This is a genomic window from Promicromonospora sp. NPDC050262 (assembly GCF_040655935.1).
GTDB lineage: Bacteria > Actinomycetota > Actinomycetes > Actinomycetales > Cellulomonadaceae > Promicromonospora.
Window position 1 is genome coordinate 173,015 of record NZ_JBFAKX010000002.1, and the last position, 227,109, is coordinate 400,123.

A 227,109-nucleotide genomic window follows, 5' to 3' on the forward strand; every position below is an offset into this window, starting at 1 on the left:
GGAGGGCGTCGTCGGACCACGTGAGCCCCACGCCCTCGTCCTCGGCGAAGCGCCGCCCGCCGTCCGCGGGGCTCGCGAGCAGCTCGGTGCCGTCCGTGGTGCGCAGGCGGTACTCGTACCGCTCGCCGGCGAAGCCGACCGACAGCACGGTCGCGGCGGCGGCGTCCCCGCCCGGCTCGACGACCCGGACGTGCTCGGGCCGCAGGGCGACGGTCCCGGCATCGGCGGCGAGCCGGACCGGCCGGCCGAGCACCGAGCGGCCGCCGTCGGCGTCGTCGCGCACCGGCAGGAGGTTCGCAGCGCCGACGAAGTCCGCGGCGAACCGGGTGCGCGGGGTGCGGTACAGATCCTCCGGGGTGCCGAGCTGCTCCAGGTCGCCGTGCGCGAGCAGCGCGACCCGGTCGGACAGCGCGAGCGCCTCCGCCTGGTCGTGCGTGACGAACACCGTGGTGGTGCCCACCTCGCGCTGCAGCTCGCGCAGCTCGTGCCGCATCTGGCGGCGCAGCTTGGCGTCCAGGTTGGACAGCGGCTCGTCGAGCAGCAGCACCCGCGGGCGGGTGACCAGCGCGCGGGCGATGGCGACGCGCTGCTGCTGGCCGCCGGAGAGCTGCTGCGGGTAGCGGTCCGCGTAGTCCGCCAGGTCGACCAGCCGCAGGGCGTCGCGCACGCGCTCGGCCCGCTCGTCGCGCGGCACGCGCCGGGTGCGCAGCCCGTACTCCAGGTTGCGCCGCACCGTCATGTGCGGGAACAGGGCGTAGCTCTGGAACACCAGCCCCGTCTCGCGACGGTTCGGCGCCACGTGCGTGACGTCCTGCCCGTCGATGGCGACGGTCCCGCTGGTGGGCGTGACGAACCCGGCGAGCACGGACAGGAGCGTCGACTTGCCGCAGCCCGACGGCCCGAGGACCGAGAGGAACTCGCCCGCCTCGATCGTCAGCTCGTCGAGCTCCAGCACGGGCGCGCCGCCGTACCCGACGCTGAGCCCGCGGATCTCCACGCGGCCCTGCGTCGTCGTGCCCGCCGAAGGGGCCGTCGTCGGCGTCGTCATCAGCCGAAGATCTCCTGCCAGCGCGCCTGCAGGTCCGGGAGCTGCGGGGTGATGGCCTCGTAGTCGACCCACACGAAGTCGTCGTACGCGCCCTTGCCGCTGGTGATCTGCTCGTCGAACTGCGCCGGGTACTCGTTCTGGTCGTTGGAGGCGGCGTACCAGGTGCCCTCCGAGAAGACGGGCTGGTACTCGCTGGAGGCCACGTAGTCGAGGAACGTGTACGCGAGCCCCTCCTCCTGCGTGCCCTCGGTGACGAACAGGGAGGTCAGGGCGCCCACGGAGCCCGACGCCGGGTAGGCGAAGCCGATGGGCTCGCCCGCGTTCTGCTGGACGAACGCGCGGCCGTCCCAGTGCGCCGCGACCCAGGCGTCGCCGTTCGAGAGCGCGGTCTCGACGCTCGTACCGTCGGCGGGGAACGTCGAGGCGCAGTCCTTGAGGGTCTCGAGCTGCTCGAACGCGGCGTCCACGTCGTCCGGGTTGGTGATGGTGCCGCCGGCCTCGTTGATCAGGCCCGCGAGGAACTCGACGCCGGTGTTGAACGTCAGCGGCGAGACGGCCACGTGCCCGCAGTAGGCCGGGTCGAGCAGGTCGGACCAGTCCGTCGGCGGCTCGTCCACCTTGTCGGTGCGGAAGGCGATGCCGGTGGAGCCGACGGTCAGGGGCACGCCGTACTGGGTGCCGCCCACGTTGCTCTGCTCGGCGAGCACGGTGTTGAGCTGGTCGAACTGCTCGATCCGGGCGGTGTCGAGCTCGGCGACCACGCCAGCGGAGACCGCGCTCGGGATGACGTTGGGCGTGAACGCCACGACGTCGTAGGCGGGCGTGCCGCCCTTGGTGGAGCGCAGCGCGGTGAGCCAGTCGGCGGGGCCACCGGGGACGAGCTCGACGGTCGCGCCGGTCTCCTCCTCGAACGGCTCGACGAACGCCTTGCTGAACGACTCGCCCCACGACCCGGCGTAGACCGCGACCTTGAGGGTCCGGCCCGACAGGTCGCCGGCGGCGGCCTCACCGCCCCCGTCGTCGGCGGAGCAGGCGGCCAGCGAGCCGGTCAGGGCGAGCGCCGTGGTCACGGCGAGGGTGCGCGTCAGGGGCCGGGCGGCCCGGCGCGGGGAGCGGGAGGTCATCGTTGTCTCGTTCCTTCGGGGTGGTGGGGCGGCAGGCGGCGGTCCCAGGCGTAGTGCCGTTCCAGGACGGCGCCGAGCCGGAGCAGGAGTGCCTCGCCGCCCTGCGGTGCGACGAGCTGGGTGCCGAGCGGCAGGCCGTCGTCGTCCAGGTGGGTGGGCAGGGTGAGGGCGGGGGTACCGAGCACGCTCGGGACGGTGGTGAACGCGAGCGTGCGCTCGTAGACGACCGAGTCGCGCGAGGGCGCCTGCCGGGTCAGCTCGTCCAGGACGACGCCGGTCTCGGGCACGCGGGTCGCCGTCGTCGGGGTGAGGACGACGTCGGCCCCGCCGAACAGGGCCCCGGTGACCGTGCGGGCCAGGGTGCGCATCCGGACGGCCCCGCGCACGTAGTCGGCCGCGCCGAGGGCGTCGGCCCGGTCCATCACGCGGTGGATGTACGGCTGCAGCCGCTCGGGGTGGTCCAGCGGCGTCTGCCGCAGCCACGCCGGGATGACGACGCCCGGGTACAGGTCCATGATCTCGGCGCCCCCGTCCGGGGCGTCGAGCGCGACGACCGTGTGCCCCAGGGCGCGCAGCACGGCGGCGACGTCCTCCACCGCGGCGACGCACGCGGCGTCGACCGCGATGCGGGGGTCGAACGAGCGGGTGAGCAGGCCGACCCGCAGCGGGCCGGGAGCGTGGTCCAGCAGGGCGAGGTGGTCCGGGGCGGCGGGGCCGCGCGACCACGCGAGCGGGTCGGGTGCGGCCAGGTGCGTCACGACGGCGGCCGTGTCGGCCACGGTGCGCGTGACGACGCCCTCGGTGGCGCCACCCTCCCAGCCCTGGACGCGCTGGGGGAGCAGGCCACGGCCGGGCTTGAGGCCGACCAGGCCGCAGAACGACGCGGGGACGCGCAGCGAGCCGCCGCCGTCGCTCGCCAGCGCGACGGGCACGATGCCGGCGGCGACGGCCGCGGCGGACCCGCCGCTGGACCCGCCCGGCGAGCGGGTCAGGTCCCACGGGTTGTGCGTGACGCCGGAGCGCGGGCTCTCGCAGGAGGTGGTCATGGCGAGCTCCGGCGTGGCCGCACGCCCGAGCTGGACGAAGCCGGCCGCGAACGCCGCGGCGGGCAGCAGGTCGGTCGACGGCGCGGGCGTCTCGTCGATCGCGAGGGAGCCGCGGGTCCACGGCTGGCCCTCCACCGCGAACGTGTCCTTGACCGTGATCGGCACCCCGGCGAAGGGCGGCAGGTCCGCGCCGGCGGCCCGGGCGCGGTCGACGGCGTCGGCGGCCGCGAGCGTCGCGGCGTCGTCGCGCCACACGAGGGACCGCACGGCCGGGTCCACGGCGTCCGCCCGGGCGAGGGCGCGCTCCGCGACGGAGCGCGCGCTCTCGCGACCGGAGCGGATCCGGTCGGCCGTGTCCACCACACCCATATGTGATGGAAGATTCATGATCACGGGTAGACGTTAACCACGGCGAGCCGATCACTCCAAGCCGATCCCCGTGCCGTCCGCCTGATGAGACAACGGCTCCGCCGGGATGGAAGGTGGTCGCGCGACGGTGCGCTCGCCTGATATACATCTGGATGATAAGTGCCCGACCGTTCTCGGTCATGCCGTAACAGACCAACGAGGAGCGATGACGACCACAGGACCCGACGCCGCGAGTGCCGCCCCGGGCACGCCGTCCGACCTGATCGCCTCGGTGCGCGGGCTGTCCGGCCCCGCGCTCGCCGAGCAGCTCACCGCGTGGATCGAGCAGGGCGTGCTGGCGCCGGGCACCCGGCTGCCCACGATCGAGGAGGTCGCCACGGCCTCCGGCCTCGGCCGCTCGACCATCGCGGGCACCTGGTCGCTCCTGGTCGACCGCGGTCTGGTCACCACGCGGCGCCGTGGCGGCACCATCGTGGCCGGCCCCGCCAGCGCGCCCCTGTGGCCGCGCGCGGGGGAGCCGCCCGTGTTCGAGGGCTGGTCCTCGGTGGACCTCTCGTCCGCGCACCCCACCACCGACCGGCTGCCCGACCTGCTGGAGGCCTTCGCGCACAGCCTGCGCGAGCCCCAGACCAACTCGCTGCGCCGCGAGGCGATCACGCCCGCGCTGCTCGACGCCGTGCGCCAGGACTGGCCGTTCGACGCCGCCGAGTGGGTGACCGTCAGCGGCGCCGGCGAGGCCACCCTGCTCACGGCCGAGGCGGCCACCGCGCCGGGCGGGCTGATCGCCGTCCAGGAGCCCGCGGTCTCCGGGACCATCGGCAACCTGCGGTCCGTCGGGTTCGACGTCGTGGGCGTCGCCTCCGACGCCTCGGGCCCGCTCCCGGACGCCCTGGAGCGCGCCCTGGCCGCGGGCGCGCGCACCTTCGTCTACCAGCCGGGCGGGGAGTTCTCCCTGGAGGGTGCCGTCACCGCGCCGCGGCTCGCCGAGCTCGCCGACGTGCTCACGAGGCACGCCCCGGACGCCTGGGTGCTGGAGGAGGACGTGCTCGGCCCCCTGGCCCCGGTGCGGCCGCTCAGCCTGGGCGAGCTCCTGCCGGGCCGGGTCGTGCGGATCACGTCCTTCTGCCGTGCCTTCGGGCTCGACCTGCGCACCACGGTCGTCGGCGGGGCCCGCGACGTGGTGCTCGGCGTGCGCCGCCTGCGCAGCCACGGCATCCTCGCGCAGAGCCGCATCCTGCAGAACGCGCTCGCCTACCTGCTGGCCACGCCCGGCGTCGGCAGCCTCGTGCAGGACTCCGGCCGCTGGTACGCGGACCGGGGCCGGGACCTGACCCGGGCGCTCGCGGCGCGCGACGTGCGCACCGCGACACCCCCGGGCGGCCTGGTCGTGTGGCTGCGCGCCGAGAACGAGGACGAGGCCCTGGTCGAGCTCGGGGCGCGCGGCATGGTGCTCACGCCGTCGTCGCGCACGTTCGCCACGCCGCCCCGCCCCGCGTGGCTCCGCGTCGCCACACCCCAGATCCCGGCCGACCCGCAGCGGGTCGACGAGCTGGCCGAGGCGCTCGCGGGCGCCGCGCGGGGTGCGCTGCTGGCGGGCTGATCCCCGGACGGGGGTTCCGAGATGTGCCGGTACGCGGCAGACTCGGGGGCCAGAAGCCCGACGACGGGAGGCGTGGCGATGGTGCTCGACGCGAGCGCCGGGACGGTGCCGGCAGCGCCGGAGCCCGGTGCGCCCCCGGCGAGCGCCTTGCGGCAGGCCGAACGGTCCGCGGAGCTGCTCGCCCTGGTGCGGCGGCGCGGCCGGATCGAGGTGAGCGAGTCGGCCCGGATGCTGTCCGTCTCCCAGGAGACGGTGCGCCGCGAGCTGCGCAAGCTGGAGGCGCAGGGCCTGGTGCGGCGCAGCTACGGGCTCGCCTTCCCGGTGGAGACCAGCTCGTTCGAGACGGCGCTGTCCCAGCGCCGGGAGAGCTTCCCGGAGGAGAAGGCGCGGATCGCCGCCGAGGTGGCGCGGCGCCTGGGCGAGGCGCGGACGATCTTCGTCGACGAGGGGTTCCAGCCGCTGCTCGCGGCGCGCGCCCTGCCGACCGACCGCGAGCTCACGCTGGTCACGTCGTCCCTGCCGGTCGCGACGGAGCTGTCGGCCCGGCCCAACGTGCAGGTGATCATCATCGGCGGGCGCGTGCGGGGCAAGACCCTGGGCGTGGTCGACGGCGCGGCCGTGGACATGCTGCGCACCTTCCGCCTCGACCTCGGGCTGATCGGCGCGAACGGGGTGACCGTCGAGGACGGCCTGACCACGCCCGACCCGACGGTCGCGAGCGTGAAGGCCGCCGCCATCGAGGTGAGCAGGCGCCGCATCTTCATCGGCGCGCACCACAAGTTCGGCGTGACCAGCTTCGTGCGGTTCGCCGGCCTGGACGACTTCGAGGCGATGATCACCGGCACGCAGCTCGGCTCGGCCCGGGCACGCGCGTTCCACGCGGCCGGGGCGGAGATCGTCCAGGTCTGAGCGGGCGCCGTCCGAGGGCCTCCGGGGCGTGACCGGTCGGCCCGTCGGGACCAGCAGTTCGTGCCCGGTCCGGGATGCGTTTTCCCAGGTGGCGGCCCGGTGTAGAACCGGGCAGAACGGACCCTGACGCCGGCCGTGCGGGCGTCCGGCAGCCGTGCCCGCACGCGCCGTCGGGCCCCCGGCCGCCCCCGGCTGTGCGATACCACAGTCTCGCTGACCGTTTGGGTTTCACCCTCGTTGACCCGGTTTGCGGCCAGGCCCACGATGTGCGGACCCGTGCCCCACCGGACGCCGAACGGCAGCACGCCGAGGCACGACGACGAGGCACCACGACACCTCACGACGACGTGACCAGAAGGGTCGAAGCAATGATGCTCACGAGAACTGCGCGCCGCCAGGCAGCGCCCGCCGGCCTCGCAGCCGCGGCGCTCGCGCTGGCGCTGACCGCCTGCGCCGGGGCGGGAGGCGGCGGGGACGGCGGCTCCGCCGGACAGGGCGGCGGGCCGGTCGAGCTCACGCTCGCGACCGTCAACAACCCGCAGATGAAGGACATGGAGGAGCTGAAGTCCGCCTTCGAGGAGGAGCACCCGGACATCACGGTGAACTTCATCCAGATGGAGGAGAACGACCTGCGCGACGCCGTCACCAAGGACGTGGCGACCGACGGCGGCCAGTACGACATCGTCACGGTGGGCTCCTACGAGGTGCCCATCTGGGCGCAGAACGGCTGGCTCACCGACCTGACGGGCGACCTCGGGTCCGACGCGGACTACGACGTCGACGACCTGTTCGAGCCCGTCAAGGACGCCCTGACGGTCGACGACTCCCTGTACGCCGTCCCGTTCTACGGCGAGTCCTCGATGCTCATGTACAACAAGGAGCTCCTCGACGCGGCGGGCGTGACCATGCCCGAGCACCCGACGTGGCAGGAGGTCGCCGACATCGCCCGCGAGGTCGACTCGGACGACGTGGACGGCATCTGCCTGCGCGGCAAGCCCGGCTGGGGCGAGGTCTTCGCGCCGCTGACGACGGTGGTGAACACGTTCGGCGGGAGCTGGTACGACGCCGAGTGGAACGCCCAGGTGGACCAGCCGGAGTTCGCCGAGGCCGTCCAGTTCTACGTGGACCTGGTCGAGGACGCGGGGGAGGCCGACCCCGTCTCCACCGGGTTCACCGAGTGCCTGAACAACGTGAGCCAGGGCCGGTCCGCGATGTGGGTGGACGCGACGGTCGCCGCCGGCCTGCTGGAAGACCCGGAGTCGTCGCAGGTCGCGGGCAAGATGGGCTACGCCCACGCGCCGGTGGTCGAGACCGAGGAGTCCGGCTGGCTGTGGTCCTGGAACCTCGCGATCCCCGAGACCACGCAGAACCGCGACGCGGCGGTCGAGTTCGTGAAGTGGGCGACGAGCAAGGAGTACCACCAGCTCGTCGGCACGGAGCTCGGCTGGAGCCGGGTGCCCCCGGGCGCGCGGAACTCGACGTACGAGATCCCGGAGTACGAGGAGGCCGCGGCGTCGTTCGCGCCCATCACGCGCGACATCATGCTCGCCGTGAACCCGGAGCAGCCGGGCGTCGCGCCGCAGTCGTGGACCGGCATCCAGTACGTGACCATCCCGGAGTTCCAGGACCTCGGGAACCAGGTCTCGCAGGACCTGGCCGACGTCTTCGCGGGCCGCAGCGAGCTCGCTCCCGTGCTGGAACGCGCCCAGGACCTCGCCCAGGAGGCGGGCGACGCCCAGAAGTAGCCGGACCCCGGGTGCGGGGAGCCGTACTCCCCGCACCCGGGTTCCTTGTGCCCAGGTTCCTCGTGCCCAGGAGGGCCACATGACCGTTCTCATGACCACCCCGACGCGGAGACGGCCCTCGCGGGCGGTGCCCACCGGGCAGCAGAGCCGCCGACGCCGTGTCGCCGTCTCGCGCGCCCTGCTCTGGCCCGCGCTGGCCACCTCGATCGTCCTGACCCAGATCCCGTTCGTGCTGACGATCTACTACTCGCTGCAGCGCTGGAACATGCTGCGCCCGGGCGACCGCGGCTTCACGGGCCTCGACAACTACGTGAGCGTGCTGCGCGACGGCTCGTTCCTGTCGTCGCTCGGCGCGACCGTCGCCGTCACCGGCACGTCGGTGGTGGCCTCGACCCTGCTCGGCATGCTGTTCGCGGTGCTGCTGGACCGCAGCTTCGTGGGGCGTGGCGTGGCCCGGACCCTGATGATCACGCCGTTCCTCGTCATGCCCGCCGCCGCGGCCCTGGTGTGGAAGTGGTCCATCCTGGACGCCGCCACCGGCATGGCCAACTGGGGCCTCGGGCTGGTCGGCCTGCCGCCCGTGGCCTGGAACACCGAGCTGCCGATGCTCACGATCATCCTGGTGCTGACCTGGCAGTACACGCCGTTCGCCATGCTGATCCTGCTGGCCGGGCTGCAGGCGCAGGACAGGGATGTCCTGGAGGCCGCCGCCGTCGACGGTGCCGGGGCGCTGCGCACCTTCGGCTCGATCACGCTGCCGCACCTGCGCCAGTACGTCGAGATCGCGGTGCTGCTGGCCTCGATCATGCTGCTCCAGGTCTTCGACCCCATCGCGATCATGACCCGCGGCACGGGCGGCACCAAGACGCTCTCCTACCTGCTCTACGAGCGGGCGTTCGTGGGCCTGGAGGTCGGCGAGGCCGCCGCGTACGGCGTGATGACCGTGCTCGTCACGATCGTCGTCGCCTCGGTCGCGCTGCGCACCCTCTTCAAGGTCTTCTCCACGGAAGGGATCGACCGATGACCTCCTCGCGCCTGCGCGCGGCCCTGATCACCGCGGTCACCTGGGTGCTCGTGCTGATGTTCTTCTTCCCCGTGGCCTGGATGGTGTTCACGGCCTTCAAGCCGGAGCACCAGGCCGCCACGATGCCGCCCACGTTCGCCCCCGACCTCACGCTCGACCAGTTCGACGCCGTCTTCGCGCGCGACATGCTGCCGTACCTGATCAACTCGCTCAGCGCGAGCCTCGGGTCCACGCTGCTGGTCCTCGTCCTGGCAGTCCCCGCCGCCTACGCGCTGAGCATCCGCCCGGTCGCCAACGTGCGCGACGCCCTGTTCTTCTTCATCTCCACCCGCTTCATGCCGGTGGCCGCCTCGATCATCCCGATCTACCTGCTGCTGCAGTCCGTGGGCGGGCTCGACAACATCACCTGGCTCACCATCCTCTACGTGGGCGTCAACCTGCCCATCGCCGTGTGGATGATGCGGTCGTTCCTCGCCGAGGTGCCGCGCGAGGTCATCGAGGCCGCGCAGCTCGACGGCGCCCGCCTGGGCACCGAGATCTTCCGGGTGGTGCTGCCCATCGTGCTGCCCGGCGTCGCCGCCGCGGGCCTGATCTGCTTCATCTTCGCGTGGAACGAGTTCTTCCTCGCCAACCTCCTCACGGCCCAGGTGGCGCGCCCCACCCCGCCGTTCCTCACGAGCTTCGTGGACGGCCGCGGCCAGTTCCTCGCCGTCCTGTCCGCGGCCGCGACCGTCGCCATCGTCCCCGTGGTGCTGGCCGGGTGGATCGCGCAGAAGCAGCTCGTCCGCGGCCTCGCGATGGGAGCGATCAAGTGACCCTGGACCTCGCCGTCCCGCTGCCGGTAGCGCTGCCCGACGGCGGGCCCGGCACCGGACCCGATGACAAGGTGCCCGCCGTCAGCCTGCCGCCCTACGACCGCACCGGCCTCCGCGTCGGGATCGTGCACCTCGGCGTCGGCGGCTTCCACCGTGCGCACCAGGCGCTCGCGGTCGACGAGCTGCTGCGGCGCGGCGAGGCCCGCGAGTGGGGCATCTGCGGCGTCGGCCTGCTGCCCGGGGACGCCGCGATGCGCGACGCGCTGCGGGCGCAGGACGGCCTGTACACGCTCGTGACCAAGCACCCGGACGGCGGGCTCGACGCGCGGGTGGTCGGCAGCATCGTGGAGTACCTGTTCGCGCCGGACGACCCGGAGGCCGTGCTGGAGCGCATGGCCCACCCGGACACCCGCATCGTGTCGCTGACCATCACCGAGGGCGGCTACGGGTTCGACCAGGTCACCGGCGAGTTCGACGCGACGGCGCCCGCCGTCGTCGCCGACGCCCGGCCGGGGGCCGTGCCGGCCACCGTGTTCGGCTACGTGGTGGAGGCCCTGGCCCGACGGCGGGCGCGCGGCCTGCCGCCGTTCACCGTGATGTCCTGCGACAACGTGCAGGGCAACGGCGAGAAGGCCCGGACCGTCTTCGCCGCCTTCGCGGCCCTGCGCGACCCGGACCTCGGCCGGTGGGTGCACGACGAGGTCGCGTTCCCGAGCTCGATGGTGGACCGCATCACGCCCGTGACGACCGACGCGGACCGGGCCCTGGTCGCCGAGCGGCTCGGCGTCGCGGACCGCTGGCCGGTCGTCGCGGAACCGTTCTTCCAGTGGGTGCTGGAGGACGACTTCCCGCTCGGCCGGCCGCCGCTGGAGCACGCGGGCGTGCAGCTCGTCGCGGACGTCGAGCCGTACGAGCTGATGAAGCTGCGGCTGCTCAACGCGAGCCACCAGGCCATCGCCTACTTCGGGTGGCTGAGCGGCTACCGGTACGCGCACGAGGCGATGGCCGACCCGGTCGTGGCGCGGTTCGTGCGCGACTTCATGGACCGCGAGGCGACGCCGACCCTGCGCCCGGTCCCGGGCGTCGACCTCGACGAGTACAAGAGCTCGCTGGTGGAGCGCTTCGGCAACCCGGAGGTGCGGGACACGCTCGCGCGGCTGTGCGCGGAGACGTCGGACCGCATCCCGAAGTGGCTGGTGCCGATCGTGCGCGAGCAGCTGCTCGCCGGCGGCGAGATCCTCCGGTCGGCGGCGATCGTCGCGAGCTGGGCCCGGTACGCCGAGGGGACCGACGAGCAGGGCGAGCCCATCGAGGTGGTCGACCGGCTCGCCGACCGGCTCGTGTCGCTCGCCCGCTCGCAGCGGGGCGACGCCGTGGCGTTCCTGCGCAGCCCGGACCTGTTCGGGTCGCTCGCGTCCGAGCCGCGTTTTGTCGCGGCCTACCTCGATGCGCTCGGCTCGCTGCACCAGGTGGGGGCCCGCGCGACGCTGGAGACCCTGGTGGCGGAGGCGCCGCGGCCGGACCAACCCTGAGCCGGCCACGCCCCCCGAGGAAGGCGGCGATCCTCGCGTACGAGGCGGGGCTCGTCGAGCAGAAGTCGCCGTGAACCCGCCCCATCCGGATCTGTCTCGGCTCCGAACCACCTGCGAGAACGCCGAACAGAACGGAGTAACGCCATGACGCAATCCATGTCCTCGACGCGCACTCGCGGGGTGTCCCAGTGGCTCGCCCTGACGATCGGCGTGGTCTACCTGCTGGTGGGAGCCGCGGGGTTCCTCGTGACCGGGTTCAGCGGGTTCGCCGAGCACGACCACGAGCAGACGCTGCTCGGGTTCGCCGTCAACCCGCTGCACAACGTCGTGCACCTCCTGATCGGGGTGCTCGGGATCAGCCTGTGGTCCACGATAGGGCCGGGCGCGGACGTTCGGCTGGCTGCTCGTGGCCGGGTACGGGGCGGGCGTTCGTGTACGGCCTGATCGCGGTGGGCAACCCCGAGATCAACTTTCCTCAACATCAACGCCGCCGACAACGTGCTGCACGCCCTGAGCGTCCTGGCCGGGCTGGCCATCGCGCTCTGGCCGCAGCGCAAGGCCGAGGCCGCCGCCTACTAGGCGACCCTCGACCGCAGGGGGCCCCGGACGGGCCGGCGGGGCAACGCTCTGGAGACGCTCGGTCCCGGCCGCGTGACCGTCACCCCGCCGTCGGCGGCTCCGTCGTGAACAGCCCCCGGTGCAGGATCGCCCGGGTCGTGCCCAGACGCGGCGGTGCCCCTGCGGCGGCGTCCACGGCGGCCGACTCCACGGCCGCGGAGGCCGCGGCCTGGACGGCCATCACCATGGGCAGCGTGAGCAGCACGTCCCCGGTACCGACGCCGGGGTGCACCCGGCCGAGGGACCGGGCCCGGTCGAGCAGCGGGTCCAGCGCGGCCGCCGTCCGCGCGGCCAGGTCGGCGGTGCCGGGCATCCGGCCGTCCGCGACGACGCGCGCGAGCCACGGGGACTCGAACTGCACGTCGAGCAGGAAGTGGAACAGCCGCTCGGCGCCGTCGTCGGCGTCGGCCAGGGCGGACGCCATGGCCTCGATGTCCGTGACGTTGTGCTCCAGCACGGCCGAGGCGAGCGCCTCCCGGTTCTCGAAGTGGCGGTGCAGGGTGGTGCGGCTGACGCCGGCCTCGTTCGCGATCTCCTCCAGCGGCACGTCCGGGCCGCGCTCGGCGAACGCCCGGCGGGCCGCCGCCACGAGCAGGTCGCGGTTGCGCGCGGCGTCGCGTCGCGTGCGTTCTACCACCATGGGCCGAGGGTAACGGCCCCCTCCGTGCGGGACGCCACAGGAGCAGGGGTTGAAAACGTACATGGATGTACGTTTTCATGTGGTCGGCGGGGGACACCCGCCGAACCGCTGACGAGAGGCCCTGCCTTGTCCCATCTGACCAGCACCGATACCAGCACCGACACCGATACAGCCACCACCGGCCTGGGGTTCGACCCGGACGCCCTGCGGGAGAGGTACCGCCACGAGCGGGACCGGCGCGTCCGGCCGGACGGCACGGCGCAGTACCGGCGCGCCGCGGGGGAGTTCGGCTACTACGCGAAGGACCCGTACACCGAGCGGGTCGAGCGGGAGCCGCTGACCGACCGGGTCGAGGTGCTGGTGGTGGGCGGCGGGTTCGGCGGCCTGCTCACCGGGGCCCGGCTGCGGGAGGCCGGCGTCGAGTCGCTGCGGATGATGGACGAGGCGGGCGACTTCGGCGGCACCTGGTACTGGAACCGGTACCCGGGCATCCACTGCGACATCGAGTCGTACGTGTACATGCCGCTGCTGGAGGAGACGGGCTACGTGCCGAGGTGGCGGTACGCGCCCGGCGAGGAGATCCGGCAGCACGCCGTGCGGATCGCCGAGCACTACGGGCTGTACCGGGACGCCGTCTTCCACACGCGCGTCACGGAGCTGCGCTGGGACGACGCCGCCGACGAGTGGCTGGTGCGGACCGACCGCGGCGACACGATGCGGGCCCGGCACGTCGTGGTCTCCTCCGGCACGCTCTCGCAGGCCAAGCTGCCCGGCATCCCGGGCATCGAGGACTTCCGCGGCCACACCTTCCACACCAGCCGCTGGGACTACGGGTACACCGGCGGCACGGCGGACGGCGGCCTGACCGGCCTCGCCGACAAGCGTGTCGCCGTGATCGGCACCGGGGCCACGGGCCTGCAGGCGATCCCGCACGTCGCCCGGGACGCGGCGCACCTGTACGTGCTGCAGCGGACGCCGTCGTCGGTGGACGTGCGTGACAACCGGCCCACCGACCCGGCGTGGGCGGCCGGCCTCAAGCCAGGCTGGCAGCGCGAGCGGATGGAGAACTTCCTGGCGATCCTGGCGGGGGAGGACGTCGCGGAGGACCTGACGGGGGACGGCTGGACCGGCACCGCGCGGCTGCAGCGCCAGATGATCACGGGCGCCGTGGACACGACCCTCGACCCGGCCGAGCGCGAGCGGCTCGACGAGCTGGCGGACTTCGTCAAGATGAACCAGATCCGGGCCCGGGTCGACGAGGTGGTCACCGACCCCGCCACCGCCGCGGCGCTCAAGCCCTGGTACCGGTACATGTGCAAGCGCCCGGGGTTCAGCGACCAGTACCTGCAGTCGTTCAACCGGCCGAACGTGACGCTCGTGGACACCGCCGACCACGGCGGCGTGACCCGGATGACCCAGAACGCGGTGGTGGTGGGCGAGGACGAGTACGAGGTGGACTGCGTCATCTTCGCCACCGGCTTCGAGGTCGGGGTCTCGGGCGTGGTGTCCGGCACGCTTCCGGTCCTCGGGCGCGGCGGCGCCCCGCTGCTGGGCGCCTGGGCGCGCGGCCCGCGCACGCTGCACGGCTTCTACACCCACGGGTTCCCCAATCTGTTCCACCTGGGCGCGGCACAGAACGCCAACTCGGTGAACTTCGTGCACGTCCTGCAGGAGCAGGCCGGGCACATCGCCGCCGTCGTCGCCCGCGCCGCCAAGACCGGGGCGCGGTACGTGGAACCGACCGTGGAGGCGCAGGACGCCTGGGCCGCCACCATCGCGCAGGCGGGCGAGGGACAGGACAACTCGGCGTTCCTGGCCGAGTGCACGCCCGGGTACTACAACGGCGAGGGCACGCGGAAGGGCGGCGCGCCGACGTCGTACAGCCCCGGGCCGGTCGCCTTCCACCGGGTGCTGGCGCAGTGGCGCGAGGGGGACATGGGCGACGTGCTGGTCCCCGCCGGCCCGCGGTGAGTCGCCGCGCGGCTGGTTCACCGAGGAGCCGCAGTGGGTCGACCTGGCGACCTGCTGGGCGTGGACGTGGCCCAGCACCGGAGGGCCATCCGTCCTGCTGAGCCGCGCGCACGCGGCGCCCCCGATGCATGATCGACTGTGGCCACCTCGCAGCAGCGCGTCCCGCCGCCGTCCGTCCCGATGCCCGCACCGGACCCGTCGGTCCGGGAGGCCGACGACGTCGCCGCCGACCTCGGCGTCGACCCCACCACCGGGCTGACCGGAGCCGAGGCGGCCCGCCGCCTGGCCGCCGACGGCCCCAACGAGCTGCGCTCGCGGCCGCCCGTGCCGCTGTGGCGCAAGGTGCTGGACCAGTTCCAGGACCCGCTCGTGGCGCTGCTGCTCGTGGCGGTAGCCATCTCGCTCGCCGTCTGGTGGGTCGAGGACGCGCACGGCGTGCCCGTGGATGCCGTCGTGATCGCGGCCATCGTGGTGCTCAACGCCGTGCTCGGTCTGGTCCAGGAGGGCAAGGCCGAGAGCGCCGTCGCGGCGCTGCGGTCCATGACCGAGGCGATGTCCACGGTGCTGCGCGACGGGCGCCGGGTCACGGTGCGGTCGGCCGAGCTCGTGCGTGGCGACGTCCTGGTCCTGGCCGAGGGGGACGCCGTCGGCGCGGACGCCCGCCTGCTCAGCGCGACCGCCCTGCGCGTCCAGGAGTCCTCGCTGACGGGCGAGAGCGAGGCGGTGCTCAAGGATGCCGCGGCGCTCGTGGCCCCGGCGCCGCTGGGCGACCGGTTCGACATGGTCTACAAGGGCACCGCCGTGGCCCAGGGTGTCGGGCGCGCCGTCGTCGTGGCCACCGGCATGAGCACCCAGATGGGCGACATCGCCCGGCTGCTCGACTCGACCGAGGAGGAGGTCACCCCGCTGCAGCGCGAGATCGCGCACGTCAGCCGGGTGCTCGGTCTCACGGTGATCGGCATCGCCGTGGTCGTGATGGTCCTGGCGGCCGTGGTCAACGAGGTCCGCACCCCGGCCGACCTCGTCACCGTGCTGCTGCTCGGCGTCTCGCTCGCCGTGGCCGCCGTGCCCGAGGGGCTGCCCGCCATCCTGTCCGTGGTCCTCGCCGTCGGCGTGCAGGCCATGGCGCGCCGCAACGCCGTCGTCAAGAAGCTGCACTCCGCCGAGACGCTCGGCTCGGCGTCCGTCATCGCGTCGGACAAGACCGGCACCCTGACCAAGAACGAGATGACCATCCAGCGGGTGGTCACCGCGTCGGGCGAGGTCACGCTCACCGGCGTCGGCTACCGCCCGGACGGGGAGGCGCTGACGCGCGGGGACGGCTCCGGCGCCGGGACCGGCGACGACGACGGTGCCGTGCCCCTGACCGACGAGCGGCTCACCCGGGAGGCGGTCATGGTGCTCGGCGGCGGCTCCCTCGCCAACGACGCCCAGCTCGTCGAGACCGACGGCGAGTGGACCGTCCAGGGCGACCCCACCGAGGCCGCCTTCCTCGTGGCCGCGCACAAGCTCGCCGGCACCGTGGACCGCGTCGCCGGCTTCGAACGGCGCGGCGAGGTGCCGTTCACGTCCGAGCGCAAGCTCATGTCCGCGCTCGTGGACCCGCCCGGCGACGGCGCCTGGGCGCTCGTCACCAAGGGCGCGCCCGACGTGCTCCTGCCGCGCTGCACCGACGTGCAGGTCGGCGACGAGACGGTCCTGCTCGACGACGACCGGCGGGCCCAGGCGCTCGCCGACGTCGAGCGCCTCTCCCGGCAGGCGTACCGCACGCTCGGCGTGGCCTACCGGCGGGTCCCCGAGGACACCGGGCCCGAGGGGCTCGAGGAGCACGAGTCCGACCTGGTCTACCTGGGCGTGGTCGGCATCATCGACCCGCCCCGCCCCGAGGTCGCGCCCGCGGTGGCCGAGGCCCGCCGGGCCGGCATCCGCGTCATGATGATCACCGGCGACCACCCGGTCACGGCCACCCGGATCGCGAGCGACCTGGGCATCGTCGAGCCGGGCGCACGCGCCGTCACCGGCACCGAGCTGGACCGCCTGGACGCCGCCGGGCTGCGCGAGACCACCCGCGGCGTCTCGGTCTACGCACGCGTGGCCCCGCAGAACAAGCTGCAGATCGTCGACGCGCTCCAGGCCGACGGGCACGTGGTGGCGATGACCGGCGACGGCGTGAACGACGCCCCGGCGCTGAAGACCGCCGACATCGGCGTGGCCATGGGCATCACCGGGACCGAAGTGACCAAGGAGTCGGCCAAGATGATCCTCGGCGACGACAACTTCGCCACGATCGTCGCGGCCGTGCGCCAGGGCCGGATCATCTTCGACAACATCAAGAAGTTCCTGCGCTACCTGCTCTCCTCGAACATGGGCGAGGTGTGCACGGTGCTGCTCGGCGTGGTGCTGGCCGGAGTGGTCGGACTGGAGGGGGCCGCCGGGGGCGAGGCCGTCGTCGTGCCGCTGCTGGCCACCCAGATCCTGTGGATCAACCTCGTCACCGACTCCGGGCCGGCGCTCGCGATGGGCGTGGACCCGGAGACCGACGACGTGATGGCGCGGCCGCCGCGCGGCTCGCACGAGCGGATCATCGACGCCCGCATGTGGACCGGCGTGCTGAGCATCGGGCTCGTCATGGGCGTGGCCACCCTGCTGACCATCGACATCTTCCTGCCCGGCGGCCTGGTCGAGGGGAGCGACGACCTCACCGTGGGCCGCACCGCCGGGTTCACCACCCTCGTCCTGGCCCAGCTCTTCAACGTGCTCAACTCCCGCTCCGAGACCACGAGCGCGTTCCACCGCATGTTCGTGAACCGGTGGCTCTGGGGCGCGATCGGGTTGGGGGTGCTGCTCCAGGTGGCCGTCGTGGAGGTGCCGTTCCTCCAGGTGGCCTTCGGCACCGCCGGTCTCGACCTGGCGCACTGGGCGGTGGCGGTCGGCATGGCGTCGTCGGTGCTGTGGTTCGACGAGCTGCGGAAGCTGGTGTGGCGGTGGCGGCAGCGACCGGTCGGGTGAGCCCTGGTCAGGGGGCGACGGCGGAGTCGGGTGCGTGGGTGTACTCCACCGGCTTCCCGGTTTGGTGTGCGTAGCGGATCTCGCGTCGCGTGGACTCTCCGACGTACCCGCCCGGGTTGACCACGAGGACGCGGTCGGCGAGGTCGATCTTCGCGAGGTGCAGTGCGTCCAGCGCAGCCTTCTGCTCGTCGGTGATCCGGTCGCCGGCGTGCTCGAACACACCGGGCGCGACGACGATCGTCCCGGCGAGCGTGAGGTCACGGTTCACCGCGCGGAACTCCTGAGCGAACCGGGTCGAGCCGCACAGGCACACGATCTGCGGGCGGGTTTCCAACGAGGCCTCCTGGGGGCTGCGCCGGTGAGGGCCGGTGAGCGTGTTCGCCGGCTGGCTGACTGGCTAGCTTCGTGATGGTGATGGTGATGGTGATGGAGATGGAACCACAACGGGCTTCGCCGTGTCGGACCCTGCCGGCGGTACGGCATCGTGCCGCTGCGCGCCTTCTGCCGCAGCCGTGACGCCCGCCGGGGCCTGGACGGCCTTCCGTCACTGTGAGGGCATGGTCGTGACGACGTCGCACTGGTCGACCGGCCTCGTTTACGCGGCGGGCAGAACAACGAGCGGGTGTCAGTGGCTGGGCCTATGGTCGTACAAGTGTTGGGTCGAATGCTCACGATGGTTGGACGTTGTGGTGGGAGGGGGTGGCGGTATGGACAAGGTGTCGGTTGCCGGTGGGGCACGTGCGACGTGGGTCGCTCGCAGGCCCGGTGGGAGGGCCGTGCGGAGCCGCCCTGCGGCGTGGCAGGTCGATGACGTCGTGACCACGGTGCCCGTCGTGCGCATCGACGATCTTGCGGACGGCAAGATGCCTGACGACGCGTGGCTCGCAGCATTGTTCGCCGAGGGTGACGCGCTGTTCGGCGAGTGTGAACCTGGGCGTGCCCCGGACGTCCCTGCGGGGCCGGACTGGTTCGACAGGGCGCCCGACGTGTCGTTGTCTCACGGCCCCGTGGCGGTGTGGCCGGTCGAGGTGTTGCGGGAGGCTCTGGCCGGACCGCCGGGCGCCGAGCTGGCGCACGTGGTCGCCGAGTACACCGGGCTGGGTACCGCACCATGCGGTGGCACAGGCGCCGAACTCGCCGGTGGACCGCCCGCCGAATCTGCTGCCGGTTCCGCTGCCGCAGAGGCCGGTTCGGCCCGGCTCGGCGCGCTGTCCGACGACGCCCTCGCGGACCTAGTGGCCGCGTGCGTGCGGCTGCAGTCGTGGGCGGCCGGTGTGCAGGCGCGAGTCGTGGGGGAGCGGGCCGCGCGGGAGACGAGTCCGTTGGCTCATGACTCGCTGGTCGGGCAGGTGACGGCTGAGCTGGCGGTGACGCAGGCTGAGGGGTCCGAGGTGGTGGTGCGGGCGGAGTCGGGTGCGGAGCATCCGACGGTGATTGCGGCGTTGGTTCAGGGTCGGATCGATGTGCGCAAGGCGCACACCCTGTTGCGGTCCGCTACGCGGCTCACGGTGGCGGAGCGGGCTGAGGCGATCGTCCGGTACCTGCCGCAGGCCCCGTACCGGACGTGGCGGTGGCTGCAGAACAAACTTCTGGCGTTCGCGAAGGCCCGGCACGGCGCCGAGGAGACGGCCAGGGCCGCGGCCCTGGACCGCAATGTGCAGCTGGATCGGGCGGAGAACGACATGGGGTGGCTGTCGGCGTACCTGCCGGCCGTGGACGCGGCGGCGGTCTGGGGCGTCGTGGACGACATGGCGCACCAGCTCCGGTACACCGCTGGTGAGGAGCGCACCCTGGGTCAGCTCCGTGCGGACTGCCTGACCGGCATCGTGACGGGTCGGCTGTTGCCGGGGGACCGGTTCGCGCCCGGCATCCAGGCCGAGGGGAGCACGGGGATCGTAGAACCGGTGAGCACGAGGACCCCAGGGTGTGTGCCTGCTGACCAGGCGACTGTTGCCGACAACGCCACGGCGACTGCCACGATGACCGCTACGGCGGCGGGCACGACTGATGCGAGCGCGAACACGAGTGCCACCGACGGCCCCGTCTGCCCGTGTGGTGGACGGGCGCCCGTCGTGCAGGAGACGGTCGTGCGGGTGACGCCGACCCGGCCGGTCGTCCGGGTCACCGTCCCGGCGAGCACGCTTCTGGGCCTGGACGACGCGCCGGGTGAGCTCGACGGGTTCGGGCCGATCCCGGCCGAGACGGCGCGACTTCTCGCGGAGGACGCCACCTGGCGGCGCCTGGTGACGGACCCGGTGACGGGGGTCCTGGTCGACTACTCGTCCCAGGCGTACACGCCAGGCAAGGTGCTCCGGGCGGCGGTGGAGGCCAGGGACGGGACCTGCACGTTCATCGGGTGCGACACCCCGGCGACGACGTGCGACCTGGACCACATCGACCCCTTCGACCACGAGTGGAGAGAGCGGGCCGGGGCTGCGGGGAAGAACCAGCCCGGACAGACGAACGCGTGGAACCTGCACGCACTCTGCCGCCGACACCACCTGCTCAAGACCCATGCCGGCTGGGGCGTCGAACGTGACCCGGTCACCGGGATCACCACCTGGACCACGCCCGCGGGCAGCACGCACGCCCGGCCGCCGACGGTCCTGGACACCCGGGTCGACCTGGACCAGGTCGACCCGGGCACCAGCAGCGACCTGACGGTGCGTGCCCTCACCGGACGCCGGTTGCCCCGTGCCTACATCACCACTGAGCCGGCGGCAGCTGCCACCGACCCGCCCCGGTCGGGGGTGCCTCCGTTGTGAGCGGCGGGACCGATCCGGAGTTCCTGCCCCGGCACCAGGTCCGGCCCCGCCTCAGGCCGCGTCGCGGTACGCCTCCGCGGCGTGCAGCAGGTAGTAGGCCAGTCCGGTCTGCTGCTGTTCGAGCATCTGCCGGTGGAAGTCGTCCGTGACGAAGAAGCGCGCCTGGCCGGCGAATCCGGCGGGGTCCGTCGGGTGCGTGGCGTTCAGCGCCGCGAGGTGCCGCTCGATCGCGCTCACCACCGTCGGGTCGTCGGCGCGCAGCCCGGCGCGCAGCGCGTCGGCCATGGTCGTCATGAACACGGTGGCCTCGGCGGCGGCCGCGTTCATCCGGTCGGCGTCGAGCCCGGCCGTGTCGAGCTCGACGCCGTAGGTGTCCCGCAGGTGGGCGTTCTGCTCGTCGAGGGCGTCCTGCCAGCCGGCCTGGTCCAGGCCGGTGAACATGCTGTCGGCAGCCATGGGTTCTCCCTTTCTCTCGTGTGCGATGGCCTGCTCGAGCGTCGCCAGCACCTGGGCGAGCCGTGCTCCACATGACCGGAGCATGGCGCGCTGGCCCAGCAGGCACTCGAGCCGGGAGACGCGACCCGACAGAGCCTCCGCGATCGTGTCCAGCGGCATGTCCAGCTCCCGGAAGAACAGGATCTGCTGGAGTCGCTCGAGGTCGTCGTCCGAGTAGGACCGGTAGTCGTTGCGCTCGTCCCGTGCGGGGACGAGCAGCCCGATCCGGTCGTAGTGGTACAGCGTCTTGAGCGTCACTCCCGACAGCCGGGAGACGCGGGTGATCGTGTAGGTCATGGGGTCTCACCTCCTGCGCAACACCGTCGACCCTCCCCTGAGGGTAGGGTCAAGCGCCGCCCGTGCGGCCGGGCTCGACCAGCGGGAGCTGGGTGGACGTGCACCTGCTCCCGGTGGCGGACGCCGCCCTCGACGCCATGTCCCGGATGGAGGAGCCTGGGTACCGGGCGGCGGTGCGGATCAGCTGAGCCCGGCGAGCTGCTCCCGGGCCGCGTCGGCCCGCCGACGGTCGCCCAGCGCCTCGCGGATCTCCACGACCCGTCCCAGCGCGGCTGCCGCCTCGGCCCTCCGCCCCGTCGCGGCGAGCGCCAGGGCCCGCACGCGCAGGTACATGGCGCGGTGGGCGGGCACGTCGAGCTCGTCGACGGCGGGCGCGGCGGCGTCCGCGGTCGCGAGCGCGCCCGCGCCGTCGCCGAGCTCGACGAGGTTCTTGACGATCGCGGACGCCGCGGCGACCCGGGTGGTCAGCGCGATGTCCCGGGGGAACCGGTCCGGCTGCCGCTCCAGCAGGTCGATCGCGGCCCGGTCGGCGCCGATGGCGTCGGCGCGCCGCCCGAGCAGCGTGAACGCCTCGGCGAGCATGCGGTGCGTCTGGAGCAGGCCGGCCGCGTCGTCGGCGTCGGCGAAGCACCGGCGGGCGTCCTCGGCGTCGCGCACGACGTCGCCGGGGAAGCCGAGCAGCAGCTCGCACCAGCCCGTGTAGTACAGGGCCCAGCCCTCCTGGGCGCGGTTGCCCGCGCGCCGCGCGACGTCCCGGGCGCGGTGCGCGTGCTCCAGGCCGCGGGCCGGGTCGTCCCGCGTGTAGAGCTCGGCCCAGCTCAGGTACCCGAGCTGGGTGGCCAGCAGGTCGTCGTCGGCGAGGCGTTCCGCCCCCTGGACGGCCAGGGCATAGACCTCATGCCACTGGCCCCACTGCGCCCACAGGTCGGAGAACCAGTGCAGTGACTCTGCCACGCGGACCACCAGGGCGTCGTCCTTGTTGGCCGCCGCGGCGCGCAGCGCGTGGAACCAGTGGTCCGCCTCGTCGTGCAGCCACGCGCCGGCGGCCTCGCGGGTGGACAGGTCGGCCAGCCCGGGTTGGTCCGGGCCGCGCCCGTGGGCGGGCTCGAACCAGAGACCGGCGTCGACGGTGGTCGCCAGGATCCAGTGCCGCAGGCGTTCCGCGTGCCCGGCCTGCGCGTGCGGGCCCTCGTCCTGGCGGAGCCGGTCGCGCGCGAAGATCCGCAGCAGGTCGTGCAGGTGGTAGCGGTCGTGGGTGGCGGCCTCCAGCAGGCCGAGGTCCACGAGCTCGTCCAGCAGGTCCACGGCCGCGTGCCGGCCGGAGCCGACCAGGACGGCGCCGAGCTCGGCGGTGAACGTGGGCCCGGTCAGGACGCCGAGGCGCCGGAACAGCGTCCGCGCGGCGTCGGAGAGCTGGTCGTAGGACATCGCGAACGCCTTGCGCAGCTCGAGGTCGCCCGCGCGGAACCCGTCGAGGCGGTGGTCCTCGGACGCCAGCCGGTCCGCGAGCCGGCCCGCGGTCCAGGCGCGGTGGCTCGCCACGCGGTTGCCGGCGATGCGCAGGGCCAGCGGGCAGCCGTCGCAGAGGTCGGCGAGCCGGTGCAGGTCGGCCTCGGGCGCCTGCGCGGCGGGGATGATGCGGCGCAGGAGCGTCACGGCGTCGTCGTGCGCGAGCCGGTCGAGCTCGACGCGCAGGGACGCGTCCAGCCCGGCCAGCGGACGGCGGGCCGTGACGATCACCGCGGAGGGCCCGGTGGCGGGCAGGACCGGGCGCACCTGCTCCTCCCCGGCGGCGTCGTCGAGGACCACCAGGACCCGGCGGTCGCCGAGGAGGGAGCGCCAGAGCGCGGCGGCGTCGTCCAGGCCGGGCGGCACGGAGCGCACGGCGGGCTCGCAGGCCTGGATCAGGCGGCGCAGCACCACGAGCGGGTCGAGCGGGCGCCCGCCGAACCCGCCCAGGTCGATGAACCGCACGGCGTCGAACCGGTCGCGGACGTCGCCCGCGGCGCGCACCGCGAGCGACGTCTTGCCGAGCACCGCGGGCCCGGAGAGCACCACGAGCGGCGACGGCGCGCCGTCGGCGCCCGACGCCACGTGCGCCCCGATCGCGGACAGCTCGGCGTCCCGGCCGACGAGGTCGGCGACGGCGCGGGGGAGCGGCAGCGGGGCGACGACGCCGGCCGGAGGCCGGTGCCGGCCCGCCCGGGCCGCCGCGAGGAGCGCCGCGCGGTCGGCGGGCGCCAGACCCAGGCCGTCCGCCACGAGGTCCACCGTGCGCCGCTGCGGACCCTGGCTGGCGCCGCGCTCGATGTCGCTGATCGTGCGGTCGCTCACCCCGGAGAGCTCCGCGAGCCGTTCGAGCGTCAGGTCGGCCTCGTGCCGGAACCGGCGGAGCAGCGGACCCAGCGCCTCGGTCATCTCTCCCCATTCCTGCGTGCTTCCTTCGTGGACGCAGTCACCGGTGACGGCCTTGGATCGAAGTGTCTCATCGTGACGGCCGTGCTCCCGCGGTCGTCCCGCGGAAAGGAACCCCATGTCATCCACTCCCACCATCGTGCTGGTGCACGGCGCGTTCGCCGACGCCGGAAGCTGGACCCCGGTCACGCGCGCGCTGCTCGACCAGGGCTTCCGGGTCGTCGTCCCGCCCGTGCTGAACCGCTCGCTGACCGGCGACGCCGCGTACGTGCGGTCCGTCGTCGAGGCGATCGACGGCCCCGTGCTGCTCGCGGGCCACTCCTACGGCGGCGCGGTGATCACGGTCGCGGGCGCGGCCGAGAACGTCGTCGGCCTGGTCTTCGTGGCCGGCTACGCGCTCGCCGAGGGCGAGAGCCTGGGCGAGCTGCAGGGCGGCTTCCCCGACTCCGACCTGGCGGCCCACCTGGTCTACACGCCGTACCCGGTCGACGGCGCCGAGCCGGGCACCGACGTGTCCGTGGCCGTCGACGCGTTCCCCGCGGTCTTCGCCGCCGGCGTGCCGGACGACGTCGCGACGGTGCTCGCCGTGTCGCAGCGCCCGCTGTCCGCCGTGGCCTTCGGGGAGCCGGCGCCGGTCGCCGCCTGGCGGACCAAGCCGTCCTGGGGGATCGTCGCGGCCGCGGACCACACCATCAACCCCGACGTCGAGCGCTTCGGCTACGAGCGCGCCGGGGTGCGGGAGAGCGTCGAGCTCGACGCGCCGCACCTGGTGATGCTCACCCACCCCGCCGAGGTGGCCGGGCTCATCGCCCGGGCCGCGGGGCAGACCGCCTGACCGGCGCCGCCCGGCCCGCCGCGCACGCCGGCACGCCCCAGCACACCCAGCACCCCCCGGAACGAAGGAACCGTCATGACCGCAAACCCCCACGGCCTGGCCCTGGAACCCGCCGCCCAGGCGTTCGCCGAGGCCACCGACAACCCGCCGTACCTGTACCAGCTCGCGCCCGCGGACGGCCGCAAGGCCGTCGACGACGTGCAGTCGAGCGAGATCTTCAAGCCCGAGGTCGACGACGTCTGGGTCACCGTCGAGGGCGGGCCCACCGGCACGGTGCCGGTCCGGATCGTCAGGCCCGCCGGCGCCCGGGGCCCCCTGCCCGTGGTGCTCTACGTGCACGGCGCCGGCTGGGTGTTCGGCGACGCGCACACGCACGACCGCCTCGTGCGCGACCTCGCGATCGGCGCGCAGGCCGCCGTCGTCTTCCCCGAGTACGACCGGTCGCCCGAGGTGCGGTACCCCGTCGCCGTCGAGCAGGCCTACGCCGTCGCGCAGTGGGTCACCAAGGAGGGCGCGGACCAGGGGCTGGACGGCGGCCGCCTGGCCGTGGCCGGCGACTCCGTGGGCGGCAACATGTCCGCCGCCCTCACCCTGCTCGCCAAGGAGCGCGGCGACGTCACCTTCCGGCAGCAGGTGCTGTTCTACCCGGTGACCGACGCCGCGTTCGACACCGCCTCCTACCACGAGTTCGCCACCGGCTACTTCCTCACCCTGGAGGGCATGCGCTGGTTCTGGGACCAGTACACGACCGACCCGCAGGAGCGGGACCTGATCACCGTCTCCCCGCTGCGGGCCACCGAGGAGCAGCTCGCCGGGCTGCCGCCCGCGCTGGTCATCACCGCGGAGGCCGACGTGCTGCGTGACGAGGGCGAGGCCTACGCGGCCAAGCTCCGCCGGGCCGGCGTGGACGTGACCAGCGTCCGGTACGGCGGGGTCATCCACGACTTCGTCATGCTCAACGCCCTGCACGACACGCACGCCGCGAAGGCCGCCGTCGCCCAGGCGTCCGCCACGCTCCGGTCCGCCCTCCAGGACTGACCGGTCCCGGCGCGGGGAGGGACGCCGCACCGCCGGCGCCCTCCCCGCGCCGACCCGCGCGGGCCGTGACAGTCTGCCTCCGGGGGCACACGCACGGGCGCGCAGGCCTCGCCGTCCACCGGACCCGGGAGGCACCGCATGACCGCACCGAGCGCAGAGGCGGAACCGCAGGCACTGCCGCAGGCCAGGGTTTGGGCCATCTTCGCGGGGCTCATGCTCGCGCTGCTGCTTGCCGCCCTGGACCAGACCATCGTCGCCACCGCGCTGCCCACGATCGTCTCCGACCTCGGCGGCGCCGAGCACCTGTCCTGGGTCGTGACGTCCTACATGCTGGCCAGCACCGCGACCACCGTGCTCTGGGGCAAGCTCGGCGACCTGTTCGGGCGCAAGACCCTGTTCATCGCCTGCATCCTGATCTTCCTGGTCGGGTCGATCCTGTCCGGCACGTCGCAGACGATGGGCCAGCTCATCGCCTGGCGCGCCGTGCAGGGCGTGGGCGGCGGCGGGCTCATGGTGCTCTCCCAGGCGATCATCGGCGACGTCGTACCGCCCCGGGACCGCGGCCGGTACCAGGGGCTGTTCGGCGCGGTCTTCGGCGTCTCCTCCGTCGCCGGCCCGCTGCTCGGCGGGTTCTTCGTCGACAACCTCGACTGGCGCTGGGTCTTCTACGTCAACATCCCGGTCGGGATCATCGCGCTGGTCGTCGTCGCCTCCGTGCTGCCCCGCATCACCACCGACACCAGGCCCCGCATCGACTACGCCGGCATCATCCTGCTCGCCACGATCTCGACGGCGGTCGTGCTGGTCACCAGCCTGGGCGGCACCACCTGGGGCTGGAGCTCCGCGCCCGTCTGGGCCATGATCGCGCTCGCGGTCCTCGGGCTGGTCGCGTTCGTCGCGGTCGAGCGGCGCGCCCCCGAGCCGGTGCTGCCGCTGCACCTCTTCCGCAACCGGGTCTTCTCCGTCTCCGCGGTCATCGGCTTCGCCGTCGGCTTCGCGATGTTCGGCGCCATCACCTTCATTCCGCTCTACCTGCAGACGGTCAAGGGCTCCACGCCCACCGAGTCCGGCCTGGAGATGACGCCGATGATGCTCGGCCTGCTCATCACGTCCATCGGCTCGGGACAGCTCATCTCCCGCACCGGGCGCTACAAGGTCTACCCGATCGTCGGCACCGCGGTCACCGCCGTGGGGCTCTACCTGCTCTCCCTCATGGACCAGGGCACCACCACGCTCCAGGCGGGCCTGAGCATGTTCGTGTTCGGCGCCGGGCTCGGGATGGTCACCCAGGTGCTCGTCATCGCGGTGCAGAACGCCGTGAGCTACCGCGACCTGGGCACCGCGACGTCGGGCACCACGTACTTCCGCACCATCGGCTCGTCGGTGGGCGTCGCGGTGTTCGGCACCATCTTCGCGAACCGGCTCGCGGCCGAGGCGGCGACGTCCGTGCCGGACGCCGCCCAGGGCACCTGCGGGCCCGAGGCGCTGACGGCGTCCACGCAGGCGCTCGCGCAGTGCCCGCCCGACGTGCAGACCTGGTTCCTCGACGCCTACACGGGCGCGCTGCACGTCGTCTTCCTGGGGGCGGTGCCGGTCGCCGTGCTCGCGTTCCTCCTGACGTGGCTCCTGCCCGAGGTCGAGCTGCGCACCGCCACGCGGGGCGGCGACGACGAGGTGGGTCACGCGACCGGCGCCACCTTCGCGCTCCCGTCGTCGCGCACGTCGCTCGAGGAGCTGCGCATGATCCTGTGGCGCCGCGTGGGCAAGCGGGACCCCCTGCGGGTCTACGACCTCGTGGCGCAGGACGTCGGCCTGACGCCCGGCCAGGCGTGGATGCTCACCCGCGCCTCGCTCAAGCGCACCCGGTCGGTGCGCCTCATGGCCGAGCACACGGGCCGCCCCGAGGACGTGGTGCGCGGCGTCGCGGACACCCTCGCGACCCGCGGGCTGGTGGCCGTGGACGGCGACACGGTCCGGGCGCTGCCCGCGGGCGACGTCGTCGCGGAGGCGATCCGGGAGGCGGAGCGGGTCCGGTTGCAGCGGTACGTCGAGCAGTGGCCCGGCGGCGACGAGCCGGAGGTCACGCAGCTCGTGGACCAGCTCACGCGCCAGATCCTGACCGACCGGACGGACCAGGCCGGCAGCTCCGCCGCACGCCCGTAGGATCTGCCCGCTAGCGCACCCGGTGCGGCAGCCGCACCGTGAACGTGGTCCCGGTCGCGGGGTCCTCGTCCGCCGTGCGGGAGCGGACGGCGATGCTCCCGCCGTGCTCGGTCACGATGGCGTCCGCGATCGAGAGGCCGAGGCCGGTCGACCCGCCGTTGCGGTTGCGCGCCACGTCGCCGCGCGTGAACCGGTGGAAGAGCGAGGGACGCAGCCCGGCGGGGATGCCGGGTCCGTCGTCGGTGACGTGCAGGACGACGGCGTCGCCCTCGCGCAGGAGCCGCACACGCACCTGCGTGCCCGACGGCGTGTGGGTGCGCGCGTTGGCGAGCAGGTTCGCCACGACCTGGCGCAGGCTGGCCTCGTCCCCGGTGACGACCAGCTCGTCCGCCCGGTCACCGCCGGCGTGCGCGTCGTCGTCCGCCCCGCTCGGCAGCTCCAGCTTCCAGGCGTGGCCGGGGCTGGCCGCGTGGGCGTCCATGACGCCGTCGACGGCGAGCGCGACCAGGTCGACGGGCGCGCGGTCGAGCCCGCGTCCGGCGTCGAGCCGGGCCAGGAGCAGCAGGTCCTCGACCAGACCCGTCATGCGCACGGCCTCGGACTCGATGCGGTCCAGGGACCGCGCCGCGGTGGGCGGGAGCTCCTCGGGGGCGCGGTGCACGAGCTCGGCGTACCCGCGGATCGACGCCAGAGGCGTGCGCAGCTCGTGGCTCGCGTCCGCCACGAAGCTGCGCACCTGGGTCTCCGAGTCGTGCCGGGCCTGGAGCGACACCTCGACGTTCTCGAGCATGCGGTTCAGGGCGGCGCCCACCTGCCCGACCTCGGTCCGCTCGTCCGTGAGGGTCGCGGGCACGCGGGGGATGGCGTCGATCGCGCCGCGGGAGAGCTCGAGCTCGGAGACGCGGCTCGCGGCGTCCGCCACGCCGTCGAGCGGCCGCAGGGAGCGGCGCACCAGCCAGGCGCCGACGCCGACGGCGGCCAGCAGCGCCGCCACACCGAGCGCCACCTCGACGAGCACGTAGCCGTGCACGGTCGCGTCCACGGTCGCGGTGCTGGTCGCCACGACCAGTGGCTCGTCGTCGTCCGTGGTGACGTGCACCGCACGGAAGGCGCCGAGGCCGTCCAGCCGGACGTCGTGCGGGCGCCCGTCGGCCGGGACGTCCAGGAGCTCGGCGACCTGGTCGTCGTCGAGGGCCTCGCGCTCCAGCGAGGTCGTCACGTGGTCGGCGAGCACCGGCTCGCCGTCCACGTAGCGCACGACGGCGCTGCCGGGGCCCAGGCCCGGCGGGAACGCGGGCCGGGTGGTGTCGGAGGCCTCGCCCGGCGCCGGCATCGGCAGGGCGGGGATCTCCTGGCCCGGCTGGGTGCCGGAGGCGTCGTCGCCGGGAGCGGCGTCGCGGAACCGGATCTGCACGGGACCCTGTGTGAGCCGCTGGCTCGCCTGCTCCAGCTCGCTGTCCACCTGGTTCAGGAGCTGGGAGCGCAGCACCGCCGTCGACGCCACGGCCAGGCCCGCCGTGACCACGAGGACGACGGCGGCGAGCACGAGCACGAGCCGCCGCCGCAGCGCGGTGGGCCGGCGGGTCGAGGGGGCGCGGTCGGTGGGCGCGACGACGTCAGGCACGGGCCTCGTCCCTGACCTTGCCGGGCCGCAGCACGTACCCGACGCCGCGCAGCGTGTGGATCATGGGCTCGCGCCCCTTGTCGATCTTGCGGCGCAGGTAGGACACGTACAGCTCGACGATGTTCGCCTGCCCGCCGAAGTCGTAGTTCCAGACCCGGTCGAGGATCTGCGCCTTGGACAGCACGCGCCGCGCGTTGCGCATGAGGTAGCGCAGCAGCTCGAACTCCGTGGCCGTCAGGTGGATCTCCTCGCCCGCCCGCCACACCTCGTGCGCGTCCTCGTCGAGCGCCAGGTCGCCCACGGCCAGCACGCCGTTCCCGTTCTGCGCCGTCGCGCCCTGCCGCCGCAGCAGCCCGCGCAGCCGGGCGACCACCTCCTCCAGGCTGAACGGCTTGGTCACGTAGTCGTCGCCGCCCGCGGTCAGGCCCTTGACCCGGTCCTCGACAGCGTCGCGCGCCGTGAGGAACAGGACCGGGACGCGCTCGCCGTGCTCGCGCAGCCGGCTCAGCACCGTGAGCCCGTCCATGTCCGGGAGCATGATGTCGAGCACCACGATGTCCGGGACGGACTCGCGGACCGCGCGGAGCGCCGAGGCGCCGTCCAGGGCGGCGGTGACGTCCATCCCCTCCAGGCGCAGGGCGGACGTGAGGAGCTCGGCGAGGTTGGGCTCGTCGTCGACCACGAGGACCCGGACGGGCGACCCGTCCGCGCGGGTCGGACGGGGCTGGTCGGGGGAACCGGCGGGTGCGGAGCTCATCGCACCAGGGTGCGCCCCGATCCCGGGGTGTTCCTGGGCCGAACCTGTGCGTTGGCTATGTGCCGGGCCGGACCGCCCGCGAACGTGGAGTCGATCCACGTTCGCCTCCACGTTTCCAGCAGACACAAAGATTCACCCTGCAGGGTCGGTTTCCTCGGTGTTCATCTGCTGGCCAGGTGCCGTTCATCTCGGCGCCGGGCTGCCGACAAGAGGAGCTGGCCCGTGCGACCCCTGTCCCGACGCGCAGTCGACCCACGTCCGAGACCGACGCCAGGCGATCGGTCAACAGGCGAGGAGCCGAACGCGCACGCCGCGAGCTCCGCACGCACGGCCACCGCGAGCCGGCTGCACGCCTTCAACCGGTTCGAGATCAAGTATCTCGTGCCGCAGGACCAGGCGGACGAGCTCCGCGCCGAGCTGGTGCGGCACATGGACGCGGACGCCTACTCGGGCGACGCGGGCTACCCGATCACGAGCGTCTACTACGACACGGCGCACCTGAAGTTCTACTGGGAGAAGATCGAGGGTCTGAAGTTCCGGCGCAAGCTGCGCGTGCGGCACTACGGCACGGCCGACGACCTGACGCCCGAGTCGGACGTGTTCGTGGAGATCAAGCAGCGCGTCAACCGGGTCACCCAGAAGCGGCGGGTGTCGCTGCCGTACCGCGACGCCCTGGCGCTGTGCTCGCCCGAGGGCTACGAGCCCACCGGCGAGATCAGCAACCGCGAGCGGGCCTTCCTGGACGAGGTGTCCACCCTCGTGGGCGAGCTCGACCTGCGCCCCACCGTGACGACCGGCTACCACCGCGAGGCATGGGTGGGGCGAGAGGCGGACCTGGGCCTGCGCGTCACGCTCGACCACCGGCTGCGCGGCCGGGACCGCGACTTCCACCTCTCCTCCGAGAGCGTCAACCGGCTGACGCTGCCGCCGCGCCTCTCGGTGCTGGAGGTCAAGGCGAACGAGCGGGTGCCCGGATGGGTCACCGACCTGACGGCCCGGATGAGCCTCGACGTCGTCCGGATCTCCAAGTACTGCCAGAGCGTGCAGGCGTTCGGACTCGCGCCCCGCTCGACGATGCACGCCCCCGACGAGGTCGACGCGATCCTGCGCGACGAGTCGGCCGGCGCACCCGGCACCGCGACCGCGGGACCGATCCACCCCGGCGGCGTCGACGCCGCCGCTACCCGAAAGAGTGTTCTCGCCCGATGAATCTCCAAGACCTCAGCGGAACCTTCTCCGTCTTCGACGTGACGATGACGCTGGTGCTGTCGTTCGTCCTGTCCGCCGCCATCGGCTGGGTGTACAAGCGGACGCACCGCAACATCTCCTACAGCCAGTCCTACGTCCAGACGCTCGTCATCATCGGCATGGTCGTCGCCGTCATCATGCTCGTGGTCGGCTCGAACATCGCCCGGGCCTTTGCCCTCGTCGGCGCGTTGTCGGTGATCCGGTTCCGCAACGCGATCAAGGAGACCCGCGACGTCGGGTTCATCTTCCTGGTGATGGCGATCGGCATGGCGGTCGGCACCCGGTTCTACCTGCTGGCGGCCGCTGCGACCGTGGTCATCCTGCTGGTCGTCTTCCTCATGCAGCGGTTCGACTGGTTCAAGCTCGACATCCAGCGTCAGGTGGTCAAGGTCCAGGTGCCGCCGGAGTCCCGGTACCAGCAGGACGTCGCAGACGTGCTGGTCCGCATGACGCGTGAGTTCGAGCTCGTCAGCGTGGAGACCGTGCGGGGCGGGGCGCTGACCGAGCTGTTCTACTCGGTGCGCCTCAAGCCGGGGGTCACCACGGCCGAGATCATCGAGGCGCTCGGCGAGATCAACTCCGGGCAGAAGGTCACGGTCCTGACCGGCTACGACCAGTCCGACATGTGAGGAGGGCGACCATGAGCCTTGCGGACCTGCGCAAACGCCTTCCGGTGCGGCTGCGCCAGCACTGGATCCCACTGACCGCCGGCTTGGCAGGGATCGTGGTCGCCCTGACCGTCTTCGGCGACGTGACGGTCCGGCCGTACTCGACGAGCTCGGCCGCCGTCACCGACGAGGAGCGCATCACCCAGGACATCGAGGGCACGGTCGACCTGTTCGACGACTCCGTCGATCACGAGATCTCGCTGTCCTACTCCCAGGACGACTACGACCGGATGCTCGACACGTACTTCGCCGAGGGGGAGAAGGAGTGGATGACGGCCGACCTGACGGTCGACGGCACCACGATCGACTCTGTGGCCGTGCGGCTCAAGGGCAACTCCACGCTGTCGTCGCTGGTCGACGACCGCGAGAGGTCCGAGACCCAGGGCGAGCGCGCTCCGGGCGGGATCGGCGGGGGTGGTGGCGAGATGCCGGAGATGCCTGGTGGCGGGCAGATGCCGGAGGGCGGCCCGATGCCGGGCGGCGCGGGGGAGGCCGTCGGCTTCGCCGGCAGGGGCGCGTCGCTGACCACGGAGGAGCCGGAGAACCTGCCCCTGCTCGTCAGCTTCGACGAGAACCAGCCCGGCCGGGCCTACCAGGGCATGACCGAGCTCTCGATCCGCCCGGCGAGCGCGGCGAGCACGTCGTCGCTCAACGAGGCCGTCGCGCTGGAGCTCACGGAGCAGTCGGGCCAGCCCACGCAGGACTACTCGTTCGCGACCTACGCCGTGAACGACCGTCCGACGACGACCCGCCTCGTCGTCGAGAACCCGGACCCGCAGTACGCCGCTGAGCTCGACGGCGACGGGGTGCTCTACAAGCTGCTGTCCACGAGCTCGTTCACCTATCAGGGTGGCGACCAGACCGAGTACACGGACGACTTCAAGCAGGTCAACCTCAACGGCAGCCAGGACCTGCAGCCGCTCGTCTCGTTCCTCGAGTGGCTCGACGACGCCTCCGACGAGGAGTTCGCCCGCGACCTGGACCAGTGGCTGGACGTCGAGTCGTTCGCGACGTACCTGGGCACCCAGGACGTGCTCGGCAACTTCGACACGATGTCCGGCCCCGGCCGGAACGCCTACCTCTACTACGACCTCGACACGAAGCTGATCAGCGTCGTGTCGTGGGACCTCAACCTCGCGCTGGGCGGCATGTCGATGCCCGGTGGCGGTGCCGCAGGCCCCGGCGGCGAGGCCGCCGAGGGGGCCGGTGGAGGCGGGATGCCCGAGCCGTCCGAGGACATGGAGCCCCCGGAGGGCATGGAGCTGCCGGAGGGCTTCGAGCCGCCCGAGGGTTTCGAGCCCGGGGGTGAAAGCGGGGGCCGGGGCGGCGGCGGTATGGGCGGGGGCATGATGGGCGAGAACGCCCTGGTGACCCGGTTCGAGGAGAACACCACCTTCGCCGCCATGATCGACCGGGCCGTCAGCGACCTGACGGCCGAGTGGATCGACAGCGGCAGGGCCGCTCAGCTCGTCGACGAGGTCGCCGCCCGCGTCCCGGCCACGGACGCCGTCGACCAGGCGACGATCGACGCCGACGCCGAGACCGTGCGGGCCGAGCTCATGGCCACGGACGACGCCGGTGCCGCTGCGGCCGACGGCCCGGCCGCCGGGAACGGATGACCGAGCACAGGGTGCCCGGGCTACGGGAACGCAAGCGCGCCGCGGCCCGGGCACGGGTCGAGGAGATCGCCATCGACCTGTGCCTCCGGAACGGCTACGACTCCGTGACCGTCGCGCAGATCTGCGCCGCCGCGGGCGTCGCGCAGAGCACGTTCTTCAACTACTTCGGCAGCAAGGACGCCGCCATCCTGGGGCGCTCGCCTCGCCCCACGCCCCAGGCGATCCAGGCGTTCGTCGACGCCGACGGGCCGCTGCTCGGCGACCTGCTCACCCTCCTGGTGACCGGTGCGCTGGACGCCGTGGGCAACCTGGAGCTCTTCCGGCGCAGGTTCGAGCTGATCGACGGCAACCCGGAGCTCCGGGCACGGGAGCTGGACCGGTCCGAGGCGCCCGGCTCGTGGCAGCTCGACACCGTCGAGCGCCGCCTGCGCCGGGACCCGCGCCTGACCACGACCGAGATCGCCGAACGCGCCCACATGACCTCGGCGCTCGCCGGGAGCATCATGCGGCACGCCCTCTGGTCGGCCCGGCGAGCCCCCGCGGCGGAGTGGACCGACCACCTCCGGCGCAGCCTCGGGCTCGCGCACGGCATCCTGGTCCGGGAGTTCCCGCCGCGAACGCCGGCCCGGCCGCCGTCGCACATCCGCCGCGCACCGTAGCGGGGGTCGCTAGTGCCCGCCGGAGACCACGACGAACAGGCCCGTGGCGACCGCCGCGACGACGAGGCCCAGGCACAGGGCCGCTCCGGCCAGGCGCGCGGGGCCGGGGCGCGGGATCGCGACGGCGACGGCGACGTCGTCCGAGGTGCGGCGTCCCGCCGCCTCACCGGCCCCCGGCACCGCGTCCCCGCGGTCCCGGGCCGGGCCCGCCAGCAGGCGGAGCCCCAGCGCGAACAGCGCGGGGATGCCCGCGCCGACGAGCACGCCGGCCACGAGGACCTGGCCCAGCGCGCCCCACTCGATGAAGTCGCTCATCAGTTGTCTCCCTTCGACGGGGCGTCGGCACCCGGGGCGCCCACCGTCCCCACGGACTCGATGGCCGGGCCGACGGACGACGCCGTCGCGAGGGCGGGCACGGGGCCGACGCGCTCGCCGCCCGCCTGGCCCGTCGTGGCGGCGACGGGCTCGATGCCGGCGCCCTTGTCCTCGTCCCACTCCTCGTTCACGTTGGTGTGGTCCACCGGCTTGCGGCGCGACACGAGCCAGATGGCCGCGGACGAGATCACCAGCACGGCGAAGACGGCGACGACGCCGAACGTGCCGCCGATGGCGGACTCCAGCCACTGGCACAGCGCGCCGACCAGGCCGGCCGCCGGAAGGGTGAGGCCCCAGGCGACGAACATCCGCCCCGCCACGCTCCAGCGCACCTTCGCGCCCGGCATGCCGACGCCGGAGCCGAGCACCGAGCCGGTGGCGACGTGCGTCGTGGACAGCGAGAAGCCGAAGTGGCTGGAGAGCAGGATGACGGCGGCCGACGACGTCTCGGCGGCCATGCCCTGCCGGGTGTCGATCTCGACGAGCCCCTTGCCGAGCGTGCGGATGACCCGCCAGCCGCCCAGGTAGGTGCCGAGCGCCATGGCGACCGCGCAGCTCAGGATCACCCAGAGCGGCACGTTCGAGTCGGCGGGCACGGCGCCGCCCGCGATGAGGGCGAGCAGGATGATGCCCATCGACTTCTGTGCGTCGTTGGTGCCGTGCGCCAGGGAGACGAGCGAGGCGGAGCCGATCTGGCCCCAGCGGAAGCCCCGGTTGGTCAGGTCCTGCGGCACTCCGCGGGTCAGCTTGGCGACGCACCAGGTGCCGAGGCCGGCCACGGCGATCGCGATGAGCGGGGCGAGCAGGGCCGGCACCAGCACCTTGGACACCACTCCGGTCCACAGCACGCCCGAGGTGCCGACGGCGGCCAGCACGGCGCCGACCATGCCGCCGACGAGCGCGTGCGAGGAGCTGGACGGGATGCCGAGCAACCAGGTGAGCAGGTTCCAGACGATGCCGCCGACCAGGCCGGCGAGCACGACGGGCAGGGTGATGACACCGGCGTCGACGATGCCCTTCGCGATGGTCGCGGCGACGGCGAGCGAGAGAAACGCGCCGACGAGGTTGAGGACGGCGGACAGCGCGACGGCTGTCTTGGGCTTGAGGGCACGGGTGGCGATGGAGGTGGCCATCGCGTTGCCCGTGTCGTGGAATCCGTTCGTGAAGTCGAAGGCGAGCGCGGTCACGACGACGAGCGCGAGCAGGAGCGTTTCGGTCACGGCCTCGATTTTGCGAGGCGAACCTTGGGGTGATCCGTGTTTTTGGCTGATATCAAGGCACTGTTCCTTCATCGTTCATCTGATGTTCACCTGGAAGCCCCCTCGATGGAGTCGCGAGGACCGGCGCCTCGGGTTGTGCCCGGGCGCCGGCCCGGAGCGGGGGTGCGCGACGGCGTCAGGCCGGGGCGTGCTCGGCCGCGACGTCGAGCACCCAGGTGACGCCGAAGCGGTCGGTGAGCATGCCGAAGGCGGGCGCCCACTGCGCCGGGGCGTAGGGCTCGACGATCGTCGCGCCGACCGCGAGCCCCGCCCACAGGGCGGCCACTTCCTCGACGCTCTCGCCGCGCACGGAGAGGAAGAAGGGTTCCGACGTGATGGTCGTGCCGTTCTCCCGGCGGGTGGTGGGCGCCGCCGCCGGGGCCGGTGCGTCGCCGGGGACGTCGTAGGCCATGACCCGGAAGCCGTTGTCGGCCACGACCTGGCCGAACACGACCTTGCCGGCGTCGGGCAGCCCGGCGGGCATCCCGAGGTCGCCGTAGGTGGTGACGAGGATCTGCCCGCCGAACACGGAGTGGTAGAGCTCCAGGGCCGCGCGGGCCTGGCCGTGGAAGTTCAGGTGGGCAACGGTGCTGATCGACATGGTGCTGTGTCCTCACGCGACGGGTTCGTGGCCGGAGGTCTCCGGCGACGAACCCCAACCTGCCAGCCGTACCGGACAGGGATCGTCCGGTACTCGTGTCATCGTGGCGGACATGCCCACCGCCGCCTCGACCATGACCTCCGCCCGCCTCCTGTCCCTGTTGTCGCTGCTCCAGGTGCGCCGCGACTGGCCGGCCGGGCAGCTCGCGCGCCGGCTCGGCGTCAGCGACCGCACCGTGCGACGCGACGTCGACCGCCTGCGGGAGCTCGGCTACCCGGTGCGGACGGCCCGGGGGCCCGACGGCGGCTACCGCCTGGAGGCGGGCAGCGAGCTGCCGCCCCTGCTGTTCGACGACGAGCAGGCGGTGGCGCTCGCCGTGGCGCTGCGGCTCGCGGTGGTGACGGGCGCGGGCATCGAGGAGGCCGCCGCGCGGGCGCTGACGACCGTGCGCCAGGTGCTGCCCGCCCGTCTGCGGCAGCGGGTGGACGCCCTGGAGCTGACCGCGGCCGAGCCCGCCGGTCCGGGGGACGGCGACCAGGTCGACACCGACGTCCTGCTCGCCCTGGGCGCCGCCCTCCGGGCGCACGAGGAGGTGCGGTTCGACTACGCGTCCCCGGGCCGGCCCGACGCGGGGACGCGGCCCCCGCGGCGGGTGCAGCCGCACCACCTCGTGGTCCGCGCGCGGCGCTGGTACCTGGTCGGCTGGGCCCCGGAGCCGGGGGAGTGGCGCACCTACCGGGTGGACCGGATGACGCCCCGGGTGCCGAACGGCCCGCGGTTCACGCCGCGCCAGGTACCGGGCGGCGACGTCGGCGCGTTCCTGACCGCCCGCTTCAGGGGCTCGACGGACCTCGAGGGATCCACGGGCGCCGACGCGTGGCCCTGCACCGGCGACGTGGTGCTCGCCCTGCCGGTCGCGCGCGTGGCGCCGTTCGCCGGGGACGGGCTCGTCGAGGAGCTCGGCCCGGACCGGACCAGGCTGCGCACCGGGTCGTGGTCCTGGGCGGCGCTGGCCGCCGCGCTGGCGCGGTTCGGCGCGGAGATCGAGGTGGTCGGCCCGCCGGCCCTGCGGGACGCGTTCGCCGACCTCGCCGGGCGCGCGGGACGCGCCGCTGCCCTCCCGTCAGCGGACCCCGTCAGCTGACCCGGCCGAGCCGCCGGGCGTCCGCGTTGCGCCGTGCCCAGGCCACCTGGCGCACGTCGATGAACGCGCGGATGCACCCGGGGCACCGGTCGATGTGGGTCTCGAAGCGGCGCAGGCTGCGCGGTTCGAGGCGTCGGTCGAGGTATCCAGGGATCGCGGCGCGGGTGGACCGGCACTCCTGCTGGTCGACCCGCACAGCACTGATGGACGTCACGTGAACCTGCCCCCTGCGCACACGTTGCCCGGTCTCTACCGGCTGGCAGCAGTCTCACCCTGGATGCGGAAGCATCGAAATTTAGCTGTGATATCACCTGGTTCATCCGGGTCCGGCGGTATCAGCCCTCGCGAGGCCGCCCTCCTGTCAGGTATCGGTACCTCCCGATCTCTCCGTCTGCAGGTGATGTGCCATGACCACGACCATCGCCCCGCCGCCCGGGCCGGTGCCCGGCGGGGTCGCCGGCGACGTCGACCGGGTGCGCGCCGCGCTCGCGGCCCAGATCCCGGCCAAGACGACCAAGAACCTGCTGGTCGGCACATGGAACCTGCGTGCCTTCGGCGACCTCACGCACAAGTGGCAGTCCGCCCAGGACGACCGCCCCAAGCGCGACTGGCACGCGCTGGCCTGCATCGCCGAGGTGGTCGAACGGTTCGACGTGACGGCGGTCCAGGAGACCCGGCGCGACACCACGGCCCTGTTCGCGCTCCTGAGCCTGCTGGGCCCGCGCTACCAGGTCATCGCCTCCGACGTCACCGAGGGCGGTCCCGGCAACGGCGAGCGCCTCGCCTACGTCTACGACTCCGAGCGGGTCCAGGCCTCCGGCCTGGTCGGGGAGCTCGTCCTGCCGAAGGACGCGCGCAACGACGTCGACCAGTTCGCCCGCACCCCGTACGCCGCGGGCTTCGTGCGCGGCGCGACCGAGTTCATCCTGACGACGGTGCACGTGCTGTGGGGCAAGGCGCCCGCCGACCGGATCGGCGAGCTGACCGCGTTCGCCACGTGGATGCGGGGCTGGGCCGACCGGCCCGACGACTGGAACCACAACCTGCTCGTCCTGGGCGACTTCAACCTCGACCGGCTGGACGACCCGCTCTTCGCGGCGTTCGCCTCGACCGGGCTCTGGCCGCCCGCGGAGCTGAACACGGTGCCGCGCACGATCTTCGACGACGACCGGACCAACCACCAGTACGACCAGATCGCCTGGTTCAGCGACCCCGCGCGGCCCGGTGCCCCGTCGCTCCTGGAGGGACTCACCTACACGGGGCACGGCGGCAGCTTCGACTTTCTCCCGCACGCGCTGCGGGACCTCACCCGGAACCAGGTCTCGTGGCGCCTGAGCGACCACTACCCCCTCTGGCTGGAGTTCCTGGCCTGAGCGTGCTCTGCCGGACCGTGCTCTGCCCGCCCGGCCGACGGCAGGGGGATCGCGACCGTGGGATCGCCCAGGATGACGGTGCTGGCGCGGTCGTGGGCCGTCACGCGGCTGTACACCATCATGTCGAGGCTGGGTCTCGCCCTGGCCCCGAAGGCGGTCTGGAACTCCTTCTCGGCGAGCTGGTAGCCCTGGAGCAGGGCTCCGATGGGCCGGTAGTACGGCTCCATCGCGTACCCCACCGGCCGGCCCAGGAACAGCCGCGCGTAGAGCGCCTCGCGCAGCTGCGCGGTCAGCGGCTGCGCGTTCGGCGGAAAGCTGAGCGTCCAGTTGAAGGTGGGCTCGACGTGCCCGATGAAGGCGCGCAGCGGCTTCCGGGCGCCGAGCAGGGCCCAGGGGAGCGGCGAGGTGAGGGCGCCCAGCGCGGCGACGCCGTCGAACGTCCGGCCCAGGTCGCCGTCGAACAGCCCGGCGTAGGCCGACGGGCTGTCCGCCCCGGCGGAGCAGCAGGCCTGGGCGAACCAGATCGCGCCGTCGGGCTGCCAGGAGGCCAGCAGGGCCTCGGGGTCGAGCGGCGCGTGGTCGTGGTCGACCGGCTTGCCGAGGTCCGCGCGCAGGCGCGCGGGGTCGGCGAGCGGCCCGGTCTGGCCGTGGCTGGTAGTGACGACGACGGCGGGCCGGCTGCTCGTCAGCGCCGCGGTCAGCGCGGCGACCGTGGCGGGCGTGGTCCGCCCGTCCACGAACGTGGGCGTCAGCTCGGCGTCCGCGCTCAGGTCGCCGCTGAGCGGCTCCGCGACGACGTCGCGCATGAGGGTGGTGATCTCGCCCATCCGGTGGTCCACCGCCCAGACGACGGGCCTGGACCACTGGGCCGCCGAGTCGCGCCACTCGCCGAGCAGGGCGTCGACGTAGCGCGTCAGGGCGCTGCCCGTCAGGTCGAGCCGGCCCACGTGGCGCACCGGGTTGAGGATGTACTGCACCCGCCACGGGACCTGCTCGGGGCTGCCGTAGATGAGCAGGAAGGCCGGCAGCTCCCCGGCGTCGGCCCCCGCCGGGGCGGCCGGGACGAACGGCTGGGCGTCGCCCGCGTGGTCGACGAGGGTCCACTGCGCGTAGCCGCCCGCGGGGCGGTAGCGGAAGACCCGGCCGTCGCGCGCCGCGACCAGGCGCCGGATGTCCGCGGGCAGGTCGGCCATGGCCAGGAGCTCGTCCCGGGTGGCGCCCTCGGGCTCGCGAGCCACGAGCCCCCAGCCGACGTCCGGGTGCCGCCAGTCCCACGGGTCGGCCGGGGCGGGCCGCGCCGTGCGCTCGGCGACCGTGAACTCCTGGGTGAGCCAGGGCCGCACGTCCGCGGCGAACCGCCCCGCGACCGGGGCCGTGCCCGACCACGCGTCGCTGGTGATCTCGTAGCCGGGGTCGACGGCGGGGGCGGCACCGGGCGTGACGGTCACGACGACTCCTCCAGGGCCTCCGGCGTGACGCCGAGCAGCCCGGCGAGCTCGGCGATCCGTTCCACGGCGCCGGCGCGGAACGCGGCGCCCTGGCCGGGCGGCAGCGCGGCGAGCAGGCTCTGCAGCGCGGCGACCTCCAGGCGCCAGGTCCGGGCCTGCTCCGGGTCGACCCGCGGCGGTCCGCCGTTCCGCGCGGGCGTGAGCTGGAGCTGGAACTCCTCCCAGCGCAGGTAGAGCGCCGGCAGGGTCCACTCGCGGCTCTGGTTCCGCGCCTGCGTGGGCGACAGCCCGGCGCCGAGCTCCGTGACCAGCCGGTTGCGGGCCGCCACGGTCAGGGCCGCCCAGTCCAGGGGCGCCGACAGTGTCGCGCCCGCCTTGGTCCGGGTGGTCAGCTCGCCGAGCAGGGCGCCGTACAGGCCCTGCGTCAGCGTGCTGGCCACTGCGCTCCGGATCGGCTCGCGCATGCCGACGGCGGCGGGCGCGACGCCCTTGGTGACGAGGTCGCGAGCGAGGGACGTCGCCCCGTCCCCCGACGAGGCGGCGCCCTCGCAGCAGTTGAGGACGACGAGCCAGGGCCCGCCGTCCGTGTCCCAGACGAACTTCGCGAACTGCTCCTTCTCCAGGGCCAGGCCGATGCCGGGGTCCGCCGCCGACCAGTCCTGCTTGAGGGCGAGCCGCACGTGCGGCACGGGCTCGGCGGAGCCGTGGCAGAACAGGTGCAGCACGTGGGGCTTGAACTCGTTGACCAGCCGGACCAGGTCGTGGTGGTCGGGCGGCACCAGGTGCACGCCCGCGATCTCGGGGGCGGTGCCGGCGTCGACCTCGGCCTGCAGGCCGCTGGCCAGCTCCTCCTCGCTGACGACGACCAGGAGGCGGGCCATGCCCGGCCCGGCCTCCAGGGCGGCGGCCCGCAGCTCGCGCAGCTCGGCCGCGGCGCCCAGGCCCAGGCACGACAGCAGGGCCATGATCCGCAGCGGCGGTTCGAGCTGGTACAGGGGTACCGGCGGCGCCGTCGTGCGCACCACGCGGGCCAGCGCGTACTTGTCCTCCAGCGCCAGGTAGGGCCCGTCGCCGGGGAACCGGAGGGCCTCCCACGGCAGGCCGTCCGCCCCGCTGCGCGGCAGGATCTCCGCGTAGACGGGGAACCTGTGGTCGGCGCTGTGCAGCGCCACGGCGAGCTGGTCGCCGAGCTGCTCGTGCGCGGCGAGCGCCTGGAACAGCCGGTCGCCCTCGCGGGCGTTGACGTCGGCGTCCAGGGCCTGGGCGCGGGCCGGGCTGCCCGTGGGGCAGTCGAAGGTCCGGTCGAGGGCCTGGTCGTCGACGGGTTCGACCAGCCGCACCAGCGGCGTGGTCGCGCCCTCCTCGCCGAAGGCGGAGAGCTGGAAGACGACGCGGCTCATCGGGAACCACCCTCCGGGGGCTCGGGCTCCTCGGGGTACGCGAGGTGGACGTGCCGCTCCAGCAGGGCCGAGACGCGGTTCAGCGCGTCCACGGCGGCCTGGTCGACCGGGAGGTCGGCCGTGTAGGGGAGCCAGCTCATCTGCAGGTGCTCGATGCTGCGCGACGCCGAGGCGACCCACGAGTCCCCGTCGACCTCGACGGCGGCCTTGCGCGTGGCCTCGTGCAGGAACGCGGACCGCCCGTCCTTGCGGAGCATGAGCCCGTCGGTGAGCTCGCGCAGGTCCGTGGTCAGCGGCTCGCCGGCCGGCTCCGGGTCGCGGATGACCTCGACGAAGAGCGGGTGCACCCAGGCGGTCATCGCCGGGAACGGCGCCGCGAGCGGGCCGGACGGCGTCAGCGCCGTGCGCAGGCTCCTGGCGAGCTGCTCGCCGCCCGGGTCCGCCGCGACGTCGTGCACGGCCGTGACCCCCGGCCTGGACTGGGCCACGTAGTCGGCGAGGTCGCGCAGCCCCGCCGCGCTGTCGCTGCCGGGCGGGTCGGAGAGCGCCAGGCCCACGGCCCCGACCCGCGTGAGGAGCTCGATCACCTCGACGGCCTCGACGAACGTCGCGGGCCCGTCGTTCGACGCAGGCGAGCCGGCCAGCACCAGCGCCCCGCGGCCGTCGGACAGGTGCCCGTGCGCCACGAAGTGCACGATGTCGAGCCGCCCGCCCTCGACGGCGTCCAGGATCCAGGTCAGCCACGGGTTGGCGATCGCGTGCGGGCCCCCGGGGCGGGCGATCGTGCGCCGCGCCGCGGCGTCCCGCTCCGCCGGCACGTGCACGACGACGTCGCCGCGGCCCAGCAGCGGGTGGACGGCGTCGCACGTCGCGGCGTACCGGTCGGCGTCGGTGAACAGGTGCACCGTGACGTGCCGGCCCGGGATGTCGAGGTACTGGTGGGCGAGCTCGGCGACCACGCGCGCCGGGTCGAACCGGACCGTCGGGAAGGGGGAGCTGGAGCAGATCGCGACGTCGAGCTGCACCCCGGGCTTCTGCGGGCGCACGGGGTGGAACGGCAGCCGGAACAGGGGCCGGCCCAGCCCCGCGAGCAGCCGCTCCCAGGGCAGCACGTGCACCAGGCCGCGGGGCACGGGGAACTCCAGCCACAGGGCGTTGTGCGGGGGCAGCGGCGACGTGCCGAGGTTCTCGGCGGCCGCCGAGAGCCGGGTCACGACCGTCACGGGGACGGTCAGGTCGGCGTCCCGCACGTGCTCGACGGCGCTCGGCGGCAGGCCGAGTTCCGCGAGGGGGCAGCGCGCGACCTCGGTGGGCCGGCGCCGTCCGCGGACCGCCGCGAACACGGCCTCCGAGGTGGCCAGGTCCACGCTGATGCGCAGGGTCGGCAGGTCGATCTCCGAGCGCAGGGTCTTCGCCATCGACGCCTCCCTCACCCGTCCGTGTGCGCCGCGGCCCGCATCTGGCTCAGCAGCGCCCAGGCGGTCTGGTCGGACTGGACGGCGCCGTGGCCCGGGATGCACCAGGTACCGTCCACGCCGATCACCTCGTACCGGCTGTCGACGGCGTGCTCGCCGATCGGGTAGTGCTGGCCGACGTCGGGCATCCGGTCGATCTGGAGCGCCTCGGCGCCCACGCCCTGCGGGCCGTAGCCGCCGAGCGCGGCGAACCGCGACGGCGGCAGTCCCGCGATCTCGGCCTCGCCGAGGTCGGCCCGGCGCCGCAGTGCCAGGTGGAACACGCGCGTGAGCGGCAGGTCGTGCGCCGACCGGGTGGTGATGATCGGGTTGCGCACCCGGTCGAACGCCGGCCGGTACCCGCCGGGCCGGCCGTCGACGTCGCCCGCGAAGGCCCAGGCGGACAGCGCCGGCTGCAGCAGCAGCACCGAGTCGACGGGCCGGCCGGGCCAGGGGCCGTTGCACACGGCGGAGAGCACGACCCGCCCGCCGTACGAGTGGCCCACCAGGTGGATCCGCGCGGGCGTCTCGTCGGCCAGCCGGCGCAGGGCGGCGGCCACGCCGGTGCCGCCCACGCGACCGGCCCGGTCCTTCATCTGGCGCACCGTGGCCAGGCGGATCCCGGAACGGATGAGCTCCAGCGGGTTGAAGCCCGCGACCTGCGGGGCGGCCGCGCCACCCTCCCCGGGGCCGCCCTCGGGGACGTCGTCGGGGATGATGCCGCCGGGGCGGACGGGTGTCGGCTCGATCCGCGCGAGCGTGTCCTCCCAGACGGCCCGCAGCGCGGGCCCGTCCACCCGGGTGCCCGTCGCGCCGGTCTCGTCCTGGTCGGCGACGGGCAGGTGCGCGAGGATCTCGGCGGCCAGGTCGGCCCGGTCCCCGCCCGTCCCGGGGTCGGCCAGCGCCGGGTCGGCCAGCAGCGCGTGCAGCTCGGCGCTCAGCTCCGGTCCGAGGTCCCCGCTCAGCACCGCGAGCTCGTCGGCCAGCTCGCCGACCAGGCCGTCGCCGCCGCCCGCGATGTCGGGACCCCGCTCCCAGGGCATGACCAGCGCGGCGCTGGGCCAGAACACGCCCACGTACACGGGGCGGAACGGGCGGTCCGGGGCGGGCGGGTGCGACCGCAGCACCGCGTCGAGGTGGTCGAAGAACTCGTCGTAGCGCGAGGTGGCCGCCAGCCAGTCGTTGTTCCAGCCGTGCGAGACGACGACGAGGTCGGTGGCGTCCCGCGCGTCCTCGACCAGGGCCGCCAGGGACCGCGGCGAGGTCAGGGTGCCCCGCGCGTCGAACTGGAGCACGTACACGGGGACGGGCCCGCGCGGACCCTGCCGGACGGTCCAGGGGATGTTCGTGGACATGGCACCATCGCCTCTTCTGCCGCTGCCCCCTGCGTACTGCTCTCACAGATGCGGAGCCGACGGCGTTCGCGTTGATACCGCGGCGGAGCGACATCACCCGGATCCCTGGACGGACGCCGCGACCAGCCAGGCCGTGAGCAGCACGACCGCGACCATGAGCGCCGTCTCCCGGCGCGCGCTGCGCCGCAGCGCGTCGCCCGCGCTGCGCGACCGTCCCGCGTGCCGCACCACCGCCCGGCGGCGCGCCGTGAGCCGCGGGACGACGCGGAGGTGGTTGTGCGTGCCGATCGCCGCGACCAGCACGACCAACCCGACCTTCGCCAGCAGGAACAGGCCCCAGGTGCTCTCCCAGAGCTGTGCGGGGCGGTCGAGGATCCCCACCGCGAGCAGCACCCCGGCCACGCCGACCACCGCGAGGGAGAGGCCCGCGACCACCGAGAAGCGGGCGCCCAGCAGCGCGGCGCCCAGGTCGCGCCCGTCCCGGCGCCGGGCCCGGAGCAGGAGCGTCAGCGTGACGACGCCGCCCACCCAGGTGGCGGCGGCCGCCAGGTGCGCCACGTCCGCCGTGACCACGAGCCACCGGGGCTCGACGGTGTTGCTGTGGCCGCCGAGGACCTGTCCGGCGCCGGCCAGCGCGGCGCCGAGCGCCGCGGGCCACGATGCGGGCAGCGTGCGCCGGGCGCCCAGCACGAGGGCGACCGCGCCGGCGGCCTGGAGGCCCACGTCCCAGCGCGTCGTGCCGGTGAGCGAGTCACCGATGGCGGCCGGCGAGATCGCGGCCGCGAGGTCGCCGTGTGCCACGAGCACCGCGTTCGCCAGGACGCGGACGAGGAGCCCGCCGAGCAGCAGCACTCCCGACCGGCGGACCAGCCGCAGCACGGCCGGCACGTCCGCCTCGTCCCGCCCGCGCAGCACGAGGCCGGCGAACACCAGGGCCCCCGCGGCGACCAGGCCGCCCCACAGCGCGGCGGCGCCGCCCAGCCGGGTGACGATCCCCGCGGCGTCGGTCGCGGGGCTGCCCATCGCGGCCGGGTCGTGGCCCATGTCGTGCCCCGTGCCGTGGTCCGAGCCACTCATCCCGCTCATGTCGTGGCCGGTCCCGGTGGACGCGCCGGCCGAGGGCTCGTCGGCTGCGTCGTCAGGCGCCCCGCCCGCCACCGTGAAGCCGAAGGTCCCCTCCAGCGGGTGGCCGTCCTGGGCCGCGGCGGTCCAGGTCACCGTGTACGGGCCGGCGGCCAGGGCCGCCGCCGGGGTCGCGACCAGCACCAGGCCGTCCTCGGCGGCGGCGACGTCGGCCGTGACGACGCCGTCCGGGCCGTCGATCACCACGCCGTCGCCGAGCAGGCTCACGGGCAGGGTGAACCGCAGCGTGACCGCGGTGACCGGGGCGGACGCCGTCGTCCCGGCGGCGGGTACCGACGACTCGAGCCGGGTGTGTGCGGCGGCGGGCGGCGCGCAGCAGAGCGTCAGGACGAGCGAGGCGAGCAGGGCGAGCAGGGCGGACGCCGCCCCGGTGCGGACCGCGCGAGGGCGCGCTCCGGCGAGAGAACTGCGCATGGGCAGGCTCCTTCGGGAGGGGGTGGTGCGCCGGACCGCGCCGGCGCACCACCCGTCGGTCACATCGAGGCGAGGAGCTCTTCCATCGTCTCGATCTCGGCCGTCTGCGTCTCCACGATGGTCTGCGCCATCTCGACCGCGCCCGCCTCCTGGCCCGACTCGACCTGGGCCTGCGCCATCTCGACGGCGCCCTCGTGGTGCACGACCATCTGCTCCAGGAACAGGCGGTCCGCGGCGGGGCCGGTGGCGCCGGCGAGCGCCTGGAGGTCCTCGTCGGACATCATGCCGTCCATCCCCGCGTGGCCCCCGTGCTCGCCGGTGGGCTCGGCGCCCCAGGTGTCGAGCCAGCCGGTGAGCGTCTCGATCTCGGGGGCCTGGGCGGCCTTGACCTGGGTGGCCAGCTCGGCGACCCGCGGGTCGGCGTCGGGCCGGGCCAGGACGGCGTCCGCCATCTCGATCGCCTGCTCGTGGTGCGGGATCATCATCTGCGCGAACATGACGTCCGCGTCGTTGTGCCCGGCGTGCTCCGCCGCGGTCTGCTGGCCGGGTTCCTCGGAACCCGCACAGCCCGTGAGGGCGAGTGCGGCGGACAGGGCGATCGCGGACAGAAGGGTGCGCTTCATGGTGTCTTCCTCTGGTTCGTCTCGGGGTAGCACTCACTGGCGCGACCGCGCTGGGGCACGGTCACGCTCGTCGGTCGGCGCGGGTGCGCGCCGGACCCGGGTCTACGTCCGGGAGATGCAGAGCTCGTGCAAGGAGGGGGCCGCGAGGTCGCGGAGGCCGGCGAACGCCGGGGCCAGGGACGCCGCGAGCCGGAGCGGGGCCCGCCACAGCAGCCGTCGCGCGGGGGCGGCCAGGGCGAGAAGCGCGACGAGGATCATGAGGCACATCGCCATCGCGGCGTCGTGCCCGCCGCACCCGTCGCAGCAGGAGCCCTCGTCACCGGCCGCGTGGTCGTCCGTCGCGGGGGCCTGGACCAGGACGGGTCCGGCGACGGCCTGCGTCATGCCGGTGAGCGCTGACGCGACCTGCTCCGACGCGACATGCGCCGACACGACTTCGGCGGTCTCGTGGGGCACCGCGTGCCCGTGGGAGGCCGGCGAACCGCTCATCGAGTGCATCGTGACCACGCCGACGATCACGGTGAGGATCGCCAGCGCTCCGACCAGGCCCTGCCGAGGGCCGGTGAGGGCCGACCGGAGGAGCGAGAGCACGCGCACGGCAGGGAGGCTACCCGATCGCCGGCCGCTCACGAAGCGCGGTCAGCAGGGTGAGCCGGGCTTGGTCGTCGGGCCCTGACGTGCCTGGCCGTCGGGCGACGGGCTCAGGTGGTCGAGCCGGACGTCGTCGGACACCGGCACCGACACCACGCCGGCGGTGTCCGGCGACCAGGCGCGCGGGATCAGCACGTACCGGCCGCCCGAGGCGGCCATGAGGACCAGGCCGTCGTACCGGTAGCGGAACCCGTCCGCGCCCGACGGGCACGCCGTCGCCGTGACACCCGGCCCGACGATCTGCAGGTCCACGGTGCTGCGCACCACGACGGACGAGTCCTCCGGCAGGCCGTCCGCGAACCGTGCGGCCCGTTCGTGGCCCACCGCCGCGGAGTAGTCCGCCACCGCCCAGAACAGCGCCACCGCCACGAGCGCGAACATCGCACCCCACTCGGCGAGCCGTGCCGCCTGCGACGGCGGGACCCAGGGCTCGTCGTCGCGACGTCGCATCGTGCGCCGACGGCGCACGGCCAGGCCGAGCAGCAGCACCCCGCCGGCCAGGCAGAGGGGGGCCACCCACGACGGCACCCAGTCGGCCAGGCCCGCGCCCGGCCAGAACGCCTGGATGAGCCCGAACAGGGCCAGGACCGCTCCGACCGGGCCCGCCACCCGCACGATCCAGCGGTCGACGTCGGGCCGGGAGCCCCCGGCGCGGGACCCGCCCCTGACCCACAGGGCCACGAGCACCCCCGCGGCCACCACGGCGAGCGGGATCAGGAGCCCGTCCTGCGCGAGGTAGAGGTAGTCGGTGGTGGTCAGCCCCAGCGTCGAGACGTCCACGCCGAAGTACTCGAAGAAGAACGTGATCTGCTTGCGCCCGAAGAAGTACAGCAGCGCGGTGACCAGGGTGACGGGCGCGATGACCTCCGTGGCGACGCGCACGATCCGGCCGATGTCGGCCGGCGTGTCCTCGTCGGGCACGGTCCTCTCCCGACCGCTCATCCCGGGTTACCCCTGGCTGCCCTCGGAGGGGCTCTCGTCCGTGCCGTCGTCGGTGGTTTCCTCTGTCGGATCGACTTCCTCGCCGTTCTCGCCGCCGTCCGCACAACCCTCAGGGTTCTCGGGGTCCCCGAACAACGTCAGCGTTGCACCGACCTCGATCAGGTCACCCTCCGCCGGGTCGGATCCGGAGTAGATGCAGTCGCGCACGGCGGGCTCGAAGGTGATCTCGACGCACAGGTCCCCACCGGGGCACTGGCCCGCTATCGCATCCGCTGCCAGGTCGGCGATCTCGGACACGGTCTGGTCGCCACCGGCCCGGTCCAGGGGGCTGCCGAGGCGGATCGGCGAGGGTTGTGCTCCGCCGCCGCCTCCGCCGCCTCCGCCGCCTCCGCCGCCGTTGTCATTGCCGCCTCCGCCGCCGCCGTCATCGGTGCTGTCGGTCTGCGTGGTGTCGTCGCCCGTGGTGTCGTCGCCGCCCCAGGAGCAGGCCGCTCCTGCCGAGAGCACCAGCGCCACGAGCAGGGCCAGCGGCGCGTGCCGCGGGCGCGCCGAGCGAATACTTGTCTGGTGTCGCATCAGGCGCACCTCCTTGTCCGCCTACCCGGAGGGAGTCGCGGGGGAGGCGACGTGATACGGCTCGCGGGCGCGTCCCGCGGGTTCGGCGGGTGAACTCGCGCGTGGCTCAGCGCCGCCCGTCGAGCTGCGGCACGTCGACGCCCCGCGCGGCGCGCCGGACGTGCGAGCGGGCGTGGTCCACGGCGTCGTCCAGGGAGGCGAACACGTGGTTCTCGTGCCGGAGCCCGTCCAGCACGCCGACGGCGGCCATGAGCCTGCGGTGCCGTGGCTGAACTCCCTTGACCAGCACCGTGACGCCGCGCTGCTCCAGGGCGGTGACCAGGTCGGCCAGGGCGCGCGCGCCGGTGGCGTCGACCATGTCGATCTGGGACAGGCGAAGGACCACCACCAGCACGTCGTCCCGGACCGAGGCGTCGGTGACCTCGCCGAGGATCCGGTCGGCGGCCCCGAAGAACATGGCGCCGTCCAGGCGGAACAGCGCGATGCGCTCGTCGCCCTCGTGCGCGGCCCCGGGCAGCGGCTCCCGGTGCACGGCCGAGGCGCGTGCCAGCCGGCGCAGGGCGAAGAACGCGGCCACCACCAGCCCGATCTGCACGGCCTCGATCAGGTCGAACGCGACGGTGATCACCGCCGTGACCACGAAGGTGACGGAGTCGGGCCGGGTGGAGGTGAGCACCGACCGGATGGTGGAGGCGCCGATCATCCGGAAGGCGGTGACCATGAGCACGCCGGCGAGCGCGGCCAGGGGGATGTGGCTCACGGGTCCGGTGGCGAGGTAGATGACGGCGAGGATCACGAGGGCGTGGACGACGGCGGCCAGGCGGGTGCGTGCCCCGGAGCGCACGTTGACCGCGGTCCGTGCGATGGCGCCGGTCGCGGGCATCCCGCCGAACAGTCCCGATGCCAGCGAGGCCAGGCCCTGTCCCACGAGCTCGCGGTCCGGGTGGTACACCGAGCCGGGGGCCATGGTGGCCGCCACCCGGGCGGACAGCAGCGACTCGATCGCGGCCAGTGCCGCGACCGCGACCGCCGCGCCCGCCAGGTCGCAGACCGCCGCGGCGCCGGTCCCGGGCAGCGCCGGGGCGGGGAGCGCGTGGGGCAGGGCGCCGATGCGGGCCACCGGTGCGCCGGCCACCTCGGCCAGCACGGTGGCGAGCGCGACCGCCACGAGCGAGGCCGGGATCGCGGTGTGCAGACGCGGCAGGAGCACCAGGACGGCTGCGACCAGCAGCACCACCGCCAGCGCCCACAGCGTGGTCGCGTCCAGGGCGAGCCTCCCGAGCGCCTCGGCCGTGGCCCCGCTCGCCCCGATCGCAGCGGTCAGCGGGTTCCTCCCGGCTGCGGCCTCCTGCCCGAGAGCAGCGGGGACCTGCTGGAGGAAGATGATCGCCGCGATCCCGAGCGTGAACCCCTCGACCACCGGCCAGGGGATGAAGGTGACGAGCCGGCCCAGCCGCAGCACGCCCGCGAGCAGGACGATCGCTCCGCCGAGCACGGTGACCAGGGCGACCGAGGCGAGCCCGTGCTCGGCGACGATCGGCGCCAGCACCACGGCCATCGCCCCTGTGGGGCCCGAGACCTGGAAGCGGGAGCCGCCGAGCACGGCCGCGACGACGCCCGCCACCACGGCGGTCACCAGGCCTGCCGCGGGCCCCGTGCCCGAGCTGACGCCGAACGCGAGCGCCAGCGGCAGCGCGACGACCCCCACCGTGAGCCCCGCCAGGAGGTCGGCGCCGAGCGACCGGGGTCGCAGGTCGTAGTCGTCACGCCGGGGGAGCAGGTCGCGCACGTCGAGGGTGGCCAGGGCGTTGCGGACGGTCGTCACCGCGCCGCCCCGACCGCCGCCGTGCCGTCGGGTCCGGGTCCGCCCGGCCCGGTCCGCGCCAGGGCTGCCTCCAGCACGGCGCGGGCGCTCGCGCCGGGCAGGGCCGGCAGGCTCCGGGCGGCGGCGAGCCGGTCCGCGTCGGTGTCCCGGCCGGCCAGCCGGTGCAGCAGGAAGGCGCGCGCGACCACCAGGAGCTCGGCCACCAGCGGCTCGGTGAGCCGGTACCACACGGCGTTGCCCGAGCGGGCCGCCTCGACGACCCCCGCGCGCTTGAGCACGGCCAGGTGCTGGGAGAGCGCGGACGGCTCGGACCGCGTGACGGTCAGCAGGCGGGAGACGGGTGCGGTCAGGTCGGGGTCTGCCGCGAGCACCTCCAGCACCTGGATGCGTACCGGATGGGCGAGGCTCTTGAAGAGCTCCGCCTTGATCGCGTAGAGGGGCTGGGTGTCCACGGCATGAATTTAGCAGTTGCTGAAACCGTGGCGTCGGGCCAGCTCGCCGATGAGTTCCGCGGCGCCCCGGCGTCTGCCGTAGGACCGAACCGAGGAAAGGAACTCACCATGGTCACCACGCTCCGCAGCTTCAGCGGCTTCTCGGTGGACGACGTCGACGCCGCCCTCCGCTTCTACCGCGACACCCTCGGCCTGCCCGCCCGGACCAACGACATGGGCGGCCTCCAGATCGACCTGACCGAGGGGTCGTCGGTGTTCGTCTACCCCAAGGGCAAGGACCACGCACCGGCGTCGTACACCGTGCTGAACCTCGTGGTGCCGGACATCGACAAGGCGGTCACGGAGCTGGAGGCCGCCGGGGTGAGCCTGCTGCGATACCCCGGGTTCGACCAGGACGAACGGGGCGTGGCCCGCAGCACCGATCCCGCCCAGGGTCCGACGATCGGCTGGATCACCGACCCGGCGGGCAACGTCATCGCGCTCATCCAGGACTGACGGCCGGGACCAGGGACGACGCGTTTATCACCCGGGTAAGTCACCCGCGGGGCCGATCCTGGACTGCGGCCTCGGCCCGGGCGGCGGATGCTGGCTGGGGGCGGGGCCGCGGCGGCCCCCGCGGAGCCCGCCTCGCCGAGGCTGGCTCCCCCGGACGGCGAACGGAGACGGAAACGTGCCGAAAATTGTCACTGATGACGGCGTCGAGATCTACTACAAGGACTGGGGGACCGGGCAGCCCATCGTCTTCAGCCACGGCTGGCCCCTGTCCGCGGACGACTGGGACACGCAGCTGCTGTTCTTCCTGCACCAGGGCTATCGCGTGATCGCCCACGACCGACGCGGGCACGGCCGGTCCACACAGGTGGCCGACGGCCACGACATGGACCACTACGCCGACGACCTGGCCGCGCTGACCGCCCACCTCGACCTGCACGACGCCGTGCACGTGGGGCACTCGACGGGCGGCGGCGAGGTGGTCCACTACATCGCCCGGCACGGCGAGTCGCGCGTGGCCAAGGCCGCGATCATCGCCGCCGTGCCGCCGCTGATGGTGCAGACCGACGCCAACCCGGGTGGCCTGCCGCTGAGCGTGTTCGACGACCTGCGGGCCCAGCTCGCGGCCAGCCGCTCCGAGTTCTACACGGCGCTGCCCGCCGGCCCGTTCTACGGGTTCAACCGGCCCGGCGTCGAGACGCGCGAGCCGCTGGTGCGCAACTGGTGGCGGCAGGGCATGCAGGGCGGCGCCAAGGCGCACTACGACGGCATCGCGGCGTTCTCGGAGACCGACTTCACCGAGGACCTGCGCAAGATCACCGTCCCGGTGCTGGTCATGCACGGCGACGACGACCAGATCGTCCCGTACGCCAACGCGGGCCCGATGTCGGCCGAGCTGCTGCCGAACGGCACACTGAAGACCTACCCGGGCTTCCCGCACGGCATGCCGACGACGCACGCCGAGGTGATCAACGCCGACCTGCTGGAGTTCATCCGCTCCTGAGCCCGTGCGCGGCTCCCCGCGTGATCTCCTCCTCCGCCCGGCGCGGCGTGTGCCGGGACAGCGAGCTGTAGCCGAGCCGCATCAGTATCTGCGGCGCCTCGTCGAGCGACAGCACCCGGCGCAGGTCGTGCCGCGTCGTCGGGTTCTCCAGCACGGTGGTCGCGAACGACGCGTGGACGAAGTAGGTGATCGCGACCAGCAGCACGCGCTCCAGCGCCTGCCCCGCGGCGACCCAGTCGCGGGGCGAGTCGCCGGGCGTGGAGAGCAGGGCCATCGTCGAGTGCTGCTCGAACTGGGCGCTGCCCCGGCTGGCGAGGAACCGCCGGACCGGCGCGCCGTCGTCGACGGCCGCCGGTCCCAGGAGCTCCGCCGGGATGCCGTCGGCGCGGTCCGCGTCCGTGGCCGTCCACGCCAGCTCCTCGCCCCTCGCGGCGGGGTCCTCGGCGGCGAGGGCCTCGGCCCGGCGGACCAGGCCCATCACCTCCGCACGCGCCGGCTCCGAGGGCTGGATCGGGCGCAGGTCCGCACCCTCGTCCCGGGCGGACTGCCGGATGTCCATCAGCACGTCCGTGAACAGCGGCTGGTCGTCGAACGGGACCCGCGACGTCCTGCGCCGCGCGATCGCCACGGCCAGCTCCAGCTCGTCCGTGTTCGGGGCCGGTCCCGGGTCGAGCCGCATCGTGGCCACCAGCAGCGGGTCGTCCCGCTCGGGCAGCACGCGGACGGCGGGGCTCAGCGACTCCCGCCGCGCCGCCGCCCGGGCGTTGAACAGGAACGCCCCGCAGCTGATCAGCATCTCCCGGCCGTCCGGGTCGCAGTGGTGCAGCTGCCGCGCCGGGTCCGCCCGGAGAACCACGGTGCGGCCCGTGACCTCCACCTGCCACGGCTGGGTGTTGTAGACGCTCGGGGCGCTCGCGGCGGCCCGCAGGATCCGCTCCACCCGCGAGTCGACGACGTCCATCGCCTCAGTCTTCGCGGCCCGGCGGGCGCGGGGCACGGGCCAAAGGTCCCGCGGACGTGGGCCGGACGGCCCTGACGCCCTGCCTGCCCGGGGACGAGCGTGGAGGCAGAACCGGAGAGAGGTGGCCACGATGCGCGCACTGGTGGTCTATGAGTCCATGTTCGGCAACACCGCGGCGATCGCGCGGGCGATCGCGGACGGGATCGAGGCGTCCATGCATGCCGACGTCGTCGAGGTGAGTGCGGCACCCGCCACCGTGCCGGCCGACGTCACGATGCTGATCGTGGGCGGGCCCACCCACGCCTTCAGCATGTCCTGGCCCTCGACCCGGCGGGACGCGGCCGGGCGGTCGGCGTCCGTCATCTCGCGCGACCGTGGCATCCGCGAGTGGCTCGGGGCGCTGCCGGGGGTGACCACGCCGACGGTGGCGACGACGTTCGACACCCGGGCGACCTCGCGGCTGACCGGCTCCGCCGCACGCGCGGCGAGCCGCCGGCTGGACCGGCTGGGCTTCCCCCTCGTCGCCTCGCCCATGAGCTTCCGGGTCACCGACTTCACCGGCCCCCTCGTGGACGGCGAGCTTGACCGAGCGCACGCGTGGGGCGAGGCCCTGGCCGCCGAGATCGCCGTCCGGCGGCCCACCAGGCCGGTGGCCCGGTCCACGTACCAGCGCCCGTTCCAGCGCCCTTACCCTCACCCGCAGAGCCGACTGGGCGAGGCGTGACCATGACCGCCGGCCAGCGGCCCGCTCCGGTCGTCGTCGCCGTGGACGGGAGCCGCCGCAGCACCGGTGCCGTCCGGTACGCGATCAACGAGGCCCGGATCCGGCGCAGCGGGGTGCGGATGGTCCACGTGGTCCCGGCACCGCTGCCCGAGAGCGGACTCTGGCCGGCCGAGGCGGGCGACATCACCTACCTCGAACGGGCGGGCCGCGGGACGGTCACCCGGGAGGCGGAGGCGGCGCGTTCCCTCGCACCGGACCTGGAGATCGAGCCGGTGCTCGCCCTCGGGCCGCGCGTGGCGCAGCTCGTCGCCGCGGCCGCCGCCGGCGGCCTCCTGGTGCTGGGCCGCGAGACGCGGCACGGGGGCGAACGCCTGGTCGCCCGGGCGACGACCGCCGAGGTCACCGCGCGGGCACCGGTCCCCGTGGCGGTCGTGCCCGCGGGCTGGCACGACGGCGGGCACAACCGCCTCGTCGTGGGGATCAAGACGTTCACCAGCGCCGGCGAGCTGCTGACCCGGGCGCTCTCCGTGGCGTCCTGCCGGCACGCCACCGTGCGGGTGGTGCACGCCGTCGAGGTGCCCGACCTGGCCACCGACCTCGGTCTCGCGAACTCCTACGCCGGTGAGTCGGTGACGGCCGCCACCCGGCTGCTGGAGACGGTCGTGCGGGACTGGGCAGTCGTCTACCCGGGCGTCGCCGTGGAGACGTCGGTGGTGCCGGGCCGCCCGGACGAGGTGCTCGTGGAGGCCGCGGCGGACGCCGACGTCCTGATGGTCGCGCGGCACCACCGCGGGCTGGGACGCGTCGCCCGGCTGGGGCGCACCCCGCGGGCGATCCTGAACGTGTGCGACACCCCGGTCGAGGTGGTCCCGCTGCGCTGGAAGACCTCCGGCGTGCCGATCGTCCTGGAGAGCGACGGGGAGATCCTGAAGACCTGACGCGCCGCCGCGCGGCGAACCTGCGAAAGTGGGGGTGCCCAGGACTCGGCGCGGAGGACGGTCAGCGATGGACGACTACCTGTGGGTGCTCAAGGACGACGAGCTCGACCTTGTCCGTGAGCTCGAACCCAAGCGGTTGAAGGCGCTCGACGAGGACGACCTGCTGGACCTGCACCGCCGCGTGCGGCGGGCGCGCAACAAGCACGTCAAGAACTACCGCCGCAAGGCGGCCCGGAACGTCGAGGAGCTCGGCGCACGCGGCAAGGCCGCGCCCAAGGGCGGCAAGTCGCGCTGGCGGGCCGCCGCGTTCGAGGAGGCGCTGTCGGTCGTCAGCGGGCGGCTGGCGCACGTCGCGCACGTGCAGGCTGAGGCCCTGAAGGACGAACGGCTCGCCCAGGCCCGGGCGGGCAAGTCGTCCGGACCGGGGTCGGCGGACCGGCCGGGCGGCACGAAGGTCGGGCCCGGGCGGGCCCGGAGCCATCAGAAGACGACGGGCGGCAAGAAGCGGGACGCCTCGACCCGGGCGCAGGGCGCGCGCCGGCAGGGCAAGCGCGACAGCAGGTAGCCGCGCCCGCCGCGCGCGACGGCTGGGCGCGCGGGTGAACTCGCGGGGCTGGGCGCGCGAGCGCACAGTGGACAGTGGCGGCACCGGAGGGTGCCGGCACGCCGGCGGCGAGCGTCGACGACCGACTGACGCAGGGAGGCGTCATGACCTACCAGATCGGCTACCTCGTCGGCAGCCTCGCCAAGGGATCGATCAACCGCACGCTGTCGAGGGCGCTGATCGCCTCGGCGCCCGACGACCTCGCGTTCACCGAGATCCCCATCGGTGACCTACCGCTGTACAGCTGGGACTTCGACGCCGACTTCCCGCCGGAGGGCCGGGCGTTCAAGGCCGCGATCGAGGCCTCGGACGGCCTGCTGTTCGTCTCCCCGGAGTACAACCGCTCGATCCCCGGCGCGCTGAAGAACGCCATCGACTGGGGCTCGCGGCCCTGGGGCCAGAACTCCTTCGCCCGCAAGCCCAGCGGCATCATCGGCGCCTCGCCGGGCGGCATCGGCACGGCCGTCATGCAGTCGTCGATGCGCAGCGTGCTGAGCTTCCTCGACGCGCCGCAGCTCAACGCGCCCGAGGCGTACATCACCTTCGACGCCGCCGACTTCGGCCCGGACGGCGCCGTGGTCAACGAGACCACGGCGACCTTCCTGCGGCACTACATGGGGGAGTACTGCGCGTTCGTCCAGCGGGTCCTGGCCGCCAACGCCCCGGGACACATCGGCGACGAGGACCCCGCCTCGACCAAGTAGCGGCTCCGGGGGCGGGTTCCGCCTGGCACGACGGCGTCGGTGACCCGCCGCTCAGCGCGACCCGTACTGCGCGTCCGTGACGTGCTCGCGCCAGATCGTGCTCGGCGCGGGGTCGTCCGCCCCCTCGGAGATCGCGAGGTGCTCCATGAAGCTGTTGGGCGCGGCACCGTGCCAGTGGTCCTCGCCGGGCGGGCAGTAGAGGGTCTGCCCGGGACGGGCCTCGATGACGGTGCCGTCCCGGGCGCCCATGAGCGCCACGCCGTCCAGGACGTGCAGGAACTGGCCGCGGGCGTGGGCATGCCACGCGGTGCGGGCGCCGGGCGCGAACCGGACCCGGCCCACGATCGTGCGCTGGTCGCCGTCCTGCGGTGTGACCAGCAGGTCGAGCCAGACGTCGCCCGTGAACTGTTCGGGCGGGTTCTTGGTGGTCACCGGCTGGGGGAGGGCGTGCATGGGATGTCTCTTCTCTCGCTGCGCGGGGCTGACCTGGTCGACGGTACGTCCGTCCGCGCGCACGAGGGAGGTACTGGCAGTACTCAGCTCACGGCCTCCGGCGCCTGGCTCACGGCCTCCGGCGCCGGCCGGACCTCGCGGAGCCACACCTCGCTCTGCGTCACGTGGGCGGCGGCCGCCACCGATGCGGCCACGGGGTCGCGCGCCGTCAGCGCCCGCAGGATCGCGCGGTGCCCCGCGTCGGAGACCCGCTTGGTCTCCGGGGTGAGCACCGGGTAGGCGCGCGAGCGGGACCGCAGCACCGACACCAGCGCGCCGAGCGAATCGTTGCCGCACAGCCGCACGATGCCCATGTGGAACTCGTGGTCGAGCGCCGACTGCTCGTCCACGTCCTCGCTGGCCTCCAGCCGGTCGAGCAGGCCGCCCAGACGGGCGAGCGTCGCGTCGTCGCAGCGGGCGGCCGACAGGGCGACCGCGTGCGCCTCCAGCACCCGGCGCAGCTCGTACAGCTCCAGGATCGACTCCAGCGGGAGCAGGCCGACCGTGAGCGAGAGCGTCTGGATCATGTCGGCGGCGCGCAGCTCGCCCACGTAGGTGCCCGCACCCCGGCGCGTCTCGACGACGCCCAGGGCCGAGAGGGTGCGGATCGCCTCGCGGATCGACCCGCGCGAGACGCCGAGCCGCTCGCTCAGCTCGCCCTCGCTCGGCATCCGGTCGCCGGGCTGGAGCGAGCCGTCGGCGATCAGGGTCCGCAGCCCGTGCAGGGCCGTCTCGACTGCGCTCACCTCGTGCATCCCTCCAGGATCGCAGGTTCCCGGCGGCGGGGCGGACATTTCGCGCCCGTAAAACCTGTCCTACAGATCTGTGTCATCTGGCGGGAAACTCTGGTGCGGTCGGGTCCGGCCTGCCATGGTTGTCCGACAAATCCCGAGAGAGGTGTTGATGGACCAGACACACACGGCGCCGGCCACGGCGCCCGTCCGGCTCGCGTCCGGCCGTCCGGCGCGCGAGGCATGGCCGCTGGACGACGCGGTGGTGCACCTCAACCACGGCTCGTTCGGCGCGGTGCCCACCGAGGTGCTGCGCCACCAGGACGAGCTGCGCCGCCAGGCGGACCTGAGCCCCGTCGGCTGGTTCCCGCGGGTCGCGGAGCTCGTCGCCGCGGCCCGCCACGAGGTCGCGCCCTTCGTCGGCGCCCGCGCCGAGGACACGGCGTTCGTGCCCAACGCCTCGGCGGCCGCGACGGTGGTGCTCAACTCCCTGCGGCTGGAGCCCGGCGACGAGATCCTCGTGACCGACCACGGGTACGGCGCCGTCACCATGGGCGCCCTGCGACTCGCCCGCCGGTTCGGCGCCCGGGTCCGCACGGTCACGATCCCGCTCGCGGCGAGCGCGGACGAGGTCGTCGAACGCTTCCGGGCGGAGCTCACCGACGCGGTGCGCCTCGTCGTCGTCGACCAGATCACCTCGCCCACCGCCCGCCTGCTCCCGACCGCCCGGATCACCGGGCTCGCCCACGAGCGCGGCGCCCGCGTGCTGGTCGACGGCGCGCACGCCCCGGGCCTCGTCGCCGACGCCGCGGCCGTCGCCGGGGGCGACTGGTGGTTCGGCAACCTGCACAAGTGGCCCTGTGCACCTCGGGGCTCGGCCCTGCTCGTGACCCGGGCCGCCGACCGCGACGACCTGTGGCCGCTCATCGACTCGTGGGGCGCCGAGGAGCCCTACCCGGGGCGGTTCGACTCGCAGGGCACCCTCGACGCGACCAGCTACCTCGCCTCCGGCCGCGCCATCGAGTTCGTCGAGCGCGAGCACGGCTGGGCGCGGGCGCGCGAGACCATGACGGCGCTCGCCGACCACGGCGCCGCCGTCATCGGCGCGGCCCTGCAGCCCCACGTGGACGCCCCGGTGGCCACCGACGTGGGCATGCCCGTGGTCTCCATGCGCCTGCTCCGGCTGCCCGACGGGCTCGGCCGGGACCGTACGGACGCCGACGAGCTGCGCCTGCGCCTGCTCGACCTGGCCGGCGTCGAGTCTGCCTTCACGAGCATCGGCGGCGTGGGCTACCTGCGCCTCTCGGTGCACCTGTACACGGAGCAGCGCGACTTCGACGCGTTCGTCGAGCGCGCGGTGCCCCAGATCCTGGCGTTCGCCGACGAACGCCGCCGCGACTGACGCGTGCCCCTCGGCACGCGAACCACATCCCGAACAGAAGAAGGAGAGGTGCGCACGTGAACCGCACCCGAACTGCCCTCACCGCGAGCCTGGCCGCCACCGGCCTCCTCGCCCTCACCGCGTGCACCGGAGGAGGGTCCGCGGGCGACGGCACCGTCCGCCTGCAGATGGTCGAGAGCCTGACCAACCCGGCCCGCACGACGCTGATCCGCGAGCTGCTGGACGAGTTCGAGGCGGAGAACCCCGGGGTCACCGTCGACCTCGTGTCCCCGCCCACCGACCAGGCCGACCAGAAGCTGCAGCAGATGCTGCAGTCCGGCAAGGGGGTCGACGTCCTGGAGGTGCGGGACAGCACCGTGGGCGCGTTCAGCAACAACGGCTGGCTCCACGACCTGTCGGACGACGCCACGGCGTGGGCGGGCTGGGACGACCTCACCGACAACGCGCAGGCCGTCACGGCGGAGGACGGCGCCCGCTACTACGTGCCGTACGGCTTCTACGGGCTGTCGCTCTTCTACCGCACCGACCTCGTCGAGGACGCGGGCTTCGACGGCCCGCCGGCGTCGTGGGCGGAGCTGCTGGAGCAGGCTTCCGCGATCCAGGACCCGGGGCAGAACACCTACGGCTACGCGTTCCGCGGCGGCCAGAACGGGTTCAGCAACGTGGTGGCCGCCGTGGAGGCGTACACGATCGACGACCTCGACGTGGAGAACGCCTACCTGCTCGCGGACGGGTCGACCATCTTCTCGGCGCCCGAGGCGCAGGACGCCGTCGACACCTACTTCTCCCTGTTCGAGGAGGCGGCGCCGCCGTCGGCCGTCTCGTGGGGCTACCCCGAGATGGTGGAGGGCTTCACCAACGGTTCGACGGCGTTCCTGCTGCAGGACCCGGAGGTCATCGCCACCGTGTCGCAGTCGACGACGATCACGCAGGACCAGTGGTCCACGGCCCCGCTGCTGACCGGCCCCACGGGCAAGGCGGCGCAGCCGCTCGCCACGGCGGGCTGGGGCGTGGCCGAGGCCAGCGAGCACCAGGCGGAGGCGACCGACCTCGTCGAGTTCCTCTCGGGGGCGGAGCCCGCGACCCGGTTCGCCCAGGAGAACAGCCTGGTGCCGATCATCGACGGCGCGGGGGAGGACCCGTTCTACGCCGAGGGGCCGTGGGCGAGCTACGTCGCCATGACCGAGGACCCGGACACGTACGTCAACGTGGTGCAGCCGCGCGGCGTGAGCTGGTGGACCGAGTGGGAGCAGAAGGCGGACCAGGACGTGCAGGCGGTCCTGCTCGGCAGCATGACGACGAGCGAGCTGCTGGACGCGTGGGACGCGTTCTGGACCGAGAAGTACGCCGCGGAGCAGTGACGTGACAGCGACCGCCCTCCGCCCGGCGCGGGCCGGGGCTCCGCGCGAGCCCCGGCGCCGCCGGACCTTCCGGGGCCGGCACGCGCTGACGATCCTCGGGTTCCTCGCGCCCGCCATCGTCTTCGTCTGCTGGTTCACGTACTTCCCGATGCTCCAGGGCGCCCACATGGCGTTCCGCGACTGGAACCTGTGGGACCTCACCTCGACGCCCTGGGTGGGGCTGGCGAACTTCGCCACGATCCTCGCCGACCCGGTCTTCCCCGTGGTCGCCGGCAACACGGTCGTCTGGGTCGTGGGCTCGATCGTGCCGCAGCTCGTGATCGGGTTCCTCGTGGCCCTGGGGCTGTGGCGGCGGTTCCGCTTCCGTGGGCTCTACCAGGCGCTGATCTTCTACCCGTGGGCGGTGTCCGGCTTCCTGGTCGGCATGCTGTTCCGCTGGATGTTCAACGCCGAGTTCGGCGTGGTGAACAACCTGCTGATGAAGGCGGGCGCCATCGACGCGCCCCTGCCGTGGCTCGCCGACCCGAAGCTCGCCATGGTCGCCGTCATCATCGCCAACGTCTGGTACGGGGTGACGTTCTTCGCGATCATGATCCTCGCGGCCCTCCAGTCGGTGCCCGACGAGGTGCTGGAGGCCGCCGCCATCGACGGGGCGGGCACCGTGCGCCGGCTCTTCTCCATCGTGATCCCGTACATCTGGACGACGCTCGCGCTGACCGTGCTGCTGCGCGCGATCTGGACGTTCAACTCTCCCGAGATCATCTACGCGATGACGGGCGGCGGGCCCGCGGGCCGCACCCACATCGTCACCACCTGGATGATCGAGTACACGCAGCAGGGCAGCTACGGCCTGGCCAGCGCGATCGGGCTGGCCGTCATGGTCGTCCTGTTCGTGTTCTGCGCCTTCTACCTGACGGCGATGCGGCGGGTGAACCAGCGATGACGATGCTCCGAGAAGGTTCCTCGCGGGTGACCACGGGCGGCGTCGTCCGTGTCACCGGGCTCACGCTGTGGCTGGTCATCACGCTCTTCCCGCTCTACTGGGTGGTCGTGACGTCGTTCAAGTCGCCCGGCTCGATCAACCGGTGGCCGCTGGAGTACTGGCCGTCGGAGCCGTCGACCGCCAACTACACCGACCTGTTCGCCACGTCGGCCTTCGGCACGTTCCTCGGCAACTCGCTGGTGGTCGCGCTCGTGGCCGGGGCCACCGCGACGCTCATCGCCCTGCTGAGCGCCTACGTGCTGGCCCGGTTCGAGTTCCGGGGCAAGGGCGCCGTGCTCGGCGCGTTCCTGCTCACGCAGATGATCCCGGCGTTCATCGCGCTCGGACCGTTGTACGCGATGCTCGCCGACCTGGGCCTGGTCGACACCAAGCCCGGGCTCGGCCTCGTCTACGTGGCCATGTGCATCCCGTTCTCCACCGTGATGCTGCGCGGGTTCTTCGAGAACATGCCCGACGCGCTGGAGGAGGCGGCCATGATCGACGGGTGCTCGCGCCTGGGCGCGCTGTTCCGCGTGCTCGTGCCCGTCATGGCCCCCGGGATCGCCGCCGCGTTCATCTTCAACTTCGTGAACTGCTGGAACGAGCTGTTCCTGTCCGTCGTGCTGATGAACTCCGACGCCAACAAGACCGTCCCGGCCGCGCTCAACGGGTTCATCTCGACGTTCAACATCGCCTGGGGCCCGATGTCGGCCGCCGCGGTGCTCACCGTGCTGCCGACCATGCTGCTGTTCGCCCTGGCGAGCCGCTGGATCGTCGAGGGCCTGACGGCGGGGTCGGTCAAGGAGTGACGCAGCGAGGAGTGACGGAGCGAGGAGTGACCGGATCCGCTGACGTGCGCGTGGTTCACTGACCCCGTGACGCGACCCCTGCGCAAGCTCGGCTTCCTGACCATCGGCCTGTTCGACCCGGACCACCCGCGCGCCGGGCACGAGGCCACCCTGCGGCTGATCGAGCTCGGCGAGCAGCTCGGCCTCGACAGCGCGTGGCTGCGCCACCGGCACCTGCAGCACGGCATCTCGTCCCCGGTGGCGGTGCTGGCCGCCGCCACGCAGCGCACCGGCCGGATCGAGCTGGGCACCGCCGTGACCCCGCTGGGCCTGGAGAACCCGTTCCGGCTGGCGGAGGACCTCGCCACGGTGGACGTGCTGTCCGGCGGCCGGCTCAACCCCGGGGTGAGCGTGGGCCCGCCGATTCACTGGGACCACCTGCGCGACCACCTCTACCCGACCACGTGGCAGCACGAGGACTTCTCCAAGGCGCGCGTGGAGCGGCTGCTGCACAACCTGGCGGGCGGCGCGGTCTCCACCTTCGAGGGGACCGAGGGCATCGAGACGTACTCCACGCGGATCCAGCCCTTCTCGCCGGGCCTGCGGGAGCGCGTCTGGTACGGCGCGGCCTCGGCGTCGTCGGCGGCGTGGGCCGGGTCGGCGGGCATGAACCTCCTGACCTCCTCGGTGCTGGACGCCGGGGACGCGGAGCACCCGGACTTCGCGGCGCTCCAGCGCGAGCAGATCGAGCTGTTCCGGGCCGCCCACCCGGCCGGGCAGGCGGCCCGCGTCTCCCAGGGCCTGGTGGTGATCCCCACGGACGGCGCCACCCCGGAGCAGGTCGCCCGGTACGAGGCGTACGCGGCGGCACGCCTGCCGCGCACCGCGGCGCCCGTGCCGGCGGGGCCGCGGCGCATGCTCTTCGCGCCCGACCTCGTGGGGCCGGCCGAGCAGCTCGCCGAGCGGCTGAGCGCGCACGCCGGGTTCCAGGCCGTGGACGAGGTGGCGTTCGCGCTGCCGTTCACCTTCGACGAGCCGGACTACGTGCAGATCCTCACCGACCTGGCGACGCGCCTCGGACCCCTGCTCGGCTGGACGCCGGCGGGTGCCTGACGCGCGTCGCCGGGCCGGGCGCTCAGCGCTCGACGAGGATGCCGTCCTCGTCGCTCCAGAGCCGCGCCCCGGGCCGGAACGTGACCCCGCCGAAGGCGACCTCGACGTCCGCCTCGCCCGCGCCGGTCTTGGTGCTCTTGCGCGGGTTGGTGCCCAGGGCCTTGATGCCGATCGGGATCTCGGCCAGGGCCACGCGGTCGCGGACCGCACCGTGGATGACCACGCCCGCCCAGCCGTTGTCGGCGGCGATCTGCGCGATCATGTCGCCCATCAGGGCACGCTCCAGCGATCCGCCGCCGTCCACGACCAGGACGGCGCCGTCGCCCGGCGTCGAGACGACCGACTTCAGCAGCGCGTTGTCCTCGAAGCACCGCACGGTGCGCACGGGCCCCTCGAACCGGGCGACGCCGCCGTGGAGCTGGAACTGGACGGGCACGGACTGGACCGTCTCGCCGAGTTCGTCGTAGAGGTCGGCAGTTGCGGGCATGGGCATCCTTTCGTCACCGGGAGCTCGTCGCCTGGAGCGTAACGTCCCCCGTGGCCGGTGCGGTCAGGCCACGAAACCCGCGCTCGCGCGGTCCACGGCCTCGCGGATGGCGGCGGCCCGGTCCTCGGGCCGCTCGACGGCGACCGCCGCCGCCGTCGCGCCGCCCATGCAGGCGCCGAGGTGCGCCGACATCAGCGGCCACCCGGCACGGTCCGGGAACCTCTCGCGCAAGGCGCCGACCAGGTCGGTCTGCGCCCGCTGCAGGCGCACCACGAGGGACGCCGGCAGGCCGCGCGAGGCGGTGACGAGCTCGGTCCGCAGGTCCGCGAGTGCGTCGGTGCCGGCACGCGGGTCCTCGAAGAGGTCGACGAACGCCGTCATCACCGCGCGGACACCCTGCGCCGCGTCCGCGCCCGCCGGCAGGTCGTCCAGCGTCAGGACGGCCCGCCGGACGTGGGCCTCCAGGTAGTGGAACAGCACGTCCTCCTTCGAGGGGAAGTGGAGGAAGAACGTGCGGCGTGCGACGCCGGCGCCGGCCGCGATGTCCTCGATCGACGTCGCGGCGATGCCTCGGTCGAGGAACAGCGCCGTGGCCGCGGCGACGATCGCGCGCCGTGTCTCGGCCCGCTTGCGCTCCCGGATCCCGGTCTCCTTGCTCATGCGCCCAGCCTAGCGGCGAATGAGTGCACTAGTGTAGAAATGCACTAGTGCATCAAAGTGTCGATCGAGGAGGTGCCCATGTCGCAGCACACCGGCCGGACCTACGTGGTGACCGGCGCCGACTCCGGGATCGGCGCCGCCGTCGCCGACCGGCTCGAACGGGAGGGCGCGCGGGTCCTGCGGTGCGGCGTCACCGAGGCCGTCGACGTCCGTGCGGACCTGACCACCGCGGACGGGCGCGGCGCCGCCGTCGCACGGGTCCGGGAGCTGGCCCCGTCTGGGATCGACGGCGTCGCGCTCGTCGCGGGGAGCGCCGACGAGCGCATCGCGGTCGGCCTCAACTACTTCGGCACCGTCGGTCTGCTCGCCGCCCTGCGCGGCGACCTGGCGTGCCGGAGCGCACCCCGTGCCGTCGTCGTCAGCTCGGCCTCGTCGCTCTCCGCCGGCGAGGACGACCTGGTGGACGCCTGTCTCGCCGGTGACGAGGCCCGCGCGCTGGCCGTCGCGGACCGGATGGTCGCGCGCGGTCGTGGGGGCGTGATCTACCGGTCCACCAAGATCGCCCTGAACCGGTGGCTGCGCCGTACCGCCGTCACCGAGGAGTGGGCGGGCGCGCGCATCCCTCTCAACGCCGTCGCCCCGGGCATCGTCGAGACCGGGACGGCGCGCCGCACCCTGCTCGCCGACGCCGCGAGCGTGCGGGTGCTCCAGGACGCCCTGCCGCAGCCCCTCGGGATGCCCGGTCCGGTCGAGCCGGTCGCCGCGGCGATCGCCTGGCTCCTGACGCCGGACGCCGCGTTCGTCACCGGGCAGGTCCTCTTCGTCGACGGCGGGGCGGAGGCCACGCTCCGCGGTGAGGCGCCGTTCGCGTCCGGCGTCCGCTACGGGCCGCTGCGGATGGCGCGCATGATCGCGTGGACGGTCGTGGGCCGGCTGCGCTCCCGCCGGGCGGGGTGATCAGCGTGCCGGGCGCCCAGGTCGGTGACCTGAGCGCCCGGCGCGGAGGGGTCAGCGGGTGGCGCGGGCCGCGCTCTCGATGACCTTCGCCGTCTCGGCCGGGTGCGAGACGTACCCGGCGTGCGAGGCGTCGATCGTGGTGGTGTGCGCGTTCATGCGCTCGGCGAAGAAGCGCTGTGCCACGGGGGACAGGGCGTGGTCCTGGGCCGAGACCTGGTACCAGGTGGGGATCGTCTTCCACGCCGGCTCCGTGGTGGACTCCTCCTCCAGGACGGCGACATCGGCCGGGCGCTGGGTCGCGGCCATGAGGCGGGTCTGCTGCGGGGGCAGGTCCTGGGCGAAGATCTCGCGGAAGTCCGCGGGGTCGATGGTGGCGTCGACGCCGCCCGGGAACGGGCGCAGCACCAGCGACTCGGGCTCGAGCTCGCTGCCGGGGTACTGGGTGGGGTCGTTGAACTGGCCGACGGTCTCGCCCTTGTCGGGGGCGAAGGCCGCGATGTAGACCAGGGCGTCGACGTTGTCGGCGCCGCTGGCGGCGTTGGTGATGACGCCGCCGCCGTAGGAGTGGCCGACCAGGACGACGTCGCCGTCGATGGAGTCGACGACGCTGCGCACGTAGGCGGCGTCCGACGCGAGCCCGCGCAGCGGGTTGCCGACGGCGATCACGGGGTAGCCGTCGCGCTGCAGCCTGTCGATCACGCCCCCGAAGCCGCTCGCGTCGGCGAAGGCGCCGTGCACGAGGACGACGGTGGGCTTGCTGATCGTCTCGCGGTCGGGGCGGTGGCCGCTGTCGGCCTGGGCCGCGCCGGCGCCGACGCCGAGGGCGAGCGCCGCGCTGACGGCGACACCGACGACTGCGCCGAGGCGGCGCGTGGAGGTCCTGAACTTCATGGGAATACCTCTCGTACTCGTCTAGGTAGACTGACTAGTAACTCCACCGTACGTCCGATCGGTCCGAGATGCAAAAAGCCCGGGATCCGGGCGTGGCTGGGCTGGGCCGCGGTCGGCCCGGGCGTCGCCCTCATGCGCCCAGCAGCGGGATGCCCTCGTACCCCCGCGCGTCGTGGGCGGGCACGATCCGCACGTCGGGCGGGAGCGCGGACACCCGGGCCAGGTCCTGCCGGACCCGCGCCGGGTCGCTGTCGGCGAGCAGGCGCATCAGGAGGGGGCGCTGCGCGCCGTGCGTGATCCCGTCGAGCTGCCAGGTGAGGTCGCCGACGAAGGCGAACCGCCGGTCCGGCCGCTCGGTGACGAGAACGACGACCGAGCCCGTGGTGTGGCCGGGCGCCGGCACGATCACGACGGAGCCGTCCCCGTGCAGGTCGTGGCTGGCCGGGAAGCCCAGGTGGGGCGGGCCGTCGAAGGCGTACGGCCGCACGTCGTGGCCCGCGACGACGCGACCGAACACCCGGTCGCCGTGGCCGCCGGCCGCGTACCGCAGCTCCTCCGGGGTCACGAGGACCGGCACGTCGAGGGAGTCCAGCCCGCTGACATGGTCCCAGTGCGAGTGGGTCAGGATCACGCCGAGCAGTCGGCTGCGGTCGTAGCCGGCGGCGTCGAGCTGCTCGCTCGCCGTCGCGCCGAGGTGGTGCGGCGAGCGCCGGAACGCGGGCAGCATCTGGATGTGCTCCTCGGCGTGCGCGCCGAACCCGGCGTCGACGAGGACGTCGCCCTGCGGGTGCCGGACCAGGACGGCGGTGGCGGCGAACTGCCGGCGGTCCCGGAACCGGCCGCCCTGGAAGGCCAGGGCGGCCGGGGTCTCGTAGGAGCCCGTGGGGAGCTGGAAGACCTTGATCTCCGCGGGCGAGGCGTCTTTGTTGGTCATGTGTGTCAGTATTGAACGATGTGTTCAACAGTGTCAACGCGGTCCAGTACTCGTAGGATCGCGCCATGACGAGCGAGACCGCAGCACTGGACCCGCGCATCGCCCGCACGCGGCGCGACGTGGTCGCCGCGACCAGTGCGCTGCTGCTCGACGAGGGCTGGGACGCCGTCACGCACGCCGCGGTGGCCCGGCGCGCCGGCTACTCCAAGGCGACCGTCTACACGCACTGGCCCACCCGGCTCGACCTGATCAGCGCGTCGATCGAGCAGATCTGCGACGAGGCGGACCATCCGGCGGCCACCGGCGACCTGCGGGCCGACCTCCGTGCCGGCCTGGCGGACTTCGCCGACGACCTCACGCACGGTCACCTCGACCGTCTGCTGGCGGGCGTCGTCGAGCGGGCGAACTGCAGCGAGGTCGTCGGCCGGCTGCGCACCCGGCTGTACGAGACGGGGACCAGCGCCCTGCGCGCCGTCCTCGAGTCCCACGTCGCGCAGCGCGACGTCGAACCCGCGCTCGCGCTCCTGACCGGAGCGGTGCTCGTGCTCGTCACGTTCGAGGGCAGGCCGGTGGGTACCGCGGCGCTCGACGACCTCATCGACCGGGTGCTGGCCGCCACCACGCCGCGGGCGAGCCAGGACCCTTCGGCACGGGAGGTCCCGGGGCCGCCGGCTGACGCCGGGCCGCCGCCGAAGCCGATCTCGTTGCCCTCCGGGTCGCGGTAGACCACCTTGCGGACGTCGCCGCAGGCCTCGGTGTCGCGACGGTGAACCGACTCAGCGCAGGGTCACCGTCACCTGGCGGGACCGCCCGTCCCGAAGGACGTCCACCTCCACCTCGTCGCCGTCGACGGCGTGGACGACGACGTGCGCGAGCGTCGAGTCGGTCGGCGCGGCCTGGCCGTCCAGGCTCGTGATCAGGTCGCCCACCCGGAGACCGGCGGCCTGCGCGGAGCCGCCGTCCGTCAGACCGGTGACGACGAGCCCCGGCGGCACACCGAGACGCGCGGCGGCGGACGGCGGGAGCGCGGAGACGGTCATCCCGAAGGACGGGTGCTCGACCCGGCCGTGCTCGAGCAGCTCGTCCGTGATCGCCCGGACCGTGCCCACGGGAACCGCGAACCCGATCCCGACGCTGCCGCCCACCGGCTGCCCCGCGCTGTCGGGCACCGTCGAGATCGCCGTGTTCACCCCGACCAGGCGCCCGTCGCAGTCGACCAGCGCACCGCCGGAGTTGCCGGGGTTGATCGAGGCGTCCGTCTGGATGGCCCCGGTCAGGACCGTGGTGCCGCCCTCGCCGGTCGGAACCGTCACCGAGCGGCCGGTCGCGCTGACGATGCCCGCCGTCACCGTGCTGGACAGCCCCAGCGGCGCACCGAGCGCGACCACGGGCTCTCCGATGGCCACGTCGTCCGACCCGGCCAGCTCGATGGTGGGCAGCGCGCGCCCGGGCTCGACGTTCAGCACGGCGAGGTCGGTCTGCGGGTCCCGTCCCACGAGCTCGGCCGGCAGGCGCTCGCCGTCGGCCAGGATCACCTCGATCCGGCCGTCGGGGACGGCCGGGGTGATGACGTGGTCGTTGGTGACGACGGCGCCGTCCTCGGTGAGGATCGCGCCGCTGCCGGTTCCCGACCCGGCGCCCGTCGCGCTGATCGTGACGATCGTCGGGAGCACGCGCGGCGCCACCTCGGCCACGTCGCACGCGCCCGCGGGGTCGGGGGCCGCCGCGAGCCGCGCGCCGAGCACACCCCCGGCCAGGCCGAGGGCGAGGGCCGCGAGCGCGGCCCCGGCCGCCAGGGCAGGTCCGCGCCACCCGCGGCGTCCGGCTTCCGGTGACCGCTGCGCACACATCGTTCCTCCCCGGAGGTGTCGCGCACGTGCGTCGTGCTGGGCGCAGGAAGGTCTTCAGGCTCGCACGGGAACGGCCCGGCAGCGACGGCACGGCGCCCCGGACCCCCGACCGGCCGTCGTCCTGCGGCGGTCCGGGCGGCTAGCCGGCCGGACGTAGTCGGCGCCCCGCGCGCAGCACCGTCGCGCGGGCCAGCTCGTCGAGGGCGTCCACGAGCACGACGCCGGGCAGGAGGTCCGGCGGGGTCGCCTCCGCCGCGACCGACAGCTCGGTGCACCCGAGCACGACCGCGCCGGCGCCGCGCGACCGCAGGTCGGCGACCACGCCCGCCAGCGCGGTCAGGTCGCCGCCGCGGCCCGCCTTGACGCCGTCGTAGATCAGGGCGGTCACGCTCGCCTGGCCGGCGACGTCCGGCACCAGGGTCTTGACGCCGTGGGCGCTGAAGGCGTCCAGGTAGACGCCCGACTCGATCGTCCCCTCGGTCGCCAGCAGGCCCACGGCCTCCGGCCGCGACCCGCTGAGACGACCGGTCCAGGCGTCGCACACCGCGGACACCGCCGCGTCCACCGCGGTCAGCAGCGGAGCCGACGTCGCCGCGGCGACCGCACCGGCGAAGACGTGCGCCGTGTTGCACGGCAGCACGAGGAACTCGGCTCCGGCCGCGGCGAGCCGCCGCGCGTCGGCGGCGAGCACGGGACCGGGATCCTCGGCGGAGCGCCCCAGCACGAACGCCGTCCGGTCCGGGACGGTCGCGTGCTGCAGCACCACCATGTCGACGTGGTCCTGGTCGCGCGCCGCGTCGGTCAGCCGGACGACGCGCTCCATGAACAGGACCGTCGCGAGCGGCCCGACCCCGCCCAGCACGCCGACCAGCGTTCCGGCGGGACCGGCGCCGTCAGGCAACGTCCCGCTTCCCGGACGGGACGGGCTCCCCGGGGCTCCCGTTCGCCTCGCCCGCCTCCGGCGCCGGGTGGTACTGCGAGAACTTGCGTACCTGGTTCAGCTCGGCGAGGCGGACCCACGCGTCGCGTCGCGGCGACCGGTCCCGGCCGTACTTGAGCGGGTGCACGGCGCGGGCGCGGCGCACGGCGGCGCGCACCTGCTTGTCCTGCACGTACCGGTCCAGCAGGAAGCCCGGGACGATCCGGTACAGCACCTCCAGCGGCTCGGCGGCGGGCGGCCAGAACCCGGTCAGGTGGTCGCCCATCCAGTAGGCGGCGGGGTTCAGGCCGCTCGCGGTCAGGTAGTAGTTGGACCGTCCCGTGCGCGGGTTCAGCTCGAAGAAGTGCCCGACGCCGGTCCGCGGGTCCACCTTCACGTCGAAGTTCGCGAACCCCGTCCAGCCCAGGTGCTCCACGAGCCGGCGGGCGTCCGCCTCGACCTGGGGGAGCGGCCCGGTGAGGATCGCGGCGGGGTTGCCCAGCGTCCCGGGCGTGTGCTCCTCGAGCAGCACCCGCCCGCCCCACGCCATGCGCACCTCGCCCGTGAGATCGGAGTAGGTGGTCATGATCCGCATCTGCGAGTCGTCGCCGGGCACGTACTCCTGGATGATCACGGGCCGTCGGTAGCCCGCGTCCCCGGCCGCCGTCAGCAGCGCGGCCAGCTCGTCGCGGTCCCGTACGAGGTGCACCTTCGCCTTGCCGCGGAACGACACCCGGTGCCACGCAGTGTTGTCGCCGGGCTTGGCGATCAGCGGGTAGCGCAGGTCGAGGTCGCCGACCGGCTCCCCGCCGTCGCGCACCTCCGTGCGGGGGTGCGGGACCCCGATCTCCTGGCACAGCTCGGAGAACCGCTGCTTGTCCATCACCCGGTCGAGCAGGTCGACCGACGGGTAGGGGACGATCGCCACGTCCTCCAGCCGGTCGCGGTGCTCCGCGAGCGCCCGCACGTACCAGTCCACGCAGGTCAGCGCGATGACCGGACCCGGTCCGGCGGCGGCGATCCGGCGGATCAGCTCGACCAGGACGTCGGGGTCGTCGAGGCGCGGTTCGACGACGTTGCGGATGATGCCGGAGTGCGCGACGTTCGGCGTCGGGCGGATGGACACGACGGTCGACCTGACCCCGTAGCCCTCGTGGAAGGCGCGCGCGAGGCTGTAGGCGCCGGCGTCGCCACCGAGGATGACTGGGTGCACCGCTTTGTTCCTCATGTCACCTCACACGTCCGAGGCGGGCGAAACGTTGTGTCACAGAGGGGGTGAAGTGGAGAAGTCGGGCACCTGGAGAGGCAGGTCGGCCCGGCCGGACGCCAGGCCGTCCGCGGTCTCTCGAACTGCACAGAACCCCACCTGACCTGGCCTGCGTCTATGGTGCATGACGCCAACCATGCGGGGTCCACGACGCCGCGACGCAGTACCGACACCGGTCCCTGACCGCTCCTGCCGGGGACGGTGGAGCGGATGAGCGGGTCCGCCGTGGGCACGGTCCCCGGGACGGTCGCCACGGACGTCCGGGTCGTCCGGAGCGGTGCGGACCCGGTCGCGCAGTTCACGGTCTTCGCCCACGCCAAGACCCCGGCGCTGTACCGGATCGCCTACATGCTGTGCGGTGACGAGCACCGCGCGAAGGACCTGGTGCAGATCGCCCTCGAACGCACCTTCAAGGCCTGGAAGAAGGTGGGCGACGGCGACCCGTTCGCCTACGCGCGCCGCGTGCTGGCGACGGCCCGCATCGACACCTGGCGCCGCACCCGCCGCGAGGTGCTGACCGACGATCCGGCGAGCACCGTGCGCAGCCCTGACGTGCTGGTGTTCGAGGGGGAGGTGGTGGACCGCGACCGCCTGGTCCGGGCACTGATGCAGCTCACCGTGAAGCAGCGCCGCGTGGTGGTGCTCCGGTTCATGCTGGACCGCTCGGTGGCGGAGACGGCCGCCGAGCTCGGCATCTCCGGGGGCACCGTCAAGTCCACCGCCGCACACGCCCTACGACGCCTGCGCACCGTGCTGGTGCCCAACGGGGGAGAACGATGATGACCGTGCACGACACCCACCCCGCCCAGGACACGGCGCTCGCGGCCGGCATCCGCGCGGCGGGCTCGATGATCGAGGCCCCGGACGACCTCGACCCGACGCTGATGGTCGCGACCGCCGTGCGGAACGTGCGGCGCCGCCGGGTGGCCAGGACGGTGGGAGCCTGCGTCGCGGCGCTCGCGCTCGCCGGCGCGGGTCTCGGTGTGCTCGGTGCGGCCGGCGTCAGCCGGGGGGACCTGCTGCCGGGCAGCGACCGGGCGTCGGCCGGCCCGACCTCGTCGACGGGACCGACGGACGGTGCCCAGGCCGACCCGGACCCGAGCGGCGTGCCGGTCGGTGGTTCCGAGCACCCCACGCTCGAACCGCTCGACCACGTGGTCCCGGCGGGCTGGAAGCAGGTGGAGCACAACGGCCTGTCGTTCGCCGTGCCGGAGTCGTGGACCTCCGAGGCGACGGAGGGGCAGTTCTCGCCCGGGGTGGAGTGGACGGGCCAGACGGTGACGTACGTGTACGGAGGCGCGGATCCCGAGGACCTCCACCAGTGGCCGGGGGCGCCCGACCTCACCCCGGAGGAGATCGAGGAGGCGACGAAGGAGGACCCGTCCTACGAGCGCGTGTACGTGCAGGGCGGCAGGGCGGGCGGGAACTGGTGGACGCAGACGGACGTGGCACCGATGTCCCAGATGATCTCCGTGCCGGGCGCGGACTACGCCGAGGTCCAGCCGTCGGTCGCGACCATGGGCGGTGAGCCCCAGTTCTACAGCGCCCACATCTACCTCCACCAGAGCGGCCGGGGCGAGAACCTGTTCCTCGTGGTCGAGTTCGACGGCACCGGGCAGGGCTGGACGGACCTGCACACCTTCCTCGGCAGCCTGGACTTCCGGCGCTGACCCGGCTCAGGCCAGCTCGAGCAGGATCCCGTCCGCCGACTCCCGGCCACCGGGTCCGTGCTCACGGATGATGGCGACGATCTCGTCGAACAGCGTCGGACCCTCGCCGCGGCGCGCCTCGTCGAGCCGCGCGGTGACGGCCGCGCGGTTCGACGGGTCGACGCCGGGCAGGATCCGCTCCAGCCGCCGGGCCGTCTCCGAGTGCCCGAGGGCTACGCGCGACGTCTCCGAGCCGACCCACCGCAATGTCCAGCCGTGCTCCGGGGTGCCGTACCCGCCCCGGAGCACGTCGTTGAGGGCGTCGAGGTTTCCCCGCCAGGTGTACCCGCTCAGCAGCCGGGAGAACTCGCGGGCGAATCCGTCGAGGTCGCCGAACCGCGTTCCGTCGACGACGAGCACGGGGAGGTCACGGGTCATGGTCCGAGGCTATCCGTCCCGTTCGGGCCGGACCCGTGCGCGCCGTCCGGCCGAGCAGGCCGGACGCCGCGCACGGGACCGGGTCACATCCGGTAGAAGTCGCCGTAGTGGTTGGGCGAGAAGTAGACCACCCCGGTGGTGCGGTCCAGGACGAGCCGGTAGGACTGTCGTGCGGCGCCGCAGGCCCGCGGCGTGACGTCGAACTCGAGGTAGGAGTGGCCCGCCGGGAGCTCACCCTCGTAGTTGTTGTACGTGCCGCCCGCGAAGTTGCACTGGCCGTTGGGCCAGCTCACCCAGCCGCGGGTGCTCGGGTAGCCCTTGGAGCTCCAGATCGACTTCGAGGAGTACGCCTCCGTGCAGCCGCTGTGCGTGCAGGAGCTGTAGACGGTCGCGTCCGCCGCAGGGGCGACGGAGACGCCGCCGGCGACGAGGCTGACCATGGCGGACAGGACGACGAGCATTCTGACCAGGCTGGACACGGTGCTGTTCTTCTCGGACACGCTGACCTCCCTCTCGGTTGGAATGACCGGGTGAATCCTCGCCCATCCGGTCGACGCTGACCCGACGACGCACCGACCTATGGGTGAATTCTTCCTTTCTGTCCCGTCCGGCGGAGATTCCGGGTCGTTCGTCCCTGGTGCGGCGGACGGCGGACGAGGGACGCTGGCCGGGTAGACGCGCCCGCCCACGGAGCGCGGGTGCACCGAGCGCCTGCCCACGGAGCCGTCATGACCACCCACACCAACAGCCGGGCCGGAGCAACCGAGCACCCGTCCGTGCGGGCGCCGGGCGCGCGGTACGTGTACGACCTGTCCGAGGGGAACGCCGGGATGCGGGCGCTGCTCGGCGGCAAGGGCGCCGGCGTCGCGGAGATGCGGCGCATCGGCCTGCCCGTCCCGGACGGCTTCACCGTGACCACGGCGGCGTGCGTCGCCGCGATGGAGGACGATGGCGCGTGGCCCGGGGGTCTGTGGGACGAGATCCTGGCGCACCTGGCGACCCTGGAGCGTCGCACGGGGCGCACGCTCGGGGCGGCCGAACGGCCGCTGCTCGTGTCGGTGCGGTCGGGTGCGGTGGTCTCGATGCCGGGGATGATGGACACGGTCCTCAACCTGGGCATGTCGGACCGGGCGGCGCAGGGTCTGGCCGCCGAGTCGGACGACCCGCGCTTCGCCTGGGACACCTACCGCCGGTTCGTGCAGATGTACGGCGAGGTGGTCGAGGGCGTGCCGGGGCAGGCCTTCGAGGACGAGCTGACGGCCCTGAAGGACCGCCGGGGGGTGCGGCGGGACGCCGAGCTGACGGCGGACGACCTGCGGGAGCTGGTGACGACGTTCCGCGGCGTCGTCCGCCGGAGCACGGGCCACGACCTGCCGACCGACCCGCACGACCAGCTCCGCCGGGCGGTGGACGCCGTGTTCGGGTCCTGGAACAGCCCGCGGGCGCGTGTGTACCGCGAGCTGAACGAGATCCCGGACGACCTCGGCACCGCCGTGAACGTGATGCAGATGGTGTTCGGCAACAAGGGCGACACCTCCGCGACCGGGGTGTGCTTCACGCGCAACCCGGCCACGGGCGCCCGGGAGCGGTACGGGGAGTTCCTCCTGGACGCGCAGGGGGAGGACGTGGTCGCGGGCACCCGCACACCGCGGCGCCTCCCGGAGCTGGAGTCGGTGCTGCCCGGCGTGTACACGCAGCTCCTGGACACGTTGGACCGCCTGGAGCAGCACTACCAGGACATGCAGGACGTCGAGTTCACGATCGACGACGGCACGCTGTACCTGCTCCAGGTGCGCACCGGCAAGCGCACCGCGGCGGCGGCCCTCAGGGTGGCGCGCGACCTGGTCGCCGAGGGCGTGATCGACAGACCGACCGCGCTGCGGCGGATCGACCCCGCCCAGCTCGACCAGCTCCTGCACCCGACGCTGGACCCCGCCCAGGCCACGACCCCGCTCACGCACGGCCTCAACGCCTCCCCGGGCGCGGCGGTGGGCACCCTCGTGTTCGACGCCGACACCGCGGCCGAACGGGGCGGGGCCGGCGAGGACGTGGTGCTCGTGCGATGGGAGACGACGCCCGACGACATCCACGGCGTCGCCGCCGCCCAGGGCGTGCTCACCGCGCACGGCGGCATGACCTCCCACGCCGCCGTCGTCGCGCGCGGCATGGGCAAGCCCTGCGTGGCCGGCGCGGGCGAGCTGCGCATCGACGTCGCGGCCCGCACCCTCGCCGTCGGCGACACCGTGCTCACCGAGGCGGACACCATCACCGTGGACGGCACCACCGGGTACGTCTACCCGGGCGCGCTCCCGCTCGTGCCCCCGCAGGTCACCGACGACTTCGCCACCGTGCTCGGCTGGGCCGACGACGTACGCCGCCTGGGCGTGCGGGCCAACGCCGACACCGGCGAGGACGCCGTCAGGGCGCGCGAGCTGGGCGCCGAGGGCGTGGGCCTGTGCCGCACCGAGCACATGTTCATGGCCACCGACCGCCTGCCCGTGGTCCAGCGCATGATCCTGGCCGACACCACCGAGGACCGGCAGGCCGCCCTCGACGAGCTGCTGCCCGTGCAGCAGGCGGACTTCGAGGAGATCTTCACGGCGATGACCGGCCTGCCCGTCACCGTCCGGCTCATCGACCCGCCGCTGCACGAGTTCCTGCCCGACCTGGTCGAGCAGTCCCTCCTGGTGCAGCGCCTGGAGGCGGTCGGCACACCCGGGGAGCTGGAGCGCGCCCGCACCCTCCTGGCCCACGTCCGGCGCCTGTCCGAGGCCAACCCGATGCTGGGCACCCGCGGCGTGCGCCTGTCGCTGCTGCACCCGGAGATCGGCGTCATGCAGACCCGCGCGATCGTCCGCGCGGCGCTCGCGGTGCGGGGCCGGGGCCTGGACCCGCGGGTGGAGATCATGGTGCCCCTGGTCGGGTACGCCGAGGAGCTGCGGCGGATGCGCGAGATCGTCGTGGCCACCGCGGACGGGGAGCTCGACGCCGCCGGGGTGACGGACCTGGAGTACCGCGTCGGCACGATGATCGAGCTGCCGCGCGCGGCCCTGACCGCGGGCGAGATCGCCGAGCACGCCGACTTCTTCTCGTTCGGCACCAACGACCTGACGCAGACGACCGTGGGCATCTCGCGCGACGACGCCGAGGGCTCGTTCCTCGCCGCGTACCTGGAGGCGGGCGTCGTGCGTACCAACCCGTTCGCCTCCCTGGACGCCGACGGCGTGGGCGAGCTCGTCCGGATCGGCGTCGAGCGCGGGCTGCGGACCCGGCCCGGGCTGGAGACGGGGGTGTGCGGCGAGCACGGCGGCGACCCCGCGTCGATCGCCCTGCTCGACGAGCTCGGCGTCGACTACGTGTCCTGCTCGCCCTACCGGGTCCCGGTCGCCCGGCTGGCCGCCGCGCAGGCCCGGCTCGACGGCGCACCGGGCGAGGAGTGACGCCGGGCGTGCGCGCTCCGGGCGTGCTCCTGACGTCGAGCGCCGGGCCTCGCCCGGGCCTCCCGCGACCGGGTCAGAACACGGTGAGGTAGTCGTGCGGCTCGTCGGCCCCCGCCGGCGCCGTGCACGGGTCGTCCGGCCCGGGAGCGTCGTGGCAGGCGATCGCGGCACGCTGCCGGGCGCGGTCGCAGTCCACGGCGAGCACACCGTGCGGCAGCTCGTCCGTACCCCAGGTGCGGGGCACCCAGCCGTAGAGCGGGCAGCGCAGCCGGGCGGCCACGCGGCGGGCCGCCCGCATCGCGCGCACCAGGTCCGGGTGGCTGCCCGGGGCGCTCGCGTCGATCGTCAGCACCCCGTCGACGGGGCCGGAGACCGACCGCAGCTCGGCGGCGAGCACCTCCGGCGGGTTCCACTGGAGCTGCGCGGCGCGGTGCTCCAGCAGCGTCGCCTCCCGGGCGCCGAGCAGACCGGCGGCCCGCAGGAGCTCGGCCGCCCGGACGGGACGGCGCCCTTCGCCGGCGACGGCGCACTGTTCGTGGGTCAGGCAGACGACCTGCACGGCCGTACCGGTGTCGGCGAAGGCCGCGATGACGCCGCCGAGCGTCACCGTCGCGTCGAACGGGTGCGCGCACACCACCAGCAGGCGCCGGGTCTTCGGCAGCGGTGAGCGCTGCCGGGCGGGTCCGGCGGCGGTCTGCGCGGCGTCCGGCTCGATGTCGACGACGACCTCGGGTCTCATGGCTGCTCTCCTCGGTTCGGCCCGGGTCTAGCGCTGCAGGTGCACCGGACGGTGCTCGATCTGGGCGATGTCGTCCGACGTGGCGCGCAGGAGCCGGTCGGCCAGCTCCCGCAGCGCCCGGGCGGCGGCGAGCTCCTCGCCGATCTCGGGGACGGCGGCGTCCTCCGGGTTGCGCCGGGCGCGGCCGTAGCCCTCGAGGGAGGTCCCGCTCGACGTGGTCAGGACGGCGTGCGCCCCGGTCATGCGGCCGTCGCGCACGAGGTCGTCCGCGTCGAAGAGGTGGATGGCGACGTTCCAGGTGTGGGTCATGGCTCTGCTCCCGTCGGTCCGCGACGCCGGCCCGCGCCCTGCCGCCCGCGTCCATCTCAGCCTCTCGCCGCGCCGGCCGTCCGGCCAGGGACCAACGGCCCGGGTGCGTCAGGACGGAGGGCACACGACGTCGACGGGCCGGCCGCCACCCGATCGCCCTCCACCGGTAGGGTCCGTCCATGCCCTGGTCCCGCCGCCGTCCGACCGCCTGGTCGATCCTCGTACCGGCGCGGCGGAGCAGGTGATCGCGTGAACCCGGTACCGCTGCACGCGACGGCCGAGGCGGCCTGGCGCCGGCTGGACCACGCCGACCCGACCCTGCGCGACGTGATGAGCGCCGTGGCCGGTGAGCCCGGATGGGTGGTGGGCGACCTCCTGACCACGCTCGCGGCGGACGACGACGGTGCCGACCGTGTCCGGCTCGGGCGGGCGGAGCTGCTCGCGGCCGCCGGGCGCGAGGCGGAGATCCTCGGCGACGGTTACGTGCGCTGCGAGTACCTGCTGCTGGGCGCGCTCGGTGTGCTGGGGGACGACGACCGGTTGGCGCGTGCCCGCGCGGACTTCCACGTGCTGATGGGGGACCGGGCGTTCGCCGCGTACCTGGACCTGGCGCCTCGGCCCCGGCCCGCCGGGGCCGCGCGTCCGCCCCTGGTGCTCCTGGCCGGGCTGCCTGGAACCGGCAAGTCCACGCTGGCCGAGGCGCTGGCGTCGGCACTGCCGGCGCCGGTCTTCTCGATGGACTGGCAGCTCGGTGCGCTGGTGCCGTTCGGCGTGCTCCGCCCGGACAACACCGGGCCGCTGTCGGAGCTGACGCTCGTCGGGGCGGCGGCTCGTCAGCTCCAGCTCGGGCTCGGCGCGGTCATCGACGCCACGGGTCACACCCAGGAGCTCCGCGCGCGGCTGGAGTCGCTCGCGCACAGCCTCGACGCCACGTTCGTCGGCGTGGAGTGCGTGTGCTCGGACGAGTCGGTCCACCGGGCCCGCGTGGCGGGACGCGACCGGGGCATCCCCGGGTGGCCGGCGACCGTCACCTGGGCGCACGTGCGGCGGATGAAGGACCGCTGGGAGGACTGGCACCAGCCGCACCTGATCCTCGACACGGCCACGACCACGCCCGAGGACGCACTGCGACGGGTCCTCGACCTGGCGGCCCGGCCCGACCCGGCGGGGGCCTGACCGGCGGGGCTACGCCACGCCACGCCACGTCGCGACGCCGGCGCCGGCTCAGGCGACGCCCTCCGCGTCGAGCGCCTCGGTGAGCAGCGCCACGAGCGCTTCGAGCTGGACGTCCGTGGACGACGCGGCATCCTCGTCACCCGCGCCGTCCAGGGCCCTGGCGGCGAGGTCGGACTTGCTGTCGATCAGCGCGGCGATCGTCGAGTCGATGGTCTGGGCGGCGATGATCCGCCAGGCGGTGACGGGCTCGGACTGGCCGATCCGGTGGATCCGGTCGATGGCCTGGGTCTGCTCGGCGTAGGTCCAGGACAGCTCGGCCAGCACCAGGTTGGAGGCCACCTGGAGGTTCAGCCCCACCCCGGCGGCCGTCAGCGAGCACACCACGATCGACACGTCGGGGTCGTCCGTGAACGCGGCGATGTTCTTCTCGCGCACCCGGGGCGTCTGGTCCCCGCGGATCGAGGCGTAGCCGATGCCGCGGTCGGCGAAGGTCTGCTCGGCCTGGTCCATCACGTCGACGTGCTTGGCGAAGAACACCACCTTGCCGACGTTGCGGGCCAGCTGCGCGGCGTAGTCCGCGGCCAGCCCGGCCTTGGCCTGGCCGATCCGGCGCACCATGGTGAACACGTTGTCGCCCTTGGCCTTCGAGCTCGAGTCCTTCAGCTCGGCCGCCGCCACCCGGCGGGCGAGGTCGAGGTCGACGCCGTCCACGACGACGTCGTCCACGACGGAGCTCTCGGCGCGCGCCGCCACGGCGGACCGGTAGCGATCGACCAGACGGCTGGCGAGCGCCTCCTCGGCGGCCCGGATCGAGCGGCCCGCCGCGCCGTCGAGCTCGACCGGCATGTCCGCCACGCGGCGGGCGGGGATGTCGGCGACCACGTCGGCCTTGCGGCGGCGCACGATGCCCATGTCGATCACGCTCGTCCTGGCGGCCGCGTAGAACCCCGGGTCGGCCGGGGTGAGCCCGGCGTCCTCGAGGGCGGTCATCAGGGGCCCGAGCGGCTTGGCGTCGTCGATCCAGCCGAGGAACTGCCAGATCGCCCGGAAGTCCTCGATGTCGTTGATCAGCGGGGTGCCGGTCAGGGCCATCAGGAGGGGCCGGCCGGCCCGGGCGCGGATGCGCTCGGAGAGGGCGAGCACGTGCTGGGAGCGCTGCGAGCCCTTGTTCTTGATGAAGTGCGCCTCGTCCACGACCATGCCGCGGAAGCCGAGGTCGCCGAGCCAGCCGACGTGCCGGTCCAGCAGCTCGTAGTTCACGATCACGACGTCCGCGAACCCGTCGACCCGCTCGCCGTCGCCGTGGACCACGGTGGACCGGCGCCGCGGCGTCCACAGCTCGACCTCGTGCGCCCAGTTCGTCTTGACCACGTTCGGCGCCACGACCAGCAGCGGGTAGGCGTCGGCCGCCTGGGCGGCGAGCAGCGCCTGGGCGGACTTGCCCAGGCCGGGCTCGTCGGCGAGCAGGAAGGTGCGGTGCCCGCGGGCCGTGGCCTCGACGACCTGGGCCTGGTGCCGCATCAGCTTCCCGCCGTGGGCGGCGGACAACGAGCGGGGCTCGGGCAGGGGCATGCAGGCGGGTGCGCCGGGGCCGGCGTGCTCGAAGGACCGGAAGAGCGGTTCGAGCAGCTCCCAGCCGGCGAGCAGGCGGGCCCGCGGCGCCTGCCGCTCGGCCGCGGCCGAGAAGTCCGGGGCGAGGAACGGGTTCGCGAGCTGGCGCGAGATCACCGAGCGGGGCACCACCTGCTTCTCGGCGCCGGGCGACGGCGGGGCAGGCGGGGCCGGCGGGGGCTCCTCGTGCGGCTCCAGACCGCCCGCGCGCATCATGGTCGCCTTGAGCTCGCGGGCCGCGTCGGAGACCCGGGCGTCCTCGGCGAGCAGCTCGAGCAGCGAGGTGTCGCGGGCGGCGATCTTCGCCAGCAGCGTCCCGATCGCGTCGAGCTGCTTGAGCTGCTTGGCCCGCTGGGGCTCGGTCAGGGTGCCGTCCTCCCTGACCCGGGTCCGCTCCTCCCGCATGAGCAGGGCGACGACCTGGAACTTCGTCCGCGTCGCCGGGCGGGTCGGCGGCCTCCGGACGGCGCCGTCGACCTCACGGGCGGCCTCCGCCAGGACCGGGATCATCCCCTGCTCGGCGGGACGCGGGGCACGGCGGCGCTGTGCGCCGGACCCGGTCCGTGTGCCGGACCCGCTCCGTGCGCGGCCGGACCGGCGTTGGCCTGCTCGTGCCACTTCTTCTCCTTCGCTGCATGCGTACTGCGACCGCGGTGCCGCCCCTGCGCCTGCACGCCCGGGACCGGCCCGACGCGCGGACGTCGGCCTGTGGGGCGAGCGCCCACGCCGGACTGCTCCGGCCGGCCGTGGGGTCACCGCGCGGCGTCCCCGCCCGCACCGCCTGTGGACCCGTGCTCACGCCGATGGTGACACGCCCCCGGGCGTCTCCGCGAACCACCGCGGGCGGTGGTCATGGCCCTGCCTGATCACCGGAGAACACGCAGTCTACCGCCGCGCACGCCTCCGCCCGGACCGGCGCCGTCCCGCGGGGTCGCCTACGCGATCGTGGTGGCGCAGCTCATCGCGGTCTCCGTCGCGGCCATGCCGTCGGTGCGCCGCAGGTGCGCCTCGCCCCACACCCGGACCCCCTCGACGACGGGCAGGACCGTGGCCCCGTACGGGGTCAGCCGGTAGATCACGGGCGCCGGTACCGGTCCGGTCACGTCCCGCTCGACGAGCCCGTCGGCCTCGAGCTCGCGCAGCTGCTCGGCCAGCACCTTGGGCGTGATGGGCGCAGCCCTGCGGCGCAGGCCGGCGAAGTGGGACTCGCCGTGGGCGAGCCAGTAGAGGAGGGTCAGCTTCCACTTGCCGCCGATCGCGGTGAACGCCGCGGCCATGGGGCAGCCCGGCAGCGGGTTGGGACGAGAGGGGTTACCCGCAGGTGCCTTCTTGTTCATGGCCGCGCTCCGCTCGATAGTCGAAATATGACCATTTCACATCGAAGAATCCTGACCGCAAGCCTTTCCGCCGCCCTCATGCTGCTCGCGACGGCGGCCTCCGGCGCCGCCGCACCGTCTCCCGCCTCGCCCTCTCCCGTCTCGCTCTCTCCCGCACGGACCACGGCGACCGACGGCCAACGGGACTTCAACTGGGAGATCGGCACCTGGCGCTCCGCCGTGCGGGTCCTCGCCGACCCGCTCTCGGAGTCCCCGGACGAGTGGCTCGAGTTCAGCGGCACCAGCACCGTGCGTCCGCTGATGGACCGACGGGCCAACGTCGTCGAGCTCGCGGTGTCGGGTCCGGCCGGCAGCATCGACGCGATCAACCTGAGGCTGTACGAGCCGCAGGCGCAGCGGTGGAGCCTGACCTTCGTCAACATGCGCGACGGTCTGCTCACGCCGGCCGTGTACGGCGGGTTCCGCGACGGCGTCGGTGAGTTCTACGGCGACGACCGGCTCGGCGACCGGCCGATCAAGGTGCGGTTCCTCGTCACCCGCGTGGGTCAGGACGAGGCGAGGTTCGAGCAGGCGTTCTCGGCCGACGGCGGAGAGACCTGGGAGACGAACTGGATCGCGGTCGACCACCGGGTACGGCGCTGAGGCACGGGGACTCCGCCGAGCTCTCCGTGGTCCAGCTCTCCGGCGCCCAGCGCTCGCGCGCCGTCGCGGCCCGCGCCACGATGATGTGGGGACAGGAGCACCATGACCAGAAGTGTCTCGGCATAGCCTTCGGCGGCGTGGTGGCGTCCGGCGGTGCGGGTGGCGGCCGTGCTGACGCCACTGGTCGTCTGCGCGATCCTGTTCACGGTCCGTGACCAGGTCACCGCGGCGACCGACGTGCTGGTCCTCGTCCTCCTCGTGGTGGCCGCCGCGGCCACGGGCGACCGGCCGGCGGCACTTCTCGCCGCCTTCTCCGCCGGGGTGTGGTTCGACTTCTTCCTCACCGAGCCGTACCTGCGCTTCGTCATCGCCGACGCCGAGGACATCGAGGCGACCACCCTGCTCGTCGTGATCAGCCTCGCGGTGACCGAGATCGCCCTGTGGGGCTACCGGCAGCAAGGGCGGGAGGCCCGGCGCTCGGGCTACCTCGAGGGCGTGCTCGGCGCCGCCCGCGCGGTGGCCGAGGGCACCACGCCCGCCAAGACGGTGGTCGACGTCGTGGCGCGCCAGATCACCGACGTGCTGGAGGCCGACGACTGCCGGTACGTCGCGGGGCCGGTGGGGGACGTGCGGTTCGCCGTGCTGGACCATGACGGCGTGCTCACCCGGAACGGCCGGCCGGTCGACGTCGACCGGATCGGCCTGCCGGTCGACGAGTACGTCGCGATCCCGGTCCGCCGGGGCGCGGAGGTCGTCGGCTACTTCCTGGTCACCGCGGTGTCGCACGCGGTCTTCCCGACGCGCGAGCAACGCCGGTTCGCCGTCCTCATGGCACACCAGGTCGCCGCGCTCGGCTCGTCCGCGTGATAGTCCATCAGTTTGATTTACACTGGTGACGCGCTGTACGCGCTGTGTCTCGTGATCCGGCGAGGCGTGGACGACTGGAGGACGTGTGGCCGAGCCGATCAACCTGCGGGCGACCGCGACCGGGCCGGGGCGCCCGCTGCGCCACTTCTGGAGCACCGTGGTCGGTGCGGGGCGCGCGAACGAGGGCCTCCGGGCCGACTGGCAGCGCCACCTCGCCACGGTGCGCGAGGAGTGCGGGTTCGACTACGTCCGGTTCCACGGCCTGCTGCACGACGACATGTTCGTGTACACCGAGCGGGAGGACGGCACACCCGTCCTGAACTTCCAGTACGTCGACGCGCTGTTCGACGCTCTGCTCGACGCCGGTGTGCGCCCGTTCGTCGAGCTCGGCTTCAGCCCCCGGGCGCTCGCCCGCGAGACCGGGACCGTGTTCTGGTGGGGAGCGCACGGTGCCCCGCCGACCGACCTCGACCGGTGGTCCTGGCTCGTGCGGTCGCTCGTCCAGCACTGGGTCGACCGGTACGGCCCGGCCGAGGTGCGCGAGTGGTACTTCGAGGTCTGGAACGAGGCGAACCTGCGCGGCTTCTTCCGCGGCACGCGCAGCGAGTACCTCGCGCTCTACGCCGCCTCGGCGCGCGCCGTGAAGGCGGTCGACGCCGCCCTGCGGGTCGGTGGCCCCGCCACGTCCAACTTCGTGCCGGACGCCCGTTTCGACGGCGAGACCGAGGACTTCCAGGTGCACGAGGCGACGCTGGGCGCGGACCTGGACGCGCTCGAGTGGAAGCCCGTGTGGCTGGAGGCCTTCCTCGAGTTCTGCGCCGGGGAGGGTCTGCCCGTCGACTTCGTCTCGACGCACCCGTACCCCACCGACTGGGCGCTCGACGAGCACGGGCAGGGCCAGCGGCTCACGCGTGAGGCCGACGCGACGCCGAAGGACCTCGCGCTGCTGCGCCGCCTGGTCGATGCGAGCCCGTTCCCCGGCGCGGAGATCCACCTCACCGAGTGGAACTCGTCGTCGTCGCCCCGCGACTTCACGCACGACACCGTCCCGGCGGCGGTCTACGTCGTCCGGTCGGTGCTGCGCTCGATCGGCACGGTCGACTCCCTGGCCTACTGGACGTTCACGGACGTCTTCGAGGAGGGCGGCGCCGGCGACGAGATGTTCCACGGCGGGTTCGGGATGCTCACCCTCCAGGGCGTGCCCAAGCCGACGTTCCACGCCTACCGCATGCTGAACGCGCTGGGCGGGACGCTGCTCGCGGCCGGTGCCGACGGCGTGGTGACGCGTGACGAGGCGACCGGCCGGATCGCCGCGCTCGTGCACCACTACCCGCACGAGGTGACGCGTTCGGTGCCGGCCTCGTTCGACGACCGAACCGTCGCCGACGCGACCGAGGCGGTCGGCTCGGTCCGCGACACCGAGATCACCGTCGACGGGCTGACGCCGGGCGCGGTCGTCGAGCTGGAGACGCTCGACCCGTCGAACGCCAACCCCGTGGCCGCGTGGCGCGCGATGGGGGCGCCGTCGTCGCCCACACGTGAGCAGACCGCCGCGCTGCACGCCGCCGCCCGTGCGACGCGCCGCGAGTCGCTCGTCGTCCCCGCGGACGGCGTGCTGCGGGTCGAGCGCTCGCTCGCCCCCTGGTCGCTCCTGCTCGTGCGTCAGGTCGCCTGAGTGCGCCCGACAGTGCGCCCGACCAGGATCCGGGGTGCGAAGATGTGCGGGAGCGGGCATCCGGGCCGCCCGCCGGCCGGTCATCGAGCAGGAGGTATGGCGTGACGATCGACCAGTCGGCCGCGCCGGCGACCGCCCGGCGGGGCACCAACCTCCCGCGGATGGGCGACTTCAACGAGTCGGTCATCCTCGACGCGGTGCGGCGCGCGCCCGACGGGCTGAGCCGGGTCGAGCTCGCCGGCGCGACGGGCCTGTCGGCGCAGACGGTCTCCAACATCTGCCGGCGTCTGCTCGACGCGGGGCTCCTGGCCGAGACCGGCAAGAAGGGCGGGCGCGCGGGCAAGCCCCGCACCGTCCTGCAGGTCGTGCCCGGCGGCCGGTACGCCCTCGGCGTGCACCTCGACCCGGCGGTCATCACGTACGTGGTCCTCGACCTCGCGGGCCGGGTGGTGCACAGCATGCACCGGCCCACGCCCGCGGTCGTCGACCAGGAGTCGACGATCGCCGAGATGAGCGACACCATCGAGACCGTGATCGAGGAGTCGGGGGCGGCCCGCGACAGGATCCTCGGTCTCGGCCTCGCCGTGCCCGGCCCCGTCGACTTCGCGACCGGTTCCGTCGTCGACCCGCCGCAGCTCAAGGGCTGGGGCCGGGTGCCGTTGCGGGACCGGCTCGTCGAGGCCACGGGGCTGCCCGTGCTCATGGACAAGGACGTCATCGCGGCCGCGGTGGCCGAGCGCTGGGCGGGCGCGGCGACGCACTCGGGCAACTTCCTCTTCTTCTACCTGGGCACCGGCTCCGGCATGGGCGTGGTCGCGGACGACGTCGTGCTGCGCGGCGCGTCCGGGAACGCCGGCGAGGTGGGCGGGCTCGACGCCAACTGCACCACGCGCGCGCTCGTCGACGAGGCCGTGGCGGCGGGCGTCCTGGAGGTCGCACCGGCGCCCGGCCCGCAGGCCGTGGCCGAGCAGCTCGGCCGGCTCGCCGACCTCGCGGCCGAGGGGGAGCGGGGCGCCCAGGTGATCATCGACCGCTGGGCGCGCCGCGTGGGCACCGGGGTCGCGGCGGCGGCGACGCTGCTCGACTCGGAGCTCGTGGTGTTCGGCGGGCCCATCTGGCCCATGCTGTCGGAGCGCTTCCTGGCGGTCGTTGAACCGGTGATCACGAGCTGGCCGTTCGTCGAGAAGATGCACGAGATCCAGGTGGTCAACACGCGGCTCGGCGAGGACGTCGGCGCCGTCGGCGCGGCCTGCCTCGTGCTCGACCAGACCCTCTCCCCGCAGCCGCACGCGCTCCTGATCGGCTGAGCCCGTCCGGGCACCCCGCGGGGCGCCCGGACCGGGGCTCATGCGCGGTGCGCGCTCCCGTCCGTGGCCCGCAGCAGCGCCCAGCGGTCGTGCTCCAGCGGGGCGCCCACCGGGTAGCGGCGCGCGGCCCGCTCGTCGAAGTCGACGCCGAGCCCCGGCGCCTCGGAGGCGAGCAGGTGCCCGCCGGCCGGGACGGGGGCGCCCGGGAACACCTCCAGCGTCGCGTCGCGGAACGTCGCCGCCTCCTGGACGCCGAACGCGGGGGAGGAGATGTTCAGCGCCATGTTGGCCGCCATGCCCACCGGCGTCACGTCGCCCGGCCCGTGGGGCGCGGTGCGGACGCCGAACATCTCGCACACGGCCACGAGCTTGCGCGCCGGGGTGAGCCCGCCGAGCGTGGGGATGCGGATGCGCGCGAAGTCGATCGACCGCCCGGCCAGCAGGGGCAGGTACGCGCGTGGGTCGTGGTAGAGCTCGCCGACGGCCAGCGGCGTCGTGCCGGCGGCCCGGAGCTCCGGGAAGTGGGCGGCGTCCTCGGGGGCGAGCGCGTCCTCCAGGAAGTACAGCCCGGCGTCCTCGACGGCGCGCACGAACTGCCGGGCCTCTGCCGGGGTCATGCGCTCGTGGGCGTCGTGGAGCAGCTCGACGTCGGGGCCCACCCGGTCGCGGACGTCCGCGAGGATCCCGGGCACGTGCCGCAGGTAGGCCAGCGTGTCCCAGCGGTCGGTGCGGGCCCGGCGGCGGGCGGCCTCCGCGGCGTCGCGCGGGGCGGTGCCGTAGGTGTCCCGGCCGGGCACGGCGACCTGGACGCGCACGTGCCGGTAGCCGCGGCCGGCCGCCTCGAGCACCTTCTCGGCCACCTCGGCCGCGTCGGCGCCGTCGACGTGCGTGTACGCGTCGGCGTGCTCCCGTGCCCGGCCCCCGAGGAGCTGGTGGACCGGCAGCCCCGCGACCTTGCCCTTGAGGTCCCACAGCGCGAGGTCGATGGACGCGAGCGCGTTGTGCTCGATCGACCCGCCGCGCCAGTACCCGCTGTTGAGCAGCAGGCGGTGCAGGTCCTCGATGTCGGCGGGGTCCCGGCCGACGAGCAGCGGCCCGAGGTACTCGTCGATCAGCGTGCGGGTCGCCAGCGGGCGCTGCGGGTCGCTCGCGTCGCCGAGGCCGTAGAGCCCGGGCTGGTTGGTCTCGACGCGGGTGACCACGTAGGGGCAGCCCTGCGGGCCGGTGAGGAAGGTGCGCACGGCGGTGACCCGCACGCCGTCGGCGTCGGCGCCGACGGCGGTCCAGGGCGCCGGGGCGAGCACGTCGGGACGGGGGGTGTCGCGGGTGTCGGCATCGGCTGCCTGCAGGGGTGTCATCGGTGACCTCGATCCGGGACGAGCGGTTCGCGCGGGGCGTTCCCGCGCACTGAGCGGACACCGGCGGCGGCGCCCGTTGACACTGTACATCGAATTGATTTATCTTCCGATGGTCCGCGACACCGCCCGGTGCCGCCTGATGACCGAGAGGCACAGCCCGTGATACGACACCGACGTCGTCCGTCCTCTGCACGCCTGACCACCGCCGCCACCTCCGTCCTGCTCGTCGGCGCGCTCGCCGCGTGCAGCGGGCCGGTCGGCGGTGCTGCCGGGGGCTCGCAGGAGAGCGACCCCGACACCCTGACCATGTGGACCTTCAAGCAGTCGCACGTCGAGCCGCTGCAGAACGCCGCGAAGTCCTTCGAGGAGAAGACGGGCATCGCCGTCGACGTCCAGGCCTACACGCCGGACGACGCCTTCATCACCAAGGTGCAGGCCGCGGCGCAGACCGGCGACCTGCCCGACGTGCTGGAGGTGCACACCCACGGCGACGACTTCACGTTCGGCGGCGCGGGCCTGCTCGAGGACCTCTCCGACGACGTGGACGACGAGTGGACCTCGCGGTTCCTGCCCGCCGTGGCGAACGACGGCACCGTCACCGACGCGTACTACGAGCAGTCGCTCGCGGAGGGGTCCAAGACCGCCGGGATCGAGAAGGGGCAGCGGTTCTCCGTGCCGCTGACCATCGGCACGTTCGGCATCGTCTACGCGAACAAGGAGCGGCTGGAGGAGGCCGGGATCACCGAGGCCCCGACCACCTGGGAGGAGTTCGTCGCCGCGCTCGACGCCGTCCAGACCGCCCGGCCTGACGACGGCGGCGTGAGCATCGGCTTCCAGTCCTCCACGACGGGGCTGGAGTGGCTCATGCAGCCCATGGCCTACGGTCAGCTCGGCAAGGAGGACTTCGGCGCACTGTTCGGGCAGGACCCCGCGAAGAACTTCGCGTCGGACAACGGCACCCAGGTGCTGGAGGCCTACAGCCAGGTCCAGCCCTACTGGATGCCGGGCACGCAGTCCCTCACGATCGACGACGCCGACATCGCCTTCGCCCAGGGCAAGTCGTCCTTCGACATCGGCGGCACGTTCACCCTCGCGTTCCTCGACCAGAACGGGATGGACCCCGAGAACATCGTGACCTTCCCCGTGCCGGCGCCGGAGGACGGCGCGATCGACGACCTCGAGCTCGCGCCCTTCGGCCTGACCGGGCTCTCGGTCTCGGCCTCGACGGACAACAAGGACGGCGCCCTGCAGTGGATCGAGTACCTCTCGGAGACCGACGTGGCCGCCACCTTCGCGCAGGACGCGCTCGACGTGCCGCCGGTCGACCTGGGCGACGACCCGTCCTCGACCGTCGGCCCGGTGCTGGGCGCCATGATCGGCGCCTTCGGTGAGGGCGAGAACGCGTACAACCCCGGCGACACCTCGTACCGCCCCGCGGCGTACGACGCGGCGCAGATCGGCGACGCCGTGATGGAGCTGACCCCGCTCGAGACGAAGGACGTCGCGACCGTGGGCAAGGACGTCGCGACGCTCGTCGACACCTTCTGGTCCCAGTCGAAGTGACGACGTCGACCGCGCTCGCCGCCGTCGTCCCCACCGGGGACGGCGGCGGCGGCCGGCGGGGCCGCCGCCGGCACCCGGTGCACCACCGCGGCCAGGAGGTGGCGTGGGGCTACGTCTTCATCGCCCCCGCGCTCCTGCTCTTCCTCGTCATGGGCGTCTACACGCTCTTCTTCAGCGCCCAGCTCTCGTTCGTCCGCTGGAACGGGCTCACCCCCACCTGGGAGTGGGTCGGCCTGAAGAACTACGCCGACCTGCTGTGGGCGAGCCCGGTGTACGCGCCGGTCGTCCACCGGGCCGCCCTGAACACGCTCGGCGTGATGGTCGCCGTGCCCCTGCTGACCGTCCTGGTGTCCTTCCCGCTCGCGGTGGTGCTCAACCAGGCGCGGCGGTTCGCGGGCGTGCTGCGCTCCGTGTACTTCGTGCCCTACGTGACGGCGGGCATCGCGGTGTACATGGCCTGGCAGTACGTGCTGGAGCCGAACGGCGCCGTCAACCTGCTGCTGCGCACGGTCGGGCTGGGCAGCCTCGAACAGCCGCAGGGCTGGCTCGGCAACCCCGCCACCGCGATGCCGACCCTCGTCGTCATCATGGTCTGGTCGGGCGTGCCCGTGGCGATGCTGCTGTACCTGACGGGGCTGCAGTCCATCGACCCCTCGCTCCTGGAGGCCGCGCAGCTCGACGGTGCCGGCTGGTGGCGCACCAACCTGGCGGTGGTGCGGCCGCTCCTGGCCGGGACCACCGCGGTGATCACGCTGCTGAACGTGCGCGAGGCCCTCCAGGGCTTCCAGATCTTCCTGATCATGACCAACGGCGGTCCGGCGGGCCGCACCAACGTGCTCGGCCTGGAGACCTACGACCTGGCCTTCCAGCAGGAGCTCGCGCCCACGCTCGGCCTCGCCAGCGCGCTGGGCTGGCTCCTGTTCTTCGCCGCGCTCGCCGTCGCGATCGTCAACCAGCGCGTCACCCGGGAGAAGCCATGACGACCGTCACCGACCGTACGATCCCGGACGCGCCGGCCGTCCCGCGGACGCCGCGTCGCCGTCGTACCCCCGCGAAGGTGGTCGTGGCCCGCTCCGTCGTGGCGGTGCTGCTCGCGGGCTATGCCGTCGTGAGCCTGTACCCGTTCCTCTGGATGGTCTCGGCGGCGTTCAAGACGCAGCAGGAGGTGATCCAGGGCGGGCACCTCATACCGCACGACCCCACGCTCAGCACGCTCGTGGACACCTGGGCGCAGCTGCACTTCTTCGACTACTTCCTCAACAGCCTCAAGGTCACCGGGCTGACGACGCTCGGCGTGGTCGTCGTGTACTCCGCCGCCTCGTACGCGTTCGCGGTGCTGCGGTTCCCGGGCCGGCAGGCGTTCTTCCGGCTGTTCCTCGTGCTGCTGTTCGTGCCCGGCGTGGTCACCCTCCTGCCGATCGTGCTGCTCGAGAACCAGATGGGGATCCTCGGCACGCACCTGGGCCTGATCCTCCCGTTCGTCAACGGCACCGCGCCGCTGTCGATCCTGCTGCTCACCAACTCGTTCCGGTCCCTGCCGGACGAGCTGCGCGACGCCGCGCGGGTCGACGGCGCGGGCGAGCTGCGGATCTTCACCCGGATCTACCTCCCGCTCGCCCGGCCCGCCCTCATCACGGTCGCGCTGCTCACCGCCATCCCGACGTGGAACGAGTACCTGCTGTCCCGGGTCTCGCTCAACGACCCGGCGACGTTCACGCTGCCCATCGCGCTGCAGCAGCTCCAGTCGTCCAACGTCGTCCAGTACAACCAGCTCATGGCCGGCGCCCTGATCGTGGTGATCCCCGTGATCATCCTGTTCCTGGCCACCCAGCGGTACTTCGTCAACGGGCTCGCCGGCGCGGTCAAGGGATGATCCACCACCCACCGGCCACGGCCGCACGACAGATCGGAACCCACCACGTCATGAACCACACCCTGCCCCCGGCCGGCCGCGCCGGTGCGCTCCGCCCCGGCGACGCCGTGCTGGTGACCGGCGCCGCCGGCGGCATCGGCCGGGTCGTCGTCCCGGCGCTCGCCGCGGCCGGCTACCGCGTCGTGGCGACCGACCGCATCCCGTTCGACGCGCCGTCCGCGCAGGCCGTGCTGGTCGGGGACACCCGGGACCCGGAGTTCGTGGGTTCGGCGTTGCGGGCGGGGGCCGGGCCCGCGGTGGTCGACGGCGTCGTGCACCTGGCGGCGATCGCGTCACCGGGCCAGGTGCCCGACGACCAGACGTTCACGCAGAACGCGCAGGGCACCTTCTGCGTGCTCGACGGCGCGGGCCGGGCGGGCGTGCGCGTCGCCGTGGCGGCGTCGTCCTTCTCCGCGTACGGCTACCCGTGGGCGGGGCGTCACCTGTCGCCCGCGTACGTGCCGGTCGACGAGGCGCAGGAGCCGGTCGCGGTGGACGCCTACGCGCTGTCCAAGCTGGCCTCGGAGCAGGTCGGCGCGTACGCCGCGCGCCGGTACGGCATGCCGACCACTCTGCTGCGCATCCCGTTCGTGGGCACGGGGGACCGGCTGCGGGAGATGGTCGAGCTCGCCCGCCGCGACCCGGGGGCGATGCGTCAGGAGCTGTGGACCTGGCTCGACACGCGGGATGCCGCGGGCGTCGTGCGCGCCGTGCTGGAGTCCGGCGTTGACGGCTACCACGTGGTCAACGTGGCGGCGCCGGACACGACCAGCGACGTGCCGACGGCTCAGCTGCTCGCCCGCTTCCACCCGGAGACCGCCGTGGTGCGCCCGCTGGAGGGCACCGCGACCGTCATCGACACGACGGCGGTCCGCGAGCTCTTCGGCTTCGTGCCCGTGCACTCGTGGCGCACGGGCGACGCGCTCGACCCCGACGTCACGGCGGTCGCCGAGGGCATGACCGTCTGACCGGCCGCACCACGACCCGCACGTCCCAGTCACGTCAGTCCGAACAAAGGTGTTGAGGATGAACATGAACGCAGGAAGAGCCCGGGTGCTGGCCACGGCCGCGACCGTGGCGCTGACGACGGCGGGGCTCGTGGCCCCGGCCGCCGCCGGGCCCGTGGTCGACGTCGACCGCTACCCGGTGGGGGTCGGCGCCGACCTGTCGGCGACCCCGCTGACCCACGGGATCGCCGTCGCCACGGCGCCTACGACGGGCGGCCAGGTGACGGGCGAGCACGCCGGGCGCGCGTACTGGCGCACCGACGGGGCGGCGGGCGCGGGGCGCCTCGCGCTGGACCTCGCCGACGAGTACGTGGGCCGGCTCGACGGCACGCCGGGCTATCTCGTCGTGGACCACCGGGCCGGCGAGGCCGTGGTCGCGACGGCCGGCGGCGAGCAGACGCCGTCCGGCGCACCGGAGGCGGACGCCGACGGCGACGGCTGGACCACTACCGTCGTGGTGCTGCCCGCCGGGACCCTGTCGCCGGGGCCGGCGGGCGCGGGCGCCGAGGTCGAGCTCGCGGGCGCCGACGGCGAGCTGACCGTCGCGGCCGTGCGCGTCGTGGCGCAGGGCACGAGCGTGGACCTCGGGCCGGCGGTGGCCGAGCGCGGCATCGCCGTCCGGGCGGGGGACGACACCGCCGGCCTCGTGACCGGCACCGCCGACGGCCGCGGGTACTGGCAGACGGCCCGCGCCCAGGGCACGAACTTCGTCTACGCCAACGTCTCGGACGCGTACGCGCGCGACGTGCGCGACCGCGTGCTGGTCGACGCCACGGTGCGGCAGGGCGGCGGGTCGATGTTCCTCCAGTACGACTCGCCGGGCGACACGATCCCGGACATGTTCCGCCCGTCGGCCCGGCTCGAGCTGGCCGACGACGGGACCTGGGGCTCGCGCGCGTGGCTCCTGGAGGACGCCGTCCTGACCAACCGCTCCAACGGGTCGGACTTCCGGCTCTCCGTCGAGGGCTCCGCGCAGGACGTGCGGATCGACTCGCTCGCGGTGACGGTCGTGCCGCGCACGGTGGACCCCGCCGTCGGACTCCGCCAGCTCGTCCGGCAGGCGGACGTGGCGCACTTCGCCGCGCGCGAGGGCGGGCGCGACGGCCAGTTCCCCGCCGGGTCGAGGGCCGTGCTGCGCGCCGCGATCGACGCGGCGCAGGCCGTGCTGGACGACCCCGGCGCGTCCGGGGACGAGATCGACGCCGCGACGGACGCGCTGCAGGACGCCCTGGAGGCCTTCCTCGGCGCCGAGCGCACCACGGACCTCGCCCGCGGCGCCGCCGCGACCGCGAGCTCCACGAGCGGCGGCACGCCCGGCGCGGTGACCGACGGCACCGGTTCCGCGTGGGTGTCCGGGCGGGACCGGGCCACGGCCTGGGTCCAGGTCGACCTGGGCGAGCCGACCACGCTGGACGAGGTCGTGGTGGACTGGACCGCGGACTACGCGCACGTCTACCGCGTCCAGGTGTCGGACGACGGCAGCACGTTCCGTACCGTCGCGACCGCCGGGTCGCTGGGCGCCACCCCGGTCCGCACCCGCTTCGAGGAGACGGCGGCGCGCCACGTGCGCCTCGCCCTGGACGAGCTCGCCACGCAGCGCGGCGCCTACGGGCTGACCGCGCTGGAGGTCCGTGACGTGCGCCCGGTGCGCCTGGAGCCGCGGGCCGTCCGGACGGTGTTCCCCACGGACGACGTCGTGGTGGCCGACCTCGACGCCACCGAGCTCGGCGCCGACCCCACGGGCACGGAGGACTCCACCGCCGCGATCCAGGAGGCCCTGGCGACCTGCCGGGACGCCGGGGGCGGCACGGTGTGGCTGCCCGCCGGCACCTACCGCGTGAGCGACACCCTGGAGGTGTACGCCTACTGCACGCTGCGCGGCGACCACCGCGACCTGGACGAGCAGCCGGTCGGCGCCCCGGGGGCGCCCGCCGGGCTCGGCACCGTGCTGGAGGCGCACCTGCCGTCGGGCGACGACGGTCCGCCGCTGCTGCGCGTGGGCGGTTCGGCCGGCGTCGTCGGCCTGACGACGTACTACCCGGACCAGGACGCCGCCGACCCCGTGCCCTACGGGTGGACCGTCGAGGTGCCCGGGCTCGCGTGGATCGGCAACGAGAACTACATGCTCGGCACCGTGCAGGACCTGACGTTCCTCAACTCCTACCGAGGCATCGGCATCTCGACCATGCGCAACGACCGCGGCGAGGGGCCGGGCGCCCAGGGGCACGAGCTCGCGAACGTGCGCAACGTCTCCGGGACGGTGCTGTACGAGGGCGCCGCCGGGTACAACGGGGCCGACGTCGGCGTCTGGGAGGACGTGCGTCTCGACAACGGCTACTGGGCCTCGGCGGGCGCGGCCTACGGCGCGCCCGACCGGGCGGTGCTCGACGCGTGGACCCGTGCCCACGGGACGGGCCTCGTGCTCGCCGACCTCGAGTGGGACCAGTTCGTGGGCCTGCACGCCGCCGACTACGCGGTGGGCATCAAGCTGGTCAAGGGGCCGCGCGCCTCGTTCACCGGCGTGTTCGTCGACGCCGAGATCGTCGACACCGACATCGCCGTGCTGGCCGAGAACTCCGACCAGCGCTGGGGGTCCGCCTTCGCCTCCAGCACCCTGGAGGGCTCCGTGGCCGCCGTGCGCAACACCTCGGCGGGCTACGTCAAGCTGACGGACACCGCGGTCAGCGGCGCCCTCGAAGGGACCGTGCACACCCTCGACGGCCCGGACGAGGTGCCGCAGCCCGGACCGGCCCGCACGGCCCCCAGGCCCGCGGACCGGCTCTGGGACGTCACGGCCGCGCCGTACGACGTACCCCGCACCCCGAAGCAGTTCTCCGACGTCGACGCGACCGACGGCATCCAGGCCGCGCTCGACGACGCCGGGCAGGCCGGGGGAGGCGTGGTGTACCTGCCGGCCGGCTGGTACACCGTGCGCGGGCACCTCACCGTCCCGGCGGGGGTCGAGCTGCGCGGCTCGTCCGCCGTGCCGAACCGCACCTCGCTCGTGGAGTCCTCGGGCACCGTGCTCGTGGCGTACGAGGGCCGCCAGGAGGGCACCGACGACGCGTCGGTCGCGGCGGCCGCCGCCGCACCCGCCGTCGTGACCCTCGCCGGCCGGGACGCGGGGGTGCGGGGCCTGCGGGTGCTGCACCCGGAGAACAACCCGGCGTCGCCCGAGGGCGCCGTGCCCTACCCGTTCGCCGTGCGCGGCGACGCCCCGGGCGTCTACGTCGAGAACGTGGGCCTCGACAACGCGTGGAACGCGGTCGACCTCACCGACCGCGCCGACGGGTTCCTGGTGCGGCGGGTGCTCGGCATCTTTCTCGACCAGGGCGTCCGCGTGGGCGCGGCGCCGGACGGCGTCGTCGACGGCGTGCTGTCCAACGGCAACGTCGCCACCCGCAACGCCTACGGCCTGCCCGGCCAGGTCGAGGAGACCAACCTCTTCGCCCAGGTCATCGACGGGATCAGCCGCGAGCGCGAGGTGCTCGTGCACGCCGTCGGCGCGCAGGACCTCCAGGTCCGCAACACCTTCGCCTACGGCTCCCACGACGGGATCGTGGCGAGCGACGGCGCGACCGTGACGGCCTTCAACCTCGGGACCGACAACCTCGGTCCCGGCGGGCACACGGTCGACGCCGACGGGTCCAGCGCCGTCACGGTCGTCAACCTCATGCGCTACAACGGCACGACCAGCCGCGGCGACGTGACGATCGTCAACCCGATGGCGATCAACATGCCGACGTCGGCCCTCGCCGTGACCGCGGACGGCGACGGCACCGCCCGCGTCGAGGGCAACGAGGCCGAGCCCGGCCGGTACGAGACCGGCGGCACGGTCACCGCCGTCGCCGATCCCGCGCCCGGCTCCAGGTTCGCGGGCTGGAAGGACGCCGACGGCGGCACGGTCTCGTCCGAGGACCGGTACACGTTCGCGCTCGCGGCCGACACCCGGCTGGTGGCGACGTTCGAGCCGGCACCCGAGACGTGGGTCGAGGCCCAGGCCGCGACCAGGTGCACGGGCCACAAGGCCCAGGTCGTGGTGCGGCTGCGCAACGCGGGGCCGGAGGCGCTCGCGGTCCGGCTGTCGTCGCCGTTCGGGCAGCGCCAGGTCGAGGCGCTCGAACCCGGTGCGGACGCCCGCCTGGCGCTGCCGACGCGGTCCCGGTCGGTCGCGGCCGGCGAGGTCGCGATGGCGGTGACGGGCGGTGACGGTTCGGCCGGTGTCGTCGCGCTGCCGTACGACGCGGCGGCCTGCGGCTGACGGCGGAGCCGGTGCGGGCGGGGCCGGGGCAGGACGCGCGGGGGAGTACCACGTGAGGTGGGTCCGAAGGGCGGGCCCGCCGTACCGAGAGAGAGGGGTCGAGCTGTGTCAGCACCACGGGAGGAACCCGGACCTGTGCGCATCGCAGGACTGACGCGGGACGAGGTCGGGCGGCGCGTGGGGTCGCTGGCGCAGGTGGCCCGGGTCGAGCAGGTCGTCGAGGCGGACGGCCCGGCCCGGGGCGCCCGCCGCCTGCGCCTCGTGACCGGCGGCGGGCTCGAGCTCGACGTCCTGCCCGACCGGGCGCTCGACCTCGGCGCGCTGACGGTGCACGGGGTGCCGCTCGCGTGGCTCGCGCCCGCCGGGTTCTCCGCCCCCGGCCTCTACCGCGCCGACGACTTCGGGACGTCGTTCGGCGGGGGGCTGCTCGTCACCTGCGGCCTCGACCACGTGGGCTCGCCGGTGGTCGACGGCGGGCGGCGGTTCCCGCAGCACGGCCGCCTCACCTCGCTCCCGGCGAGCCTGGAGCGGGCCGCGGTCGTGGGCGACGAGCTGGTCGTGGAGGGCGTCGTGCGCCAGGCCGCCCTGCACGAGGAGCACCTGGTGCTCCGCCGCCGGATCAGGGCCGGCCTGGGGTCGACGTGGGTGACGGTCGAGGACACCGTGACGAACGAGGGATGGCGTCCGGAGCCGCACCTGGTGCTCTACCACGCCAACCTGGGGTGGCCGCTGGTGTCCGAGGCCGCCGTGCTCGACGTCTCCTCGGAGCGGGTCGAGCCCGACGGCCCGGACGCGGTGGGCGACCCGTGGCGCGAGGTCTCGGCGCCCGAGCCGGGCTACCGCCAGCGCGTGCACCGGCACGACCTGGCGCCCGGCACGGGGCGGGCCGTGGTGTCCAACCCGGCGCTCGGCCTGCGCCTGACCCTGACGTTCCCGACCGCCACGCTGCCCGTGCTCTACCAGTGGAAGATGTTCGCCCCCGGGCAGAACGTCCTCGGGCTCGAACCGGCCAACGCCCCCGCGATCCAGGGTCGCGCGGCCGCGCGCGAGGCGGGCACCCTGCCCGTGCTCGCGCCGGGGGAGTCCGTCTCGTACTCCCTGCGCTTCGACGTCGACCGGCTCCCGGCCGAAGGGAGGTCACCCACCGCTCCGCCGCACCGCACGTGATCGACGTACCAGGGGCGCGACGACGACGTCGTGCCCCGCCACCTCGACGAACGGATACCACATGACCATCTCCCGACGCTCCTTCCTCAGCCTCTCCGCGGCGGTCGCGGCGACGGCGGCCGCCGCACCCGGCGCCTCGGCCGCCGCGGCGACGCCCACCGCGGCCTCGGCGGCCGTCGTGCCGGCCGCCGCCGTGAGCCCGCCCGGCGACGTCGTCGGCAAGATCACCGCCGGCTACCAGGGCTGGTTCGCCTGCCGGGGCGACGGCGCCCCGATCGACCTGTGGTGGCACTGGGCCCGCCAGGCCGACCAGCCGCCGTCGACCGGCAACTCCGCGATCAAGTCGTGGCCGGACGTCCGCGAGTACGCGGCCACGTACGCCACGGCGTTCCCCGCGCTGAACGACGGCCGCCCGGCGCGGCTCTTCTCCTCCTACGACCAGCAGACCGTCGACGTCCACCTGCGCTGGATGGCCGAGAACGGGATCCACACGGCGGCGCTGCAGCGGTTCAACCCCTTCGGCGCCGAGGGACCGACGCGCGACGCCGTCGCCGGGCGGGTCCGGTCAGCCGCCGAGCGGACCGGGGTGAAGTACTACGTCATGTACGACGTGAGCGACTGGCAGCAGATGCGCTCGCAGATCACGCAGGACTGGGCGGGCAAGATGTCGGCCCACACGGCCTCCTCCGCCTACGCGCGACAGAACGGCAAGCCGGTCGTGGGCATCTGGGGCTTCGGGTTCGACGACCCCCAGCGGCCGTTCACGCCGCAGGAGTGCCAGGAGGTCGTCGACTGGTTCCAGGCGCAGGGCTGCTACGTCATGGGCGGTGTGCCGACCTGGTGGCGCACCGAGGGCGACGACTCGCGGGACGGCTTCGCGGACGTCTACCGCTCGTTCGACATGATCTCGCCGTGGCTCGTCGGGCGGATCGGCAACGTCGCCGGCGCGGACGACTTCTACGCGCGGGCGACCGTTCCCGACCTCGCCGAGTGCACCCGCCTGGGCATCGACTACCAGCCCTGCGTGCTCCCCGGAGACCTGCAGGAGCGCCAGCGCGCGCACGGCGACTTCATGTGGCGGCAGTTCTGGAACCACGCCCGGGCGGGGGTGGCCAGCGCGTACATCTCGATGTTCGACGAGTACAACGAGGGCAACCAGATCGCCAAGACCGCCGCGACGGCGGGAGACGTGCCGGCGGGCTCGGGCATCTGGGCGCTCGACGAGGACGGGACGGCCTGTTCCTCGGACTACTACCTGCGCCTGACGAACGACGGGGGTCGCATGCTGCGGGGCGAGCTGCCGGTGACGGCGACGCGGCCCACACCTCCGCAGCCGTAGCCGGGGCGGGAAGCGCCCGGGTCCCGTCGCGGTTGAGGGCTCGTGTGAGGCTCTCCCTCCTGGACCGTTCCCGCACCCGAGCCGGATACCCCGACGCCGCCGCACTGGGCCACACGATCGAGCGGGCGGTGGTGGCCGAGCGACTCGGCTACCACCGCTTCTGGGTCGCCGAGCACCACGCCGTGCCGGGGATCGCCTCGGCGTCGCCGCCCGTGCTGCTCGGTGCCCTCGGCGCGCGCACCAGCACCATCCGGATCGGGTCGGGCGGGGTGATGCTGCCGCATCACCAGCCGTTGGTCGTGGCCGAGCAGTTCCTCATGCTCGACGCCCTCTACCCGGACCGGGTGGACCTCGGGGTGGGGCGCACCCTCGGCTTCACCGTGCCGGTACGCCGGGCGCTCCGGCACGGGGCGGACGCCCCCGACACCTTCATCGAGGACATCGAGGAACTGCGCGACCATCTCGACGGTGCCGCGGCCATCACCGCCAGGCCCGCCGCCGCGCGCACCATCCCGGTCTTCGTGCTCGCCACCGGGCGGGGCCTCGCCGTCGCCGCCGCCCTGGGGCTGCCCGTGGTCATCGGCGGGCCGGTGCTCAGCAGCCCGTCGCTGCCCGACGCGCTCGCGACGTACCGCAAGGAGTTCCGCCCCTCGTCCCGCGCGCCGGAGCCGTCGGTGACCGTCTCGCTCGACGTCCTCGTCGCGGACTCGGACGCCGAGGCGCGTGAGCTGGCCCTGCCGGAGGCGTGGGCGATGGCCCGGTCCCGGCAGACGGGCGAGTTCGGCCCGCTGGAGGCGGTCGAGGCGATCCGTGCCCAGCCGTGGACCAGCCAGCTGCGCGACCGCGTCGAGGCGCACCTCGCGCAGGGCGCGGTCGGGTCGCCAGGCACGGTGCGGAGCCAGCTCGACCGGGTGGTGGAGGCGACCGGGGCGGTTGAGATCATGGCGTTCAGCTCCACGTACGACCGGAACGCCCAGGCGGCCTCCGACGCCGCCCTCCGCGACCTGGTGCTCGGCTAGCACTGCTGCCGTCCGCGGCGTTGCCTTGGTCACGACCTCGAGCACAGCAGTTGCTGCCGCGCCCGGCCGATCCTGGCAGCAGCTGCTGTGCTCAACATCGAGAGCCCGGGGGACGCGACGTCGCGCGGGCGGGTCAGCCGCCGGTGGCATTCCGCAGCGCCCTGGCTACGTCGTGCGGGTGGGTGAGGATCGTCTCGTGCGTGCCCGGCACGATCACCGGCTCGGCGAGGTGGCTGAGTCGTCGACTTCCCGTACTCGGCACGGTCCCACTTCCCAACACGCCGGAGCGGGTAGTAGAGTGACTAGTCAGTCTACATTGGGTTACTCACCCTGAGGAAGGAAGCATCATGGCTACCAAGGTTGAGATCATCATCGACAACCTCGACTCTCCCGACGCCTTCGAGGCCGTCCTGCCGGACGTGCTCGACAAGGCGCGCGCCCTGCCCGGGTTGCGAGGCCTGGAGTCGAGCCGGGTATGGCCCAAGGAGGACGGCACGCCGACCCCGGCCTTCCGCACGCTCGACTTGTTCTTCGACGGCTATGACGAGGCCTCGGCGGCCACGGCGTCACCCGAGGGCGGCGCGTTCTTCGGCGCCGTGATCGAAGCGACCGGGGGCAAGATCACCGGTCTCTTCCTCGACGTGGAGATCCGGTAGAAGTCCCCGGTTCCTGGTCGGCGGCCGCGACGTCGGTCTCGGTGCTCGGCGTGGGGCTCCGGTGCTGTCTTGCTCACGAGCCGGAGACGGTGAAGCCCTGCTCGTTGCCGTACTTGACGATCGAGTCCTGCCAGGCGCCGAGGCCGTCCGCCAGCGGCGTCGAGCCGGTGTAGGCCTGGCCGACGGTGTCGGGGAACACGCTGTTCGCGTAGACCTGGTACGGCAGGTACTGCCAGCCGGGGACCACACCGGTGGCGGAAGCCGAGAGCACCTCGTTGATCTTCTGCCCGCCGAAGTACTCCGGCTGCTTGGCGAGGAACTCGGGGCTGGTGAGGTCCGCCGTCGTGGCCGGGAAGTTCCCGTGGTCGAGCCGAACCTGCACGCCGTCGCCGGCGTTCGCGTACCGGAGGAACCCGTAGGCCAGCGCCTTCTGGGTGCTGGCCTCGGTGATCGACAGCGCGGAGCCGCCGTTCTCGGCCGTCTCGGTGGCGCCCGCCGTCCACTGCGGCATGGGCGCCACGCGCCAGTCGCCCGAGGCCCCGGGCGCGCCGGACTCCAGGTTCGCGGGCATCCAGGCGCCCGTCACCAGCGCGGCGATCGTCCCGTCGCCGAGCCGCTGGAACCACTCGTCCGACCACTCCGGGACCTTCGCCACGAGGTCGTCGTCCAGGAGCTGCTGCCACATGCCGGCGAACCGGGCCGAGCCCTCGTCGGCCAGGTCGACGGTCACCGTGGTCCCGTCGACGGTGTACGGCGTCCCGCCCGCCTGCCAGATCATCGACGTCGCGAACCCGGCGTTGCCGTCGTCCGCGATGAGGTGGGTGTCGCTGTCGTGCGCACGGATCTTCCGTGCGGCGTCGACGAACTCGTCCCACGTCGCCGGTACCTCGACGCCGGCCTTCTCGAACGTCTTCGCGTTGTAGAACAGGGCCATCGGGCCGGAGTCCATCGGCAGGCCGTACACCGCGTCGCCGTCGGTCACCGATCCCCAGGTCCCGGGGGAGTAGGTGCCGTCGAGCCCGCTCGCGCCCAGCGGCGCGAGGTCCGCGAGCGATCCGGCGATGGAGAACTGCGGCAGGGCGTAGTACTCGACCTGCGCGACGTCGGGCACCCCCGAGCCCGCGCTGATCGCGTTCTGCAGCACCACGTAGTGGTCGTTGCCGGTACCGACGTTCGCCAGCTCGACGTTCACGTTCGGGTACTCGGCCTCGAAGCTCTCGACGACCTGGTCCAGCGTGGGCTCCCAGGCCCAGACCAGCAGGTCGCCGCCCTCCTCGAGGGCCGCGGTGACCGCGTCCGGGGACAGGTCGGCCGCCGCGCCGGTGGTGGGGGAGGTCCCGCACCCGGCCAGGAGAGCCGCCGCGACCCCCGTCGCGGCGAGCAGTGCGCCGGTGCGGCGGGGGATGCCGGTACCTCGTGCCACAGGAACTCCGTCTCAGGTCGGCGTCGACGTCTGCCAGGCAGGCACCCGTACGGTAGCGCCACCTCGGAAGATCCTGGGTGTGGCGCGCACGGAGGATCCGTGGTTTGCGCGGACGCAGCCGAGGGCAGGCGCCTACACGAGGGCTGGAGTGCGGTCGGCCGACGTGTCGCGCAGCAGGACGGCGTCCTGGCTGGGCGGCAGGCCGAACTGGCGCCGGTACTCACGGCTGAACTGTGACGGGCTGTCGTAGCCGACCCGCAGCCCCACGCCCGTCACGTCGCCGGGGCGCGTGGCGAGCAGCAGTCGCGCCTCCTGGAGCCGGATCTGCTTCTGGAACTGGATGGGGCTCATCGCCGTGACGGCCTGGAAGTTCCGGTAGAACGCCGAGACGCTCATGCCCGACAGCGCCGCCACGTCCTGGACGCGGAAGGGCTGCGCGTAGTGCTCGCGGATCCACCGGACGGCCCGGGCGACGTGGGCGAGCCCGCTGTCGGCAAGGCCGAGCTGGCGCACGGTGGCGCCCTGCTCCCCGGTGATGAGCCGCCAGAGGATCTCGCGCTTGACGAGCGGTGCCAGGACCGCGGCGTCGCGTGGGTTCTCGAGGAGCCGCAGCAGTCGCACCACGGCGTCGACGAGGGGCGCGGGGGCATCACTGACCACCATGCCGGGCGGGGCCGCGGCGCTGGTGGGAGGGAGGTCGCCGGGTGCGGCCTGCAGCAGGATCTCCGCGATCAGCGCCGGTCGCAGGACGAGCCCGAAGCCGAGTGCCGGCTCGTCGGGGCGAGCCCTCGTGAAGAGCCCGGTCACCGGCAGGTCGACGGACGCCACCAGGTACTGCCCGGGACCGTACTCGTGCACGCGGTCGCCGAGCGCTATCCGCTTCGAGCCCTGGGCGATCAGTGCCATGACCACACCCGACATGGACGGCGCGGGCGGAGCGGTGCTGTGGACCGCCGAGACCAGGACGTCGTCGAGCGCCGTCGCGCTGCTGTCTCGCCGTGCGTGCCGGGCGAGCAGAGCGCGTAGCTCCTCGAGGTCCACACCGTTCATGCCCCGATCATGGCACATTCACGATGCTCGCGACGACGAGAGGATCGTGCAAGTGGCCGGGACGATCGGTCTGTCGGCGGGGAGGGCCTGCACGGTGTGATGGACACACAGCACACGGGCTCCCAGGAGCCCCCACCGAAGGAGACCCGCATGACCGTCCGCCACGGATTCCAGGCCACCATGACCGCGCAGCCCGGCAAGGGCGACGCCCTGGTCGAGATGCTGCTGCACGCCCCGTCGCTGTCCCGCGACGACTGCCCCGTCTTTCTGATCAGCCGCTCGGCGGGCAACGCCGACGTCGTGCACGTCACCGAGGGCTGGACCTCCGAGGGGGCCCACGCCGCGTTCTTCGCGAGCGCCGAGGCGCAGGCCCTCGTCGCCGAGCTGCAGCAGCTGCTGGCGGGGGAGTCCGAGTACACCGACCAGGTGCCCGTCGGCGGCAAGGCCGAACTCTGAGCCGCACGCCCCGCCGAAGCGGTCGAGCCCGCCGACGATCCGAACCCTTACCGAGAGGAACATGCCATGACGACCACCCGCCCCGAGATCGATCCCGAGCTGCGTCCGCTGCTCGACCTCCTGCCCGCCGCGACCCTGACCACCGGCACGCTGCCGCAGGTGCGCGACCTCGCCGCGCCCACGGCGGAGAGCATCGAGAGCCTGCTCACCGCCGGGCGGACCGTCGGCCGGCGCGACGTCGGCGTCACCGCGCCGGACGGGACGCCGGTCCCGCTCACCGTCCTGAGCCCACCGGGCCTGGACCGCTCGACCCCCGTGCCCTGCGTCTTCTGGGTGCACGGCGGCGGGATGGTGATGGGGGACCGGTTCTCGAACATCGACATCCCGCTGGAGTGGCTCGACCAGCTCGGTGTCGTGGTGGTGACCGTGGACTACCGGCTGGCGCCGGAGGCGACCGGCACGACCCTGGTGGAGGACTGCTACCGGGGGCTGACCTGGGTCGCCGAGCATGCCGCCGACCTGGGTGTGGACCCGGCCCGGCTCGTCGTGGCGGGGACCAGCGCGGGAGGCGGCCTCGCCGCCGGGCTCGCCCTGCTCGCGCGGGATCGCGGGACGCCCGCCGTCGCCGCGCAGGTGCTGGTCTGCCCCATGCTCGACCATCGCAACGACACCGGCTCGAGCCACCAGTTCGCCGACGGCCCCGCCACGTGGAGCCGGGCCATGAACGCGTTCGGCTGGCAGGCCGTGCTGGGCGAAGGGCCCGCGACCGAGGTGTCGCAGTACGTGTCGCCGGCCCGCGCCGACGACCTGTCCGGCCTGCCGCCCACCTACGTCGACGTCGGCTCGGCCGAGGTGTTCCGGGACGAGGACGTCAGCTACGCGAGCCGCATCTGGGCGGCCGGAGGCCACGCGGAGCTGCACGTGTGGGCCGGCGGCTTCCACGGCTTCGACGCGCTCGTGCCCGGGGCGCGGGTCTCGGCGGCAGCGCGGCGGACACGGACCGACTGGCTCGGCCGGGTGCTGGGGACGAGGAACGCCTCATGAGGGCGCGGGAGGCGCACTGGGGCACGGTCGTCCTCACGGGCGCCACGAGCGGGATCGGTGAGGCGACGGCGCGGCGGCTCGCCGGCCGGGCCGACGAGCTGATCGTGCAGGGGCCGGAGCCGGAGGACGAGGTCGCCGGGGTGCTGGCGGGGATCCGCGCGTCCGGCAGTGCGCACGTCCGGTACCTGTCGGTCGATTTCACGAGCCTCACGGCCGTGGCCGAGGCCGCCCGCGCCGTCCGCGAGGCGGTGTCGACCGTGGACCTGCTGATCAACGACGCCGGTGTGCCCGGCGCTCCCGAGCGGCTGGTCACGGCGGACGGGTTCGAGCGGACGCTGCAGGTCAACGCCCTCGCACCCGCCCTGTTCACCCGTCTGCTGGCCCCCTCCCTCGCCGAGGGCGCGCGCATCGTCAACGTCGGGTCGTCGGCCCACCGTGTCGCCGATCTCGACCTCGCCGACCCCGACCTGGTGGCCGGGTACACCCCGGTCACCGCGTACTCGCGGGCGAAGCTGGCTTTGGTGACCTGGTCCTCGCTCCTGGCCAAGGAGTTCGGCTCCGAGCCGGTCACGGTCGTCGCGCTGTGCCCGGGCCTGAACGACACGCCGCTCAGTACGGCCATGGCGGGGCCGATCGGGGGACCGCCGACCGTGGGCGCGGAGCACGTGCTCTTCGCGGCGGCCGCCGACGTCCCCTCCGGCTCCTACCTGGAGGGTGACCAGGTGGTCCCGACGAGCGCGGCGTCGCGCGATCCCCGCAACCGCAGGCGGCTCGCGGAGCTGTACCTGGAGCGGCTGCCGCGGTTCGCGTCCTACCGGCCAGGGCGGCGGACCGGTTCGACCTCGTGACCCTCGGCGGGGACGATTCCGTCGCGGGTCCAGCGCACCGCGGTGAGATCGGGGACGACGACGTCGGCTCCCAGCTCGACGGTCGGGTCGCCGATGCCGAGAACGGCACCGACGCCCGCCGCCCGCGCCGAGCGGATGCCGTTGGCGCTGTCCTCGAGCACGACACACTCCGCGGGGGACATCCCGAGCAGCCGTGCCGCACGAAGATAGGGGTCGGGCGCGGGTTTGCCCGCTGCGACGTCCTCGGCCGCCACGAGCACGTCAGGCAACGGGATGCCGGCCGCGGACAGACGGGCGACCGCCAGGTCCCGGGACGCCGACGTGACGACCGCACGCAGGTGTCCCGGGACGGAGGCGACGAACTCGGTCGCGCCCTTGATCGCCACGGTCCGGTCAGCGGTCTCGAGCTCCAGGGCATCGATCTCGGCCGTCGCAGGATCGACCTCGTCGTCGGGCAGGAACCGGGCCACGGTTTCCCGAGACCTGCGCCCGTGCACGTCGGCCAGCACCGCACGAGGGTCGAGCCGGTGACGAACCGCCCACGTGCGCCAGGCCGCCTCGCCCGCGGCCTTGGAGTCCACCAGCACGCCGTCGTTGTCGAACAGGACGGCTGCGGCATGCAGGACGGGGCGCATCGGACAGCTCCTCGGGGACGGCGGAACAGCGGTGGATCGTCCCGAGCCTACGGGCCCGCCGTCAGGGCCGGACCGTGATCGACTGTCCGTGGCGCAGCCTGACGTGCCGCCGCCAGGTCCCGGCGCGCACCTCCGTCTCGGTCCCGCCGACGCTGCGGATCGTCGCCTGCGTGACCTGTCCCCGACGCCAGACGACGTCGACCTCGAACCCGCCGCGGGCGCCGACGCCGGTGACGCTGCCGCGGTCCGCCCAGGCCGCGGGCAGCGCGGGCAGCAGCTCGATGACGCCGGGGCGGGAGTAGAGGACCATCTCCAGGGCGGCGGCCGCGCCCCCGAGGTTGGCGTCGATCTGGAAGATCGTGTAGCTGCCCTGGCTGTACATGTCGAAGAAGTTCGGGGCCGTGCCGTTGCCGTTGTCCACCGACGGGCGCAGCACCGTCAGGTAGAGTTGGTACGCCTTGTCGGCGTCCTTGAGCCGGGACCAGCACAGCGACCGCCAGGCGCACGCCCAGCCGTAGTTGTCCGTGCCCCGGGCCGTGAGCAGGTTCCGGACGCCGTCGATCAGCTCGGCCGGGCTCGTGTCCGTGGCGATCCGGTCGCCCGGGTAGAAACCGACCAGCGGCGAGAGGTGCCGGTGGGTGACCTCGCCCAGGTTCGCGGGGCTCATCCACTCCTGGAGCCAGCCTGTCTCCGGGCTGACCTCGGGCAGGTGGAGCCGGGCCTGGAGGTCCGCGAGCTCGGCGGCGAGGGCGGCGTCCCGCCCCAGGCGGCGCGCTGCGACCTGCACCTGCTGGAACAGGTCCCAGGCCAGCTCCTGGCCGTAGGTGGTGCCGCGAGCGTCGGGGCCGTGCTCGGGCGACCAGGCCGTGTCGTCGACGAGCACCTCGCGCGGGGCGCCGCTCGGGTCCGTCACGGTGACGGTGACCAGCCGTGCCCGCCAGAACTCGGCCGCACCCCGCAGCACCGGGTAGATCTTCTCGAGGTAGGCCTGGTCCTGGCTGTACTCGTAGTGGCGCCACAGCGTGCTGCACAGCCAGGCGTTGCCGGCCGGGTGCCACGCCCAGCCGCTGCCGCCGTAGATGTTCGTGGAGAAGGCGATGGCCCAGCCCGCGATCTCGCCGCTGGAGTTCCGGAACCGGTTGCGCGGGTCGTTGTAGAGCCGGCCGGTCACGTCGGTCCAGACCGGGAGCTGTGCGACGCAGTAGTCGGCGAGAGGGACCGCGCACTCGCCGAGCCCGGCGGGATCGGCGAGCCAGTAGTTCATCTGGATGTTGATGTCGGTGTGGTAGTCCGCGTACCAGTCCGGTGTGTTGTTGTGGACCCACACGCCCTGCAGGTTCATGGGCAGCCGGTCGCGCGAGCCGGTGATGGTCAGGTAGCGCCCGTACTGCACGTACGCGGCCTCGAGCTCCGGGTCGGGTACGTCGGGGTCGGCGTGCCGGGCGGTCAGCCGGGACCACGAGTCCAGCTCCCGCTGGGCCGTGGTGGAGTCGCCCAGGTCGATCGACATGCGCCCGTACAGACGCCGGTAGTCGGCGACGTGCGTGGCCCGCAGCCGGTGCCCGGCCACGCGGGCGCCGGCGGTGACCTTCTCGACGGCCAGCGCGAGCGGGTCGGCCGACGGGTCGCGGAAGTCGCGGGCGGCGTCCGGCACGTAGTCGGTGCCCGCGCACACCACGATCAGCAGGTCCGTGCAGTCCTCGAACGACAGCACGCCGCCGTCGGCAGCCACCCGTCCGGTGGTGCTCACGGCAGTCACCGCCGCCGCGTGGCGCAGCCCGTTGCCGAGCGCCCCCGCGAAGGACAGGTGCCGCCCGTCGGCGGACGTCGTCTCCCCGTGGGTACCGTCCAGCGCGATGGTGCCGGTCAGGGGTCCGCCGGTCAGCCGGATCACCACGACGTCGTCGGGATGGCTGGCGTAGGCCTCACGACGGAAGCGCCGGCCGCCGTGGCGATAGGTGGCGGACACGACCCCGTTGGCGAGGTCGAGCTCGCGCCGGTAGTCGCCGACCGCGTTACCGCTGTGCGCGGGGACCGCGACGCGCACCTTCGCGAGGAGCCCGAAGCTGCCGAAGTCGTCACGACCGTACGGCAGCTGCCCGTCGTCCAGCAGGACGTCGTTGCGTCCGCCGGTCCAGAACGAGCCGTCGGTCAGGTAGAGCGCGTCGTCGCCGGGGCCGCCGGTGACCAGGCCCCCGAGCCGGCCGTTGCCGATCGGCAGGCCCTCCTCGATGATCCGGTCCTCGGCGGCCGGCTCCGGGTACCACAGCGTCGTGGCCGCCGACGGAGGCACTGCCGGGTCGGACTCCGGGCGCACGGGCGTGGCGTGCGCGGCGAAGGGGACCCCGCCGAGCGCGAGGCCCGCGCCGGCGGCGCCCGTCAGGCGCAGGAAGTCACGGCGACTTGATTCGAAGGTCATGGCGGGTGCTCCGTTCGTCATCGAGCGAGCTCAACCAGGCGTCCGGGAACCTAGCACGAACAGGGGTGATAAACGGGCAAAACAGCCGAAGCGTCCAGGTGCTCAGCCGGAATGTCCAGGTGGTGTGACGGGTGCTGTTACGGTGAGCGCCGAGCACGGGAGTCCGGTATGCCGGGCTGAGAGGGAGTAATCGAACTCCGACCGTTGAACCTGATCCGGATCATGCCGGCGCAGGAAGCGACCTCAGGACGTGGCCGTACCGGTCCCGTCCTCCTGTGCCCGACGGACATCCGACGGACAGGGGAGGACCTCATGGCGGACCACGCCACCGTGACCGACGAGACCGCAGAGCTGCGCGGCGACCCGATGCGCTTCGGCGTCGGCGCGCGGATCACCGCCGCGGTGATGTCGGACGACTACGTCGACGTGATCCTGGGCGCGCTGCGGCAGGCCGACACCACAGGGCTGGTCGTCGAGACCGGCGACGTGAGCACCTACGTGGGCGGCGCCGAGGCCGACCTGCTGCGGTACGTGACCGACCTGACGGCCGGGATCGCGGCGTCGGGCAGGCACGCGACGATCACCGTGCACCTGTCCCGGGGCTGCCCGGGCGAGGTGGTGTGCGAGCTGCCCGGCGGTGCCGGCCCGCGGGTCACCGAGGTGCCCCAGGGGCGCGACACCGGCCGGTTCGTCTCGGCCGAGTGGGCGCTGTACCCGCTGGCCGACGACGTCCGCGCGGACGTGACGCCGGACCACATGCGCGACATCTACGCCGCGATCGAGCTGGCCAAGGACAACGGGACGTTCCGCGGCTCGCAGCACTTCGTCACCCGCCTGGAGGGCGACGCCGGACGGGTGCTCGCCAGTGCCTTCGCCGGCTGGGTCCTCGCGGGACGCACGGTGCAGCACGTCACCAGCCACCTCACCCTCTCGGTGAACAGCCCGAGCCACACCGCGGCCGGCACCGATGAGTGAGCCGACGACGCGCCGCCGGGCGCGGCTGCCGCTGCGTGACATCGTGCTCATGGTGATGCTCGGCGTGGTGTTCGGATTCCTGTACTGGGCGCTCGTGCAGGCGTGGAACGGGCTCGCCGTGGCGATGGGACCGGCCGGCGACCTGGCCCAGCACGTGCTGCTGGGCGGCTGGCTCCTGGTGGCGCCGATCGCGGTCGCGATCATCCGCAAGCCGTTCGTGGGCATCATCGCCGAGGTGATCGCGTCCGTCGTCGAGGTGGTGTTCCTGGGTTCCCCGGTCGGGCCGCTCCTGCTGGTGGCCGCGGCGATCCAGGGCGCCGGCAGCGAGCTCCCGTTCGCGCTGACCCGCTACCGCCGGTTCGGATGGGGGGTGTACGCGGCGTCGGGCCTGCTGGGCGCGGGCCTGGTCTTCGTGTGGTCCGCGTTCCGGTTCGGCTGGTACGGACAGGACATCCTGGCGCTGCGCCTGGGGATGCAGCTCGTCTCCGGTCTCGTGCTGGGCGGCCTGCTCGCCAAGGTGATCGTCGACCGCCTGTACGGCACCGGCGTGCTCGACGAGTTCGCCATCGGCCGGGCGGACGCCGCGCTCCGCGGGCCCGTGGTGCGCCGTGAGCGCTGACGCCGTCGTCGTCGAGGCCACCGGCCTGGAGGCGGTGTATGGCACCGGCGACGGGGTGGGACCGGTCGACCTGCGCATCGACGCAGGGCAGAGCGTGCTCGTGCTCGGCCCGTCGGGGTCCGGCAAGTCGACGCTGCTCCGGCTGCTGCACGGCGCGGTCCCGCACGCCGTCCACGCGCAGGTGGACGGCGCGGTGAGCGTCGCCGGCAGGTCCGTGGCCGGTACCGGGATCGCGGCGCTCGCCGACGTCGTGGGCGTCGTGGCCCAGGACCCGGAGTCCGGCGTCTGCCTCCCCGACGTGCTCGACGAGGTCGCGTTCCCGCTGGAGAACCTCGCCGTCGACCCTGCCGCGATCGGCCCGCTCGTGCGCACGGCGCTCGAACGGGCCGGGGCGGCGGCCCTGGCCGGGCGGGCCACGGCGGAGCTGTCGGGCGGGGAGCTGCAGCGCGTGGCGCTCGCCGCGGCGATCGCGCCCTCGCCGACCCTGCTGCTGCTCGACGAGCCGACCTCCATGCTCGACGCCGCCGGGATCGACGCCGTGCGGCGCGCGCTCGACGTCGTCCGGCGCACGACCGGCGCCGCCTGGGTGCTCGTGGAGCACCGGCTCGACGAGCTGGCGGGCGACGCCGGGGCGGAGGCCCTCCCGGAGCGCTGGATCGTGCTCGGCGCCGACGGGCGCGTCCGGCACGACGTCGCCGTCGGCGACCTCACCGTGCCGATGCTCCGGGACCTGGTCGGCGAGGGCTGCTGGCTCCCGCTCGACCTGGAGCTGGAGGCGCTCCTGGGGCGCCCGCGAGGTGCGCTTCTACCCAGCGATCACGCCCGAGAACAGCCTGATTCCGGGCGCGATGGCTGGGTAGAAGCGCACCTCGCGGGCGAGTCGCTGGCGGCCCGGCTGCTGCGGGAGCTCGGCGGGGCCGCCGTCGCGCCGGGTGCCCGGCCTGCGTCCGACGTCGCGTCCCGCCCTGCCCCGCACGACGGCCCGACCCTGCGCGCCCGCGGCCTGTCCGTGGTGCGCGGTCCCCGGGCCCGGCGCCGCGAGGTGCTGCGCGGAGTCGACCTGGAGCTCCACCCCGGGACCACGACGGCGCTGGTCGGGGCCAACGGCAGCGGCAAGTCCACGCTGCTGACCTGCCTCGCGGGCCTCGACCGGCCCGCCGCCGGCAGCGTGCACGGCCCCCGGGCCGGGCTCGTGTTCCAGAACCCGGAGCACCAGCTCACCGCCACGACCGTGCGCCAGGAGGTGGCGCACGGCCTGCCGTCGGACGCCGCGCCCCGGGTCGAGCGGGCCCTGGCGCGCTTCGGGCTCACCCGGCTCGCCGACCACAACCCCTACCGGCTCTCCGGCGGGCAGAAGCGCCGCCTCAGCCTTGCCGCGATGCTCGTGCACGAGCACCCGTTCCTGCTCGCCGACGAACCCGGCTTCGGCCTGGACCGGCACGCCTCGGTGGGTGTGCTCCGGGCGCTGCGTAATGCCGCGGCGGACGGCCGCGGCGTCCTGTTCTCCAGCCACGACCTGCGCGCCGTCGCGGGCTACGCCGACCGCGTCCTCGTGCTCGCGGACGGCACCCTGCTGGCCGACACGGCTCCGCTCGACCTGCTCCGCGACGAGGCACTGCTCGCGCGCGCGGGACTGCGCCCACCCGCCCTGCTCCGCCGGCTGGCGCACGAGGTGCGCGACGGCCGGGAGCTGGTCGAGGTGCTGCGAGCCATGGACGCCGCCGCTCTGGCGCTGGGCGTGGCCGCATGACGGCCGCCACCCCCTACCTGGGCCGTCGCAACCCGACGGTCAAGGCGGCGATCCTGCTGGCCGCCTCGCTCGCCACCCTCGGCTTCCTCGACCCGCGCCCGCTGCTGGGCCTCTACGCGCTCGCGGTCGCCGCGGTCGGGGTCGCAGGCCGCGTCCCGCCGCGCACCCTCGTGCTGGGCCAGGTGCCGTTCGTCGTGTTCGGCGTGGGGCTGGTCGCCGTCAACGGCCTCAGCCGGCCGGGCACCCCGATCGTGCCGGGATCGCCCGTCAGCGCCGAGGGGCTGACGGTCGGTGTCGCCCTCGCGCTGCGCGGCCTCGTCATCGGCGTGCTCACGATCGGGTTCCTGGCCTCCACGCCGCCACGCGACCTGATCGTGAGCCTGGTGCAGCACGCCCGGCTCAGCCCCCGGTACGCCTACCCGGTGCTGGCGGGCCACCGCATGCTCGCGGCGATGCCCGCGCGATGGGCCACGGTCCGGGCGGCGCAGGCGGTGCGTGCGCCCCTGCGGCGCGGGCGTCCCCGATTCGGCCTGTCCGACGCCGGGCGGGCCGCCTTCGCGCTGCTGGTCACCTCGATCCGGTCGGCCGAACGCATCGCGCTGGCGCTGGAGACCCGGGGCCTGGGTGAGCGCTCCCGTACCGTGTGGCGTCCCGTCCCGATCGGCCGGGGGGACGTCGTGCTCGCGCTGGTGGTGCTGGTCGCGTGGGTGGCGGCCGCGGTGGTGGACCTCGGCCTCTGACGTTCGGTTCGACCGGCCCTGGCCACGGAAACCTACCGGTCCTGCTTGGCCGGTGATCCCTGACCGCGCCGTTTCCTGGCGCGCCGCCCGGCGCCGTCGGTACGCTCCGGACCATGGCGGACGCGTCCGCACCACCCGACTCGCTCCGAGGCCCGGCGTACCCCGCCGAGGTCCGGCCCACCGGCCCGCGGCCCGCCGTGGCGTGGCGTCCTGTGGTCGCCGCGGTGCTGGTGCTCGGCGTGCTGCTGACCGCGACCAGCACGCAGTACGGGTATCACCGGGACGAGCTGTACTTCCGCATGCTGGAGCCGGCCTGGGGATACGTGGACCAGCCGCCCCTGACGCCGTGGCTGGCGCGGACCTTCGCCGAGCTGTTCGGCGACACGCTTCTCGTGATGCGCATCCCGGCGACGCTCGCGCACCTGACCGCGATCGTCGTGATCGCGCTCGTCGCCCGTGAGCTGGGTGGGCGCGCGGGAGCGCAGGCGCTGGCCGCCTGGGGTTACGGGACGGCGGCGATCCCCGTGGCGTTCGGGCACACGCTGCTCACCTCGAGCCTGGACCTGGTCATGTGGCCGGCGGTCCTGCTGTGCGTGATCCGGGCCGTGCAGCGAGACCCCCGCTGGTGGCTCGCCGCCGGGCTGGTCACGGGCGTCGCGCTGTACAACAAGCTGCTGGTGGTGGCGCTGCTCGGCGGGATCCTGCTGGGGCTGATCGTCGGCTGGCCGTGGCGGATGCTGCACGGGTCCGCCGCCCCGGTCCGGTGGCCGCTCGCGACACCGTGGCCGTGGGCCGGCGCCGTCGTCGCACTCCTCGTGGGCCTGCCGAACCTGGTGTTCCAGGCCACGAACGGCTGGCCGCAGCTCGCGATGGGTGCGGCGCTGGGCGAGAACAACGCCGCCGACGTGCGCTCCGAGATGTGGCTGTTCCAGCTGCTCACGCTCGGCGTGCCGCTGACCCTGGTGTGGCTCGTGGGGCTGGTGTGGTTGTGGCGCCGTCGGCCCCTGCTGCGCTTCCTGGTGGTCGCCTACCCGGTGCTGCTCGCGTTCACCTGGGTGGCCGGGTCCCAGACGTACTACGCGACGGGCCTGCTGTCGGTGCTGTTCGCGGCGGGATGCGTGCCGATCGCGGACTGGGCCGGGACCGCCTGGCGGCGGGCGGTCGTGGTGACGGTAGCGCTGAACGCGGCGATATGCCTGGTCATCAGCCTGCCGCTGGTGCCGGTGGCGGTGCTGGGCAGCACGCCGATCGCCGACATCAACTCCTCGGCGCAGGACGCCGTCGGCTGGCCCGCCTACGTCCGGCAGGTCGCAGACGTGTACGCGGCGCTCCCCGCGGAGGACCGCGACCGGACGGTCGTCCTGACGCAGAACTACGGCGAGGCCGGGGCCGTGGACCGGTACGGTCCCGAGCTCGGGCTGCCCGCCGTGTACTCGGGGCACAACGAGCTGTGGGAGTACGGGCCGCCCCCGGCGTCCTCGACCGTCGCCCTGGTCCTCACCGAGGCCCCTGGTGTCTGGGACCGCCGGTTCGAGGAGTGCGCGGTCCGGGGGCGGCTCGACAACGGCGTGGGCGTCGACAACGAGGAACAGGGCGTGTCGATCCTGGAGTGCCGCAGCCCGACGGGCGGCTGGGACGCCCTGTGGCCGGACCTGCAGCACCTGGACTGACCCGGAGCGGTCCCGGCCGGGCCGGCTCGGTGCCAGGCCTCGGTCTAGGCGCGCCAGCGCCAGTTCTGGCGTGCGTAGCGGACCTGCAGGCCGGCGCGCTGCAGGTTGGCCAGGGACTGGTTCAGCTCGCCCGGTGCGGGCGCGCCGGTCTCGGAGACCACCCAGGTGGCGCCGGCGGCACGCGCGGCGGCCAGGCGTGCGGCGATCAGCGCCGACTGGGCGCCGCGGCCACGATGGTCCGGCAGCGTCGCGCCGGAGTTCAGGGAGGCGACCGTGCCGTGCACGTAGAGGTTCGCGCCGGCCACGATCGTGTCGCCGTCCCAGGCGGCGAACGGGGTGGCGGCAGGGTGCCGCACGCTCTCGGCGATCATCGCGACTATGGCGGCGTTCTCCATGTCGAAGGCACGGGAGACGACGGAGGCCCACTCGTGCGCGTCGGCCTCGCCGACCGGTCCCACCCGCAGGTCGGTGCGGGCCTCGGCCCGGACGTCGGCGATCGGCGCCGCCAGCTTCAGCCATGATCCCGCTGACCGCAGCCCGTGGGCGTCCTGGATCTGCGCCCAGTCGCGCGGCAGCACCGACGGCGCCACCTGGATGACGGCGGTGGGCGTGCCCTGTTCGCGGTAGAAGGCGACGACCCGGTCGACCAGCTCGTGCGTGACGGGTTCCGCGAACCCGAACCCGAGCGCCTTGCTCCAGTAGTCGAACGGGTCGAGGCGGGCGGACAGCACCACGCCGCCGCCCATCCGGGTCGTCGCGATCCCGAGCCCCTCCTGTGCGAGGGCCGGCGCGTTCGTCTCGTAGCGGTACATCATCTCGGCCTCGACGCTCTCCGCGAGCTCGGTCGGGTCCGTCATCCGTGTGTTCACACCTTCACGATGCTCGGCGGCGTCAGGAAGTTCGGCGCGAGGAGAGTGACGTCCGTCACTCCCGCGGGCGGTGGAACAGGTGGGCCCGTCGGACCAGGCCGTCCTCCAGGCGCAGGACCCACAGTGCGCCGGGCGGGCAGTGCTCCGGGTCCTGAGGCGGGTTGAGCAGCTCGATCTCCCACAGGGCGAGGTCATGACCAGCCACGACGTCGGCGAGCCGATGACGCACGCCGTCGGCGACGTCCGCCGCCATGGCCCGCAGGATGTAGTCGTGCCCCGTCGTGGTGTGCCCGCGTGGCCACGTCGACTCCACGAGCGGCGACCACCACTCGCCCAGCGCCGAGCCGAACTCGCCCCGGTCGGCCGCCGCCAGCATCTCGGCGGCCTCGCCACGACGGGTGCGGGTCACCGCGGCGACGTCGTCGTGCGCGGCCTCGGCGGTGGCGAGCAACGCGTTCGCGAGACGCCGCCGAGCCTCCGCGAGCCGGCTGCGGACCGTGCCGACGGGGATCTGAAGGGTCGTCGCGATGTCGCGGTAGGCCGGCAGCCCGCCGAGGTGCCGCAGGACCAGCGTCAGGCGCAGGTCCGTGGGCAGCTCGCCGAGAGCGGCCCACAACCAGTCGCGACTGGCGTACCGGTCCAGCAGGTCCGCGGGGTCCGGCTCGATGCTCGGGAGCCGGTCCGCGTGCTGCTCGTCCAGGGGCAGGTCGGACCGCGCCCGCCGCCGCATCCTGCAGGCGTTGCGCACGACGGACCTGAGCCACGGCCCTGCCGCGTCCACGTCCCGCAGGTCGTCGATCCGCAGCAGGGCCACGAGCGCGGCCTCCTGGACGGCGTCCTCGGCGTCCGGGACGTGACCCAGCACGCTGGTCGCGACCGCGAGCATGGCGGGTCGGTGCCGTGCCAGGAGGAGACCGACCGCACTCGTCTCGCCGGCCCGCGCGGCACGGACCAGGTCCCCGTCGGACGGGGCGCCGGGAGGGTAGGTCTTCAGCACCTGGCCGATGGTAGAGGACTGGCCCCTAGGGTAGCCGGCCTTCCCTCGCGGCCCTCGTGCTTGCCTCCGCCGGCACCATGGGGCCGGACGGAGCGGGTCAGTCCTGCTGATGAGCCACGATCACGGGGTTGCGCGACCGCCGGAGAACGGCGTCCGCGACGGAGTACCGGAGCCGCCCGACCGTCGGAGCGTGAGGCTGCCCACCGAGGACGGCCAGGTCGTCCGGCCGGAGCTCGTCGAGGATGGCATCCACCGTGTTGCCGCTCGTGAAGACGACCGTCCGGGACACCGTGGGGTACTTCTCGGACCACCGGGTGACCTGTCGCCGCACGCTCTCCCGCTCGGTCTCCGGGTACCCCGTGCCCGGCATGCCGAGGTCAATGCCTGCCGCGGGGTCTGGCTCCATCACGTGCACCGCCACCAGCGGACAGGCACGCTGCTGCGCCTCCGCGAAGCCCAGGTCGAGCTGAGGGGCGGCGTCGTCGCTGCTCACGCCGACCACCACCCGGCCCGGTTCGCCGGCCTCCGCCCCGGCCGGGATCACGGCCACGGGACCGTGTGCCGAGGCCGCGAGCGATCCCGACACCGAGCCGAGCACCGCCCGGTCCAGCGCACCGAGTCCGCGTCGGCCGACGACCACCAGGTCGGCAGACCTGGACCGCCGAACAAGCAGGTAGGCCGGTTCGCCGTGCACGATCTGCTCCTCGACCGTGTGGCCGCCGGGGTGCGCGTCGTCCAGCCGGGTGACCGCGCGCTCGACGGCGTCGAGGGCGTCCGCGCGCAGGTCCGCGACGCTGACAGCCAGGGTGGCGGCCGTGTTCGACGGCGGGGTGACGTAGGCGCTCAGCACAGTGAGCCGCGCCCCGTGCCGGTCGGCTGTCAGCGCCGCCCAGTCGACGGCTGCCATGCTGTGGGCGGAGCCGTCGACCCCGACGACGATGCCGCGGTACCAGGCGTTACGCATGTTTCATCTCCTCGGAACCGCACCTCACGACGTCCGGGCGCCTGCGGTATATGTCATCTCACGGCCTGGCCGAGCGAGCGACCCCACTCGCGGGCCCGATCGAGCTCGCCGTCCACGAGTACGTTCTTCGTGGTCACGAGGAAGCACTCGGAATCGGCGACCGGACGTGAGTGGAGCCGCCGGATCCGTCGCTCGATCCCCGCCGAGGCATCGCCGGCGAAGATACGCGGGATGTCCACGCGTGTGCCGAATGCGGCCCAAGCGGCCGGCGGGGTGGAGAGGGACTCGATCCACTCCCGCACCCCGGGCTTGGCGGCGCCGGGTTCGAGGACGAGATGCTGGTCCGGGTCGGCCGCCCAGCTCGCCGCATCCTCCCTCGACGACGCCTGCGGCAGGGTGTGCGCATGGGTGGGCGCACCGATCACCACCAGGTCGACCGCCAGATCGGGACCCGCAGACGCCGGTTCCACGCGGACATCGGTCAGGTCCGAGAGGCCGTCACCGATCGCCTGGGCGATCTGGCGGGTGTTCCCGAACATCGACTCGTACAGCACGACAGCAGTCATGACGCATCCCTTTCGAAGTGAGCCTTCCTGGAACGGTCGTCCAGGCACGCGAGCTCGTTCTGCATGGCTGCTGCGAACGCGGCACCAGGCACATTCCGCGCGTCGAAGTGAACCCCGCAGCGCAGGCGGCCGGCATACGACGTCGCTGCGACGCCGATCCGAACGTTGGCCGCGAGCACCGCGACCGGCCAGATGGCCGTGATGGGCGCGCCCGCGAGGCGCATCGTCTCGGCGGGGCCGGGCACGTTCGTCACGAAGCCGGCGACGAGGTGCTGCCGATGGCCGACGCCGTCCATGAGGCGCGCACCGAGAGGACCGCGCATCAGCTCGAGCGTGCCTTGTTGACGCGCGCGCACCTTCTCGGCCATCGTCCGAGCGGCGATGAGCCGGAGCCGGTCATCCGGTCCGGTCCCGGCGAGGGGGAGCCTCACCAGCATGACCCCGACCTGGTTGCTCGCCGACCCATGCCGCCGCAGAGCGACCGGCGACGAGACGGCCAGCGTCGCAGGGACCTGCTCGCCCGCGGCGCGGAGTGCGGCTTCGAAGCCCGCCGCGACGGAGGCGAGCAGTGCGTCGTTGACCGTCGCGCCGAACGAGCGCGCCCGCGACGTGAGCGCGCCCAGATCGACGTCGACGAGAGCCACACCCCGGTTCGGGCTCCGTTCGCCGAGCAACACCGTGGGCGGGACTCCTCGACCGCTGATCGTCGTCAGGACTCGCCGCAGCCCGAACCCGAGCCTACGGACCCGCCGCGCCGACCCCCCGGCTCGCCCGGATCGCCCATGGTCCGTCGGCGCGTCGACGGGAACGTCTCCCGACCGGGTTCGCCGTTCTTCGGGGTTGAAGAGCTCGTGCACCAGCGCGACTGCCGACATCCCGTCGGCGATCGCGTGGTGGATCCGCAGGATGAAGGCGGCATCCGTCAGGTCGCCGCCCGGCACGAGCAGAAGCTCCCACAGCGGACGGTCGCGGGCGAGCGGAACGGTCATCAGCTCACCGCATCGTCGTTCGAGCGCCACGACTGCCTCCTCGGCCTCGACGAGCCGGACATGGTGCTCCAGGTCGGGTGGCACCTCGGCCCACGCGTGCCCCCGCCCCGCGGGGACCGCCACGCGACGGAGCGACGGCAGTCGGCTGATCCGCGACTGCAGTGCGGTGCGAAGGGCCGGGAGGTCAAGGACTCCGTCGTCTCCGACGAAGCCGCCGTGCGTCAGGAGGCCCGCCACCAGGAACACGTTGACCTGGCCCGAGTGATCGAGCACGAGATTGGCCTCGTCGGCCGGGGCGAGGCGCGGCATCGAGGTGCGCACCTGTCGACGGTCACCGGCCCTTCGCCGCGGCGACAGGTTCGAAGGAGCTGGGTCGTCCATGACGGTCGTCCCGAGGCCTACGGCGTGGTCGTACGGACGGTGCGACGGGGCGCGTGGACCGGCCGCGCGACGTTGCCGAGCCGCATCAGCATCTGGGGGAAGCCACCGAGGGAGAGCACCTGGCGCAGGTCGTGGCGCGTCGTCGGGTTCTCCAGGACGGTCGTGGCGAACGACGCGCGGACGAAGTAGCCGGAGGCGACCAGGAGCGCGCGCTCCAGCGCCTGGCCGGCCATGACCCAGTCCCGGGGCGTGTCGCCGGGAGTGCTCAGGACGGCGAGGGTCGAGTTCTGCTCGAACCGTTCCCGGCCGACGCTCTCGTGGAACCGGCGCGCCGGTGCACCCAGGTTGCTCGGCGCCCGTCCGAGGTACCTGACCGGAATGCCGTCGTCGCGTCCCGGCTCGGTGGCGGTCCAAGCCGCCTCCTCGTCGCGACCGGCCAGGTCCTCCGCCGCGATGGCCTCGGCCCGCCGCACGAGCTCCAGCACCCCTGTCCGCGCGGGGTCCGAGGGCTGGATCGCGCGCAGGCCGGCTCCCTCGTGGTCCGCGGCCCGCTGGATGGCGACCAGGAGGTCGGTCGGCAGGGGCTGGTCGTCGAAGGGGTCGCGGGACGTCGCGCGGTGCTCGATCGCCACGGACAGCTCGAGCTCGTCCGGGCTCGGGTCGTCGCCCGGCTCGAGCGCCAGCTCGGCGACGAGCAGCTCGTCGCCCGGGTCGGGCAGGAGCGTGACGACGGCGGTCAGCGACTCGCGCCGGGCAGCCACCCTCGCGTTGAACAGGAAGGCCCCGCAGCTGATCAACATCTCACGGCCCTGCGGGTCGTTGTGCCGGAGCTGCCTCGACGGATCGGCACGAAGCGTCACGGTGCTCCCCGTGACCGCCACCTGCCACGGCTGCGTGTTCAAGACGCTCGGAGCGTCTCCAGCCGCTCTCAGGATCCTCTCGATCCGTGCGTCGCCGACGTCCATGGCTCGTCTCCCTCAGTCCGTGCTCGCCTGCCTCGACCGGCCCAGCCGGTCTGGAGCCGCGTCGACACCGGATCTGGTCGACCCGTGCTCTTCACCCAGGACAGCACCCGGCCCGCGCGCCCGGCAGGGCAGGTGGTCCTGTCTTCGACTGCCCTTCGTCCTGCGTGTGACCGACCAAGGGCCTGACGCGGCAGGAGAAAGGCCGGGTCAGCCCACCGGGTACACGATCCGCGTCTGCCACCGGCTCGGATCTGCACCGCTCTCGGGCCCGAGGACGTACTCCTCCCACACGACCGTCGGCGAGGGCATCCCGTTCTCCCGGAACCAGGCGGTCAGCTCTTCGTGGGCCGCCGTCAGTGTCTCGTAGGGGCCCTCGTGGACCGCTTCCACCGTCGCGCCGGCCGGGAGCATCGCGGCGACGACGTCGTCCGACGGTGCGGCCCCTGCCGGGACCGGGTAACCCGCCGTCACGTCGAACCCTTCCGCGGACATGTCCTCGTAGAGCGCCACGGGCGGCCCCGAGGGCTCCACGCCGCGCGCTCCGAGCGCCTCGGCCGCTGCCGTCATGGCCCGTGGAAAGAAGTCCTCGAGCTCGTCCATCCGTACCTTCTCGCGCAGGCCGACGATCTCCTGCGCCGTTCGTTCGCCTCGAACGATCTCCATCTCAGTCCGCCTCCTCGTCGAGTCCGGTTGCACACGGAGTGGTGCCGCCAGCATCCGACCCGCCTCGCGACGGCTCGGGTCGCGAGGACGTCGTCACCGCCCCGGTTCCGGAGAGTCGGGTGTCTTCGGGGTGTGCACGACCAGGACGGCGCACTGTTCGCCTCGCTGCGCTCGATCGGCCTGTTCAGCAACCGGCTCCTGCTGTGGGGCATCGGGGCCGAGATCCTCTTCGCCGCCGCGCTCGTGGGCCTGCCGCCCCTGCAGCGCGTGTTCGGGACCGTGCCCCCGCCCGCCGAGTACCTCGCGCTCCTGGTGCTGTTCCCGGTGATCGTCTGGGGCACCGACGAGGCGTGGCGCCTGCACCGGCGTCGCCGGAACCTGCGCGACCGGGACGCGACGGCCACCGATCACCGGCACCGCCGGCGTCGGGCGACGAGTGCCGGAGCCGTCTGAGCGGACTGCGCGCCGGTGGCGCACGCTCCGAGATTCCTCTGAGATTTGCCGCCGAGACTGTCGGCATGAGCACGATCACGCCACCGCGCGCACCGTCGGCGACCGGACAGCCGGGACGGTCCGTCGCGCTGAACCACCCCGGGGGCCTCCTCCTGCGGATCCTCCTGGTCGTCACGGTCGTCGCCGTGGCGGTCTTCTGGTGGACCGGTACACCGCCCACGACGGGTGGCTCCCCGGGCGGGGCGCTGACCGCGCTCGGAGAGCTCACGGGTCTGGTCGCGTCCGTCCTGGTCTGCGCCCAGGTGCTCCTGACCGGCAGGGTCCCGTGGTTCGAGCGGGCCGTCGGCCTCGACCGGCTGGTCTCCTGGCACCGGACCCTGGGGACGAGCGTCGTCCTGCTGGTCCTGACGCACGTGCTGATGATGATCCTGGGCGGTGCGCTCCTGTCCGCTCGTGCGCTCTGGCCCGAGGCGGTGACGATCGTGACGACTCAGCCGGAGATGCTCTCGGCAGTGCTCGGCACAGCGGTGTTCGTGCTGGTCGGGGTGACGAGTGCGCGGTTGCTGCGCCAGCACCTCTCCTACGAGCTCTGGTTCGTCGTGCACCTGAGCGTGTACGTCGGCATCTATCTCACGTTCGGGCACCAGATCGCCGCGGGAGCCCATTTCGTCGGATCCCCGGTGGCGCGCGTCGTCTGGGTCCTGCTGTACGCGGTGACCGCGGCCGCGCTGCTGACCTGGCGGGTGATCCTGCCGCTGGTCGACGTGGTCCGGCATGCGCCGCGGGTGACCGCGGTGCTGCCCGAGGCGGGCGGCATGACGAGCGTGTGGGTCTCGGGCAGCGGCCTGGGAGATCTCGGCGCGAGGGCCGGCCAGTTCTTCCTGGTCCGCTTTCTCGTCCGCGGGCATCTGGTGTCCGCCCACCCCTACTCGCTGTCCGTGGCGCCTGCGGGGGACCACCTCCGGTTCACCGTCGGGGCGCTCGGCGACCACTCCAGCGCGGTCGCACGGCTGCGCCCCGGAACCCGGGTCCTTCTCGAGGGGCCGTTCGGGCGGTTCACCGCGGCCCGTGCCCGCCGGCCCGGTGTGCTGCTGGTCGGCGGTGGCGCCGGGGTGGGACCCGTGCGCGCGCTGGCCGAGGAGCTGAGGCTGCGCGGGCACGACGTCGTGGTGGTGCACCGCGCCCGGTCTGCGGCCGACCTGGGCCTCGGGAACGAGCTCGCGGCGGCAGGGATCGACTACCGGCCGGTGGTCGGGCACCGCTCGGAGCTGGGGTACGACCCGCTCGACACAGGCCACCTGCCGGCGCTCGTGCCGGACCTCGCACGGCGCGACGTGTTCGTGTGCGGGCCGCCGGGCATGGTCGCGACCGTCGTGCGAGCAGCGCGCGCGGCCGGTGTCCCGAGGTCCGCCGTCCATCACGAGGAGCTGAGCCTGTCATGACCGCACGTCGCTGGAGGGGCACGTTCGTCTACCTGGGAGCCCTGGCTGGGCTGGCGGCCGTCGCCGTCGCCCGCTTCGGCGGCCTGCCCGTCGACCAGGCCGCGGCACCCGTCCCTGGCAGCACCGTCCCGGCCGGAGACACGGGCGGCGCCGCGGGCGGGTCCGGCAGCCAGAGCACACCGGACCCGAGCACCTCACCGTCGAACCCCGGCACGGGCTCGCCCGACACCTCGACCGTGACCGTCGCGGGGGACGTGTCCCAGACCCCCTACGGCCCGGTGCAGGTGACGGTGACGTTCACGGGCACCCGGATCGCCGACGTCCAGACCGTGCAGGCGCCGAGCGGACCGGAGAGCTCCCAGATCGCCGCACGGTCGACGCCGATCCTGGCGCAGGAGGTCGTGGACGCGCAGTCCGCCCGCATCGACACGGTCTCCGGTGCCACCTACACCTCGGAGGGCTACCGGGAGTCGGTCCAGTCGGCGATCGACGCGAGGGGCTGACCCGTGCGATACCTGGAGACGGTCATGGGGGTCCCGATGTCGCTCGACCTGCGGGACCCGGACGACGACCGGTCTCGTGCGGCGGCACGCTCCGCGTTCGACCTCCTGCGGGCCGAGGACGCGCGGTTCAGCCCGTTCCGGGCGGACAGCGAGCTGCGCAGGTACGAGCGAGGGCTGGTGGACGCGCCGTCGCCCGAGCTCGCCGAGGTACTGAGCATCGCCGCGGGCGTCCAGGCTGCCAGCGCGGGTGCGTTCGACATCCGACGACCGGGCGGCGGCCTGGACGCGAACGGTGTCGTCAAGGGCTGGGCGGTCCAGCGCGCGGTCGAGCTGTTGCGGGCCGAGGGCTTCGGTGACCTGTGCTTCAACGCCGGCGGCGACGTCGTGGTCGTGGGCGGCCCCGAGCCGGGCCGGAGCTGGGCAGTGGGAGTCAGGTCGCCGCTCGTGCCGGACGAGCTCGTCGCCCGGGTCGAGGTGCGCGAGGGCGCTGTCGCGACGTCCGGCACGTACGAGCGGGGGCAGCACGTGTGGGACGGGCGCACGGGCCGCGCCGCGGACGGGCTCCTCGCCGCCACCGTCGTGGCCGGGGACCTCACCACGGCCGACGTGCTCGCCACCAGCGTCCTCGCACTCGGTCCCGACGGCGTCGAGTGGGCGCTCGGGCAGGGAGCGGCGTGGGTCCTGGCCGTACGTCCGGACGGGACCCTGGTCAGCGGCGACGCGGGGCAGCGACCGGCAGCGTGAGCATGAGCCGTGTCCCGCGCGCACCGTCCTCGCGCCCCGTCGCCGTCACGTCGCCGCCGTGCTGGGCGGCGATCTCGGCGACGAGCGCCAGACCCAGTCCGTAGTGCCTGCGCGCCGGCGCGGCCGCGTCGGGGGTCCGGCGCGAGGCGAAGCGCTCGAACAGGTCGGCACCGTCCTGGGGAAGGCCGGGGCCGTCATCCTCGACCACGACGCTCGCCGTGCTCCGGCCCAGCAGGACCGTGACCTGCACCTCGCCTTCGGCATGGTCGACGGCGTTGTCCACCAGGGCCGTCACCGCCCGGCGGACCGCGGCGGGGGTGGCCATGACCGGCGCCGTCGGCTCGCCCTCACCCCGAAGACGCACGCCACGCTCGTCGGCCGTCGGACGGGCCGCCTCGACGACCTCGCGGACGACGGCGGCAAGGTCCATCGCGACCGGGTCCACCGAGCGCATGTCCGCGGCGACGAGCAGGTCGTCGAGCACCTCGGTGAGCGCCGCGGTGTCGCCCAGCAGCCCGTCGACGTCCTCGCTGATGCCACGCGCGTCGTCCGACGACGACTGCGCGAGCCTCCGGCGCAGCAGCTGGGCGCGTGTGGACAGAAGCGTGAGCGGGGTGCGCAGCTCATGACCGGCGTCGGCGACGAAGCGTCGCTGCATGGCCAAGGCCTGGGCCGTGGGCCGGACCGCTCGGCGGGCGAACCACCACCCGCCGACGGTGGCCAGCACCACGCCCACACCGCCGGCGACGGACAGGGCCAGGACCAGCAGTGCCAGTTCCTCCCGCCGTTCCGACGGGTCGAGGACGGCCTGCACGACCCGGTCCGCCTGTCGCCCGGTGAGCACCTCGTAGGTCCCGGAGGCGACGCCGACCTGCTCCCGGACCTCATGTCCCGTGCGTGCCACCTGTGCCATCAGCTCCAGGTCCGGCAGACCCTCGGGCATCGCCGGGGACACCTCCAGCCCGCGGGCCGACTCGATCGCCACCCAGACCCCGGGCTCCACGGCGCCGACGTGCTCGGCGGTGGTGACCGCCGACTCGAGGCGCCGGTCGTCCTCCTCGGCGAAGGCGCGCGCCACGACGAGCACCACGACCACGGCGACGAGCAGCAGGCACGCCATGACCAGGGCCCCCGTCTGCAGGCCGAGCCTGCGGCTCGTGCGCCGCAGGAGATCACGTTCGGCCGCGGTGACAAGTGCCGTGCTCACAGCGCACCCCACCGGTAGCCGAGTCCGCGCACCGTCACCACGGCACCCCGGCCGAGCTTGCGGCGCACGTAGTAGACGTAGGTGTCGACCACACCCTCGTCGGCGGCGTCAGGGAACACCTCGTCGAGCACCTCCTGCCGGCTGAAGACGCGGTTCGGGCGGCGCGCCAGGAGCTCCAGGAGCGACGCCTCGCGTTCGGACAGGTCGGCGCTCCGGCCGTCGCTCAGATCGACACGCCGAGCCGACACGTCGAAGGTACCGCCCGGGAGCCGGATCTCCCGTGCGCTCGCCGGCGTCGCCCCCGCCCGCCGGCGCAGCGCGCGCAGCCGCGCGAGCAGCTCGTCGACGTCGAACGGCTTGCCCAGGTAGTCCTCGGCGCCCGCGTCCAGACCCTCCACCCGGTCGGCCGGGTTGCTCAGCGCGGACAGGACGAGCGCCGGCGTCGGCACCCCCTTGGCGCGCAGGCGGGCCAGGAGGTCGAGCCCTTCGACGGCGGGCAGGCCGCGGTCGAGGACGAGGACGTCGTACTCCCTGGTCAGGCCCAGGTGCAGACCGCGCTGGCCGTCGCCCGCGACGTCGACCGAGTATCCCTCGGTGCGGAGCAGCTCCGCGAGCATTCCCGAGAGCTGCCGGTCGTCCTCGACCAACAGGACCCGGGCCGACGCCGACATGAGCACACCCCTCCACCGCACGCGTCAGGTGGTGGGACGTGCGCTCGGACCAGGTTCCCACGAACGGTCGGAGCAGGCCGACAGGACGCGGGACCGTCGGCCTGAGAAGTCGGGACGTTCGGTCCTGCATCCGGAGCCGTCCGCGGTGGTGTCGTCGAGGAACGGGTGGACACCACGACCGGCGCTCGCCGACCGTGGCCGCCCGTGCCAGCCCATGTCCGAGCCCCGGCCACCAGGAGGAGTCATGAAGGCGCTCGTCTATCACGGACCCGGAAGCACCGGGTGGGAAGAGGTGCCGGAGCCGACCGTCGAGAACCCGGACGACGCCGTCGTCCGGATCGACTGCGTCACGATCTGCGGCACCGACCTGCACATCCTCAAGGGAGACGTGCCGACCGTCGAGCCCGGACGGATCCTCGGTCACGAGGCCGTCGGCACCGTCGAGGTGGTCGGGGGCGGCGTCCGGAACCTCGGTGTCGGCGACCGCGTCCTGCTCTCCTGCATCTCGGCCTGCGGGCGGTGCCGGTACTGCCGCGAGGGACGTTACGGCCAGTGCCTGGAGGGTGGCGGCTGGATCCTGGGCCACCGCGTCGACGGAACTCAGGCCGAGCGCGTCAGGGTTCCGTTCGCGGACATGTCGACCTACCGGCTGCCCGACGAGATCAGTGACGAGGACGCAGTCCTCCTGGCCGACATCCTGCCCACCGCCTACGAGGTGGGTGTCCTGGCCGGATCCGTCACGCCGGGGGACACGGTGGTGGTCGTGGGGGCCGGCCCGGTCGGGCTTGCCGCGGTCGCCACTGCGCGGCTGTACAGCCCGTCGCACATCGTCGTCGTCGACCCGGCGAAGAGCCGCCGCGATGCGGCGTCCGGCCTCGGCGCGGACGTGGCGCTCGACTCCGCCGACGACGTCGCCGGCCGGGTCGCCGAGCTCACCGGCGGTCTCGGCGCTGACGTGGCCGTCGAGGCCGTCGGCATCCCCGCGACGTTCGAGCTGTGCGTCGAGGTCGTCCGGCCCGGTGGCCACGTGGCGAACGTCGGTGTGCACGGTGCCCCGGCCACCCTGCACCTGGAGACCGCGTGGATCCGCGACCTCACGATCACGACGGGTCTCGTCGACACGCGCACCACCCCGACGCTGCTGGGGATGGTCGCCGCCGGCCGGCTGCGGCTGCCCGAGCTGATCACCCACCGGTTCGAGCTGACGCAGATGCAGGAGGCCTACGACGTGTTCTCGCGGCCGTCCGAGACGGGCGCGCTCAAGGTGGCGCTCTTCGGCGCCGGTCACCGGCCTCGATGACATGGCGGGCCGGCGCACCGCGGACCGCGCCGGCCCGGCAGTACCTGGCCTCCCGTCAGTACGTGGTCAGGCCGGCCCGGGCGAGGCGACGCCCGAACGCGAGCGTCGGAGCCAGCTCGCCGCCCGTGACCCGCCGGTAGGTGTCGGGGTCACCGGACTTCACGTCGAGCAGGACCAGGTCGGTGTCGGCGAGCATCCGCTCGGTGAGGTTCGCGCCGAGGAACCCCGAGGTGTCCGGCGCGGTGTGCACCCCGAGCTCCTTGGCGCCGCGCGTGGTCCTGCCAGGGCCTGCCGGGCCAGGATCGGCCGGGACGCGGCCCAGGCTCGGCGTCACGGGCACATCGTCAACGGTCCTCATGGTCGTTCTCCTTCGATCCCGCCCAGGACACCAGCCCACGAGGCCGGGGCGGCAGAGCCAGGCGGCCCCGGGTTCCAGGACCAGGGTCCTCGCCTGTGCCGACTGCGCCGTCGCGGGCGAGACTGAGGCACATGCGGCCGGTGCGGGCGTTGACGCGGTACCCGGCGATCACGGCGGCCGCCGTCGTGCTCGCGACAGTGCTCGCGCTCCAGGCCAGGGGCGAGCCGGCCGCAGGACGTTGGGTCGCGACGGTCTACGTCGGCGGGTTCGTCGTGTGGACGCTCGTCGGGATGGTGCGCGACGTGCTGCGCGGGCACGTCGGACTGGACATCCTCGCCGTGGTGGCGATGGTCGCGACCATCGCGGTCGACGAGTACGTCGCCTCCCTGGTCATCGTGCTGATGCTCGCGGGCGGTGAGGCGCTCGAGGACTTCGCCGCCCGGCGGGCCCGGCACGACCTGACGGCGCTGCTGGACCGGTCACCGCGCACCGCGCACGTGATCGTGGACCCGCAGGCGGCGGGCTCCGACGGCGTACGGGACACCGTGGTGGACGAGGTCGCGGTGGGGGACGTCCTCCTCGTGCGGCCCGGCGAGATCGTGCCCGTCGACGGGGTCCTGCTCGGCGGCGGGTCGTTCGACGAGTCGTCGCTGACCGGTGAGAGCCTTCCGGTCACCCGGGAGGCCGGCGGCGAGGTGCTGTCGGGTGCCGTGAACGGGACCCGGGCGGTGCGGGTGCGAGCCGTGCGTCGCAGCGTGGACAGCCAGTACCAGCAGATCGTCGCGCTCGTGGCGGCAGCGCAGGAGTCGCGGCCCCCGGTGGTGCGGCTCGCCGACCAGTTCGCCGTGCCCTTCACGGCCGTCTCGCTGGTGCTGGCGGGCACGGCCTGGGCGATATCGGGAGATCCGACGCGCTTTGCCGAGGTGCTGGTGCTGGCCACCCCGTGCCCGCTGCTCATCGCGGCGCCCGTGGCCTTTCTCAGCGGCCTCTCCCGCGCCGCCAAGCTCGGGGTGATCATGAAGGGCGGCGCGGTCATCGAACAGCTCGCGCGCCTGCGGTCCGCCGCGTTCGACAAGACGGGGACGCTCACGCAGGGCAGGCCGGATCTCGTGGCGGTCCGCCCCGCGGAGGGGTTCGGTGCCGACGAGCTGCTGCTGCTCGCCGCCTCCGCCGAGCAGTACTCGTCGCACGTGTTCGCCGACAGCGTCCGTCGTGCCGCAGCTGACCACGGCCTCGACCTGCTCGCTGCCGACGAGGCCGAGGAGGTGGCCACCAACGGCGTCACGGCGACCATCGGCGGCCGCCGGGTCGTCGTGGGCAAGCCGGCGTACGTCGGCGCCGTCGCGCCGGACACCGTCAGCGCGGAGCTCGCCCCCGGCCAGGCGGCGGCGTACGTCGCGGTCGACGGGCGGTTCGCCGGCGTCGTCGTCCTCGCCGACGATCCTCGGCCCGAGTCGTCCGCCGTCGTGTCGTGGCTCCGGGCCAATGGCGTCGCGCACGTCACGATGCTGACCGGGGACGCCCGGCGAACGGCCGAGTCGATCGCACGGCAGGTCGGCATCGAGGACGTGCGTGCCGAGCTGCTGCCCGGCGAGAAGGTGCGGATCGCTGCCGGGCTGCGACCGCGCCCGGTCATGATGGTCGGCGACGGAGTGAACGACGCGCCGGTGCTGGCCGCCTCCGACGTCGGGGTGGCGATGGGCGCCAAGGGCGCGACCGCCGCGGGGGACGCCGCCGACGTCGTGCTGCTCGTCGACTCGCTCGACAGGCTCGTCGACGCCGTCTCGATCGGCCGGCACACCCTGCGCACGGCGCTGACCGCGATCTGGCTCGGCATAGGGCTCAGCATCGCCCTCATGGTGGTGGCGATGACAGGTGCCATCCCGGCCGTCACGGGTGCCCTGGTGCAGGAGCTCGTCGACCTGGCGACGATCCTGTACGCCTTGCGTGCCCTCGGCGGCCCTCCCACCGGGCTCGAGGAGCGTGCTGCCGTCGGGAGCCCGCCGCTCACCAGGTCGAGTCGCCCCGGATGACGGCGTCGGAGCCGCCGTCGATGAAGACGACCTGGCCGCACAGGTGGGTGGGAGCCGCAGGGTGGCCGCCGATTCCCGAGGCAGATCCGGGGACGACGACGGTGCGCATGATGGGTCCTCCGTGCGGCTCGCGGGACGGATCCCGGCGGACGGCGGGGAGGAACCGATCGCTCAGGCGAGGGAGAGGAAGAGCTTCTCCAGCTTCTGCAGGTCGGCCTCGCCGTTGTCCTCGTCGGCGAGGCACTGCTTCACGCCCGAGGCGATGACGGCGAAGCCCGCCCGGTCGAGCGCCTTGGAGACGGCGGAGAGCTGCGTCACCACGTCCGCGCAGTCCGCGCCCTCGTCCACCATGCGCACGACGGCGGCGAGCTGGCCCTGGGCGCGCTTGAGCCGGTTGCCGACCTTCTTCATCTCGTCCGGGTCGAGGTCCATGTCCGATCCTCCGTTCAGCGCCCGAACAGGCGGGACAGGAACGAGCCGCTGGAGGGCTCCTCGGCGTGCCCCTGGCACTGGTCGCGGCGCGGCACGCCCGCCATCACCTGGTCGACGTGCTGGCCGCAGCCGGCCCACGTCGTCTTGCCGCACGTCGTGCAGGTCACCGCTCGGCACATGCCGGTCTCCTTCGCTCGGGTTTTCCTCAGAATACCCCCCGGGGTATGGTGGGGGCAAAGCCGAGGAGGAACCGCATGAAGATCGTCATCGTCGGAGGAGTCGCCGCAGGCATGTCGGCGGCGACCCGGCTCCGCCGTCTGGCCGAGGACGCCGAGATCGTCGTGCTGGAGGCCGGCGACCACGTCTCGTACGCGAACTGCGGGCTGCCGTACTACGCGGGCGGAGTCATCGAGGACCGCGAGGCGCTGCTCCTGCAGACGCCGGACAGCCTCGCGTCGCGGTTCCGCCTCGACGTGCGGGTGCGCAACCGGGTGACCGCCGTCGACGCGGAGGCGCACACGCTGACGGTGCGTGACCTCCGGACGGGCGACGAGTACGCCGAGACCTACGACCGGCTCGTGCTGAGCCCCGGTGCCCGCCCGGTCGTCCCACCGGTTCCCGGCATCGAGCGCGCGCTCGTGCTGCGGGACGTGGCCGACGCCGACCGGCTCGTGGCCGCCGTCGCCGGCGCTGCCGATGGTGCCGCCGACGGCGCCGGCAGGACCGGCGCGCGCAGCGCGGTCGTGATCGGCGGTGGCTTCGTCGGCCTGGAGGTCGTCGAGAACCTGGTCCGCCGAGGCCTCGCCGTCACCCTCGTGGAGCTTGCCGACCAGGTGCTCCCGCCGCTGGACCCGGAGCTGGCCGTTCGTGTCCGGGACGAGCTCGAGTCCCACGGCGTCGACGTCCGCACGGCGACGCAGGTGTCGGCCCTGACGCCCACCACGGCGAGACTGGCCGACGCCACCGGTACCGAGTTCGGCGAGGTCCCCGCCGACGTCGTCGTGGCCGCCGTCGGCGTCCGGCCCGACACGGGGCTCGCCGTGCTGGCCGGTGCCGCTCTGGGACCGCGCGGCGGCGTCCTGGTCGACGAGGACCTTCGCACGTCGGTGCCGGACGTGTTCGCCGTCGGCGACGCCGCCGTCAAGCGTGACGCCCAGGCCGCGCCGGGCGAAGCGGAGCCGTACGCGCTCATCCCGCTCGCGAACCTCGCCAACCGGCACGGGCGCCATGTCGCGGACGTCATCCTCGGCCGGAGCGGGATGCGGCCCTCGATCGGCACCGCCGTGGTCGGCGTGTTCGGACTGACCGCCGCGGCAGTGGGGCGCAACGAGAAGAGGCTGCGGGCCGAGGGACGGCCGTACCGCGTCATCCACACCCACCCGAGCCAGCATGCCGGCTACTACCCGGGAGCCACCCCGCTGGCGCTCAAGCTTCTCGTCGACCCGGACACCGACCTGATCCTCGGCGCCCAGGCTGTCGGCCAGGACGGCGCCGACAAGCGCATCGACGTGCTCGCCACCGCCATCACCGCGGGCCTGACCGCCTCGGACCTCGCAGACCTCGAGCTCGCCTATGCACCCGCGTACGGATCGGCCAAGGACCCGGTCAACATGCTCGGTTACGTCGCGGACAACCTCCGCACCGGCCGGACGCGCAGCGTGCAGTGGCACGAGCTGGACGGTCTCGTGCGCGACGGCGCCACCCTCGTCGACGTCCGCACCCCCGCCGAGCACGCCCGCGGTACCGTGGAGATCGTCGCCGGCGACGCCAGGTCCCGGGCGCTGAACGTTCCGCTGGACGAGCTCCGTGCCCGAGCTCGCAATGAGATCAGGGCCGAGGCGCCGGTCGTCGTGCACTGCCAGGTGGGGCAGCGTGGGCACACCGCCGCCCGGCTCCTCAGCCAGCTCGGCTACGACGTACGCAACCTCGACGGCGGGTACCTCACGTGGCGGGACGCCACCCGGTCCACCACACAGACCGCAGCACAGGCCAGCCGCGAGAGCGGTCCGGCACGACCGGAGACCGGCACCATGATCGGGAGCGCGCGATGAGCTACGAGATCACCACCACCGTCCACCGCCCCTTCGACGACACCGTCGCGGCCGTGCGTGCGGCGCTCGTCGAGCAGGGCTTCGGCGTGCTGACCGAGATCGACCTGGCGGCGACCCTGAAGGAGAGCGCGTCGACCCCAGCCCCCGCCGACCCTAGCCGCTGAGCTCGTCGACGGACCGGCGGGGCGTGTGCTTGGGCATCGAGCTGTACCCCAGCCGCATGAGCATCTGCGGCGCCGCGTCCAGGGACAGGACCCGGCGCAGGTCGTGGCGCGTGGTGGGGTTCTCGAGGACGGTGGTCGCGAACGACGCACGGACGAAGAAGGTCGTGGCGACGAGCAGCACGTGCTCCAGTGCCTGGCCGGCCAGGATCCAGTCCCGGGGTGTGTCGCCCGGCGTCGTCAGGACGGCCATCGTCGACATGCGTTCGAACTCCGCGACGCCCGTGCTGGCCAGGAACTGCCGGGCCGCTGCGTGGTCGTCGGCGCTGGCGGGACCGAGCAGCTCCTGGGGGACCCCGTCGGCGCGGTCCGCGTCCGTCCCCGTCCAGGCCAGCTCTTCGGCGCGCGCCGCGGGGTCTTCGGCGGCGAGGGCCTCGGCCCGGCGGACCAGGGCGATGACCTCCTCGCGAGCGGGCTCGGAGGGCTGGATGACGCGCAGGTCCGCGCTCTCGTCGTGGGCGGCGGACACGATGGCGTGCAGGACGTCCGAGAACAGGGGCTGGTCGTCGAACGGAATGCGTGACGTAGTGCGCCGCGCGATCGCCACGGACAGCTCGAGCTCGTCGGTGTTGGGAACCCTGCCGGGTTCGAGCTCGAGGACGGCGACGAGCAGCTCGTCGTCCGGGTCCGGCAGCAGCTGGACCACGGCGTCCAGCGACTCGCGGCGAGCGGCCGTCCGCGCGTTGAACAGGTACGCGCCGCAGCTGAGGTACATCTCCCTGCCGTGCGGGTCGGAGTGCTGCAGCTGACGCGCCGGATCCGCGTGGATCGTCACCGTGCTGCCCGTGACGGACACCCGCCACGGCTGGGTGTTGTAGACGCTGGGGGCGCTTCCTGCTGCGCGCAGGATCTTCCCCACCCTGGAGTCGATCAGGTTCATCGTCCTCGCCCCTCTCGCACCGCCGGCCGGGCGCCCGGCGCCCGGAGGCCACGGGGCGCCGCCGTCGACCTGCGGGTCACCCCTGGCTCCAGTCCAGCGCCCGGTCGCGGGGAGCGGTAGGGCAGGAGGTCCCCATCTCGTCCGGGCCTTGGTCCCTGGACCTCGCGTCGACCGGCGACCTCGGCCCTGCCCCGCCAGGACCAACGCCCCTACGAGGCCCGGACCGCCGCCGGGAGACTGAGGACATGGGCGAGCGAACAGTGATCCTCGGTGGTGGCACGGGTGGCTCTGGACACCGACCGCCGGACACCGCTCGACTGCCGAAGGAGACGACGTGACGTCGCCGCGCACGGACCTGGACCTCGCGACGGTCGACGCCGTCGTCCTCGACACCGACGGTGTGATCACGGACACCGCCCGGACCCACGCGGCCGCCTGGAAGCGTGCGTTCGACGAGCTGCTCGACAACCGCGGTGCGCGGAGCGGTACCCGCCCAGCGCCGTTCGACGTGGAGACGGACTACCTGCGCCTCGTGGACGGCAGGTCGCGAGCGGACGGCGCCCGGGTCTTCCTCGGTTCGCGGGGCATCGTGCTGCCCGAGCACGGTCGGGACGGTACCGGTACTGCTGGAACCGACACGCTCGAGTCCCTGCTCGAGCGCAAGACCGGGTACTTCCTCGACGAGGTGCGGACGCACGGGGTCCGGGCCTTCCCGACCACCGTGGCGTTCCTGCACGAGCTGCGGCATCGGCAGGCCGGGATCGCGGCCGTGTCGGCGAGCCGCAGCTGCGGGCCGGTCCTGCGCGCGGCCGGCGTGGACGGCCTGGTCGACGTGCGCGTGGACGGTCTCGACGCCCAGCGGCTCGGGCTCGCGGGCAAGCCGGACCCGGCGCTCTTCCTGGAGGCTGCGCGGCGGCTCGCGGTGCCGCCCGCCCGGTGTGCGCTGATCGAGGACGCCCTGGTCGGCGTCGAGGCCGGCCGTCGCGGCGGGTTCGGGCTGGTGATCGGGGTGGACCGTCAGGGCCGGTTGCGCCGGGAGATGCGGGAGCTGGGCGCACACGTCGTGGTCGCGGACCTGGCCGACGTCGCCGTTGTCGGGAGGCACCGTGGAACACGCCACCCTGTCGTATGAGGGCTTCGACCCGGCCACCGAAGGGCTGCGCGAGGCCTTGTGCACGCTGGGCAACGGGTACGTCGCGACCCGCGGTGCCGCGCCGGAGTCGGTGGCGGACGGCGTGCACTACCCGGGTACCTACTTCGCCGGCTGCTACGACCGGCTGACCTCCACGGTGGCCGGCCGCGCGGTCGAGAACGAGGACCTGGTCAACGCTCCCAACTGGTTGCCGCTCAGGTTCCGCACGCCCGGACAGGACTGGCTCACTCTTGCGGGTGGCCAGGTCCTGGAGCACCAGCAGGATCTCGATCTGCGCCAGGGGGTCCTGACGCGGCGCACCCGGTTCCGCGACCCGATCGGCCGGCGGGTCGCCGTGACCCAGCGGCGGCTCGTGTCGATGCACGACCCGCACGTGGCCGCACTGGAGAGGACGTTCGTCGCGGAGAACTGGTCCGGCCGGCTGGAGGTCCGCGCGAGCCTCGACGGCCGGGTGACCAACGCCGGCGTGGCCCGGTACCGCGACCTCGACGGGCAGCACCTCGTCCCCGTGGAGGAAGGGTGGGACAGCGAGGAGCGCATCGCCTGGCTGCAGGTCCGCACCGCCACGTCGCAGATCCGGGTCGCGCAGGCGGCGGTGACGGTGGTCGTCGGCCGGCCGGGACCGGTGACGACCCGCTTCGAGCGCTCCGCGGGGGAGTCCGCGGTCCGGATGCGGCTGGACCTGGCCGAGGGCGTACCCGTGACGATCGAGAAGCGCGTCGCGATGTACACCTCGCTGGACCGGGCGATCTCCGAACCCCTGGACGCCGCGCGTGCGCACGCCGCTCGTGTCCCGCCCTTCGAGGAGCTCCTGACGGACCACGTGCGCGCGTGGGAGCACCTGTGGCGGTCGTGCCGCGTGGTCGTCCCGGGGCAGCCGCAGCAGGCGCTGGACCTGTACGTCTTCCATCTCCTGCAGGTCCTGTCCGAGCACACGGAGCACCTCGATGCGGGCATGCCCGCGCGCGGCCTGCACGGGGAGGCCTACCGCGGGCACGTGTTCTGGGACGAGCTGTTCGTGTTCCCGTTCCTGCTGCTGCGCCTGCCCCGTGTGGCGCGGTCGCTGCTGATGTACCGCTGGCGGCGGCTCCCACAGGCCCGGCGGGCGGCGTCCGACGCCGGCTACCGGGGTGCGATGTACCCGTGGCAGAGCGGCAGCGACGGCCGCGACGAGACGCAGCGGATGCACCTCAACCCGGTTTCCGGCCGGTGGCTGGAGGACCACACGGACCTCCAGCGGCACGTCGGCATCGCGGTGGCGCACAACGTGTGGCAGTACTACCAGGCGACCGGCGACCTGGAGTTCCTGCACGGGTACGGCATCGAGATGCTCGTGGACATCGCCCGGTTCTGGTGCAGCCTCGCGACCTACGACGCCGCGACGGACCGGTACGACATCCGCGGTGTGGTCGGGCCCGACGAGTATCACGACCGGTACCCGGAGGCCGACCGCGCCGGGATCGACAACAACACGTACACGAACGTCATGGTGACCAGGGTTCTGCGGTACGCCCTGGACGCGATGGCGCTCCTGTCCGAGCGGGAAGGCCGCGCCCTGCGCCGGCGACTCGGGCTGGAGGAGCACGAGACGGAACTGTTCGACCACGTCAGCCGACGCATGCGTGTGGTGTTCCAGGGCGAGGGCGTGCTCTGCCAGTTCGAGGGCTACGACCGGCTCGTGGAGCTCGACTGGCCGGCCTACCGGTCGCGCTACGGGAGTATTCGCCGCCTCGACCGGATCCTCGAGGCGGAGGGCGACTCGGTCCAGCGCTACCAGGCGTCCAAGCAGGCGGACGTCCTGATGCTCGTGTTCCTCCTCGGTGAGGACGGCCTGCTCGGGGCACTGGCGTCGCTCGGCTACGAGTTCGACCGGGTGCGGCTCGACCGCACCGTGGACCACTACCTCGCTCGCACCAGCCACGGGTCGACGTTGAGCGCCGTCGTGCATGCCTGGGTGCTGGCCAGCCGGGACCGGGGCGCCTCGTGGCGGTTCTTCCGCGAGGCGCTCGACAGCGACATCGCCGACGTCCAGGGCGGCACCACCGCGGAGGGGATCCACCTCGGCGCGATGGCCGGCGCCGTCGACCTCGTCCAGCGGTGCTACACGGGGCTCGACCTCACTGGCGGGGTGCTCCGCCTGGAACCCCGGCTGCCCGACGAGCTCGACGCCCTGGAGCTGCGGCTCCGCTACCGGGACCACTGGGGCATCACCGTGCGGTGTGACCACGACGGCGTTCGTCTCGGCATACCCGGGTCGCAGCAGCCCTCGATCACCGCCGCAGTCGACGGTCAGGAACGAGAGCTGAAGCCCGGGGAGGTCTGGGACGTACCCCGGAGGCCGGACGGGATCGCGCCCGGCGGGCCCACGGGTGCGCCCCGGGCACAGCCGCCCGGGGAACAGCACAGGGAGCAGAGCAAAGGAGTCCAGTCATGAGTGCACCCCGGAATCCGTCCCCGGTCATCGTTGCGGTCGACGGAAGTGAACGCAGCGCCGGGACTGTGGCCCTCCGCGGCGCGCGATGTCGAAGACCTCCGGAGGTCGGGCGAGCGGTCCTCGAGGTCTCGGACACGCCGGTCGAGGTCGTCCCGCTGAAGGACGAACCGAGCACGGCACCGCTCGTGCTCGAGAGCTCCGGGGAGATCCTCAAGACCGGGCCACGCCCTGCGACTCGTCCATCATGTTTCGACAGCCTTACGGGCGCCAACCTTGAAGCGCCATGTCGGCCACCTCTTCGAGCTGCTCGCGATCGACGCCGGTAGCGGCCTGGACGGCGATGCCGAACGCCACGGACATGACGTACCGGGCGAGCCGCCCGGGGTCCGCGTCGGCCGGAAGGTCACCCTCCTCGACAGCCCGCCCGAAGCGCTCCTCAAGCATCCTGCCGCCTGCCTGGCGCCAGGCCACGAGCACATCATGCGCACCCCGGCCTCCGTCACCGGAGACGAGCGCAGCCTGCACTCCCAGGCATCCGTGCGGGCTGTCAGGAAGAGTCGTCGCTCGGGCAGCTCCATGAAGCCACGCGTCGACCACCGCTCGTGCGGTGGGCTCCGCCAACGCCCTTGACGTATAGGACGCAGGTCCGGCGGTGTAAAGGTCCAGGGCCTTGCGGAACAGCTGCTCCTTGTTGCCGAACGCGGCGTACATGCTCGTCTTGGTGATTCCCATGGCCCCGGTGAGGTCGGTGAGACTCGATCCCTCGTAACCGCGTTGCCAGAACACCCGCAGCGCGCGGTCCAGGGCAACATCGATGTCGAACTCCCGCGGACGGCCCATGACTGCGCTACGTGTACCACTCATCCGACTAGAATACTCCTCGGTACAGATGTGCTGGGTGAGCCCGCTCCCGCCGTCGACGCACGTGCGTGTCACCGTCGCTCGGACCGGCGAAGGGTGGTGGTCTCGTCCCGGCAAGCCTTTCGGCGCGAGACCACCACCCTTCGTGTCGCTGGGATCGAGGCCGAGGTCACCTCGGCGCCGGACGGTCCGGAGGTCAGGTCATCCGGCGAGCTGTCGGCGGAGCACCTCGGCGTCGTGCAGGGCGGACATGTGGACGAAGCGACCGTTGCGCACCTGGTAGATGGCGTACTCGACGATCTCGAACGATGCCCCGGTGGGGGTGACGCCGAGCCATTCCTTGACGGGGGTGCCGGTGTTGATCAAGCGGGCGCCGATCCGGTCGCCGTCGAAGGCGAGCTCCTGCAGGTCCCAGTGGAAGTCGGGCACGGCCTCCGCGTCGCCGGTCAGGACGGCGACCACGTCGTCCCTGGTGCCGGGTTCGCTGTTCAGGGTGACCTGGTCGTTGATGAACTCGTCCATCCGGTCGAACTGGTGGGCGTTGAGCGCTGCGATGTAGTTCTCGTAGAACTCGCGCAGATCGATGTCAGGCATGGTCGTCCTTTCCGTGTGCCACCCGGCGGGCAGCGTTCGTGACTCGCGTGTCCGGCCGCCGCATGTCGTGTCGGTGACCGTGACACACGCGCCAACACCGAGCCACCAGACTTTCATTCCGATCGGTACTTAAGTGGGCCAGGGTGTGTGCCGCCGCTCGCCGAGGCCGTCCCAGGCGCGGCCGACGAGGACCGATGGCCGACGGCCGGCTGATCCGGCTGGGGAACGAGTACCGCGGCTGTGGCCCGGCCCGTACCGGTGGGTGATGTCGAACGTGGATCTGGTCTCTCACGATGACCGCGCACCGACCGGGCACCTGTCCGGCGGACGCCGGCCGTCTGGTCGGCCTGCATCTCGACTCCTGGAAGGAACTCCCATGTCCGACACCCTCGAAGCCCTCGCCCCCGCCACCGGCAGCCCGCGGCGCCGGTGGGGCCGGCGCCTGGTCGCCGTCGTCGCGACGCTCCTCGCCCTCGCCCTGCTGGTCAGCGTCACGGTGCTGGTGAAGGCCTTCATCTTCAAGCCCGCCAACGGGCCGGCCGCGTTCCGCGACGCCCCGGCATCGGACTCCCTGATGGTGGTCGCGGGCGCCAGCACGGTGCAGGGCACCATCAGCGCCGACTGGGTCAGCGGCCTGTACGAGCCCGGCACCGATGTGGTCAACGCCGGCATCAACGGGCACACCACCGCCGATCTCCTGGAGCGCCTGGACCGCGACGTCGTCGAGCTGGACCCCGAGCGGGTGATCACCCTGGTGGGCACCAACGACATCCGCAACGATGTCGACCCCGCGCAGTCGCAGGAGAACATCTCCCAGATCCTGGACAAGCTGACCACACAGACGTCGGCGGACGTGGCCGTGATGTCGCTGCAGCCCCTGGGAGAGCAGCCCGACAGCGACGAGAACACCCGGGTCCGTGCCTACAACGCGATGCTCAAGAGCGAGGCCGAGGAGCGAGGTGTGGACTACCTGCCGCTGTTCGAGTCGCTGGAACCTCTGCTCGACGGCGACGCCCCCGACTTCTCGTTCCCGATCATCCAGACCGCGTTCGACAAGTTCCTGTTCGGCAAGACGTTCAACGAGATGTCGGCCGGCCACGGCCTGCAGATCACGGCCGACAACGTGCACCTCAACGAGCGCGGCGCCGCCGTGGCCGGCCGGCTCGCCGCCGGTTGGATGGAGCAGACCCGATGAACGGCCGTGGGAGGTCGCCCTCCACCCGCTGCCGTACCGGCACGGCATCACACGGGCGTTCTTCGCACCGGCCTGGCGCCGCCACATGAACGACATCCTGGTCCGGACCATCGTCCGGATCGACAGCCTGTCCGACGAGGACAACCACGTCCGGGACTGAGCGTGGCCGCACCGGCCCGTACGTCGCTCCCGTACCGCGGTACGGGCCCCGCTCAACCCAGGGGTGACGACCGCCACCCGGCGCGGACCGTACCCTCAGGACATGCCTCACGAGGAGCTGGACAAGGAGACGAAGCGCGCGCCGCTGCCCTTCTGGGCGCGGTGCGTGCTCGCCTTGTTCTGCTCCGCCCTGTACGCGATGGCGGTGCCCTACACGTCGGCGGTCTACGAGCTCGACCTCGCCGTGGCATTCGCCATCGCCACGGTGCAGTGCGGCTCGCTCGTGCTCGCCGTCCCACGCCCACGCCTCGGCGCAGCTGTGCACCTGCTGTCGATCGCGGCCCTCGTGCTCGCCACCCGCGAGAGCGACGCGGACATGTGGCCGCTGCCGATCTCCGGCCTCGTCTCCCTCGGCGCCCTCGTGCTCCTGCTCGGCGTCCGGGAGAGATGGACGGTCTCGTTCGGGACCTGGTGGGCGAGCGTCGCACTGCTCGTGGCGCTCATCGTGCTCACGCCCGACCGCTACGCCGATCCCGACCAGTGGGGCACCAACCTCACGATCTACACGAGCTACACGATCCTGGTGCTCGGCGCCGCGATCGCGGTGGGACAACGCCACCGGATCCGGGCGGAGCTGGCCAAGGCACGCAAGGACGTCGAGCACGCCGAGGCGCAACGCATCCTGTTCGAGGAACGGGCGCGGATCGCGCGCGAGCTGCACGACGTCGTCGCGCACAGCATGTCTCTCGTGCACATGCAGGCCCTGTCCGCACCGGCCCGGCTCGGTCCGACCCGCCCCGAGGTGGAGCGTGACTTCGAGGACATCGCCCGCTCGGCCGGCACGGCGCTCGCCGAGATGCGTCAGCTCCTCGGTGCCCTGCGGCCCGACCACGGCACCGCCGACCTCGTGCCGCAACCACAGATCCAGGACATCGCCGACCTCGCGGCCGGGACCGTCCGGGCCGGCATCCCGGTCACGCTGGACGTCGCACCCGGCGCCACCGCTGCGTCGCCCATCGCGCAGCTCACCGCGTACCGGATCGTGCAGGAGGCGCTGAGCAACGTCGCCCGGCACGCCCGGTCGGCGTCGACGCAGGTGCTGATCGACGTCCAGGGCGCCGTCCTGCACGTCCGCGTGCACAACGGGCCGCCCGCGGACGGTGGGGGAGGGGACCCCGCCAGCCCGGACCGCGGCGGGCACGGGCTGCGCGGGATGCGCGAGCGCGTCACCCTTCTCGGCGGCAGTCTGGAGACCGGCCCGGACCGGTCCGGCGGATACTCGGTCGAGGCGATCCTGCCGTCGGCGATCATCGAACAGGCCATCAGCGCCGAGGAGTCGCGATGACCGTCCGTGTCCTGGTCGTCGACGACCAGCCGATGTTCCGGGCCGGCATGACGGCGCTGCTCGGCGCCGAGGAGGGGATCACCGTCGTCGGAGAGGCCGGCGACGGCGAGGAGGCCATCGCCCGCAACCGCGTGCTGCACCCCGACGTGGTGCTCATGGACGTGCGCATGCCGAAGATGAACGGCATCGACGCCGCCCGCCGGCTCACCCGTCCCGCGGGCGCCGCGAACGCCCCTCGGGTGATCATGCTGACCACCTTCGACATCGACGAGTACGTCTATGCGGCCCTGGAGGCCGGGGCCAGCGGTTTCCTGCTCAAGGACGCCGGCGTCCGCGAGCTGGCCACCGCCGTCCAGGTCGTGGCGCGGGGCGACTCGCTGCTCGCACCGCAGGTCACGCGCCGGCTCATCGAGCAGTTCGTCGCGAGAAAGCCTGACGGCCTGGTGCCGATGACCGTGTTCAACAGTCTGACCGACCGGGAGCGAGAGGTGTTCCTGCTGATCGCTACGGGCAGGTCGAACGCCGAGATCGGCCGGACCCTCTACATGGCCGAGCAGACCGCCAAGAGCCACGTCAGCCGCATTATGTCCAAGCTCCACCTGCGCGACCGGGTGCACGCGGTGATGCTCGGCTACGAGACCGGCCTGGTCACGCCGGGGTCCGCAGGGTTCGCCGGCGACACAGCCTGACGAGCTCTCGTCCCTGCCGCCCCGACGGCAACGCGTGGTCCGGCGTGTGTCGTTGTCGCCGGTACCGGCGTACGGGCCACACGCACCGGATGGGTGATGATCCGGGACGGCATGCCTTCCTACCTTCGGGCCACCTACGGAACACGGCACCACCCGAACGAGGAGATTCACCATGCGCACCATGTCCCGCCGCCGGAAGGCGGCCACGATCAGCGTCAGCGTCGCGGCCGGCCTGGCCGTCGCTGCCGTCGGCTCCTACGCCGTCGTCCGTGCGATCCCGGCCGAGTTCCCGCTCGTCTACTCCGAGAAGATCGAGCCGGGTGTCACACAGGGCGTCGACATCGCCGACCCCGCCACCGCCCTGACCTTCGCCCGTGTCGATACCGGGGCCGGCCCGACGGTCCTGGCCGTCACCGGGTACGCGGACCACGAGATCACGGGAGTCGACATCAACGCGGCGGCGGGTACCGCCTTCACCGATCCGATCGCGGCCTTCGACACGCTCGGCTACCCGGCGCTCCAGGAGATCGCCACCGACACCGCGCTGCGGCGAGCGACAGTCTCCTCCGCCGAGGTGCTCACCGCGATCGACACCCACTCCGACCACATCGGCACCGGCACCAACTACGTCGAGCACCAGGCGGAGGCGACCATCGAGGAGCCCTACCTGTTCCCGAAGGTGGGCGCCCTGACCGACTCGAACGAGCCGCTGCCGGCTGGTGAGGGCGGCCTGCTGGACTACGAGGTCGAGCTCGGCCTGGTCGCGCTGGACGACATCACCGCCGAGACCGGAACCCCCGAGCACATGGGACTCGTGCTCAGCAACGACTGGACCGACCGCGAGCTGCTCGTCAGCCAGATCGAGGTCGACAACCTCACCGGTGGTGCCGGCTTCACCAACGCGAAGAGCCAGCCCGGGTTCTTCAGCACCGGCGACCTGTTCGTCATCCCCGCCGACTGGCAGTCGTACTACAAGGACCTGGAGCTCGACCTCTTCGTCAACGGCGACCTGCGCCAGCGCGCCCACCCCGTCGACATGGTCTGGGACGCCCCGACCGTCATCGAAAAGGTTCTCACTATCGGCGACCGCACCTGGGACAGCGACGGCGAGCAGATCCCGCTGACTCCCGAGGCCGGCGTGATCTCGCGGGGCACGGTCATCCAGAGCGGCACCCCGGAGGGTGTGATCTACCGCGCCCCGGACACGCGCCAGCGGTTCCTGGGCTTCATGGAGTGGGCCGGAAGCCTGGGCACCAACGCCGAGAGCGTCGTCGCGTCCGCCCTGGACGTCTACGTCCGGGACGCCCACGAGGCCGGCGTCTACCTCCAGCCGGGGGACGAGATCGTCACCCGCGCCGAAGGCCTCGGGCAGATCTTCACCACCATCGTCCCGGGACCGCGCTCCGAGACCGAGTAGGCGCCCGGAGCGGTGCGGCATGCCGGGTCTCCACCGCGCGGTGATCGCAGGGGCGGACACCGGCGAGACTTCCGGCCCAATCGGTCCGTAAGTCTTGCCGTGCGGCGCGCCCCGTGATGCACTTATGTCTCGCTCGGTACAGAAGTGGCTGGGGTGACCTCACCCTGAAGAACTGGAGACACGATGAAGATGCGATCACTCGGCATCGGGGGAGCCGTCGCGGCCACGCTCGCGACGACGGCCCTGCTGCTGCCCGGTGCCGCGCCCGACCGGGGCGCGGCACCGGTAGCCGTCGAGACCGTGGCGGTGTCGGCGGGCTCGTCCGCCTCGGCGGCGTCGGCCGCCGGGCACCGCGACGCCCGCCCGCCGACGGGGTACACGTCGCAGTACGCGCAGGTCAACGGCTTCCGCATGCACTACCTGCGAGGCGGCAGCGGGTCGCCCGTCGTGCTGCTGCACGGCTTCCCGCAGACCTGGGCCGAGTGGACCGACCAGCTCGGTCCGCTCGCCGAGGACCACACCGTGATCGCGGTGGACCTGCGGGGGACCGGGGACTCCGGCGTCCCGCAGGGCGGCTATGACACCACGCAACTGGCCAAGGCCGTCCATGCGCTGCTCACCCGGCTCGGCCTGAACGACGGGGTGCAGATCGTCGCCCACGACATCGGGGCATGGGTCGCCTACCCGTACGCCGCCATGTGGCCGGACGAGGTGGAGCGCATCGCACTCATGGAGGGGCCCATCCCCGACGAGACGATCTACGAGTACCCGGCCCTGAACGCCGACGGCGGTCCGTCGATCTGGCACTACGGGTTCTTCCAGCAGGACATCTCCGAGGGGCTGGTCGCCGGGAACGAGCGTGAGCTGGTCGAGGGGTTCATCGGCCAGTTCCTGGGCGACGAGTCGGCGTTCTCGCCGGCGGACTACGAGTTCTACGCCCGGTACCTGCGCGAGCCCGGTCGCTGGGACGCGTGGCTGAAGATGTACCGGGCGCTGCACGTGAACGTCGAGCAGAACGCGCGGTTCCGGGCCGACGGGCCGCTGACCATGCCCGTCCTCGCGATCGGCGGCGAGAAGTCACTCGGCGCGAGCATCGGTGACCAGCTCGAGAAGTACGCGAGCAACGTCGACACCCGGGTCCTGGAGGGTTCCGGGCACTGGGTCACCGAGGAGCGGCCCCAGGCGCTGACGGATCTGCTGCGCGCGTTCCTGCGATAGCCCATGCGATCTCGGCACATTGAACCGTGGACGGGCGTGGAGGTTGATCGGTCGGCTCAGGCGAGAGCTTCGGGGGTCCGGTCCCAGTCGCGGGGCGTGAGGTCGGGCCGGCGGTTCTCGTAGTCGCTCGACAGGAGCGGAGAGGAGATGATCATGTCCGCGGTGGCCACGTTGCAGGCCATCGGCACGTTCCATACGGCGCCGATCCGTAGGAGCGCCTTGACGTCGGGGTCGTGCGGCTGGGCTTCGAGCGGGTCCCAGAAGAAGATCAGCATGTCGAGGCTGCCTTCGGCGATCCGGGCCCCGATCTGCTGGTCCCCGCCGACCGGGCCGGACAGGAACCGGTGCACGGGAAGACCGAGCTCGTACTCGAGCATCGTCCCGGTGGTGCCGGTCGCGTAGAGCTGGTGCTCGGCGAGGGTGTCCCGGTTGTACTCGGCCCAGCGCAGCAGCTCGACCTTCATGTTGTCGTGCGCGACCAGGGCGATATGACGTTGCTTGACGGCCGGGTTCATCGTGACCTCCGATCGGCGGCGGCGCGGGTTGTGGCACTCGCCCCGTCGCAGGCGTCGTACTCGAAGTATCTGGCTGCTGCCGGTGGTTGTCACCCGGGTCGGCTGCACGTCCCTCACCGCGGAGCGCTCGATGGGCCCAAGGAGCCGGGGCCTCTGAGCCCCAGCTCGGAGACCCCAGCTCCTGCCCGAGCGAGGGCCCAGACCCCTCGCTCGGGTCCCGGCCCGGGGGCATCTCCCGAGCCTCTGCCCTGCCGGGAGCCTACGTGGGTCGTGGGTCGTGAGTTCGGACTGCGACGGGTGAAACAACCGACGACGCGGATGGTCGACCTGCTCGACGCCGGTTTCGGTCTTGAGCCGCAATCCACCTCGGGGTCGGCGTTGGTGGCGGAGCGGCGGTCGAATGGAGCAAAAGCGCAGGTCAGTGCGGTGTGTTGGGCCTGGTCAGATGGCTTAACCATGGAGAAATCCCGTTCGCACGGCCGGGAAACACCAGCCCCGAAGACTCGATGCGGTCGGCAGGACGTCGGCATCGCGTCACGGAGGGGCACATGGCACAACGGTCGATCACGGTGGCATCCGCCGCCATCGAGGTGCAGTGGGATCCGGCGGCGAACCTCGCTCGATGTGAGGTCGAGATGCGCGAGGCGGCCCGCCAGGGCGCAGATCTGCTGGTCCTGCCGGAGCAGGCGTTGCAGGGGTATCTGCCCGACACGCTCTCGCTCGACCTCGACCACGTCGGCTACCAGCAGGAGCACGCCGAACCGCTCGACGGTCCGTCGGTGCGGCACATGGCCGCGCTGGCCTCGCAGCTCGGCCTGCACGTCATCTTCGGTATGACCGAACGCGACCCCCGCAGCCCGCACGTGCTGTACAACACCGCGGTCCTTCTCGGGCCGGGCGGCCTGGTCGGCAGCTACCGCAAGGTGCATCAGCCCGGCGACGAGAAGCACGTCTACTGGCCGGGCGACGACTTTCCTGTGTTCGACACCGAGCTCGGTCGGATCGGGATGCTGATCTGCTACGACAAGTGCTTCCCCGAGACCACCCGAGCCCTTGCGCTGCGCGGTGCGCAGATCCTCGTGATGCCGACTGCCTGGGCCTACCAGGACACGGTCTGCGACCCCGCCACCGACCCGATGGTCGACTACTACACGCTCTTCGGCCGGGTACGAGCGCTGGAGAACCAGTGCTGGTTCGTCGGCTCCAACCTCGTCGGCTCGCTCGGACGCCTGCAGTACCACGGCCACAGCCGCATCATCGACCCGCTCGGCCGCATCGTCGCCGACACCGGGCCGGAGGCCGGGCTCGCCGTCGCCGAGATCGACGTCACGGGCTCGATCGGCCGCGCCCGTAGCCGCGGCTACATCGCCTACGACTTCCTCAAGGACTACATCCCGATCGACGCGGGCGGCGCGATCAGCCGCTCGACGGTCCCGACCGCAGCACTCGAAGGCAGGTGGACGGCATGAGCGTCCTCGACATCACACGCATCTCGAAGAGGTACACGCAGGGCGGCCCGGAGGTACTCAAGGACATCAGCTTCCGTGCGGAGAAGAACGAGTTCGTCACGATCGTCGGCCCGTCCGGCTGCGGCAAGTCGACCCTGTTCAACATCGTGGCCGGCCTCCTGCCCCCGACCCAGGGCGAGGTCCGCCTCGACGGCGAGGTCGTCACCGGCACGACGACGCCGCACATCGGCTACGTGCTGCAGAAGGACCTCCTCTTCCCCTGGCTGACCGTGCTCGACAACGTCGGGCTCGGGCTCGAGATCCAGGGGATGCGGCGCCGCGACGCACGCGAGCGAGCGCGCTCGATCTTCGCCGCCTACAACCTCGAGGGCTACGAGGACAAGTACCCCTCAGCGCTCTCCGGCGGTATGCGCCAGCGCGCGGCGCTCATGCGGACCCTGGTCACCGACCCCGACGTGATCCTCATGGACGAGGCCTACAAGGCGCTCGACTACCCGCTGAAGATCCAGCTCGAGAGCGAGCTGCTGCAGACCGTGCGTGAGCGCGGCAAGACCGTCGTCTTCGTCACCCACGACATCGAAGAGGCAGTGACCCTGTCCGACCGCGTCTACGTGCTCAAGGCCAGGCCCGGAGAGGTCGTCGCCGAGATCCCGATCGCGTTGACCACCGACACCACACGGATCGACCAACGCCGGCTCGCCCCGGAGTTCAACGACTACTACGAAGCCATCTGGACGAGCATCGGCCGAGCGCCGATCGCCGCGTGAAGGAAGACCCACGCATGACCACACTCGACATCGCAGACGACCGAGTCGTCCGGGCTCCTTCCACAGCCACCGGACGGCGCGCCACCACCTACCGCACCCTGCTGATCACGCTGCAGGCCGCCATCGCCATCGCGCTCCTCGCGACGTGGGAGATCGGTGCGAGCACCGGTGCCGTGAACACCTTCCTGTTCTCCAGCCCCAGCCGAGTCGGCCAGGTGCTCGTCGAACGCTGGCAGAGCGGCGACCTGCTCCTCGACGTCGGCACCACCGCACTGGAGGTCGCGCTCGGCTTCGTCATCGGCGCCGTCGGCGGCTCCGCGATCGGTCTCCTGCTGTGGTACTCGAAGTTCGTCGCCGACCTCAGCGCCCCCTTCATCGCCGCGATCGGCAGCATCCCCGTCCTGGCCATCGCGCCGATGACGATCATCTGGTTCGGCACCGGTCTCGAGTCCAAGATCGTCATCGTCGCCTTCTCCTGCGTCGTCGTGTCGCTGACCACCTCCTATCGCGGCGCGCGCATGGCCGACCAGGACCTGCTCAACCTCGTCCGCTCCTTCGGCGGCAACCGCGGCACGGCCTTCCGCCGAGTCGTCGTACCCGCCTCGATGACCTGGGTCGTACAGGCCCTGAAGCTCAACGTGGGCTTCGCGATCGTCGGCGCGATCGTCGGCGAATACATCTCGTCCAACGCCGGCATCGGCCACATGATCCTGCTCGGCAGCTCGAACTTCAGCGTCAACATCGTGCTCGCCGGACTCGCCCTCGTGATGGTCATGGTGCTCGCCTTCACCCTGATCGTCTCCGGCATCGAACGCGTCCTCCTTCGATGGGAAAAGTAAGGAACACCATGAAGCTCCACGGCAACCGTCATCTCGCCGCACTCGCGGCCGGCGCCCTCGCCCTGGCCGCAGCGGGCTGCGGCGCACAAGGCACCAGCGCCAGCGCGGGCACAGACCCGGGCTCGAACGAGGTCGTCATCAACCAGGCATTCCAGTCGCTGCTCTACCTGCCCCTGTACGTGGCCCAGGAGCAGGGGTACTTCGAGGACGAGGGCGTCGACGTCACGATCGACACCGGTGGCGGCGGCACCCAGTCGTGGTCCGCGGTGCTCGGCGGCTCGGCCGACTTCTCGATCCAGGACCCGGTGTTCGTCCCCAAATCGCACGAGCAGGGCGGCGAGGGCGTGGTCGTCGCCGCCGTGCAGAACGCCCCGACCGTGTTCATCATCGGCCAGGACGACACCGACCTGCAGGACGACCTGTCCTTCCTCGACGGCAAGCGAGTGGTGACCAGCCCCGAGCCGGACACGACCTGGGCGTTCATGACCTACCTCGCGCAGCAGAACGACATAGACGTGGAGATCGTCAACGTCGCGATCGGCAACGAGCTCGCCGCCGTCCAGTCCGGACAGGCCGACTACGCACTCGCGGTCGACCCCCAGGTCGCCCAGGGCGAAGCGATGGGCCTGACGAGCGTGTACTCCTTCTCGGCCAACGAGGACTGGTCGCCCTTCGCCTTCTCGAGCCTCACCACGACGCAGGCGTACATCGACGAGAACCCGGAGGCGGCGCAGGGCGTCGTGACCGCGTTCGAGCGTGCGAGCCGGTCGATCTACGCCGATCCCGACCGCGCCATCGAGATCGCGCAGGAGTACTTCAGCGATCTCGACGACGACGTGATCGCGACCTCCGTCAACCGCGAGATCGAAGCCAAGGGGTATCCCGAGACGGTGCTCGTCACCCCTGAGTCGTGGGACAACAACCTGGAGATCGCCCTGTACGCGGGCAACGTCGAGGACTACCCCTCGGACGCGACGAGCTACGAGACGAACGTGAACACCGAGCTCGCCGAGCAGGCCGCAACCGCGGCCGACGAAGCGGGTACCGAGTGAACCACCGGGTGCCGGTACCAGAGGTCTGTGCCGGCACCCGGCTGCCAGAAGGGTGTTGAGCATGGACGCACACCAGGTGAGAGCACTGCTACGCGAGCACGGCGTACACCTCGACGGTGGTGAGGCCGAGGCGGCGACGGTCGAGCTCGCGCAGGACTGGCTGGCGCGAGCAGCCCGGGTACGGGTGGTCGCGGAGCGCGTGATCCCAGCCGGTGAACCGCCGATCACCGTCGTGACGACGGGGGACCGCTGATGCAGGAGCTGCTGGACCTGTCCATCGCCGAGCTCGCAGCCGGGCTGCGACGACGCGAGTACAGCGTCGTCGACGTGGTCTCCGCGTCCCTCACACGGATCGAGCAGACCACCGAGCTCGCGGCGTACGTCGACGTCTACGCCGATCGAGCCCTGAAGATCGCCCAGGCGCACCAGACGTTGCTCGGCAACGGGATCGACCTCGGCCCGTTGCACGGAGTACCGATCGCGGTGAAGGACAACATCGACGTCGAGGGCACGCTGACCGCCGCAGGCAGCCGCATCCTGCAGGGCAACCTCTCGGAGGAGGACGCGACGGTGGTGGCACGCCTGCGCAAACGGGGCGCGATCATCGTCGGGACGACGAACCTGCACGAGTTCGCCTGGGGCGGCACGACGGACAACCCGCACTTCGGCAGGACCCGTAATCCCTGGGACCTGAGCCGGAGCCCTGCGGGTTCGAGCGGCGGTTCGGGTGCGGCGGTCGCGGCACGCACCGTGTTCGCCGCGCTCGGCACCGACACGGGCGGTTCGGTGCGCCTGCCGGCCTCGATGAACGGGGTCACGGGCATCCGGCCGGGGATAGGCCGGGTCAGCAACGCGGGCGTCTACCCGTTGGCATGGTCGCTCGACACGGTCGGCCCGCTCGCGGGCAGCGCGCAGGACTGTGCCGTGCTGCTGGACGCCATGAGCGGCCACGACGTCCGCGACCCGCAGTCGTACGGGCACCCGACCGCCGGCCTTGCCGGCGTGCGGGAGCGAATGCAGCGGGGAGCGCGCATCGGCGTCGTCTCCGGCGTCAGCCGCGTCCAGCTCCAGCCTGCCGTGCTCGAGGCCTTCGACAACACTCTCGTCCTGCTCGAACGGCTCGGGGCGAGCGTGCACGAGGTCGAGATCCCCGACCTCGAAGCTGTCGTCGACGCTCTGGTGATCGTGGACGCCGTCGAACCGAGCGCCCACCACGCGCCCTGGTTACGGAGCCGTCCCGCGGACTACGGCGCCGACGTACGAGCCAACCTCGAGGCCGGGCTCGTCATCCCAGCGGTCGACTACGTGCAGGCCCAGCGGTATCGCGCCCACGTGCGACGCCACTTCATCGCCGCGTTCGAACAGGTCGACGTGCTTGTCACTCCGACACTGCCGTTCACCGCTCCCGGCGTGGGGCAGACGAGCATCGAGATCGACGGTGTCGAACGCGACGTCCTGACCAGCCTGATGCGGTTCACCGCGCTCGCGAGCGTTCCCGGCCTGCCGGCGATGAGCCTGCCCATCGGGTTCGACCCGGACGGCTTGCCCATCGGTCTGCAGGTGATCGGCCCGCCCGACGACGAGGCAGGGGTGCTGCGGGTCGGCGCGATGCTGCAGTCGCAGACCGACTGGCATCAGTGCCGACCGTCGCTCGCCTGACCATCGACGAAGGGCCTGCGCTGGAAGTGGTTGACGATGTGGATCTGGTCGGCGCGGTAGTAGCCGGTGGCGATCTCGATCAGCGTGCCGTCGGACCGGTAGGTCTTGCGGTGCTGCAGCATCGTCGGATCGCCGACCTCGAGGCGCAGCAGCTCCGCGACTCCGGCGTCCGCACGCGCCGCCCCGGTGGTCACGACCGCCTCACCGAGCTCGTGGCCGAAGGACTCCAGGTAGGCGAACGTCCCGCCGCCAAGGCTCGGTGAGTCGACGGGAGGTCGTTCGAGCCCGAGGTCCGTGCGGAGGAAGGATGACCAGAGCACGAGCGGCTCCGGCCCCATGGTCAACCGCTCCCAGCGGATGACTCGATCGCCCGGTTCGAGCTCGAGCTGCTCGGCGACGGCCGGCGTCGGGTCGAGCTCGCTCCAGTCGATGAGGCGGTAGAAGACGAGACGTTCGGTCAGGTTCGTCTCGCCGTCCTCACCGATCGCGCGCAGAGAGTTGAGCTGGTGCAGCAGGACGTGCGTGGTCGGCTGGGTGCCCTGCCCCGGTATGCGTCGCAGCAGGTTCTCCTGCACGAGCACGGCGAGCGCTTCGCGTACGACGTTCCTGCCGACGCCGAACCGTACTGCCAGCTCGTCCTCGGCCGGCAGAGACCGCCCCCAGGCACCCGCGATGATCTTGGCGCGGATGACATCGCGGACGAGGCGAGCACGGTGGTGTCGACGATCGAGGTAGCTCGTCACGGTGGATCCCTGGATTGCCAGTCGAGGTGTGCGGCCCGGGCCCAGCAACGCGAGGGCGGCGCCGGGGCGCCGCTGCACCACGCACCATACCGTGGCGCTGCCGCACCGTCGGGCGAGTGTACGGAGTGCGCCCCCAGGCAGGTCCTCCTCCAGGCGATCCGGTCCTCGCCGGCGCTGAGCGAGCACGCCGCGCGCGAGACGCTGGTCGCGCTGAACGGGGGTGCCCACGTCGGGGTCGGCGTCCACGACGCCGACCCCGGTGGTCCAGCTCTGCGGGGTGGCCCGGAACTGAGGACCGGCGCTGCACCGATGGGCAAGGGATCGCTCAGGCTGATGCGAGGAAGCCGGAGCGAAGCGAGCGGACCGCGGACATCAGCTCTTCGACGCGGCTGGAGTCTGCCTCGTTCTCGAAGATGCCTTCGGACTTGAAGTACGTGCCCACGACCGCGCCGTCGGCGACGCCGAGTACCTGCTCGACGGTTTCTGCGCGCACGCCTGTGTTCACGAAGACCGGGGTGTGGCCTGCGTTCGCCTTGACGATGCGAAGCGCCTCGATGTCCGTCGGGGCGCCCGCCGTGGGCCCGGATACGCAGAGCGCATCGGGCGCGGTGGCGAACACGGTGGTCCGGGTGATGGATGCCAGATCCCGTTCGGCGACGTACTGCGCGGACTCGGGGACGATGTTGTACAGCAGGCGCACGTTGTCGGCTCCGATGCGGTGTCGGTGACGGGCGATCTCGCCGACGTTGGTGTCCCACATGCCGAAGTCGCTCGCGTACACGCCGGTGAAGATCTCGCGCACCCAACGGGCGCCGGTGGCCACCGCCAGGTCGATCGATGCGCGTGCGTCCCACAGGACGTTGACGCCGTAGGGGATCGTGACGTCGTCCAGGAGCTCGCCGATGACGCGGGCCATGGTGATGGCGGTGATCGGCTCGGTCTTGGTGAGGTACGGGAGGCTGAACTCGTTCGAGAACATCACGCCGTCCACCCCGCCCTCCTGGAGTGCGGCGAGCTCCCGCCGCGCCCGTGAGACGACCGCAGACAGCCCGGCCGTGCTGTCGTAGCCAGGGTCTCCGGGCAGCGCGCTCAGGTGAAGCATCGCGATCACGGGCTTCGGTGCGTCGAAGATCTCGTTCAGCCAGCTGGTCATGCCAGTTCCTTCCATCGAAGCCTGCGCCAGGGGTTACAAATTCACATCTTGAGGCATACGATCGCACACATGACAGCTCAGAGTCGAGATGTAACACCTTCGTAACACCTCGACTGTGAATTTGTAACTCCCTACTCCTAGGTTGGTGCCATGGCAGTCAAGATGCGACGAGCGATCGTCGAAGAGCGCGTGCTCCAGCTCGGCGAGGTCAAGTACGCCGACCTGGCCCGCGAGCTCGAGGTCTCCGAGATGACGATCCGCCGCGACATCGAGCGGTTGGAGGAGCGCGGCGTCGCACGCCGGGTGACCGGTGGTGCCATCGCGGTGACCCGGAAGGTCGACGAACCGTCGTTCCAGACCCGGCTGACCGATGCGATGACCGGGAAGTCACACATCGCCGATGCCGTGGTCGAGATGCTCCTTCCCGGGGAGACCGTCATCCTCGACAGCGGCAGCACCGTTCTCGCCGTGGCGCGCGCACTGCGTGGCCGCGACCTCGGGCTGACGGTCATCACTCCGAGCATCCTGGCCGCTGTCGAGCTGAGCGAGGAGCCGGGTACCACCGTGATCGTGACCGGCGGCGAACTACGAACCGGCGAGCTCAGCCTGGTCGGACCGGACGCCGCCGAGACTTTCGCGAAGTACAACGCGGACACCTATGTCGCAGGCGTCGCGGGCGTGGATCCGGAGCGAGGCCTTTCCGACTACCACCGTGGTGAGAGCGCGGTGAAGAAGGCAGCGATGTCGGGGAGCGACCGCGTCATCGTCGCCGTCGACAGCAGCAAGCTCGGACGAAGCACGCTGGTCAACATCGCGCCCGCCTCGAGCGCCGACGTCATCATCTGCGACGCGGCGGACGACGACCCGATCGTGCTGGACCTTCGCAGACAAGGCATTGACGTGGTCTGCATCGAGAACTCTGACGCCGTCCCCGACCAGGGAACTGACGTCAGGCAAGCTCCCGAGGCCTCGACCGTGGGCTGACGGGGCCGACCGCCAGAGCCGCCGTGCCCCGACGGCTCTGGCGCCGGTGACGGCAACAGCAGCACCAATCACCCGATGAACGGATGCGAAGCATCCGTCAACAGCAAAGGCTATCGAATGATCAGGAAACGGCGCCTCGCGGCGATGGTCGCGGTAGGCATGTCCACAACCCTCGCTCTCGCCGCTTGCGTGACTGGTGGCAGCGACACCCCGGCTCCCGAAGGAGAGGGGGGCTCGCTCGAGGGCAAGAGCCTGACGATGGCGGTCATGAACGACCCCTTCGCGTCAACGCTCCAGAAGTTCGCCAAGGAGTGGGCTGACGAGAACGGGGTCGACTTCCAGGTGGACGTCGTCGGGTACGGCGACCTCGCGACGCGGGTGCGGAGCGACTTCGTCGGCGGCACGGGGAACTTCGACCTGTTCACGATGGACATCGTCTGGACCGGCGAGTTCGCGGAGGCCGGCAACACGGTGGACCTGTCCGACCGGATCGCGCGCGACGCGGACGAGCTGGACCTCGACGACATCTACGACGCCGCGTGGACGCAGGGGGAGTGGGGCGACAAGCAGATCGCCTACCCGCTCGCGGGCTACGTGAACCTGCTCAACTACCGCACCGACGTGCTCGAGCAGGAGGGTTTGCAGGTTCCGGCCACTCTCGAGGACCTCTCCGACGTCGCCCTTGCGATCGGCAACGACGGACCCGTCGCGGGCTGGGTTGCGAACGGGCAGCAGGGACCCGCAGCCGCTCAGGACTGGATGGCGTACTCGTTCCAGTCGGGCGGGCAGATCCTGGACGGAGACGGCAAGCCCGTCATCAACTCCGACGTCAACGTGAAGTCGCTCGAGCTCTATCGCGACCTCTTCGACCAGGCCGCACCGCCCGGCGCGACCGAGTTCGACTGGGGGCAGCGGGAGACCGCCTTCACCCAGGGCCGCGCCGCCACCGTCGAGACGTGGAGCGTGAGCCGCGCCTCCTACGAGGACCCCGAGGTCAGCACCATCGCCGGCAACGTGGGAACCGTTCCGGCGCCGATGGCGGCCGGGCTCGACCCCAAGTACGCGTTCGGTGGGTGGGGTCTGGCGATCAACGCCGACAGTGATACCCCTGACGCCGCGTGGGAATTCATCAAGTGGGTCACCTCGCCCGAGGTGCAGAAGCGCTGGGTGGAAGACGGGGCGGGCACGTACATCCGCAAGTCGACGGCCGAGGACCCCGAGCTCACGGCCGAGTTCCCCTTCCAGCCCGTCGTCGCGGAGGCACTCGCCAACGGCGACGGCGACGCGCGTCCGCGCGTGCCGCAGTACTCCGAGATCGAGAACGCCGTCGGCATCGCCGTGAGCAAGGTGCTCACCAAGGGAGCGACCCCGCAGGAAGCGCTCGATGAAGCGCAAGCGACCGCGGAGGCGCTCTTCTGAGGGCGCCCCGGACCGGAACAGCGAGAGATCTACGAACATGACCATGGTCGAGACGATGGGCGTATCAGCCCAGTCCACCCGCCCGGCACCCTCCAGCCGATCGACGGCTCCGCGCCTTCGGCGGCAGAAGGCTCTGTTTCTCCTGATGCTGGTTGCGCCCGCCGTGCTGTTCGCGCTGGCGGTGTGCGTGTACCCCATCGTCTCGGCCTTCTCGCTGAGCTTCTTCGACTACGACCTCAGACATGCGGCGGTCGCGCCCCAGTTCGTCGGCCTCGACAACTACACCCGCTTCCTCACGGATCCCCTGGGGCAGCAGGCGATCGTCAACACGCTCACGTTCGCCGTCGCCGCTGTCGCCATCGAGCTGGTGCTCGGCCTCGCGATCGCGCTCATGCTGTGGCGTGACACCCGCTTCAACAAGGTGGTCACCGCCCTTTTCCTGGTGCCGGTCGCCTTCACCCCGCTGGTGGGGGCGCTCCTGTTCAAGAACCTCTACTCCACCACGTACGGGCCGCTGGGTGTGATCGTCAACGCGCTGGCGGGCGGCAACCTGGACAGCCTGGTCACCAACCCGGTCACCGCGATGCCGGCGATCATCCTCGTCGACGTGTGGCAGTGGACGCCCCTCATCGCGCTCACGCTCCTGGGCGGCCTGCGCTCACTACCTGACGAGGTGATCGAAGCCGCCTCTCTCGACGGCGCCGGCTACTGGCGCCGGCTGTTCGCCATGGTCCTTCCGCAGCTGTCGAGCTTCATCTTCATCGCCGTGGTCATCCGCACCATGGACGCCTTCAAGGTGTTCGACTCGATCTACGCGATCACCGGGGGCGGTCCCGGGAACGCGACCACCACGCTCAACTACCTCGCCTTCACCGAAGGCCTGCAGTTCTTCAACGTCGGATATGCCTCCGCGATCAGCAACGTCCTCCTGATCATCATCGTCGCGTTCTCGGCGGTATACGTCTTCTCCCTCAACCGCCTCAACCGGAAGTACGAGACGCACTGACATGGCCGCCTACACCGCACTCGTGACGCATCGCGCCTACCGGCGCAAGGTGGCTCGCAGCCGACTCAACGCCGCCGCGCTCCTCATCGTCCTCGCGCTGTTCCTCGCTCCAGTCCTGTGGCTGATGGGAACCGCGTTCAAGACCCGAGTGGACATCTACTCCGAGAACCCGTTCGACCTGCTCTTCACCCCGACTCTGTCGAACTTCACCGGCATTTTCGAGCTGTTCGAGCCGGGCCGCCTGCTGGGCAACAGCGTCCTCGTGGCGACGGGAACGACGCTCCTCGCACTCCTGCTCGGTGTGCCCGCCGGATACGCCCTGGCCCGTTCGACGCTGCGCGCCGCGCCCGCAGTTGCCTACGTCTTCCTCTTCCTGCGCATGGTGCCACCCGTCGCGGCACTGATCCCCTTCTACCTCGTCATGCGCGACATCGGCCTGGTCGGGACACAGCTCGCGCTCATCCTCATCAGCGCGGCGCTGAACGTGGGGTTCGTGGTCTGGACCATGTACACGACCTTCCGGGCAGTCCCACCCGACGTGGAGGCCGCCGCAGGCATGGACGGATGCAGCAGATGGGGAGTGTTCTGGCGCATCGCCGTCCCCCTCGGACGCTCGGGAATCCTCACCAGCGCGCTCGCCGTCTTCCTGTTCTCCTGGAACGACTTCTTGTTCGCGTTGCTGCTCACCACCCCGCGCACCGCGACCCTTCCCGTGGGGATGCTCGCCACGGTCGGGAGCGTCGACATCAGCATCGGCCAGATGGGCGCCTTCGCCCAGATCGCCACCATCCCGGTCGTCATCGTGGCGATCGCCCTCAACCGCTACATGGTCTCCGGTGTCATGAAAGGCAGTCACTGATCACATGTCCGAGACACCCCTCTACTACTGGAACGCCACCGAGCTCGCTGCCGCGATCCGCAACCGGACGATCTCGGCCGTCGAGGTCATGCGCGCTCACCTGGAGCGCATCGAGGACGTCAACCCGGTCCTGAACTCGATCGTGGCTCCCATACCGGAGTCGCAAGCACTCGCGGCTGCCGCAGAGGCCGATGCCGCCGTCGCCCGGGGTGACGAGCTGGGTGTGCTGCACGGGCTTCCCACCGCGGTGAAGGACCTGCTCGACGTCGAAGGCCTGCCCACCACCTACGGCTCGGCGGCATTCGCCGACGCGCCCACGGCCACGCGCGACAGCCTCCTCGTGCACCGGCTGCGTGAGTCCGGCGCGATCGTCATCGGCAAGACGAACACCCCCGAGCACGGGGTGGGCACGCTCACGTTCAACCCGGTCTACGGCACCACCCGCAACCCCTGGGACACGTCCCGCCACGGCGGCGGATCGTCGGGCGCCGGTGCTGCGATCGCATCGGGCATGCTTCCTGTCGCCGACGGATCTGACAGCGGGGGGAGCCTTCGCTACCCCTCCTCGTTCTGCAACACGGTGGGCCTGCGCCCTACCGCGGGGCTCGTGCCCGCAGACGCTCCGGGAAGCGGTTGGTCGCCGCACAGCGTCCTCGGCCCCATGGCAAGGAACTCCCGCGATGCCGGACTGCTGTTGGCTGCGATCTCCGGCCCCGACGTGGCCGCACCCCTGTCGCTGGACCAGGATCCCGCGGCCTTCGCCGACATCCAGCCGCGCTCCGTCGAAGGTGTCCGCATCGCGTGGAGCCGCGACGCGGACGGCCTGCCCGTCGACCCCGAGGTGCGTCGCGCCTACGCGGATGCCCGGGACCGCCTGGTCGGCCTCGGGGCGATCGTCGAGGACGTCGAGATCGACTTCTCGGACGCGGACGAGGCCTGGGAGATCGTCGAGATGTTCGGCTTCTTCTCCTTCGGGTGGCCCGGCGTGGAGGCGACTCCCGACCTCTACCGCCCGGACTTCGTGCGCAACGTCCGTCAGGGCGGAGCGTTCACCGCGAAGGAGATCGCGCACGGCCTGGCGCTGCGTACCGAGATCACCCGCCGGACGGCTCGACTGCTGGAGAAGTACGACCTCTTCGTCACACCCGCAACCCCGGTCACGGCACCCGACGCCGAGCTCGAGTGGGTGCACGAGATCGACGGGATCTCGTTCGACCGCTACTTCCACTGGCAGCGCATGGCCAACCGGATCACCATGACGAGCCACCCCGCTCTGATCACGCCCGGAGGGTTCACCGAGTCGGGGATGCCGTTCGGCCTCCAGCTCGTCGCACCCATGCGCCGCGACGCCGACCTCCTGGCGCTGGGCGCGGGCATCGAGGCGGCTACCGGGTTCGTCGACCAGCACCCCACGGGTGTCCGATGACTGACATCACCGCTCGGGAGCGCGCCCTTGCGGCGCTGCAACGGCTCGCGGAGGTCGAGCGACCCGAGGTCTGGATCTCGCTGGCCGAGCCCTCCGAGCTGATCGCTCAGGCCGAGGACATCGACCGTCGGACGGCGGCAGGCGACGACCTTCCGCTCGCCGGGACCGTCATAGCCGTCAAGGACAACATCGACGTCGCCGGCTTCGACACCACCGCCGGCTCACCTGGTTCTCGCTACCGGCCCGAGCGCGACGCCGAAGCGGTCCGGCTGCTGCGCGCAGCCGGTGCGTTGGTCCTCGGCAAGACGAACATGGACCAGTTCGCAACCGGCCTCGTCGGCACCCGATCCCCCTACGGCGCGGTCCGGGCCGCCCGCGACCCGGAGCTGGTCTCGGGTGGGTCCAGCGCTGGATCGGCGGTCGCCGTCGCCCTGGGGATCGTCGACGCGGCCTTGGGCACGGACACTGCGGGCAGCGGACGTGTTCCGGCAGCATTCAACGGCATCGTCGGGGTCAAACCCACCCTCGGTCTGGTGTCCACGCGGGGAGTCGTGCCCGCGGCGCCGAGCTACGACGCGGTCACGGTGTTCGCCCGTGAGCTCCCCATGGCACAGCGCTGTCTCGCTGCGATGATCGCCGTGGATGAGCTTGATCCGGGCAGTCGTGCCTGGTCGCCGACCGCTCCGCTCGCCGCAGCCGGAACACCCGTGATCGGCATCCCCACGGAGTCGGAGCTCGGCCCGATGACTGCCGCGTGGCGCGCCACGTACCGCGCGACCGTGGAGTACGCCCGCCTGCAGGGCTTCGACGTCGTCGAAGTCAGCATCGCGTCGTTGCTCGAGGCAGCACGCCTGCTCTATGAGGGCGCGCTGGTCGCGGAGCGCACCGCAGCCTTCGGGCATCTTCTTGATCTCGAGCCCGACACGGTGGATGCCACGGTCGCCGGCATCGTCCGGTCGGGATCCGCGCCGTCCGCAGTCCAGCTCGTTCAGGACCAGCAGCGTCTGCGCGCCGAACGCTCACACCTGCGGGCGCTCTGGAGGCGAGTGGACGCACTGCTCCTGCCGACCGCGCCCGGCCATCCCACCATCGACGAAGTCCGTGCCCAGCCGGTCGCCCGCAACGCGTGGGTCGGTACCTATACGAACTTCGTCAACCTGCTCGACCTCTCCGCGATCGCGATCCCCGGCGTCGACCCGGTTGGCGTCACGCTGATCGGACCCGCCCACGCCGACCGAGCGCTCCTCGACCTCGCGGCGCGTGTCCTGGGACAGCCTTCCTCGACCGAGTGGATGCCAGAAGCGACCCCGATCGCGGTCTTCGGCGCGCACATGACGGGGGAGTCGCTGAACGGACAGCTCACCGCCCGCGGCGCGCGACTGCGGGGCGCCGTCTCCACGGCACCGGAGTACCGCCTCTTCGCACTGGAGACCACCCCGCCGAAGCCTGGGCTCCTCCACGTCGGCGAGGTTCCCGGCACGACGTCGGTCACCGGCGAGGAGTGGCTCATCCCGCCAGGCAGACTCGCAGAATTCCTCAGCGACCTCGTCGCCCCGATGACCATCGGCCGGGTGACGCTGGCGGACGGACGACGGATCCTCGGATTCCTGTGCGAGCCGGCAGCCCTCGACGACGCGACCGACATCACCGTTCACGGTGACTGGCGACGATTCCAGGCGACGGAGGTTCTCACGTGAGCCGATACACCATCGGTGTCGACATCGGCACCACGGGAACCAAGACGATCCTCTTCGACGCCGAGCACGGCCTCGTCGCGCAGACGACGCGCGAGTCCGCCCTCTTCTCGCCGCACGCCGGCTGGGCTGAGGCCGACCCGGCGCAGTGGCTGGAGAACGTGTCGTCGTCGATTCGCGAGCTGCTCGCCTCCTCCGGCGTCCGTCCCGCCGACGTCGGCGCCGTCTCGACGTCCGGCATGGTGCCGGCAGTGGTCCTCGCCGACGAATCGGGCAGGCCCCTGCGTCGGGCGATCCTGCAGAACGACGCGCGCGCGACCGCGGAGATCGATCGGCTTGCCGGCCTGCTGCAGGGCGTCGACCTCGTGGGCCTGACCGGATCGGCCCTCACCCAGCAGTCTGTCGCGCCGACCATCGCCTGGCTGGCCGGCAACGAACCTGACATCCTGTCGCGTACCCGCATGATCCTCGGGTCCTACGACTGGATGCTCGTCGCGCTCGGCGCAGCGCCACATGTCGAGCGGAACTGGGCCCTGGAATCCGGCCTCTACACGATCGACGGGGATCTCGTCTCGGACGTCCTGGCCGCAGGCGATGTCGATGCCCACCTGCTCGCGCCCGTGCTTTCGCCGGGCGACGTCGCCGGGACCCTCTCGCCGGACATGGCGGAGCAGACCGGGCTGCACCCGGACACCAAGCTCGTGGTCGGCGGTGCCGACCACGTCCTGTCGGCCTTCGCCGCCGGCGTCGAGTCCCACGGCGACTGGCTCGTCAAGCTCGGAGGCGCGGGCGACATCCTCGTCGCGAGCGACCTGCCGCTGCACGACCCGAGGCTCTACCTCGACGCGCACCCGGTGCCGGGGCGGTGGTTGCCCAACGGATGCATGGCAACCAGCGGAAGCCTCATCCGCTGGTACCAGGCCCTGATCGGCGGCGAGTCCCTCACCGTTCTCGACGACGAAGCCGCGCAACGAGAACCCGCCCAGGTGCTGTGCCTTCCGTACTTCCTCGGCGAGAAGAGCCCGCTGCACGACCCCGACCTCCGCGGCACCTTCGCGGGACTGCACCTCGGTCACGACCGCGCGGACCTCTACCGCTCCGTCCTCGAGGCGATCGCCTTCGGCTTCCGGCACCACGTCGAGGTGTTCGACGAGCTGGGAGTCCAGCTCGGCCGCGCATCGATCACGAACGGAGGCAGCAAGTCGATGCTGTGGCGCCGCATCCACGCCGACGTGCTCGGCGCACCCATGCACTCGATCATCGACCACCCCGGCGCGTCCCTGGGCGCCGCGCTCATCGCCGCGGTCGGGACCGGCGAGCTGGACGCCTGGGCCGACACGTCCCGGTTCATCGCACGCGGCGAACCCGTGACCCCGAACCCGGACAATGTCGCCCGATACGACGACGCGTACGCGCAATGGCGGGAGCTGGGGCGAGCCATGGCCCCCATCTCCCACGGAATCGCAAGGAGAACACGATCATGACAAGGACAGTCGTCGTCACCGGAGCTGGATCCGGCATCGGCCGTACGATCGCGAGCACGCTGGCCACCCGCGGATGGCAGGTCGTTGTCACCGACATCGATGCGGACGCCGCTGAACGCTCGGCGCGCGGCCTCCCGGAGATCGACGGAGCGCGACACGAGTCGGCTCGTCTCGACGTGCGCGACCCGTCGGACGCCGCCGCGGTCGCCGATGACGTCGCCGACCGCCTCGGCCTGGATGCCTGGGTGAGCAACGCCGGGATCTCCTTCATGCAGCGGTTCCTGGAGATGCCCATCGAACGCTACGACCTGACGCTCGACATCAACCTGAAAGGTGTGTTCGTCTGCGGTCAGGCCGCGGCGCGCGCCATGGTGCGGACAGGCGTGCGCGGCGCGATCGTGAACACCGCATCGATGGCCGGGAAGCAGGGACGCGTGCCGTTTCTCGCGGACTACGTCGCGTCGAAGTTCGGCGTCGTCGGACTGACGCAGGCCATGGCGTTCGAGCTCGCCGAGCACGGCATTCGCGTGAACAGCATCTGCCCGGGATACGTCGCCACGCCGATGCAGGACCGCGAGCTCGCCTGGGAGGCCGAGCTACGCGGAACGACCCCCGAAGAGGTGCGTCAGCTCTGGATCGATGACACACCGCTCGGCCGGCTGGAACAGCCCGAGGACGTCGCACGAGTCGTCGCGTTCCTCCTGGGTGAGGACGCCGCATTCGTGACCGGTGAGGCCCTGGCGATCAACGGCGGCGCCTTCATGGACTAGGGCGTACCACGTTTCACGAGCGAGCCCGTCGCAGGGACGAGGTCACGGCGCTGCGCTGACCGGTGATCAGCACCACGAGCAGCGGGGCCCGCAGCACACACCGCTGCGGGCCCCCTGCTGCGCTGCCGGCTCGCCTGGAGACAGCCCGCACCCGGTCTCTCGCCCGAAGACGATTGATGGGGGCGACCGGATTCCTCCCACCGCGATTCCAAGCGCCTCACCGGCCGACCGTGTACTCGACCCGCCGGGTCGGTACACCCGACGGCCACGCCCTGTTCAGCGACCGGAGGGTGCTTGCGGGCTGGATGCCGTACTGCGCCCACCTGCGGGAGACGTGGCCGTGGCCTGAGTTCGTGGCTTGGGCTGGCGGTCTACCGGCAGAGGCTTGGTTCGCCCGCGGTGACAGCCTGGAGGAACGGGAGTGCGTGGGCGACGACACGTGCGCGGTCGCTGAGCGTCGTCGCGTGGTCGTCGCCCTCCAGCACCACGGTTCGGGCGTCGCTCATCAGGTGCGCCGCTTCCTCGGCGGCCTCCCACCGGGCTCGGTCCCTGTCGCCCGCCAGGAGCAGCGTCGGGGTGGTCAGGTCGCGAAGTCGGGCCGGCGGTATCCCCGGCTCCTGCTCGATCGCGGCGAGCACCGCGCGGAAGGCGTCCGGGTCGTTCGCCTTGAACGCGAGGGCCGTCTGAGGATCGAGCGGTGCTCCCCGGTGGCGTCCCCACCGTTCCACGAACTCGGCCATGCCCCCGAGCCTGAGAGCCTCGTCGAAGTCCGGGAAGAAGACCTCGGCGGGACCTCCGGCGGTACTGCGGTGGGTCCCACCGAGCGAGACGAACGACCTGAGGCGGTCAGGGCAGGTGTCGAGCAGCGTGAAGCCGATCCGTGCTCCGAGCGAGTACCCGAGATAGTGCGCGCGCGGGATCGCCAGCGCGTCAAGGACGGACAGGACATCGGCGGCGAACCAGTCCGAGGTGTAGTCGGAGGGCGACGAGGGGCGGCCGCTGCGTCCGTGGCCTCGGAGATCGAGTGTGACGACCTGGTACCCGGCGAGGGCGTCGACGTACCCGAGCCCGCGCCATACCACCTGCGAGAGCCCGGTGCCGTGCACCAGCACGACCGGCTCGCCGTCACCATGGGTGCGGTAGGCGATCGTGGTGCCGTCCGAGGACCGCACCACACCGCGACGCGTCATGCTCACCCGCGCAGCCTAGGGGACTGCCGTACGGATGGGTGACACCGGGCACGTGCGAAGCGTCGTCGACGCGATGGCGTACTCCTCGGACTCGTCCCGGCCACCTGTCCGTCCGCTACCGCCGTGCGCGTCCACCCGCTCAGTGCCGTGCACCGTGGTCGAGCGTGTTGCCCGGTAGACGAGGTAGAAGCACGGTGGTGACGAGCAGCAGACCCGCAGCCACAGCGCCAAGAGCGAAGAGCGAGCCAATTCCATCAGCAGTCGGAGCACTCCCCGAGGAGAGCGCACCGAAGGTCGCGCTGGCGAGAGCGCTGCCGACGTTGCGCGCGAGCGCATTGAGGCCGCTGGCCTCACCCACCTGCCGAGCTGGTGCTGCCCCGAGGATGAGGGCGGGCATCACCGCGTAAGCGACGGCGGCGCCGCCGAAGATGATCGTTGTCGCGATGATGAGCTGCCAGAGCTCGGCGTCGAAAACAAACCGGAAGCCGAAACCGGCGAGGATGACGACTCCGGCGACCAACAGCGACGCTCGGGCGCCGACTCGCGCGATCAGCCGGGCCGCGACGGGAGCGAGTACGGCCATGAGAACGCCGCCAGGGAGCATGCACAGTCCCGCTACGGCGACAGTGAGCCCGAAGCCCACCCCCGTCGGCATCTGGGCTACCGTGATTGGCCCGAGAACGCCGACGAACATGGCGAAACCGGTAAGGACACCGGCGACGTTGGTCACCAGGACGCTCCGAGTCCGGGCGAGGCGCAGATCGACGATCGGCTGACGACTCCGACGCTCGACGAGGCCGAAGAGGATGAACGTGACGCCCGCAGCCGCCAGCACCCCCAGGGCCGCGACTCCCCACCCTTGTGCCTGACTGATCGCGAGGAAGAGCGCCGTAAGTCCTACGACGAGCAGTACGGCACCGGGAAGGTCGATCCCCCCGCGCGCCGCTGCCGGAGGCAGCGGCGGGACGACGACCCAAACGGCCGCGAAGACCATCGCGCCGATCGCCGTCGCGAACCAGAACAGCCCAGGGAATCCCCACGCCTCGGAGATGACCCCGGCGAGCGGGAGCCCGACAGCTCCGCCCACCCCCATCATCGCGCTGACGACGGCGATTCCGTGGGCACGACCCTGGGGCGGGACGACGGATGCGAGGACACTGATCCCGAGCGGGATCGCCGCGACCGAGATCCCCTGGAGGCCGCGTCCGACAAGGAGCATCACGATGCCGTCCCCCGACGCCACCACAAGAGAACCGACCACGAACGCCCCGATCGCGAGAAGAAGGATCTTGCGTCGGTCGAAGAGGTCACCGAGCCGTCCCAGCAACGGGTTGGCGACCGCTCCCGCGATGATGGTCACCGTGACCAGCCAGCTCGCCTGAGCGCCCGTCACCCCGAGCTCGGCCGGTGCGGTCGGTAGCACAGGGACGACCAGGGTCTGGGTGAGAGAGGCGACGAACGCCGCACCGGCGAGGACGGCGATCAGGAGCGTGAAGCGCTCGGATCGAGGTGACATTTGGCAGCTCCGATGACGGTGCGCACAGGCGCGGTTCGAGGTCACAGCACCTCTTGGTTCGATGACGACTGCAGTCTCGTTCTCGACCACTCGGGGGTGCCAGGCCCGGCTTGTCCGGGGACGATCTGCCCCTGGGTCCGCCATCCCTGCCTGCACGTCCACGGATCATCCGAACCTGGATCCACGCGAAGATCCGTTCGATCGTCGACGCATGACATACACACACGAACACCTCAGCACCTACGGCCACTGGATCGACGGAACGACTGTTCCCGGGCAGGGCGGCACGAACGACGTCATCAATCCGGCCACCGGAGAGACCGTCGCTGCCGTCCCGGCCGGAACCGCAGCCGACGTCGATCGCGCTGTGGCTTCCGCACGGGCAGCCCTCCCCGGCTGGGCGGCCGTCGAGCCCTCCGACCGCGCCGCGCTGCTGCGTCGGCTCGCAGAAGAACTCACCGCCCGCAACGAGGACATCGCCCAGGCGATCACCGCGGAGATGGGGGCACCCATCGCTTTCTCCCGGCTCGGTCAGGCCGGCTTCCCGGCGCTCGTCACCTCGGCGACGGCCGAGCTCGAGTCGGATGTCGCCTGGACCGAGAAGGTGGGCAACTCGGTGCTCGTCCGAGAGCCCGTCGGTGTCGTCGGCGCGATCACGCCGTGGAACTTCCCCTTGCAGCAGGTGATGACCAAGGTCGCCCCGGCCCTCCTGGCCGGGAACACGATCGTCCTCAAGCCGGCCGAGCTCGCGCCGCTGTCGACACGGTTCCTCGCCGAGGCCGTGGCTGCCGCCGGGATCCCGGCCGGGGTCTTCAACGTCGTGTACGGCTCGGGTCCTGTCGTGGGCGAGGCGCTCGTCGCGCACCCGGACGTCGACATGATCTCGTTCACGGGATCGACCCAGGCCGGCAGGCGCATCTCGACAGTCGCGGCGAACACGATCAAGCGGGTAGGCCTCGAACTGGGCGGCAAGTCGGCGAACATCGTCCTTGACGACGCCGACATCGACAGCGCCGTCCAGCAGACGCTCGTCAACTCGTGGACCAATGCCGGCCAGGCCTGCGGTGCCTGGACGCGGCTGCTCGTGCCGGCGCGTCGCCAGGCCGAGATCGTGCAGAAGCTCAAGGCTGCGGCGGAGCAGTACAGCGTCGGCGACCCCACCGACGAGTCCGTCCGTGTCGGTCCGCTCGCGTCCGAGGGACAGTGGGAGCGCGTGAACTCCTACATCGAACGCGGGATCGCGGACGGCGCGACGCTGGTCACCGGCGGTCCGGGCCGGATTCCCGGCCTTGAGCACGGTGCTTACATCCGCCCGACGATCTTCGCCGACGTCGATCCGAACTCCGTCATCGCCCAGGAGGAGATCTTCGGCCCTGTCCTCTCCGTGATCGCCTACGAGGACGAGGACGAGGCCGTGTCGATCGCGAACGGCACCGTCTACGGGCTGACGGGCGCGGTCTTCGGCGCACAGGACCACGCCCTGAGCATCGCCCGGCGAATGGAGGTCGGCCAGGTCTACATCAACGGCGCCGACTTCAACCCCCTCGCCCCCTTCGGCGGGTACAAGCAGTCCGGAACCGGGCGCGAGCTGGGACGGGCCGGCGTGGAGGAGTTCACCGAGGTCAAGGCCATCCAGCTCTGACCTGCGAGTCGTCAGGGCGATGCCAACGGCATCGCCCTGACGACTGGCGCGCCCCGATCGGGCAGACGTCACACAACACACCCCCGCGCGAGCGCTGGAACAGCTCCCCATCGATGTCGGGCTCTGCCAAGCACCGCGGAACCGCCGCTAGCTGTCTTGTTCGGGTCGAGCGCGCGACGGCCTGCTTTCTGCTCGGACGGACGACTTGACGAACGCGCTCCAGGCGGGCACTGTTGTCGCAGCAAAACGATTGGGCAACTGATGACGCAACGACGAGTCACGATCAAGCAGGTCGCCGCTGAGGCAGGCGTGTCGATCACCACCGTGTCCCACGTCCTGAACGACGTGCCGGGCAAGCGGGTGCATCCGGACACGCGGGCGCGCGTGAAGGACGCGGCAGTACGCCTGGGCTACGCGCCCAACGTGCTGGCGCAGAGCCTGCGTACCCAGAGGTCGAACACGATCGGGCTGGTCGGCGACGAGATCGCGACGACCCCGTTCGCAGGCAAGATGATCCTGGGTGCCCAGGATGTCGCGCTGTCTCGTGACGCCGTCGTCTTCGTGGTCTCGACCGGATACCAACGCGAGGTCGAGCACAGGGAGATCGAGGAGTTGTTGCGTCGCCAGGTCGACGGGATCCTCTACGCCGCGATGTACCACCGTGAGGTCGAGCTGCCGCCGCAGCTCGCCTCAGTGCCCACCGTCCTGATCAACGCCTCGTGCACCGCGCCAGGCGTGCCGTGGGTCGTGCCGGACGAGGTCGCCGGCGGCCAGGACGCGGCAGAGGTGCTGCTGGCCGCGGGGCACCGCCGGCTGGCGTTCATCAATGACGTCGACGAGATCCCGGCCATGTTCGGCCGAGAGGAAGGTTTCCGTCGACGTGCTGCACAGGCGGGTCTCGGCGCCGACGACCTGCAGATCGTCACGGCGGAGACCGATCCCGGCGGGGGATACACCGCAGCACGGCGGCTACTGCAGGGCGACCAGCGGCCTACCGCGATCTTCTGCTTCAACGACCGGCTGGCCATGGGCGTCTACCGTGCAGCGACAGAGCTGGGCCTGCGCATCCCACAGGACCTTTCCGTCGTGGGCTTCGACAACCAGGAGTTCGTCGCAGACGGCATCTTCCCGGGACTGACGACCATCGAGCTGCCGCACTACGACATGGGCGTCTGGGCGGCTGAACAGCTCTTCGACCGCATCGAAGCGGAGCCGCAGGCGACGAAGCCCGCCCCGACCGCGCGACTTCGAGGTCCGGTGATCTACCGGGACTCGGTTGCGCCACCCCCCTGGGTCCAGGACCCAGGAGAGCGGCGCGAACCTTCGGACCGGCGGGCCAACGCCGGATCCGACGGTGCAGCACCAACGATCCACATGAACAAGTGACCTGGAGGGCACCTTGTCTCGCAGAAACCGCCGCATCGCCGCGGCAAGCCTATCCGTTCTGGCTGTCGCGGGCCTAGCCGCGTGCAGCTCGGGGACCGGCGGGAACGCCGACGGACCCGCAACGATCAGCCTGTGGACCCACGCCGGTGGCAACGACGCCGAGCTGGACGTCGTCAACGGAATCGTCGAGGACTTCAACGCCAGCCAGGACCAGTACGTCGTCGAGGTCCAGGACTTCCCGCAGGACGCGTACAACGACGCCGTCGTCGCGGCCGCCTCGTCCAACAACCTGCCGTGCATCGTCGACGTCGACGGCCCGAACGTCGCCAACTGGGCCTGGGCCGGCTACATCCAGCCGATGGGCCTGCCCGAGGACACGTTCGAGGGCCAGCTGGAGGGAACCCTGGGCAGGGTCGACGGCGAGGTGTACGCCTACGGGTACTTCGACGTGGCCCTGGCCATGTACAGCCGCCAGTCGATCCTCGACGACGCCGGCGTGCGCGTGCCGACCCTCGAGGAGCCGTGGACCAAGGACGAGTTCATGGACGCCCTGGCCAAGATCGACGGCCTCGAGCAGTACGACTACGCCCTGGACATGGGCACCGGCGGCACGGGGGAGTGGATCTCCTACGGCTACTCCCCGCAGCTGCAGAGCTTCGGCGGCGACCTGGTCGACCGCTCGGACTTCCAGAGCGCCGAGGGCGCACTCAACGGGCCCGAAGCTCTTGAGTGGGCGCAGTGGTTCCGCGGTCTGGTCGACGACGGCTACATGGCCCAGACCTCCGGTGAGGACTCGACCGCCGACTTCGTCAACGGCAAGAGCGGCCTGCTGTTCACAGGTAACTGGGCTGACACCACGGTCAAGGACGCGTTCGACGACGCCGTGATCCTGCCGCCGCCGGACCTGGGCACCGGTCCCAAGATCGGCGCGGGTTCGTGGCAGTGGGCCTTGGCCGAAGGCTGCGAGGAAGCCGACGGTGCTCGCGAGTACCTGGAGTTCGCGCACGACACCAAGTACTTCGTGGAGTATGGCAACGCCGTCGGGCTGATCCCTGCCACCCTCGACGCCGCGGCCGAGATCCCGGCGTACGCCGAGGGCGGGGAGAACCGGATCTACCTCGAGATGGCCGACCAGTTCGCCGTCGTCCGCCCCGAGACGCCTGCCTACCCGTTCATCTCCTCGGTCTTCCAGAAGGCGGCCAGCGACATCCTCGCCGGCGGAGACCCCCGGTCGATCCTCGACAAGGCGGTCGCCGACATCGACCGCGACATCCAGCAGAACGGCGGGTACACCTCCTGACCTGACCCGTCAGGACCACCCTCCCGGCAGCGGCTGCGGGTCCGCCTCGTCGTGCCCGCAGCCGCTCGCCCCGCTTGAAGGAACTCACCTCATGGCCATAACCCACCAGAGCTCGCCACCGGCTTCCTCACCCGCGGCCTCGGTCACCACCTCCCGCCGTTCGCGCGGTCGACGGGGAGAGGCCAGGACCGCCGCCTGGATGATCAGTCCGGCGCTCGCCCTGTTCCTGCTGTTCCTGATCGTGCCGATCGTCCTGGCGTTCGCCCTGGCGTTCACCAACGCGCGGCTGATCTCACCTCGCCCGCCGGAGTTCATCGGGCTCGACAACTTCGCGCTGCTGCTGACCGATCCCGTCTTCTGGGCCTCGGTGCGCAACACGTTCTACTTCGCCGTGGTGGTGGTCCCGGTACAGGCCGGGCTCGCCCTCGTCCTGGCGGTCCTGGTGAACGCGAAGGTCCGCGGTACCCAGTTCTTCCGGACCATCTACTTCCTGCCCGTGGTCACCTCGATGGTCGTGGTCTCCCTGCTCTGGCGCTTCATGTACCAACCGGACGGCCTGATCAACAGGTTCCTGGAGGCGGTCACGTTCGGCGGGTTCACCGGCATCGACTGGCTGAACGACCCGACCTGGGCGATGCCGGCGATCATGCTCATGTCCGTGTGGCAGGGGGTCGGCTTCACGATGATCATCTGGCTCTCGGGCCTGCAGACCATCCCCGCCGAGCTGTACGAGGCTTCCGAGCTCGACGGCGCGGGTACGTGGCACCAGTTCCGCTACGTCACCTGGCCAGGGCTGCTGCAGACCCGGACGTTCATCCTCGTGACCATCACGATCGCCGCCTTCTCGCTGTTCACGCAGATCAACGTCATGACCCAGGGCGGGCCCCTGGACAGCACCACGACCGTCGTCTACCAGGCGGTGCGCAGCGGATACCAGCAGCTGCAGACCGGGTACGCCTCGGCGATCTCGCTCGCGTTCTTCGCGATGGTCCTCGCCGTGTCCCTGATCCAGCGCTACCTCAGCCGCGAGAGGGGATGACCACCATGTCCACCCTGTCCACCACACCGGCCGCCACCACCCGTGCGCCGGGGGGAAAGACGAACGGAACACGACGACGCTCGGTCCTCGTCACCGTGCTGCGGTCGGTGCTGGTCGTGTTCTTCGCGTTCCCGATCCTCTTCATGCTGGTCTCCTCGCTCAAACCCGACCTGCAGATCTTCGCCGACCTCGGCTCGTGGCGGGCCTTCCTACCTGTCGGTGACGTGTCCCTGGACAACTACATCGGCGTGTTCGACCGCGTCCCGTTCGGGCAGTTCATCCTGAACTCGATCGTCATCTCGGGAGTGACCGTAGCGCTCGGCATCCTGGTCAACAGCATGGCCGCGTTCGCCCTGGCGCGGCTGCGGTGGCGCGGGCGGGGTGTCGTCCTGAGCTTGATCCTGGCCACTCTCATCGTTCCTTTCGAGACGCTTGCGCTGCCGCTGCTGTGGTGGGTCAACAAGCTTCCCTCGCTGGAGGCCGACGGGTTCTCCCTGGCGTTCAAGCAGGGCTGGCTGGACACCTACCAGGTGCAGATCATCCCGTTCGTCGCGAACGCCTTCTCCGTCTACCTCTTCTACCAGTACTTCGACTCGATTCCACGCGAGCTGGACGAGGCTGCGCGCATGGATGGTGCGGGCTGGTTCGCGATCTACCGCAAGGTCGTCATGCCGCTGTCCGGGCCGGCGATCGCGACCGTCGCGATCCTGACGTTCCTGCCCGCATGGAACTCCTACCTGTGGCCTCTCATGGTGGTCCAGAGCGAGGAGCTGCGGCCGGTGATGATCGGACTGCAGTACTTCTTCCAGATGAATATCTCGTGGGGCCAGGTGATGGCCTACTCGTCGCTGATCACGATCCCCGTGGTCGCGTTGTTCCTGGCCTTCCAACGGTCCTTCATCAATTCCATTGCATCTTCGGGGGTCAAGGGCTGATGCCTTACATTCTTTCTGACGTCTGGACCTGGGACATGTGGTTCGTCGACGACGGGCACGAGTACCACGTCTTCTACCTCAAGGCTTCGCGGGCGCTGGGCGACCCGAACCGCCGGCACTTCAACGTCACGGTCGGCCATGCGGTCTCCGACGACCTGCGCGGCTGGCGGGAGGTCTCCGACGCCCTGATCGCATCGGAGTCCCCGGCCTTTGACGACTACACGACATGGACCGGTTCCGTCGTGCGCGCACCGGACGGCACCTGGCGCATGTTCTACACCGGCACCTCCCGCGCCGAGAGCGGCCTGGTGCAGCGCGTGGGCGTCGCGGCGTCCGACGACCTGTACACGTGGGCGAAGTCCTCCACCGAGGCGTTGGTCGAGGCGGACGCGACCTGGTACGAGAAGTACGACGGCGTGGCCTGGTTCGACGAGGCGTGGCGCGACCCGTGGGTCTTCGCCGACCCCGACGGCGACGGCTGGCACATGCTCGTCACCGCACGCGCCAACCAGGGCGACACGGACAGCCGCGGCGTCATCGGGCATGCCACCTCACCGGACCTCCAGGACTGGACCGTGTGCCCACCCCTGTCCAACCCGGGCGCCGGGTTCGGACAGCTCGAGGTACCGCAGATCGCCACGATCGACGGGCGCACCGTGCTCGTCTTCAGCTGCCTGCACGGCGAGCTGAGCGAGGACCGGCGGAGTGCCGGGGAACACGGCGGGGTCTGGGCGGTCCCGGTCGACTCGGCGACCGGCCCCTACGACATCGAGAAGGCGTACCGCCTCACCGACGAGAGCCTCTACGCCGGCCGGCTCGTCCAGGACCGCGACGGGGCCTGGTGGCTCTTCGCGTTCCACCACGTCGACGACTCCGGCACGTTCATCGGCACGCTGTCCGATCCGCTCCCCGTCGGGTGGGCGCCGGACGGGCGACTCCACGTGAGCGACGGTCAGTTCGACCACCTCGCGTGACATACCGGCGGCCGGCCATGCCGGGCCGGCCGCCGGGTCTTACATCCCTCTCATGCCAGACATCAAAGGAGATGCAATGAGAATCCTCTCATCCGCGCGCCCACGCCCACGTGCGCTGTCTGCGGCGGCACTGGCCGTGGCGCTCGCCCTGGCCGGAGCGCTGGTCGCCGCGCAACCCGGGGAAGCCGCCACCCCGGCCACCATCGACAACCCCAGCTTCGAGACCGGCGACCTGACCGGATGGAACGTCGTCGAAGGCCAGGCATTCACCGACGCCACCGTCTCCGACGCGACCGGGTGGGGCTGGGGCTGCTGCTTCAACCCGGACGGCGTCCACCACCTCTGGGGCGCGGCCACCGCCGGCGGCGACACACCGACCGGGCGGATGCACTCGTCGGTGTTCACCCTCGACGGCACCGGCGAGATCAGCTTCCTGATCGGCGGGGGCAACGACCCCGAGAACCTGTACGTCGCGCTGCACCGCGCGTCCGACGACGCCGAGCTCATGCGCGCCACCAACACCGCCTTCGCCGACTCCGAGATCCTCAGCCGCGTCGTGTGGGACGCGTCCGACCACCTCGGCCAGGACCTCTACCTCGAGGTCGTCGACACGGCCTCCGCAGGATGGGGCCACATCAACCTCGACGACGTGCGCACCTACACGGAGCGCTCGATCGCCCAGATCGCCAACCCGGGCTTCGAGACCGGCGACCTGACCGGCTGGACGGCGACCGGGCAGGCGTTCGGCGCCGCGCAGGTCACCGACCGGACCGAGTGGGGGTGGGGCGGCCCGTTCGGGCACGACGGCCGGTACCACCTGTGGGGCGCGAACAACGCGTCCGACGACAAGACCGGCACCCTCACGTCGTCGACCTTCAGCCTCGGCGGCACCGGCGAGATCAGCTTCCTGATCGGCGGCGGCAACGACCTCGAGAACCTCTACGTGGCGCTGCACCGTGCGTCGGACGGCGCCGAGCTCATGCGCGCCACGAACACCGCCTTCGCCAACTCCGAGGCGTACAGCCCGGTGCGGTGGAACGCGGCCGACCACATCGGTGAGGAGCTCTACTTCCGGATCGTGGACGACGCCAGGGGCGGCTGGGGACACATCAACGTCGACGCCTTCGACACGGCCGACGACGTCGTCGGCCACGAGTTCGACAACGCCGGCTTCGAGGCCGGAAGCCTCCAGGGCTGGACCGCCGACGGCGAGGCGTTCTCCGAGGCGAGCGTCAGCTCGGCGACCCGGACACCGGCCGGCGAACCGTTCGGCGCACAGGGCACGTACCACCTGTGGGGCGGCGGCCAGGGAGACTGCCTGACCGGCACGCTGACCTCACCCCGGTTCGTTGTCGGCGGCAGCGGCGAGATCCGGCTCCTGCTCGGCGGAACCGACGATCCCGACGTCTACGTCGCGGCGGAATCGGTCGCCGACGGTCAGGAGCTCGCCCGCGTCGGCGTCGGCAGCTCGCGCGAGACCTATCAGGAAGTCGGCCTCGACCTCGCGGCTCACGTCGGGGAGACGGTTCGTCTCCGCCTCGTCGACGGATCGCCGACCGGGCACCTCAACGTCGACGACATCAGGACGCTGCTCGACGGCACCGCTCCCGGCATCGACACCGCGGCCTGGTCGACGCCCACGGGCACATCGGGCAGCCACTGCGCAGGCGGCCCCAGCGGCGCCACGCCTCAGAACGCCTAGGTCGCGCGGGATGTCATCACCGCGCCACGACCGCCCCATCATCGCGACACGAGAGGTAGTTCCAATGACGGAGCACCAGGACACACGACCGACCCACCACCTGCCCCGGCTCGGCCGGCGGACCTTCCTGCAGGGCGCCGCGGTCTCCGCGGCGGTCATCGCGACGGGCGCGCTCTTCCGCCCCGCGGCGGCCGCGACCGGCGACCCGGTCCTGCGCCTGTCCTACGACCAGCCCAACGGCTCGGCCACGATCCTCGACGAGATCAGCCAGAGCACGTTCAACGTCCACGTCACCAACAACCCGGCCGAGCGCGTGCCGGGCGTGCACGGCAATGCCTTCCGCACCGACGGCTTCTCGACCTGGGCGACCGGGCAGTTCACCACGCCGCTCACCTCACAGATGACGGTCCAGACGTGGATCGCGCTCGAGAGCTACCCCTCGGACAGCGAGCAGCCGTACGACGGCCTGACCCCGTCGTCGATCATCTACCAGCGCTCCGCCGACGCGGGCTTCGACATCGCGATCAACACCTACGGCGAATGGTGGTTCACCGCGCACGTCGGCGGGCAGTGGCGCACGGTCAAGGCACCGTGGCTGTTCCCGCTGTACGAGTGGGTGCACATCGCCGCCGTCGTCGACGGCGATGCCGGGGAGCTGCGGCTGCACCTGGACGACGCCGCCGGGCCGAAGGTGGCCCGGGTCGCCATCCCAGCCGGGACACGCTTCGCGCAGGCCGCCGGTGCGCCGCTGGTGGTCGGCAAGGCCAGCGAGGACGTCACGACCGGTGTGTTCCTCGTCAACGCACTCAACGCGGCCTACGACGACACACGGATCTACGACGTCGCGCGCGGTGCCGAGACGTTCACGGCCGAGTACACCGCCGGGATCGCCGGCGCCAGCCCGGCCCACGACGTCGCGCTCCAGGTCACGGGCCTGCGGTTCGCGGACGACATCCTCCGGCCGCGGTACCACGCGATGCCGCCCGCCAACTGGACCAACGAACCGCACGGCCTGGTCAAGCACGACTGCAAGTACCACATGTTCTACCAGCGCACACCGAACGGCCCGTTCAAATGGCAGATGCACTGGGGTCACATGACCAGCACGGACCTGGTGCACTGGACGAACCTGCCCGACGCGCTGCACCCGGAACCGAACGACCGTGAGGCGGGTCTGGGGGCGATTGCCGGGGACGGCCTGACGGCGCAGGGATCCAAGGGGATCTGGTCCGGCGACGTCGTGTCGGTGAACGGCACCGCGCACGCGTTCTTCACCACGGTGAACTTCGGTGGCCCCTTCGACCCGGGCATCGCGCGTGCTTCCAGCACCGACACCGACCTGGCGAGCTGGACCAAGGCGGGCGCCGGGGTCATCGACAAGAACGCTCCGGCGCACGTCGCCGACTTCCGCGACCCGTACCTCTGGCAGGAGGGCGGGACCTGGCACATGATCATCGGCGCGGCGACCGACGCCGGTGGGGCGGTGGAGCACTACACGGCCCAGGACATCCAGGGGCAGTGGACGCGGGCGGGCAGCCCGTTCTCCACGATCCCGTTCGCGTCGATGGACATCGACTCGGCGATCTGGGAGATGCCTGTCTTCGAGAAGATCGGCACCCACGGCGGGCGGGACAAGTACGTCCTGGTCGTCAGCCCGATCGGCAGGTCGGTGTCCAAGCTCGCCGAACCGTACACGCGGTCGGTCTACTGGACCGGAACGTGGAACGGCAGCCAGTTCACCCCGGACTACGCACGGCCGAAGCCGCTGGACGTGATCCACGGCCACCTGTCGCCGACCGTCGCACACGGCCCGGACGGCAACCCCGTCGCGATCGGCATCGTGGACGAGCGCTCCAGCTCACGGATGCAGCTCGAGCTGGGCTGGGCGCACACGTTCAGCGTGCCCCGCCAGTGGCGTCTGCTCGCCGACGGCCAGACCCTCGGCCAGCGGGCCCTCGCCCAGCTCACGACGCTACGAGCCGGCTCACCGCAGACCGAGTCCGATGTCATGGTGACCGGGGAGCGCAGCCTCGCCGCGTCCGGCAACCAGGTGGAGATCATCGCCCAGGTCGACCCTGCCGCCACCGGCGGGCGGTACGGCCTGTGCATCGGCGCCTCGCCCGACGGCGCGGAGATCACGCGGGTCTACTACGACGGCGGCGACATCGTCATCGACAAGACCCGATCGAGCCGCAACTTCGAGAACGAGGAGGCCGTGCTGCTGCGCGGCGCCTACGACGAGGCCGCCTTCGGCAAGCCCGAGAAGTTCCACGTCTTCATCGACCACTCGGTGGTCGACGTGTTCATCAACGATGCCGCGGCGTTCTCGAACCGGATCTACCCGACGAGCCGGGGAACCGACGGCGCGGCGGCGAGCACCGGCCTGAAGCTGTACTCGGAAGGCGGCCAGACCCGCTTCACCCAGGTCGACGTCTGGCAGCTCCAGGCATCGAAGGAGACGCGATGAGAACGTCAGGCTCGGTCCGGACACGCCGCGCGCACGTCCTGCCCGCCGCGGCGATCGCGGCGGCCCTCACCCTGGCCGGTGGCCTCGCGATGTCTCCGGCAGCGCAGGCCGCAGCCCCGCCCACGATCGACAACCCCAGCTTCGAGACAGGCGACCTGACCGGGTGGGAGGTGACCGAGGGAGACGCGTTCACCGACACGACGGTGTCCGACGCCGAGGACTGGGGCTGGGGCTGCTGCTTCAACCCGGACGGCAGCTACCACCTGTGGGGAGCGAGCAGCGGGGGAGACGCACCGACCGGCAGCATGCGTTCCTCGGCCTTCACCCTCGACGGGATCGGCGAGATCAGCTTCCTCCTGGGCGGCGGGAACGATCTCGACAACCTCTACGTCGCGTTGCACCGCGCCTCCGACGGCACCGAGCTCATGCGCGCGACCAACACCGCCTTCGCCGACTCCGAGGAGCTCCGCCGAGTGGTGTGGGACGCCTCGGCGCACCTGGGCGAAGAGCTCTACCTCGAGGTCGTCGACACTGCGTCCGGCGGCTGGGGCCACCTCAACCTGGACGACGTCCGCACCTACGCACAGCGATCGATCACCGAGATCGCCAACCCCGGGTTCGAGACCGGCGACCTCGAAGGTTGGACGGCGACCGGCCAGGCCTTCACCGCGGCGCAGGTCACCGACGCGACGGACTGGGGGTGGGGTGGCCCGTTCGGGCAGGACGGGAACTACCACCTGTGGGGCGCCAAGGACAGCCCCGACTCCCGGACCGGCACGCTGACGTCGTCGACCTTCACCCTCGCGGGAACCGGTGCGATCGAGTTCCTTGTCGGCGGCGGCAACGACCGCGACAACCTCTACGTGGCGCTCCACCGGGCGTCGGACGACACCGAGCTGCTGCGCGCGACCAACACCGCCTTCGCCGACTCCGAGAAGTACAGCCGGGTGCGCTGGGACGCCACCGCCTACCTCGGTGAGGAGCTCTACCTCCGGGTCGTCGACAACGCCACCGGTGGATGGGGACACATCAACGTCGACGCCTTCGACACCACCGTCGAGGTCCTCGGCCACGAGTTCGACAACGCCGGGTTCGAGACCGGGACCCTGCGGAACTGGGCCGCTCAGGGTGACGCGTTCACCGAGGCGAACCTCAGCACCGCGACCACCACACCCGACGACGAACCGTTCGGCGCCGAGGGCACCTACCACCTGTGGGGAGGGGCACGGACGGACGAGACCCTGACCGGAACTCTGACCTCGCCCCGGTTCGTCGTCGGCGGACGCGGCGAGGTCCGGCTCCTGCTCGGCGGCACGAGCGATCCCGACCTCTATGTCGCGGTGCACGCGGCCACGGACGACGAAGAACTGGTGCGCGCCACTGTCGACTCCACCGGCGAGGCGTATGCCGAAGTCGCGCTCGACCTCATCGAACATCTCGGCGACGTCGTCTACCTGCGCCTGGTCGACGAGTCCGCCACCGGGCACCTCAACGTCGACGGCGTGCGGACGCTGATCAATGACCCCATGCACTGGTCGTTCGACGAGACGTCCGGCAAGCAGGCGCACGACGACGGGTCCGGGACGACCGACGACGTCGCCTACGTCTTCAACGACGCGGCCTACAAGCCGGACTCGGACCCGTTGTGGAGGCAGGGCGTGAACGCGGGATCACTGCTGTTCGACGGGTACTCGACCTACATCCAGCGCGACGGATTCCAGGCCCTGACGCCCAGCAGCACCCTGAGCATCCAGGCATGGGTCGCGCCGCGCTCCTACGAGTGGGGCGACCTCGGGCAGGCCTCGGCGATCGTCAACCAGCACGACGCCGACGCCAGGAGCGGATACCTGCTGGGCATGTACCGCCACGGGGCATGGGGTCTCGAGCTCGGCGACGGCGTCGCCTGGCACACGCTGCGCGCTCCGAAGGACGCCGGCCTGCCCACCGACGGGTGGAGCCACGTCGCCGCCACCTACGACGCCGCCTCCGGCCTGATGCGCCTCTACCTCAACGGTACCCAAGTCGCTACGAAGGACATCGGGGCTGGAACGAGGATCCGCGCGGCGGAGAACCAGCCGCTCCTGATCGGGCGGCACAACCATGCCGCGGTGATCAACGGGACGTTCCGTGCCAACTCGTGGAACGGGGCGATCGACGAGCTGACCGTGACCGACGAGCTCCTCAGCCCGCAGCAGATCGCCGACGCGGCGGCCGTGGGCGGTGACAGCCCCATTGACGGCCTGCGGCCCGACCGAGCCCGGTACGACGGCGACCGGTACCGCCCCCAGTACCACTTCCTGCCGCCGGAGCACTGGATGAACGAGCCCCACGCACCGATCTGGTTCGAGGGCAAGTACCACATCTTCTACCAGCACAACCCGCAGGGCCCGTACTGGCACCAGATCCACTGGGGCCACGCCGTGAGCACCGACCTGGTGCACTGGAAGGACCTGCCCGTCGCGATCGCCCCGACGGAGCCCGTCACACCGGACGGCGTGTGGTCCGGCAGCGCCACCTACGACGCGGACGGGAACCCGGTGCTCTTCTACACCGCGGGCAACGACGCCAAGGTTCCGAACCAGGCGACCGGACTCGCGTGGCCGGTGCCCGGCGCCGAGGAGACCCCGCTCACCCGGTGGAGGCTGGAGCCCGAGCCGGTCACGGTCCAGGCGCCCGACCTGTCCTCGCCGGCCGGCACCCCCTGGTTCGGCCAGTTCCGCGACCCGTTCGTCTGGAAGGAGACCGCCGAGGACGGCAAGCCGATCTGGTACCAGCTCGTCGGCTCCGGCATCGTCGACGGCGAGACGAAGGTCGGCGGGACGGCGCTCGTCTACACCTCCCGTGACCTGGTCAACTGGGAGTACCAGAACCCCCTGTTCGTCGGTGATGCCCAGACCTATCCCAAGACCGGGCAGGTCTGGGAGCTGCCGGTGCTGCTGCCGCTCGGCGAGCGGCGCGGCACCCAGAAGTACGTGTTCGTCGTCAACCCGTGGTTCGACGGCTACAACGAGAACACCGCGAAGAACACCTACTACTGGGTCGGCGAGTGGGACCGGCAGAAGCACGTCTTCGTGCCCGACCACGAGGAGCCTCGCCTGTTCGACTACGGCGAGCACTTCACGGGTCCGTCCGGGATGGTCGACCCCCAGGGCAGGTCCCTGCTGTTCACGATCACCCAGGACGGGCGCAGCGAGGACGAGCACCACGACGCCGGCTGGGCGCACTCGATGGGACTCCCGGTCGAGCTCACCCAGACCCGCGACGGGGACGCCGGCGTCAAGCCGGTGGACGAGCTCAAGACCCTCCGCACCGAGAAGGTGCTGTCGATCAAGAACCGGTCCGTGGCGCGCACCAACGCGGCCCTCGACACGAAGCACGACCGGTTCACCGATCTCCTGGAGATCAGGGCCCAGCTGCAGATCGCGCCGGGCTCCGGGCGAGGCGCGACCTCGACGGCCGGGCTCGAGGTGCGGCGCAGCGGTGACGGGACCGAACGGACCGTGCTGACGGTCGACCGCCGAGCCGACATCCTCAGGCTGGACCGCAACCGTTCCAGCCTGGACCCGGACACCCGCAAGGGCGTGCACGAGGGCCCCTACGAGGTGGCGCCCGACGGGAAGGTGACGATGCACGTCTATGTCGACCGGTCGGTCGTCGAGGCCTTCGTCGACGACGAGAAGTCGATGACCACCCGTGTCTACCCGACCCTCGCCGACGCCGTCGGACTGCGCGTCACCGGAGGAGCGAACGTCACGGTCAGGTCGCTGGAGGTGTGGAACCTGTCCGGTGCCTACGGTCCAGTCGCTCCCGCTCACCACGACGAGCCTCCGGCCGGCGAGCCCACCGAAGAACTCACCAACGGTGACTTCGCGACCTGCGACCTCACCGGATGGAGCGTCGTGGACGGCGACGCCTACTCCGACGCGAACGTCACCGCCGCCACGGACTGGGGGTGGGGTGGTCCGTTCCGGCAGGCCAACGCGTGGGGCGACGACGATCGCTGCCACCTGTGGGGCTTCAACGAACAGGTCGGCGATGCCGCGACGGGCCGGCTGCGGTCCGAGACCTTCACCCTGGGCGGTGACGGCCGGATCGACCTGCTCACCGCCGGCGGCTACGACCCGCAGAAGCTCTACGTCGCCGTCGTGCGGGCCCGGGACGGGCTGGTCGTCGGCCGGGTCAGCGGAAACGTCGAGGACGCCCTGCGCGCCCAGTACAAACGCCGCACCATCGACGCCGCCGACCACATCGGCGAGGACCTGTACATCGAGATCGTCGACCAGGCGACCGGTGGTTTCGGGCACCTGAGCGTCGACGACGTCAACGTCCCGGTCGCCGCGACCGGATCCCGCACCACGATCGGAGACCGATGAGCCAGTTCCTCGTCGTCGGCGAGGCCCTCGTCGACATCGTCGAGCACAGCACCGGGACCCGGGCAGAGCACCCGGGAGGCAGCCCGGCCAACGTCGCCCTGGGCCTGGCACGTCTGGGAGAGTCCGTCGACCTGCTCACCTGGCTCTCGACGGATCCCCGCGGGCGCGTCGTGGCCGACCACCTGGCGGCGTCGGGAGTGGACATCCTGCCCGCATCCCTGGGTGCAGACCGCACCTCGACCGCGCTCGCACGCCTCGACCCGACAGGAGCCGCGACCTACGAGTTCGATCTGCGGTGGCAGCTGCCGCAGTGGGTGGCGCCGCAGGAGACGATCGTCGTCCACACCGGTTCCATCGCGGCAGTCGCGGCGACCGAACCCCGCGACGCCCTCCTGCAGCTCGTGCGGGACGCCGGGCGCACCGCCACGATCACCTACGACCCCAACCTGCGGCCGTCGATCATGGGCAGCCCGGACGATGTCCGGCCCGCGGTGGGCGACCTCGTGGCGGCGGCGGACGTGGTCAAGGTGAGCGACGAGGACCTGGCGTGGCTCCATCCCGGCGTCGAACCGGCCGACGTCGCCTCTTCTTGGGTGCAGGAACACGGCTGTGCCCTGGTGGTCGTGACCCGCGGTGGTCGTGACCCGCGGTGGTCGGGGCTCGTTCGCCCTGCTCGCTGACGGGCGTCGTGCCGAGGTGCCGGCCCATCCGGCGACGGTCGTGGACACCGTAGGTGCCGGCGACGCCTACATGAGCGGGCTGCTCGCAGCTCTGCACCAGCACCACCTGATGGGAGCGGACCGTCGTGGAGACCTGCGCGCCATCGACGAACCAACGGTGACAGCGATCCTTGCCTTCGCCGCTCGTGTCGCCGCCATCACCGTCGGGCGGGCAGGAGCCAACCTGCCGCACCTCAAGGAGGTCGCCCCGGTCAGCTGACCCAACCCGCCCGACGACCGATGGGGATTCGCAGCGGAGCGCGCTGCGGATCCCCGTCGTCGTCCCGGTCGGTCCACCGGCTGATCCTGCGCGAGCCGCTGAGCATCACCGACGCCCACCCCCTCACGCGCAGTGCGCGATCGATGGCGTCGGCGATCCCGCCAGCCTGAACGGGAACACTGATCTGGACGAGGTCCAGAGCTGTGGTGCACCGTACGCGGGAACGATCGACGGTGACCCGCCACCGGCTCGCTCGGACGCCCAGAACCAGAAAGGTGCCACCGGAGAGCGCGAGATCCCAGAGCGACGGGTCCAGTGCGCCCACGATCAAGAGCGCAGCGCCGATGATGATCTGTCGGGCCCGAAGAATGGTCTGGCAGACGAGGCGGACCTTGTGTGCCCGCACTCGAACGCGACCCGCGGAGACGTCGACGGCTCCGTCACCGTGGTCGACGACTGATCGGAGACCTTGACGGGCCGGTGCATCCCGTCGCGCGGAGGAGTGGCGTCCGTCCTGACACGGTCCAGGACGGACGCCACTCGCAGCAGCTCACCGTTGCACCGGCGGGGCTCTTCGGAGGCGGGCCCGCCAGGTGCAGGTGGGGCGGAACCCCGGAGCGTGGGCCACTGATCCGCCTGAGTTGACGATCTTTCTTGCTGGTTGGCTACGGCTATTGCCGCCGGCGCCGACCGAGTCGGGTCAGTCCTGGAGCAGCCGGCGGACCCACCTGCCACGTGCCTGCCGTGCGGCGCGTGAGAGCTCCGCGTCGGGGGCGAGCAGCTCGAACAGGTGATAACCGCCAGGCCACACGTGCAGCTCAGCCGTGCCGCCGGAGGCCCAGATTCGGCTCGCGAAGGCGACGTCCTCGTCCCGGAAGACCTCGGCGGAGCCGACTTCGACGTACGTCGGCGGAAGGCCGGTCAGGTCGTCGGCACGGGCCGCTGACTCGTAGACGGTGATGTCGTCGGTCCCGCGCCGGTCCCCGAGGTAGTAGTTCCACCCGGTGTCGTTGCTGGTGCGGTCCCAGATTCCGATGCCGTCGATCTGCTGCGCGGAGACGCTGTCGTTGTGCTCGTCGAGCATGGCGTACATGAGCACCTGCCCGGCGATCTGCGGCGTGCCTCGGTCGCGGGCCATGAGGGTGATGCCCGCCGCGAGGCCGCCTCCGGCGCTGCCGCCGATCGTGATGAGCTTCGACGGGTCGAACCCGAGCTCGTCGGCGTGCTCCGCGGTCCAGACCAGGGCCGCGTACGAGTCCTCGAGCGCGGCCGGAGCCGGGTGCTCGGGAGCGAGGCGGTATTCGACCGTCACCACCACGGCGTCCAGCTCGACGACGTAGTCCACGACGGGCGCGACGCCCACGAACCGGTCGCCGAAGATCATGCCGCCCACATGGGTGAAGAAGAACGCCGGCCCTCCCGCGACATGGTCGGTGCGGCGGAAGACGGAGACCACCAAGTCTCCGGCCGGCCCCGCGATGACCCGCTCTTCGTGCTCGATGGGGCGTCCTTCGAGCAGATCCTCCAGGAGCGGCGTGAACCCAGGGCCGCGGAGCGCGGACAGGTGGCTGGGCAGGAGGGTCGGTGGGATGCCGGCGTCGGCGAGCACGGGTTCGAGCTCGGCATCGAACGGCGGGGGTGTGCGGCGTGCAGTCATGACAGGTCCTTCGTTGGGCTGGGGTGCCGGCCGTTCATCGGGCGGTGTACCCGACGCTAGTGAGTGACTGACGGTCAGTCAAATCTGACTTGCGTATAGCAAGTCAAAACCTCATCATGACAGAGAGGGTCAGCGCGGCCGGCCCCATGACCGAAGGACGTCCATGACCTACATCGCAGACTCCGTCCCCACGTTCACCGTCGATACCCCTTCGGGGCCGATCGCCTACCGCCGCTTCGGCCCGCGGGGCGCGACTCCGGTCGTGCTGTTCCAGCGTTTCCGCGGCACCATGGATCACTGGGATCCGGCATTCCTGGAGGTCCTGGCGGCCGAGCGCGACGTCATCGTGTTCGACAACGCCGGGATCGGTCGCAGCGGCGGGGTCTCGCCCGACTCGTTCGCCGGCATGGCGGAGATTGCGGTGGAGTTCCTCCGGCGGCTCGGGATCGACCAGATCGACGCACTGGGCTGGTCGATCGGCGGGTTCGTCGCCCAGATGCTCGCCCTCGACCATCCAGGTTTCGTCCGACGTCTCCTTGTGCTGGGCAGCGGGCCCGGCGGCCAGAACGGTTCACCTGGACCGGAGCCTCGCTCGGTCGAGGTGATGGTGAAGCCGCAGAACGACGACGAGGACTTCCTGTATCTCTTCTTCGGCCTCCACGAGGACGGGCGGCGTCGCGGGCTGGAGTCTCTCCGTCGGCTGGACGCGCGTCTGAGCGCAGAGCCGCCGCAGGTCGCGTCGGAAGCCATGCAAGCGCAGCTGCAGGCCATCGGCCGCTGGGGTCAGGACGACGCCGCGGCCTGGGACCGACTCGGCGAACTCGACATCCCGGTGCTCGTCGCGAACGGCGCGCACGACGTGATGGTGCACGCAGAGCACTCCTTCCGGATGTCGCAGCGGCTCCGGAACGCCACGACGGTCATCTACAGCGACGCCGGCCACGGATTCCTGTTCCAGCATGCTGAGGAGTTCGGCGCGACTGTGCTGCGGTTCCTCGCCTGATCCGACGTCCGGCACCACGTGCGACGATGCCGACCCGGCGTGGTCGGCATCGTCGCACGGCTCTGGGAACCGTCGACCAGTGATCGACCGGCGCGCCGCCCGCGCGCACGGGATGCCGGCCAGGATGGTCGACTACCATCGGTATCGGAGGACACGACACATGCCGACATCAACCGCGCAGCCACGGTCGCAGCGCCGCGTGCGGCCTGCACAGGAGCGTCGACGAGATCTCCTCGATGCTGCGCTCACCGTCTTTGTGCGTCGGGGTGTAGCGGAGTCCACCGTCGAGGAGCTCACCCGTACGGCCGGCATGTCGAAGGGCTCTTTCTACCTGCACTTCAGCACCAAGGAAGACCTGGCCGCGGCGGCCTGGGCGCGCCATATGGAGTCGTTCGCCGAGGTCGGAGAGCGGATTCTCGGCGACGAGGGTGTCCCCATCGGTGACCGCCTTGTCACCGTCCTTCAGGAGCTGACTCGGTTCGCCCTGGAGCACGGCGACGTGCATCGTGCTCTCTACGGCATCGCGGGCGCCGATGCGGTCAAGGACGACGTGAACGAGCGGCTGATCGCGATGATCGCTGCTGCGGCGTCCACCGGTGTCGAGACGGGCGCGATCCGGGCCACCGAGCCGGCTCTGCTCGCCCGCGCGCTGTACCACGGGTACTGCGGTGCGGCGACGGACGCCGTCGGCGGCTCGGCTCAGATCGACCACGAGGACCTCATCCGCAGTGCGGGCGCGATGACCCGCGCCGTGTTTCCAGCCGCTACCGCGTAGCCACCGGGCGTGCGGCGGCGCCCGGCGGCACCTGTTCGGTGGATACCGCCGAGCACCTCTCGCTCAGCGCTCGCCGGCGTCGGCGTGGCTCGCGACCCGGTTGAGCGCGGTCTGCGCCACGCTCTGCCAGCCGTTGTCGAAGACGAGCGAGTGGCCGCGACCTTCGATTCGCCGGTACTGGGTGTTGCCACCAGGGGCATGCAAGGAGGCTGCTACTTGCTCGTCGCGGCGTTGTCGATCACGTTCGCGACCGCACCCGGCTGCTCGAGCATCGCGAGGTGGTCGGCGAAGACGGAGGTCACGTGGCCCTGGGCGCGCGACGCCATGGAGCGCTGCTGTGCCGGCGGGATCACCTTGTCCGCGGTTCCGATGACGAACCAGCTCGAGATCGACTTCCAGGCGGCGTCACCCGAGGGCTCCTGAAGAGCGCCGCCAGTCACCGGGGACTGCGATGCCGCGAGGGCTGCGGCGTTCCCGGCACCGAGATGTGCCGCGAACGCTGACCGGAACAGGTCGCGCTTGACGTACAGGTCGGGGTTGCCGGTGGGCATCGTGGGGTCCTGGACGACGTCGAAGACCGTGCTCGGCTCGGCCGCCAGCATCGAGCCGGGCTTCTCGCCGGTCAGCTGCGAGACGGTCTCCCCCTTGTCCGGCGCGTAGGCGTCGACGAACACGAGGTCGGTGACGCTGGGGGTGGAGAGTGCCGCGTTCGTGATGACCGCGCCGCCATAGGAGTGGCCCACGAGAACGACTGGGCCTGTCGTCGCCTGGTTTACGAACGCGGCTACCGACGCGGCATCGCTCGCGAGCCCGCGGAGCGGGTTCGGGGCGGCGAGCACGGTGTAGCCGTCGTCCTGCAGGAGCTTGGTGACCGGCGCGAAACTTGACGCGTCCGCCCAGGCGCCATGCACGAGGACGACCGTGGGCTTGGCGGCCGGCGGCGAGCTGTGCGCCGCGACAACCGTCGACGTGGTGTTGTCCGAGGCGAGGGCGACGCTCGGCGCGGCGATGAGCGTGGCGACGGCAACGCCGAGCGCTATGCGGTTGGTCCATCGACGAGTGGTGCTGGTCATGACTGTCTCCATCTGTGGGAGAAAGAACGATCGTTCTTTCACCTATGAGCAAACCACATCGGACTTGCGTCAAGCAAGTCAGCCTTGGTGGGCGGCCCCGGTCGGCGGGCGCAGTGCGGGCTGGGGTGCGGCCGGCCCGAAGGGGAGGCGACGTATCCTGCCGGGATGGCACGCTCTCGTTCACCGGAACTCGGCCCTCAGAAGCCCTACTGCTCGATCGAACGGGCTCTGACGGTGCTCGCCGACCGATGGTCCTTCCTCGTGCTTCGCGAGGCCCTGCTCTACGACGTGGAGCGGTTCGCCGAATTCCAGCAGCGGCTCGGTATCGCGACGAACGTCCTCACTGATCGCCTTGACCATCTCGTCGAGGCCGGCGTCCTGGAGCGCACCGAGTACCGCGAACCCGGCAGTCGTGCACGACCCGCGTACGTCCCGACGTCCGCGGGCCGCGATCTCGAGGTGGTCCTCGGAGCCCTGCAGCAGTGGGGCGACGAACACGCGCCCCGGGAAGACGGGCCGACGATGGTCCGGCGGGAGCGAGGGTCGAGTGCGCCCTTGCGGGTGGGCTTCCTCCGGGACGGGGACTCGAGCGTTCCGCTCGAGCAGGTTGAGTTCGCCCGCAGCTGACCCTCGCGTGCGGCCGCAGTCCCGAGTTCTTGGTGAACTAGTTGTGGTGTCCAGGGACGTTGGTCAGTCGGCTGATGGGAGTTTGGTTGCCGATCGCTCTGTGGAGTCTGTGGTGATCGTAGAAGTGCAGCCATCCGGGCCACCGTCCACGTGCCGGGGCGGGCGCGCCCCCGGCGCGGCGCCCGGTGGGACATGGAGCACCTGACCCTCCTGGACCCCAAGCAGAGCTGGCGCACCGGGCTAACCGGAGCCCTGGACCAGATCGCCCGTGCCTACCCACCAACCCCGGTAGGGGCGAACGCACGCATCGACGCCTCCCCGACGTCCCAAGCGGCTCCGGGCACGAGACCAGGAGCCCGCGTCAAGAGCAACTGGATCCCACAGCCGATGGATTCGGTGCCGCCCCTGTGAACCCACCCCTGGTTCGGTGCCGCGTCCCCACCCCGGCGCGGGCCACCGCGAGACCACAAGACCGATATCCCTAGCGACAGGAGGAGTCCGATGGAGTCAGGACGACCAACGGCCCACTTCGCCGCGGTGATCCGGGTGGTGGACGAGCCATCAGGTGCTCTCGCTGGCGTGATCTGACGACATCGAACCCGTTCCACCGGCGGCTCTCGCACACCCCTATTGGTTCTACGTGAGCCTCTCCAGCACATACCGGATTTCCGCACTTCGGCGGGCAGCATCCTTGATTTCTGGGATTTTCGTCGCCAAACCCAGTTCGCAGAACGGAAAACGAAAATAGTCCAACAGCCAGATCAGCTCGTCGTCATTGTGTGCGCCTAACCACAGTTCGCGGAAGATGAAAACGGACCGAAACACCGGCCCGTGCAAGAGCACCTCCATGTCGATCGCAGCATCCTGGCGGCCCTCCTCATCCAGCTCACGCACGTCTGTCCAAAAGGTCCTCGCGATCGCCACCCAGTCAGGCCGTTCGGGAGGTGGACCCGATGGACCGTCCGCCCGGCCAGCCAGATAGCCCTGATTCAGCATCTCGGCGCGAACCGGACCATCGACGTCGGTCCACCGATACAAGATCGGAAATTCATGAAAGATATCTCGTCGAGAGAACTCTTCGGCGAGTGCGGTGATCAACGAGGACTTCTCGTGAGCGTCGCGCGCCTCATCCCAGAGCCCGTCGAACAACGTCATGGCCTGACGCCGGGAGTCTCTTAACACGTTAAAGACAGCAATTTGGACGCCGTCAAAGATGAGATCGTCCAGCACTTCTGTGTTGCGCCTGCCGAACCACCATAGTTCGACGGCGGCGTCCAGGTCGCGAATCTTAAAGTTGACATTGTCGACTCGCCATCGATGCTCCGGGTGGTCGATGTGCATCGGAGTGCCCGGCACACCGCGTAAGGAGACCTCCGAAGCCGGGGTCAATCCGGCCGCCTCCGGAAAACAGGAAGCAAGGTACTCGTGCTCGAATTCGGACTCGGCGCGCGCGACCAGGTGCGCGTACAGTCCAGCACTGTCGCGATCCAGCACCTCCATTCGGCGCAGCGCTCGACTCATGACGTCTCGCACGGCCGGGAAGCGAGTCTCCGATGGATCACGCTGAACGATCCACCAGATAATTGATTCCAAGACGAACGGCGTGCTCGCCACGGTCCTTCACCTCCCTCTGGGCAGGAGACGCCCATTGAAGCTCGCCCAACCTCGCCCTTGGCATCAGGGCGAAAATCGGCCTTCTACAACCGGTTGAATGGGCCCCCGCACCGCCGCCTCTGGATGATTCGATAGACTTGCCCGCGGGAGTTTATACGAATTCCACCGGAGAGCCGTGGCGCGCGAGTGGCCCGGCTCCATGCGTCTCTGGGAACGTTGAAGCCTCGACTCCATGCCCGGAGGGCACACCTCATCCAGGACCACGTCACCTACGAAGTTGCTGGAGTCGATGAGCTACGCTTGACCTTCACCCCTACCTTCCCTGGCGGTATGACTCCGTGCCGTCTGACGACGAGCTCCTCCATGCCCGCCGCGGCTTGCGTCTGGCGGCAGCGGTCATTCGGAGCACGCGGTGCTGGGACCGGCATGCTTCTAGAGACGACGGTACGATCGCTGGCGAGCCACACAGCAGGGTGTGCTTTCCATTGGGTGCTGAGGCGCGAGAAATCGCAATCACACGCTGGTTGCGGCTCCTAGGGGCAGTTCTGAACAGCCCCTTCTCGGTTCCAGGCTTCGTTCCCCGCTGGCGACTGGTGCGGCGGGCCTGTCGCGCACCGACGATGGCTGGCTATTGACGGCGAGTTCGCCATCGTGACGCCCTACTCGGATGCCATGACGAGATTCTTCGACCGGCGAGGCGTGCAACCGCCACGGACCGAACCTAGAGATGGCGGGCGCGACTGAGGAGCGCCGCGGCGCACTTTGTGTCCCGCCGGTTATGCGTCGCCGCGGGGTGGAGGACAGCCTTTGCGCCTCGCGGCTGCCGGCGCCATGGTGCTGATCGGCGGACACCACGTCACGCGAGCGTGCTTCCCGGCGCACGACCCGTGCGGGGCTCGGCTCGGTGTGGAGGGATGTGTCCCTGCCGGTTGCGGGGCGTGTCGTCCGCAGGTCTGATCGGAGCGGCACCGGGAGCCGGCAAGGCTGGGCGTGGATCGCCGTCGCCGACGAGGGCCCAGGGGTCCCGGAGGACCGCGACCGCGTCTTCGACCGCTTCATCCAGAGCAGGAACGGCTCCGGTGCTCCCGCCGCGGCGGAAGGATCCGGGCTCGGTCTTGCCATCGCCCGCCGGGCGGCCGAGGGCCACAGCGGACGCCTGCTGCACACGCAGCACGGACCCAGGGGCAGTACCTTCACCGTCTGGCTCCCGGACCGCACGCTGGACCGGGCGAACGACCGGGAGGACGCCCCGCCGAACGATGACCCGCTGGCCGGCTGAGGTGGCACCGGCAGGAGGCCCGGATCCGTGGTACGCGCTAACCCTGGGACAACGCGCCGGCGATGTCACCCGAGGAGGCGACCCGGGCGATGGCGGGGAGCACCGCGGTCAGGGCGTGCTCGTGGGTCTCGGCGCGCAGGTCGGTGACGGCGTCGGAGGCGACGACGACGTCGAAGCCCAGGTCGTAGGCGTGCCGCACGGTGGACTCGACGCCGAAGCTGGTCGCGACACCGGTGACCACGACGGTCGTGACGGCGCGTTCGCGCAGCAGCTCGGCCAGGCCGGTGCCGGAGAACGCGCTCAGCCGGGCCCGCTCGACGCGCAGGTCGTCGTCGCGCACGTCGAGGACGGGCGCGAGGGCGCGCGCCTCCTCGGGGAACGTGCGCGGCGCGGAACCGTAGGCGTTGCGTCCGGGTGGGGTTCCGGTCGAGACCGCGTAGGCCACGGTGCGGCCCTGGTCGTGGAAGGTGGCGGCGAGCGCGGCCGTCGCGCCGACGACGTCGTCGACGGGGTGAGCGAACGGGTTGCTCAGCGTGGCGGCCTGCAGGTCGATCACGAGCAGGGCGGTGGTCGGGTCGAGCTCGAGGGGCACGTCTTCTCCTGATGGTCGTCGGGGGCTCAGCGGGCGGGCCTGGTGGTCAGCCGAAGGTGACGACCACCTTGTCGGCCGCGCCCGGTGTACGGGCGAGCTCCAGGGCGTCGAGTGCCTTCTCGAAGGGAAGGGTGTCGCTGACGATGAGCGCGTACCTGCGCCAGTTGGCGATGATGTCGTCGGTGACCTCGAAGATCTCGGTGGGGTAGCCCATCGACCACACGAGGTTCAGCTCGGAGGTCAGGATGCCGCCGAGGTCGAGCTCCACGGGCTTCTTGTGCACGGCGACGATGCCGAGCGTGGCGCCGTGCTTGGCGATCCTCGCCACGGTCTGCGGGACCACGGGAGCGCCGGCGGCGTCGAGGTAGATGTCGGTGCCGGGCCGGACGCCCCGGTTGAAGACGGTGGCGCCGTCGCCGTGCAGCTCCACGGGGCGGGCGGCCACGTCCTCCTGCGCCGAGTTGATGACGGCGTCCGCACCCACCTGGAGGGCCTTGTCGAGCCGGGAGGGGAGGATGTCGACCACGACGACGTGCGCGGCGCCGCGTCGCTTGTAGCCGAGCACGGCGCCCAGGCCGATCGGTCCGGCGCCGAACACGACCACCTTCGCGCCGGGGCGCGGCTGGGTGCGGTTGACCGCGTGGTAGGCGACGGCCATCGGCTCGTTCAGTGCGGCGACCTCCCAGGGGATCTCCTTCGGGATGGTCCGCAGCTGCCTGCCGACCTGTGCGTCCTTGATCACGACGTACTCCGACAGCCCGCCCTGGGCGCCGCCGGAGCCCAGGAGCCCGTCGGTCAGCGCCATCGTGTTGATCACGACGTGGTCGCCCACCGCGATGCCGGTGACGTCGGCACCGACCTCCACGACCTCGGCCGCGGGCTCGTGACCGAGCGGCGTGGCGCCCTGCCGCGGCGGGATCCCTCCGTTCGCGGTGTACAGGGCGTCGGAGCCGCAGATACCGCACGCGCGCATCCTGAGCAGGACGTCGGCGGGGCCGGCGACGGGCTGGTCGACGTCGACCCAGGCCGTGGTGTCCGGCGCCGTGACGTGGACGGATCGCATGGGTTCCTCCGAGGTTCGTCGAGCATCACTAAATCGAATAAGTGGAGACTACCCTTGGAGCGCGGCCACGAGAACACCGGCGGCCGCCAGGAACGGGGGGACATGTCGAAGGAGAGCCGGGCGACGCTCAAGGACGTCGCGCGCGCGAGCGGGGTCTCGACCGCCACGGTGAGCTTCGTGCTCAACGACACCCCTGGGCAGACCATCCCCGAGACCACCCGGGACCGGGTGCGCGAGGCGGCACGCGACCTGGGCTACACACCGCACCGGCTCGCCCGCGCCCTGCGGGAGGGCAGCAGCCGGGTCGTGCTGCTCAAGCTCGGCGACCTGCGGCCCGGACACAGCCTGGACGGCTTCGTGACGGGCATGCGGCACGAGCTGTGGCGCCACGGCTACACCCTCGTGGTGCACCCGGGCGGCGCGGATCGCACCGCGCTCGCCGAGCTCGTCGCGACGCTGGCGCCGCGTGCCGTCGTCGACCTGGCCCGGCCGTACCAGGGCGACGTCGACGACGGTGAGACGGAGGGGAGCGACGGGGGCTGGACCGACGGGCTGGCCGCGCACACGATGACCCAGCTCACGCACCTCGCCGAGCGCGGCCACGCGAACGTCGCGTTCGCCGTTCCGGGCGAGGTGGCCGCCGGTGGGCTGGCTGCGCTGCGCCTGCGGTACGCCCGAGAAGCGTGGTCGGCCGTAGGCGCCGGCGACCTGCACCGGGTGAGCGTCGCGACGGGATCGGCTTCCACCGCGGATGCGCTGCGCAATCTGCGTGGCATGCACCCGGAGGTCTCAGCCGTGGCCGCGTTCGACGACGAAGCGGCGTTCCGTGTTCTCGCAGCCATGGCGGACCTGGACTTGTCCGCTCCGGGCGATCTCGCCGTGATCGGGTTCGACGACGGACCCTACGGGGCGCTCTGGCGCCCATCGCTCACGTCGGTGCACATCGACGGCGAAGGTTTCGGGCGGCAGGCTGCCCGGGCCGCACTCGGTATCGAACCGCAGGAGCCGGCTGCCCCGACATCGGTCGTCGTCCAGCGCGGATCGACCTGAGGGGATGGTTCGGCCTTCGTGATCGGCCTGCGACAGTCACACCGAAGTACCTCGTGTCCGAAACGGCGGAGCGCGAACGTGTCCGTCAGGTGCTCCTCATGCTGCGGCAGATCGCTCGTCACTCAGGGGCGGGCGCCGGTGCCCCGGGACCTCGACCCCCACTCGCTGGCGGCGGCTTCATGCCTTCTCCGTTTTCCTGGCGCGACTCTGCGGTCAGGAGCTGCCTTGTGGTGCACTTTCACCAGTGCATGGCTACCAACGAGGGCGCCACCGCATGGAGTTCGTCGCACGCGCACGCACCCTCCCCGCACGACAAGGGCGCGACATGGCATCAGGATCGTCGAAACGCCGAGGATGAGTTTCAGCAGCGGGCGCGCGGGCCATGCCCGTAGGGGCTTGTAGCGGCAGCGGACGGAGCTCAGATCCGCCCGCCGCCGAGCAGGAACGCAGCTACGAGCGCGACGCCAGCGAGCGCGGGCGTCCAGAACGTGATGAGCATGCCGCGGCGGAGCCGGGCACGGGCTGCGGCGAGCTCGGCGTGGGCCGTGCCCTCCGGGTGTGCAGGCTGGACCGCGTGCACGGTGCCGGGCAGGCCGGTCGCCTCGGCGTCCGCGCTGTGAACGTTCGTGGCGCGAGCGTGCGCGCGACGCACCGGGAGGCGCGCGGTGACGACGAAGCCTCCGCCGGGTTCGGTGCCGGCGGTCAGGACACCGCCGGCGAGCCGGACCCGTTCGTCCAGCCCGATCAGTCCGTATCCCGTGCCGATGCCGCCCGGCGGGCGGGGCGATGTGTCGTTCGTGACGGTGACGACCAAGGTGGCGTCGGCCGTGTCCTCGTTCGCGAGGGTGACCCGGACTTCGGCGCCGGGCGCATGTTTGGCGGCGTTCGTGAGTGCCTCCTGCACCACGCGATGGGCGGCGCGGACGGTGTCCCGGGCGATCCCGTCCATCTGCTCCGGCCCTGAGTCGAGAGTCACGCGCATCCCGGAAGCTGCGGCCCGCTCCACGAGCGCCGCGATCGCGTCGTCCGGGCGGACGGCAGCGGCGGGCGGCGCGTCGCGCGTCGCGGTGTCGGCGTCGTCGCGCAGCATCGTCACCACCTCGTGCAGCCGTTCGGTGACGGCGGCCGCTGACTCGCGCAGCCGAGCCGCAGCGGCTCGTTGCCCCGGATCGGAAGCGATCGCCTCCAGCGCCCCGGCCTGCACGGCGACAAGGCTGAGGTCGTGACCGAGGGAGTCGTGCATGTCGCCCGCGATGCGGGCCCGCTCACGCATGCGGGCCTGTCCGACGGCGCGGTCCTGCTCCCGCTCCAGCCGCTCCGCCAGGTCCCAACCCGCGCGCACCAGTTCACCGTGCTGGTACATGTACTGCCCGGCCGCCCACGGGATCAGGACCTGGAGTACGAGCCCGGTGAGCATCTCGAACCAGTCGTCCGCCGAACCCGGCGCTCCGCCAGTGACGATGACCAGCACAAACACCGCCAGCAGCCCGGCCACCGTGATGCCAAGGCCCAGCAGCGCCCGCCGTCCGTCGGTCCGACGGCCGAGCAGGAACGCGAAGGCGAGCTGAGCGACGACGAGCTGGCTGGTGAACAAGTTGCCGCTGGCGACGAGGGACAGCGCGCCGGGCAGGATGGCGGCCACGACGGGCCATCGGCGCGCGAGGAGGACCGCCACGACGAGCATCGGCACGGCCAGCGCGACGAACTGCGCGCGAGTCCACGGGCCGGAGCCTTCGAGCTCGCCGGCGACCAGCGCGAACGCGATCAGCACGCCGAGCAGTCCTGCGTCCACCGCGATCCGGACCGACCAGGCGCGGCTGCCGGACATGCCCGGTAGCCCGCCAACGGCCGGGCTACGCACCTGAGATCCGGCCCGTGCTCGGACGTTCGCCCTGGCCCGTGCTCCGGCCCGCACCGGGACCCTGACCAGCCGTAGGACCAGCCCCGGAACCCGCACCCGGCTCACCGACCAGCCCCGCCTCGTGCGCCAGCACCGCGGCCTGCACGCGGTTGCGCACCCCGAGCCGGGCCAGCGCCGAGCTGACGTACGCCTTGACGGTGCCCTCCACGAGAAACAGGCGGGACCCGATCTCCGCGTTCGACAGGCCCGCGCCCAGCAGCGCCAGCACGTCGCGCTCGCGCGGGGACAGGCCCGCCACCAGCTCGAGCGCCCGGGTCCGACGGCGGTCCGCGCCGGCCGACCCGGCAGGTCCCCGTCCGCCGTCGTCCAGGAGCCGGATGACGCGGGCGGCGACGCGCGGGGAGAGGTACGCGGCGCCATCATGCGCGGCCCGGACCGCGGCGATGAGTTCGGCCGGGTCGCCCGACTTCAGCAGGAACCCGCTCACCCCGGCCGCCAGGGCGGCACTGATGTACTCGTCCTCGCCGAACGTCGTCAGCATCAGCACCCGGGTGACCGGGACGCTGCGCCGGATCTCCTCGGCCGCGGCCAGCCCGTCCAGACGGGGCATGCGGATGTCCAGGACGGCGACGTCGGGCCGGTGCGTACGGGCCAGCGCCACAGCGGCGAGCCCGTCCGGGGCCTCGCCGACCACCTCGACGTCGTCGGCGGAGGTGAGGATCGTGCGCAGGCCCGCGCGGATCATTGCCTCGTCGTCGGCCAGGAGGACGCGGATCTCGCTCACGGATCGACGGTACCCGGACGACGGCAGCGCCAGGCCGCCGTCGGGCCGCGCGGGCGTGAAGACCTGACGAACGACAGTAGTGCGGGTGCCGATCGGCAGGCGCCGCGCACCCGCCGCCCCCCATACGTTCGCCACGTGATCGAGCTGACCAACCTCACCAAACGCTACGGCGACAAGACCGCCGTCGACGACCTCACCCTGCGCCTCGAACCCGGGACCGTCACCGGGTTCCTCGGCCCGAACGGGGCCGGGAAATCCACCACGATGCGGCTGATCCTGGGCCTGGACGCGCCGACGTCCGGCACCGCGCTGATCGGTGGACGCCGGTACACCGACCTGGAGTGCCCGCTGACCACCGTCGGCGCACTGCTCGACGCCAAAGCTGTGCACCCCGGCCGGACCGGTCGCGACCACCTGCGCGCCATGGCGCGCAGCCAGCGCATCCCCGCCCGCCGCGTCGACGAGGTGCTGGAACGCACCGGCATGACCGACGCCGCCCGACGCCGCGCCGGTACCTATTCGCTCGGCATGAGCCAGCGGCTCGGCATCGCCGGCGCGCTGCTGGGCGATCCGCAGGTGCTCATGCTCGACGAGCCCGTCAACGGCCTCGACCCCGACGGCGTCACCTGGATCCGCACCCTGCTGCGCGGCCTCGCCGCCGAAGGGCGCACCGTGTTCGTGTCCTCGCACCTCATGAGCGAGATGCAGCAGACCGCTGACCGGCTCGTGGTGCTCGGCCGGGGACAGCTCATCGCGGACGCCCCGATGTCGGAACTGCTCACCGCCACCGGCTCGCGGGTGCGCGGGCCCGGGCTGGAGGCGCTCGCGGAACGGCTCGACGACGCGCGCTGGACCGGCGACGACGAGCTGACCGTCCCGGGCGTGCCACCCGAAGAGGTCGGGGCGCTCGCCCACCAGCTCGGCCTCCTGCTGCACCGGCTGGAGGCGACCGAACCGACACTGGAGGAGTCCTACATGAGCCTGACCGCTGACGCCGTGGAGTACACCGCAGGAGGTGCGGCATGAGCGCATCCACCCCACAGGCGGTGCCAACCCTGCCGGGCGCACCGACCAGTTCGCCGACAGCGGCGGCCCGGACGCGGCTCGGCGACGCGATCGCCGCCGAGTGGATCAAGCTCTGGAGCCTGCGCTCCACCTGGTGGTACCTCGGCGGGTCCGCCGCAGTCGTCGTGCTGACGAGCCTCCTCGAGTCCGGCGACGGCGACCCCACCACACCCGACGCCCTGACCCCGGTACTGGGGGCCGTGTCGTACTTCGTCCAATACATCCTGGCGGTGTTCGGGATCGTGGCGATCACCGGTGAGATCGCCACCCGGTCGATCACCGTCACCATGGCCTGCACGCCCCGCCGCACCTGGATCATGGCCGCAAAGGCGATCATCGTGGGCGCCGTGGTGCTCGGGGCGTCGCTGCTGGTGACCGGCGGCGGGCTGCTGCTCACCGCAGCCCGGCTCGGAGAGCTCTCGCTCGTCGACGGGACACAGGCCGAGACCGCGCTCGCGGCGTCGGTCTACCTGGCGCTGCTCGCTGTGTTCTCCCTCGGGCTGGCGACGCTCGTGCGCCGGACCGCCGGGGCGCTCGCGGTGATGCTCCTGTTGTTGCTCCTGGTTCCCGAGCTGCTGCGGATGGCATCCGAGCGGTTCGACGCGCCGTGGATCAACACCGTCGGCGACTGGACGCCTAGCCCGATCGGGTGGCGGCTGATGGAGGGCGAGTGGGCCGACGGGCTCGCGCTCCTGGCTTGGGCCGGCGCCGCGGTCGTGGCCGCGATATGGGTCCTGCGGCGCCGGGACGCCTGAACTCCTCGCCGAGGACGGCTCGCACGAGTTGCACACCTCGCGCCGTCGCCGTGGGCTCCCGTGGGCTAGGCGCCGACCGCGGTCAGGCGTCCGCGCTCCGCGCGGGTGAGGGGTGGCATCGACGCGAGCAGTTCGCGCGTGTAAGCGTGGTCGGGCCGGTCGAAGATCTGCTCGACCACGCCCGTCTCGACCACAGCGCCCCGGTACATCACCAGTACCCGGTGGGCGAGGTTGCGCACCACCGAGAGGTCGTGGGAGATGAACAGGATCGACAGGCCGAGCCGGTCCTGGAGGTCGACGAGCAGGTTGGTGACCTGTGCCTGGATGGTCACGTCGAGGGCGGAGACTGGTTCGTCGCAGACCAGGACGTCGGGGTCGCGCACCAGGGCGCGGGCGATCCCGATGCGTTGCCGCTGGCCGCCCGAGAACTGGTGCGGGAACCGGTCCATGACCTCGGGCCGCATGCCCACCATGTCGAGCAGCTCGGCCACCCGCTCGCGCCGGGACGCGGCGGTACCGGTACGTGTCACGACCAGCGGCTCGGCGATGATGTCGCGCACCCGCATGCGCGGGTCGAGCGAGGTGTACGGGTCCTGGAACACCATCTGGGTGCCGGTCCGTGGCGCGGGGCGTGGTCCGCGTGTACGGCGGGTGACGTCCTGCCCGTGGTAGCGGACCGCGCCCTGGTCGGCACTCTCCAGTCCCACGATCATGCGGGCGAGCGTCGACTTGCCGCTGCCGGACTCGCCCACGATGCCGAGCGTCTCGCCGCGGCGCAGCACCAGGTCGACGCCGTCCACAGCGCGCACCGTGCGCCGGGCCAACGGGGACCCGCCGTGGAACGTGCGGCCCAGCCCGCTCACCTCCAGGACGACGTCGCCCCGGCGGGCGGCCGGCGTGTGCTCGCCGCCGGGAACGCGTCGCTCCGCCGCCGTGCGGTCCGCGTCCGGCGCCCGCTCCGGCTCCAGCACGCGTACCGCGCCGGCGCGGGGCACGGAGCCCAGCAGGGTCCTGGTGTACGGCTCGGCCGGGGCGGCGAAGACGGTGTCGGCGTCCCCCTGTTCCACCACCACGCCGTCGCGCATCACCGCCAGCCGGTCGGCCACCTCGGTGACCACGCCGATGTCGTGCGTGATGAGCAGCACCCCCATGCCGAGCCGGCCGCGCAGGTCGTGCAGCAGGCGCAGGATCTGCGCCTGCACGGTGACGTCCAGCGCGGTGGTCGGCTCGTCGGCCACGAGCAGCTCGGGCTCCAGCGCGATCGCCATCGCGATGAGGATGCGCTGCCGCATACCGCCGGAGAACTGGTGCGGGTAGTCGTCCACTCGGGTGCGCGCCGCCGCGATGCCCACCAGGTCGAGCAGCTCGACGGCACGCTCGCGCGCCTGCCGCCGGCTCAGGCCGCGGTGCACGCGGAAGATCTCGCCTACCTGGTCGCCCACGGTGAGTACCGGGTTCAGGCTCGACAGGGCGTCCTGCAGCACCATGCTCACGCGCTCGCCCCGCAGCGCGCGGCGCTCCGGCTCGGTGCAGGCGAGCAGGTCCGTGCCGCCCACGCTCAGCTCGCGTGCCGCGACCGTCGCCGCGGGGTCCTGGATGCCGAGGACGGCGCGTGCGGTGACCGTTTTTCCGGAGCCGGACTCGCCCAGCAGCGCCACGAGCTCGCCGGGGCGGACGTCGAGGTCGAGGCCTCGCACGACGGGCGTGACCTGGGTACCGGACCGGAACCCGATGTCGAGGCCGCGGACGCGCAGCACGGGGGAGGGGCTGTCGGAGGTGGGTGCCATGCCCTCCATGGTGCCCTGCGGACCGGCGCCCGATGTTTCGCTCACGTGAATTCTTGAGCCGGATTAACCCATTGTCATTGACACCAGTGCCGGATAGTCGCGACGGTGAAGTCCACCACGCCGGTTTGTTCCCCGACCGTCTCGCGGCATCGGGGGGTGTGGCCGTCCGATGCAACGACTTGCCGAGGAGGCAGCAGTGCTGGAGCCAGCGAAGCACTACGCGGGATACCGGGCCTACGACTACCTGGAGCCGGGCGTCGATTACCGCGCGTTCGAGCTCGCGCAGGAGGTCGGCCGCGTCCCCGCCTACGCCGGGCTCGACCTGAGCACGAGCGAGACCGAGCGCACCACGCGCCTCCTGGAGCAGGAGACCGTCATCTCGCTGCACGACCACCTCCAGGTGTTCCCCCAGGACATGACCGACCTGCGCGGCTACATCCGGCAGGGCAGGGAGAGCACCGGCTACCAGGGGCTGAGCCGCTCCGGTCTGACGGCGGTGTTCGACAACGGGATGGACGGCACCTGCTGCATCTCCAGCGACGCCGGCTGGAAGTACCAGGACGTGCTCTTCGACCTGGGCGTCCGCATGGCCGACCTGGCCCACCAGGACTTCGTGGTCAAGGGGGAGACCCTCCAGGACATCCGCCACGCCCAGGAGACCGGGCGGATCGCCCATGTCTTCTCGCTGGAGGCGGCCACCATGATCGAGAACGAGGTGGACCGGCTGGACGTGCTCTACGGGTTCGGCGTGCGCATGATGGGCATCGCCTACTCCGAGGCCAACACGCTCGGTTCCGGCCTCAAGGAGCGCGGTGACGGCGGCCTGACCTATTTCGGCGAGCGGGCCGTGCAGCGGATGAACAAGCTCGGGATCGCCATCGACATCTCGCACTCCGGCGATCGCACGTGTCTCGACGTGATCAAGACGTCGGACAAGCCGGTGTTCATCACGCACGCCGGCGCGCGCGGCCTGTGGCCCACCAACCGGATGAAGACCGACGAGACCATCGTCGAGTGCGCCCGGCGCGGCGGCGTCATCGGCATCGAGGCCGCCCCCCACACCACCCTGTCGCCGAACCACCCGCGGCACTCCCTGGAGTCGGTCATGGACCACTTCCAGTACTGCGTGGACCTGGTCGGCCTGGAGCACGTGACCTTCGGTCCCGACACCCTGTTCGGCGACCACGTGGGTCTGCACGACGCCTTCGCGTCCAACCTCTCCATCTCCCAGGCCCACGGTCACGTGGACTACGAGAAGGTCGAGTACGTCGACGGGGTCGAGAACCCGGCCGAGGAGTTCTCCAACATCATCGGCTGGCTGGTCAAGCACGGCTGGTCCGACGACGAGATCCGCGCCGTCGTCGGCGGCAACACCCTGCGCGTCCTCGAGGAGGTCTGGATCTGATGAAGCTGCGAAGACTGAGCCTGGCGGCCACCGCCGCCGCGGGGGCGCTCGCGCTGGCGGCCTGCGCGCCGCAGGCGCCGTCGTCCGACGGCGAGGGGAGCGGCGCGCCCGCCGAGGCGGGCGACGACACCCTGACGATCGCCACGACCACCGACGTGGTCAACTACAACCCGCTGATCGGCAACAGCCGCAGCGACTACTGGGTCACGAACCTGATGTACCCGCACCTGCTGTCGATCGCGGACGACGGCAGCAAGGAGGCGTCCCTGGCCACCGACTGGGGCTACGTGGACGAGACCACCGGGTTCTACGAGATCCGCGACGACTTCACCTGGAGCGACGGCGAGCCGCTCACGGCCGACGACGTGGCCTGGACCCTGAACGCCGTCAAGCAGGACGCGCCCGCCGGCACCTTCTACGGCCAGATGGGCCATGTCGAGTCGGCCGAGGCCGTCTCGCCGACCCGCGTCGAGGTCACGCTCACCGAGCCCGACACCTCCGTGATCGAGGAGATCGGGTTCTGGGGCAACATCGTGCCGCAGCACGTCTTCGAGCCGGCCGGATCCGTGGCCGAGTTCGCGAACGACGGCGAGGACGGCTGGGTCAGCGCGGGGCCGTACGTGCTGACCGATGTGCAGGCCGGGCAGAGCTACACGCTGGAACGCACCGAGGAGCCCTACCCGCTGGTCGAGGGCGGCACCCCGGTCCCGGCACGCGTGGTCTACCGGGTCTACCCCGACGTCAACACCGAGATCCTGGCGCTGCAGAGCGGCGAGGTCGACGTCATCGCCAACGCCCTCCCGCCGGCCCAGGTGGAGCAGCTGCGGAGCACCGAGGGCATCGAGGTGGCCGAGGTGCCCGGCCTGGGCTACGCCCACATGGTCTACAACATGGACCAGCCGGACCTGGCGAAGGCCGAGGTGCGTCAGGCGCTGGCGCACGCCGCGGACTACGAGACCATCCGTGAGGTGGTGCTCCAGGGGCAGGCGGTCTCCACGGGCTCCAGCCCGCTGATGCCGGTCCTGTCGCAGTACCACGACGACTCGCTGACCGAGTACGAGTTCGATCCCGAGCTGTCCCGGTCGCTCATGGAGGACGCCGGGTACGAGGCCGATGCGGACGGCATGTTCCCCGTGACCTTCCGCCTGCTGTACTCGCTGCAGGACAGCGTGACCAGCCAGTGGGCCCAGCTCGTCAAGGACAGCGCGGCCGAGGCCGGTATCGCCATCGAGCTGGAGGGCCTGGAGCGCAACACCTACCTGGCCCGCACGGACGAGGGCGACTACGACATCTACGCCGGCAACTTCGCCATCATGGACGACCCCGTCACCAACTTCACGCTCTCGTACCTGCCGGGCGGGGCCATCAACTACACCCACGTGGACGACCCCGAGCTCAACGACCTGGTCGCGCAGGCGGCCGTCACGGCCGACCCCGACGAGAAGGTGGCGCTCATGCAGGAGGCCGCGGCCCTGGTTCACGAGCAGGTCTACGACAACATCATGTACACGCAGAACCTGTACATGGCCTACAGCTCGGACTGGGACGGGTTCGTCGTCAAGCCCAGCGAGCTGCTGTCCATCGTGAGCGCCCAGTCCGTCGCGTCCGCCCACCGGGTCTCCGGCGAGTAGACCCCGTACCGACCAGAAAGGCCGCCCGCGTGTCTCTCACCCTGTTCGTCCTGCGCCGCCTCGGCCGGGGAGTGCTGACGATCTGGTTCGCCGTGACCGTGACGTTCCTGCTCCTGCGCCTCCTGCCGGGCGACCCGGCGCTCGCCGTGGCGAGCACGAACATGACCGAGGAGGCGCGGGCGGCCCTGCTCGTGCAGTACGGCCTCGACCAGCCCCTACCGGTCCAGTACGTGCTGTACCTGGGCCAGCTCCTGCAGGGCAACCTCGGCACGTCGTTCACGCAGTCGGTGCCGGTGCTGGACGTGCTCCTGCACCGGCTGCCGTGGACGCTGCTCCTGACCTTCACCGCGCTGGCCCTCACCGTGGTGGTCGGCGTGCCGCTGGGCGCGCTCGCCGCCTCGGCCAAGGGCCGCGCCTGGGACCGTGTGGTCCAGGTGGTCGGCGTGACCGGCCAGTCCCTGTTCGTGCCCAGCGTGGGCATCGTGCTGCTGTTCCTGTTCGGCCTGGCGCTCGGCTGGTTCCCCATCGGGGGCGCCTACGACCAGGACGTGTACGGGTTCGAGTGGTACGGGTCGGTGCTGTCCCACCTGGTGCTGCCCGCGCTGTCGCTCACGCTGGTCCAGCTCGGCCCGTACGTGCTGACCATGCGGGCCGCGCTGGTGGACGCGCTGGGCGACGACTACGTGACCCTGGCGCGGGCCAACGGCCTCTCGCCCCGCCGGATCCTGTGGAAGCACGCCCTGCGCAACGCCCTGCTGCCGACCACCACGCTCATCGGCCTGCAGCTCGGGTTCCTGGTGGGTGGGGCCGTGCTGACCGAGACGGTGTTCGCCTACCCGGGCATCGGTCGCGGCATCTACGAGGCCGTGACCCAGCTCGACTTCCCCGTGCTGCAGGGGGCGTTCCTGCTGCTGGCGGTGACCGTCGTGGCGGCGAACATGCTCACCGACATCGCCTACGGCTTCCTCGACCCGAGAGTGAAGACATCGTGACCGCACCCCTGACCGACCCGGCCCTCACCGACCCGGCCCTCACCGACCCCGCCCTGACCGGGGCTCCGCTCGACGAACCGGGCCGGGGCCGCCGCGCCGGCAGCGCCACCTGGCGCGCCTTCCGGCGCCAGCCGCTGGGCGTCTTCTCGCTCGCGGTGCTGGCGCTGATCGTCCTGGTCAGCGTGTTCGCCCCGGTCCTGTCCGAGCCTCCGGCGAGCTACGGCCCCGACGTGCTGCGGCCGCCTGGCGGGGCCCACCCGTTCGGGACCGACGCCCTGGGTCGCGACGTGCTCGCCGAGGTGGTCTGGGGCACCCGCCAGTCCGTGCTGGTCGCCGTGGCGGCGTCGGCCATCGCGATCGCGTTCGGCACGCTGGTCGCCGTCGTCGGCGCGTACTTCCGCCGGGTCGACGCCGTCGTGGGGGTGCTCGTGGACCTGACCCTCTCGTTGCCGGTGCTCCCGCTGATGATCCTCGTGGCCGCCCTCGCGGGCCCGAGCACCACGACGATCATCCTGGTCGTGGCCGCGTTCTCCTGGCCCGAGGTGACCCGGTTGGTCCGCTCGCAGGCCCTGGCCGTCGTCGGGCTGCCGTACGTCGACGCCGCGCGGCTGATGACCCGCAACGCCGCCTGGATCATCGGCCGGCACGTGGTGCCGGCCGTCACCCCGGTGGTCGTGGTCTCCGTGGTGGTCACGGCGTCGCGCGCCGTGCTCTCGGCGGCGGGCCTGGCCTTCCTGGGTCTGGGCGACCCGACCACCTGGTCGTGGGGCCGCATCCTTTACGAGGCGCAGCAGTCCGGGGCCATGGTGAGCGCCTGGTGGCTCACGCTGTTCCCGTCGCTCGCGATCCTCGCGCTCGTCCTGTCCGCCACCCTCGTGTCGATCGCCTACAACGACGCCCGCAACCCGAGGAACCACGACCGATGAGCACCCGTTTCCCGCAGCGACTGCCCGCCGACGTCCTGGACCGGCTGCAGGACGGCGTCCGGGACCGGCTCGCCGCCGAGGACCTCGATGCCGTACTGACCGACCACCCCGAGGACGTCGCTTACCTGACCGGTTTCTTCCACCACCCGGGGGAGCGGCCCGTGGCCGTGCTCCTGCGGCCCGAGGGGCCTGCGCTCCTGCTGGTCCCGGAGCTGGAGCGGCAGCACGCGCAGGAGCAGCACGCCCGCGCCGAGATCGTGTCGTACGCCGAGTACCCGGGCGTGGAGAACCCGTTCGCCGCCCTCGCCCGGGCCGCCGGGCGCGTCCGGGGACGGCTGGGGGTCACCACGCTCGTCACCCAGCACCGGCTCGCCCTCGCCCAGGGCGCGCTGACCGCGGCGCAGTGGGTGCCGACCGAGCTCGTCACCAAGGCCCGGTACCGCAAGCTGCCCCAGGAGCTGGCACTGCACCAGGAGGCGGCACGGATCACCGACCTCATGCTCACCGCCGGCGTCGCCCTGGTGACCGAGGCCGTCGCAGCGGGCGGCGACCTGCCGAGCGAGCAGGAGCTCGCGCGGCACGTCACCTCGGTGGGCACGACCACCATGTACGACGAGCACGACGACGTCGTGGTGGTCTCGCCGCTGGCCGGCGGGCTCGTGTACGCGGGCCCCAACTCGGCCATCCCGCACGGCCTGCCCTCCGGCTACCGGCTGCGCCCCGGCGACACCTTCATGCTCTCCCTCGGCTGCGCCGTCGGCGGCCGGTTCGTGGAGGGGGAGCGCACGTTCGTGCTCGGCGAGCCGACGGCGGACCAGCGCCGCTACCACGCCACCGTGCGGCTCGCGCAGGCCGAGGGCAGCCGGGCCATCGCCCCGGGCGAGCCCTGCTCCCGGAGCAACGCCCGCTGCCTGGACGTGATCCGGGACGCCGGGCTCGGACAGTACCTGCGCCACCGGCAGGGCCACGGCATCGGGCTCGGCATGCACGAGCCCCCGTGGCTGGAGGACGGCGACGACACGCCCCTGGAGCCCGGGATGGTGGTCTCCAACGAGCCCGGCCTCTACGTGCCCGGCCACGCCGGGTACCGCATCAGCGACAGCATGGTCGTCACCGCCACCGGGTCGCAGCCGCTCACCGCGTACCCGCGCTCGCTCGACGACTGCGTGATCCCGGTCTGAGCCGGCCCGTCCCACCCCACGACTTCCCCTGACGAGAGGACCCCGCCATGACCGCGACCGATGACGTCTCGCCCGAGTTCGCCGCCGCCACCAGCACCGCCCAGCGCGTGACGATCAACGGCAACGAGCTCGCCGTCGAGGTGCTCGGCCCCGAGGGCGCGCCCGTGATCCTCACCCACCACGGCGCGCCGGGTCTCGGCTCCCGGGCCGAGCCGCGCGCCAGCTTCGGCCGCCTCGCCGACGAGTACCGCGTGGTCGTGTTCGACGCGCGCGGCAGCGGCGCGTCCGAGGGCTCCGGCACCTTCAGCCACGAGCAGTGGGCCGCCGACCTGGACGCGCTGCGCGAGTGGGCCGGCGCCGAGCGCGTCGCCATCGCCGGCGGCTCCTACGGCGGGTTCATGGCCATGGAGTACGCCATCCGGTACCCCGAACGGGTAGCCGCCGTCGTGCTGCGCGACACCTCGCCCGACCACGGCAACGCCCACCTCGCCCGGGACAACGCCCTGGCCTCCGACCGGGTGACCGTCGACATGGAGAAGTTCGACCGCATCGACCAGGGCCGCGTCCGGGACGACGACGACCTGCGCGACTGCTGGCGCGAGATCCTGCCCCTGTACGACTACGTGTACGACCCCGAAGCCGTCCAGCGCAAGGTCGCCGCCACCCCCTACCGCTACGAGGCGCACAACTACGCCTTCTCCGTGAACCTGCCCGCGTACGACCTCAAGCCCCAGCTCCCCGCAATCAGTGCGCCGACGCTGGTCACGGTGGGCAGGACCGACTGGATCACCCCGGTATCGTGCTCGCAGACCATCACCGAGCTGATCCCGGACGCTCGCCTCGTCATCTTCGAGCACTCCGGGCACTCACCCCAGATCGAAGAAGCCGAGGAGTGGACCCGGGTAGTGCGCGACTTCCTGCACGAGACGTACCCGCCGGCTCCCGCAGCCGGGCCGACGACGGCCGCCGGGCGCGCATGAACCTCGCAACCCTGGAAGACCTCGACGACCTCGACAAGCGCATCGTCGTCGCGCTGCAGCACGACGGCCGCGCGAGCTGGCGCGCCGTCGCCGAGGCCGTCGACGGCTCCGTCACCACGGTCTCCCGCCGCGGCCAGCAGCTCATCGCCGACGGCGTCGTTCGCGTGGCCGCCGTACCCGCGCTCGGCGCCGACGGACCCTCCGACTCCTTCTGGGTACGCATCAACTGCGCCACCGGCACCCAGGTCCAGGTCGCCGCCGCGCTCGCGGCCAACCCTGACGTGCGGTTCTGCACCATCGTCACCGGTGGCTACGACGTCATCCTCGAGCTCGTCGTGCGCGGCGGCGCGGCGCACCACGCGCGCATCCTCCAGGAGGTGCAGTCGGTGCCGGGCGTGGAACGCTGGCGCAGCGACCTGATCCTGCACGTCTACAAGGTGAGCTTCGACTGGGGGCGACAGCTCTACCGGGAGCTGCTGGGCCCGCCGGCCGAGGGCGACGAGGCCGAGGCCGCAGAGCCGGTCACCTGCGCGCCTGAGCACTTCGACGACGCGGACCGGCAGATCATCGCGGCCCTGCGCGACGACGGGCGCCGCACGTTCCAGAGCATCGCCGACGAGGTCGGCATGAACGAGTCCAGTGTGCGGCGCAGGTTCGAGCGCCTGCGGGCGTCCCAGTGCATCAGCCTGCTCACCCTCGTCCCGTCGGCTGCGCTCGGGATGAGCTCGGAGGCCCTGATGACGGTGAAGGTGGCGCCGTCCCGCATCGACGCGGTGGCCCACGAGCTGGCCCGGTACCCGTTCGTGCGGTACCTGGCCGCGATGCTCGACGAGAACTCCCTGCTGTGCGAGATCATCACGCCCACGGTGGAGGAGCTGTACGCCTTCATCACCGGGTCGCTCGCCCGCCTGGACGGCGTGGAGGGCTGGAACGCGTCCCTGGAGGTGCTCTACCTCAAGCGCGGTTTCGTCGAGACCCCGTGGTGGCGGGCGCAGGCCTCGGAGATCGCCGCCGGCTGAGCCGCGTCTTTCCATTGGGTGCTGAGTCGGGGAACAGGACCGAGCCGGGTTCGAAACAGAAGCACCTGGTGTGGATGATTTCTGGCGCCCCTCGTGGCCGGCGCTTTCCCGGTGCCGGCCGGGACAGGGACTTTCAGGCTTGCGCTATCACCCTCGCGGCACCGAAATGCCTTGATTTCAGCTCCGCCGAATAGGTGATTCGCGAGGCAGCAGTGGATTTTGATCGGCTGCTCGACGAAGCGTTCGCGCTTCTCAAGCCCGTCTTGCTCAGCGGCTGGCTGACAACAGGGTTAGGGGCTAACGCTGGGTCGCTCAAGCCTCCAGGAGGCGCCTCCGTGCCCGTCGGCGCGGCCGGTGCTGGAGGGGGCCCTGCCGGCGCAATACCCGACCGGCTCGATGGTAAGTCGACCAACTTGCCTCTGGGGCGTGAGGGGGCTTATCGTCCGTGTGGTGAGTCCATCGACTTACCTAACGACTCGGCAAGGAACAACATGAATCGTCTTGCGGGCAAGCGCGCCCTCATCACCGGCGGCACGAGCGGGATCGGCCTGGAGACCGCGCAGCGTTTTGTGGCGGAGGGGGCTGACGTGCTGGTCACCGGCGTGACCCCGGCCAGCATCGACAAGGCGCGGCAGGTCCTCGGGGACAAGGTGCCGGTGGTGCAGGCTGATGCGCGTGATCTGGATGCGCAGCGCGGTCTGGCGGAGCGGGTGCGTGAGCACTTCGGGGAGCTGGACGTGGCGTTCCTGAACGCCGGCGTCTCGGACTGGCGGCCGTTCGAGGACCACACGGAGGAGAGCTTCGACCGGCTCTTCGACATCAACGTCAAGAGCGTCTTCTTTCTCACGCAGGCCCTGGTGCCCGTGCTGGCCAACCCGTCCTCGGTCATCCTCAACGCGTCCGCCAGTGCGCACGGTGGCTATGGTCGGTCGAACGCCTACGCCGCGACGAAGGCAGCTGTCGGTTCTCGGATGCGGTCGTGGAACGCGGACCTGCTCAGGTCGCACAGCATCCGGTTCAACGCGGTCAGCCCGGGCCCGGTGGACACCCCGCTGTACTCCGGCGCCAAGCTCGGGATCGAGGACCCCGCGCAACAGACGGCGGTTCTGGAGGCGATCAGCGCCGGCATCCCGCTGGGCCGCATGGGATTGCCCGAGGAGGTCGCGGAAGCCGTCGTGTACCTGGCCTCGGATGTCTCCGCCTTCGTCGTGGGCCAGGACCTTATCCTGGACGGCGGCCAGACCGTCCTCTGACAGCGAGGACGCGGCCGGGAGACGAGCGAGGAGCGCGGACATGACGGTGATGGACCATGACCGAGCAGAAAACGGGGGCGACGCGTGCGAGCCCGGGTATCACGCGCAGATCAAGGCCGAGAACCGCGCGCGCATCATCCGCGCCGCCCGCGACCTCTTCCTCGCCCGGGGATACGACAAGACCTCCCTGGCCCAGATCGCCAGGGAGGCCCGCGTCTCCACCGGCACCCTCTTCAAGCGGTACCCCTCCAAGGCTGCGCTGTTCGCCGCCGTCACCGCCGAGCAGTGGCAACTAGATGTGCAGTACGCCGACCCGCCTCCGCCCGGTGATCCCCGGTTCGGTCTGGACCACATCGGCCGCGACTACGCCTGCTTGGTCTCGCGGCCGGGGACAGCGGCGCTGTGCCGTCTCATCATCACCGAACTTCCGCAGATGCCGGAGCTCGCCGACATCGTCGGCACCGGTTTCGCCATCGACCGCGGACCCTTCTTCGACCGGCTCCGCGACTACCTGGACGCTGAAGCGCGGGCCGGCACACTCGACTTCCGTTCGGCCGACGGCCAGGCACAGCCGACGTCTGCAGTGGCCGAACAGTTCCTCGGCATGATCTGCGGCCAACTCCTGTGGCCTCAGCTCGTCCGGACCGACTTCATCCCGCCCGACCCCACCGACACCACAATCGTGGACGAAGCCGTCGCCCTCATGCTCACCCGCTATCGCACCGGATCCCGAACCCCACGCTAAACCTTGTCAGCCCACGGAGATCGCGAGCACGCCGGCTCTCCGGAGCACCCCGACGGTGCTACCAGGCTCGTCCAGCAGTGACCACCATCACGCGCGGTTGCGGTGAGGAATGTCACAGGCGAATGCTGAAATTCTCGTCATCATCGACACCGAACTGTATGGCGGCACCTACTCGAAAGGGCGGTCCGATGCATTCACGCAGATCGGAGCGGCCCTGCGCAAGCTGGGAATCGTCCCCGACCTGAACGAGGACGCCGACGGTGTTTGACTCCGGCGCATTGAATGCGAACCGGCCGTCCTCGACACGTGCCCCCGATCTGATACGGAGAGGAGAGGCGGCCCTGGATGTTTGTGGCTCCTGAGTTCTTTTGGCAAGCTATCGGCTCTTTGAAGGCTGTGCCGCCAGAGGATTACGAAAACGCTCTTCGGGGGAAGTCATGCCTTCCATCGGTGCAGCGGTCCCATCGAGCGATCCAGCGCCTTGATGGATTGGCCGGCGGTTATGGAAAATCGGTGTGGCCCAGGCGGATCTGACACCTCGATTTTGAAGGCAGGCCGCACTCGAAAAGTCGGCACACGCGAAGGAGGGCCGCCTCGGCGCCGTCTGTGATCTCTGGCTCGACGTGAAAGGACGCCTGTGCCGTCGTCCACTCTTTCGCCCTCTCGCTTCGTCGATGCACGCGCGGCCTGGCGTCTACGCCGTACTCCTGGGCTCGGGAGTCTCTACGGGTGCTGGCGTGCCCACGGGCTGGGGCGTGGTCAAGACGCTTGTTCGTCGCGTGGCTACTGAGGACGCGCTCAGTCGGCCGACGAGACCATGCCAGATCGAGGCGCGATCCGTCATCGACTATCGCTAGGGTTTCCGAGGACCCCGACAGCGACGGAGCGAACGATGACGGAAACCCCGATCAGTAGAGGCCTGTTGTCCGACCAGGTGTATGAGCGGATCTTGGCGTCGATCCTTGACGGTTCTCGGGCGCCTGGCTCGCGGGTGGTCGAGTCGGAGATCGCGCGGCAGCTCGGCATCAGCCAAGCGCCGGTCCGCGAGGCGGTGAAGCGGCTGGTTCATGCCGGGCTCGTCGTATCGGTGCCGCGGCAGGGCAGCTACGTCACGGAGATCTCGCCCGCGGAGCTCGCCATAGCGCGGACGATGCGCGCCTCGATCGAGGCAGAGGCCGCTCGAATCGCAGCGGGCGAGATCTCCTCGACGGATGTGGCGCGGCTGCGCTCAGTCGTCACGAGGATGCAGGCGGCGGTGGACGCCGACGAGTGGGCGGCGTTCCGCGCACTCGACATCGAGTTCCATCGTGGCGTCATCGCTTCAACGGGCCTGTCGGTCCTCGCGCGCCAGTGGGACACCCTCGAGCCGATGCTGGTCAGTCAGCGGGCAATCGGTGATCCCGCCTACCTCGGTGACCGTTCGCGGGTGGTCGCCTGGCACGCCGATCTCATCGAGACCCTGGTCGAGGGTGACCGCGATGCCGCGGCCGCTGCGTTTTCGGAGCACGCCGCGGGCGCGCGCGATCCGGACGAGACGCGCTAGACGGCTCGGAGCGCGGCGCCGGCAGGCCCTGGGCCGGCCGGAGGCGCCTTGTGTGCGGGGCTCGGGCTGACCAGGCACCGGTCCGCATGGGAGTAGTTGCCACGCGTCGCCGCCGCGAGCTACTATCGCCTATCGATAGGCGATTGCGTAATCAAGGAGGATTCATGCAACACAGCACTCGAAGAGGTGCCGCACTCCTCGCCACATCGGCTGTGGGTGCCGCTCTGCTGGTGGGCTGCTCGACGAGCGGTGAGGGGGGCGGCGAGACCGAGCTCCGCATCCTGGCGAACATCACGCCGGTGCTCACCAAGGAGTACTACGAGGAGCTCGTCCAGCCGTGGGTGGACAAGCACCCCGGCGTCACGGTCACCATCGAGGTGCCAAGCGCCGAGAACGTCCAGGCGACCCTGCAGCAGGAGCTGGCCTCGGGTGATGTCCCGGACATCGTCGCGAGCAATCTCGACCCGGTGGTCGCGCCGCAGATGCTGTCCTACCCCGAGGACGAGTGGGTGCTCGACACGCCTCTGGCCGAGGAGAACGAGCTGGACGGCAAGATCTGGCAGGTCGCCACAGGCGCCCAGATCCAGTCACTTGTCTTCTACAACAAGGATGCCTTCGCCGCGGCTGGTATCGACGAGCCACCTGCGAGCGTCGAAGAGTTCACCGAAGCGCTCCGCGCGCTCAAGGCGGCCGACTACCTCCCGCTGCAGACGGCCGGCGAGTGGGTGACCGGGGCGCAGTTCGCCATGATGGCGAACCCGGACCTCCTCGGTTCCGGGGACTTCTACGGAGGGGTCACTGACGGCAGGACGACGTTCGCCGACAGTGCGTACGCCGACTACCTCGGTGAGTACTCGACCTGGATCTCGGACGGTCTGGTGGACCCGGACGCGCTCGGTCTGAAGTACCAGGACTCCATCGACGGATTCACCTCAGGCGCGGCAGCGACGTACGTCATGGGCAACTGGGTGGTGCCGTCGATCGACGAGGCCGTGAGCGACTTCGAGGTCGGCGTCTTCCCGATGCCGTCCTTGACCGGTGAGCCCGCAGCCCAGATGGGCGGGCCGGCCCAGCCGTACTCGATCCTGCAGGACTCCGACAACCAGGATCTCGCGCTCGACCTGGTCGAGTACCTCGTCACCGACGAGGCCGCGGTGACGGCATCGCTCGCGTCCGAGGGCAACTACCGGCAGGGCTACTCCTACGACGGAACTCCGCTCAACAAGGAGGTCGGCGCGATCCTTGACGCCGCTCCCGGCGTGGTGATCGGAACCTCCGGACCCGGCGTCCCACCCGGGTTCGGCGACGAGCTGAACAAGCAGATCCAGTCGCTGTACGTCGGGACGACGCCTGCGGACGCGACCGCCGCCCTCGACTCGTGGTGGGGTACGAATGCTGCTCGATAGCAGTGTGACCGGAACCGGCGGGGTGATGCCCCCGGCGGTTCCGGCCGTCGTCCGCCGGCGCAGGCGCGCGACCGGCGCGTTCCTGACGGACACCGTCATGATCGGTCCGGCCCTCGTGCTCGTCGCACTCTTCGTGCTCATCCCGATCGGGATCGCCGTCTACCTCAGCTTCACCGACTGGGACGGTTTCACGATCCCGCCGTCCTTGGTGGGGATGCGCAACTACGAGCTTCTGGTCCAGGACCCCGAGGTGGTGCGCGCCGCTGCCTACACCACGGTGATCGCGGTGGTCGGGACGTTGGTGTGCAACGCGCTCGGCCTCGGGATCGCGCTGATGCTCAACCGCAACACGTGGGTGAACACCGTCATGCGGGTCCTCGTGTTCGCTCCGTACGTCGTCGGACCGATCATCCTCGGCTTCCTCTGGGCGTCGATCCTTGGCACCAACGGCGCGGTGAACTCGGTGCTCACCGCCTCGGGCGCGGAGCGCATGCCGTTTCTCGCGGATCCTGTCTGGGCGATGGTCACGACACCCCTGGTCATCATCTGGGCGAGCTTCGGCGTGAACGTCATCCTCTACCTTGCCGGTCTGCAGACGCTCGACGCGTCGTTGCTCGAGGCAGCGAAGATCGACGGCGCAGGGCCCTGGGTGTCGTTCTGGCGCGTCAAGCTCCCGGTGCTCGCGCCGACGGTGACACTCAACGTGGTGCTGGCCGCGATCGGACTTCTGCGCGTCTACGAGATCGTGCTCGCCCTCACCGCGGGCGGGCCTGCCGGCACGACGCAGACCGCCGTCTTCAACATTCTGACGACCTCCTTCAGCAGGTCGCAGCTCGGCTACGGTGCGGCACAGTCGGTGGTCCTGATGCTTGTCATCATCGTCGTCACCGTCGTGCTCACTCAGCTACGGCGGCGCAGCGAAGAGGCGGTGGCGGCATGATGATCACCCGCCAGGGCGGGAGCGTCGGCCGGATAGGCCGGGTCACCGGCCTCCTCCTTCTTGTCGTGCTCATGGCCGCGCCCCTCTACCTCCTGGTCGCGAACGCGTTCAAGACGGAGAGGGACATCCTCGAGTCGCCGTTCGGGCTGCCCGCCGACGGGTTCACCGTCGACAACGTGGCCGCGGCCGCGACGTCGACCGACTTCAACGTGCTGGCGGCGTACGGGACCACCGCTCTGCTCGTGATCGTGGTCAACGTCCTGTCGATCCTCGCGACGGGCCCGGCGGCATACGCGATCGCACGCGGTGCCGGTCGGGGGCACCGCTTCGTGCTGCTCGTGATGCTCGCAGGGCTCTTCATCCCCAGCCAGACCATCGTCATCCCGGTGATCTACGTGCTGAAGACCGTGGGTCTGATGGGCACGGTGCCTGGACTGGTCCTGTTCCAGACAGCGCTCACCATTCCGACGACGCTGTTCCTGTTCTCCGCATACGTGCAGAGCATCCCGCGCGAGCTCGACGAAGCGGCCCGCATCGACGGGGCATCCCGGCTGGGCACGTTCTGGCGCGTGATCTTCCCGCTCATGCGTCCCGCCGTCGCCACCGCCGTGGTGCTCAACGCTGTCGGCGTGTGGTCCGACTTCGTCAACCCGCGGATCATCCTCGGACCAGGTTCGGGGCTCTACACGGTGACGACGGGCGTCTTCGCCGCGGTCAGCAAGTACTCCACCGACTACGCGCTCGTGTACTCGAACATGCTGCTCGCCGTCGTGCCGGTCATCGTGTTCTACGTGCTGCTGCAGAAGCGGATCATCGGCGGCCTGACGTCCGGGGCGGTGAAGGGATGATGCGCATCACTGCGGCCGTGCCGCTCCGCGAGGTGCCGCGGTGGGCCCTGCTCGAGCGCGAGCTGCTCGCAGTTCTCGACCAGGCCTGGCGTCGCTTCGCCGAGCGCTTCTGCGAACCGGACGGCCGACTGCGGTACGCGGGCCGCATGTACGGCAGGGACGGTGTCGACGACTTCTACGAGCCGTTCTTCAACTGGCCTGCCCTCTACCGGCTGGGCGGGGCGGACGATCTGCTCGGCGCGGCCAAGCACCACTGGGAGGGCGTGACCCGGCAGCTCACCGAGCTCGGGTTCGTGCGCGACGAGTACGAGGTGGGTTACGACTGGTTTCACCAGGGCGAGTCACTACCGCTGTTCCTCGGTATCTGCGCCGCGGATCCTGACGACGCGGCGTTCCGCGCCCGCGCGCGGCGGTTCGCCGACTTCTACCTGCCCGGCTCCTCGACGGGGAACTATGACGCGTCGACACGCACGATCGTGGCACCACATACCGGCTCGGGCGGACCGCGCTGGGGCGTGGGCGAGGACTGGGAGGAGTACCGCGCCGACCAGGCCGGCATGGAGATCTATGGCCTGCCGCTGCGGGATCTGCCGGACCTGCGCGAGTGGGACGACCTGCGCGCGCCCGGTGCCGCCGCTCGCATGGGACGGGCGATGCAGGAGCGAATGGGGCGCGGCGACACCGCGGTCAACCTCGCGGCGACGACCCTGGCCACGAACGCCTGGCTCTACGCACAGGAGGCGCGCTACGCCGACTGGGCGCTCGAGTACATCGACGCGTGGCGGGAACGGGCCGCGGTCAACGACGGCGTGCTGCCCGACAACGTCGCCCCCGACGGCACGGTCGGAGGCCTCCACGGCGGCGCCTGGTACGGGGGCCACTACGGATGGACGTGGCCGCACGGGTTGCATTCCATCGCGTCGGCGGCAATCGTCGCGGCTCTGAACTCAGTTGCTCTCACCGGAGAGCTCGACCGGCTCGACTTCGTCCGGGGGCTCCTTGACGCGGTGCTCGCGCGTGGTGCCGTGCAGGACCGCATCGCGTCACGCGGGAGCCTCGGGCCGGGCTGGGCGGACCGCCTGGAGGCCGACGAGGAGACCACCGAGCTACTGGTTCCGTACCGGTACGGCCCGGACGGATGGTTCGACTACCACCCGATGCCGCTCGAACCGGTGCTGTGGCTCGACTGGATCTCGCACTCGGCGGAGGATTCTGCGCGACTCGAACGCATCCGGGCTGCCTCGGGCAGTGACTGGAACGCCGTGCGCTGGTTCCATGACAAGGAGGAACAGGGTCATGAGGCGCCGTGGATCGAGTTCCTCGCCGGCCGCAACCCCGGTTATCCGGAGGCGGCGCTGGAGCTCGCCCTGGGGCAGGTGCTCCGGCGGCTCGGACTCATCGACGAGGCGCCGGATGAGCCAGAGGACGGTGACATCCATTTCTGGCAGCGGCTCAACCCGGTCGTCACCGAGATCCTCACCCAGCTTGTCACCGGCGCGCCGCCAGCCCTCTACTACGGTGGGCTGAGTCACGCCCGCATCCTGGTCGCTGACGGTCGCCGTGGCAGGCCGGGTCTTCCCGCCGACGTGGCCGCGCTCGTCCGTGCGGCCACGTCTGCCCAGGTCGCGGTCGAGCTCGTGAACCTCGGCCCCGACGAACAGACGGTCATCCTGACGTCCGGCGCGTTCGGCGAAGACCGCATCGACGCCGCCACCTACGCCGTCGCCGTGCCGGGCTATCCCGGTGACCCTCGCGACTACGCCATCCCGCACGCACCGTCGCGCAGCGAGCGGGTGGCCGTCGGAAGCGCCCGTCTCGTCGTCGTCATGCCGCCTCGCACCCGCATCAGCCTCGACCTCGCGATCACACGGCGTGCGTACGGCGCCCACCACCAGAGCTTTGCCGGTTCGATCAAGGAGAACGCATGAACACCACTCTCGAATCCCCGTCGTCCGTCTGGCCGCTGCCCGTCCGGGGCGACTCGTTCGAGCGCGCCACCCCTGACCTCCTGCGTCGGATGGACGCGGTGAGCGCTGCCACTGCCTGCGCGAAGCTCAACGGTATGGGCATCGGCCGCACGGCGGTGCAGGGGCCGACGCCGCTCGAACGGGGGAGCCGCGTGGTCGGCTCCGCGCTCACGTTGCAGTTCATGCCACAGCGCGAGGACATCGCAAGTGGCACGAACCAGGAGTACATCGAGCGGGACACCGCGCTCTGGGCAGTCCTCGAGACGGTGCAGGAGGGCGACGTGCTCGTCGTCCAGGCCTACGGCAGCTCGTTCACCGGATGTTTCGGTGACATGCTCGTGCGCTACTTCAAGCGGCGAGGTGGGGCGGGCATCGTGGTCGACGGACGCATCCGCGACGCGGCGCGCGTGCGTGACCTCGGCGTGCCGATCTGGTGCACGGGGACCACGCCGCACTACGCGTCGCAGACGGACCTGTTCCCGTGGGCGTACGACGTGCCGGTCGCCGCCGGTGGTGTGCTGTGCCTGCCGGGCGACGTGGTCGTGGCCGATGACGACGGTGCGGTGATCGTGCCGTCCGGCAAGGCGCTCGAGCTGGTGCAGTCGGCGGAGGACCACGAGAACTGGGAGGAGTTCAGCAGGATGCGTCTGGAGCAGGGCGCCCGTCTGTCGGACTACTACCCGCTCACGTCGAACAGCCGGGCCGAGTACGAGGCATGGCGTGACGGCGGACGACCCCCGCTCGCCTGACGTGATCGACGCACACCTCCACGTGTGGGGCGCGGAGCTGCTCGACCGCGAGTGGCTGAACGAGGCCCGGACGCGCCCCATCAGGCAGGCGTTCACACTCGACGACGCCGCCACGATGCTGCGGCGCGACGGGCTCGACGGCGCTGCTCCGGGGTATCCGGCTCGTCGTCGGGGATGCCAGGGCCTCCGCCCCCGTCTCGGACGCGTTGCGCGCGTCGCTGGCCGCGCTGTACGAAGCCGGTCTGGTGCTGGAGGTGCTCGTGGCCGAAGCCGGGCTCGAGCTCGTCGCGCGGTTGTGCGGGGCGGCACCCGGACTCACGGTCGTCGTCGACCACCTCGGTGGCCCGGAGCCGGCGGGTGACCGGGCGCGATGGCACTGTCGCCTGGCCGTCCTGGCCGAGCACCCTGGCGCGTTCGCGAAGGTCTCGGGTGCGGCCGTGCAGGCCGACGACGTCGACGTGCTGGTGCAGATCGCTCGTGCCGAGCTCGGGGCCGCACGGCTGATGGCCGGCACGGACTGGCCCGTCTCGCTCATCGGTGAGCAGACGTCGCGGCCCTGGCCGCGGATCGCCGCGGCGGTGCGGGAATGGACTGCCGCGGAGCGGTTCGCCCTCTTCGAGGGGACCGCACTGGACGCATACGGACTGACAAGACATCGGGGGTGAGCTGATGAAGACCGTTCCGGTAGGGCCCGGTCGTGTGCCCGTCACCGAGATGGGTCTCGGCACTGCCCAGCTCGGCGACCTCTACGTGCCGCTGGAGCCTGTTGAGGCGGATGCGATCGTCGCGACCGCGTGGGATCACGGCATCCGCTACTTCGACACCGCGCCCCACTACGGTCTCGGGCTGTCCGAGCACAGGCTCGGACGCGCGCTCCGAGGGCGACCGCGTGACGCCTACACGGTCAGCACGAAGGTTGGGCGCCTTGTCTCCGGCTCCGGTCCGGCCGCACGACGCGTGTGGGACTTCGGTGGAGAGGGAGTCGTCCGCTCGATCGTCGCGTCGCTCCGGCGCCTCGACCTGGGGCATGTCGACATCGCACTGGTCCACGACCCTGATGAGCATGCCGACGAGGCGATCGGGCACGCCGTCCCGGCGTTGGAACGCCTGCGCGCGGCCGGGGACGTCGGTGCGATCGGTGTGGGTACCAGTGACGTCCCCACTCTCCTGCGGTTCGTTCGCGAGTGCGACGTCGACGCCGTGATGGTCGCGGGCCGGCTCACGCTTCTCGACCACAGCGCGCTCGACGAGCTCGTGCCCGAGTGCGCGGAGCGTGGCGTCGCGATCTTGAGCGCCGGCGTGTTCAACAGCGGACTGCTCGCGACGGATGTCCCGGACGCGCGATCGCACTTCGAGTACGCCGCGCCGCCCGCGGAGGTTCTCGGACGCGCGCGCGAGCTCGCGCAGATCGCCGCATCCCAGGGGTTCACGCTCCCCGAGGCTGCGGTCGCGTTCGGGCGCCTGCCCGCGCCGCCGGTGGCGTCGGTGGTGCTCGGCGCGGACTCTGCCGCGCAGGTCGCGCGCAACGTCGAGCTGCTTCGAGCGGCCGGTGATGCCGAGGCGCTGCGGTCCGACGTGCTGTTGTCATCGGGTGGTGGCCCGAGCGCCGCCCCCGCCGATCCTGAGAAAGGGAAGACATGAGATTCGGTCGTCTGGGAGCAGTGGGGCGCGAGGTCCCGGTCGTGTACGACAACGATGTGATCAGGGATCTGCGGCCGCTGACGCACGATCTCGACGGCGCGTTCCTCGCAGGGGACGGGATCGGCCGCACCCGCGACGCCCTCGAGCGCGGCGTGCTGCCCGTTCTCGACGGAGCAACTGGCCTGCGGGTCGGCGCGCCCGTCGCGCGACCGAACAAGGTCGTCTGCATCGGGCTCAACTATCGCGACCACGCGGCCGAGAGCGGCGCCGCGATCCCTGTGGAGCCAGTCGTGTTCATGAAGGACCCCATGACCGTGGTGGGCCCCTTCGATGCGGTACGGATCCCACGGGCGTCGGTCAAGACCGACTGGGAGGTCGAGCTCGCGATCGTCGTGGGGTCGACCATCCGTTACGGGGAGACGCGCGAGGAAGCGTTGGCTGCGGTCGCGGGCTACTCGATCTCGCACGACGTGTCCGAGAGGGAGTTCCAGCTCGAACGGGGCGGGCAGTGGGACAAGGGCAAGAGCTGCGAGACGTTCAACCCCCTCGGGCCCTACCTGGTGACCGCCGACGAGGTGGCGGACCCACAAGACCTGCGCCTGCGGCTGTGGGTGAACGGCGAGCCGCGTCAGGACGGGACGACCGCCGACATGATCTTCCCGGTCGCCGACATCCTCGTGCATCTGAGTCAGTACATGGTTCTGTACCCGGGAGATGTCATCAACACGGGGACGCCTGCCGGCGTCGCCCTCGGCATGCCGGACCAGCCCTATCTGAAGGCCGGTGACGTCGTCGACCTGGAGATCACCGGCCTCGGCCACGCGCGACAGACGGCTGTGCCCGCATGAGCGGCGCATCGTTCCCGCCGCACGGTCCCTCTACCGACGGGTCCGAGCTCGCGGGGCTCGTGGCCGTCGTGACCGGCGGTGCGTCCGGCATCGGTCTGGCGACTGTCGGTGAGCTTCTCGCCCGCGGTGCGCGGGTCGCCGTCCTCGACCTGGCCCCGACCGGCCTGCCCGCCGGTGTCCGCGGGTACGCCGCCGACCTCGCTGACCGGGCGGCGGTGCAGGCCGCGATCGTCACCGCGGCGACCGAGATGGGCGGGATCGACATTCTCGTCAACAACGCCGGTATCGGCGCCGTCGGCACGATCGCCGACAACGACGACGTCGAGTGGGCACGCGTGCTCAGCGTCAACGTCACCGGCATCGCGCGGGTCACTTCTGCCGTCCTGCCGTTCCTCCGGGAGTCGGCGCACGCCGCGATCGTGAACATCTCGTCCATCGCGGCCCGCAACGGCATTCCTGGGCGTGCCCTGTACTCCGCGAGCAAGGGAGCGGTGCTCTCCCTCACGCTCGCGATGGCGACCGACCATCTGCCCGACGGGATCCGGGTGAACGCCGTCTGCCCGGGCACCGCGGACACGCCCTGGATCGATCGGCTCCTCACGCACGCGGCAGAACCCGCACAGGAGCGTGCCGCGCTCCGTGCCCGCCAGCCCATCGGCCGGCTGGTCACACCCGAGGAGATCGCCTACGCCGTCGTGCACCTCGCATCGCCGCGCAACGCGTCCACGACCGGAGCCGTGCTCGACGTCGATGGCGGCGTCACGAGCCTGCGTGCCCGGCCGCACGGCTGATCACGCGCCGATACGCCGATATGAACGTGGGGCCGGACGCGACGCGTCCGGCCCCACGTCCATATCGGTCGGCCGTGCTAGTCGGAGGTGACGAAGGCGACCGTGTCGACGTCGCCGACCCCGGGCCCCGTGCCGGTGGCACGAAGGAATACGTCGTGCAGTCCGGCCGTCGGCACGATCGGTGCGTACTGGGCCGAGAAGTTGTCGAACCCGCCGGTCGAGCTGACTCGTAGCGTGCCGATCACCGGACCGGTGGCGGAGTTGATGCGGACCTCGATCGGCTGCCCGCCGTACGGATCATCTGTGGCGATGCCGAGCCGCATCAAGTCGCGGCCGTCACCGAAGTCGACGTCCTCGTACGAGACCCAGTCGCCACCGTCGAAGCTCCCGAAGACCATCCCGCTCGCGCCGGCGCGCGTGCTGACGCCCGAGCTCGCCGCGAACGACTCCGCCTCGACGGTCGCACCGCGCAGCGTCGCTCCCGCGCGCCACCTGGGGGCGCCGTACTGGTAGGCGCCGACGGTGGGCACGGCGTCCGTCGAGCCGTCCGTGTACGGCGGGCGCGCGACGGCGGCGTTGCGGGCCGTCGACGTCGGGCCCACGGTGAAGTCGCGTCCGGCCGGGCTGGTGAACGCGGCCCCGGTGTTCGGGAGGTTGCCGGTGAGCGTGGCGCCGGCAGCGCTGTCGACGTCGCCGAGGTTGTTCGTGACCTCGATGTCGGCGTACGTACCCCCGAAGAGGCTCATCGCCTTGCGATCGGTGCCGCTGGTGTTGTTGATGACCTTCGTGCCCGATGCGTGCCCGCCGTTCGGGTTGATCAGCACGACGCCGTAGGTGGTGCGGTTCCACGTCACGTTGTTCGCGACCACGCCGTTGTACGACTCGAGGTCGAGGTACACACCCGGCGCCGGCCCGTCCGCCGCTGTGGGCGCTGCGTCGTGCATGGTGTTGTGGTCCACGAGGGTGTCGCCGAGATCGACCTTGCAGCACACGTAGACCGCGCCGACGTCGTTTACCCGCCGGCCGTAGTCGCCCATGTCGTTGTACGCGATGTGGTGCCCGGACGCGTTGGTGCCGGCGACCTTGTTGTCGATATTGATGCTGCTGCGACCGGTCCCGATGATGGTGTTGTGCGTGATCGTCTGCGCGCTGCCGAGAAGGTTGATCCCGGCCGCGTAGCTGCCCATGTAGTCGGTGTCGGTGATGAGGTTGTCCAGGACTCTGTTGCGCTCGCCCGTCACGACCACGCCGTTGCCCGCGCTGTACGCGACAGTGCTGTTGCGCAGTGTGTTGTCGTGTCCGTGCAGCTCGATGCCGCTCGTCGTCTCGCCGGCCGTCAGGACATCGCACGGGTCTGGAGGCGTCACCTTGTTCGGATCGATCTCGAGGTCGGCGTACTCGGAGACGTACCGAGCGGTGAGCCCGTCGAGGATCACATGGTGCGTCGTGTCGGACGTACGGATGGTGGTGCCCTTGAGGCCGAGTCCGACGATGTTCACGTACGAGCGGCCGGACAGGTCGAACCCGAGCTCGCGCTGTTTCGCCTCGATGAGCACGTCGGTGGGGTCGCCGCCCGGCACGCGAACGTACAACGTCCCCGACTCCTCGTCGTAGTACCACTCGCGGTCGCGGCCAAGGAGCGCGAGCTTGTCCGACAGCGCGTACAGGTTCACGCGGTTCGGGCTGAGGCCTACGCAGGAGGGCAGCCCGTCGACCGTGACGGATCCTGGTGACGACGCCGTCACCCGTCCGGTCTCGCTGACGAACCAGTTGTGCGACGTCAGCCGCGCGCCGACCCAGTAGCCCTCGGGCTGGGAGAGACCGTCGTCTCCGAGCACGGTCTGAGTGCCCCAGTCCGCGCGGGCGCGAGCGGCGTGTGCCGGGTCGTCGCCGGCATGCGGCCAGGCTGCTTCGGGTGCCATCGTGCCGCCGAGGAAGACCTGGCGGCCGGGAAGATCGGGGGAGAGGGCGACCTCCGCGCGATAGACGACGCCGTCGCTGACAGAGCCGGCGAACTCGGAGCCGGTGAGCGTGGGATCCGCCGCCGCGAGCTCGTCGAGCTCAGCGGTCGTGACGGGCGTCCATCCCTCGACGACGTCCGTCCCGTCGACGACGACGGTGGCGCCGGGGGCTGCCTGGAAGGTGATCGGGTTCTCCTGCGTGCCGTTGCGGCGCGGTGTCACCGTCTCGCGGTAGACACCGCTGCCGATCACGCAGGTGTCACCTGGAGCCGCCACGTCGGCGCACTCCTGGATGGTCCGGAGCGGCCGGTGCGACGTGCCGGGGTTGGCGTCGTCGCCACTCATCCGGACATGCAGTCGTCTGCCCGCCTCGGGCGCCGCCACGGACGTCACGGGCAGGGCTGCGGCGACGAGCAGGATCGTGGTGGTCAGGCCCGCGATGGCGATCGTGCCTGCTCTTCGAATCATCGTCGATTCCAATCGATAGTCGATTAAGTGCCTTGATTGAAGCGTCAGGCATGGCACTTTGTCAACGTCTGTGTGGGTTCGGTTCTCCGGACGATCAAGGGCGCGATCCCGGTTCCGTCAATCTCGCGTCGGACCTTGACGGTGAGGCGTCGGCGTCGGGTCGTCCCGTTCCACCGGCGGGCCGTCGAACTGGAGACGCTGCTGGGGTGGTGCCAGGGCGAAGGCTCACCGCAGGTCCAGCTGCGCGGAACGGGACGGTTCCGGGGCAGGATCTTGGACCTGCACGCGGCAAGCCTGGTCACTTGTCTGGTGGATTGCCGCGAGTCTCGTCGCGAACCTGATGTAGTAAGGCGCTCCTTGTCCTAGCTCGTTTCGAGGATGGTGGCGGTGCGGGCATCGATGCTCGTGTTGGGTTCGATGTAGTGCTTGACCGTGATCTCGGTCGAGGTGTGGCCGAGGAGCTGTGCAGCGACGTCAGCGCCGGCAGCACGTTCGATCGTGGTCGCCACGGTCCGCCGGAAGGAGTGCGGGGTTACCCCGGTGATGCCCGCGGCGGCGAGGACGTCGCGCAGGCGTCGTCGGATGTTGTTGGTCGTCAGGGGCCGGTCACGGGGTTCTTCTCGATCGCCTCGTAGCGGTGCGCCATCCCCAGGGCGAGGTTCAGGCCGACCTTGGCGTGCTTCGCGCGGGAGTAGGACTATGCCGCGAGGGTGCGTAGAAGCGGGTCGACCTTGCTGATCGTGATCTCGCGCAGCACGAAGTGCTCGAACACCGGAAGGACGACCGTGCGTATGTCGCGTTCGTAGAGGTCCTTGGTGCCCTGGTCGGGGTCCAGGTCGGGTCTTCGAGCCAGACCCTCACCAGTTCGGGGAACGGGCTGTGCGGGTGCAGGTCACTGACACTGGCGACGATCCGGATGCGGTGAGCGAGCCTGACCTTCAACTCTTGTTCCGCAACCACAGCTGTGGTGCCGCTGGCTTCGACCGGCCGAAGGACCCCGTCCGGGTCCCGGAACCTCGCTCTCGCGGTCCAGGACCGCGGGCTGTTCTGGGTGGTGTTGATGCTGCCGAACGTCCCGATCGAAATCCGCGACCTACCCATCAGACCTCACCGCCCGGATGGCTGTGGGCACGGTGAGTCGCTGAGGCCTCCAGGGCAGGGGAGTGGACCTGTCCGAAGCTTGCGAACTGACCAACCCGACAGGAGGCGACGGAAGCCGAACCAACCTGGGTGCGGGGGGAGAGCCCACCTGCACCAGAGCGCTCAAAGTGGAGAGTGGTTCAAGTCTCAGAGACCCTTCAGGCCCGGGATTCGTTGGAATCCCGGGCCTGATCTGTCGGGCTGACAGGATTTGAACCTGCGACCGCTTGACCCCCGGAGGAACAGGGACCCCGCGGCTCCCTCGATCCTCTTGATTCCCGGGTGCCCGCCGGAGGCTCGTGCCCTACCGCTTGCCGTTATCCGCTGCCCGCTTGCGGAGACGTTCCCGTGCGATGAGGAACTCGATAGCGAAGGCCACCGGTGCGAGGGCTGTCGCAGGCCAGGTGCCGAGTGTCATGCCGAGGACTCCTTGCAGCACGATCGTGGCTCCGAAGGCGAAGCCCAGTGTGATCAATCGGGGCCGCGCGTTGCCCCCGATAGCAGCTAGACGGCGTGCCCAGCGCCGGTCAGTGATCCAGGCACTGAACGCCGGGATCCCCGAGACCGCTGAGACTGCGGTCAAGACCACAACCCACGACCACGGCAGGCCTCCGACCGCGAAGACCAGGACGAAAGCGACCGCGATTACAAACGTGCCTTGGGGCCGCAGGCGCCTCCAATAGGCCGCGCTTTCCTCCGGGCTCTCGGTGGGGTAGCGGAACGTCATCGGGACCATCCGGCGCCGGTCACTGGCTCGCTCTCACAGCCTGCGGTTTCTGCCAAAGCGGGAGGCTAGCGGATTGGGCCGGTAGGCCGTCGGGGCCCCATCGCGGGGCCTCGCCGGTCGGACGGCCCAGCGCGCCGGAGGCGCGCCTTGAGCCAGTAAAGAAAATCATCCGGAACTTGGACCACTTCGACCGACAGATCCCGATGCTGCGCGCCCTGGTCGACCACCTCTACCCGCGGGTCGAGCTGACCCAGTGGTGGCCTCAGATCGAGCACGTCGCCCAGACCATCGGCCACACACGAGCCGCCGAGAAGCGTGAGCACCTGGACGTCACCTCGGTGCGCAAGATCATGACCGAATACCTGGCCGACCTCATCACCGACCAAGCCCAGTCCGACGCCGACACCAGCGCCGATCGCACGGCTCAGCACCGGTCCGGGGGGACTGATCGCCGATCGATCCGCTCGTACATGCCTGGCTCACCCGGCACGCCGACCTGATCGCCACCCGTCTGGACGCCCTGATCGACGATGCGGTGACCAACCCGCAGCCGTGGATGGAGACCGTCGCCCCGCCGCCCCCGGACGGCCCCGCACGCGGCGACTGGCAGGCGGCGATGCGGCAGGTGGTGGCGTACCGCGACCGCTACCAGGTGACCGACCCAGTAGCCCCACTCGGACAGCGAGTGTCGGAAGGGGAGCGCGGTGACGCATACGCTGCCGCCGCTCGAGCCCTGGAAGCCATCACGACCAACGACGAACTGGGAACCCGACAGCTCGGCCGTCCTGGGCCGCGGCCCCTGGACCGCGTCCTGGTGGTCCTGGCCGACGCACGAGCCCGCGCCGCCCAGATCCGCTCCAACGCTGACGAACGAGCGCGACGCGACGCCGCCGACCGGGAACCCGAGCAGTCCGGCGGCTGGGGCTGGTAGGAATTTCCACAGCGCCGCATCATCCGGAGTCGTTAATAACCAAGGCGCGGAACGCACTCTGACGGCCAGTATCCACAGATTTGTCCCCGTGTTATCCACAGGTTTCGGCCGGTCCGCGCTCCGGGGTCTCCTGTCGGGGACCCGTCGGTATCGTCGCTGCACAGGACCGGCGTCGGCGAGTAACGGCCGCTCGCTGTGGTCGACCGTGATGGATGGGTCCTCCCGGTCGGGCCTGGTGAGCGAAGCGTGACAGGTGGTCGTGCCGTCCTGATCGGCCCGCGCACGCCCGAGCAGCTGAACGATCTGCTCACCAGCGCCGACGTCGTCCTGGACGCTCCCATCCTGGATCGCATCGACGAGATCGCCGAACCCGGCAGCGACATCAACCCTGCCGACAACTTCGACGCAGTCATACCCGCGCTCGCCGACAAGCACTTGCGCCGCTGGCGCTGACCGCCGTACCGAAAAGGATACCCATCATGGCACCACACAACCCGATCCCTGACGCCGTGACTTCGACAATCATCAAGGCCTGACCCGAGACCTCGTCATCGCGACCGGCTTCGCGGTGGTGTTCGTCGAGTACACCCCGATCCCCGAGGCGATCTACCCCACCCAGCTGCGGCAGAGCTTCGCCGCACTGCAGTGGATCGGACGGAACGGCGCTGCCGGGACTGGACGCGTCGAAGATCGCCGTCGCCGGTAACAGCGTCGGCGGCGACCTCACTGCTGCCCTGACCCTGTACGCGAAGGACCACCCAGGAGCGGAAGCACCGGCGGTCAGCGTGCAGCTGCTGCTGTTCCCGGCGCTGGACTCCGACGTCGAGAGCCAGTCGTACCAGGACTATGCAGAGGGGCGGTTCCTCGCTCGGGACTTCATGAAGTTCGGCTGGGACACGTACACACCCACCGACGAAACGCGGAACGACATCTATGCGGCACCGCTGAAGGCGAGCGTCGCCGAGCTGACAGGCCTGCCTGCAACCGTGATCCTGACCGCGGAGAACGACCCGTTGCGAGACGAAGGCATCGCATACGGCCGCAAGCTCGGCGAGGCAGGAGTCGAGGTCGTCAGCATCGAGTACATCGGTTTGATCCATGACTGGATGCTCCTGAACCCGATCCAAGGTGTCCCGTCGGTCCAGGCATCCTTCCGTCACGCCGCGGCAGAGCTTGTGCACCACCTGAGCTGACCGGGTCACCGCGCCCCTGGCGGCAGGTTTCCCCTCCCATGCCGGGCACCAACGGCGAGCGAGGTGCGACGTCCGGGGAGACTGTCCTCATTTCTGACGCCGCGCGGGGCGGTCGGCGGAGACGAAGGCGCCGGTCGTGAGGTGGAGATGTCAAGTAACCACTTCACGACCTGTCGGTCTCGAAGAATGTGGCGGGGTCAACGCCGTCGACACCCACGCCGATCAGTGGCTGGGGCGGGGGACAGGGCTCCACCGTTTGGGTGAGGAGAACACCAGCGAGGTCATCGGGCGTCCGTTGTCGTTGAGCCTGTCGATGAAGGGCTCGAGGTCGCTGAGACTTTCCGCGACGACGCGGAGGATGTGGTCGCTCTGGCCGGCGACGCGATGGTCCTCGAGCACGCGCGGTTCAGCGGTTGCCTGCGCGGCGATCGTGTAGGACTGCTTCCGTCCCGCACTGGCGATGTGGACGAACCCCTCCACCCCATACCCGACCGAGGCCGGGTCGACGCGGGCGCTGTAACCGAGGATCACGCCGCTTCCCTCCAGCCTGCGGACCCGGTTCGCGACCGCCGGGGGCGTCAGACCGACCTGGCGGCCGAGCTCGCGGTACCCGATGCGCGCGTCCTGCTGCAGCGCGGTGAGGATCTGCCAGTCGATGTCATCCAGTTCAATCATGCCCGCACCCTAGGGTCAGAGAGGCACAATGTAAAGTATCTCGCGCCCAACACTTTCCATCCTGTCTTTGCCCGGCGCGCCGCGCGTCCTATCGTCGTGTCTACGGCCGACCTGGTGCACTGCCTGGCTTGCCGGCTCGATCGTTGAGCGCGCTGGAGTGGTGCCGAGACGGAGGAAGGAATGGAGAGAGAAGTGAAGACAGAGACAGCGATTCTTGCTGGTGGCTGCTACTGGGGGCTGCAGGAGCTGCTGCGTCGGCAGCCGGGTGTCCTCTCGACCACCGTCGGATACATCGGTGGTGACATCGAGAACCCGATCGGGTACGACATCGGAACGCACGCGGAGTCGGTAGAGGTCGTGTTCGATCCGGTGGTGACGAGCTTCCGGGAGCTGCTGGAGTTCTTCTTCCGGGTGCACGACCCGTCGACGCGCAACCGCCAGGGCGGGGATGTCGGCGTGAACGTGCGCTCGGGCATCTTCTACACCAGCGAGGAGCAGCGTCGGATCGCCGAGGACACGATCAGTGAGGTCGATGCGTCGGGCAGGTGGCCGGGCAAGGTGACCACAGAGGTCACGGCGGCCACCCGGTTCTGGCCGGCCGAGGACGAGCAGCAGGACTATCTGCAGCGTTACCCCGGCGGATATCAGTGCCAGTACGTGCGACCCGAGTGGACCTTGC

The 227,109-nt window shown here is 71.9% G+C and carries 207 protein-coding genes, 3 pseudogenes and 1 riboswitch (2 of these 211 only partly in view); of the genes and pseudogenes, 130 read left to right on the forward strand and 80 right to left on the reverse strand.

From position 1 onward, the window contains the following. The 3 genes in view from AB0I29_RS04200 to AB0I29_RS04210 are tightly spaced (each overlapping or abutting the next) and all read right to left on the reverse strand, a layout consistent with a single transcriptional unit that may run on beyond the window. Positions 1-1,048, reverse strand: the 5' portion of a protein-coding gene (locus AB0I29_RS04200; protein ID WP_357478369.1) for an ABC transporter ATP-binding protein. The gene continues 20 nt to the left of window position 1, outside the view; the window shows 1,048 of its 1,068 coding nt (coding positions 1-1,048); the start codon lies at positions 1,046-1,048; its stop codon lies beyond the left edge, outside the window. Further along, positions 1,048-2,172 (reverse strand): extracellular solute-binding protein, encoded by a 1,125-nt coding sequence (locus AB0I29_RS04205; protein WP_357478372.1) that lies wholly within the window; start codon positions 2,170-2,172, stop codon positions 1,048-1,050. Before AB0I29_RS04205 ends, AB0I29_RS04200 begins: the two co-directional genes overlap by 1 nt. Then, positions 2,169-3,581: an amidase gene (locus tag AB0I29_RS04210; RefSeq protein ID WP_357478376.1), complete on the reverse strand. Its 1,413-nt coding sequence runs from the start codon at positions 3,579-3,581 to the stop codon at positions 2,169-2,171. The genes AB0I29_RS04205 and AB0I29_RS04210 overlap by 4 nt, the downstream gene beginning before the upstream one ends. 211 nt (positions 3,582-3,792) lie before the next feature. Between AB0I29_RS04210 and AB0I29_RS04215 the strand changes: the two genes are divergently transcribed. The 7 genes from AB0I29_RS04215 (at position 3,793) to AB0I29_RS04245 (ending at position 11,656) form a co-directional block, all read left to right on the forward strand. Then, positions 3,793-5,187: an aminotransferase class I/II-fold pyridoxal phosphate-dependent enzyme gene (locus tag AB0I29_RS04215; protein WP_357478379.1), complete on the forward strand. Its 1,395-nt coding sequence runs from the start codon at positions 3,793-3,795 to the stop codon at positions 5,185-5,187. Between the two features lie 78 nt (positions 5,188-5,265). Continuing rightward, positions 5,266-6,096 (forward strand): DeoR/GlpR family DNA-binding transcription regulator, encoded by an 831-nt coding sequence (locus tag AB0I29_RS04220; RefSeq protein ID WP_285102228.1) that lies wholly within the window; start codon positions 5,266-5,268, stop codon positions 6,094-6,096. Positions 6,097-6,464: 368 nt separating this feature from the next. Further along, on the forward strand, positions 6,465-7,841 hold the full coding sequence (locus AB0I29_RS04225; RefSeq protein WP_285102227.1) for a sugar ABC transporter substrate-binding protein: 1,377 nt from the start codon (positions 6,465-6,467) through the stop codon (positions 7,839-7,841). Between the two features lie 79 nt (positions 7,842-7,920). Next, positions 7,921-8,865, forward strand: a complete 945-nt coding sequence (locus AB0I29_RS04230) for a sugar ABC transporter permease (RefSeq protein ID WP_357478383.1) — start codon at positions 7,921-7,923, stop codon at positions 8,863-8,865. Continuing rightward, on the forward strand, positions 8,862-9,680 hold the full coding sequence (locus tag AB0I29_RS04235) for a carbohydrate ABC transporter permease (protein ID WP_357478386.1): 819 nt from the start codon (positions 8,862-8,864) through the stop codon (positions 9,678-9,680). The genes AB0I29_RS04230 and AB0I29_RS04235 overlap by 4 nt, the downstream gene beginning before the upstream one ends. 71 nt (positions 9,681-9,751) lie before the next feature. Next, positions 9,752-11,212 carry a mannitol dehydrogenase family protein gene (locus tag AB0I29_RS04240; RefSeq protein ID WP_357478979.1) on the forward strand — a complete coding sequence of 487 codons (1,461 nt, stop codon included), beginning with the start codon at positions 9,752-9,754 and terminating at the stop codon, positions 11,210-11,212. Positions 11,213-11,356: 144 nt separating this feature from the next. Continuing rightward, positions 11,357-11,656 (forward strand): DUF4383 domain-containing protein, encoded by a 300-nt coding sequence (locus AB0I29_RS04245; protein ID WP_357478389.1) that lies wholly within the window; start codon positions 11,357-11,359, stop codon positions 11,654-11,656. Between the two features lie 214 nt (positions 11,657-11,870). On the opposite strand, the gene AB0I29_RS04250 is transcribed toward AB0I29_RS04245, so the two are convergent. Further along, positions 11,871-12,470: a TetR/AcrR family transcriptional regulator gene (locus tag AB0I29_RS04250; RefSeq protein WP_357478392.1), complete on the reverse strand. Its 600-nt coding sequence runs from the start codon at positions 12,468-12,470 to the stop codon at positions 11,871-11,873. Positions 12,471-12,596: 126 nt separating this feature from the next. On the opposite strand from AB0I29_RS04250, the gene AB0I29_RS04255 reads away from it, so the two are divergent. After that, positions 12,597-14,441, forward strand: a complete 1,845-nt coding sequence (locus AB0I29_RS04255; RefSeq protein ID WP_357478394.1) for an NAD(P)/FAD-dependent oxidoreductase — start codon at positions 12,597-12,599, stop codon at positions 14,439-14,441. 138 nt (positions 14,442-14,579) lie between these two features. After that, positions 14,580-17,450: a cation-translocating P-type ATPase gene (locus tag AB0I29_RS04260; RefSeq protein WP_357478397.1), complete on the forward strand. Its 2,871-nt coding sequence runs from the start codon at positions 14,580-14,582 to the stop codon at positions 17,448-17,450. 7 nt (positions 17,451-17,457) lie between these two features. Here AB0I29_RS04260 and AB0I29_RS04265 read toward each other — a convergent pair whose 3' ends face one another. After that, the gene (locus AB0I29_RS04265; protein WP_285102221.1) at positions 17,458-17,784 is read right to left on the reverse strand and encodes a hypothetical protein; all 327 of its coding nucleotides are present in this window, start codon (positions 17,782-17,784) and stop codon (positions 17,458-17,460) included. Between the two features lie 481 nt (positions 17,785-18,265). Between AB0I29_RS04265 and AB0I29_RS04270 the strand changes: the two genes are divergently transcribed. After that, the gene (locus AB0I29_RS04270) at positions 18,266-20,215 is read left to right on the forward strand and encodes an HNH endonuclease (protein WP_357478400.1); all 1,950 of its coding nucleotides are present in this window, start codon (positions 18,266-18,268) and stop codon (positions 20,213-20,215) included. 51 nt (positions 20,216-20,266) lie between these two features. On the opposite strand, the gene AB0I29_RS04275 is transcribed toward AB0I29_RS04270, so the two are convergent. Both AB0I29_RS04275 and AB0I29_RS04280 read right to left on the reverse strand, forming a co-directional pair. After that, entirely contained in the window at positions 20,267-21,007 is a 741-nt protein-coding gene (locus tag AB0I29_RS04275; RefSeq protein ID WP_357478403.1) for a MerR family transcriptional regulator, read from the reverse strand. 180 nt (positions 21,008-21,187) lie between these two features. Further along, on the reverse strand, positions 21,188-23,425 hold the full coding sequence (locus tag AB0I29_RS04280) for a helix-turn-helix domain-containing protein (RefSeq protein ID WP_357478406.1): 2,238 nt from the start codon (positions 23,423-23,425) through the stop codon (positions 21,188-21,190). A gap of 115 nt (positions 23,426-23,540) precedes the next feature. Between AB0I29_RS04280 and AB0I29_RS04285 the strand changes: the two genes are divergently transcribed. The 3 genes from AB0I29_RS04285 (at position 23,541) to AB0I29_RS04295 (ending at position 27,458) form a co-directional block, all read left to right on the forward strand. After that, positions 23,541-24,257 (forward strand): alpha/beta hydrolase, encoded by a 717-nt coding sequence (locus tag AB0I29_RS04285; protein WP_285102218.1) that lies wholly within the window; start codon positions 23,541-23,543, stop codon positions 24,255-24,257. Positions 24,258-24,332: 75 nt separating this feature from the next. Further along, positions 24,333-25,295 (forward strand): alpha/beta hydrolase, encoded by a 963-nt coding sequence (locus AB0I29_RS04290; protein WP_357478408.1) that lies wholly within the window; start codon positions 24,333-24,335, stop codon positions 25,293-25,295. A gap of 138 nt (positions 25,296-25,433) precedes the next feature. Further along, positions 25,434-27,458, forward strand: coding sequence for an MDR family MFS transporter (locus AB0I29_RS04295; protein ID WP_357478410.1), 2,025 nt, complete (start codon positions 25,434-25,436; stop codon positions 27,456-27,458). A gap of 10 nt (positions 27,459-27,468) precedes the next feature. On the opposite strand, the gene AB0I29_RS04300 is transcribed toward AB0I29_RS04295, so the two are convergent. Beyond that, positions 27,469-29,082 (reverse strand): HAMP domain-containing sensor histidine kinase, encoded by a 1,614-nt coding sequence (locus AB0I29_RS04300; protein ID WP_357478413.1) that lies wholly within the window; start codon positions 29,080-29,082, stop codon positions 27,469-27,471. Continuing rightward, entirely contained in the window at positions 29,075-29,839 is a 765-nt protein-coding gene (locus AB0I29_RS04305) for a response regulator transcription factor (RefSeq protein ID WP_285102214.1), read from the reverse strand. The genes AB0I29_RS04300 and AB0I29_RS04305 overlap by 8 nt, the downstream gene beginning before the upstream one ends. A 57-nt stretch (positions 29,840-29,896) precedes the next feature. Between AB0I29_RS04305 and AB0I29_RS04310 the strand changes: the two genes are divergently transcribed. The 4 genes from AB0I29_RS04310 to AB0I29_RS04325 are packed head-to-tail and all read left to right on the forward strand — an operon-like array spanning position 29,897 to position 34,033. Then, positions 29,897-31,048 (forward strand): polyphosphate polymerase domain-containing protein, encoded by a 1,152-nt coding sequence (locus tag AB0I29_RS04310; protein ID WP_357478416.1) that lies wholly within the window; start codon positions 29,897-29,899, stop codon positions 31,046-31,048. Next, positions 31,045-31,716: a DUF4956 domain-containing protein gene (locus AB0I29_RS04315; RefSeq protein WP_357478419.1), complete on the forward strand. Its 672-nt coding sequence runs from the start codon at positions 31,045-31,047 to the stop codon at positions 31,714-31,716. The genes AB0I29_RS04310 and AB0I29_RS04315 overlap by 4 nt, the downstream gene beginning before the upstream one ends. 11 nt (positions 31,717-31,727) lie before the next feature. Beyond that, entirely contained in the window at positions 31,728-33,374 is a 1,647-nt protein-coding gene (locus AB0I29_RS04320; protein ID WP_357478422.1) for a CotH kinase family protein, read from the forward strand. Then, complete coding sequence (locus AB0I29_RS04325) at positions 33,371-34,033, forward strand: TetR/AcrR family transcriptional regulator (protein WP_285102210.1); 663 nt, start codon at positions 33,371-33,373, stop codon at positions 34,031-34,033. The genes AB0I29_RS04320 and AB0I29_RS04325 overlap by 4 nt, the downstream gene beginning before the upstream one ends. 9 nt (positions 34,034-34,042) lie before the next feature. Here the strand turns inward: AB0I29_RS04325 and AB0I29_RS04330 are convergent, their stop codons facing one another. From AB0I29_RS04330 to AB0I29_RS04340, 3 genes are all read right to left on the reverse strand, one after another. Beyond that, positions 34,043-34,348 carry a hypothetical protein gene (locus tag AB0I29_RS04330; protein WP_357478426.1) on the reverse strand — a complete coding sequence of 102 codons (306 nt, stop codon included), beginning with the start codon at positions 34,346-34,348 and terminating at the stop codon, positions 34,043-34,045. Next, positions 34,348-35,628: an inorganic phosphate transporter gene (locus AB0I29_RS04335; protein ID WP_285102208.1), complete on the reverse strand. Its 1,281-nt coding sequence runs from the start codon at positions 35,626-35,628 to the stop codon at positions 34,348-34,350. Before AB0I29_RS04335 ends, AB0I29_RS04330 begins: the two co-directional genes overlap by 1 nt. A 175-nt stretch (positions 35,629-35,803) precedes the next feature. After that, complete coding sequence (locus AB0I29_RS04340) at positions 35,804-36,268, reverse strand: VOC family protein (RefSeq protein WP_357478429.1); 465 nt, start codon at positions 36,266-36,268, stop codon at positions 35,804-35,806. A 112-nt stretch (positions 36,269-36,380) separates the two neighbouring features. On the opposite strand from AB0I29_RS04340, the gene AB0I29_RS04345 reads away from it, so the two are divergent. Beyond that, positions 36,381-37,412 (forward strand): WYL domain-containing protein, encoded by a 1,032-nt coding sequence (locus AB0I29_RS04345; protein ID WP_357478432.1) that lies wholly within the window; start codon positions 36,381-36,383, stop codon positions 37,410-37,412. On the opposite strand, the gene AB0I29_RS04350 is transcribed toward AB0I29_RS04345, so the two are convergent. Continuing rightward, a complete protein-coding gene (locus tag AB0I29_RS04350; protein ID WP_357478435.1) occupies positions 37,405-37,626 on the reverse strand; it encodes a zf-HC2 domain-containing protein in 222 nt (73 codons plus the stop codon). The two genes, AB0I29_RS04345 and AB0I29_RS04350, sit on opposite strands and share 8 nt — an antisense overlap. 193 nt (positions 37,627-37,819) lie before the next feature. On the opposite strand from AB0I29_RS04350, the gene AB0I29_RS04355 reads away from it, so the two are divergent. After that, positions 37,820-38,785 (forward strand): endonuclease/exonuclease/phosphatase family protein, encoded by a 966-nt coding sequence (locus tag AB0I29_RS04355; RefSeq protein WP_357478438.1) that lies wholly within the window; start codon positions 37,820-37,822, stop codon positions 38,783-38,785. On the opposite strand, the gene AB0I29_RS04360 is transcribed toward AB0I29_RS04355, so the two are convergent. From AB0I29_RS04360 to AB0I29_RS04410, 11 genes are all read right to left on the reverse strand, one after another. After that, positions 38,755-40,233, reverse strand: a complete 1,479-nt coding sequence (locus tag AB0I29_RS04360) for a hypothetical protein (protein ID WP_357478441.1) — start codon at positions 40,231-40,233, stop codon at positions 38,755-38,757. The genes AB0I29_RS04355 and AB0I29_RS04360 overlap by 31 nt on opposite strands. After that, complete coding sequence (locus tag AB0I29_RS04365; protein ID WP_285102202.1) at positions 40,230-41,633, reverse strand: CHAT domain-containing protein; 1,404 nt, start codon at positions 41,631-41,633, stop codon at positions 40,230-40,232. The genes AB0I29_RS04360 and AB0I29_RS04365 overlap by 4 nt, the downstream gene beginning before the upstream one ends. After that, positions 41,630-43,051: a hypothetical protein gene (locus tag AB0I29_RS04370; RefSeq protein ID WP_357478444.1), complete on the reverse strand. Its 1,422-nt coding sequence runs from the start codon at positions 43,049-43,051 to the stop codon at positions 41,630-41,632. Before AB0I29_RS04370 ends, AB0I29_RS04365 begins: the two co-directional genes overlap by 4 nt. A gap of 11 nt (positions 43,052-43,062) precedes the next feature. Next, positions 43,063-44,442, reverse strand: coding sequence for a hypothetical protein (locus tag AB0I29_RS04375; protein ID WP_357478447.1), 1,380 nt, complete (start codon positions 44,440-44,442; stop codon positions 43,063-43,065). Positions 44,443-44,535: 93 nt separating this feature from the next. Further along, positions 44,536-45,999 (reverse strand): CopD family protein, encoded by a 1,464-nt coding sequence (locus AB0I29_RS04380; RefSeq protein ID WP_357478450.1) that lies wholly within the window; start codon positions 45,997-45,999, stop codon positions 44,536-44,538. Positions 46,000-46,058: 59 nt separating this feature from the next. Then, the gene (locus AB0I29_RS04385) at positions 46,059-46,622 is read right to left on the reverse strand and encodes a DUF305 domain-containing protein (RefSeq protein ID WP_357478453.1); all 564 of its coding nucleotides are present in this window, start codon (positions 46,620-46,622) and stop codon (positions 46,059-46,061) included. A gap of 102 nt (positions 46,623-46,724) precedes the next feature. Further along, a complete protein-coding gene (locus AB0I29_RS04390; protein WP_357478455.1) occupies positions 46,725-47,219 on the reverse strand; it encodes a hypothetical protein in 495 nt (164 codons plus the stop codon). A 42-nt stretch (positions 47,220-47,261) separates the two neighbouring features. Continuing rightward, entirely contained in the window at positions 47,262-48,194 is a 933-nt protein-coding gene (locus AB0I29_RS04395) for a hypothetical protein (RefSeq protein ID WP_357478458.1), read from the reverse strand. A 27-nt stretch (positions 48,195-48,221) separates the two neighbouring features. After that, positions 48,222-48,791, reverse strand: coding sequence for a hypothetical protein (locus tag AB0I29_RS04400; RefSeq protein WP_357478462.1), 570 nt, complete (start codon positions 48,789-48,791; stop codon positions 48,222-48,224). A 106-nt stretch (positions 48,792-48,897) separates the two neighbouring features. Next, positions 48,898-50,616 carry a SulP family inorganic anion transporter gene (locus AB0I29_RS04405; protein ID WP_357478465.1) on the reverse strand — a complete coding sequence of 573 codons (1,719 nt, stop codon included), beginning with the start codon at positions 50,614-50,616 and terminating at the stop codon, positions 48,898-48,900. Beyond that, on the reverse strand, positions 50,613-51,068 hold the full coding sequence (locus tag AB0I29_RS04410) for a metalloregulator ArsR/SmtB family transcription factor (RefSeq protein ID WP_357478468.1): 456 nt from the start codon (positions 51,066-51,068) through the stop codon (positions 50,613-50,615). The genes AB0I29_RS04405 and AB0I29_RS04410 overlap by 4 nt, the downstream gene beginning before the upstream one ends. A gap of 108 nt (positions 51,069-51,176) precedes the next feature. Here AB0I29_RS04410 and AB0I29_RS04415 point away from each other — a divergent pair, with 108 nt between their 5' ends. Beyond that, the gene (locus tag AB0I29_RS04415) at positions 51,177-51,563 is read left to right on the forward strand and encodes a VOC family protein (protein WP_357478471.1); all 387 of its coding nucleotides are present in this window, start codon (positions 51,177-51,179) and stop codon (positions 51,561-51,563) included. A 175-nt stretch (positions 51,564-51,738) separates the two neighbouring features. Further along, on the forward strand, positions 51,739-52,563 hold the full coding sequence (locus AB0I29_RS04420; protein ID WP_357478474.1) for an alpha/beta hydrolase: 825 nt from the start codon (positions 51,739-51,741) through the stop codon (positions 52,561-52,563). Here the strand turns inward: AB0I29_RS04420 and AB0I29_RS04425 are convergent. Continuing rightward, positions 52,550-53,524, reverse strand: a complete 975-nt coding sequence (locus AB0I29_RS04425; RefSeq protein WP_357478477.1) for a hypothetical protein — start codon at positions 53,522-53,524, stop codon at positions 52,550-52,552. The genes AB0I29_RS04420 and AB0I29_RS04425 overlap by 14 nt on opposite strands. A gap of 130 nt (positions 53,525-53,654) precedes the next feature. On the opposite strand from AB0I29_RS04425, the gene AB0I29_RS04430 reads away from it, so the two are divergent. The 4 genes from AB0I29_RS04430 to AB0I29_RS04445 all read left to right on the forward strand — a co-directional run bounded on the left by AB0I29_RS04430 (position 53,655) and on the right by AB0I29_RS04445 (position 56,494). After that, complete coding sequence (locus AB0I29_RS04430; RefSeq protein ID WP_285102189.1) at positions 53,655-54,248, forward strand: flavodoxin/nitric oxide synthase; 594 nt, start codon at positions 53,655-53,657, stop codon at positions 54,246-54,248. Positions 54,249-54,250: 2 nt separating this feature from the next. Next, positions 54,251-55,186 (forward strand): universal stress protein, encoded by a 936-nt coding sequence (locus tag AB0I29_RS04435; protein ID WP_357478481.1) that lies wholly within the window; start codon positions 54,251-54,253, stop codon positions 55,184-55,186. A 67-nt stretch (positions 55,187-55,253) separates the two neighbouring features. Beyond that, on the forward strand, positions 55,254-55,751 hold the full coding sequence (locus AB0I29_RS04440; protein WP_357478484.1) for a hypothetical protein: 498 nt from the start codon (positions 55,254-55,256) through the stop codon (positions 55,749-55,751). A 143-nt stretch (positions 55,752-55,894) separates the two neighbouring features. Continuing rightward, positions 55,895-56,494 (forward strand): NADPH-dependent FMN reductase, encoded by a 600-nt coding sequence (locus AB0I29_RS04445; RefSeq protein ID WP_285102186.1) that lies wholly within the window; start codon positions 55,895-55,897, stop codon positions 56,492-56,494. A gap of 51 nt (positions 56,495-56,545) precedes the next feature. Here AB0I29_RS04445 and AB0I29_RS04450 read toward each other — a convergent pair whose 3' ends face one another. Both AB0I29_RS04450 and AB0I29_RS04455 read right to left on the reverse strand, forming a co-directional pair. Then, positions 56,546-56,947, reverse strand: coding sequence for a cupin domain-containing protein (locus AB0I29_RS04450; RefSeq protein ID WP_357478488.1), 402 nt, complete (start codon positions 56,945-56,947; stop codon positions 56,546-56,548). Between the two features lie 83 nt (positions 56,948-57,030). Continuing rightward, the gene (locus tag AB0I29_RS04455; RefSeq protein WP_285102184.1) at positions 57,031-57,741 is read right to left on the reverse strand and encodes an FCD domain-containing protein; all 711 of its coding nucleotides are present in this window, start codon (positions 57,739-57,741) and stop codon (positions 57,031-57,033) included. Between the two features lie 148 nt (positions 57,742-57,889). Here AB0I29_RS04455 and AB0I29_RS04460 point away from each other — a divergent pair, with 148 nt between their 5' ends. The 5 genes from AB0I29_RS04460 to AB0I29_RS04480 all read left to right on the forward strand — a co-directional run bounded on the left by AB0I29_RS04460 (position 57,890) and on the right by AB0I29_RS04480 (position 63,363). Beyond that, a complete protein-coding gene (locus AB0I29_RS04460; protein WP_357478492.1) occupies positions 57,890-59,119 on the forward strand; it encodes an aminotransferase class V-fold PLP-dependent enzyme in 1,230 nt (409 codons plus the stop codon). 56 nt (positions 59,120-59,175) lie between these two features. Further along, positions 59,176-60,480: a sugar ABC transporter substrate-binding protein gene (locus AB0I29_RS04465; protein ID WP_357478495.1), complete on the forward strand. Its 1,305-nt coding sequence runs from the start codon at positions 59,176-59,178 to the stop codon at positions 60,478-60,480. 1 nt (position 60,481) lies between these two features. Continuing rightward, a complete protein-coding gene (locus AB0I29_RS04470) occupies positions 60,482-61,423 on the forward strand; it encodes a sugar ABC transporter permease (RefSeq protein WP_357478498.1) in 942 nt (313 codons plus the stop codon). Continuing rightward, entirely contained in the window at positions 61,420-62,271 is an 852-nt protein-coding gene (locus AB0I29_RS04475) for a carbohydrate ABC transporter permease (RefSeq protein ID WP_285102180.1), read from the forward strand. Before AB0I29_RS04470 ends, AB0I29_RS04475 begins: the two co-directional genes overlap by 4 nt. Before the next feature lie 66 nt (positions 62,272-62,337). Beyond that, complete coding sequence (locus AB0I29_RS04480; protein ID WP_357478502.1) at positions 62,338-63,363, forward strand: LLM class flavin-dependent oxidoreductase; 1,026 nt, start codon at positions 62,338-62,340, stop codon at positions 63,361-63,363. 22 nt (positions 63,364-63,385) lie between these two features. On the opposite strand, the gene rraA is transcribed toward AB0I29_RS04480, so the two are convergent. Together rraA and AB0I29_RS04490 are read right to left on the reverse strand one after the other, a co-directional pair. Beyond that, positions 63,386-63,856 (reverse strand): ribonuclease E activity regulator RraA, encoded by a 471-nt coding sequence (rraA, locus tag AB0I29_RS04485; protein ID WP_285102178.1) that lies wholly within the window; start codon positions 63,854-63,856, stop codon positions 63,386-63,388. A gap of 57 nt (positions 63,857-63,913) precedes the next feature. Then, positions 63,914-64,510, reverse strand: a complete 597-nt coding sequence (locus tag AB0I29_RS04490; RefSeq protein WP_357478506.1) for a helix-turn-helix domain-containing protein — start codon at positions 64,508-64,510, stop codon at positions 63,914-63,916. A 78-nt stretch (positions 64,511-64,588) separates the two neighbouring features. Between AB0I29_RS04490 and AB0I29_RS04495 the strand changes: the two genes are divergently transcribed. Beyond that, on the forward strand, positions 64,589-65,467 hold the full coding sequence (locus AB0I29_RS04495) for an SDR family oxidoreductase (RefSeq protein WP_357478509.1): 879 nt from the start codon (positions 64,589-64,591) through the stop codon (positions 65,465-65,467). A gap of 51 nt (positions 65,468-65,518) precedes the next feature. On the opposite strand, the gene AB0I29_RS04500 is transcribed toward AB0I29_RS04495, so the two are convergent. Both AB0I29_RS04500 and AB0I29_RS04505 read right to left on the reverse strand, forming a co-directional pair. Beyond that, a complete protein-coding gene (locus AB0I29_RS04500) occupies positions 65,519-66,358 on the reverse strand; it encodes an alpha/beta hydrolase (RefSeq protein WP_285102175.1) in 840 nt (279 codons plus the stop codon). Positions 66,359-66,488: 130 nt separating this feature from the next. Next, a complete protein-coding gene (locus AB0I29_RS04505) occupies positions 66,489-67,292 on the reverse strand; it encodes an MBL fold metallo-hydrolase (RefSeq protein ID WP_357478512.1) in 804 nt (267 codons plus the stop codon). 65 nt (positions 67,293-67,357) lie between these two features. Between AB0I29_RS04505 and AB0I29_RS04510 the strand changes: the two genes are divergently transcribed. Further along, positions 67,358-68,017 carry a TetR/AcrR family transcriptional regulator gene (locus tag AB0I29_RS04510; RefSeq protein ID WP_357478514.1) on the forward strand — a complete coding sequence of 220 codons (660 nt, stop codon included), beginning with the start codon at positions 67,358-67,360 and terminating at the stop codon, positions 68,015-68,017. 51 nt (positions 68,018-68,068) lie between these two features. Here AB0I29_RS04510 and AB0I29_RS04515 read toward each other — a convergent pair whose 3' ends face one another. The 3 genes from AB0I29_RS04515 to AB0I29_RS04525 all read right to left on the reverse strand — a co-directional run bounded on the left by AB0I29_RS04515 (position 68,069) and on the right by AB0I29_RS04525 (position 71,274). Further along, entirely contained in the window at positions 68,069-69,142 is a 1,074-nt protein-coding gene (locus AB0I29_RS04515) for a trypsin-like peptidase domain-containing protein (protein ID WP_357478517.1), read from the reverse strand. Positions 69,143-69,281: 139 nt separating this feature from the next. Then, positions 69,282-70,043, reverse strand: coding sequence for an amino acid racemase (locus tag AB0I29_RS04520; RefSeq protein WP_357478520.1), 762 nt, complete (start codon positions 70,041-70,043; stop codon positions 69,282-69,284). Beyond that, positions 70,036-71,274, reverse strand: a complete 1,239-nt coding sequence (locus tag AB0I29_RS04525; RefSeq protein WP_357478523.1) for a carboxylate--amine ligase — start codon at positions 71,272-71,274, stop codon at positions 70,036-70,038. Before AB0I29_RS04525 ends, AB0I29_RS04520 begins: the two co-directional genes overlap by 8 nt. 264 nt (positions 71,275-71,538) lie before the next feature. On the opposite strand from AB0I29_RS04525, the gene AB0I29_RS04530 reads away from it, so the two are divergent. Both AB0I29_RS04530 and AB0I29_RS04535 read left to right on the forward strand, forming a co-directional pair. Continuing rightward, on the forward strand, positions 71,539-72,108 hold the full coding sequence (locus AB0I29_RS04530; RefSeq protein WP_285102169.1) for a SigE family RNA polymerase sigma factor: 570 nt from the start codon (positions 71,539-71,541) through the stop codon (positions 72,106-72,108). Continuing rightward, the gene (locus AB0I29_RS04535; protein WP_357478526.1) at positions 72,108-72,998 is read left to right on the forward strand and encodes a hypothetical protein; all 891 of its coding nucleotides are present in this window, start codon (positions 72,108-72,110) and stop codon (positions 72,996-72,998) included. Before AB0I29_RS04530 ends, AB0I29_RS04535 begins: the two co-directional genes overlap by 1 nt. A 6-nt stretch (positions 72,999-73,004) precedes the next feature. On the opposite strand, the gene AB0I29_RS04540 is transcribed toward AB0I29_RS04535, so the two are convergent. Both AB0I29_RS04540 and AB0I29_RS04545 read right to left on the reverse strand, forming a co-directional pair. After that, complete coding sequence (locus tag AB0I29_RS04540; protein WP_357478528.1) at positions 73,005-73,415, reverse strand: barstar family protein; 411 nt, start codon at positions 73,413-73,415, stop codon at positions 73,005-73,007. 83 nt (positions 73,416-73,498) lie between these two features. Continuing rightward, positions 73,499-73,915: a ribonuclease domain-containing protein gene (locus AB0I29_RS04545; RefSeq protein ID WP_285102166.1), complete on the reverse strand. Its 417-nt coding sequence runs from the start codon at positions 73,913-73,915 to the stop codon at positions 73,499-73,501. Positions 73,916-74,143: 228 nt separating this feature from the next. Between AB0I29_RS04545 and ppdK the strand changes: the two genes are divergently transcribed. Next, positions 74,144-76,855, forward strand: a complete 2,712-nt coding sequence (gene ppdK, locus AB0I29_RS04550; RefSeq protein WP_357478531.1) for a pyruvate, phosphate dikinase — start codon at positions 74,144-74,146, stop codon at positions 76,853-76,855. Positions 76,856-76,928: 73 nt separating this feature from the next. On the opposite strand, the gene AB0I29_RS04555 is transcribed toward ppdK, so the two are convergent. Then, the gene (locus AB0I29_RS04555; RefSeq protein WP_357478534.1) at positions 76,929-77,594 is read right to left on the reverse strand and encodes a PIG-L family deacetylase; all 666 of its coding nucleotides are present in this window, start codon (positions 77,592-77,594) and stop codon (positions 76,929-76,931) included. A 27-nt stretch (positions 77,595-77,621) separates the two neighbouring features. Beyond that, positions 77,622-77,903, reverse strand: coding sequence for a dsRBD fold-containing protein (locus AB0I29_RS04560; protein ID WP_357478537.1), 282 nt, complete (start codon positions 77,901-77,903; stop codon positions 77,622-77,624). Between the two features lie 249 nt (positions 77,904-78,152). Here AB0I29_RS04560 and AB0I29_RS04565 point away from each other — a divergent pair, with 249 nt between their 5' ends. Beyond that, positions 78,153-79,079, forward strand: coding sequence for an ATP-binding protein (locus AB0I29_RS04565; RefSeq protein ID WP_357478540.1), 927 nt, complete (start codon positions 78,153-78,155; stop codon positions 79,077-79,079). Between the two features lie 48 nt (positions 79,080-79,127). Here the strand turns inward: AB0I29_RS04565 and AB0I29_RS04570 are convergent, their stop codons facing one another. Both AB0I29_RS04570 and AB0I29_RS04575 read right to left on the reverse strand, forming a co-directional pair. Beyond that, positions 79,128-81,200: a DEAD/DEAH box helicase gene (locus tag AB0I29_RS04570; RefSeq protein WP_357478982.1), complete on the reverse strand. Its 2,073-nt coding sequence runs from the start codon at positions 81,198-81,200 to the stop codon at positions 79,128-79,130. A 425-nt stretch (positions 81,201-81,625) separates the two neighbouring features. Further along, the gene (locus tag AB0I29_RS04575) at positions 81,626-82,027 is read right to left on the reverse strand and encodes a helix-turn-helix domain-containing protein (RefSeq protein WP_357478543.1); all 402 of its coding nucleotides are present in this window, start codon (positions 82,025-82,027) and stop codon (positions 81,626-81,628) included. Positions 82,028-82,054: 27 nt separating this feature from the next. Between AB0I29_RS04575 and AB0I29_RS04580 the strand changes: the two genes are divergently transcribed. The 4 genes from AB0I29_RS04580 (at position 82,055) to AB0I29_RS04595 (ending at position 86,518) form a co-directional block, all read left to right on the forward strand. After that, the gene (locus AB0I29_RS04580) at positions 82,055-82,669 is read left to right on the forward strand and encodes a hypothetical protein (RefSeq protein ID WP_357478546.1); all 615 of its coding nucleotides are present in this window, start codon (positions 82,055-82,057) and stop codon (positions 82,667-82,669) included. Between the two features lie 168 nt (positions 82,670-82,837). Then, on the forward strand, positions 82,838-83,536 hold the full coding sequence (locus AB0I29_RS04585; protein WP_357478549.1) for a DUF4118 domain-containing protein: 699 nt from the start codon (positions 82,838-82,840) through the stop codon (positions 83,534-83,536). A gap of 85 nt (positions 83,537-83,621) precedes the next feature. Further along, positions 83,622-85,211 carry a beta-xylosidase gene (locus AB0I29_RS04590; RefSeq protein ID WP_357478553.1) on the forward strand — a complete coding sequence of 530 codons (1,590 nt, stop codon included), beginning with the start codon at positions 83,622-83,624 and terminating at the stop codon, positions 85,209-85,211. A gap of 101 nt (positions 85,212-85,312) precedes the next feature. Then, complete coding sequence (locus tag AB0I29_RS04595) at positions 85,313-86,518, forward strand: ROK family transcriptional regulator (RefSeq protein ID WP_350224558.1); 1,206 nt, start codon at positions 85,313-85,315, stop codon at positions 86,516-86,518. Between the two features lie 38 nt (positions 86,519-86,556). Here the strand turns inward: AB0I29_RS04595 and AB0I29_RS04600 are convergent, their stop codons facing one another. Further along, positions 86,557-87,876, reverse strand: a complete 1,320-nt coding sequence (locus tag AB0I29_RS04600) for an enolase C-terminal domain-like protein (protein ID WP_357478558.1) — start codon at positions 87,874-87,876, stop codon at positions 86,557-86,559. A gap of 159 nt (positions 87,877-88,035) precedes the next feature. Here AB0I29_RS04600 and AB0I29_RS04605 point away from each other — a divergent pair, with 159 nt between their 5' ends. The 9 genes from AB0I29_RS04605 to AB0I29_RS04645 all read left to right on the forward strand — a co-directional run bounded on the left by AB0I29_RS04605 (position 88,036) and on the right by AB0I29_RS04645 (position 100,800). Beyond that, entirely contained in the window at positions 88,036-89,439 is a 1,404-nt protein-coding gene (locus AB0I29_RS04605) for an extracellular solute-binding protein (protein WP_285102156.1), read from the forward strand. Then, positions 89,436-90,419: a sugar ABC transporter permease gene (locus AB0I29_RS04610; protein ID WP_285102155.1), complete on the forward strand. Its 984-nt coding sequence runs from the start codon at positions 89,436-89,438 to the stop codon at positions 90,417-90,419. The genes AB0I29_RS04605 and AB0I29_RS04610 overlap by 4 nt, the downstream gene beginning before the upstream one ends. Continuing rightward, complete coding sequence (locus tag AB0I29_RS04615) at positions 90,416-91,312, forward strand: carbohydrate ABC transporter permease (protein ID WP_357478563.1); 897 nt, start codon at positions 90,416-90,418, stop codon at positions 91,310-91,312. Before AB0I29_RS04610 ends, AB0I29_RS04615 begins: the two co-directional genes overlap by 4 nt. 50 nt (positions 91,313-91,362) lie before the next feature. Next, positions 91,363-92,319 (forward strand): NAD(P)-dependent oxidoreductase, encoded by a 957-nt coding sequence (locus AB0I29_RS04620; RefSeq protein ID WP_357478566.1) that lies wholly within the window; start codon positions 91,363-91,365, stop codon positions 92,317-92,319. A gap of 64 nt (positions 92,320-92,383) precedes the next feature. Beyond that, positions 92,384-96,619: a glycosyl hydrolase family 28-related protein gene (locus AB0I29_RS04625; RefSeq protein ID WP_357478569.1), complete on the forward strand. Its 4,236-nt coding sequence runs from the start codon at positions 92,384-92,386 to the stop codon at positions 96,617-96,619. A gap of 135 nt (positions 96,620-96,754) precedes the next feature. Beyond that, positions 96,755-97,786: an aldose 1-epimerase family protein gene (locus tag AB0I29_RS04630; RefSeq protein ID WP_357478572.1), complete on the forward strand. Its 1,032-nt coding sequence runs from the start codon at positions 96,755-96,757 to the stop codon at positions 97,784-97,786. A 61-nt stretch (positions 97,787-97,847) separates the two neighbouring features. Beyond that, entirely contained in the window at positions 97,848-99,125 is a 1,278-nt protein-coding gene (locus AB0I29_RS04635; RefSeq protein WP_357478575.1) for a glycoside hydrolase family 71/99-like protein, read from the forward strand. Positions 99,126-99,169: 44 nt separating this feature from the next. Further along, a complete protein-coding gene (locus tag AB0I29_RS04640) occupies positions 99,170-100,144 on the forward strand; it encodes an MsnO8 family LLM class oxidoreductase (protein WP_285102149.1) in 975 nt (324 codons plus the stop codon). Between the two features lie 347 nt (positions 100,145-100,491). Further along, complete coding sequence (locus tag AB0I29_RS04645; protein WP_357478580.1) at positions 100,492-100,800, forward strand: EthD family reductase; 309 nt, start codon at positions 100,492-100,494, stop codon at positions 100,798-100,800. A gap of 73 nt (positions 100,801-100,873) precedes the next feature. On the opposite strand, the gene AB0I29_RS04650 is transcribed toward AB0I29_RS04645, so the two are convergent. Together AB0I29_RS04650 and AB0I29_RS04655 are read right to left on the reverse strand one after the other, a co-directional pair. Beyond that, complete coding sequence (locus AB0I29_RS04650; RefSeq protein ID WP_357478583.1) at positions 100,874-102,223, reverse strand: extracellular solute-binding protein; 1,350 nt, start codon at positions 102,221-102,223, stop codon at positions 100,874-100,876. Between the two features lie 132 nt (positions 102,224-102,355). Next, positions 102,356-103,273: an AraC family transcriptional regulator gene (locus AB0I29_RS04655; protein WP_357478586.1), complete on the reverse strand. Its 918-nt coding sequence runs from the start codon at positions 103,271-103,273 to the stop codon at positions 102,356-102,358. 150 nt (positions 103,274-103,423) lie between these two features. Between AB0I29_RS04655 and AB0I29_RS04660 the strand changes: the two genes are divergently transcribed. From AB0I29_RS04660 to AB0I29_RS04670, 3 genes are all read left to right on the forward strand, one after another. Then, positions 103,424-103,729 (forward strand): antibiotic biosynthesis monooxygenase, encoded by a 306-nt coding sequence (locus AB0I29_RS04660; RefSeq protein WP_357478589.1) that lies wholly within the window; start codon positions 103,424-103,426, stop codon positions 103,727-103,729. A gap of 66 nt (positions 103,730-103,795) precedes the next feature. Then, a complete protein-coding gene (locus AB0I29_RS04665) occupies positions 103,796-104,773 on the forward strand; it encodes an alpha/beta hydrolase (RefSeq protein WP_357478592.1) in 978 nt (325 codons plus the stop codon). Further along, positions 104,770-105,621, forward strand: a complete 852-nt coding sequence (locus AB0I29_RS04670) for an SDR family NAD(P)-dependent oxidoreductase (protein ID WP_357478595.1) — start codon at positions 104,770-104,772, stop codon at positions 105,619-105,621. The genes AB0I29_RS04665 and AB0I29_RS04670 overlap by 4 nt, the downstream gene beginning before the upstream one ends. Here AB0I29_RS04670 and AB0I29_RS04675 read toward each other — a convergent pair. After that, positions 105,585-106,256 carry an HAD-IA family hydrolase gene (locus tag AB0I29_RS04675; RefSeq protein ID WP_285102142.1) on the reverse strand — a complete coding sequence of 224 codons (672 nt, stop codon included), beginning with the start codon at positions 106,254-106,256 and terminating at the stop codon, positions 105,585-105,587. The genes AB0I29_RS04670 and AB0I29_RS04675 overlap by 37 nt on opposite strands. A gap of 61 nt (positions 106,257-106,317) precedes the next feature. Beyond that, positions 106,318-108,675 (reverse strand): glycoside hydrolase family 95 protein, encoded by a 2,358-nt coding sequence (locus AB0I29_RS04680; RefSeq protein WP_357478598.1) that lies wholly within the window; start codon positions 108,673-108,675, stop codon positions 106,318-106,320. Between the two features lie 145 nt (positions 108,676-108,820). Further along, positions 108,821-108,929: riboswitch (TPP riboswitch) on the forward strand. A gap of 58 nt (positions 108,930-108,987) precedes the next feature. Here AB0I29_RS04680 and AB0I29_RS04685 point away from each other — a divergent pair. From AB0I29_RS04685 to AB0I29_RS04705, 5 genes are all read left to right on the forward strand, one after another. Beyond that, entirely contained in the window at positions 108,988-109,650 is a 663-nt protein-coding gene (locus tag AB0I29_RS04685) for a YkoF family thiamine/hydroxymethylpyrimidine-binding protein (protein WP_357478601.1), read from the forward strand. Then, positions 109,643-110,269, forward strand: a complete 627-nt coding sequence (locus tag AB0I29_RS04690) for an ECF transporter S component (protein WP_357478604.1) — start codon at positions 109,643-109,645, stop codon at positions 110,267-110,269. The genes AB0I29_RS04685 and AB0I29_RS04690 overlap by 8 nt, the downstream gene beginning before the upstream one ends. Next, positions 110,259-112,019 carry an ABC transporter ATP-binding protein gene (locus AB0I29_RS04695; protein WP_357478607.1) on the forward strand — a complete coding sequence of 587 codons (1,761 nt, stop codon included), beginning with the start codon at positions 110,259-110,261 and terminating at the stop codon, positions 112,017-112,019. The genes AB0I29_RS04690 and AB0I29_RS04695 overlap by 11 nt, the downstream gene beginning before the upstream one ends. Beyond that, the gene (locus tag AB0I29_RS04700) at positions 112,016-112,759 is read left to right on the forward strand and encodes an energy-coupling factor transporter transmembrane component T (RefSeq protein WP_357478610.1); all 744 of its coding nucleotides are present in this window, start codon (positions 112,016-112,018) and stop codon (positions 112,757-112,759) included. Before AB0I29_RS04695 ends, AB0I29_RS04700 begins: the two co-directional genes overlap by 4 nt. Before the next feature lie 113 nt (positions 112,760-112,872). Further along, complete coding sequence (locus AB0I29_RS04705) at positions 112,873-114,429, forward strand: glycosyltransferase family 39 protein (RefSeq protein ID WP_357478615.1); 1,557 nt, start codon at positions 112,873-112,875, stop codon at positions 114,427-114,429. A gap of 44 nt (positions 114,430-114,473) precedes the next feature. On the opposite strand, the gene AB0I29_RS04710 is transcribed toward AB0I29_RS04705, so the two are convergent. The 7 genes from AB0I29_RS04710 to AB0I29_RS04740 all read right to left on the reverse strand — a co-directional run bounded on the left by AB0I29_RS04710 (position 114,474) and on the right by AB0I29_RS04740 (position 120,823). Then, the gene (locus AB0I29_RS04710; protein ID WP_357478618.1) at positions 114,474-115,286 is read right to left on the reverse strand and encodes a GNAT family N-acetyltransferase; all 813 of its coding nucleotides are present in this window, start codon (positions 115,284-115,286) and stop codon (positions 114,474-114,476) included. 67 nt (positions 115,287-115,353) lie between these two features. Continuing rightward, positions 115,354-116,295: a sigma-70 family RNA polymerase sigma factor gene (locus AB0I29_RS04715; protein ID WP_357478622.1), complete on the reverse strand. Its 942-nt coding sequence runs from the start codon at positions 116,293-116,295 to the stop codon at positions 115,354-115,356. A 97-nt stretch (positions 116,296-116,392) separates the two neighbouring features. After that, positions 116,393-117,259 carry a universal stress protein gene (locus AB0I29_RS04720; RefSeq protein WP_357478625.1) on the reverse strand — a complete coding sequence of 289 codons (867 nt, stop codon included), beginning with the start codon at positions 117,257-117,259 and terminating at the stop codon, positions 116,393-116,395. Positions 117,260-117,312: 53 nt separating this feature from the next. After that, positions 117,313-117,813, reverse strand: a complete 501-nt coding sequence (locus AB0I29_RS04725) for a hypothetical protein (protein WP_357478628.1) — start codon at positions 117,811-117,813, stop codon at positions 117,313-117,315. An 8-nt stretch (positions 117,814-117,821) separates the two neighbouring features. Next, complete coding sequence (locus AB0I29_RS04730) at positions 117,822-119,135, reverse strand: wax ester/triacylglycerol synthase domain-containing protein (RefSeq protein ID WP_357478632.1); 1,314 nt, start codon at positions 119,133-119,135, stop codon at positions 117,822-117,824. Positions 119,136-119,212: 77 nt separating this feature from the next. Continuing rightward, positions 119,213-120,055, reverse strand: a complete 843-nt coding sequence (locus AB0I29_RS04735) for a hypothetical protein (protein WP_357478634.1) — start codon at positions 120,053-120,055, stop codon at positions 119,213-119,215. Positions 120,056-120,367: 312 nt separating this feature from the next. After that, positions 120,368-120,823 (reverse strand): GyrI-like domain-containing protein, encoded by a 456-nt coding sequence (locus tag AB0I29_RS04740; protein WP_357478637.1) that lies wholly within the window; start codon positions 120,821-120,823, stop codon positions 120,368-120,370. A gap of 132 nt (positions 120,824-120,955) precedes the next feature. On the opposite strand from AB0I29_RS04740, the gene AB0I29_RS04745 reads away from it, so the two are divergent. The 4 genes from AB0I29_RS04745 to AB0I29_RS04760 all read left to right on the forward strand — a co-directional run bounded on the left by AB0I29_RS04745 (position 120,956) and on the right by AB0I29_RS04760 (position 123,965). Next, on the forward strand, positions 120,956-121,276 hold the full coding sequence (locus AB0I29_RS04745; RefSeq protein ID WP_285102128.1) for a cation-translocating P-type ATPase C-terminal domain-containing protein: 321 nt from the start codon (positions 120,956-120,958) through the stop codon (positions 121,274-121,276). 65 nt (positions 121,277-121,341) lie between these two features. Next, the gene (locus AB0I29_RS04750) at positions 121,342-122,718 is read left to right on the forward strand and encodes a ferredoxin reductase family protein (RefSeq protein WP_357478641.1); all 1,377 of its coding nucleotides are present in this window, start codon (positions 121,342-121,344) and stop codon (positions 122,716-122,718) included. Then, a complete protein-coding gene (locus AB0I29_RS04755; protein WP_357478644.1) occupies positions 122,715-123,221 on the forward strand; it encodes an FMN-binding protein in 507 nt (168 codons plus the stop codon). The genes AB0I29_RS04750 and AB0I29_RS04755 overlap by 4 nt, the downstream gene beginning before the upstream one ends. Positions 123,222-123,224: 3 nt before the next feature. Next, entirely contained in the window at positions 123,225-123,965 is a 741-nt protein-coding gene (locus AB0I29_RS04760; RefSeq protein ID WP_357478647.1) for an FAD:protein FMN transferase, read from the forward strand. Here the strand turns inward: AB0I29_RS04760 and AB0I29_RS04765 are convergent. Beyond that, a complete protein-coding gene (locus tag AB0I29_RS04765) occupies positions 123,931-125,172 on the reverse strand; it encodes a HAMP domain-containing sensor histidine kinase (RefSeq protein WP_357478650.1) in 1,242 nt (413 codons plus the stop codon). The genes AB0I29_RS04760 and AB0I29_RS04765 overlap by 35 nt on opposite strands. Continuing rightward, positions 125,169-125,843 (reverse strand): response regulator transcription factor, encoded by a 675-nt coding sequence (locus AB0I29_RS04770; RefSeq protein ID WP_357478653.1) that lies wholly within the window; start codon positions 125,841-125,843, stop codon positions 125,169-125,171. Before AB0I29_RS04770 ends, AB0I29_RS04765 begins: the two co-directional genes overlap by 4 nt. Before the next feature lie 244 nt (positions 125,844-126,087). Here AB0I29_RS04770 and AB0I29_RS04775 point away from each other — a divergent pair, with 244 nt between their 5' ends. Beyond that, on the forward strand, positions 126,088-127,143 hold the full coding sequence (locus tag AB0I29_RS04775) for an alcohol dehydrogenase catalytic domain-containing protein (RefSeq protein ID WP_357478656.1): 1,056 nt from the start codon (positions 126,088-126,090) through the stop codon (positions 127,141-127,143). 79 nt (positions 127,144-127,222) lie between these two features. On the opposite strand, the pseudogene AB0I29_RS04780 reads toward AB0I29_RS04775, so the two are convergent. After that, positions 127,223-127,414 (reverse strand): annotated as a pseudogene (locus AB0I29_RS04780) (pyruvate formate-lyase 1-activating enzyme); the annotation flags it as partial. 218 nt (positions 127,415-127,632) lie between these two features. Between AB0I29_RS04780 and AB0I29_RS04785 the strand changes: the two are divergent. Beyond that, a complete protein-coding gene (locus tag AB0I29_RS04785) occupies positions 127,633-129,534 on the forward strand; it encodes a heavy metal translocating P-type ATPase (RefSeq protein WP_357478658.1) in 1,902 nt (633 codons plus the stop codon). On the opposite strand, the gene AB0I29_RS04790 is transcribed toward AB0I29_RS04785, so the two are convergent. From AB0I29_RS04790 to AB0I29_RS04800, 3 genes are all read right to left on the reverse strand, one after another. Next, positions 129,509-129,643: a hypothetical protein gene (locus AB0I29_RS04790; protein WP_357478661.1), complete on the reverse strand. Its 135-nt coding sequence runs from the start codon at positions 129,641-129,643 to the stop codon at positions 129,509-129,511. The genes AB0I29_RS04785 and AB0I29_RS04790 overlap by 26 nt on opposite strands. A 62-nt stretch (positions 129,644-129,705) precedes the next feature. Continuing rightward, positions 129,706-129,966 (reverse strand): metal-sensitive transcriptional regulator, encoded by a 261-nt coding sequence (locus AB0I29_RS04795; protein WP_285102119.1) that lies wholly within the window; start codon positions 129,964-129,966, stop codon positions 129,706-129,708. 14 nt (positions 129,967-129,980) lie between these two features. Next, a complete protein-coding gene (locus AB0I29_RS04800; RefSeq protein ID WP_357478664.1) occupies positions 129,981-130,145 on the reverse strand; it encodes a hypothetical protein in 165 nt (54 codons plus the stop codon). A 75-nt stretch (positions 130,146-130,220) separates the two neighbouring features. On the opposite strand from AB0I29_RS04800, the gene AB0I29_RS04805 reads away from it, so the two are divergent. Next, positions 130,221-132,017 carry an FAD-dependent oxidoreductase gene (locus AB0I29_RS04805; RefSeq protein ID WP_357478666.1) on the forward strand — a complete coding sequence of 599 codons (1,797 nt, stop codon included), beginning with the start codon at positions 130,221-130,223 and terminating at the stop codon, positions 132,015-132,017. Continuing rightward, positions 132,014-132,181 (forward strand): DUF302 domain-containing protein, encoded by a 168-nt coding sequence (locus tag AB0I29_RS04810; RefSeq protein ID WP_357478669.1) that lies wholly within the window; start codon positions 132,014-132,016, stop codon positions 132,179-132,181. The genes AB0I29_RS04805 and AB0I29_RS04810 overlap by 4 nt, the downstream gene beginning before the upstream one ends. Here AB0I29_RS04810 and AB0I29_RS04815 read toward each other — a convergent pair. After that, positions 132,171-133,118: a nitroreductase family protein gene (locus tag AB0I29_RS04815; RefSeq protein WP_285102115.1), complete on the reverse strand. Its 948-nt coding sequence runs from the start codon at positions 133,116-133,118 to the stop codon at positions 132,171-132,173. The two genes, AB0I29_RS04810 and AB0I29_RS04815, sit on opposite strands and share 11 nt — an antisense overlap. Before the next feature lie 334 nt (positions 133,119-133,452). Here AB0I29_RS04815 and AB0I29_RS04820 point away from each other — a divergent pair, with 334 nt between their 5' ends. Then, positions 133,453-134,250, forward strand: a complete 798-nt coding sequence (locus AB0I29_RS04820) for an HAD-IA family hydrolase (protein WP_357478672.1) — start codon at positions 133,453-133,455, stop codon at positions 134,248-134,250. Beyond that, the gene (locus AB0I29_RS04825) at positions 134,225-136,705 is read left to right on the forward strand and encodes a glycosyl hydrolase family 65 protein (protein ID WP_357478675.1); all 2,481 of its coding nucleotides are present in this window, start codon (positions 134,225-134,227) and stop codon (positions 136,703-136,705) included. Before AB0I29_RS04820 ends, AB0I29_RS04825 begins: the two co-directional genes overlap by 26 nt. Positions 136,706-136,963: 258 nt before the next feature. Here AB0I29_RS04825 and AB0I29_RS04830 read toward each other — a convergent pair whose 3' ends face one another. Together AB0I29_RS04830 and AB0I29_RS04835 are read right to left on the reverse strand one after the other, a co-directional pair. After that, positions 136,964-137,569 (reverse strand): TetR/AcrR family transcriptional regulator, encoded by a 606-nt coding sequence (locus tag AB0I29_RS04830; RefSeq protein WP_357478678.1) that lies wholly within the window; start codon positions 137,567-137,569, stop codon positions 136,964-136,966. Positions 137,570-137,767: 198 nt separating this feature from the next. Further along, positions 137,768-138,160, reverse strand: a complete 393-nt coding sequence (locus tag AB0I29_RS04835; RefSeq protein WP_357478681.1) for an ester cyclase — start codon at positions 138,158-138,160, stop codon at positions 137,768-137,770. A 376-nt stretch (positions 138,161-138,536) separates the two neighbouring features. Here AB0I29_RS04835 and AB0I29_RS04840 point away from each other — a divergent pair, with 376 nt between their 5' ends. The 5 genes from AB0I29_RS04840 to AB0I29_RS04860 all read left to right on the forward strand — a co-directional run bounded on the left by AB0I29_RS04840 (position 138,537) and on the right by AB0I29_RS04860 (position 144,183). Further along, a complete protein-coding gene (locus AB0I29_RS04840; protein ID WP_357478684.1) occupies positions 138,537-139,355 on the forward strand; it encodes a GDSL-type esterase/lipase family protein in 819 nt (272 codons plus the stop codon). 262 nt (positions 139,356-139,617) lie between these two features. Beyond that, positions 139,618-140,859 (forward strand): histidine kinase, encoded by a 1,242-nt coding sequence (locus AB0I29_RS04845; RefSeq protein ID WP_357478686.1) that lies wholly within the window; start codon positions 139,618-139,620, stop codon positions 140,857-140,859. Next, complete coding sequence (locus AB0I29_RS04850; RefSeq protein ID WP_285102108.1) at positions 140,856-141,548, forward strand: response regulator transcription factor; 693 nt, start codon at positions 140,856-140,858, stop codon at positions 141,546-141,548. Before AB0I29_RS04845 ends, AB0I29_RS04850 begins: the two co-directional genes overlap by 4 nt. A gap of 172 nt (positions 141,549-141,720) precedes the next feature. Further along, positions 141,721-142,965 (forward strand): fumarylacetoacetate hydrolase family protein, encoded by a 1,245-nt coding sequence (locus AB0I29_RS04855; RefSeq protein WP_357478690.1) that lies wholly within the window; start codon positions 141,721-141,723, stop codon positions 142,963-142,965. A gap of 183 nt (positions 142,966-143,148) precedes the next feature. Then, positions 143,149-144,183, forward strand: a complete 1,035-nt coding sequence (locus AB0I29_RS04860; protein WP_357478693.1) for an alpha/beta hydrolase — start codon at positions 143,149-143,151, stop codon at positions 144,181-144,183. Between the two features lie 56 nt (positions 144,184-144,239). Here AB0I29_RS04860 and AB0I29_RS04865 read toward each other — a convergent pair whose 3' ends face one another. After that, the gene (locus tag AB0I29_RS04865; RefSeq protein WP_285102105.1) at positions 144,240-144,698 is read right to left on the reverse strand and encodes a methylglyoxal synthase; all 459 of its coding nucleotides are present in this window, start codon (positions 144,696-144,698) and stop codon (positions 144,240-144,242) included. Between the two features lie 548 nt (positions 144,699-145,246). Between AB0I29_RS04865 and AB0I29_RS04870 the strand changes: the two genes are divergently transcribed. The 6 genes from AB0I29_RS04870 to AB0I29_RS04895 all read left to right on the forward strand — a co-directional run bounded on the left by AB0I29_RS04870 (position 145,247) and on the right by AB0I29_RS04895 (position 150,484). Next, on the forward strand, positions 145,247-146,167 hold the full coding sequence (locus tag AB0I29_RS04870; protein ID WP_357478696.1) for a carbon-nitrogen hydrolase family protein: 921 nt from the start codon (positions 145,247-145,249) through the stop codon (positions 146,165-146,167). Next, positions 146,164-146,934, forward strand: coding sequence for an ABC transporter ATP-binding protein (locus tag AB0I29_RS04875; protein ID WP_357478699.1), 771 nt, complete (start codon positions 146,164-146,166; stop codon positions 146,932-146,934). Before AB0I29_RS04870 ends, AB0I29_RS04875 begins: the two co-directional genes overlap by 4 nt. A gap of 14 nt (positions 146,935-146,948) precedes the next feature. After that, positions 146,949-147,773 carry an ABC transporter permease gene (locus tag AB0I29_RS04880; protein ID WP_357478702.1) on the forward strand — a complete coding sequence of 275 codons (825 nt, stop codon included), beginning with the start codon at positions 146,949-146,951 and terminating at the stop codon, positions 147,771-147,773. A gap of 8 nt (positions 147,774-147,781) precedes the next feature. Beyond that, positions 147,782-148,825 carry an ABC transporter substrate-binding protein gene (locus tag AB0I29_RS04885; protein WP_357478705.1) on the forward strand — a complete coding sequence of 348 codons (1,044 nt, stop codon included), beginning with the start codon at positions 147,782-147,784 and terminating at the stop codon, positions 148,823-148,825. Between the two features lie 61 nt (positions 148,826-148,886). Further along, on the forward strand, positions 148,887-149,078 hold the full coding sequence (locus AB0I29_RS04890) for a hypothetical protein (protein ID WP_285102100.1): 192 nt from the start codon (positions 148,887-148,889) through the stop codon (positions 149,076-149,078). Then, positions 149,078-150,484: an amidase gene (locus tag AB0I29_RS04895; RefSeq protein ID WP_285102099.1), complete on the forward strand. Its 1,407-nt coding sequence runs from the start codon at positions 149,078-149,080 to the stop codon at positions 150,482-150,484. Before AB0I29_RS04890 ends, AB0I29_RS04895 begins: the two co-directional genes overlap by 1 nt. On the opposite strand, the gene AB0I29_RS04900 is transcribed toward AB0I29_RS04895, so the two are convergent. Then, complete coding sequence (locus AB0I29_RS04900) at positions 150,460-151,227, reverse strand: GntR family transcriptional regulator (RefSeq protein ID WP_285102098.1); 768 nt, start codon at positions 151,225-151,227, stop codon at positions 150,460-150,462. The genes AB0I29_RS04895 and AB0I29_RS04900 overlap by 25 nt on opposite strands. 325 nt (positions 151,228-151,552) lie before the next feature. Beyond that, a complete protein-coding gene (locus AB0I29_RS04905) occupies positions 151,553-152,395 on the reverse strand; it encodes a BtpA/SgcQ family protein (RefSeq protein WP_357478710.1) in 843 nt (280 codons plus the stop codon). Positions 152,396-152,542: 147 nt separating this feature from the next. On the opposite strand from AB0I29_RS04905, the gene AB0I29_RS04910 reads away from it, so the two are divergent. The 8 genes from AB0I29_RS04910 to AB0I29_RS04945 all read left to right on the forward strand — a co-directional run bounded on the left by AB0I29_RS04910 (position 152,543) and on the right by AB0I29_RS04945 (position 162,022). Next, on the forward strand, positions 152,543-153,364 hold the full coding sequence (locus tag AB0I29_RS04910; RefSeq protein WP_357478985.1) for a DeoR/GlpR family DNA-binding transcription regulator: 822 nt from the start codon (positions 152,543-152,545) through the stop codon (positions 153,362-153,364). A 267-nt stretch (positions 153,365-153,631) separates the two neighbouring features. Further along, entirely contained in the window at positions 153,632-154,783 is a 1,152-nt protein-coding gene (locus AB0I29_RS04915; protein ID WP_357478713.1) for an extracellular solute-binding protein, read from the forward strand. Positions 154,784-154,928: 145 nt separating this feature from the next. Beyond that, on the forward strand, positions 154,929-155,789 hold the full coding sequence (locus AB0I29_RS04920; protein WP_285102094.1) for a sugar ABC transporter permease: 861 nt from the start codon (positions 154,929-154,931) through the stop codon (positions 155,787-155,789). A 1-nt stretch (position 155,790) separates the two neighbouring features. Continuing rightward, positions 155,791-156,648 carry a carbohydrate ABC transporter permease gene (locus AB0I29_RS04925; RefSeq protein ID WP_357478717.1) on the forward strand — a complete coding sequence of 286 codons (858 nt, stop codon included), beginning with the start codon at positions 155,791-155,793 and terminating at the stop codon, positions 156,646-156,648. A 4-nt stretch (positions 156,649-156,652) separates the two neighbouring features. Then, positions 156,653-158,074, forward strand: a complete 1,422-nt coding sequence (locus AB0I29_RS04930) for an amidase family protein (protein WP_357478720.1) — start codon at positions 156,653-156,655, stop codon at positions 158,072-158,074. Continuing rightward, a complete protein-coding gene (atzF, locus tag AB0I29_RS04935) occupies positions 158,071-159,771 on the forward strand; it encodes an allophanate hydrolase (RefSeq protein ID WP_357478723.1) in 1,701 nt (566 codons plus the stop codon). The genes AB0I29_RS04930 and atzF overlap by 4 nt, the downstream gene beginning before the upstream one ends. Then, positions 159,768-161,252: an FGGY family carbohydrate kinase gene (locus tag AB0I29_RS04940; RefSeq protein WP_357478726.1), complete on the forward strand. Its 1,485-nt coding sequence runs from the start codon at positions 159,768-159,770 to the stop codon at positions 161,250-161,252. The genes atzF and AB0I29_RS04940 overlap by 4 nt, the downstream gene beginning before the upstream one ends. Then, complete coding sequence (locus AB0I29_RS04945; RefSeq protein ID WP_357478988.1) at positions 161,249-162,022, forward strand: SDR family NAD(P)-dependent oxidoreductase; 774 nt, start codon at positions 161,249-161,251, stop codon at positions 162,020-162,022. Before AB0I29_RS04940 ends, AB0I29_RS04945 begins: the two co-directional genes overlap by 4 nt. Positions 162,023-162,393: 371 nt before the next feature. On the opposite strand, the gene AB0I29_RS04950 is transcribed toward AB0I29_RS04945, so the two are convergent. Together AB0I29_RS04950 and AB0I29_RS04955 are read right to left on the reverse strand one after the other, a co-directional pair. After that, positions 162,394-163,212, reverse strand: a complete 819-nt coding sequence (locus tag AB0I29_RS04950; protein ID WP_357478991.1) for an alpha/beta hydrolase — start codon at positions 163,210-163,212, stop codon at positions 162,394-162,396. Positions 163,213-163,351: 139 nt separating this feature from the next. Further along, the gene (locus AB0I29_RS04955; RefSeq protein WP_285102088.1) at positions 163,352-164,728 is read right to left on the reverse strand and encodes an MFS transporter; all 1,377 of its coding nucleotides are present in this window, start codon (positions 164,726-164,728) and stop codon (positions 163,352-163,354) included. Positions 164,729-164,939: 211 nt separating this feature from the next. On the opposite strand from AB0I29_RS04955, the gene AB0I29_RS04960 reads away from it, so the two are divergent. The 11 genes from AB0I29_RS04960 to AB0I29_RS05010 all read left to right on the forward strand — a co-directional run bounded on the left by AB0I29_RS04960 (position 164,940) and on the right by AB0I29_RS05010 (position 181,485). Then, positions 164,940-166,370: an aldehyde dehydrogenase family protein gene (locus AB0I29_RS04960; protein ID WP_357478728.1), complete on the forward strand. Its 1,431-nt coding sequence runs from the start codon at positions 164,940-164,942 to the stop codon at positions 166,368-166,370. Between the two features lie 261 nt (positions 166,371-166,631). Then, the gene (locus AB0I29_RS04965) at positions 166,632-167,756 is read left to right on the forward strand and encodes a LacI family DNA-binding transcriptional regulator (protein WP_357478994.1); all 1,125 of its coding nucleotides are present in this window, start codon (positions 166,632-166,634) and stop codon (positions 167,754-167,756) included. Positions 167,757-167,769: 13 nt separating this feature from the next. Further along, positions 167,770-169,056 (forward strand): sugar ABC transporter substrate-binding protein, encoded by a 1,287-nt coding sequence (locus AB0I29_RS04970; RefSeq protein WP_357478731.1) that lies wholly within the window; start codon positions 167,770-167,772, stop codon positions 169,054-169,056. A gap of 199 nt (positions 169,057-169,255) precedes the next feature. Continuing rightward, a complete protein-coding gene (locus AB0I29_RS04975; protein WP_285102085.1) occupies positions 169,256-170,095 on the forward strand; it encodes a sugar ABC transporter permease in 840 nt (279 codons plus the stop codon). A 143-nt stretch (positions 170,096-170,238) separates the two neighbouring features. Beyond that, a complete protein-coding gene (locus AB0I29_RS04980) occupies positions 170,239-171,030 on the forward strand; it encodes a carbohydrate ABC transporter permease (RefSeq protein ID WP_285102461.1) in 792 nt (263 codons plus the stop codon). Then, on the forward strand, positions 171,030-172,004 hold the full coding sequence (locus AB0I29_RS04985) for a glycosyl hydrolase family 32 (RefSeq protein ID WP_357478734.1): 975 nt from the start codon (positions 171,030-171,032) through the stop codon (positions 172,002-172,004). The genes AB0I29_RS04980 and AB0I29_RS04985 overlap by 1 nt, the downstream gene beginning before the upstream one ends. Positions 172,005-172,080: 76 nt before the next feature. After that, positions 172,081-173,706 carry a hypothetical protein gene (locus AB0I29_RS04990; protein ID WP_357478736.1) on the forward strand — a complete coding sequence of 542 codons (1,626 nt, stop codon included), beginning with the start codon at positions 172,081-172,083 and terminating at the stop codon, positions 173,704-173,706. Between the two features lie 64 nt (positions 173,707-173,770). Then, a complete protein-coding gene (locus AB0I29_RS04995; RefSeq protein WP_357478739.1) occupies positions 173,771-176,173 on the forward strand; it encodes a GH32 C-terminal domain-containing protein in 2,403 nt (800 codons plus the stop codon). Beyond that, positions 176,170-180,546, forward strand: a complete 4,377-nt coding sequence (locus tag AB0I29_RS05000) for a GH32 C-terminal domain-containing protein (protein WP_357478741.1) — start codon at positions 176,170-176,172, stop codon at positions 180,544-180,546. The genes AB0I29_RS04995 and AB0I29_RS05000 overlap by 4 nt, the downstream gene beginning before the upstream one ends. Then, positions 180,543-181,226 carry a PfkB family carbohydrate kinase gene (locus tag AB0I29_RS05005; RefSeq protein ID WP_357478744.1) on the forward strand — a complete coding sequence of 228 codons (684 nt, stop codon included), beginning with the start codon at positions 180,543-180,545 and terminating at the stop codon, positions 181,224-181,226. The genes AB0I29_RS05000 and AB0I29_RS05005 overlap by 4 nt, the downstream gene beginning before the upstream one ends. Beyond that, positions 181,186-181,485: a PfkB family carbohydrate kinase gene (locus AB0I29_RS05010; RefSeq protein ID WP_357478747.1), complete on the forward strand. Its 300-nt coding sequence runs from the start codon at positions 181,186-181,188 to the stop codon at positions 181,483-181,485. Before AB0I29_RS05005 ends, AB0I29_RS05010 begins: the two co-directional genes overlap by 41 nt. On the opposite strand, the gene AB0I29_RS05015 is transcribed toward AB0I29_RS05010, so the two are convergent. Together AB0I29_RS05015 and AB0I29_RS05020 are read right to left on the reverse strand one after the other, a co-directional pair. After that, positions 181,478-181,810 carry a hypothetical protein gene (locus tag AB0I29_RS05015; RefSeq protein ID WP_357478750.1) on the reverse strand — a complete coding sequence of 111 codons (333 nt, stop codon included), beginning with the start codon at positions 181,808-181,810 and terminating at the stop codon, positions 181,478-181,480. The two genes, AB0I29_RS05010 and AB0I29_RS05015, sit on opposite strands and share 8 nt — an antisense overlap. Before the next feature lie 375 nt (positions 181,811-182,185). Continuing rightward, positions 182,186-183,142: an alpha/beta hydrolase gene (locus tag AB0I29_RS05020; protein WP_357478753.1), complete on the reverse strand. Its 957-nt coding sequence runs from the start codon at positions 183,140-183,142 to the stop codon at positions 182,186-182,188. A gap of 163 nt (positions 183,143-183,305) precedes the next feature. Between AB0I29_RS05020 and AB0I29_RS05025 the strand changes: the two genes are divergently transcribed. Further along, positions 183,306-184,145: an alpha/beta hydrolase gene (locus tag AB0I29_RS05025; RefSeq protein ID WP_357478756.1), complete on the forward strand. Its 840-nt coding sequence runs from the start codon at positions 183,306-183,308 to the stop codon at positions 184,143-184,145. A 160-nt stretch (positions 184,146-184,305) separates the two neighbouring features. Further along, positions 184,306-184,920, forward strand: a complete 615-nt coding sequence (locus tag AB0I29_RS05030; protein ID WP_357478759.1) for a TetR/AcrR family transcriptional regulator — start codon at positions 184,306-184,308, stop codon at positions 184,918-184,920. Positions 184,921-184,983: 63 nt separating this feature from the next. Here the strand turns inward: AB0I29_RS05030 and AB0I29_RS05035 are convergent, their stop codons facing one another. Together AB0I29_RS05035 and AB0I29_RS05040 are read right to left on the reverse strand one after the other, a co-directional pair. Next, on the reverse strand, positions 184,984-185,124 hold the full coding sequence (locus AB0I29_RS05035) for a hypothetical protein (RefSeq protein WP_357478762.1): 141 nt from the start codon (positions 185,122-185,124) through the stop codon (positions 184,984-184,986). A gap of 8 nt (positions 185,125-185,132) precedes the next feature. Then, on the reverse strand, positions 185,133-185,993 hold the full coding sequence (locus AB0I29_RS05040; RefSeq protein WP_357478765.1) for an alpha/beta hydrolase: 861 nt from the start codon (positions 185,991-185,993) through the stop codon (positions 185,133-185,135). Positions 185,994-186,158: 165 nt separating this feature from the next. Between AB0I29_RS05040 and AB0I29_RS05045 the strand changes: the two genes are divergently transcribed. Further along, the gene (locus tag AB0I29_RS05045; RefSeq protein WP_357478768.1) at positions 186,159-186,620 is read left to right on the forward strand and encodes a helix-turn-helix domain-containing protein; all 462 of its coding nucleotides are present in this window, start codon (positions 186,159-186,161) and stop codon (positions 186,618-186,620) included. A gap of 37 nt (positions 186,621-186,657) precedes the next feature. Here AB0I29_RS05045 and AB0I29_RS05050 read toward each other — a convergent pair. Then, positions 186,658-186,759: pseudogene (locus AB0I29_RS05050) on the reverse strand (IS481 family transposase); the annotation flags it as partial. 497 nt (positions 186,760-187,256) lie between these two features. Beyond that, positions 187,257-188,234 (reverse strand): hypothetical protein, encoded by a 978-nt coding sequence (locus AB0I29_RS05055; RefSeq protein WP_357478771.1) that lies wholly within the window; start codon positions 188,232-188,234, stop codon positions 187,257-187,259. 916 nt (positions 188,235-189,150) lie between these two features. Between AB0I29_RS05055 and AB0I29_RS05060 the strand changes: the two genes are divergently transcribed. Continuing rightward, positions 189,151-189,513: an ATP-binding protein gene (locus AB0I29_RS05060; RefSeq protein WP_285102078.1), complete on the forward strand. Its 363-nt coding sequence runs from the start codon at positions 189,151-189,153 to the stop codon at positions 189,511-189,513. A gap of 37 nt (positions 189,514-189,550) precedes the next feature. On the opposite strand, the gene AB0I29_RS05065 is transcribed toward AB0I29_RS05060, so the two are convergent. After that, positions 189,551-190,105, reverse strand: coding sequence for an isochorismatase family protein (locus tag AB0I29_RS05065; RefSeq protein ID WP_357478774.1), 555 nt, complete (start codon positions 190,103-190,105; stop codon positions 189,551-189,553). Positions 190,106-190,151: 46 nt separating this feature from the next. Further along, positions 190,152-191,168, reverse strand: coding sequence for a zinc-binding dehydrogenase (locus AB0I29_RS05070; protein WP_357478777.1), 1,017 nt, complete (start codon positions 191,166-191,168; stop codon positions 190,152-190,154). A gap of 102 nt (positions 191,169-191,270) precedes the next feature. Between AB0I29_RS05070 and AB0I29_RS05075 the strand changes: the two genes are divergently transcribed. After that, on the forward strand, positions 191,271-192,218 hold the full coding sequence (locus AB0I29_RS05075; protein ID WP_357478780.1) for a LacI family DNA-binding transcriptional regulator: 948 nt from the start codon (positions 191,271-191,273) through the stop codon (positions 192,216-192,218). 418 nt (positions 192,219-192,636) lie between these two features. Here AB0I29_RS05075 and AB0I29_RS05080 read toward each other — a convergent pair whose 3' ends face one another. Together AB0I29_RS05080 and AB0I29_RS05085 are read right to left on the reverse strand one after the other, a co-directional pair. Then, a complete protein-coding gene (locus AB0I29_RS05080; protein WP_357478783.1) occupies positions 192,637-194,046 on the reverse strand; it encodes an ATP-binding protein in 1,410 nt (469 codons plus the stop codon). 25 nt (positions 194,047-194,071) lie between these two features. Next, entirely contained in the window at positions 194,072-194,863 is a 792-nt protein-coding gene (locus tag AB0I29_RS05085; RefSeq protein ID WP_357478786.1) for a response regulator transcription factor, read from the reverse strand. A gap of 135 nt (positions 194,864-194,998) precedes the next feature. Here AB0I29_RS05085 and AB0I29_RS05090 point away from each other — a divergent pair, with 135 nt between their 5' ends. Both AB0I29_RS05090 and AB0I29_RS05095 read left to right on the forward strand, forming a co-directional pair. Further along, a complete protein-coding gene (locus AB0I29_RS05090) occupies positions 194,999-195,889 on the forward strand; it encodes an ABC transporter ATP-binding protein (RefSeq protein ID WP_357478789.1) in 891 nt (296 codons plus the stop codon). Further along, positions 195,886-196,683 (forward strand): hypothetical protein, encoded by a 798-nt coding sequence (locus AB0I29_RS05095; protein WP_357478792.1) that lies wholly within the window; start codon positions 195,886-195,888, stop codon positions 196,681-196,683. The genes AB0I29_RS05090 and AB0I29_RS05095 overlap by 4 nt, the downstream gene beginning before the upstream one ends. Positions 196,684-196,748: 65 nt before the next feature. On the opposite strand, the gene AB0I29_RS05100 is transcribed toward AB0I29_RS05095, so the two are convergent. Continuing rightward, positions 196,749-198,470 (reverse strand): ABC transporter ATP-binding protein, encoded by a 1,722-nt coding sequence (locus tag AB0I29_RS05100; RefSeq protein ID WP_357478795.1) that lies wholly within the window; start codon positions 198,468-198,470, stop codon positions 196,749-196,751. Positions 198,471-198,666: 196 nt separating this feature from the next. Here AB0I29_RS05100 and AB0I29_RS05105 point away from each other — a divergent pair, with 196 nt between their 5' ends. From AB0I29_RS05105 to AB0I29_RS05200, 20 genes are all read left to right on the forward strand, one after another. Further along, entirely contained in the window at positions 198,667-199,875 is a 1,209-nt protein-coding gene (locus AB0I29_RS05105) for a membrane dipeptidase (protein WP_285102070.1), read from the forward strand. Then, the gene (locus AB0I29_RS05110) at positions 199,875-201,506 is read left to right on the forward strand and encodes an ABC transporter substrate-binding protein (RefSeq protein WP_357478798.1); all 1,632 of its coding nucleotides are present in this window, start codon (positions 199,875-199,877) and stop codon (positions 201,504-201,506) included. Before AB0I29_RS05105 ends, AB0I29_RS05110 begins: the two co-directional genes overlap by 1 nt. A gap of 29 nt (positions 201,507-201,535) precedes the next feature. Further along, positions 201,536-202,498 (forward strand): ABC transporter permease, encoded by a 963-nt coding sequence (locus tag AB0I29_RS05115; RefSeq protein ID WP_357478801.1) that lies wholly within the window; start codon positions 201,536-201,538, stop codon positions 202,496-202,498. Beyond that, the gene (locus tag AB0I29_RS05120) at positions 202,495-203,424 is read left to right on the forward strand and encodes an ABC transporter permease (RefSeq protein ID WP_357478804.1); all 930 of its coding nucleotides are present in this window, start codon (positions 202,495-202,497) and stop codon (positions 203,422-203,424) included. Before AB0I29_RS05115 ends, AB0I29_RS05120 begins: the two co-directional genes overlap by 4 nt. Next, the gene (locus tag AB0I29_RS05125; RefSeq protein WP_357478806.1) at positions 203,421-204,605 is read left to right on the forward strand and encodes a Xaa-Pro peptidase family protein; all 1,185 of its coding nucleotides are present in this window, start codon (positions 203,421-203,423) and stop codon (positions 204,603-204,605) included. Before AB0I29_RS05120 ends, AB0I29_RS05125 begins: the two co-directional genes overlap by 4 nt. 47 nt (positions 204,606-204,652) lie before the next feature. Continuing rightward, positions 204,653-205,585, forward strand: coding sequence for an alpha/beta hydrolase (locus tag AB0I29_RS05130; protein WP_357478809.1), 933 nt, complete (start codon positions 204,653-204,655; stop codon positions 205,583-205,585). After that, positions 205,582-206,604, forward strand: a complete 1,023-nt coding sequence (locus AB0I29_RS05135; RefSeq protein WP_357478812.1) for an Lrp/AsnC family transcriptional regulator — start codon at positions 205,582-205,584, stop codon at positions 206,602-206,604. Before AB0I29_RS05130 ends, AB0I29_RS05135 begins: the two co-directional genes overlap by 4 nt. A 194-nt stretch (positions 206,605-206,798) precedes the next feature. After that, complete coding sequence (locus AB0I29_RS05140) at positions 206,799-207,857, forward strand: SDR family oxidoreductase (RefSeq protein ID WP_357478816.1); 1,059 nt, start codon at positions 206,799-206,801, stop codon at positions 207,855-207,857. Positions 207,858-207,897: 40 nt separating this feature from the next. After that, entirely contained in the window at positions 207,898-208,602 is a 705-nt protein-coding gene (locus tag AB0I29_RS05145; protein WP_285102062.1) for a TetR/AcrR family transcriptional regulator, read from the forward strand. A gap of 109 nt (positions 208,603-208,711) precedes the next feature. After that, the gene (locus AB0I29_RS05150; protein WP_357478819.1) at positions 208,712-208,870 is read left to right on the forward strand and encodes a hypothetical protein; all 159 of its coding nucleotides are present in this window, start codon (positions 208,712-208,714) and stop codon (positions 208,868-208,870) included. Between the two features lie 624 nt (positions 208,871-209,494). Then, complete coding sequence (locus AB0I29_RS05155) at positions 209,495-210,145, forward strand: GntR family transcriptional regulator (protein ID WP_357478822.1); 651 nt, start codon at positions 209,495-209,497, stop codon at positions 210,143-210,145. A gap of 164 nt (positions 210,146-210,309) precedes the next feature. Beyond that, positions 210,310-211,551 (forward strand): extracellular solute-binding protein, encoded by a 1,242-nt coding sequence (locus tag AB0I29_RS05160; protein WP_357478825.1) that lies wholly within the window; start codon positions 210,310-210,312, stop codon positions 211,549-211,551. Positions 211,552-211,555: 4 nt separating this feature from the next. Further along, positions 211,556-212,491 (forward strand): sugar ABC transporter permease, encoded by a 936-nt coding sequence (locus AB0I29_RS05165; protein WP_285106465.1) that lies wholly within the window; start codon positions 211,556-211,558, stop codon positions 212,489-212,491. Then, complete coding sequence (locus tag AB0I29_RS05170) at positions 212,488-213,339, forward strand: carbohydrate ABC transporter permease (RefSeq protein ID WP_285106464.1); 852 nt, start codon at positions 212,488-212,490, stop codon at positions 213,337-213,339. Before AB0I29_RS05165 ends, AB0I29_RS05170 begins: the two co-directional genes overlap by 4 nt. Continuing rightward, entirely contained in the window at positions 213,336-215,267 is a 1,932-nt protein-coding gene (locus AB0I29_RS05175; protein ID WP_357478831.1) for a hypothetical protein, read from the forward strand. Before AB0I29_RS05170 ends, AB0I29_RS05175 begins: the two co-directional genes overlap by 4 nt. Beyond that, complete coding sequence (locus AB0I29_RS05180; RefSeq protein WP_285106461.1) at positions 215,264-216,055, forward strand: ribonuclease activity regulator RraA; 792 nt, start codon at positions 215,264-215,266, stop codon at positions 216,053-216,055. The genes AB0I29_RS05175 and AB0I29_RS05180 overlap by 4 nt, the downstream gene beginning before the upstream one ends. Positions 216,056-216,198: 143 nt before the next feature. Further along, complete coding sequence (locus AB0I29_RS05185; RefSeq protein WP_357478997.1) at positions 216,199-216,720, forward strand: amidohydrolase family protein; 522 nt, start codon at positions 216,199-216,201, stop codon at positions 216,718-216,720. Positions 216,721-216,724: 4 nt separating this feature from the next. Further along, positions 216,725-217,696: an aldo/keto reductase gene (locus tag AB0I29_RS05190; protein WP_357478834.1), complete on the forward strand. Its 972-nt coding sequence runs from the start codon at positions 216,725-216,727 to the stop codon at positions 217,694-217,696. Next, entirely contained in the window at positions 217,693-218,544 is an 852-nt protein-coding gene (locus AB0I29_RS05195; RefSeq protein WP_357478838.1) for a fumarylacetoacetate hydrolase family protein, read from the forward strand. Before AB0I29_RS05190 ends, AB0I29_RS05195 begins: the two co-directional genes overlap by 4 nt. Beyond that, positions 218,541-219,335, forward strand: a complete 795-nt coding sequence (locus AB0I29_RS05200) for an SDR family oxidoreductase (protein WP_357478841.1) — start codon at positions 218,541-218,543, stop codon at positions 219,333-219,335. Before AB0I29_RS05195 ends, AB0I29_RS05200 begins: the two co-directional genes overlap by 4 nt. Positions 219,336-219,412: 77 nt before the next feature. On the opposite strand, the gene AB0I29_RS05205 is transcribed toward AB0I29_RS05200, so the two are convergent. Both AB0I29_RS05205 and AB0I29_RS05210 read right to left on the reverse strand, forming a co-directional pair. Next, the gene (locus AB0I29_RS05205) at positions 219,413-221,764 is read right to left on the reverse strand and encodes a carbohydrate-binding protein (protein ID WP_357478845.1); all 2,352 of its coding nucleotides are present in this window, start codon (positions 221,762-221,764) and stop codon (positions 219,413-219,415) included. A gap of 362 nt (positions 221,765-222,126) precedes the next feature. Then, on the reverse strand, positions 222,127-222,465 hold the full coding sequence (locus AB0I29_RS05210) for a tyrosine-type recombinase/integrase (protein ID WP_357479000.1): 339 nt from the start codon (positions 222,463-222,465) through the stop codon (positions 222,127-222,129). Between the two features lie 1,342 nt (positions 222,466-223,807). On the opposite strand from AB0I29_RS05210, the gene AB0I29_RS05215 reads away from it, so the two are divergent. The 5 genes and pseudogenes from AB0I29_RS05215 to AB0I29_RS05235 all read left to right on the forward strand — a co-directional run bounded on the left by AB0I29_RS05215 (position 223,808) and on the right by AB0I29_RS05235 (position 225,755). Further along, positions 223,808-224,131, forward strand: a complete 324-nt coding sequence (locus AB0I29_RS05215) for a hypothetical protein (protein ID WP_357478848.1) — start codon at positions 223,808-223,810, stop codon at positions 224,129-224,131. 35 nt (positions 224,132-224,166) lie between these two features. Next, positions 224,167-224,562, forward strand: a complete 396-nt coding sequence (locus AB0I29_RS05220; protein WP_357478850.1) for a hypothetical protein — start codon at positions 224,167-224,169, stop codon at positions 224,560-224,562. A gap of 246 nt (positions 224,563-224,808) precedes the next feature. Continuing rightward, positions 224,809-225,015, forward strand: coding sequence for a hypothetical protein (locus tag AB0I29_RS05225; RefSeq protein ID WP_357478853.1), 207 nt, complete (start codon positions 224,809-224,811; stop codon positions 225,013-225,015). A gap of 70 nt (positions 225,016-225,085) precedes the next feature. Beyond that, positions 225,086-225,268 (forward strand): annotated as a pseudogene (locus AB0I29_RS05230) (alpha/beta hydrolase fold domain-containing protein); the annotation flags it as partial. Further along, positions 225,237-225,755: an alpha/beta hydrolase fold domain-containing protein gene (locus tag AB0I29_RS05235; RefSeq protein ID WP_285106489.1), complete on the forward strand. Its 519-nt coding sequence runs from the start codon at positions 225,237-225,239 to the stop codon at positions 225,753-225,755. The pseudogene AB0I29_RS05230 and the gene AB0I29_RS05235, both read left to right, overlap by 32 nt. Positions 225,756-225,977: 222 nt before the next feature. On the opposite strand, the gene AB0I29_RS05240 is transcribed toward AB0I29_RS05235, so the two are convergent. After that, a complete protein-coding gene (locus AB0I29_RS05240; RefSeq protein WP_285106444.1) occupies positions 225,978-226,430 on the reverse strand; it encodes an Lrp/AsnC family transcriptional regulator in 453 nt (150 codons plus the stop codon). A 192-nt stretch (positions 226,431-226,622) separates the two neighbouring features. Between AB0I29_RS05240 and msrA the strand changes: the two genes are divergently transcribed. Next, on the forward strand, positions 226,623-227,109 hold the 5' portion of the coding sequence (msrA, locus tag AB0I29_RS05245; RefSeq protein ID WP_285106442.1) for a peptide-methionine (S)-S-oxide reductase MsrA. Its footprint extends 29 nt past the window's final position; the window shows 487 of its 516 coding nt (coding positions 1-487); its start codon is at positions 226,623-226,625; the stop codon falls past the right edge of the window.

What these genes read in the sequence shown, in the direction of transcription:
- AB0I29_RS04205 (WP_357478372.1), bottom strand. Translation starts at nt 2,172, where the DNA reads ATGACCTCCCGCTCCCCGCGCCGGGCCGCCCGGCCCCTGACGCGCACC.
- AB0I29_RS04215 (WP_357478379.1), top strand. Translation starts at nt 3,793, where the DNA reads ATGACGACCACAGGACCCGACGCCGCGAGTGCCGCCCCGGGCACGCCG.
- AB0I29_RS04220 (WP_285102228.1), top strand. Translation starts at nt 5,266, where the DNA reads ATGGTGCTCGACGCGAGCGCCGGGACGGTGCCGGCAGCGCCGGAGCCC.
- AB0I29_RS04225 (WP_285102227.1), top strand. Translation starts at nt 6,465, where the DNA reads ATGATGCTCACGAGAACTGCGCGCCGCCAGGCAGCGCCCGCCGGCCTC.
- AB0I29_RS04230 (WP_357478383.1), top strand. Translation starts at nt 7,921, where the DNA reads ATGACCGTTCTCATGACCACCCCGACGCGGAGACGGCCCTCGCGGGCG.
- AB0I29_RS04235 (WP_357478386.1), top strand. Translation starts at nt 8,862, where the DNA reads ATGACCTCCTCGCGCCTGCGCGCGGCCCTGATCACCGCGGTCACCTGG.
- AB0I29_RS04245 (WP_357478389.1), top strand. Translation starts at nt 11,357, where the DNA reads ATGACGCAATCCATGTCCTCGACGCGCACTCGCGGGGTGTCCCAGTGG.
- AB0I29_RS04250 (WP_357478392.1), bottom strand. Translation starts at nt 12,470, where the DNA reads ATGGTGGTAGAACGCACGCGACGCGACGCCGCGCGCAACCGCGACCTG.
- AB0I29_RS04275 (WP_357478403.1), bottom strand. Translation starts at nt 21,007, where the DNA reads ATGACCTACACGATCACCCGCGTCTCCCGGCTGTCGGGAGTGACGCTC.
- AB0I29_RS04280 (WP_357478406.1), bottom strand. Translation starts at nt 23,425, where the DNA reads ATGACCGAGGCGCTGGGTCCGCTGCTCCGCCGGTTCCGGCACGAGGCC.
- AB0I29_RS04285 (WP_285102218.1), top strand. Translation starts at nt 23,541, where the DNA reads ATGTCATCCACTCCCACCATCGTGCTGGTGCACGGCGCGTTCGCCGAC.
- AB0I29_RS04290 (WP_357478408.1), top strand. Translation starts at nt 24,333, where the DNA reads ATGACCGCAAACCCCCACGGCCTGGCCCTGGAACCCGCCGCCCAGGCG.
- AB0I29_RS04295 (WP_357478410.1), top strand. Translation starts at nt 25,434, where the DNA reads ATGACCGCACCGAGCGCAGAGGCGGAACCGCAGGCACTGCCGCAGGCC.
- AB0I29_RS04305 (WP_285102214.1), bottom strand. Translation starts at nt 29,839, where the DNA reads ATGAGCTCCGCACCCGCCGGTTCCCCCGACCAGCCCCGTCCGACCCGC.
- AB0I29_RS04310 (WP_357478416.1), top strand. Translation starts at nt 29,897, where the DNA reads ATGTGCCGGGCCGGACCGCCCGCGAACGTGGAGTCGATCCACGTTCGC.
- AB0I29_RS04315 (WP_357478419.1), top strand. Translation starts at nt 31,045, where the DNA reads ATGAATCTCCAAGACCTCAGCGGAACCTTCTCCGTCTTCGACGTGACG.
- AB0I29_RS04320 (WP_357478422.1), top strand. Translation starts at nt 31,728, where the DNA reads ATGAGCCTTGCGGACCTGCGCAAACGCCTTCCGGTGCGGCTGCGCCAG.
- AB0I29_RS04325 (WP_285102210.1), top strand. Translation starts at nt 33,371, where the DNA reads ATGACCGAGCACAGGGTGCCCGGGCTACGGGAACGCAAGCGCGCCGCG.
- AB0I29_RS04330 (WP_357478426.1), bottom strand. Translation starts at nt 34,348, where the DNA reads ATGAGCGACTTCATCGAGTGGGGCGCGCTGGGCCAGGTCCTCGTGGCC.
- AB0I29_RS04340 (WP_357478429.1), bottom strand. Translation starts at nt 36,268, where the DNA reads ATGTCGATCAGCACCGTTGCCCACCTGAACTTCCACGGCCAGGCCCGC.
- AB0I29_RS04345 (WP_357478432.1), top strand. Translation starts at nt 36,381, where the DNA reads ATGCCCACCGCCGCCTCGACCATGACCTCCGCCCGCCTCCTGTCCCTG.
- AB0I29_RS04355 (WP_357478438.1), top strand. Translation starts at nt 37,820, where the DNA reads ATGACCACGACCATCGCCCCGCCGCCCGGGCCGGTGCCCGGCGGGGTC.
- AB0I29_RS04365 (WP_285102202.1), bottom strand. Translation starts at nt 41,633, where the DNA reads ATGAGCCGCGTCGTCTTCCAGCTCTCCGCCTTCGGCGAGGAGGGCGCG.
- AB0I29_RS04370 (WP_357478444.1), bottom strand. Translation starts at nt 43,051, where the DNA reads ATGGCGAAGACCCTGCGCTCGGAGATCGACCTGCCGACCCTGCGCATC.
- AB0I29_RS04375 (WP_357478447.1), bottom strand. Translation starts at nt 44,442, where the DNA reads ATGTCCACGAACATCCCCTGGACCGTCCGGCAGGGTCCGCGCGGGCCC.
- AB0I29_RS04380 (WP_357478450.1), bottom strand. Translation starts at nt 45,999, where the DNA reads ATGCGCAGTTCTCTCGCCGGAGCGCGCCCTCGCGCGGTCCGCACCGGG.
- AB0I29_RS04385 (WP_357478453.1), bottom strand. Translation starts at nt 46,622, where the DNA reads ATGAAGCGCACCCTTCTGTCCGCGATCGCCCTGTCCGCCGCACTCGCC.
- AB0I29_RS04400 (WP_357478462.1), bottom strand. Translation starts at nt 48,791, where the DNA reads ATGCGACACCAGACAAGTATTCGCTCGGCGCGCCCGCGGCACGCGCCG.
- AB0I29_RS04415 (WP_357478471.1), top strand. Translation starts at nt 51,177, where the DNA reads ATGGTCACCACGCTCCGCAGCTTCAGCGGCTTCTCGGTGGACGACGTC.
- AB0I29_RS04425 (WP_357478477.1), bottom strand. Translation starts at nt 53,524, where the DNA reads ATGGACGTCGTCGACTCGCGGGTGGAGCGGATCCTGCGGGCCGCCGCG.
- AB0I29_RS04430 (WP_285102189.1), top strand. Translation starts at nt 53,655, where the DNA reads ATGCGCGCACTGGTGGTCTATGAGTCCATGTTCGGCAACACCGCGGCG.
- AB0I29_RS04435 (WP_357478481.1), top strand. Translation starts at nt 54,251, where the DNA reads ATGACCGCCGGCCAGCGGCCCGCTCCGGTCGTCGTCGCCGTGGACGGG.
- AB0I29_RS04440 (WP_357478484.1), top strand. Translation starts at nt 55,254, where the DNA reads ATGGACGACTACCTGTGGGTGCTCAAGGACGACGAGCTCGACCTTGTC.
- AB0I29_RS04445 (WP_285102186.1), top strand. Translation starts at nt 55,895, where the DNA reads ATGACCTACCAGATCGGCTACCTCGTCGGCAGCCTCGCCAAGGGATCG.
- AB0I29_RS04450 (WP_357478488.1), bottom strand. Translation starts at nt 56,947, where the DNA reads ATGCACGCCCTCCCCCAGCCGGTGACCACCAAGAACCCGCCCGAACAG.
- AB0I29_RS04455 (WP_285102184.1), bottom strand. Translation starts at nt 57,741, where the DNA reads ATGCACGAGGTGAGCGCAGTCGAGACGGCCCTGCACGGGCTGCGGACC.
- AB0I29_RS04460 (WP_357478492.1), top strand. Translation starts at nt 57,890, where the DNA reads ATGGACCAGACACACACGGCGCCGGCCACGGCGCCCGTCCGGCTCGCG.
- AB0I29_RS04475 (WP_285102180.1), top strand. Translation starts at nt 61,420, where the DNA reads ATGACGATGCTCCGAGAAGGTTCCTCGCGGGTGACCACGGGCGGCGTC.
- rraA (WP_285102178.1), bottom strand. Translation starts at nt 63,856, where the DNA reads ATGCCCATGCCCGCAACTGCCGACCTCTACGACGAACTCGGCGAGACG.
- AB0I29_RS04490 (WP_357478506.1), bottom strand. Translation starts at nt 64,510, where the DNA reads ATGAGCAAGGAGACCGGGATCCGGGAGCGCAAGCGGGCCGAGACACGG.
- AB0I29_RS04495 (WP_357478509.1), top strand. Translation starts at nt 64,589, where the DNA reads ATGTCGCAGCACACCGGCCGGACCTACGTGGTGACCGGCGCCGACTCC.
- AB0I29_RS04500 (WP_285102175.1), bottom strand. Translation starts at nt 66,358, where the DNA reads ATGAAGTTCAGGACCTCCACGCGCCGCCTCGGCGCAGTCGTCGGTGTC.
- AB0I29_RS04505 (WP_357478512.1), bottom strand. Translation starts at nt 67,292, where the DNA reads ATGACCAACAAAGACGCCTCGCCCGCGGAGATCAAGGTCTTCCAGCTC.
- AB0I29_RS04510 (WP_357478514.1), top strand. Translation starts at nt 67,358, where the DNA reads ATGACGAGCGAGACCGCAGCACTGGACCCGCGCATCGCCCGCACGCGG.
- AB0I29_RS04515 (WP_357478517.1), bottom strand. Translation starts at nt 69,142, where the DNA reads ATGTGTGCGCAGCGGTCACCGGAAGCCGGACGCCGCGGGTGGCGCGGA.
- AB0I29_RS04530 (WP_285102169.1), top strand. Translation starts at nt 71,539, where the DNA reads ATGAGCGGGTCCGCCGTGGGCACGGTCCCCGGGACGGTCGCCACGGAC.
- AB0I29_RS04535 (WP_357478526.1), top strand. Translation starts at nt 72,108, where the DNA reads ATGACCGTGCACGACACCCACCCCGCCCAGGACACGGCGCTCGCGGCC.
- AB0I29_RS04540 (WP_357478528.1), bottom strand. Translation starts at nt 73,415, where the DNA reads ATGACCCGTGACCTCCCCGTGCTCGTCGTCGACGGAACGCGGTTCGGC.
- ppdK (WP_357478531.1), top strand. Translation starts at nt 74,144, where the DNA reads ATGACCACCCACACCAACAGCCGGGCCGGAGCAACCGAGCACCCGTCC.
- AB0I29_RS04555 (WP_357478534.1), bottom strand. Translation starts at nt 77,594, where the DNA reads ATGAGACCCGAGGTCGTCGTCGACATCGAGCCGGACGCCGCGCAGACC.
- AB0I29_RS04560 (WP_357478537.1), bottom strand. Translation starts at nt 77,903, where the DNA reads ATGACCCACACCTGGAACGTCGCCATCCACCTCTTCGACGCGGACGAC.
- AB0I29_RS04570 (WP_357478982.1), bottom strand. Translation starts at nt 81,200, where the DNA reads ATGATCCCGGTCCTGGCGGAGGCCGCCCGTGAGGTCGACGGCGCCGTC.
- AB0I29_RS04575 (WP_357478543.1), bottom strand. Translation starts at nt 82,027, where the DNA reads ATGAACAAGAAGGCACCTGCGGGTAACCCCTCTCGTCCCAACCCGCTG.
- AB0I29_RS04580 (WP_357478546.1), top strand. Translation starts at nt 82,055, where the DNA reads ATGACCATTTCACATCGAAGAATCCTGACCGCAAGCCTTTCCGCCGCC.
- AB0I29_RS04600 (WP_357478558.1), bottom strand. Translation starts at nt 87,876, where the DNA reads ATGACACCCCTGCAGGCAGCCGATGCCGACACCCGCGACACCCCCCGT.
- AB0I29_RS04615 (WP_357478563.1), top strand. Translation starts at nt 90,416, where the DNA reads ATGACGACCGTCACCGACCGTACGATCCCGGACGCGCCGGCCGTCCCG.
- AB0I29_RS04620 (WP_357478566.1), top strand. Translation starts at nt 91,363, where the DNA reads ATGAACCACACCCTGCCCCCGGCCGGCCGCGCCGGTGCGCTCCGCCCC.
- AB0I29_RS04625 (WP_357478569.1), top strand. Translation starts at nt 92,384, where the DNA reads ATGAACGCAGGAAGAGCCCGGGTGCTGGCCACGGCCGCGACCGTGGCG.
- AB0I29_RS04635 (WP_357478575.1), top strand. Translation starts at nt 97,848, where the DNA reads ATGACCATCTCCCGACGCTCCTTCCTCAGCCTCTCCGCGGCGGTCGCG.
- AB0I29_RS04645 (WP_357478580.1), top strand. Translation starts at nt 100,492, where the DNA reads ATGGCTACCAAGGTTGAGATCATCATCGACAACCTCGACTCTCCCGAC.
- AB0I29_RS04655 (WP_357478586.1), bottom strand. Translation starts at nt 103,273, where the DNA reads ATGAACGGTGTGGACCTCGAGGAGCTACGCGCTCTGCTCGCCCGGCAC.
- AB0I29_RS04660 (WP_357478589.1), top strand. Translation starts at nt 103,424, where the DNA reads ATGACCGTCCGCCACGGATTCCAGGCCACCATGACCGCGCAGCCCGGC.
- AB0I29_RS04665 (WP_357478592.1), top strand. Translation starts at nt 103,796, where the DNA reads ATGACGACCACCCGCCCCGAGATCGATCCCGAGCTGCGTCCGCTGCTC.
- AB0I29_RS04670 (WP_357478595.1), top strand. Translation starts at nt 104,770, where the DNA reads ATGAGGGCGCGGGAGGCGCACTGGGGCACGGTCGTCCTCACGGGCGCC.
- AB0I29_RS04675 (WP_285102142.1), bottom strand. Translation starts at nt 106,256, where the DNA reads ATGCGCCCCGTCCTGCATGCCGCAGCCGTCCTGTTCGACAACGACGGC.
- AB0I29_RS04680 (WP_357478598.1), bottom strand. Translation starts at nt 108,675, where the DNA reads ATGACCTTCGAATCAAGTCGCCGTGACTTCCTGCGCCTGACGGGCGCC.
- AB0I29_RS04685 (WP_357478601.1), top strand. Translation starts at nt 108,988, where the DNA reads ATGGCGGACCACGCCACCGTGACCGACGAGACCGCAGAGCTGCGCGGC.
- AB0I29_RS04690 (WP_357478604.1), top strand. Translation starts at nt 109,643, where the DNA reads ATGAGTGAGCCGACGACGCGCCGCCGGGCGCGGCTGCCGCTGCGTGAC.
- AB0I29_RS04700 (WP_357478610.1), top strand. Translation starts at nt 112,016, where the DNA reads ATGACGGCCGCCACCCCCTACCTGGGCCGTCGCAACCCGACGGTCAAG.
- AB0I29_RS04705 (WP_357478615.1), top strand. Translation starts at nt 112,873, where the DNA reads ATGGCGGACGCGTCCGCACCACCCGACTCGCTCCGAGGCCCGGCGTAC.
- AB0I29_RS04710 (WP_357478618.1), bottom strand. Translation starts at nt 115,286, where the DNA reads ATGACGGACCCGACCGAGCTCGCGGAGAGCGTCGAGGCCGAGATGATG.
- AB0I29_RS04720 (WP_357478625.1), bottom strand. Translation starts at nt 117,259, where the DNA reads ATGCGTAACGCCTGGTACCGCGGCATCGTCGTCGGGGTCGACGGCTCC.
- AB0I29_RS04740 (WP_357478637.1), bottom strand. Translation starts at nt 120,823, where the DNA reads ATGGAGATCGTTCGAGGCGAACGAACGGCGCAGGAGATCGTCGGCCTG.
- AB0I29_RS04750 (WP_357478641.1), top strand. Translation starts at nt 121,342, where the DNA reads ATGAGCACGATCACGCCACCGCGCGCACCGTCGGCGACCGGACAGCCG.
- AB0I29_RS04755 (WP_357478644.1), top strand. Translation starts at nt 122,715, where the DNA reads ATGACCGCACGTCGCTGGAGGGGCACGTTCGTCTACCTGGGAGCCCTG.
- AB0I29_RS04770 (WP_357478653.1), bottom strand. Translation starts at nt 125,843, where the DNA reads ATGTCGGCGTCGGCCCGGGTCCTGTTGGTCGAGGACGACCGGCAGCTC.
- AB0I29_RS04775 (WP_357478656.1), top strand. Translation starts at nt 126,088, where the DNA reads ATGAAGGCGCTCGTCTATCACGGACCCGGAAGCACCGGGTGGGAAGAG.
- AB0I29_RS04785 (WP_357478658.1), top strand. Translation starts at nt 127,633, where the DNA reads ATGCGGCCGGTGCGGGCGTTGACGCGGTACCCGGCGATCACGGCGGCC.
- AB0I29_RS04790 (WP_357478661.1), bottom strand. Translation starts at nt 129,643, where the DNA reads ATGCGCACCGTCGTCGTCCCCGGATCTGCCTCGGGAATCGGCGGCCAC.
- AB0I29_RS04795 (WP_285102119.1), bottom strand. Translation starts at nt 129,966, where the DNA reads ATGGACCTCGACCCGGACGAGATGAAGAAGGTCGGCAACCGGCTCAAG.
- AB0I29_RS04800 (WP_357478664.1), bottom strand. Translation starts at nt 130,145, where the DNA reads ATGTGCCGAGCGGTGACCTGCACGACGTGCGGCAAGACGACGTGGGCC.
- AB0I29_RS04805 (WP_357478666.1), top strand. Translation starts at nt 130,221, where the DNA reads ATGAAGATCGTCATCGTCGGAGGAGTCGCCGCAGGCATGTCGGCGGCG.
- AB0I29_RS04810 (WP_357478669.1), top strand. Translation starts at nt 132,014, where the DNA reads ATGAGCTACGAGATCACCACCACCGTCCACCGCCCCTTCGACGACACC.
- AB0I29_RS04815 (WP_285102115.1), bottom strand. Translation starts at nt 133,118, where the DNA reads ATGAACCTGATCGACTCCAGGGTGGGGAAGATCCTGCGCGCAGCAGGA.
- AB0I29_RS04830 (WP_357478678.1), bottom strand. Translation starts at nt 137,569, where the DNA reads ATGAGTGGTACACGTAGCGCAGTCATGGGCCGTCCGCGGGAGTTCGAC.
- AB0I29_RS04835 (WP_357478681.1), bottom strand. Translation starts at nt 138,160, where the DNA reads ATGCCTGACATCGATCTGCGCGAGTTCTACGAGAACTACATCGCAGCG.
- AB0I29_RS04840 (WP_357478684.1), top strand. Translation starts at nt 138,537, where the DNA reads ATGTCCGACACCCTCGAAGCCCTCGCCCCCGCCACCGGCAGCCCGCGG.
- AB0I29_RS04845 (WP_357478686.1), top strand. Translation starts at nt 139,618, where the DNA reads ATGCCTCACGAGGAGCTGGACAAGGAGACGAAGCGCGCGCCGCTGCCC.
- AB0I29_RS04850 (WP_285102108.1), top strand. Translation starts at nt 140,856, where the DNA reads ATGACCGTCCGTGTCCTGGTCGTCGACGACCAGCCGATGTTCCGGGCC.
- AB0I29_RS04855 (WP_357478690.1), top strand. Translation starts at nt 141,721, where the DNA reads ATGCGCACCATGTCCCGCCGCCGGAAGGCGGCCACGATCAGCGTCAGC.
- AB0I29_RS04860 (WP_357478693.1), top strand. Translation starts at nt 143,149, where the DNA reads ATGAAGATGCGATCACTCGGCATCGGGGGAGCCGTCGCGGCCACGCTC.
- AB0I29_RS04865 (WP_285102105.1), bottom strand. Translation starts at nt 144,698, where the DNA reads ATGAACCCGGCCGTCAAGCAACGTCATATCGCCCTGGTCGCGCACGAC.
- AB0I29_RS04870 (WP_357478696.1), top strand. Translation starts at nt 145,247, where the DNA reads ATGGCACAACGGTCGATCACGGTGGCATCCGCCGCCATCGAGGTGCAG.
- AB0I29_RS04875 (WP_357478699.1), top strand. Translation starts at nt 146,164, where the DNA reads ATGAGCGTCCTCGACATCACACGCATCTCGAAGAGGTACACGCAGGGC.
- AB0I29_RS04880 (WP_357478702.1), top strand. Translation starts at nt 146,949, where the DNA reads ATGACCACACTCGACATCGCAGACGACCGAGTCGTCCGGGCTCCTTCC.
- AB0I29_RS04885 (WP_357478705.1), top strand. Translation starts at nt 147,782, where the DNA reads ATGAAGCTCCACGGCAACCGTCATCTCGCCGCACTCGCGGCCGGCGCC.
- AB0I29_RS04890 (WP_285102100.1), top strand. Translation starts at nt 148,887, where the DNA reads ATGGACGCACACCAGGTGAGAGCACTGCTACGCGAGCACGGCGTACAC.
- AB0I29_RS04895 (WP_285102099.1), top strand. Translation starts at nt 149,078, where the DNA reads ATGCAGGAGCTGCTGGACCTGTCCATCGCCGAGCTCGCAGCCGGGCTG.
- AB0I29_RS04905 (WP_357478710.1), bottom strand. Translation starts at nt 152,395, where the DNA reads ATGGAAGGAACTGGCATGACCAGCTGGCTGAACGAGATCTTCGACGCA.
- AB0I29_RS04910 (WP_357478985.1), top strand. Translation starts at nt 152,543, where the DNA reads ATGCGACGAGCGATCGTCGAAGAGCGCGTGCTCCAGCTCGGCGAGGTC.
- AB0I29_RS04915 (WP_357478713.1), top strand. Translation starts at nt 153,632, where the DNA reads ATGAACGACCCCTTCGCGTCAACGCTCCAGAAGTTCGCCAAGGAGTGG.
- AB0I29_RS04920 (WP_285102094.1), top strand. Translation starts at nt 154,929, where the DNA reads ATGCTGGTTGCGCCCGCCGTGCTGTTCGCGCTGGCGGTGTGCGTGTAC.
- AB0I29_RS04925 (WP_357478717.1), top strand. Translation starts at nt 155,791, where the DNA reads ATGGCCGCCTACACCGCACTCGTGACGCATCGCGCCTACCGGCGCAAG.
- AB0I29_RS04930 (WP_357478720.1), top strand. Translation starts at nt 156,653, where the DNA reads ATGTCCGAGACACCCCTCTACTACTGGAACGCCACCGAGCTCGCTGCC.
- atzF (WP_357478723.1), top strand. Translation starts at nt 158,071, where the DNA reads ATGACTGACATCACCGCTCGGGAGCGCGCCCTTGCGGCGCTGCAACGG.
- AB0I29_RS04945 (WP_357478988.1), top strand. Translation starts at nt 161,249, where the DNA reads ATGACAAGGACAGTCGTCGTCACCGGAGCTGGATCCGGCATCGGCCGT.
- AB0I29_RS04950 (WP_357478991.1), bottom strand. Translation starts at nt 163,212, where the DNA reads ATGACGCGTCGCGGTGTGGTGCGGTCCTCGGACGGCACCACGATCGCC.
- AB0I29_RS04955 (WP_285102088.1), bottom strand. Translation starts at nt 164,728, where the DNA reads ATGTCACCTCGATCCGAGCGCTTCACGCTCCTGATCGCCGTCCTCGCC.
- AB0I29_RS04960 (WP_357478728.1), top strand. Translation starts at nt 164,940, where the DNA reads ATGACATACACACACGAACACCTCAGCACCTACGGCCACTGGATCGAC.
- AB0I29_RS04965 (WP_357478994.1), top strand. Translation starts at nt 166,632, where the DNA reads ATGACGCAACGACGAGTCACGATCAAGCAGGTCGCCGCTGAGGCAGGC.
- AB0I29_RS04975 (WP_285102085.1), top strand. Translation starts at nt 169,256, where the DNA reads ATGATCAGTCCGGCGCTCGCCCTGTTCCTGCTGTTCCTGATCGTGCCG.
- AB0I29_RS04980 (WP_285102461.1), top strand. Translation starts at nt 170,239, where the DNA reads ATGCTGGTCTCCTCGCTCAAACCCGACCTGCAGATCTTCGCCGACCTC.
- AB0I29_RS04985 (WP_357478734.1), top strand. Translation starts at nt 171,030, where the DNA reads ATGCCTTACATTCTTTCTGACGTCTGGACCTGGGACATGTGGTTCGTC.
- AB0I29_RS04990 (WP_357478736.1), top strand. Translation starts at nt 172,081, where the DNA reads ATGAGAATCCTCTCATCCGCGCGCCCACGCCCACGTGCGCTGTCTGCG.
- AB0I29_RS04995 (WP_357478739.1), top strand. Translation starts at nt 173,771, where the DNA reads ATGACGGAGCACCAGGACACACGACCGACCCACCACCTGCCCCGGCTC.
- AB0I29_RS05000 (WP_357478741.1), top strand. Translation starts at nt 176,170, where the DNA reads ATGAGAACGTCAGGCTCGGTCCGGACACGCCGCGCGCACGTCCTGCCC.
- AB0I29_RS05005 (WP_357478744.1), top strand. Translation starts at nt 180,543, where the DNA reads ATGAGCCAGTTCCTCGTCGTCGGCGAGGCCCTCGTCGACATCGTCGAG.
- AB0I29_RS05020 (WP_357478753.1), bottom strand. Translation starts at nt 183,142, where the DNA reads ATGACTGCACGCCGCACACCCCCGCCGTTCGATGCCGAGCTCGAACCC.
- AB0I29_RS05025 (WP_357478756.1), top strand. Translation starts at nt 183,306, where the DNA reads ATGACCTACATCGCAGACTCCGTCCCCACGTTCACCGTCGATACCCCT.
- AB0I29_RS05030 (WP_357478759.1), top strand. Translation starts at nt 184,306, where the DNA reads ATGCCGACATCAACCGCGCAGCCACGGTCGCAGCGCCGCGTGCGGCCT.
- AB0I29_RS05040 (WP_357478765.1), bottom strand. Translation starts at nt 185,993, where the DNA reads ATGACCAGCACCACTCGTCGATGGACCAACCGCATAGCGCTCGGCGTT.
- AB0I29_RS05045 (WP_357478768.1), top strand. Translation starts at nt 186,159, where the DNA reads ATGGCACGCTCTCGTTCACCGGAACTCGGCCCTCAGAAGCCCTACTGC.
- AB0I29_RS05070 (WP_357478777.1), bottom strand. Translation starts at nt 191,168, where the DNA reads ATGCGATCCGTCCACGTCACGGCGCCGGACACCACGGCCTGGGTCGAC.
- AB0I29_RS05075 (WP_357478780.1), top strand. Translation starts at nt 191,271, where the DNA reads ATGTCGAAGGAGAGCCGGGCGACGCTCAAGGACGTCGCGCGCGCGAGC.
- AB0I29_RS05080 (WP_357478783.1), bottom strand. Translation starts at nt 194,046, where the DNA reads ATGTCCGGCAGCCGCGCCTGGTCGGTCCGGATCGCGGTGGACGCAGGA.
- AB0I29_RS05095 (WP_357478792.1), top strand. Translation starts at nt 195,886, where the DNA reads ATGAGCGCATCCACCCCACAGGCGGTGCCAACCCTGCCGGGCGCACCG.
- AB0I29_RS05100 (WP_357478795.1), bottom strand. Translation starts at nt 198,470, where the DNA reads ATGGCACCCACCTCCGACAGCCCCTCCCCCGTGCTGCGCGTCCGCGGC.
- AB0I29_RS05110 (WP_357478798.1), top strand. Translation starts at nt 199,875, where the DNA reads ATGAAGCTGCGAAGACTGAGCCTGGCGGCCACCGCCGCCGCGGGGGCG.
- AB0I29_RS05125 (WP_357478806.1), top strand. Translation starts at nt 203,421, where the DNA reads ATGAGCACCCGTTTCCCGCAGCGACTGCCCGCCGACGTCCTGGACCGG.
- AB0I29_RS05130 (WP_357478809.1), top strand. Translation starts at nt 204,653, where the DNA reads ATGACCGCGACCGATGACGTCTCGCCCGAGTTCGCCGCCGCCACCAGC.
- AB0I29_RS05135 (WP_357478812.1), top strand. Translation starts at nt 205,582, where the DNA reads ATGAACCTCGCAACCCTGGAAGACCTCGACGACCTCGACAAGCGCATC.
- AB0I29_RS05145 (WP_285102062.1), top strand. Translation starts at nt 207,898, where the DNA reads ATGACGGTGATGGACCATGACCGAGCAGAAAACGGGGGCGACGCGTGC.
- AB0I29_RS05150 (WP_357478819.1), top strand. Translation starts at nt 208,712, where the DNA reads ATGTCACAGGCGAATGCTGAAATTCTCGTCATCATCGACACCGAACTG.
- AB0I29_RS05155 (WP_357478822.1), top strand. Translation starts at nt 209,495, where the DNA reads ATGACGGAAACCCCGATCAGTAGAGGCCTGTTGTCCGACCAGGTGTAT.
- AB0I29_RS05160 (WP_357478825.1), top strand. Translation starts at nt 210,310, where the DNA reads ATGCAACACAGCACTCGAAGAGGTGCCGCACTCCTCGCCACATCGGCT.
- AB0I29_RS05170 (WP_285106464.1), top strand. Translation starts at nt 212,488, where the DNA reads ATGATGATCACCCGCCAGGGCGGGAGCGTCGGCCGGATAGGCCGGGTC.
- AB0I29_RS05175 (WP_357478831.1), top strand. Translation starts at nt 213,336, where the DNA reads ATGATGCGCATCACTGCGGCCGTGCCGCTCCGCGAGGTGCCGCGGTGG.
- AB0I29_RS05180 (WP_285106461.1), top strand. Translation starts at nt 215,264, where the DNA reads ATGAACACCACTCTCGAATCCCCGTCGTCCGTCTGGCCGCTGCCCGTC.
- AB0I29_RS05190 (WP_357478834.1), top strand. Translation starts at nt 216,725, where the DNA reads ATGAAGACCGTTCCGGTAGGGCCCGGTCGTGTGCCCGTCACCGAGATG.
- AB0I29_RS05195 (WP_357478838.1), top strand. Translation starts at nt 217,693, where the DNA reads ATGAGATTCGGTCGTCTGGGAGCAGTGGGGCGCGAGGTCCCGGTCGTG.
- AB0I29_RS05200 (WP_357478841.1), top strand. Translation starts at nt 218,541, where the DNA reads ATGAGCGGCGCATCGTTCCCGCCGCACGGTCCCTCTACCGACGGGTCC.
- AB0I29_RS05205 (WP_357478845.1), bottom strand. Translation starts at nt 221,764, where the DNA reads ATGATTCGAAGAGCAGGCACGATCGCCATCGCGGGCCTGACCACCACG.
- AB0I29_RS05240 (WP_285106444.1), bottom strand. Translation starts at nt 226,430, where the DNA reads ATGATTGAACTGGATGACATCGACTGGCAGATCCTCACCGCGCTGCAG.